Origin of the sequence: Paenarthrobacter sp. NCHU4564 (assembly GCF_052156435.1) — a bacterium.
Taxonomy (GTDB): domain Bacteria; phylum Actinomycetota; class Actinomycetes; order Actinomycetales; family Micrococcaceae; genus Arthrobacter.
The window spans coordinates 1-230,686 of sequence record NZ_JBQLIS010000005.1; the positions used below are offsets into that span (position 1 = coordinate 1).

The 230,686-nt window shown below is 65.2% G+C and carries 176 protein-coding genes, 2 tRNA genes, 2 pseudogenes and 1 riboswitch (1 of these 181 cut by a window edge); of the genes and pseudogenes, 72 read left to right on the forward strand and 108 right to left on the reverse strand.

The window, feature by feature from the left end; translation table 11 throughout:
* Positions 1-145: 145 nt before the first annotated feature.
* The 8 genes from ACSVIE_RS06905 to ACSVIE_RS06940 all read right to left on the reverse strand — a co-directional run bounded on the left by ACSVIE_RS06905 (position 146) and on the right by ACSVIE_RS06940 (position 9,747).
* Positions 146-218, reverse strand: a tRNA-Asn gene (locus tag ACSVIE_RS06905).
* A gap of 51 nt (positions 219-269) precedes the next feature.
* On the reverse strand, positions 270-2,162 hold the full coding sequence (gene dnaG / locus ACSVIE_RS06910) for a DNA primase (protein ID WP_442423410.1): 1,893 nt from the start codon (positions 2,160-2,162) through the stop codon (positions 270-272).
* Positions 2,163-2,196: 34 nt separating this feature from the next.
* A complete protein-coding gene (locus ACSVIE_RS06915; RefSeq protein WP_426006720.1) occupies positions 2,197-3,513 on the reverse strand; it encodes a deoxyguanosinetriphosphate triphosphohydrolase in 1,317 nt (438 codons plus the stop codon).
* A gap of 62 nt (positions 3,514-3,575) precedes the next feature.
* Positions 3,576-4,757, reverse strand: coding sequence for a tRNA dihydrouridine synthase DusB (gene dusB, locus ACSVIE_RS06920; protein WP_426006718.1), 1,182 nt, complete (start codon positions 4,755-4,757; stop codon positions 3,576-3,578).
* A 47-nt stretch (positions 4,758-4,804) separates the two neighbouring features.
* Positions 4,805-6,277, reverse strand: a complete 1,473-nt coding sequence (locus ACSVIE_RS06925; RefSeq protein WP_442423411.1) for a YibE/F family protein — start codon at positions 6,275-6,277, stop codon at positions 4,805-4,807.
* 36 nt (positions 6,278-6,313) lie between these two features.
* Positions 6,314-7,276: a GNAT family N-acetyltransferase gene (locus ACSVIE_RS06930; RefSeq protein ID WP_442423412.1), complete on the reverse strand. Its 963-nt coding sequence runs from the start codon at positions 7,274-7,276 to the stop codon at positions 6,314-6,316.
* A gap of 2 nt (positions 7,277-7,278) precedes the next feature.
* Positions 7,279-8,664 carry a glycine--tRNA ligase gene (locus tag ACSVIE_RS06935; RefSeq protein WP_426006714.1) on the reverse strand — a complete coding sequence of 462 codons (1,386 nt, stop codon included), beginning with the start codon at positions 8,662-8,664 and terminating at the stop codon, positions 7,279-7,281.
* A gap of 78 nt (positions 8,665-8,742) precedes the next feature.
* Positions 8,743-9,747: a DMT family transporter gene (locus ACSVIE_RS06940; RefSeq protein ID WP_442423413.1), complete on the reverse strand. Its 1,005-nt coding sequence runs from the start codon at positions 9,745-9,747 to the stop codon at positions 8,743-8,745.
* A 23-nt stretch (positions 9,748-9,770) separates the two neighbouring features.
* Between ACSVIE_RS06940 and ACSVIE_RS06945 the strand changes: the two genes are divergently transcribed.
* On the forward strand, positions 9,771-10,001 hold the full coding sequence (locus tag ACSVIE_RS06945) for an RNA-binding S4 domain-containing protein (RefSeq protein WP_426006711.1): 231 nt from the start codon (positions 9,771-9,773) through the stop codon (positions 9,999-10,001).
* A gap of 12 nt (positions 10,002-10,013) precedes the next feature.
* Here the strand turns inward: ACSVIE_RS06945 and ACSVIE_RS06950 are convergent, their stop codons facing one another.
* Positions 10,014-10,661, reverse strand: a complete 648-nt coding sequence (locus ACSVIE_RS06950) for an alpha/beta hydrolase (RefSeq protein WP_442423414.1) — start codon at positions 10,659-10,661, stop codon at positions 10,014-10,016.
* Positions 10,662-10,738: 77 nt separating this feature from the next.
* Here ACSVIE_RS06950 and ACSVIE_RS06955 point away from each other — a divergent pair, with 77 nt between their 5' ends.
* The gene (locus ACSVIE_RS06955; RefSeq protein WP_442423415.1) at positions 10,739-11,575 is read left to right on the forward strand and encodes an SGNH/GDSL hydrolase family protein; all 837 of its coding nucleotides are present in this window, start codon (positions 10,739-10,741) and stop codon (positions 11,573-11,575) included.
* Between the two features lie 13 nt (positions 11,576-11,588).
* Positions 11,589-12,773: a winged helix DNA-binding domain-containing protein gene (locus ACSVIE_RS06960; RefSeq protein WP_442423416.1), complete on the forward strand. Its 1,185-nt coding sequence runs from the start codon at positions 11,589-11,591 to the stop codon at positions 12,771-12,773.
* A gap of 33 nt (positions 12,774-12,806) precedes the next feature.
* On the opposite strand, the gene metX is transcribed toward ACSVIE_RS06960, so the two are convergent.
* Together metX and ACSVIE_RS06970 are read right to left on the reverse strand one after the other, a co-directional pair.
* A complete protein-coding gene (gene metX / locus ACSVIE_RS06965) occupies positions 12,807-13,928 on the reverse strand; it encodes a homoserine O-acetyltransferase MetX (RefSeq protein ID WP_442423417.1) in 1,122 nt (373 codons plus the stop codon).
* A 14-nt stretch (positions 13,929-13,942) separates the two neighbouring features.
* Positions 13,943-14,058, reverse strand: a riboswitch (SAM riboswitch).
* 154 nt (positions 14,059-14,212) lie between these two features.
* A complete protein-coding gene (locus ACSVIE_RS06970) occupies positions 14,213-15,529 on the reverse strand; it encodes a bifunctional o-acetylhomoserine/o-acetylserine sulfhydrylase (protein ID WP_426006704.1) in 1,317 nt (438 codons plus the stop codon).
* Between the two features lie 235 nt (positions 15,530-15,764).
* On the opposite strand from ACSVIE_RS06970, the gene ACSVIE_RS06975 reads away from it, so the two are divergent.
* Positions 15,765-16,403: a VOC family protein gene (locus ACSVIE_RS06975; protein ID WP_426006703.1), complete on the forward strand. Its 639-nt coding sequence runs from the start codon at positions 15,765-15,767 to the stop codon at positions 16,401-16,403.
* A gap of 125 nt (positions 16,404-16,528) precedes the next feature.
* Here ACSVIE_RS06975 and ACSVIE_RS06980 read toward each other — a convergent pair whose 3' ends face one another.
* The 6 genes from ACSVIE_RS06980 to ACSVIE_RS07005 are packed head-to-tail and all read right to left on the reverse strand — an operon-like array spanning position 16,529 to position 21,803.
* Positions 16,529-17,284 (reverse strand): CPBP family intramembrane glutamic endopeptidase, encoded by a 756-nt coding sequence (locus ACSVIE_RS06980; RefSeq protein ID WP_426006702.1) that lies wholly within the window; start codon positions 17,282-17,284, stop codon positions 16,529-16,531.
* A gap of 54 nt (positions 17,285-17,338) precedes the next feature.
* Positions 17,339-18,130: a DeoR/GlpR family DNA-binding transcription regulator gene (locus tag ACSVIE_RS06985; protein WP_426006700.1), complete on the reverse strand. Its 792-nt coding sequence runs from the start codon at positions 18,128-18,130 to the stop codon at positions 17,339-17,341.
* A gap of 22 nt (positions 18,131-18,152) precedes the next feature.
* A complete protein-coding gene (locus tag ACSVIE_RS06990; RefSeq protein ID WP_426006699.1) occupies positions 18,153-19,007 on the reverse strand; it encodes a class II fructose-bisphosphate aldolase in 855 nt (284 codons plus the stop codon).
* The gene (locus ACSVIE_RS06995; RefSeq protein WP_426006698.1) at positions 18,989-19,945 is read right to left on the reverse strand and encodes a 1-phosphofructokinase family hexose kinase; all 957 of its coding nucleotides are present in this window, start codon (positions 19,943-19,945) and stop codon (positions 18,989-18,991) included. Before ACSVIE_RS06995 ends, ACSVIE_RS06990 begins: the two co-directional genes overlap by 19 nt.
* Entirely contained in the window at positions 19,942-20,877 is a 936-nt protein-coding gene (locus ACSVIE_RS07000) for an ROK family protein (protein ID WP_426006697.1), read from the reverse strand. The genes ACSVIE_RS06995 and ACSVIE_RS07000 overlap by 4 nt, the downstream gene beginning before the upstream one ends.
* Before the next feature lie 8 nt (positions 20,878-20,885).
* A complete protein-coding gene (locus tag ACSVIE_RS07005; RefSeq protein ID WP_426006696.1) occupies positions 20,886-21,803 on the reverse strand; it encodes an SIS domain-containing protein in 918 nt (305 codons plus the stop codon).
* Positions 21,804-22,077: 274 nt separating this feature from the next.
* On the opposite strand from ACSVIE_RS07005, the gene ACSVIE_RS07010 reads away from it, so the two are divergent.
* On the forward strand, positions 22,078-25,962 hold the full coding sequence (locus ACSVIE_RS07010) for an endo-alpha-N-acetylgalactosaminidase family protein (RefSeq protein WP_442423418.1): 3,885 nt from the start codon (positions 22,078-22,080) through the stop codon (positions 25,960-25,962).
* Between the two features lie 15 nt (positions 25,963-25,977).
* Here ACSVIE_RS07010 and hutI read toward each other — a convergent pair whose 3' ends face one another.
* From hutI to tdh, 4 genes are all read right to left on the reverse strand, one after another.
* Positions 25,978-27,198 (reverse strand): imidazolonepropionase, encoded by a 1,221-nt coding sequence (gene hutI / locus ACSVIE_RS07015; RefSeq protein ID WP_442423419.1) that lies wholly within the window; start codon positions 27,196-27,198, stop codon positions 25,978-25,980.
* 11 nt (positions 27,199-27,209) lie between these two features.
* Positions 27,210-28,307, reverse strand: coding sequence for an NAD(P)/FAD-dependent oxidoreductase (locus ACSVIE_RS07020; protein WP_442423420.1), 1,098 nt, complete (start codon positions 28,305-28,307; stop codon positions 27,210-27,212).
* A gap of 306 nt (positions 28,308-28,613) precedes the next feature.
* Complete coding sequence (locus tag ACSVIE_RS07025; protein WP_426006691.1) at positions 28,614-29,807, reverse strand: glycine C-acetyltransferase; 1,194 nt, start codon at positions 29,805-29,807, stop codon at positions 28,614-28,616.
* A gap of 19 nt (positions 29,808-29,826) precedes the next feature.
* The gene (tdh, locus tag ACSVIE_RS07030; RefSeq protein WP_426006690.1) at positions 29,827-30,873 is read right to left on the reverse strand and encodes an L-threonine 3-dehydrogenase; all 1,047 of its coding nucleotides are present in this window, start codon (positions 30,871-30,873) and stop codon (positions 29,827-29,829) included.
* A 106-nt stretch (positions 30,874-30,979) separates the two neighbouring features.
* On the opposite strand from tdh, the gene ACSVIE_RS07035 reads away from it, so the two are divergent.
* Positions 30,980-31,909 (forward strand): LysR family transcriptional regulator, encoded by a 930-nt coding sequence (locus ACSVIE_RS07035; RefSeq protein WP_442423421.1) that lies wholly within the window; start codon positions 30,980-30,982, stop codon positions 31,907-31,909.
* Positions 31,910-31,980: 71 nt separating this feature from the next.
* Here the strand turns inward: ACSVIE_RS07035 and ACSVIE_RS07040 are convergent, their stop codons facing one another.
* The 5 genes from ACSVIE_RS07040 to ACSVIE_RS07060 all read right to left on the reverse strand — a co-directional run bounded on the left by ACSVIE_RS07040 (position 31,981) and on the right by ACSVIE_RS07060 (position 38,037).
* A complete protein-coding gene (locus ACSVIE_RS07040) occupies positions 31,981-33,165 on the reverse strand; it encodes a Gfo/Idh/MocA family protein (protein WP_442423422.1) in 1,185 nt (394 codons plus the stop codon).
* Between the two features lie 27 nt (positions 33,166-33,192).
* Positions 33,193-34,236 carry a LacI family DNA-binding transcriptional regulator gene (locus ACSVIE_RS07045; protein WP_426006686.1) on the reverse strand — a complete coding sequence of 348 codons (1,044 nt, stop codon included), beginning with the start codon at positions 34,234-34,236 and terminating at the stop codon, positions 33,193-33,195.
* Positions 34,237-34,302: 66 nt separating this feature from the next.
* Positions 34,303-35,964: a sugar ABC transporter substrate-binding protein gene (locus ACSVIE_RS07050; RefSeq protein ID WP_442423423.1), complete on the reverse strand. Its 1,662-nt coding sequence runs from the start codon at positions 35,962-35,964 to the stop codon at positions 34,303-34,305.
* 59 nt (positions 35,965-36,023) lie between these two features.
* Positions 36,024-36,947 carry a carbohydrate ABC transporter permease gene (locus ACSVIE_RS07055; RefSeq protein ID WP_426006683.1) on the reverse strand — a complete coding sequence of 308 codons (924 nt, stop codon included), beginning with the start codon at positions 36,945-36,947 and terminating at the stop codon, positions 36,024-36,026.
* A 40-nt stretch (positions 36,948-36,987) separates the two neighbouring features.
* Positions 36,988-38,037, reverse strand: a complete 1,050-nt coding sequence (locus tag ACSVIE_RS07060) for an ABC transporter permease (RefSeq protein WP_442423424.1) — start codon at positions 38,035-38,037, stop codon at positions 36,988-36,990.
* A gap of 350 nt (positions 38,038-38,387) precedes the next feature.
* Here ACSVIE_RS07060 and ACSVIE_RS07065 point away from each other — a divergent pair, with 350 nt between their 5' ends.
* Positions 38,388-39,389, forward strand: coding sequence for a formylglycine-generating enzyme family protein (locus ACSVIE_RS07065; RefSeq protein ID WP_442423425.1), 1,002 nt, complete (start codon positions 38,388-38,390; stop codon positions 39,387-39,389).
* A 1-nt stretch (position 39,390) separates the two neighbouring features.
* On the opposite strand, the gene ACSVIE_RS07070 is transcribed toward ACSVIE_RS07065, so the two are convergent.
* The 5 genes from ACSVIE_RS07070 to ACSVIE_RS07090 all read right to left on the reverse strand — a co-directional run bounded on the left by ACSVIE_RS07070 (position 39,391) and on the right by ACSVIE_RS07090 (position 45,033).
* Positions 39,391-39,960 carry a DUF5666 domain-containing protein gene (locus tag ACSVIE_RS07070; RefSeq protein WP_442423426.1) on the reverse strand — a complete coding sequence of 190 codons (570 nt, stop codon included), beginning with the start codon at positions 39,958-39,960 and terminating at the stop codon, positions 39,391-39,393.
* Positions 39,961-40,064: 104 nt separating this feature from the next.
* Entirely contained in the window at positions 40,065-41,573 is a 1,509-nt protein-coding gene (gatB, locus tag ACSVIE_RS07075; protein WP_426006678.1) for an Asp-tRNA(Asn)/Glu-tRNA(Gln) amidotransferase subunit GatB, read from the reverse strand.
* Positions 41,573-43,129 (reverse strand): Asp-tRNA(Asn)/Glu-tRNA(Gln) amidotransferase subunit GatA, encoded by a 1,557-nt coding sequence (gene gatA / locus ACSVIE_RS07080; RefSeq protein WP_426006677.1) that lies wholly within the window; start codon positions 43,127-43,129, stop codon positions 41,573-41,575. The genes gatB and gatA overlap by 1 nt, the downstream gene beginning before the upstream one ends.
* A 4-nt stretch (positions 43,130-43,133) precedes the next feature.
* On the reverse strand, positions 43,134-43,430 hold the full coding sequence (gatC, locus tag ACSVIE_RS07085; protein ID WP_426006676.1) for an Asp-tRNA(Asn)/Glu-tRNA(Gln) amidotransferase subunit GatC: 297 nt from the start codon (positions 43,428-43,430) through the stop codon (positions 43,134-43,136).
* A gap of 124 nt (positions 43,431-43,554) precedes the next feature.
* Complete coding sequence (locus ACSVIE_RS07090) at positions 43,555-45,033, reverse strand: CitMHS family transporter (protein WP_426006674.1); 1,479 nt, start codon at positions 45,031-45,033, stop codon at positions 43,555-43,557.
* Between the two features lie 197 nt (positions 45,034-45,230).
* Between ACSVIE_RS07090 and ACSVIE_RS07095 the strand changes: the two genes are divergently transcribed.
* The gene (locus tag ACSVIE_RS07095) at positions 45,231-46,952 is read left to right on the forward strand and encodes an ATP-binding protein (RefSeq protein ID WP_442423514.1); all 1,722 of its coding nucleotides are present in this window, start codon (positions 45,231-45,233) and stop codon (positions 46,950-46,952) included.
* On the forward strand, positions 46,945-47,604 hold the full coding sequence (locus tag ACSVIE_RS07100; protein WP_426006673.1) for a response regulator: 660 nt from the start codon (positions 46,945-46,947) through the stop codon (positions 47,602-47,604). Before ACSVIE_RS07095 ends, ACSVIE_RS07100 begins: the two co-directional genes overlap by 8 nt.
* Positions 47,605-47,673: 69 nt before the next feature.
* On the opposite strand, the gene ACSVIE_RS07105 is transcribed toward ACSVIE_RS07100, so the two are convergent.
* Both ACSVIE_RS07105 and ACSVIE_RS07110 read right to left on the reverse strand, forming a co-directional pair.
* Positions 47,674-48,066, reverse strand: coding sequence for a RidA family protein (locus tag ACSVIE_RS07105; RefSeq protein ID WP_442423427.1), 393 nt, complete (start codon positions 48,064-48,066; stop codon positions 47,674-47,676).
* Between the two features lie 55 nt (positions 48,067-48,121).
* A complete protein-coding gene (locus ACSVIE_RS07110; RefSeq protein ID WP_442423428.1) occupies positions 48,122-48,634 on the reverse strand; it encodes a GNAT family N-acetyltransferase in 513 nt (170 codons plus the stop codon).
* A 287-nt stretch (positions 48,635-48,921) separates the two neighbouring features.
* On the opposite strand from ACSVIE_RS07110, the gene ACSVIE_RS07115 reads away from it, so the two are divergent.
* Complete coding sequence (locus ACSVIE_RS07115) at positions 48,922-50,289, forward strand: LLM class flavin-dependent oxidoreductase (RefSeq protein WP_442423429.1); 1,368 nt, start codon at positions 48,922-48,924, stop codon at positions 50,287-50,289.
* A gap of 10 nt (positions 50,290-50,299) precedes the next feature.
* On the opposite strand, the gene ACSVIE_RS07120 is transcribed toward ACSVIE_RS07115, so the two are convergent.
* The 19 genes from ACSVIE_RS07120 to ACSVIE_RS07210 form a co-directional block, all read right to left on the reverse strand.
* Complete coding sequence (locus ACSVIE_RS07120) at positions 50,300-51,508, reverse strand: AAA family ATPase (RefSeq protein WP_442423430.1); 1,209 nt, start codon at positions 51,506-51,508, stop codon at positions 50,300-50,302.
* Positions 51,509-51,515: 7 nt separating this feature from the next.
* Positions 51,516-52,373, reverse strand: coding sequence for an inositol monophosphatase family protein (locus ACSVIE_RS07125; protein ID WP_426006665.1), 858 nt, complete (start codon positions 52,371-52,373; stop codon positions 51,516-51,518).
* Positions 52,370-54,655 (reverse strand): NAD-dependent DNA ligase LigA, encoded by a 2,286-nt coding sequence (gene ligA / locus ACSVIE_RS07130; RefSeq protein WP_442423431.1) that lies wholly within the window; start codon positions 54,653-54,655, stop codon positions 52,370-52,372. The genes ACSVIE_RS07125 and ligA overlap by 4 nt, the downstream gene beginning before the upstream one ends.
* 40 nt (positions 54,656-54,695) lie before the next feature.
* Complete coding sequence (locus ACSVIE_RS07135; protein WP_426006662.1) at positions 54,696-55,346, reverse strand: hypothetical protein; 651 nt, start codon at positions 55,344-55,346, stop codon at positions 54,696-54,698.
* An 89-nt stretch (positions 55,347-55,435) separates the two neighbouring features.
* Positions 55,436-59,878 (reverse strand): FtsK/SpoIIIE domain-containing protein, encoded by a 4,443-nt coding sequence (locus ACSVIE_RS07140; RefSeq protein WP_442423432.1) that lies wholly within the window; start codon positions 59,876-59,878, stop codon positions 55,436-55,438.
* Positions 59,875-60,579: a hypothetical protein gene (locus ACSVIE_RS07145; RefSeq protein WP_442423433.1), complete on the reverse strand. Its 705-nt coding sequence runs from the start codon at positions 60,577-60,579 to the stop codon at positions 59,875-59,877. The genes ACSVIE_RS07140 and ACSVIE_RS07145 overlap by 4 nt, the downstream gene beginning before the upstream one ends.
* Before the next feature lie 45 nt (positions 60,580-60,624).
* Positions 60,625-62,388, reverse strand: coding sequence for a protein kinase domain-containing protein (locus ACSVIE_RS07150; protein ID WP_442423434.1), 1,764 nt, complete (start codon positions 62,386-62,388; stop codon positions 60,625-60,627).
* On the reverse strand, positions 62,385-64,262 hold the full coding sequence (locus ACSVIE_RS07155) for a hypothetical protein (protein ID WP_442423435.1): 1,878 nt from the start codon (positions 64,260-64,262) through the stop codon (positions 62,385-62,387). The genes ACSVIE_RS07150 and ACSVIE_RS07155 overlap by 4 nt, the downstream gene beginning before the upstream one ends.
* Positions 64,249-65,172 carry a PP2C family protein-serine/threonine phosphatase gene (locus tag ACSVIE_RS07160; protein ID WP_426006657.1) on the reverse strand — a complete coding sequence of 308 codons (924 nt, stop codon included), beginning with the start codon at positions 65,170-65,172 and terminating at the stop codon, positions 64,249-64,251. The genes ACSVIE_RS07155 and ACSVIE_RS07160 overlap by 14 nt, the downstream gene beginning before the upstream one ends.
* On the reverse strand, positions 65,169-66,677 hold the full coding sequence (locus ACSVIE_RS07165; protein ID WP_442423436.1) for an RDD family protein: 1,509 nt from the start codon (positions 66,675-66,677) through the stop codon (positions 65,169-65,171). Before ACSVIE_RS07165 ends, ACSVIE_RS07160 begins: the two co-directional genes overlap by 4 nt.
* Entirely contained in the window at positions 66,667-69,156 is a 2,490-nt protein-coding gene (locus tag ACSVIE_RS07170; RefSeq protein ID WP_442423437.1) for a transglutaminase family protein, read from the reverse strand. Before ACSVIE_RS07170 ends, ACSVIE_RS07165 begins: the two co-directional genes overlap by 11 nt.
* The gene (locus ACSVIE_RS07175; RefSeq protein ID WP_442423438.1) at positions 69,153-70,568 is read right to left on the reverse strand and encodes a DUF58 domain-containing protein; all 1,416 of its coding nucleotides are present in this window, start codon (positions 70,566-70,568) and stop codon (positions 69,153-69,155) included. Before ACSVIE_RS07175 ends, ACSVIE_RS07170 begins: the two co-directional genes overlap by 4 nt.
* Positions 70,569-70,618: 50 nt before the next feature.
* Positions 70,619-71,590 (reverse strand): AAA family ATPase, encoded by a 972-nt coding sequence (locus tag ACSVIE_RS07180; protein WP_426006652.1) that lies wholly within the window; start codon positions 71,588-71,590, stop codon positions 70,619-70,621.
* 86 nt (positions 71,591-71,676) lie between these two features.
* On the reverse strand, positions 71,677-77,895 hold the full coding sequence (locus ACSVIE_RS07185) for an Ig-like domain-containing protein (RefSeq protein ID WP_442423439.1): 6,219 nt from the start codon (positions 77,893-77,895) through the stop codon (positions 71,677-71,679).
* A gap of 157 nt (positions 77,896-78,052) precedes the next feature.
* Complete coding sequence (locus tag ACSVIE_RS07190; protein ID WP_442423440.1) at positions 78,053-84,172, reverse strand: Ig-like domain-containing protein; 6,120 nt, start codon at positions 84,170-84,172, stop codon at positions 78,053-78,055.
* A gap of 116 nt (positions 84,173-84,288) precedes the next feature.
* The gene (locus ACSVIE_RS07195; RefSeq protein ID WP_426006649.1) at positions 84,289-85,458 is read right to left on the reverse strand and encodes an adenylate/guanylate cyclase domain-containing protein; all 1,170 of its coding nucleotides are present in this window, start codon (positions 85,456-85,458) and stop codon (positions 84,289-84,291) included.
* Positions 85,448-86,041, reverse strand: coding sequence for a PH domain-containing protein (locus tag ACSVIE_RS07200; protein WP_442423441.1), 594 nt, complete (start codon positions 86,039-86,041; stop codon positions 85,448-85,450). The genes ACSVIE_RS07195 and ACSVIE_RS07200 overlap by 11 nt, the downstream gene beginning before the upstream one ends.
* Positions 86,034-86,948 (reverse strand): biotin--[acetyl-CoA-carboxylase] ligase, encoded by a 915-nt coding sequence (locus ACSVIE_RS07205; RefSeq protein WP_442423442.1) that lies wholly within the window; start codon positions 86,946-86,948, stop codon positions 86,034-86,036. Before ACSVIE_RS07205 ends, ACSVIE_RS07200 begins: the two co-directional genes overlap by 8 nt.
* 57 nt (positions 86,949-87,005) lie before the next feature.
* Positions 87,006-87,902: an SDR family oxidoreductase gene (locus ACSVIE_RS07210; RefSeq protein ID WP_442423443.1), complete on the reverse strand. Its 897-nt coding sequence runs from the start codon at positions 87,900-87,902 to the stop codon at positions 87,006-87,008.
* A gap of 213 nt (positions 87,903-88,115) precedes the next feature.
* Between ACSVIE_RS07210 and ACSVIE_RS07215 the strand changes: the two genes are divergently transcribed.
* The 5 genes from ACSVIE_RS07215 (at position 88,116) to ACSVIE_RS07235 (ending at position 93,763) form a co-directional block, all read left to right on the forward strand.
* Positions 88,116-89,699 carry an acyl-CoA carboxylase subunit beta gene (locus ACSVIE_RS07215; RefSeq protein WP_426006645.1) on the forward strand — a complete coding sequence of 528 codons (1,584 nt, stop codon included), beginning with the start codon at positions 88,116-88,118 and terminating at the stop codon, positions 89,697-89,699.
* Positions 89,700-89,743: 44 nt separating this feature from the next.
* Entirely contained in the window at positions 89,744-89,932 is a 189-nt protein-coding gene (locus ACSVIE_RS07220; protein ID WP_426007508.1) for an acyl-CoA carboxylase epsilon subunit, read from the forward strand.
* A 59-nt stretch (positions 89,933-89,991) separates the two neighbouring features.
* Positions 89,992-91,674: a DUF885 domain-containing protein gene (locus ACSVIE_RS07225; protein ID WP_442423444.1), complete on the forward strand. Its 1,683-nt coding sequence runs from the start codon at positions 89,992-89,994 to the stop codon at positions 91,672-91,674.
* Between the two features lie 115 nt (positions 91,675-91,789).
* Complete coding sequence (locus tag ACSVIE_RS07230; protein WP_442423445.1) at positions 91,790-93,223, forward strand: dicarboxylate/amino acid:cation symporter; 1,434 nt, start codon at positions 91,790-91,792, stop codon at positions 93,221-93,223.
* Positions 93,224-93,310: 87 nt separating this feature from the next.
* On the forward strand, positions 93,311-93,763 hold the full coding sequence (locus ACSVIE_RS07235; protein WP_442423446.1) for a YbjQ family protein: 453 nt from the start codon (positions 93,311-93,313) through the stop codon (positions 93,761-93,763).
* 27 nt (positions 93,764-93,790) lie between these two features.
* On the opposite strand, the gene ACSVIE_RS07240 is transcribed toward ACSVIE_RS07235, so the two are convergent.
* Positions 93,791-95,146 (reverse strand): HNH endonuclease, encoded by a 1,356-nt coding sequence (locus ACSVIE_RS07240; RefSeq protein ID WP_442423447.1) that lies wholly within the window; start codon positions 95,144-95,146, stop codon positions 93,791-93,793.
* Positions 95,147-95,254: 108 nt separating this feature from the next.
* On the opposite strand from ACSVIE_RS07240, the gene ACSVIE_RS07245 reads away from it, so the two are divergent.
* The 4 genes from ACSVIE_RS07245 (at position 95,255) to ACSVIE_RS07260 (ending at position 101,282) form a co-directional block, all read left to right on the forward strand.
* A complete protein-coding gene (locus ACSVIE_RS07245) occupies positions 95,255-95,971 on the forward strand; it encodes a TetR family transcriptional regulator (RefSeq protein ID WP_442423448.1) in 717 nt (238 codons plus the stop codon).
* A gap of 1 nt (position 95,972) precedes the next feature.
* Positions 95,973-98,498 carry an MMPL family transporter gene (locus ACSVIE_RS07250; RefSeq protein WP_442423449.1) on the forward strand — a complete coding sequence of 842 codons (2,526 nt, stop codon included), beginning with the start codon at positions 95,973-95,975 and terminating at the stop codon, positions 98,496-98,498.
* 202 nt (positions 98,499-98,700) lie between these two features.
* The gene (locus tag ACSVIE_RS07255; protein ID WP_426006637.1) at positions 98,701-99,363 is read left to right on the forward strand and encodes a Maf family protein; all 663 of its coding nucleotides are present in this window, start codon (positions 98,701-98,703) and stop codon (positions 99,361-99,363) included.
* A 47-nt stretch (positions 99,364-99,410) separates the two neighbouring features.
* A complete protein-coding gene (locus ACSVIE_RS07260) occupies positions 99,411-101,282 on the forward strand; it encodes an acetyl/propionyl/methylcrotonyl-CoA carboxylase subunit alpha (protein ID WP_442423450.1) in 1,872 nt (623 codons plus the stop codon).
* A gap of 68 nt (positions 101,283-101,350) precedes the next feature.
* Here ACSVIE_RS07260 and ACSVIE_RS07265 read toward each other — a convergent pair whose 3' ends face one another.
* On the reverse strand, positions 101,351-102,760 hold the full coding sequence (locus ACSVIE_RS07265; protein WP_426006635.1) for an MFS transporter: 1,410 nt from the start codon (positions 102,758-102,760) through the stop codon (positions 101,351-101,353).
* Between the two features lie 294 nt (positions 102,761-103,054).
* Between ACSVIE_RS07265 and ACSVIE_RS07270 the strand changes: the two genes are divergently transcribed.
* The 3 genes from ACSVIE_RS07270 to ACSVIE_RS07280 are packed head-to-tail and all read left to right on the forward strand — an operon-like array spanning position 103,055 to position 108,228.
* Positions 103,055-104,464 carry an MFS transporter gene (locus tag ACSVIE_RS07270; protein WP_426006633.1) on the forward strand — a complete coding sequence of 470 codons (1,410 nt, stop codon included), beginning with the start codon at positions 103,055-103,057 and terminating at the stop codon, positions 104,462-104,464.
* Positions 104,465-106,669, forward strand: a complete 2,205-nt coding sequence (locus ACSVIE_RS07275; protein ID WP_426006631.1) for a molybdopterin oxidoreductase family protein — start codon at positions 104,465-104,467, stop codon at positions 106,667-106,669.
* Complete coding sequence (locus tag ACSVIE_RS07280; RefSeq protein ID WP_442423451.1) at positions 106,666-108,228, forward strand: FAD-dependent oxidoreductase; 1,563 nt, start codon at positions 106,666-106,668, stop codon at positions 108,226-108,228. Before ACSVIE_RS07275 ends, ACSVIE_RS07280 begins: the two co-directional genes overlap by 4 nt.
* 137 nt (positions 108,229-108,365) lie before the next feature.
* Here ACSVIE_RS07280 and ACSVIE_RS07285 read toward each other — a convergent pair whose 3' ends face one another.
* Entirely contained in the window at positions 108,366-109,769 is a 1,404-nt protein-coding gene (locus tag ACSVIE_RS07285) for an NAD(P)H-quinone dehydrogenase (protein WP_442423452.1), read from the reverse strand.
* A 156-nt stretch (positions 109,770-109,925) separates the two neighbouring features.
* Between ACSVIE_RS07285 and ACSVIE_RS07290 the strand changes: the two genes are divergently transcribed.
* On the forward strand, positions 109,926-110,726 hold the full coding sequence (locus tag ACSVIE_RS07290) for a purine-nucleoside phosphorylase (protein WP_442423453.1): 801 nt from the start codon (positions 109,926-109,928) through the stop codon (positions 110,724-110,726).
* Here the strand turns inward: ACSVIE_RS07290 and ACSVIE_RS07295 are convergent, their stop codons facing one another.
* Both ACSVIE_RS07295 and ACSVIE_RS07300 read right to left on the reverse strand, forming a co-directional pair.
* A complete protein-coding gene (locus ACSVIE_RS07295; protein ID WP_442423454.1) occupies positions 110,727-112,016 on the reverse strand; it encodes an Ig-like domain-containing protein in 1,290 nt (429 codons plus the stop codon).
* A complete protein-coding gene (locus tag ACSVIE_RS07300; protein WP_426006626.1) occupies positions 112,013-112,708 on the reverse strand; it encodes a hypothetical protein in 696 nt (231 codons plus the stop codon). Before ACSVIE_RS07300 ends, ACSVIE_RS07295 begins: the two co-directional genes overlap by 4 nt.
* Positions 112,709-113,284: 576 nt before the next feature.
* Between ACSVIE_RS07300 and ACSVIE_RS07305 the strand changes: the two genes are divergently transcribed.
* The 3 genes from ACSVIE_RS07305 to ACSVIE_RS07315 all read left to right on the forward strand — a co-directional run bounded on the left by ACSVIE_RS07305 (position 113,285) and on the right by ACSVIE_RS07315 (position 118,461).
* Entirely contained in the window at positions 113,285-114,886 is a 1,602-nt protein-coding gene (locus tag ACSVIE_RS07305) for a glycoside hydrolase family 68 protein (protein WP_442423455.1), read from the forward strand.
* 83 nt (positions 114,887-114,969) lie between these two features.
* Positions 114,970-116,616, forward strand: a complete 1,647-nt coding sequence (locus ACSVIE_RS07310; RefSeq protein ID WP_442423456.1) for a glycoside hydrolase family 32 protein — start codon at positions 114,970-114,972, stop codon at positions 116,614-116,616.
* 96 nt (positions 116,617-116,712) lie between these two features.
* Positions 116,713-118,461 carry a phospho-sugar mutase gene (locus ACSVIE_RS07315; RefSeq protein WP_442423457.1) on the forward strand — a complete coding sequence of 583 codons (1,749 nt, stop codon included), beginning with the start codon at positions 116,713-116,715 and terminating at the stop codon, positions 118,459-118,461.
* Here the strand turns inward: ACSVIE_RS07315 and nirD are convergent.
* Positions 118,458-118,820: a nitrite reductase small subunit NirD gene (gene nirD, locus ACSVIE_RS07320; protein ID WP_426006621.1), complete on the reverse strand. Its 363-nt coding sequence runs from the start codon at positions 118,818-118,820 to the stop codon at positions 118,458-118,460. The genes ACSVIE_RS07315 and nirD overlap by 4 nt on opposite strands.
* Positions 118,821-119,101: 281 nt before the next feature.
* On the opposite strand from nirD, the gene nirB reads away from it, so the two are divergent.
* The 3 genes from nirB to ACSVIE_RS07335 are packed head-to-tail and all read left to right on the forward strand — an operon-like array spanning position 119,102 to position 123,941.
* The gene (gene nirB, locus ACSVIE_RS07325) at positions 119,102-121,729 is read left to right on the forward strand and encodes a nitrite reductase large subunit NirB (protein ID WP_426006620.1); all 2,628 of its coding nucleotides are present in this window, start codon (positions 119,102-119,104) and stop codon (positions 121,727-121,729) included.
* 9 nt (positions 121,730-121,738) lie between these two features.
* Positions 121,739-122,773, forward strand: coding sequence for a uroporphyrinogen-III C-methyltransferase (cobA, locus tag ACSVIE_RS07330; protein ID WP_442423458.1), 1,035 nt, complete (start codon positions 121,739-121,741; stop codon positions 122,771-122,773).
* A gap of 10 nt (positions 122,774-122,783) precedes the next feature.
* The gene (locus ACSVIE_RS07335; protein ID WP_426006618.1) at positions 122,784-123,941 is read left to right on the forward strand and encodes a uroporphyrinogen-III synthase; all 1,158 of its coding nucleotides are present in this window, start codon (positions 122,784-122,786) and stop codon (positions 123,939-123,941) included.
* A gap of 16 nt (positions 123,942-123,957) precedes the next feature.
* On the opposite strand, the gene ACSVIE_RS07340 is transcribed toward ACSVIE_RS07335, so the two are convergent.
* The 5 genes from ACSVIE_RS07340 to ACSVIE_RS07360 form a co-directional block, all read right to left on the reverse strand.
* A complete protein-coding gene (locus ACSVIE_RS07340; protein ID WP_426007507.1) occupies positions 123,958-125,238 on the reverse strand; it encodes a Y-family DNA polymerase in 1,281 nt (426 codons plus the stop codon).
* A gap of 173 nt (positions 125,239-125,411) precedes the next feature.
* Positions 125,412-126,035 carry a DUF305 domain-containing protein gene (locus tag ACSVIE_RS07345; RefSeq protein WP_426006617.1) on the reverse strand — a complete coding sequence of 208 codons (624 nt, stop codon included), beginning with the start codon at positions 126,033-126,035 and terminating at the stop codon, positions 125,412-125,414.
* A gap of 158 nt (positions 126,036-126,193) precedes the next feature.
* Positions 126,194-126,661 carry a hypothetical protein gene (locus ACSVIE_RS07350; protein WP_426006616.1) on the reverse strand — a complete coding sequence of 156 codons (468 nt, stop codon included), beginning with the start codon at positions 126,659-126,661 and terminating at the stop codon, positions 126,194-126,196.
* A 76-nt stretch (positions 126,662-126,737) separates the two neighbouring features.
* A complete protein-coding gene (locus tag ACSVIE_RS07355; protein ID WP_442423459.1) occupies positions 126,738-127,088 on the reverse strand; it encodes an ArsR/SmtB family transcription factor in 351 nt (116 codons plus the stop codon).
* A gap of 82 nt (positions 127,089-127,170) precedes the next feature.
* On the reverse strand, positions 127,171-127,911 hold the full coding sequence (locus ACSVIE_RS07360) for an aquaporin (RefSeq protein ID WP_442423460.1): 741 nt from the start codon (positions 127,909-127,911) through the stop codon (positions 127,171-127,173).
* 46 nt (positions 127,912-127,957) lie between these two features.
* On the opposite strand from ACSVIE_RS07360, the gene ACSVIE_RS07365 reads away from it, so the two are divergent.
* The 3 genes from ACSVIE_RS07365 (at position 127,958) to ACSVIE_RS07375 (ending at position 130,754) form a co-directional block, all read left to right on the forward strand.
* Positions 127,958-128,632, forward strand: a complete 675-nt coding sequence (locus tag ACSVIE_RS07365) for a metalloregulator ArsR/SmtB family transcription factor (RefSeq protein WP_442423461.1) — start codon at positions 127,958-127,960, stop codon at positions 128,630-128,632.
* A 155-nt stretch (positions 128,633-128,787) separates the two neighbouring features.
* On the forward strand, positions 128,788-129,210 hold the full coding sequence (locus ACSVIE_RS07370; protein ID WP_442423462.1) for an arsenate reductase ArsC: 423 nt from the start codon (positions 128,788-128,790) through the stop codon (positions 129,208-129,210).
* Between the two features lie 44 nt (positions 129,211-129,254).
* The gene (locus ACSVIE_RS07375) at positions 129,255-130,754 is read left to right on the forward strand and encodes an FAD-dependent oxidoreductase (protein ID WP_442423463.1); all 1,500 of its coding nucleotides are present in this window, start codon (positions 129,255-129,257) and stop codon (positions 130,752-130,754) included.
* On the opposite strand, the gene ACSVIE_RS07380 is transcribed toward ACSVIE_RS07375, so the two are convergent.
* Positions 130,718-132,181 carry a sugar porter family MFS transporter gene (locus ACSVIE_RS07380; protein WP_426006610.1) on the reverse strand — a complete coding sequence of 488 codons (1,464 nt, stop codon included), beginning with the start codon at positions 132,179-132,181 and terminating at the stop codon, positions 130,718-130,720. The genes ACSVIE_RS07375 and ACSVIE_RS07380 overlap by 37 nt on opposite strands.
* A gap of 135 nt (positions 132,182-132,316) precedes the next feature.
* On the opposite strand from ACSVIE_RS07380, the gene ACSVIE_RS07385 reads away from it, so the two are divergent.
* A complete protein-coding gene (locus tag ACSVIE_RS07385) occupies positions 132,317-133,327 on the forward strand; it encodes a LacI family DNA-binding transcriptional regulator (protein WP_426006609.1) in 1,011 nt (336 codons plus the stop codon).
* Here ACSVIE_RS07385 and ACSVIE_RS07390 read toward each other — a convergent pair.
* Both ACSVIE_RS07390 and ACSVIE_RS07395 read right to left on the reverse strand, forming a co-directional pair.
* On the reverse strand, positions 133,324-133,755 hold the full coding sequence (locus ACSVIE_RS07390; protein WP_426006608.1) for a LexA family protein: 432 nt from the start codon (positions 133,753-133,755) through the stop codon (positions 133,324-133,326). The two genes, ACSVIE_RS07385 and ACSVIE_RS07390, sit on opposite strands and share 4 nt — an antisense overlap.
* A gap of 71 nt (positions 133,756-133,826) precedes the next feature.
* On the reverse strand, positions 133,827-134,420 hold the full coding sequence (locus tag ACSVIE_RS07395; RefSeq protein WP_426006607.1) for a dihydrofolate reductase family protein: 594 nt from the start codon (positions 134,418-134,420) through the stop codon (positions 133,827-133,829).
* A gap of 123 nt (positions 134,421-134,543) precedes the next feature.
* On the opposite strand from ACSVIE_RS07395, the gene ACSVIE_RS07400 reads away from it, so the two are divergent.
* The 11 genes from ACSVIE_RS07400 (at position 134,544) to ACSVIE_RS07450 (ending at position 146,267) form a co-directional block, all read left to right on the forward strand.
* On the forward strand, positions 134,544-135,011 hold the full coding sequence (locus ACSVIE_RS07400) for a hypothetical protein (RefSeq protein WP_442423464.1): 468 nt from the start codon (positions 134,544-134,546) through the stop codon (positions 135,009-135,011).
* A gap of 78 nt (positions 135,012-135,089) precedes the next feature.
* A complete protein-coding gene (locus ACSVIE_RS07405) occupies positions 135,090-137,849 on the forward strand; it encodes a GMC oxidoreductase (protein WP_442423465.1) in 2,760 nt (919 codons plus the stop codon).
* A gap of 6 nt (positions 137,850-137,855) precedes the next feature.
* Complete coding sequence (locus tag ACSVIE_RS07410; protein WP_442423466.1) at positions 137,856-139,877, forward strand: hypothetical protein; 2,022 nt, start codon at positions 137,856-137,858, stop codon at positions 139,875-139,877.
* Positions 139,874-140,911, forward strand: coding sequence for an alpha/beta hydrolase (locus tag ACSVIE_RS07415; protein WP_426006603.1), 1,038 nt, complete (start codon positions 139,874-139,876; stop codon positions 140,909-140,911). The genes ACSVIE_RS07410 and ACSVIE_RS07415 overlap by 4 nt, the downstream gene beginning before the upstream one ends.
* Positions 140,908-141,879, forward strand: coding sequence for an acetoacetate decarboxylase family protein (locus ACSVIE_RS07420; protein WP_442423467.1), 972 nt, complete (start codon positions 140,908-140,910; stop codon positions 141,877-141,879). The genes ACSVIE_RS07415 and ACSVIE_RS07420 overlap by 4 nt, the downstream gene beginning before the upstream one ends.
* A complete protein-coding gene (locus ACSVIE_RS07425) occupies positions 141,876-142,358 on the forward strand; it encodes a hypothetical protein (RefSeq protein ID WP_442423468.1) in 483 nt (160 codons plus the stop codon). The genes ACSVIE_RS07420 and ACSVIE_RS07425 overlap by 4 nt, the downstream gene beginning before the upstream one ends.
* On the forward strand, positions 142,355-142,816 hold the full coding sequence (locus tag ACSVIE_RS07430; protein WP_426006599.1) for a hypothetical protein: 462 nt from the start codon (positions 142,355-142,357) through the stop codon (positions 142,814-142,816). The genes ACSVIE_RS07425 and ACSVIE_RS07430 overlap by 4 nt, the downstream gene beginning before the upstream one ends.
* Positions 142,813-144,159 (forward strand): patatin-like phospholipase family protein, encoded by a 1,347-nt coding sequence (locus ACSVIE_RS07435; RefSeq protein ID WP_426006598.1) that lies wholly within the window; start codon positions 142,813-142,815, stop codon positions 144,157-144,159. The genes ACSVIE_RS07430 and ACSVIE_RS07435 overlap by 4 nt, the downstream gene beginning before the upstream one ends.
* A 166-nt stretch (positions 144,160-144,325) precedes the next feature.
* Positions 144,326-145,201, forward strand: coding sequence for an FAD-dependent oxidoreductase (locus ACSVIE_RS07440; RefSeq protein ID WP_426006597.1), 876 nt, complete (start codon positions 144,326-144,328; stop codon positions 145,199-145,201).
* A gap of 104 nt (positions 145,202-145,305) precedes the next feature.
* Positions 145,306-145,986 (forward strand): deoxyribose-phosphate aldolase, encoded by a 681-nt coding sequence (gene deoC / locus ACSVIE_RS07445; RefSeq protein ID WP_426006596.1) that lies wholly within the window; start codon positions 145,306-145,308, stop codon positions 145,984-145,986.
* Positions 145,987-146,039: 53 nt separating this feature from the next.
* On the forward strand, positions 146,040-146,267 hold the full coding sequence (locus tag ACSVIE_RS07450; protein ID WP_426006595.1) for a hypothetical protein: 228 nt from the start codon (positions 146,040-146,042) through the stop codon (positions 146,265-146,267).
* 299 nt (positions 146,268-146,566) lie between these two features.
* Here the strand turns inward: ACSVIE_RS07450 and ACSVIE_RS07455 are convergent.
* The 8 genes and pseudogenes from ACSVIE_RS07455 to mfd all read right to left on the reverse strand — a co-directional run.
* Positions 146,567-147,133, reverse strand: a pseudogene (locus ACSVIE_RS07455) (PIG-L family deacetylase); the annotation flags it as partial.
* 1 nt (position 147,134) lies between these two features.
* Positions 147,135-148,229 carry a glycosyltransferase family 4 protein gene (locus ACSVIE_RS07460; protein WP_426006594.1) on the reverse strand — a complete coding sequence of 365 codons (1,095 nt, stop codon included), beginning with the start codon at positions 148,227-148,229 and terminating at the stop codon, positions 147,135-147,137.
* A gap of 4 nt (positions 148,230-148,233) precedes the next feature.
* Entirely contained in the window at positions 148,234-149,526 is a 1,293-nt protein-coding gene (locus tag ACSVIE_RS07465) for a hypothetical protein (protein ID WP_426006593.1), read from the reverse strand.
* On the reverse strand, positions 149,523-150,965 hold the full coding sequence (locus ACSVIE_RS07470) for a lipopolysaccharide biosynthesis protein (RefSeq protein ID WP_426006592.1): 1,443 nt from the start codon (positions 150,963-150,965) through the stop codon (positions 149,523-149,525). Before ACSVIE_RS07470 ends, ACSVIE_RS07465 begins: the two co-directional genes overlap by 4 nt.
* Positions 150,955-152,385 carry a glycosyltransferase family 4 protein gene (locus ACSVIE_RS07475; RefSeq protein WP_426006591.1) on the reverse strand — a complete coding sequence of 477 codons (1,431 nt, stop codon included), beginning with the start codon at positions 152,383-152,385 and terminating at the stop codon, positions 150,955-150,957. Before ACSVIE_RS07475 ends, ACSVIE_RS07470 begins: the two co-directional genes overlap by 11 nt.
* The gene (locus tag ACSVIE_RS07480) at positions 152,382-153,179 is read right to left on the reverse strand and encodes a glycosyltransferase (protein ID WP_426006590.1); all 798 of its coding nucleotides are present in this window, start codon (positions 153,177-153,179) and stop codon (positions 152,382-152,384) included. The genes ACSVIE_RS07475 and ACSVIE_RS07480 overlap by 4 nt, the downstream gene beginning before the upstream one ends.
* Positions 153,180-153,292: 113 nt before the next feature.
* On the reverse strand, positions 153,293-154,099 hold the full coding sequence (locus tag ACSVIE_RS07485; RefSeq protein WP_426006589.1) for a metal-dependent hydrolase: 807 nt from the start codon (positions 154,097-154,099) through the stop codon (positions 153,293-153,295).
* A gap of 5 nt (positions 154,100-154,104) precedes the next feature.
* Complete coding sequence (gene mfd / locus ACSVIE_RS07490) at positions 154,105-157,737, reverse strand: transcription-repair coupling factor (RefSeq protein ID WP_442423469.1); 3,633 nt, start codon at positions 157,735-157,737, stop codon at positions 154,105-154,107.
* Positions 157,738-157,778: 41 nt separating this feature from the next.
* Here mfd and ACSVIE_RS07495 point away from each other — a divergent pair, with 41 nt between their 5' ends.
* From ACSVIE_RS07495 to nhaA, 4 genes are all read left to right on the forward strand, one after another.
* Positions 157,779-159,377 (forward strand): SDR family oxidoreductase, encoded by a 1,599-nt coding sequence (locus ACSVIE_RS07495; protein ID WP_442423470.1) that lies wholly within the window; start codon positions 157,779-157,781, stop codon positions 159,375-159,377.
* Positions 159,378-159,425: 48 nt separating this feature from the next.
* Positions 159,426-159,923 (forward strand): DUF2505 domain-containing protein, encoded by a 498-nt coding sequence (locus ACSVIE_RS07500; RefSeq protein ID WP_426006586.1) that lies wholly within the window; start codon positions 159,426-159,428, stop codon positions 159,921-159,923.
* A 1-nt stretch (position 159,924) separates the two neighbouring features.
* Complete coding sequence (locus ACSVIE_RS07505) at positions 159,925-160,146, forward strand: SCO4848 family membrane protein (RefSeq protein ID WP_426006584.1); 222 nt, start codon at positions 159,925-159,927, stop codon at positions 160,144-160,146.
* Between the two features lie 149 nt (positions 160,147-160,295).
* Positions 160,296-161,594 (forward strand): Na+/H+ antiporter NhaA, encoded by a 1,299-nt coding sequence (gene nhaA / locus ACSVIE_RS07510; protein WP_426006583.1) that lies wholly within the window; start codon positions 160,296-160,298, stop codon positions 161,592-161,594.
* 19 nt (positions 161,595-161,613) lie between these two features.
* On the opposite strand, the gene sufU is transcribed toward nhaA, so the two are convergent.
* From sufU to ACSVIE_RS07560, 10 genes are all read right to left on the reverse strand, one after another.
* Entirely contained in the window at positions 161,614-162,066 is a 453-nt protein-coding gene (sufU, locus tag ACSVIE_RS07515) for a Fe-S cluster assembly sulfur transfer protein SufU (RefSeq protein ID WP_426006581.1), read from the reverse strand.
* Positions 162,067-162,079: 13 nt separating this feature from the next.
* Positions 162,080-163,405: a cysteine desulfurase gene (locus ACSVIE_RS07520; RefSeq protein WP_426006579.1), complete on the reverse strand. Its 1,326-nt coding sequence runs from the start codon at positions 163,403-163,405 to the stop codon at positions 162,080-162,082.
* Positions 163,406-163,484: 79 nt separating this feature from the next.
* Positions 163,485-166,028 (reverse strand): AAA family ATPase, encoded by a 2,544-nt coding sequence (locus tag ACSVIE_RS07525; protein WP_442423471.1) that lies wholly within the window; start codon positions 166,026-166,028, stop codon positions 163,485-163,487.
* A 452-nt stretch (positions 166,029-166,480) separates the two neighbouring features.
* Positions 166,481-169,141, reverse strand: coding sequence for an AAA family ATPase (locus ACSVIE_RS07530; protein WP_442423472.1), 2,661 nt, complete (start codon positions 169,139-169,141; stop codon positions 166,481-166,483).
* Between the two features lie 41 nt (positions 169,142-169,182).
* Positions 169,183-171,933 (reverse strand): LuxR C-terminal-related transcriptional regulator, encoded by a 2,751-nt coding sequence (locus ACSVIE_RS07535; RefSeq protein ID WP_426006573.1) that lies wholly within the window; start codon positions 171,931-171,933, stop codon positions 169,183-169,185.
* A gap of 156 nt (positions 171,934-172,089) precedes the next feature.
* A complete protein-coding gene (gene pth / locus ACSVIE_RS07540) occupies positions 172,090-172,674 on the reverse strand; it encodes an aminoacyl-tRNA hydrolase (protein WP_442423473.1) in 585 nt (194 codons plus the stop codon).
* Positions 172,675-172,779: 105 nt separating this feature from the next.
* The gene (locus tag ACSVIE_RS07545; protein WP_426006569.1) at positions 172,780-173,379 is read right to left on the reverse strand and encodes a 50S ribosomal protein L25/general stress protein Ctc; all 600 of its coding nucleotides are present in this window, start codon (positions 173,377-173,379) and stop codon (positions 172,780-172,782) included.
* 303 nt (positions 173,380-173,682) lie between these two features.
* On the reverse strand, positions 173,683-174,663 hold the full coding sequence (locus tag ACSVIE_RS07550) for a ribose-phosphate diphosphokinase (RefSeq protein ID WP_426006567.1): 981 nt from the start codon (positions 174,661-174,663) through the stop codon (positions 173,683-173,685).
* Positions 174,660-176,165, reverse strand: a complete 1,506-nt coding sequence (gene glmU, locus ACSVIE_RS07555; protein ID WP_442423474.1) for a bifunctional UDP-N-acetylglucosamine diphosphorylase/glucosamine-1-phosphate N-acetyltransferase GlmU — start codon at positions 176,163-176,165, stop codon at positions 174,660-174,662. The genes ACSVIE_RS07550 and glmU overlap by 4 nt, the downstream gene beginning before the upstream one ends.
* Before the next feature lie 123 nt (positions 176,166-176,288).
* A tRNA-Gln gene (locus ACSVIE_RS07560) sits at positions 176,289-176,360 on the reverse strand.
* Between the two features lie 190 nt (positions 176,361-176,550).
* Between ACSVIE_RS07560 and ACSVIE_RS07565 the strand changes: the two genes are divergently transcribed.
* Both ACSVIE_RS07565 and ACSVIE_RS07570 read left to right on the forward strand, forming a co-directional pair.
* Positions 176,551-177,237, forward strand: a complete 687-nt coding sequence (locus ACSVIE_RS07565; protein ID WP_442423475.1) for a TetR/AcrR family transcriptional regulator — start codon at positions 176,551-176,553, stop codon at positions 177,235-177,237.
* 114 nt (positions 177,238-177,351) lie between these two features.
* On the forward strand, positions 177,352-177,747 hold the full coding sequence (locus tag ACSVIE_RS07570) for a VOC family protein (protein WP_426006561.1): 396 nt from the start codon (positions 177,352-177,354) through the stop codon (positions 177,745-177,747).
* Positions 177,748-177,893: 146 nt separating this feature from the next.
* Here the strand turns inward: ACSVIE_RS07570 and ACSVIE_RS07575 are convergent, their stop codons facing one another.
* The 5 genes from ACSVIE_RS07575 to ACSVIE_RS07595 form a co-directional block, all read right to left on the reverse strand.
* On the reverse strand, positions 177,894-179,720 hold the full coding sequence (locus ACSVIE_RS07575; protein WP_442423476.1) for an ABC-F family ATP-binding cassette domain-containing protein: 1,827 nt from the start codon (positions 179,718-179,720) through the stop codon (positions 177,894-177,896).
* Between the two features lie 31 nt (positions 179,721-179,751).
* The gene (locus ACSVIE_RS07580; RefSeq protein ID WP_426006558.1) at positions 179,752-180,744 is read right to left on the reverse strand and encodes a 4-(cytidine 5'-diphospho)-2-C-methyl-D-erythritol kinase; all 993 of its coding nucleotides are present in this window, start codon (positions 180,742-180,744) and stop codon (positions 179,752-179,754) included.
* Complete coding sequence (gene rsmA / locus ACSVIE_RS07585) at positions 180,741-181,622, reverse strand: 16S rRNA (adenine(1518)-N(6)/adenine(1519)-N(6))-dimethyltransferase RsmA (RefSeq protein WP_442423477.1); 882 nt, start codon at positions 181,620-181,622, stop codon at positions 180,741-180,743. The genes ACSVIE_RS07580 and rsmA overlap by 4 nt, the downstream gene beginning before the upstream one ends.
* Positions 181,623-181,648: 26 nt before the next feature.
* Positions 181,649-182,794, reverse strand: coding sequence for a ubiquitin-like domain-containing protein (locus tag ACSVIE_RS07590; protein WP_442423478.1), 1,146 nt, complete (start codon positions 182,792-182,794; stop codon positions 181,649-181,651).
* A gap of 283 nt (positions 182,795-183,077) precedes the next feature.
* Positions 183,078-183,974 (reverse strand): TatD family hydrolase, encoded by an 897-nt coding sequence (locus ACSVIE_RS07595; protein ID WP_442423479.1) that lies wholly within the window; start codon positions 183,972-183,974, stop codon positions 183,078-183,080.
* A 170-nt stretch (positions 183,975-184,144) separates the two neighbouring features.
* Here ACSVIE_RS07595 and ACSVIE_RS07600 point away from each other — a divergent pair, with 170 nt between their 5' ends.
* From ACSVIE_RS07600 to ACSVIE_RS07610, 3 genes are read left to right on the forward strand one after another with little or no spacing between them, the layout of a single operon-like run.
* Positions 184,145-185,233 carry an AAA family ATPase gene (locus ACSVIE_RS07600; RefSeq protein ID WP_426006550.1) on the forward strand — a complete coding sequence of 363 codons (1,089 nt, stop codon included), beginning with the start codon at positions 184,145-184,147 and terminating at the stop codon, positions 185,231-185,233.
* A 12-nt stretch (positions 185,234-185,245) separates the two neighbouring features.
* The gene (locus tag ACSVIE_RS07605; RefSeq protein WP_442423480.1) at positions 185,246-186,673 is read left to right on the forward strand and encodes a DUF58 domain-containing protein; all 1,428 of its coding nucleotides are present in this window, start codon (positions 185,246-185,248) and stop codon (positions 186,671-186,673) included.
* The gene (locus ACSVIE_RS07610) at positions 186,670-189,165 is read left to right on the forward strand and encodes a transglutaminase TgpA family protein (protein ID WP_442423481.1); all 2,496 of its coding nucleotides are present in this window, start codon (positions 186,670-186,672) and stop codon (positions 189,163-189,165) included. Before ACSVIE_RS07605 ends, ACSVIE_RS07610 begins: the two co-directional genes overlap by 4 nt.
* Positions 189,166-189,285: 120 nt before the next feature.
* Here the strand turns inward: ACSVIE_RS07610 and ACSVIE_RS07615 are convergent, their stop codons facing one another.
* On the reverse strand, positions 189,286-190,767 hold the full coding sequence (locus ACSVIE_RS07615; RefSeq protein WP_426006544.1) for an NAD-dependent succinate-semialdehyde dehydrogenase: 1,482 nt from the start codon (positions 190,765-190,767) through the stop codon (positions 189,286-189,288).
* A gap of 160 nt (positions 190,768-190,927) precedes the next feature.
* Entirely contained in the window at positions 190,928-191,791 is an 864-nt protein-coding gene (gene rsmI, locus ACSVIE_RS07620; RefSeq protein WP_442423515.1) for a 16S rRNA (cytidine(1402)-2'-O)-methyltransferase, read from the reverse strand.
* 255 nt (positions 191,792-192,046) lie between these two features.
* On the opposite strand from rsmI, the gene ACSVIE_RS07625 reads away from it, so the two are divergent.
* Both ACSVIE_RS07625 and ACSVIE_RS07630 read left to right on the forward strand, forming a co-directional pair.
* Complete coding sequence (locus ACSVIE_RS07625) at positions 192,047-193,729, forward strand: dolichyl-phosphate-mannose--protein mannosyltransferase (protein WP_442423482.1); 1,683 nt, start codon at positions 192,047-192,049, stop codon at positions 193,727-193,729.
* 70 nt (positions 193,730-193,799) lie between these two features.
* A complete protein-coding gene (locus tag ACSVIE_RS07630; RefSeq protein WP_442423483.1) occupies positions 193,800-195,632 on the forward strand; it encodes an AMP-dependent synthetase/ligase in 1,833 nt (610 codons plus the stop codon).
* A gap of 203 nt (positions 195,633-195,835) precedes the next feature.
* Here ACSVIE_RS07630 and ACSVIE_RS07635 read toward each other — a convergent pair whose 3' ends face one another.
* Positions 195,836-196,981, reverse strand: coding sequence for a TIGR01906 family membrane protein (locus ACSVIE_RS07635; protein WP_442423484.1), 1,146 nt, complete (start codon positions 196,979-196,981; stop codon positions 195,836-195,838).
* A gap of 140 nt (positions 196,982-197,121) precedes the next feature.
* Positions 197,122-198,114, reverse strand: a complete 993-nt coding sequence (locus ACSVIE_RS07640) for a stage II sporulation protein M (RefSeq protein ID WP_426006536.1) — start codon at positions 198,112-198,114, stop codon at positions 197,122-197,124.
* 114 nt (positions 198,115-198,228) lie between these two features.
* Here ACSVIE_RS07640 and ACSVIE_RS07645 point away from each other — a divergent pair, with 114 nt between their 5' ends.
* Entirely contained in the window at positions 198,229-199,032 is an 804-nt protein-coding gene (locus ACSVIE_RS07645; RefSeq protein ID WP_426006534.1) for an RDD family protein, read from the forward strand.
* Positions 199,033-199,040: 8 nt separating this feature from the next.
* Here ACSVIE_RS07645 and ACSVIE_RS07650 read toward each other — a convergent pair whose 3' ends face one another.
* The 4 genes from ACSVIE_RS07650 to ACSVIE_RS07665 form a co-directional block, all read right to left on the reverse strand.
* Entirely contained in the window at positions 199,041-200,261 is a 1,221-nt protein-coding gene (locus tag ACSVIE_RS07650; protein ID WP_426006532.1) for an Ig-like domain-containing protein, read from the reverse strand.
* 107 nt (positions 200,262-200,368) lie between these two features.
* Positions 200,369-201,847: an adenosylhomocysteinase gene (gene ahcY / locus ACSVIE_RS07655; RefSeq protein ID WP_442423485.1), complete on the reverse strand. Its 1,479-nt coding sequence runs from the start codon at positions 201,845-201,847 to the stop codon at positions 200,369-200,371.
* Between the two features lie 42 nt (positions 201,848-201,889).
* Entirely contained in the window at positions 201,890-202,096 is a 207-nt protein-coding gene (locus ACSVIE_RS07660) for a Trm112 family protein (protein WP_426006529.1), read from the reverse strand.
* A 112-nt stretch (positions 202,097-202,208) separates the two neighbouring features.
* Entirely contained in the window at positions 202,209-202,604 is a 396-nt protein-coding gene (locus ACSVIE_RS07665; RefSeq protein ID WP_426006527.1) for a DUF3499 domain-containing protein, read from the reverse strand.
* A 121-nt stretch (positions 202,605-202,725) separates the two neighbouring features.
* Here ACSVIE_RS07665 and ACSVIE_RS07670 point away from each other — a divergent pair, with 121 nt between their 5' ends.
* Positions 202,726-203,244: a metallopeptidase family protein gene (locus ACSVIE_RS07670; protein WP_442423486.1), complete on the forward strand. Its 519-nt coding sequence runs from the start codon at positions 202,726-202,728 to the stop codon at positions 203,242-203,244.
* A gap of 27 nt (positions 203,245-203,271) precedes the next feature.
* Here ACSVIE_RS07670 and ACSVIE_RS07675 read toward each other — a convergent pair whose 3' ends face one another.
* Genes ACSVIE_RS07675 through ACSVIE_RS07685 form a run of 3 tightly spaced genes read right to left on the reverse strand, consistent with a single transcriptional unit; the run spans position 203,272 to position 208,923 of the window.
* Positions 203,272-205,029 carry a DUF5719 family protein gene (locus ACSVIE_RS07675; protein ID WP_442423487.1) on the reverse strand — a complete coding sequence of 586 codons (1,758 nt, stop codon included), beginning with the start codon at positions 205,027-205,029 and terminating at the stop codon, positions 203,272-203,274.
* The gene (locus tag ACSVIE_RS07680; RefSeq protein WP_442423488.1) at positions 204,992-208,348 is read right to left on the reverse strand and encodes a glycosyltransferase family 2 protein; all 3,357 of its coding nucleotides are present in this window, start codon (positions 208,346-208,348) and stop codon (positions 204,992-204,994) included. The genes ACSVIE_RS07675 and ACSVIE_RS07680 overlap by 38 nt, the downstream gene beginning before the upstream one ends.
* Before the next feature lie 29 nt (positions 208,349-208,377).
* Positions 208,378-208,923, reverse strand: a complete 546-nt coding sequence (locus ACSVIE_RS07685; protein WP_426006520.1) for a WhiB family transcriptional regulator — start codon at positions 208,921-208,923, stop codon at positions 208,378-208,380.
* Positions 208,924-209,291: 368 nt separating this feature from the next.
* On the opposite strand from ACSVIE_RS07685, the gene ACSVIE_RS07690 reads away from it, so the two are divergent.
* Entirely contained in the window at positions 209,292-209,987 is a 696-nt protein-coding gene (locus ACSVIE_RS07690) for a TIGR03089 family protein (RefSeq protein WP_426006518.1), read from the forward strand.
* Here ACSVIE_RS07690 and ACSVIE_RS07695 read toward each other — a convergent pair.
* The gene (locus ACSVIE_RS07695; RefSeq protein ID WP_442423489.1) at positions 209,974-210,546 is read right to left on the reverse strand and encodes a GtrA family protein; all 573 of its coding nucleotides are present in this window, start codon (positions 210,544-210,546) and stop codon (positions 209,974-209,976) included. The genes ACSVIE_RS07690 and ACSVIE_RS07695 overlap by 14 nt on opposite strands.
* Positions 210,547-210,786: 240 nt before the next feature.
* On the opposite strand from ACSVIE_RS07695, the gene ACSVIE_RS07700 reads away from it, so the two are divergent.
* Genes ACSVIE_RS07700 through ACSVIE_RS07720 form a run of 5 tightly spaced genes read left to right on the forward strand, consistent with a single transcriptional unit; the run spans position 210,787 to position 216,367 of the window.
* Positions 210,787-211,926 (forward strand): 5-(carboxyamino)imidazole ribonucleotide synthase, encoded by a 1,140-nt coding sequence (locus tag ACSVIE_RS07700; protein WP_426007504.1) that lies wholly within the window; start codon positions 210,787-210,789, stop codon positions 211,924-211,926.
* Positions 211,923-212,486: a 5-(carboxyamino)imidazole ribonucleotide mutase gene (purE, locus tag ACSVIE_RS07705; RefSeq protein ID WP_426006514.1), complete on the forward strand. Its 564-nt coding sequence runs from the start codon at positions 211,923-211,925 to the stop codon at positions 212,484-212,486. Before ACSVIE_RS07700 ends, purE begins: the two co-directional genes overlap by 4 nt.
* 11 nt (positions 212,487-212,497) lie before the next feature.
* Positions 212,498-214,126: an LCP family protein gene (locus ACSVIE_RS07710; RefSeq protein ID WP_442423490.1), complete on the forward strand. Its 1,629-nt coding sequence runs from the start codon at positions 212,498-212,500 to the stop codon at positions 214,124-214,126.
* Positions 214,127-214,178: 52 nt separating this feature from the next.
* Positions 214,179-215,429 (forward strand): mannose-6-phosphate isomerase, class I, encoded by a 1,251-nt coding sequence (gene manA / locus ACSVIE_RS07715; RefSeq protein ID WP_442423491.1) that lies wholly within the window; start codon positions 214,179-214,181, stop codon positions 215,427-215,429.
* A gap of 2 nt (positions 215,430-215,431) precedes the next feature.
* The gene (locus ACSVIE_RS07720) at positions 215,432-216,367 is read left to right on the forward strand and encodes a lipid II:glycine glycyltransferase FemX (RefSeq protein ID WP_442423492.1); all 936 of its coding nucleotides are present in this window, start codon (positions 215,432-215,434) and stop codon (positions 216,365-216,367) included.
* Positions 216,368-216,420: 53 nt separating this feature from the next.
* Here the strand turns inward: ACSVIE_RS07720 and glpX are convergent, their stop codons facing one another.
* Positions 216,421-217,440 carry a class II fructose-bisphosphatase gene (gene glpX, locus ACSVIE_RS07725; protein ID WP_426006508.1) on the reverse strand — a complete coding sequence of 340 codons (1,020 nt, stop codon included), beginning with the start codon at positions 217,438-217,440 and terminating at the stop codon, positions 216,421-216,423.
* A gap of 200 nt (positions 217,441-217,640) precedes the next feature.
* Here glpX and ACSVIE_RS07730 point away from each other — a divergent pair, with 200 nt between their 5' ends.
* From ACSVIE_RS07730 to ACSVIE_RS07750, 5 genes are all read left to right on the forward strand, one after another.
* Positions 217,641-218,318, forward strand: coding sequence for a DUF4245 domain-containing protein (locus ACSVIE_RS07730; protein WP_442423493.1), 678 nt, complete (start codon positions 217,641-217,643; stop codon positions 218,316-218,318).
* Between the two features lie 53 nt (positions 218,319-218,371).
* A complete protein-coding gene (locus ACSVIE_RS07735; RefSeq protein ID WP_426006506.1) occupies positions 218,372-218,986 on the forward strand; it encodes a carbonic anhydrase in 615 nt (204 codons plus the stop codon).
* Between the two features lie 87 nt (positions 218,987-219,073).
* The gene (locus ACSVIE_RS07740; protein ID WP_442423494.1) at positions 219,074-220,501 is read left to right on the forward strand and encodes a class II fumarate hydratase; all 1,428 of its coding nucleotides are present in this window, start codon (positions 219,074-219,076) and stop codon (positions 220,499-220,501) included.
* 153 nt (positions 220,502-220,654) lie between these two features.
* Positions 220,655-221,311, forward strand: coding sequence for a TetR/AcrR family transcriptional regulator (locus ACSVIE_RS07745; RefSeq protein ID WP_442423495.1), 657 nt, complete (start codon positions 220,655-220,657; stop codon positions 221,309-221,311).
* Positions 221,308-222,981, forward strand: a complete 1,674-nt coding sequence (locus ACSVIE_RS07750) for an MDR family MFS transporter (protein WP_442423496.1) — start codon at positions 221,308-221,310, stop codon at positions 222,979-222,981. Before ACSVIE_RS07745 ends, ACSVIE_RS07750 begins: the two co-directional genes overlap by 4 nt.
* 3 nt (positions 222,982-222,984) lie before the next feature.
* Here the strand turns inward: ACSVIE_RS07750 and ACSVIE_RS07755 are convergent.
* Together ACSVIE_RS07755 and ACSVIE_RS07760 are read right to left on the reverse strand one after the other, a co-directional pair.
* Positions 222,985-223,460 (reverse strand): annotated as a pseudogene (locus ACSVIE_RS07755) (NUDIX hydrolase).
* A 17-nt stretch (positions 223,461-223,477) separates the two neighbouring features.
* Positions 223,478-224,026, reverse strand: coding sequence for a prepilin peptidase (locus tag ACSVIE_RS07760; RefSeq protein WP_426006498.1), 549 nt, complete (start codon positions 224,024-224,026; stop codon positions 223,478-223,480).
* 61 nt (positions 224,027-224,087) lie between these two features.
* Between ACSVIE_RS07760 and ACSVIE_RS07765 the strand changes: the two genes are divergently transcribed.
* A complete protein-coding gene (locus ACSVIE_RS07765) occupies positions 224,088-224,882 on the forward strand; it encodes a hypothetical protein (RefSeq protein ID WP_442423497.1) in 795 nt (264 codons plus the stop codon).
* A gap of 53 nt (positions 224,883-224,935) precedes the next feature.
* Entirely contained in the window at positions 224,936-225,580 is a 645-nt protein-coding gene (locus ACSVIE_RS07770) for a GNAT family N-acetyltransferase (protein WP_442423498.1), read from the forward strand.
* A gap of 62 nt (positions 225,581-225,642) precedes the next feature.
* Here the strand turns inward: ACSVIE_RS07770 and ACSVIE_RS07775 are convergent, their stop codons facing one another.
* Entirely contained in the window at positions 225,643-227,034 is a 1,392-nt protein-coding gene (locus tag ACSVIE_RS07775; RefSeq protein WP_442423499.1) for a PhoH family protein, read from the reverse strand.
* Positions 227,035-227,283: 249 nt separating this feature from the next.
* Positions 227,284-228,090 (reverse strand): isoprenyl transferase, encoded by an 807-nt coding sequence (locus ACSVIE_RS07780; protein ID WP_426006491.1) that lies wholly within the window; start codon positions 228,088-228,090, stop codon positions 227,284-227,286.
* A 108-nt stretch (positions 228,091-228,198) separates the two neighbouring features.
* Here ACSVIE_RS07780 and trhA point away from each other — a divergent pair, with 108 nt between their 5' ends.
* Entirely contained in the window at positions 228,199-228,852 is a 654-nt protein-coding gene (gene trhA / locus ACSVIE_RS07785; protein ID WP_426006489.1) for a PAQR family membrane homeostasis protein TrhA, read from the forward strand.
* A 156-nt stretch (positions 228,853-229,008) separates the two neighbouring features.
* Here the strand turns inward: trhA and ACSVIE_RS07790 are convergent, their stop codons facing one another.
* Positions 229,009-229,287 (reverse strand): hypothetical protein, encoded by a 279-nt coding sequence (locus ACSVIE_RS07790; RefSeq protein WP_442423500.1) that lies wholly within the window; start codon positions 229,285-229,287, stop codon positions 229,009-229,011.
* A 104-nt stretch (positions 229,288-229,391) separates the two neighbouring features.
* Entirely contained in the window at positions 229,392-230,297 is a 906-nt protein-coding gene (mca, locus tag ACSVIE_RS07795) for a mycothiol conjugate amidase Mca (RefSeq protein ID WP_442423501.1), read from the reverse strand.
* A 75-nt stretch (positions 230,298-230,372) separates the two neighbouring features.
* Between mca and ACSVIE_RS07800 the strand changes: the two genes are divergently transcribed.
* Positions 230,373-230,686, forward strand: partial view of a DUF4307 domain-containing protein gene (locus ACSVIE_RS07800; RefSeq protein WP_442423502.1) — the 5' portion only. The gene runs 145 nt beyond the window's last position; 314 of the gene's 459 nt are visible here — the first part of the coding sequence; the start codon lies at positions 230,373-230,375; its stop codon lies off the right edge, out of view.

The following is a 230,686-nucleotide window of genomic DNA, read 5'->3' on the forward strand; positions in this document are numbered from 1 at the left end:
CGAATGCTCTGCCAATTGAGCTACGGAGGATTGAAGCGGTAATTAGCTTAACAGGCTCCCGCCGGAAAACGAAATCGGTGCGGATACCCCCAGGGGGTATAAAAAATTCCCCCGTTTCGGCGATCCGAAACGGGGGAATTGTGCGCTCCTCCGACTGGACTTGAACCAGTAACCCTTCGATTAACAGTCGAATGCTCTGCCAATTGAGCTACGGAGGATTGAAGCGGTAATTAGCTTAACAGGCTCCCGCCGGAAAACGAAATCGAGGCTCAGGAGTCCTGCCGCAGTGCCCGGCGCTGGATTTCGAGCTCCATCAGTTCGCGGTGCAGCCGCTGTACCTCCTCCGGGAATGCAGCAGCATCCAGTCTCTGCAGCTGGCCCATCTTGTCCGCCTTGATGCGGGTGATCTGCAGCTCAAACAGTCGGGCCAGGATGTCCCGGCAGTACTTCTGCATGGCCTCGGGCGTACTGGCGGGCAGCGGCGTCACAGCGAGCTCGGACACCAACGGACGCAGCGGCTCCGGAACCTCCTGCCGGACCTGCTCAACCCAGGACACCGGATCAGCCGCCTGGGCAATTCCGGTGGCGCGGATCGCCGCGTGCACGGCGGCATAGGCAGGCGTGGAGAAATGCGACGCCTCGAACCGTTCCCATGCTCCCCCACCCAGCACCGCCGGCTCCTGCAGGACAACCTCCAACGCCTGGCGTTCCATCCCTGCCACGGGGTCCCGCGGGTCCGGTCGATGGAAAGAGGGTGCTGCGCCCGTCGCTGCCGGCGGCGTCGTTTGTTCCACGGCGCCGGCAGGAGAGCCGGTAGGTGCGCCGCCGGCAGCAGCCCGTTTGGCGGCAGCGCCAACGTACCGGCTGACGTCCTCGATCGGCATGCCCAACCAGCCGGCCAGTTCCCGCGTGTAGGCCGGCCGGATTGCGGAGTCGCGGATCTGGGCCACCACCGGTGCTGCCTCCCGCAAGGCGGCTACCCTGCCCTCGACGGTGTCAAGATTGTGTTTCCGGAGCGAGGCGCGGATGGCGAATTCGAAGAGTGGTTTCCGGCTCTGGATCAGTTCGCGGACCGCAGCGTCGCCCTTGAGTTGGCGCAGATCACAGGGGTCCGCCCCCGTGGGTTCCACCGCCACGTAGGTCTGCGCCACAAAGCGCTGGTCTTCCTCAAAAGCGCGCAGGGCAGCCTTCTGGCCGGCAGCGTCGCCATCGAAGGTGAAGACCACTTCTCCCCCGGTGCCGTCGTCGGAAAGCAGCCGCCGGGCGATCTTGATGTGCTCGGTGCCGAACGCCGTGCCACAGGTGGCTACCGCCGTCGTGACTCCTGCCAAATGGCAGGCCATGACGTCGGTGTACCCCTCAACCACCACCAGCTGGCGGTCCTTGGCGATGTTCCGCTTGGCGAGGTCGATCCCGTAGAGGACCTGGGACTTCTTGTAGAGCGTCGTCTCCGGCGTATTCAGGTATTTGGGCCCTTGGTCGTCTTCGAAGAGCTTGCGGGCGCCGAAGCCGATGGTGTCTCCGGCAATATCGCGGATGGGCCAGATGAGCCTGCCGCGGAAGCGATCGTAGATGCCGCGGTTGCCTTCAGAAAACATCCCCGTCAGCCTAAGTTCGGCATCCGTAAAGCCCTGCCCCCGCAGATGCTTCAGCAGCGAATCCCAGCCCTGCGGAGCGTAGCCTACGGCGAAGTGCTCGGCGGCGGCCCGGTCGAAGCCACGGCCATCGAGGAAGTTGCGCGCCTCGGCTGCACCGGGAGTCAGCAGCTGGGCCCTGAAAAATTCGTCAGCGATCTTGTGGGCGTCCAAAAGGCGTTGGCGCTTGCCGACTTCCTCCCGGCTGGGCCCGGTACCGCCGTCCTCGTACCGCAGTTCGTAGCCGATCCGGGCGGCAAGCTTTTCAACGGCCTCATGGAAGGAGCTGTGGTCCATCTTCTGAATGAAGGAGATGGCATCCCCGTCCTCGCCACAGCCGAAGCAGTGGTAGCGGCCCACCTGGGGGCGGACGGTAAACGAAGGCGACCTCTCGTCATGGAAGGGGCACAGGCCCTTGAAGCTGCCCAGTCCCGCACTCTTGAGCGTGACGTAGCCGTCCACGACTTCCTTGATGTCCGTGCGCTGGCGTACTTCGTCGATATCTTCACGTTTGATCAGGCCAGCCACCAGACCATCCTAATCCGGCGCGGCAGCCGGCTGGTCACCACAGCGACGGCAGGCTGCCCACCAGGCGCTCGTACATGGCCAGGGCGGAGCCGTCCGTGAGTGACGCCACTTGGTCGATCACCACCCGCAGGCGTGCCGAATCGTCGACGGCGGCACGCCAGTCAGCAGCGAACATCGGCTCCAGGTGGCGGTCACCGGTGGCGTTCAGGACACCCACCAGGGCGTGCAGGACTTCGCGCTGCCTTTCGTAGACGGGCTGGCGGTGGTCGGTGGAGATCACGAATGTTGTTGCCAGGCCCTTGAGCACGGCGATTTCGGTCACCGTTTCCTCCGGCACCATGAGTTCAGCTTCATAGCGGGTCAGGTTGGCCGGTCCAAAATGCGCCCGGGTGGTCTCCATGGCGCTCTGGCAAAAACGGCCGATCAACTGGCTGGTCATATCCTTCAACGCAGCCATGGACTTCCGGCTTCCGTCCGCTTCCCGCACCCAGACCCGGGTGGCCTCCAGGCGGGCCAGTGCGGCATCGATCTCGGCGGGGTCGTTGTGCGGGAGATACCACTGACGGGTGTACCCCACCACGCGGGCCCTGTGGTCCGGGTTCTCCATCCACTTCAACTGGAAGTGTCCGGCCACGATCGCATCCTCGACGTCATGCACGGAGTAGGAGATGTCATCGGCCAGGTCCATCACCTGTGCCTCGATGCAGGAACGGCTGCCCGGCGCACCTTCGCGCAACCATTCAAACACCGGGAGGTCGTCCTCGTAGGCGCCGAACTTGCTGGTGCGGTGCCCGTGGATGACGGGGGCGTCGACGGCGGACCACGGGTATTTGGAGGCAGCGTCGAGGCTGGCGCGGGTCAGGTTGAGTCCTGCCGGCCTGCCGTCGTCGGCCAGCACTTTGGGTTCCAGCCGGGTCAGCAGGCGGAGGGTTTGGGCATTGCCTTCAAACCCTCCGATCGCATGGGCGACCTCGTTCAGGGCCGACTCGCCGTTGTGGCCGAAGGGCGGGTGGCCGAGGTCGTGGCTCAGGCAGGCGGTATCAACCACGTCAGGATCGCAGCCCAGGGACCGCCCCAGCTCACGGCCCACCTGTGCCACTTCCAGGCTGTGCGTGAGCCGGGTCCGGACGAAGTCGTCAGTATCGGGGGCGACCACCTGGGTCTTGGCACCGAGCCGGCGCAGGGCCGAGGAATGCAGGACGCGTGCCCTGTCCCGTTCGAAATCGGACCGGTACGTGTTCTTGCGCGGCTCCTCAACCCACCGTGCGGAATCTGCTTCCGTGTAGCCGGGAATCGCGTGCACAAAATCGTTGCCGGTATCCTTCCGGCCCAACGTCACTTCTGTTCCCATGGGTTCTGCCTCCTTCAAGCGCCGTGCGTGGTGCTTCCTGAGCCAGTCTTGCACGCGTGCAGCTAGCCGCCCGAAACGTCCAGCTCCGCTGCCGCAATGTCGGCGCTCTGTTCGGCGTTCAGCTGCCGGCTGTCCAGCCAGTCCTTCGGCAGTGCCGGCCGCTTGGGTGACCCGGCCCGGCCCCGGGGACCTTCGGAGTCGACGCCCGGATAGGGCAGGTCAAGGTCGAGCTGATCCAGGAGTTCCCGCAGCACCTCCAGCGTGGGCACGGTAGCGAGTTTGGCCCGCAGTTCGCCACCCACGACGTATCCCTTGAAGTACCAGGCCATGTGCTTGCGGATTTCGCGGAGCGCCTTGTACTCATCGTTGCCGAACGTTTCCACCATGAGCTCTGCATGGCGGTACACGCCTTCTGCCACCTCGCGGAGGCCCGGCCGGTGACGCTGGTCGCTGCCTTCGAACGCCGCCTGCAGGTCACCGAAGAGCCACGGGCGGCCTTGGCAGCCGCGGCCCACCACAACGCCGTCGACGCCGGTCTCCCGCACCATGCGGACTGCGTCCTCGGCAGACCAGATGTCGCCGTTGCCGAGGACCGGAATGTCCGGCAGGGCCTCCCGCAGGCGGGCAATGGAGGACCAGTCCGCCTGGCCGGAGTAGAACTGGGCGGCCGTCCGGCCGTGGAGTGCGACAGCGGCTACGCCTGCGTCGCGGGCAATCCGGCCGGCCTCCAGGTAGGTCAGGTGGTCGTCGTCGATGCCCTTTCGCATCTTGATCGTCAGCGGAATGCCGCCCTTGGAGGCTTCCTTGACCGCCGTCCGGACAATTGAGGTGAAGAGGTCGATCTTCCACGGCAGGGCCGACCCACCGCCACGCCGGGTGACTTTGGGTACGGGGCAGCCGAAATTGAGGTCGATGTGGTCGGCCCGGTCCTCTTCCACGAGCATGCGGACGGCAGCCCCCACCGTCTTGGGGTCGACGCCGTACAGCTGCACTGACCGGACTTTCTCGTCGTCGTCATGCGAAATGATCCGCAGTGATTCGGGTGTCCGTTCCACCAGGGCGCGCGAGGTGACCATCTCCGCCACGTACAGGCCGCCGCCGTATTCACGGCAGAGCCTGCGGAAAGCGGAGTTGGTGATGCCCGCCATGGGAGCGAGGATCACGGGGGTGTCCACGGTGATCCCGCCCAGCTGCAGTGGCGGAAGCTCAAGCTTGGGAGAAGGGGGCGTTGCTACGACAGTCACCTGTCCATTGTCGCAAATGGAGGCAAATCGATATCCGGGGCAACTTCTCAGGTGGTCCCGCTGGGGCCGTGGTTGCGCCGCTCCGCTTCCCGTTGGGCGCGCCGGCTCCCCGGACGGGCCGGTGGCGATGAATCCTGTGGTGACGCCCCGGCGTCGTGCGTTTCCCCGCGGTCCGAACCCACGACGGCGGCCGCTGCGGCAAGTGCGCCGGTATCGTCCACGTCGTCGGGACTGATGCCCGAAGCGCTGTCCCCGGCGTTCCGGATGCCGGTGGCCTTGACCACCAAAACGGCGATCAGGGTGGTGACCGGGATGGCCAGGACCAGTCCAATGGAACCAACCAGGGTGCGGATGACTTCCTCGGACAATTCAGCGCTGGTCAATGCCTCGTCCAGGGGCCGGTCGTAGAGCATCACAATGATGAGGATCGGCAGGGCCGCCCCGGCGTACGCGAAGGCAATGGTGTAGACGGTGGAGGCGATGTGGTCGCGCCCGATCCGCATGGCCGAGGAGAACAGCTTCCGCGCGCTGGTGTTGGGCGCCAGTTCATAGAGTTCCCATACGGCCGACGACTGCGTGATGGTGACGTCGTTGAGGACACCCAGGCCGGAGATGATGAGGCCGCACAAAATGATGCCGGAGATCGAGATGTTGCCGGACATGTTCACCAGCGTTGCGGCATCGTGGTCGCCCACACCGGCCAGGTTGGCTGCATCGGTGGCCCATGCCGCCAGGAGTGCCGTAATGCCGAGCCCGAAGATCGTGCCAAGCAACGCGGTGGAGGTCCGCGCCGAGAATCCATGGGCGAAGTAGAGCACCCCGATCATGATCACGGTGGACCCCACCAAGGCCAGCAGCAGCGGCGGCTTGCCCTCCACCAGGCCGGGAAGGATGAAGCTGACCAGCACGGCGTACGCTCCCACCAGGCCAAGCAGTGCACGGAAGCCGCGCCACCGGGCCACCGCTATGACCACGGCGGCATAGAGCACGGCAAGCAGTGCAATGGGGACGCTGCGCACGAAGTCAACAAACACGTAGGCCGGCGCACCGCTGCCCTGGGAGGCGCCCTGGACCCCGGAGAGATTCAGGTACCGTATGGAATCGCCCACGTCCACGCCATGGGATTTGGCGACATCCGGATTGATGACGACCTTGACGGGATCGCCACCTTTGTCAGGCTCGGTGAACGCGAACGTACATTCCGACCCGGCCTGCTGGCCACCCTGGTTTGGGTCGGTCTGTCCAGGAAGCGACTGGCCCGTCTGCATGCAGCTTTCCTGCACTACGCTTTGGATGCGGCCCGTATCAAAGGTCACCCCCGGGGCAGCCTGGTAGGGACTCGCGAACGAGATACCCTCCCGGCTGCCCGAGGGCCACATCAGGATCATGGCAACGAGCGTCAGCACGCCCAGCGGGACAAGGACGGCCGCCAACAGCCAGTTGGCGCGTTTCCTTGAAGCCAGCAACTGTGGTGTTGGCGCGGAGCCTTCCGGCTGTCCGTGTGAGTGACCATGGCCCATCAGCAGCAAAACCTCATGCTTTCAACCCTACGCGGGTCAGTCGCTCACGATCAGCGTGTCAGCACTGCGGACGTGTGCCTTGCCGGACTCCAGCAGCGGAGCCAGGACGGAGCGCAGCGCCGCCATGGACTCATCGACTTCCAACAGCACGGGATGCTGGTAGGCAATGAGCGCCAGCAGGTCCCGCACTGCCGATTCCGCCTCGCCGGGAGCGAGGTCCGGATCATGACCCAGGAAGACATCCGAGGGCTCCTCGGAGTTCCCTTGGGCATAACTGATGGCGAAAGCCTGGATCCTGCCCTTCCGGGACGCCGGCACGCCAGGGCCGAAAGCGCTGGCCTTCAGCGCCCGCAGGACGATCGCACCGTGGGCACCGGTGAGGTCGTGCAGGAACAACCGTTGGACGGTGGCAATGCTGAGCTCGCCGGGGCTGTCCCAATGGTGCACGGCCGAGTAGTACCGGCCCACGACGTCGCTGAGCTCCACCGAGCCGGTAGCCAGGTCCTCCACCCGCTCGGAAGCGGCCTCTTCGGAGCCATCGCCGAACCTTGGAAGCTTCAGTGGCTCGGGATCCACGACCACCAGCTGCGAGCGCTGGATAGGGCTCAGGCCGGCCGCCTCGGCGAAGGCGGCACCGGGCGTGCCCGGCTCCACCTTGCTGCGGAGCGCTGAAACGCCCGACGGCGAGTTGGCGGCTTCGCGGCGAAGCATGGTCAGGAGCGTGGCACCGATGCCGCTGCGGCGGTGGTCCTTGGCAACCTCGATGTAGGCCCACAGGCGCTCCGGATGCAGCGATGCCTCATGGACCACGCCGGCGGCCACCGGGATGCGGACTCCGTCCACGACGTCCTCGGCCACGATGCACCGGCGCCACGGCTGGTTGCCGGAGGGTGCCAATGCGGCGCGGAACTGCTCCGCGGGCAGGGTCTCCGGGTCGCCCCAGATTTCCAGGAGGGCGAGATCGTCGCCCTCCTTCCACTCACGGTATTCGAGGGCCACTGCTAGGCACCGATCAGGCGGGCAGCCAGGTAGGCCTCTACCTTGTCCAGGGAAACACGTTCCTGGCTCATGGTGTCGCGCTCACGGATGGTGACGGCCTGGTCCTCGAGGGTGTCGAAGTCCACGGTGATGCAGAACGGTGTGCCGATCTCGTCCTGGCGACGGTAGCGGCGGCCGATCGCGCCGGCGTCGTCGAAGTCGATGTTCCAGTTCTTCCGCAGCTGCGCGCCGAGGGCCTTGGCCTTCGGGGACAGGTCCTCGTTGCGGCTCAGGGGCAGGACAGCTGCCTTGACCGGGGCCAGGCGCGGGTCAAGCTTGAGGACCGTGCGGACATCGACGCCGCCCTTTGCATTGGGTGCCTCGTCCTCGGTGTAGGAGTCGATCAGGAAGGCCATAAAGGAGCGGGTCAAGCCCGCAGCGGGCTCGATCACGTAAGGGGTGTAGCGCTCGTTGGTGGCCTGGTTGAAGTAGCTCAGGTCCGTGCCGGAGGCCTTGGCGTGCGTGGAGAGGTCGAAGTCCGTGCGGTTGGCGATGCCTTCAAGCTCGCCCCATTCGGAGCCCTGGAAGCCGAAGCGGTACTCGATGTCCGTGGTGCCCTTGGAGTAGTGGCTCAGCTTCTCCAGCGGGTGCTCGAAGAAGCGGAGGTTCTCTTCACGGATGCCCAGGCCGGTGTACCAGGCCATGCGTTCGGTCATCCAGTACTTGTGCCACTCTTCGTCCGTGCCGGGCTCGACGAAGAACTCCATCTCCATCTGTTCGAATTCACGGGTACGGAAGATGAAGTTGCCGGGGGTGATCTCGTTGCGGAAGGACTTGCCGATCTGGCCGATGCCGAACGGCGGCTTCTTGCGGGACGTGGTGAGCACGTTGTTGAAGTTCACGAAAATGCCCTGCGCGGTCTCGGGGCGCAGGTAGTGCAGGCCTTCTTCGCTGGCGACCGGGCCGAGGAAAGTCTTCAGGAGGCCGGAGAACTCCTGGGGTTCAGTCCACTGGCCGCGGGTACCGCAGTTGGCGCAGGCGATGTCGGCCAGGCCGTTCTCCGCTGGACGGCCCTTCTTTTCCTCGTACTCTTCCTCGAGGTGGTCTGCACGGTAGCGCTTGTGGCAGGAGAGGCACTCCACCAGGGGGTCGGAGAAGACCTCCACGTGGCCGGAGGCTTCCCACACCTGGCGGGGCAGGATCACGGAGGAGTCCAGGCCAACGACGTCCTCGCGGCCACGGACCATGGACTGCCACCACTGGCGCTTGATGTTTTCCTTCAGTTCAGCACCGAGGGGACCGTAATCCCAGGCAGAGCGGGAGCCACCATAGATTTCACCGGCCTGGAACACGAATCCCCTCCGCTTGGAAAGGGAAATGACCTGGTCGAGGACGGATTTTGCTGCCATGGGTACTCCATATTTCTACAGGGCCGCTGGGTGCGGTCCGCGGTGGTTTGAACTGTGCAGGAAGCTGCGTGTCCTAGCCTACCGGCCTTTGGCGGCCGGCCTTCCGGCGAAGGATCCTTTCGGCCATGGAAGAGTGGCCACAACGATCGCCGCAAGGGTCAGCAGCGTACCGAGCACCGTGGGCAAGGCGACCACCGTTCCGGAGGTGGGGATCACGACGTCGAGCGCCAGGGAGCCCACCAGCTGGCCGGCAATCATGCCCAGGCCGGTGACCAGGACACCCAGGCTGCGGACCAGCAGGGCCGCCAGGCCGATCGCCACACAGCCCAGCGGCCCGCCCAGGTAGTACCACAGCTCGCCCGGCAAGGGATTCCCGGGACCTGAGACCGCGGCCTTGATGAGCCAGGCGATCCACAACACCACCGAACCAGCGAGGAAGTTGACCAAGGTGGCCGCAATGGGCGTGCCATAGTGCACGGTCGCCGTTCCGTTCATTGCCTGTTGGAAGCTCATCAGGAAACCCGCTGCCAAAGGCAGGATGACCGGCACAAGCAAGGTTCCGACGTCGGACACGCCGCCCAGGCGCGGCGACACGGCCCAGGCGACGGCAGCTACGGTGAGGATGCTGCCAGCCACCCGCATGCCGGTAACGGACCTCTTGCCGCCTGGAGCTATCCCCAACCGGTCCACCAGCAGTCCGCTCAAGGTCTGTCCTGTCACGGTGGCGACAGTGAACACCGCCACACCCAACAGTCCCACGGTGTAGGACTGGGCAAAGACGAAGAACGCCCCCACGGCGCCGGCCATGACATAGAAGGGCGGGAAACTTCGGTTGCGGACCGCCGGGACAATGCGCTGCAGCCCGGCCCTGCCCTTGGGCGTGGCGAGCGATATCGCAGCGATCACCACCAGGCCTGTGGTGAAACTCACCACCGAGGCGGTAATGCCGTCATGAAGGTTGGTGGCCAGTGCCCCGTTGATGCGTCCCTGCACCGGGAGCACCAGCCCCGTCAGGACGGCCAAAGGCAGGCCAAGGACAAGCGGAAAGCTGGAACGACGGGAAGGCTGCGGCACTGTCACCACACTACTTCAGGCATCATTGCTGTATGAGCAACCCCGAAATCGAAGAAATCCCCATCCGCGACGACATGATCCGCCTGGGCCAGCTTTTGAAGCTCGCCAACCTGGTGGAAGACGGGGTTGAGGCTACGGAGCTCATCAAGAACGGCCTGGTCAAGGTCAACGACGACATCGAGGAACGCCGCGGCCGCCAGCTCCACGCCGGCGACACCGTGAGCGTCAATGGACAGACCGTCCGGATTACCGGCAACTCCTAGCCCGGGATCCCCCTAGCCCAGCACCTTGTGGGTGAGGAACTCCCCCACGTGGCCGATCTCCTGCTGGTTGATGCCGTGCCACATCCCCGTGTACAGGACCTTGGTGAGGTCCACATGCTTGCGCACCCAGCCCATGGTGTATTCGATCTTGTCCTGGGTGATGACCGGGTCCTGCTGGTCCCGGCCCCAGAACATCGGCACGCTGCCATCAAGTTGGTCGTCGCGGAAGTCAGGGTCGTCGGCGGCGTCCACCACGAAACCTGAAAGCCCGACAACGGCGGCAAAGTCCGCGGGACGGTAGCGGAGCATGGTGGTGGCCATGGCCATGCCCATGGAGAAGCCGAGCAGTGTCACCGAGGAATGGTGCGCTTTGACGGTATCGAGCCACTCGAGCGCGTATCCGGCGGCCAGCTTGACTGCATCCAGTGAGTACTCGATCGATGCAGTCAGCGGAAACCACGTGTACCCGGGCCCGGTGGGCACGGGGGCCCGCAGCGCTGCCACCACGAATCCCTCAGGCAGCAGCCCGGCCAAGCTGAAGAGGTCCTCCTCATTGGAACCGTAACCGTGCAGCAGGACCAGCAGCGGTTTGCCTTCCCGTTCTGACTCGTCGTGGGACCAGAGAACAACGGGCGCGGGGAATGCAACGGCTTCAGTCATGGGTCTATTCTTGCAGTTACCCGCTGGTAACAACCTACGGTCGCGTAGGTTGGCAGGTTAGAGGCAGGATGAGAAGCGTGAGTGACGTGAATTCATTGGTCCGGCCGGACGACCCGGCCCAAAAGCATCCCTGGAGCCGATACGTAGCGCTGGGAGACTCGTTCACCGAAGGCATCGGCGACCCCGAGCCGCAGAACCCCGGTGGTTTCAGGGGATGGGCTGACCGCGTAGCCGAAGAGCTGGGCCGCGGCCACGAAGACTTCGCCTACGCCAACCTCGCCATCCGGGGCAGGCTTCTCCAGCAGATCATCGACGAGCAAGTGGGACCCTGCCTGGAGCTGCAGCCCGACCTCGTCTCCATTTCCGCCGGTGGCAACGACCTCATCCGGCCCGGGGGCGATCCCGACCTTTTGGCAGAGAAGCTGGATGCCGCCGTCGGGCAGTTGGGCTCCGGGGGCGCCACCGTGGTGCTGTTCAACGGGCCCGACACCGCGTCGTCCGTACTGGGCCGCATCCGCGGCAAGGTGGCCATCTACAACGAAAACCTCCGCACCGTGGCCGCGCGGCACGACGCCATCATCGCTGACATGTGGTCGCTCAGGCAGCTGGCAGATGTCCAGATGTGGGACGAAGACCGCCTCCACTTCTCGCCCCTGGGGCATCACACCATCGCCATGATGGTCCTCGAAGCACTGAACGTTCCGCATACCCTGGAGCCGTTGAGCCCCAAGCCACTCCCCCCGCGGACGTGGCGCGAGGCGCGTTCCTCGGATCTGGTGTGGGCCCGGGAGTACTTTGTGCCGTGGGTGATCCGCCGGTTGCGCCACCAGTCTTCAGGGGACGGGATCTCACCCAAGCGCCCGACGCCGGGACCCGTGTTCGGACCCGGCAGCACCATGGTGCCGCGCGGCTAGGCAGGGACCGGTCGTGCACGGTGTGACAGGACAGGCAACTGCCGTCGTCGACGTCCGCTTGCGGCGGCAACGGCTTCGGCCGCCCTATGGCGCAGACGTAGCCGGCGTCCTGCGACACCTCCTTGCGGTGCAGTCGCAGGAGTTCGCCTACGCGCGCTGGTCCATTGCCCAGCGCACTCCCGGGGCCACAGCCGACGACGTCGAGCAGGCCGTGGCAGACGGGACGATCCTCCGGACCCACATTCTGCGGCCCACCTGGCATTTCGTCCACCGGGACGATCTTGGCTGGTTGATGGCGTTGTCCGCCGAACGCCTTCATCAGGGCAACAAGGGAATGTACCGGCAAACCGGCGTGGATACGGAAACCGCCGCCCGCAGCGGACGGATCCTGGCCGAAGCGGTGGCCGGCGGCAACCACAAGACGCGCGAAGAGCTGGGACAGGTGCTGGAGCGCGCCGGGCTGCCGGGAAAGGACCTGGGCTTCATTTACCACCTGATGCACGCAGAAACCAGCGGAATCCTGGTCAGCGGCGCGCCGGTGCGTTCAACCGGCGGCGCCCTCAAGCAGACCTATGCACTCTTCGAAGAGCGGGTTCCCAACGCCTCCGGTCTTCAGGAAAGGCCGGGCTTCCGGGGTGACGAGCGCGACCACGCACTGGCACGGCTGGTTCTACGCTACTTCGGCAGCCGGGGCCCTGCGACCGTGAAGGACTGTTCTGTGTGGTCCGGACTGACCATGCAGGACATCCGCCGCGGCCTGGATGCTGCCCGTTCCCTGTCCGCGGAACTCACCACGGTGGACGTGGACGGCGTGGAATGCCATGTGGCTGCTGAGGAAGTGGAGTCCCTGGCCCGGTCCGGGCAGCCGGCCCGTCCCGGGCAGGCACTCCCCCGGACGCGGCAGGCGGAGCCCAGGATCGACCTTGTCCAGTGCTATGACGAATACATCATGGGCTACTCCCAAACCCGGCACTACCTGGGCGGAACAGCACCTTTTTTTCCGGAGGACAAGGGTCCCATGCATGCGGTGTTGCTGGACGGCCGGCTGGCCGGTTGGTGGCGACACAGGCTGTCGGGCGGAGTATGCGGGCTGGAAGTGCGCATGAACCGTGAACCCGGGCCGGAGGAACAAGCAGCGCTGGACGCCCAGGCCCAACGCTACGGTCAGTTCCTGCGCATGCAGACGTCGCTGGTGTAACGGCCACCCGTAGTTCCAACGGCCACCGCACCGCTACGCGAAGAACGCCTCGCGGAGCTGGGTGGAAAGCTGGCCGATTTCCGTGAGGAAGCCGTCGTGCCCGATCGGCGCTTCAATGACATGAACAGGGACCTGCCCGGGCAGGTGCGCGGCCAGTTGCCGGGACTGCTCCGGAAAGTAGAGCCTGTCCGTGTCCACTGCCGCGACAAAGAACTCGGCGGTGGCCCGTCCGAGGGCTTCCTGGAGGCTGCCGCGACCACGGGAAACATCGTGGGACATCAGCGCTTCAGTGATGGCGATGTAGCTGTTGGCGTCAAAGCGGCGGACCAGCTTGGTGCCTTGGTGGTCCAGGTAGCTCTCCACCTGGTAGCGGCCGCGTTCGCCCAACACAGCGGCGGCCAGGGGCGTCTCCTGGTGCTGGGCTTCCCTGCCGAAGCGGACATCAAGTTCCAGCGCTGACCGGTAGGTGATGTGCGCGATGCGCCTCGCCAGTGCAAGGCCCGCCTCCGGAGCCGGTCCGTCGTAGTAGTCGCCGTTGTTGAAGTGGGGGTCCTGGCGGATGGCCAAGGTCTGCGACTGGGCAAAGGCGATTTGCTCGGCGGTGCTGTAGGCACCGACTGAGATGACTGCGCATCGTTTGACGCGGTCAGGAAAAGTCACGGCCCATTCAAGGGCCCGGGCACCACCCATGGAGCCGCCAAGCACCGCATGCCACTGGCGGATCCCCAGCGTGTCGGCAAGACGGGCTTCGGCTTCGGTGCTGTCCCGCAGGGTGACCAAGGGGAAGCGGGACCCCCAAGGACGTCCGTCCGGGGCCGTCGAGGACGGTCCGGTGCTTCCATAGCATCCGCCCACAATGTTGATGGAGACCACGAAGAACCGGTCGGTGTCGATCGTGGCGCCGGGACCCACCAACTGTTCCCACCAACCGTCCTCGTCGGTGGCACCCTTGGCTACGTGCGTGCTTCCCGTCAGCGCATGCTGGATCAGGACAGCGTTCGATGCATCGGCATTCAGCCGTCCCCACGTCTCGTAGGCCAGGACGACATCAGGAAGGAAGCCGCCCGCTTCAAGTTCCAGGGAACCGATGCCCGCGTATTTGACGATGCCGTCTTCTTCGCCCGATTTTGGGAGTGCTGCAGCAGTAATGGTCATTCCTTTGACACCTATCGTCGCGCTTGCCCATCGCCATTTCTGCGACAGGCCAGGTCCTCACCCGGGGCACCCCACCGCGGAGGAGGGTTGCCGGCCAGCAAGCCGGGGCTATGCGCTGGCACTCATGACCTAATACGTAGAGTCTAGGAAGAACATGGCGGTTCTGGCGAAGAATGTGACAGCAGTGTGACGGTTTTTCACTGCTTGGTTCGCCAAAGACCCCGCCCGGGCCCCGTCCGGCGAACATTCGACCGGCCGGGGCCCACGCCAGGGTCCTGCAGAGCCTACGCGCCCTTGGCGGCGCGGAAGCCGGCTTCGAGGTCGGCGATGATGTCGTCGACGTGCTCGATGCCCACAGCCAGGCGGACGAGACCCGGGTTCACGCCTGCTGCCACCTGCTGTTCCACGGTCAGTTGGCTGTGGGTAGTCGACGCCGGGTGGATGACCAGGGACCGGACATCGCCGATGTTCGCAACGTGAGAGTGCAGTTCCAGGGCATCCACAAAGCGCTTGCCTGCCTCGACTCCGCCCTTGATGGTGAAGGCCACCACGGCACCGGTACCGCGTGGACCGTACTTCCGGCCGCGTTCGAACCAGGTGCTGGACGGCAGCCCGGCGTAGGCGACGGATTCGACGTCGTCGTGCGCTTCCAGCCATTGCGCCACTGCCGTGGCGTTGGCGACGTGCCGTTCCACCCGGAGGCTCAGGGTTTCCAGGCCCTGCGCAATCAGGAAAGCATTGAACGGAGACACTGCGGAGCCGAGATCGCGGAGCAGCTGGACCCGCGCTTTGAGGATGTAGGAAAGGTTGGCGCCCAGTGCTCCATCCTTCCCGAGGTCACGGGCATAGACGAGGCCGTTGTAGCTGGGATCCGGCGTGTTGAAGTTGGGGAAGCGGTCCGGGTCCTTGCCGAAGTCGAAGTTGCCCGAGTCCACGATCACGCCGGCGATCGCCGCACCGTGACCACCCAGGTACTTGGTGGCTGAGTGCACCACGATGTCCGCACCCCACTCGATGGGACGGATCAGGTAGGGAGTGGACAGCGTGTTGTCCACGATCAGCGGCACGCCGGCATCGTGTGCCACCTGCGCTATCCCCTCGATGTCCAGGACATCCTGGCGCGGGTTGGACACCACCTCGCCAAAGAAGAGCTTGGTGTTGGGCTGGACGGCATTGCGCCACTGATCCAGGTTGTCCGGATCCTCAACGAAGGTCACGGCAATCCCGAACTTCTTCAGCGTGTGCGCCAGGAGGTTATACGTGCCCCCGTACAGGCTGGGGCTGGCCACCACATGGTCGCCGGCTTCGGCGATGTTCAGGATGGCGAACGTTTCCGCCGCCTGGCCCGAACTCAGCAGGAGGGCGCCGAGCCCACCTTCCAGGCTGGCAACGCGCTGCTCCACGGCATCCTGGGTGGGGTTGCCGATCCGGGTGTAGATGGGCGCAAGCTCAGCCAGGGCAAACCGGTTGGCCGCACTCTCGGCACTGGGGAACACGAACGAGGTGGTCTGGTAGATCGGAAGCGAACGCGCCCCTGTTGCAGCGTCAGGTTCCTGGCCTGCATGGATCTGGCGGGTTTCAAAGGACCATCCCTGTGACATTGCGTTCTCCTCTTCGTAGCGCATGGGTTTTCAGTTGGTGGTACCGGGTGGGTTGCGGCCAGTCTAGGAACCCGCCCGCGACTTGGACAGCTTTATGACGAAGACAGTATTTTTCGGTCCCCGCGCGTCTGTTCCGGGTCCAGCCGGGACGGTTCCGCTACCCGGGCGGCAACATCCCACCTTGGTTAGGCTTGACTTAGCTGAGACCCCGATCACAAAGTGCCAAGATGAAGCCATGCGCATGGATCACGTCTCTTACGCTTGTGAAAAAGATGGCCTTTTGGCCACCACCGAACGAATTTCCGCGGCTCTGGGAGTGGACGCAGTGCGGGGCGGAGTGCACCCGCGCTTCGGCACCCGGAACATGATCATTCCCCTGGCGGACAACAAATACCTGGAAGTCGTGGAGGTCCTGGACCACCCTGCCTCCGACAAGGCACCCTTCGGCCAGGCAGTACGGGCACGTTCGGCTGCCGGCGGTGGCTGGATGGGCTGGTGCGTCGCCGTTGACGACCTCGCCCCCTTTGAAGACCGCCTCGGCCGCTCCGCCGTTCCGGGCAACCGCAAGTTTCCCGACGGCCGCGAACTCGTGTGGCAGCAGATCGGCATCCTCGGCCTGATCGCCGATCCCCAGGTGCCGTACCTGCTGAAGTGGGAAGGTGACCCCTCCCTGCATCCCTCCAAGGTCTACGAGAGCGACGTCAAGATGTCCAGCCTGACCATCGCCGGGTCGGCTCAACGCGTCACCGAGTGGCTGGGCGAGCCCGTGGAGAAGCCCCTGGAAGACGTGGCAGTCCAGTGGATGGCTCCGCACGGAACCCCGGGCATCATGTCGGTGACCTTCGAAACGTCATCGGGAGCCGTCACCATCTGACGCGTTCTGCCAGAAACTTCGGCCGCCATCAGCGGGTGCCAACGACGTCACCCACCGATGGCGGCCGAATACCTTTAAGCTCCTTTAAGCTGCTTTAAGCTCCGAACGCGGCCCAGGCCGTCGCGTTATCCGAGTCCCACGGCCTTGCCGAAGAGGCTGAATCCCACAAAGGCCACAATGTCCAGCAGGGCGTGGGCGATGACCAAAGGCATGACGCGCTTGGTCTTCGTGTACAGCCAGGCGAACACCAGGCCCATGACCACGTTGCCGATGAACGGCCCAAAGCCCTGGTACAGGTGATAGCTCCCCCGCAGCAACGCACTGGAGATGATCGCCAGGGGCACGCTCCAGCCGAACTTTCCGAAGCGGTCCATCAGGTACCCCACCACGATCACTTCCTCGACGATCGCGTGACGCAGGGCGGAAAGGACCAGGACCGGCACAGTCCACCAGTAGGCGTCCAACCCGCTGGGGATGATGGCCGTGGTGATGCCCAGGGCGCGGCCGGCCGCATAGAGCCCCAGCGACGGTATGCCGATCGCCGCAGCGAGGCCCAGCCCCTGCAGCGTGTCCTTTCCGGGCCGGGAGAAGTTGAAGCCCAGGCGCGCGAACGCCGAACCGGCGGGGGCGTGAAGGGACAGGAAGTAGAACACCAGGACCACGGGCACCAGGGCGAACATGATGTCCAGCAGCTGGTACGTGAGGTCGAAGTACTCCCGGGTACTTTGGGACCTGTTAAGCGTGGACGTCGCTTCCGACAGCGGAGCGCGGGTCAGTTTATCCAGGAGCTGGACCACCGAATACACGGCGGACTGGCCAAGCGAGAGGCCCAGGACAATCAGGACCTCTGCCCGCAGGCGGCGACGGGAAGCAAGAAGCATGTACCTATCTTGCCTGCAGTTCCTGCGACTTTCCCGAAGGAACCCGGAGGCAGGTCAGGCGGGAGGCGCGACGATGACCTCCGTGCCCTTTGCCTCGAACGCCGCCTTGTCCGCTGCGCTGATGCCGGAGTCCGTGATGAGGTGGCGGAAATCGTAACCGGCCATGGCCGCGAAGGAACGCCGGCCGACCTTGGATGAATCGGCCACCACGTAGGATTCGGTGGCGCGGCGTGCCATGACGGTGTTCACCATGGCTTCGCCCTCGTCCGTGATGGTGGGGCCAAGATCCGGATCCACGCCGTTGACGCCGACGAACGCGATGTCCAGGGCGACTTTCTGCATGATGACGTCCGTGTAGGGTCCCACGAGCTCATAGGAGCGGGTGTTCAGGATGCCGCCCGTGACCATGATCTTGATGTTGGGCCGCACGGCCAGTTGCGAGGCAATGTTGATGGCGTTCGTTACTACTGTCAGCGTGGGCCGGTTGGACGGGGCGTTCAGGTCTTCGCGTGTGGAGAGCAACTGGGCCAGGGCCGTGTTGGTGGTTCCGCCGGTCAGGCCGATCACGGATCCGGGACTGATGAGTGCCGATGCCGCCTGGGCGATGTCCTGCTTGGCCTCGGCGTGGTCGTCGCGGTTGTACCGGCCGGGAAGGTCGTACGCCACGGAGCCGGTGGTGGCACCGCCACGGGTACGGCTCAGGAGGCGCTGTTTGGCGAGGCTGTCCAAGTCCCTGCGGGCCGTGGCAGGCGATACGCCGAGCCGCGTCACGATGTCCTCGACTTCCACATGGCCGGATTCGGCGAGGAGGTCAAGGATAGCGGTCAGCCGATCGGTGCGGGTCATGACAAGCCTTTCGCGGATGTGTCTATTTCGCTTTGGCGAACAGCGTCAGCATACGTGCAGATTCCATCACCAGGGCGTCCCGGCCGGCCGTGATGTACTTCCGCGAATCCACTGCTGCCGGATGGGCGTCGAGGTACTCGCGGACGGCACGGGTGAAGAACCCATTGAAATGTGTGGATACGTTGATCTTAGTCATACCGGCCCCGATAGCGGCTACGAGCATACCGTCTGTGACGCCGGAGGATCCATGGAGGACCAGCGGTTTGCCGACGGCGGCCTTGAGGCTGGCGATCAGGTCCAGGTCCAGCGTGGCGCTCCGCTCCGTCATGGCATGCGAGGAGCCCACGGCCACGGCGAGCGCATCAACGCCCGTGGCTTCAACGAACGCCCGTGCCTCACCCGGGTCGGTGCGGACACCGGGCGCGTGGGCGCCGTCCTTGCCACCGACCTTGCCGAGTTCGGCTTCCACATAGACTCCACGGTCATGGGCGTAGCGGGCCACTCGCCGTGTGACCTCCACGTTCCAGTCGTAGGGCAAATGGGCGCCGTCGAACATTACGGACCCGAATCCGAGGTCCACGGCGGCCAGAGCGAGGTCTTCGGACTCGGCATGGTCCAGGTGCACGGCCACCGGCACCGCTGCGTCCCGGGCAATGGCCAGGGTTGCGGCAGCAAGGGGTTCGAGGCCACCGTGGTACTTGGCGCAGTTCTCCGAAATCTGCAGGATCAGGGGCACCCCTGCCGCTTCGGCACCAGCTACCAGCCCTTCTGCCGTTTCGACATGGAGGACGTTGAACGCGCCTTGTCCGGTGCCCTCCGCCGCGGCCCTGTCCATCAGTTCCCTGGTATTGACCAGCGTCACAGGGTCTCCTTCCATGTCACGATCAGTTGATCTTCAAGTTCCTTGTACTGCGGCGATATCTCGCCCGCCGCTGGCATCAGCACGGCGGCCGCCGACCAGGCCGTGGCGCGTTGGAGTAACAGGCGTGGTTCCGTCACGCCTTCGGCGAGCGCGACGGCGGCAGCCGCCACACCGGCGTCGCCCGCTCCTGTGGGGTTCCCGCTCAATGGAGCCGGCAGCCGCGCACTCCAGTAGCCGCCGGGGGCAGCGTGGTCGAAGGCGAGCATGCCGTCAGCCCCGGCGCTGACGAGTACCGTCCTGGCGCCCAACGAAATCAGCCAGAGGGCGGCCTCCTCCAGGCTCTGCTTCCCCGTCGCTTCGGCGAGTTCATGGTGGTTGGGTTTGAGGACATCGGCACCTGCCCGGGCTGCGGCGATAATCGCCGGACCGGAGGTGTCGATGATGGCTGGTATCCCGGCGTCGTGGGCCAGCTCCACCAGGAAGGGGTAAAAGTCGGCGGGAGCATCCGGCGGCAGGCTGCCGGAACCTACCAGGACGGCGGCAGCTCCGTGGCCGTCACCGCCCTGGACGGCTGTCACGACGGCGGCACGCAGCGAGCGCCAGTCGTCCGGCAGGAGGGCCTGGCCTTCTTCGTTGAAGATGGAGGTCTCCCCTGCAACGGTGTCCACCAAGGCGATACTCCGCCGTGTTTCGGCGGCGACGTTCACGAGGCTGTGCGGCACGCCGCTGGTCCACAGCTCGGCGGCGAGGGTTTGTCCGGCGGCACCTCCTGTTGGGGCAACGGCGAGGACGGGATGCCCTACCTGGTGTGCCACCCTGGCGACATTGAGTCCCTTGCCTCCGGCGCGGCTCAGGGGTGTTGGAACCCGGTGGCTGGCACCCTCGGTGATGCCGTGCACCGTGTAGGTCATGTCGATCGCCGGGTTGGCAGTGACGGTGACGATGCGGTTCATGGGGTGGTCCCCAGCAGTGCCCTCGCGTTCAGGGCGGCTCCGAGCAACCCGGCGTCCTGTCCAAGTTGGGCACGGATCAGTTGGGGCCGGCGCTGGAAGTCCAGGGTCCGGTCCACGCGCGCCCTCAGGGGTTGGAGCAGTTCTTCGCCCGCTTCGGCGAGGCCGCCGCCGATCACCACGGCCTCGGTGCCCATGATGTTGACGCACTGGCAGATGGTAAAGGCGAGGGCATCCAGGGCATCGGACCAGACCCGGGCAGCGAGCTGGTCTCCTGCCTTCGCCCGGAGGAGGACGTCGCGGGCACCGGTGACTGGCGCACCGGATCCGGCGGCATACCGTTTGGCAATGGCACCCGCTGAGCCGACCGCCTCAAGGATGGTGGCCCCGGGAAGGCCTGGACCGGCGTCGGGGTTGGGAACCTGGGCATGGCCCAGTTCGCCGGCGAACCCGCCAGCGGTGACCGGGCTCCCGCCGGAGAACACGGCGGCAGCGATACCAGTGCCCACCACCATGACCACCACGTCTTTGAAGTCCCTGGAGCCGCCGAAGCGGTGCTCCACCGCAGCTGCCGAGCGGACATCGTGGTCGAAGGCCACGGGAATCCCCAGCCGCTTGCTGGCCTCGGCGGTGAAGGGAAAGTCGCGCCATCCCAGGTTGGCCGAATAAACGCCGATGCCCTCCACGGGGTCGACGATGCCGGGCACGATCACGCCGGCCGCCTTGGGCGGGATGCCGGGAAACTCCGCGGCGAGTTCGTCCGCGAGGACTGCGAGGCGGTCGAGGACCGCCTCCCCGGGGTGGGTAGGGTCCACGGGGGTGGGGACGCGCCGCAGTCCGAGGACCGTTCCCTGGGTATCCACGAGTCCTGCCTTGACGTCCGTGCCTCCGACGTCGAAGGCCAGGACTGCCGACTGGGCGGCTCCGAGAACCATGGCGGGGCCTAGGCTGTTGCGTCGAGGATGACGGAGCGGGTCAGGTTGCGGGGCAGGTCCGGATTGAGGCCGCGTGCGCGTGCACGTTCCAGCGTGACTTTGTGGACCCGGGCCAGTTCCGCCAGCGGGTGCTTTTCGGTGTGGAGGTACAGGGCGCCCGTGACGGCCATGTCATTGTCCAGGCCCTCGGGCTGCTGGCCGAACAACCAGGTCACCCGGCCGGGAGCGGCGATGGAGATGGGTCCGTGGCGGTACTCCATGGCCGGGTAGGACTCGGTCCAGCCCTGGACGGCTTCGCGCATTTTGAGGCCTGCCTCGTGGGCGAGGCCGATCGTCCATCCGGTGCCCAGGAAGGTGAACTGCTCGGCGTCCAGCAGTTCCTGCGCCACGGGTTCTGTTACGGCACCGCGGGCGTCGGCAATGGCCGTCGTAAGGTCGACGCCCAGGCTGGCCAGCAGGTACACCAGGGCAGAGGTTGCGAACCGCGTCTGCACCACGGAGCGCTCATCGGCGTAGGGCAGGCCGATCACGGCGTCCGCCAGTTCCACGATGGGCGACGACGTATCACCGATGATCGCTACCGTCGGGACGAGCCCCTTCAGTGCACCCAGAATCTCCAGCACCTCGGTGGTGGTGCCGGAGCGCGTGATGGCCACAACGGCGTCATACTGCCGTTCCGGGCTGTTGTTGTTCAGGAACGCCTCGGAGGCGGCGAAGGCATCGGTCACGCCCTTGCCCGCTGATTCACGTGCTGCGGCGTAGCTCTGTGCCATGAACCAGGACGTGCCGCAGCCGATCACGGCGATGCGTTGGCCGTCGGCGGGGAGCAGGTTTTCCGCAGCTGCTTGTTCGATGGCGCGCTGCCAGACCTCAGGCTGCGATGTGAGTTCTTCTTCCATGAAGGCACCCAGGATGTTGTGGCTCATAGCGTGTTCTGCTCCCACTCAACTAATGACGTTTCTTGATCTAAGAAAACACTAAACGATCATTTTCAATCTCACAAGGATCATCTACTGGAGTGGATACAGCCATTGACACCCCGGGGACCGACGCGTCGCTCAATCGCTCATGCCTGTTCCCCCTTGTTCGCTTTAGTCAATTCAGCGTTAAGTCTTGTTAACTTCTGTGCAATGAAGCAGTCTTAGGAGCGCTAGATAGAAGTTGATTGTTTCGAGCACAAAATGATCATGAAGGAGCACCATGCCCGAGCCTTCCTCCATCAGACGACTAACGGCGCTCAGTCTGGCCTGCGTCATCGCCTCATCCACGCTGGGACTCTTGGCCCTGCACCCGACGCCTGCGTCAGCGGTGACGGAAACTGAGGGCAGCACCACCCTGCAGTCCGGTCAGCTCAGCGTTGACGTCTCCACCACGTTCCCCCAGGTCCTGAACTACACCGACACTGCCACCAGGGCATCGCTGCCCGGCACGCCCGCTTCGCTGAAGACCATCACCATCAACGGCACCGAATACGAGGTTGAGGGGACATCCACGACGTCCGGCAAGGACACGATCGACTACGTCCTCACCGTGCCCACGTTTGGAAACGCCACCATCAAGGCCCGGCTGTCCGTGAAGAAGAATGTGGTCTCGTTCAACGTCACCGAGATCAAGGATTCCCCGGAATTCCTGGTCAAGACCCTGCAGCTCCCCCGCCTCAACCTCGTCACCGTGGATTCCACGCAGCCCGGGGCCCAGGTCTCCACGGCCAACCTGTCCGTGGACCGCAGCGTCACCGGCGACGAGTTCACGCCCATCACCGCCTCTACCCCCGTGGATACAGCAGCCAAGAGCTCTGCGTACGCACTGGCCAACACCTCCGCGCTGGGGGCCGCGTTGGAATCCAATGCCCTCTATGACACCTCGTCAGGACCGGGTTCCAAGGACCGCGGCCGGTTCTGGCGCCAGGCGGTGTCCAACGGGACCGGCGGAGTCTCCATGGGAATCGCGAGCGGCCAGTGGCTTTACCGTGCCGAGGGATCGGGCACCACGGAGGAACTGCCGTGGACGCGCGTGGCCATCACCCCCGACGCCAACTCTGACGGCATCGTCGACTGGCAGGACGCCGCCATCGCCATGCGCTCCATCCAGGTCAGCGCCAACAAAGGCGAACAGACCCCGGACAATGTGGTCACCCACATTCCCTTCAATTTCGCCTCCCAGGCCACCCACCCCTTCCTCCGCACGCTGGACGACGTCAAGCGGATTTCCCTGGCCACCGACGGGCTGGGGCAGGTTGCCATGCTCAAGGGCTACACCAGCGAGGGCCACGACTCTGCCAACACCGATTACGGTGACAACTTCAACACCCGTGCCGGCGGCCTGGAAGACCTCAACACACTGGTCAAGGAGGGCAAGGACTGGAACGCCAGCTTCGGTGTCCACATCAACGCCACCGAGATCTACCCCGAGGCCAAGTCCTTCAGCGAAGACCTGCTCAGGGCGGACAAGGCCCTCGGGTGGAACTGGCTGGACCAGTCCTACTACATCAACCAAAGGCACGACATTAACTCGGGCAAGCTGGCCCAGCGCATCAAGGAACTGCGCGAGGCCACGGACAAGAACCTGGATTTCGTGTACGTCGATGTCTACTACGAGTACGGCTGGCTGGCCGAACGCCTGCAGCAGGAACTGGTCAAGAACGGCTTCCGCGTAGGTTCCGAGTGGGCTGACCACCTGTCCCGGAACAACACGTGGTCGCACTGGGCCAACGACGAGAAGTACGGCGGTTCCACCAACAAGGGCATCAACTCCCAGATCCTCCGGTTCATCAACAACAGCCAGTCCGACGTCTGGAACCCCGATCCCAAGCTCGGGGTAAGCCACATCGTCGAGTTCGAAGGCTGGACCGGCCAGAACGACTTCAACGCGTTCAGCGAGAACATCTGGACCGCCAACCTGCCGGCCAAGTTCCTCCAGCACCACCCGATCACCAAGTGGACCGCGGACCGCATCGACCTCACTGATGGCGTGGCGGTCACCGGGAATACCGCTGAAGCCCGCAACATCACCGTGGGTGGAGCCTCCGTCCTCTCCGGCGGTTCCTATCTCCTGCCGTGGTCCTCCAAGGAGAACAACACCTTGGACAAGATGTACCACTACAATCCCACGGGCGGCTCCAGCACGTGGACACTGACCAAGGACTTTGCCAACGCCAAGTCCCTGGAACTGTTCAAGCTGACGGACAACGGACGGGTGAAGGTGGCCGACGTCCCCGTGGTCAACGGACAGGTGACCGTCACCGCCGACGCCAAGCAGCCCTACGTGCTGACGGCGAAGAACAACGCGCTTCCCAAGAACGCTTCCTTCGGTTCCGGAACTTCGTTCAACGATCCCGGCTTCAACGGAGCCGACCTCACCGCCTGGAACCCCACCGGAACCGTCACCCAGGTGCGTGACGACAAGGGCCGCCGCTACGCACAATTGGGCGCGTCGCCGTCGTCGATCAGCCAGGACGTAAAGCTCGACGCCGGAACCCAGTCAGTGAGTGCGTGGCTGGAAATCCAGCCGGGCAAAACGCGGCCCACCTCCCTCTCCGTCACTGTCGATGGCAAGACCGAAAGCACCACCATCGATTCCTCGAACGCCGAAAACTTCGTCGCCGGCGACGAAAAGCACGGCACGGCCTTCCAAAGGGTCCGTGTGCTGGTGGACGTGCCGCGCAACGACACCAAGGCAACTGTCACCCTCACAGCGGACGACGGCGACGCCACTGTGCGCGTGGATGACTTCCGGGCGGTGAAAACCTCCCGCGTGGCCACCACCGGCGTGCTCAGCGAAGACTTCGAAAACGTGGATCAGGGTTGGGGACCATTCGTGAAGGGCAACGCCGGAGGGTCCACCGATCCCCGGACGCACATCACCGAACGCAACGAACCCTTCACCCAGAAGGGCTGGCACACCAACGTGATCGACGAAGTCCTGGACGGTCGGTGGTCCTTGATCGCCCACGACGAAAACCGCGCTCCCAATGGAGGACCCGGCATGGTGTACCGCACTACCGAGGCGACAGTTCCGTTCAAGGCCGGTCACAAGTACAAGGTCTCGTTCGACTACCAGAACTCCAAGGCCGGGCAGTACGCCTGGGTTTCGGGTTATGACTCCGCGGCAGGCCCTGCGGTAACAGGCAGCCAGCCGATTGACACCAAGACCTCCACCACGCGGTTCGAGCAGGTCTTCGATACGGGCTTCTGCGGAGACTATTTCGTCGGGCTGCAAAGGACCGGCAGCGCCAACGGCTCCGACTTCACCCTGGACAACCTCCTGGTGGAGGACCTCGGCGCCTCAGATGCCGTCCCGGCATGCGCCCAGCTCACGGCTGCCCTCCAGGGCGACGTCATCCAGCAGGGCCAGGCCCAGGATTTCGTGACGACGTTCGTGTCCGATGAGCCTGCGGCCATCAAGGATTTGGCCGTGGAACTCGCCTTGCCCGAAGGATGGACAGCGAGCCCGGCCACCCCGTCCACTGCCGGGGACCTGCCAGCCGGTGGCCGCCTCACCACCACGTGGAAGGTCACCGCACCCGCTTCAGCCGACGGTGACTACCCCATCACAGCGACGGCAAAGTACACCACCACCACGGAACCCGCAGGCAGCCGCACCATCAGCACCACGGCCAGCGTCCGGACACTGCCCAAACCACCGCAGGCCACCGTCTACGCGAGCGACCACCCCTGGGTGAGTGCCACGAACGGCTGGGGACCAGTGGAGAAGGACATGTCCAATGGAGGAACCGGAGCCGGTGACGGCACGCCGCTCACCTTGAACGGCACCGTCTTTGCCAAAGGTCTCGGCGCCCACGCCAACGGCACCGTCCGCTACTTCCTCGGCGGCCGTTGCAGCACCTTCAATGCCACCGTTGGAATCGACGACGCCCAGCCAACGCGGGGCAGCGTCAAATTCTCGGTGGTGGCCGACGGTACAGCCAAGGCAACCACACCGGTGCTTGGACCCACCAGCGCTCCCCTCCCCCTGACGGTGGATGTCACCGGAGCCCAGTACGTGGAACTCGTCGCCAACGATTCCGGTGACGGCAATGGCAACGACCACGCCGACTGGGCGGACGCCAGGTTCACCTGTTCTTAGGCTGAGGCCCCGCTCCTAGAAAGCCTGCCGGCCGGCCCGCCACACCGAGTGCGTGAGCGGAATTCCCGGCCGGTAGGCCAGGTGCGTCGCTGAGGGCGCCTTGAGCATATGCAGGTCCGCGCGATGACCGACGGCGAGCGAGCCCACCGCCCGTTCGCCGTCGACGTCGTTCCCTGACTCCCGGCCCAACGCCAACGCGCCGCCGTACGTCGCCGCCCGGACGGCCTCGTGGACGCTCAAGCGCATCTGGAGGACCGCCGTCGTCACGCAAAACGCCATGGAACTCGTGTAGGAGGTACCGGGGTTGCAATTCGCGGCGAGCGCGATCTGGACGCCGGCGTCGATCAGCTCCCGGCCAGGGGCCAGGGGTTGCCGGGTGGACAGGTCGCAGGCGGGCAGGCACGTGGCCACGGTGCCTTTTGCGCCCGTGCCTGACCGGGCGTCCCAACCTGACCAGGTTTCAGCGAGCGCCTTGATGTCTGCTTCGGAAAGATAGTTCACGTGGTCCACGCTCGCGGCGGCAAACTCCACGGCCAACGCAACGCCCGGGCCCTCGCCCAACTGGTTGCCGTGCACGCGCAGTCCCAGCCCTGCGGCCTGGGCCGCCTTGAGCACCCTGCGGGACTGCTCCTCGGTGAAGGCACCGGTCTCGCAAAAGACATCCGCCCAGCGGACGTGCGGCAGGACGGCGTCGAGCATTTCACCGCAAACCAGGTCCGTGTACTCCTCGGGGTCTGCCCCAGCGGGGACGAGGTGGGCGCCAAGGTAGGTGACCTCATCCACCAGCTCGGCCGCGATCCGGGCGCTGCGGGCCTCGTTCTCCACGTCCAGGCCGTATCCGGTCTTGCTCTCCAGATATGTGGTGCCCTGCGCGAGCGCCTCTTCTACGCGGCCCTTGACCAGCCGGGTCAGCTCCTCGTCGCTGACACTTCGTGTGGCGCCCGTGGTCACGGCAATGCCGCCAGCACTGTAGCTCTCCCCGGCCATGCGTGCCTCGAACTCCGCGGTGCGGTCGCCGGCGAAAACGAGATGGGAATGTGAGTCCACCCAGCCCGGCAGGACGGCGCGGCCCTCGGCGTCGATCCTGTCATCAGCCGCCGGGGCGTCGGCGCTGGAACCGATCCAGGAGATGCGCTCGCCTTCGAACACGATCGCGGCGTCTTTCAGGACCCGATGATCCAGGTCCTGGGTCATCAATTCGCCGATGTTGGTGATGAGGGTGCTGGCTGGTGTCATGTCCCTATTGTTCAGCGCCGGATGGACCAGCGGACCGCCGCGAGCTGCTCCGCTGTCCGGGATTCCGGACTGCCGGCTTTTGTTTCGCCCAGGATGAGGCCTGCCGCCAGTTCTGCCACGGCGGAACTCGTCTGGAATCCGTAACCGCCCTGGCCGGCCAGCCAAAAGAAGCCGGGGGCCTCGGCGTCGAACCCCACCACGGGAATCCCGTCCGCGGCTTCGGTCCGCAGGCCCGTCCAGGAACGGTCCACCGAGTGGATGCCCAGGGTGGTCACGGTGTTGAGGGTGTCGATGAGTTTGTCCACGTCTCCGGCGTAGGGCCTGGCATCTTCAGCGCCGCTGGGAACGTGCTCGGACGGCGACACCAGCACCTGGCCGCCTTCGGGCCGGAAGTAGAAGGAATCGTCCGCGGCGCAGACCATGGGCGTTTGCGGGGCGAGAGGCGTTCTGACATTGACGATCGCCGCGGTCCGGCGGTACGGCTGGAGTCCCAATTTCTCGACGCCGCTGATGACGGCCAGTTCATCTGCCCACGCGCCCGCGGCGTTAACCACGACGCCGGTTTGGAAGCCTTCGGTGCCGGCGCCCACCTCCCAGCCGCTGCCGATGCGTTGTGCGGAGTGGACGCGCGCTCCGGTGAAGATGTCGACACCCGCCGCTTCAGCCCGTTTGCGGTGGTCGTCCAGCAACAAGGGTGCGTTGCAGCCATACGATCCACTGTCCAGGCCTGCTGCAGTGAAAGAGTCCGGTTTGAGGACCGGGCAGAGCTGGAGTGCCTCGGCATGCGTGATGGTGTGCATGTTGCCACTGGCTTCTGCTTTGACCTTTTCTTCGTCACCCACCAGCATGAAACCACGCGGAGTCAGGACCGGTTCGGGGAGGTTTTCGTCTCTTGCCCTCATCAGCTCCAAGGTGCGGATAGTCAATTCCTGCACCACGGGCGGACCGTAGCTGGGAATCAGCTGGCGGGCTGAACGTGAGGAGGTGTGGAAGGCCAGGGTGTGCTCGGCTTCCACCAGGGCGACTGAGCACTCTTTCCCCAGGGCTGATGCGAGGGACAGTCCCGCGATCCCACCGCCAACGATTACCACGTCATAATTCGAAGCCATGGTTCCATCCTTCCAGACGCTCTCTCACCAAACACCCCCTCCTAGGCGTCCATCTCTCACCGATAACCCCCTCCTAGGCGTCCCTCTCTCACCAAACACCCCCTCCTAGGCGTCCCTCTCTCACCAAACACCCCCTCCTAGGCGTCCCTCTCTCACTTGCCCGAGGGGAGTGAGAGAGGGACGCACCAAAGGGGGTTATCGGTGAGAGAGCGTTCGGCCAAAGGGGGTTATCGGTGAGAGAGGGACGCACCAATGGGGGTTATCGGTGAGAGTGGGTGGTGGGGTCCAGCATCGGTTCTGCCCGTGTCAGGCGACGGCGTCGCGGCTCTTGACGAACGCCTGGACGCACGCTTCGACGTCGTCCGTGCTGTGCGCGGCGGAGAGCTGGACGCGGATCCGTGCCGCGCCCTTCGGGACCACGGGGTAGCTGAAGGCGGTGACGAAGACGCCATGGGAAAGCATCTCGTCGGCAATGCGCGCCGCAACCACAGCGTCACCGAACATGACCGGGATGATGGCGTGCTCGCCGTCGAGCAGTTCGAAACCTTCCTCGCTCATCCGGCGACGGAACAGGGCAGCGTTTTCGAACAGGCGCGTCCGCAGCTCACCGGAACCCTGCACGAGTTCCAGGGCCTTAAGAGTGGCAGCCACGATCGCCGGCGCAAGGGAGTTGGAGAACAAATACGGACGGGCCTTCTGGCGCAGCATGGCCACGATCTCGCCGCGGCCGGAAACATAGCCACCGGAAGCGCCGCCCAACGCCTTGCCAAAGGTACCGGTGTAGATGTCCACGCGATCCGAGACTCCGGCGTGCTCGGGCGTCCCGGCACCAGTGGAACCCATGAAGCCCACGGCGTGGGAGTCGTCAACCATGACCAGGGCGTCGTGCTTCTCGGCGAGGTCGCAGATCGCTTCCAAGGGTGCGAGGTAACCGTCCATGGAGAACACACCGTCGGTGACGATGATCTTGCGCCGCGAACCCGAGGCCTCAACGAGCTTGGCTTCGAGGTCTGCCATGTCCTGGTTGGCATAACGGAAGCGCTTGGCCTTGCTCAACCGGATGCCGTCAATGATCGAAGCGTGGTTGAGGGAGTCCGAGATGATGGCATCGTCCGGGCCAAAGAGGGACTCGAAGACTCCCCCGTTGGCATCGAAGCAGCTGGAGAAAAGGATGGTGTCCTCGGTGCCGAGGAACTGCGAAACACGCGCCTCGAGTTCCAGGTGCAGGTCCTGCGTGCCGCAAATGAAACGGACGGAAGCCATGCCGAAACCGCGCTCGTCCATGGCGGACTTGGCGGCGGCGATGATCTCCGGGTGGTCGGCCAGGCCAAGGTAGTTGTTGGCGCAGAAGTTCAGTACCTGGTTGGCCGGCTGCCCCAGCTGGCCCGCGGCGATGTGGCTTGCCTGCGGGGAATCAATGTGGCGTTCGGTCTTGAAGAGCCCGGCGCTGCGGATCTCCTCGAGTTCGCCCTGGAGTTGGTCTTTGATGGCTGAGTACATTGAATTGCTCCTGAAGGTTCTAGAGTTCAGTCCAGTCGAGGACCACTTTGCCGCCCACGCCGTTGCGGGCGATCTCGAAGCCCTTCTCCCACTCGGTGGCAGGAAGCTTGTCGGTGATAACGGCCGAGATGTTGCGGTGCAGCACAGGGTTGGACGACAGCATGGCGCTCATGGCGTACCAGGTTTCGAACATTTCGCGACCGTAGATGCCCTTGAGCGTGAGCATGTGGGTCACCACCTTGCCCCAGTCGATGTCGATGGACTGGCTGGGCAGGCCGAGCATGGCGATGCGTCCGCCGTGGTTCATGTTGTCGATCATCTCAGGCAGCGCCGTGGGGTGTCCCGACATTTCCAGGCCGATGTCGAAGCCTTCGCGCATGCCCAGCTCCTGCTGTGCCTCGCGGACGCGCATCCTGGACACGTCGACGGCGAGGTCCACGCCCAGTTGACGGGCCAGTTCCAGCCGCGGCGCCGAAACGTCGGTGATGGCGATCTTGCGTGCCCCTGCGTGACGCGCCACGGCAATGGCCATGAGGCCGATGGGTCCGGCGCCCGTGATGAGGACATCTTCACCGACCAGCGGGAAGCTCAGCGCCGTGTGCACGGCGTTGCCGAAGGGGTCGAAAATGGCACCGAGCTCGGGGGTGACGGATTCGTCGTGGTGGACCCAGACGTTGGTCTCCGGGATCACGACGTATTCGGCGAACGCACCATCGCGCTGCACGCCCACGGAAACCGTGTGGATGCACATTTGCCGGCGGCCTGCGCGGCAATTCCGGCATATACCGCACACCACGTGGCCTTCGCCGGAGACGCGGTCGCCGACCTTGACATCGCGCACGTCCTCGCCGATTTCCACCACTTCTCCGTAGAACTCGTGCCCGGCAATGAGCGGAGTCTGGATGATGCTTTGGGCCCAGGCATCCCAACTCTGGATATGGAGATCGGTGCCGCAGATGCCGGTGGTCATGACCCGGATCTTGACGTCGGACGGGCCCGTTGCGGGCTCGGGCCGATCGACGAGTTCGAACCCTTCGTGGGGTCCGGATTTGTAGAGAGCCTTCATGGGGTTCCTCACTGGCTGGGTGCTTCGTTGCTGCTGAGTCCATTGAAGACCCGCGCATGGTTTAGCACAACTAGATTCTTCTCAATCAACGATTTAGCATTTGCTAATGGAAATTCATCAGCTGCAGATGCTCCGCGAACTCGGCGACCTGGGCAGCGTAAAAGCCGTGGCGGAGACCCTCATGGTCACGCCCTCCGCGGTTTCGCAGCAATTGGCCCTATTGCAGAAATCCGTGGATGTGCCGCTGACCCGCAAGGAAGGCCGCGCCTTGGTGCTCACTGACGCAGGGCGCGTCCTCGCGGAGGCGGGTGCCGCCGTCGTCAATGCCATGGCAGACGCGCGGGCCGCAATCGGCGCGTACCACGAAGCTCCGGACTCGACTGTCAGCGTGAGCGCGTTCCACAGCGCCGGCCAGGCCTTGTTCGCGCCCTTGGCTGCATTGCTCCGCGCGCAAAAAGCGTCCGACGGCGGTGCGTCGCCGCTGCTGCGACTCTCCGATGAGGATGTGGCCCAGGAGGATTTCCCGGGGTTGGTGGCCCGCTACGATCTTGTCCTGGCCCACAGGATGGACAACAGCCCGCCATGGCCGGAAGACAAGGTGGCGGTGATCCCGTTGGCGGACGAGCCACTGGACATTGCTTTGCCGGCAGGACACCCGCTGGCGTCCCGGCGCGAACTCGAGCCTGCCGACGTCGTCGACGAACCGTGGGTGACCAGCCGCGACGGGTACTCGCCCGCGGACGTGCTGGCCGCCGTCGTGGCTGTCAGCGGACGCCCGGCGGAAGTCCTGCACCGCATCAACGACTATTCAACGGTGGCGGCCCTCGTTTCCGCAGGGGGTTCGATCGGGTTGCTGCCGAGGTTCACCGCGCGGCGGGTGCTGGATGCCGGCGTGGTGCTGCGTCCCCTTGCCGGGGTGAACTCGGTGCGCAAGATCGACATCCTGGCCCGTCCGGAGACCCTTAAGCGGAAATCGGTCATGACGGTGTGCGAGTCACTTCAAACCGTCATGACCGGGCTCTCCTCACCCAACTAGGTCGCATTTGTGCGCGTTTTGAGCGCTCAAAACGCGCACAACTGCGACCCAGTTGGGTACGCGGGGGTGGTTCAGTCGCGGACCAGGGCGGGCTGGCCGGCGTCGAAATACTCCACCAATCCGGCGGGCAACTCCGGCACCTCCCGGGCGGAGCCATCGCCGCGCAAAGACTCGGCCGCGAGGATGCCGGCGGCCACCGCCTGCCGCGCCGCAACGGGGCTGGTCTGGGTGGCGCCGCCCTCCGCAGCAAACCGCAGAAACTCCTCGACCAGGCGCGGATCGGCTCCGCCATGCCCGCCATCGCCGTCCTGGATGGTGATCACCTGGTCAGGCTCCCCGCGCCCGGACGTCCGGGAGGTCCACACATTGATGGTCTCCCCCGGGCCATCGCCGAAGTTCTCGATCCGGCCCTTGGTGCCGATGATGGTGTAGTTCCGCCAATAGTCCGGAGTGAAGTGGCACTGCTGGTAGGAGGCCAGCACGCCGTTGTCCAGGACCATGTTCATCATGGAGATGTCCTCCACATCGATGACCTCGGCCAGGTCCTTCTGCTCTGTCGGCGGCCAATTGTCCAGGGAGAACCAATCCCCCATCCGTTTGCCGTCATTGTTGCCGCGGTTCGGCACCCCGCCGTACACAGCCAGGTCCCCCACCGCGGCGACGCGCATGGTGTAACCGCCGGCCAGCCAATGGATGACGTCGATGTCGTGGGCACCTTTCTGCAGCAGCAGAGAGGTCACGTTCGCGCGTTGGGCATGCCAGTCCTTGAAGTAGAAATCGCCCCCATGACCCACAAAGTGGCGGCACCAGATCGCCTTGACCTCGCCGATGGTGCCCTCCTCGATGAGCTGCCGCATCTGGACCACCACCGGCATGTGCCGCATGTTGTGCCCGACATAAAGCCGGGTCCCTGTTTCATACGCCGTCTGCAGGACAAGATCTGCAGCTTCGACCGTGACATCCAACGGCTTCTCGCAGAACGTGGGAATTCCCGCCTTCAGCGTGCGGACAGCGACGGCGGCATGCTGGTTGTCGGGTGTCAGCACCATGACGGCGTCCAACCCGGCGGCCAGCAACTCCTCGAGGTCGGCGGTGATGCGGGCCGAGGGGATGCGGTCGGCGGCATCCGCCCGGCCGCGCTCGCTGAGGTCGCACACGATCGTGACCTCAGACCCTTCGCCCGGCTTGTGGGCGTGCTTCCACAGCCCTGAGCGCAGGCCGAAACCTACGATGCCGACCTTCAAATCCTTTTCCATGGTGTACAACGTTCTTTCTGCTGGTTGTTAGTTGTGTCTGTTGGCGGCGCTGCGATGGGGCGCCGATTCCCGCACGAACAGGTGCCAGGGGAAGTCCAGGACGGTGGGTGTTTCCGGGCCGCCCTGGTCTGTGGCCCGCTGCAGGAGCAGGTGGGCCAGTTTGTCGAAGAAGTCCACCGGACCCACCGTGCTCAGGGACGGTGACATCCGCTCCCCCTCCACGGTGTTGCCGACGCCGATGATGTCTACGTCCTTCCCAACAGCGAGCCCGAGTCGTTGGGCGGCGTTGATCGCACTGACGGCGGCATAGTCCGTGGTGGCGTAGATGGCGGTGGGTCGGTCCGGAAGCGCCAGGAGGCGGGTGGTGGCCGCATATGCCCCGGCCGAGGTTCCATCAAAGAGCCCCACGTAATCCCCGCACTCAGCGATCCCGGCGGCAGCCAAGGCCTCGGCGTAGGCGCGGTACCTGGTACCACCGGACGTCCCCGCCGAAGTAGCCGGGGTGAGGCAGGCGACCCTCCGGTGGCCGTGCAGCAGGTGCTCCACCGCCATCCGACAACCCGGCCCGGCGATGGAACGGATGACGTCGAATCCGTCGGCCTCAAGCTCCTCGTCAAAGACCACCAGGGTGGTGCCGTGCTGTGCCAGCTTCCGCAGGGCGTCCCGCTCCCCGGCCCGGACGGCATCCACGAACACCGCATCGGCATTGTGCGTCCCGAGCACCTTCACCCAGTCTGCGTCGCCGAGGATCATCGGCGTGATGCCCAGCGGCTCCGAGGCACGCTGGACCGCTTCGATGACCGACAGGGACCATGGATCGGACAGCATGGTCAGCGAGAGGATCACGGTGTTGGTGCGTCCGGTGCGGATGGCACGGGCCGCCTGGTTTGGACGGTACCCGAGCCGCTCCGCAGCTGCCTTGACCTTTTCCGCCGTCGGGTCTGAAACACCGGGACCGCCATCACCGCGGCGGCCCGACAACACATACGAAACCGTGGCGGTGGAGACGCCGGCAAGTTCAGCCACCATACGGATGGTGGGCCTGACGCCGGTACTGCTTGTTTTTGCCATGGTTCCCCCTGGTTGAAGATGTGGTGTCCGTTACCCGTGGTGTAGAGGCTAGTCCCTTGACACGGGCTAGCTCCGGAACACCGGCGCGTTGGGGTCCAAGGCGGCCTGGTATTCGTCCCGCATCTTGTCGCCGCCCTCGCTCTTCCAGCGCTTGACCGCGTCCTTGAGCTCGTCGATTTTGGCGCGCCCGGTGATGATGTCCACCACCTTGTCCCGGAGCTGCTTGGTGATCTTGGCGCCCACCTTGGCGTTGGTGTCCGAGTAGGTACCGTTGGTGGGGTTGCGCCAGGCGATCTCCAGGAGCTTCTGTTCCTGCTGGTTGACGTAGCGCGTGTCATCGTCAAAGCCGGGATTGAAGATGACGTTTTCAGGGCTGGCCATGATGTTCAGGGCCGAAACCAGCCCCGGGGCGTTGGTGGTGCCGGTCTCCGTGCGTACCGGGTTGCCGTTGCCGTCCAGCGTGTAATCCTGGCCGGCCTCGCCGAAGTTCTTCTGCATGTACTCCACCGTGCCGAACGGGGCGGAGAGGTAGTTGATGAGGGCAAGCAGCTCGCGGATCTTGCCTTCGTCGGCCTTCTTGAACGGTGTGAATCCCACGGTGCCGTAGCCCATGTCATATACCGGCTTGACCTTGCCATCCGCGCTGAAGGGGATGAGGATGTCGAACTTTGTATTCTTGCTCAAAGCACGGTAGCTGCGGATGTCGTGGGGGCCGCTGACCACCTGCGCCGCCACGCTGCCATTGGCCACCCTGGTACGGATGTCCGCGGCCTTTGAGTCGGGGTAGAACACGCCTGCCGCGAACATCCTGGCCGTGAACTCCACGCCGGCCAAGTATTCATCGGTCTCATACAGGTGCGTCAGGGTGCGGTCCTTGTTGACGGCCCAGCTGTTGGGGGCCCCGAACCATTCGGTCACCATGTGGAGGGCGTTGATGTAGGCAGGCTCCAGGGCGTACTTCTGTTCGCCCGGCCGGGTCAGCTCCTTGGCCTTCTCCAGGAATTCGTCCGCCGAGGCGGCCTCGAACCCGCCCACCTCTTCCCAGACGTTGTGGTTGCCTACGTAGACCTGTCCGAACGGGGTGCTGGGGATGGGAGCACCCCAGATTTTGCCATTCACGACGGCGGTCTTCCAGGAATCCGGCTTAAGTGCGGCCAGGTTGGGGTACTCAAGGACGGCGTCCCCGGAGAGGTAGGGCGTGAGGTCCTGGAACTTGGCCTCCAGCATGGGCCCGACGTTGGGGATGCCCTGGTTGGGCGGAACCCACATCATGTCCGGCAGCTCATTGCTGGCCAGGACCGTAGCGAACTTGGCCGGGTAGCCATCCCCGATGTCCTCGGCGATCTGCAGTTCGAGGTCGCCGCCGAGTTTCGCATTCAGGCGCTGCCAGAAGGGGTTGTCCTTCAAGCCCGGGCTCATCGTGTCGAACGTTTCGGTCAGGCCGCTGACTTTGCCCTTGAGGGGCGGGGTCTTTACTGACTGCACGGCTTCGGGCAGCTTGAAGTATCCGGCCTGGAGACCCTTGGCATTGCCGGGCAGGTCCGGGGTCACGCCGGTGAATTCCTTGTAGGTTGGCAGCTTCACCGAGGCGGAGGCTGCGGCGCCTCCGTTCCCGGCCCCTCCACCGCTGCCGCATGCGGACAATCCAACGGCAGTGACGGCCAGGCCGGCGAGGCCGAGGAAACCGCGGCGGCTGAAGCCCGCCTGTCCTGAGGTAGTGCTGGTCATGGCATGACCCTTTCTGGTGATGTGTTCTTAGGTGATCGTGACGAGGTTGGTGCGGAGAGCTAGCCCTTGACGGCGCCGGTGATGACGCCCTTGGCGAAGTGCTTTTGGAGGAACGGGTAGACCATCAGGATTGGCACCAGCGCCACCACCACCACGGCCATCTGGATGGACTGCGGCGGGGGTGTGGTGGTGATGCCAAGCTGGTCAGCAGCACCGCTGCCCTGCACTACGAAGTTGCGCAGGAGCAATTGAATGGGCCACTTGCTGTGGTCGTTGATGTACAGGAGTGCGTTGAAGAAGGAGTTCCAGAAACCCACGGCGTAAAACAGGCCGACCACTGCGATCACGGCCTTGGACAACGGCATGACGATCCGCCACAGGATCTGCCAGTCGTTGGCGCCGTCGATCCTGGCGCTTTCGATCAGTTCACCGGGGATATTCATGAAGAACGACCGCATCACCACAAAGTTGAAGGCGCCGAAGATGCCCGGCAGGATCAGTGACCACAACGAGTCCAGCAGTCCAAGCTGCCGGATCATGAGGAAGGACGGGATCAGCCCGGGAGCAAACAGGAGCGTGAACAGCACCGCCAGCACTACCGGCCGGCCGAACAGCACCGAACGGCTCGTGGCGTAAGCCATGGTGATCGTGACGAACAGCGCCAGGATGGTGCCCACTGCCGTCACCAGCACACTGACTCCCAGCGACTGCAGCACCATGGGTCCCTTGAAGATGGTGGCGTACGCCTCCAGCGTGGGACGTTCGGGCCACAGGACAAACCCACCGGCCTCCACCAACTGCTGGTTGTCCGCCAGCGAGGTGGAGACCACCAGCAGGATGGGCGTGAGGATGGACAGGCTGAAGGCCACCAGGACCACCGCCTTGACTGTTTGGTACAGGGCGGAGGGGCGCTCCTTCCATACCGGACGCTTGGGGCTGTAGCTCAGCTCCCGTGGTTTCCTGGTGAAAAGTGTTGTTGCCATGAAGTTCTCCTTGTGCGGCAGCTGCGGGCCTGCGTGGCCTTCAGCGCGCTTGTTTTGCGAAAATTCCGTCTTCGCCAAAGCGGTGGGCAAGTTTGTTGGCACCGTAGATCAGCAGCGCGCTGACGACGCCTTTGGCAAGTCCTGCCGCTGCGCCTGAACTCCAGCCACCACCTACCACGCCGGTGTAATAGGTGAAGGTGTCCAGCACTTCGGCTGCCCCGGCTCCCACGGCATCGCGCTGCAGGATGAACTGCTCGAAGCCCACGGAGAGGATGTCTCCGATGCGCAGGATCAGCAGCAGGACGATGACGGGCCGGAGGCCCGGGAGGGTGATGTGCCACATGCGGCGCCAGCGCCCTGCGCCGTCGGCCGCGGCGGCCTCGTAGAGCGAGGCATCAATACTGGCGAGGGCTGCCAGGAAGATGATCATGGCCCATCCGGCGTCCTTCCAGATCATCTGCACCACTACCAGCACGGGGAACGTTTCCGGGTTGGTCATGAACGGGATCGGCTCCATGCCCCAGTCCCGGAGCACGTTGTTGACGAACCCCGCGCCGCCGAGCATCTGCTGGAAGAAGGCGATGACCAGGACCCAGGACAGGAAATGTGGAAGGTAGGCGATGCTCTGGAAGATCCGCCGCACCCGCGTGCTGATGAGTGAGTCCACGATCAGCGCCAGCACCAGCGGTACCGGGAAGAGGAAGACCAACTGCCACGCGGCCAGGTAAAGGGTGTTCCAGAACGCATGGATGAAGTCCGGGTTGGCAAAGAGATCCGTGAAGTTTTGCCAGCCGACGAACAGGCTGTCCCCGATCCCCAGGTAGGGCTGGTAGTCCTGGAAAGCAATGACGTTCCCCAGGATGGGGATGTAGAAGAAGACGAGCAGGAATGCCACGCCCGGCACCATCATCAGGAGCATCTGCTTGTCGCGCCGGAACCGCGCGCGGAAACTCTGCGCAGGGATCCTGCTGCCCTTGCGCCCGCCCCCTCCGGGTTTTCCCGGCTTGGCCGCCGGGGCACCATTGCCCTGTGCTGCCGCGACCCGGCCGGCGGCCGGCGCGACCGGAGCCTGTTCCGTTGTCGAGTTCATACTGTCTCCTCGTGTGCCGGGCGAAAACCATTAGTGTGATCCGCACCACGCTCGTTAACCGTTTAACAAACCATAAAGGAGGCGCGGTGTGTTTGCAAGATCATGATTGAAACTGGTTCTAAAAATCACTTTTCATCACTTTTGTGCTGCCCCCTGTAGAATTCTCGTCAGCATGCCCCAGGGGCTCGCAGCGGGGACCGCACCCGTTTCCGCCCGGCGCGCCCACTGGAACGGGCGCGCGTGGTGGAAAGGGGTGCGCTCCCGCTGTGGATCGGGTGCGCATGGCGGAAAGAGGTGCGCTACCGCTGCGGAACACGCGGGCAGCGCACGGAATCAGACTGAGGATTGACATGGCAGATTGCTGCAGTCCGGGCGCAGGCTCCGGGAAAAGTACGACGCCGGAGCTGACGCCGGCACAGCGCACGGCGGGCGGCCACCCCATGGCGGGTACCGGCGTCGTACCTTCCGCCTCCGTGAGCGCAAACGACGTCCCTGTCCCCGCTGGAACGTTCGCCATGGGTGACGCCTTCAACGAAGGCAACGCCGGCGACGGCGAGGCCCCGGTCCATCCTGTATCCGTTTCGGCCTTCCGCATCAGCGCCACCACAGTGACCAACCAGCAGTTCGCGGAGTTCGTGGAAGCCACCGGCCACCGAACGGAATCAGAGACCTTCGGGACCTCTGCCGTGTTCCATCTGGCGGTCAAGGCCCGAGAGCAGGACATCCTCAACCGGGTCAACGACGTCCCCTGGTGGCTTAATGTCCGCGGAGCGAACTGGGCCCACCCTGCCGGCCCGTTGTCGCACTGGACCGAAGTCCCGGACCATCCGGTGACCCATGTGTCCCATGACGATGCCCTGGCCTACTGTGCATGGGCTGGCCGGCGGCTCCCTACGGAAGCCGAATGGGAGTACGCAGCACGCGGCGGCGTGGAGGGCCGGCGCTACCCGTGGGGAGATTCCCTCCACAACGGGCACGCCGTCGGAAGCGCGCGCCACCACTGCAACATCTGGCAGGGGGAATTTCCCGTCCGCAACGACCAGGAGGACGGCTACCTCACCACGGCACCGGCCCGCTGGTTTGAACCCAACGGCTACGGCCTTTACCAGACCAGCGGCAACGTCTGGGAGTGGTGCAGCGACTGGTTCCTGCCGAAGTACTACCAGACATGCCTGGCTTCCGGCACCGTCCACGATCCGCAGGGGCCCACCATCGGCCGGGGCAGGGTGATGCGGGGCGGCTCCTATTTGTGCCATGACTCGTACTGCAACCGCTACCGGGTGGCGGCCCGCAGTTCCAACACCCCGGATTCAGCCAGCGGGAACCTGGGCTTCAGGACCGTGGCTCTCTAAGCTACTTGGGGCCGTGCCCGCGTTTATGGCCTTGGCCGCGGAGCGCGTCCAGATCTCCGGCGATGATCCTGGTGGCGCTGACAGTCCCGCCGTTCCTGGTTCCGGAGACCTGCACGGTGTCGCCGGTCTTCAGCCCGGCTGCAGTGGCCGAAGGCAGGCCGGGATTGCCACGTCCGTTCCGGGGCCGCACCGTGTCGGCGGGAACCGTGGAGATCTTTGTGTCGGAGGTGATGGCGTACCGCTGCGTGAACCCGTCCTCACTCGTCACCGTGATGTCCGTGGAGTTGACCGACTCGATGGTCCCGCGCTGGGTAACAAGCGTCCTGAATGTTCCGTCCGCGTCCTTCACCACGTGCTCGCCATGAAGAGCTTGCCCGCGTTTGGCGGTGGATTTGGGCGGCGCATTGCCGTTGCCCCGGGTTTCGGACGGGCCCGGTGAGGCGGACGTGCCCGACGGCGACGGGCTGGGCTGGGTGCCCGCCCAGACTGCCGCTGTTCCACCGGCGGTCACGGCGACGGCGATGCCGCCTGCGAGGAGGGCCTTGCGAAGGCCTGGAGAAAGGGTGGCCATGGGTTAATTGTGCCCCTTGACCAACAAAAAGTGGGTCGCAGTTGTTGCCGTTCTGAGGGCTCAAAACGGCATCAACTGCGACCCAGTTGGGTGAGAGGGGGGTCTTAGCCCTCTACCCCGAGCTTCTCGAGGATGAGCTCCCTGACACGGCCGGCGTCGGCCTGGCCACGCGTGGCCTTCATGACGCCGCCAACAATGGCGCCGATGGCCTGGATCTTGCCGCCACGGATCTTCTCCGCGACATCCGGCTGCGCAGCCAACGCTGCGTCGATCGCTTCAAGGAGCGGACCGTCGTCGGAAACCACGGCGAGGCCACGCTTTTCGATGATCTCTTCCGGCGTACCTTCACCGGCGAGCACACCGTCAAGGACCTGTCCGGCCATCTTGTTGTTGATCTTGCCCGCTTCCACCAGCTTGTTCAGCTCCACGATGGTCTGCGGGGTGACACCGAGCTCGGCCGGCTCAACATCGGCAACCTTGGCACGGCCCACGATCTCGCCCATCCACCACTTGCGCGCCACGGCGGCGCTGGCACCCGCGGCTACGGTCTCCTCGATGGAGTCCATGACACCGGCGTTCACCACGTCGCGGAATTCCAGGTCGGAGTAACCCCAGGCTTCCTTGAGGCGTTTGCGGCGCTCTGCCGGCGGTTCGGGCAACGTGGCACGGAGTTCTTCGACCCATTCGCGCGATGCAACCACGGGGACCAGGTCCGGTTCCGGGAAGTAGCGGTAGTCGTCGGCGTCGGACTTGGCGCGGCCCGAGGTGGTGGACCGGGTGTCCTCGTGCCAGTGCCGGGTCTCCTGGGTTACCGGCTGCCCCGAGTCCAGTACGGCTGCGTGCCGCTGGATCTCGTAGCGGACAGCGTGCTCCACGGCGCGCAGCGAGTTCACGTTCTTGGTCTCGGAGCGGATACCGAAGCGTTCCTGGCCGTGCGGGCGCAGTGACACGTTCGCGTCGCAACGGACGTTGCCCCGTTCCATGCGGGCATCGGAGACGCCCAGGTTCTTCACGATCTCGCGGATGGCGGCGACGTAGGCCTTGGCGAGTTCCGGTGCACGGCTGCCGGCGCCTTCAATCGGCTTGGTTACGATTTCCACCAACGGAACACCGGCCCGGTTGTAGTCCACCAGCGAGTAGTCGGCACCCTGGATGCGACCGGCCGCGCCACCCATGTGGGTCAGCTTGCCGGCGTCTTCTTCCATGTGGGCACGTTCGATTTCCACGCGGAACACCGTGCCGTCTTCGAGTTCTACGTCCAGGTAGCCGTCATAGGCGATCGGCTCGTCGTACTGGGACGTCTGGAAGTTCTTGGGAGTGTCCGGGTAGAAGTAGTTCTTCCGGGCGAAACGGCAGGACTCGGCGATCTTGCAGTTGAGGGCCAGGCCGATCTTGATGGACGACTCAACTGCCGCCTTGTTCACCACGGGCAGGACACCGGGCATGCCGAGGTCGACCTCGTTGACGTTGGTGTTGGGCTCGTCACCGAACACATTGGGGGCGGAGGAGAACATCTTCGTCTTGGTGTTGAGCTCCACGTGGACCTCGAACCCCAGCACGGGATCGTACTTCTCCATGGCCTCTTCGAAGCTGACGATTGCGTCGACGGACATTAGTTGGAACCTCCGGCGGTGGTGGCTGCAGAGCCAAGGGCTGCGGTTTTCAGGTCAGGCGCCTGGGCCAGGATGGGACCGCCCCACTTGTCTTCAAGGATCGATTCGAGCACGGCACCAACCCGGTAAAGGCGGGCGTCCCCGCGGGCCGGGGCCAGGAGCTGGATGCCCACAGGCAGGCCGTCCTCGTCGGCAAGGCCGCCCGGCAAGGAAAGCCCGGGGATGCCTGCCAGGTTGGCGGGAATGGTGGCGACGTCGTTCAGGTACATGGCCAGCGGGTCGTCCAGCTTCTCGCCAAGCTTGAACGCAGTGGTGGGAGAGGTCGGCGAAATGAGGACATCCGCCTGCGCGAACGCGGCATCGAAGTCGCGCTGGACCAGCGTCCGGACCTTCTGGGCGGAGCCGTAGTAGGCGTCGTAGTAGCCGGCGCTCAGGGCATAGGTGCCCAGGATGATGCGGCGCTTGGCTTCGTCGCCGAAGCCGGCGGCGCGGGTGGCTGCCATGACGCGTTCAATGGTCATGGGACCGTCGGTGGGCAGAACGCGCAGGCCGTAGCGGACGCCGTCGAACTTGGCCAGGTTGCTGGAAACCTCGGACGGCATGATCAGGTAGTAGGCACCCAGTGCGTATTTGAGGTTGGGGCAGGACACCTCCACGATCTCGGCGCCCGCATCCTTGAGCAGCTGCAGGGATTCCTTGAACCGGTTCTCGACACCGGCCTGGTACCCCTCGCCGTGCAGTTCCTTGATGATGCCGATCTTCAGTCCGGCGACGTTGCCCACGCGGGCAGCCTCCACCAGGTTGTTGAAGGGATCCGTCAGGGAGGTTGAGTCGAAAGGATCGTGCCCGCCGATGACTTCCTGCAACAGTGCGGAGTCCAGCACGGTGCGTGAGACCGGGCCGATCTGGTCCAGGGAGGAGGCCATGGCGATCGCGCCGTATCGGGACACGGCACCGTACGTCGGCTTCATGCCCACGGTTCCGGTGACGGCACCGGGCTGGCGGATGGAACCGCCGGTGTCGGTGCCCAGGGCCAGCGGCGCTTCGAAGGCGGCGACGGCAGCGGCAGAGCCACCACCGGATCCGCCCGGAATGCGGTCGAGATCCCATGGGTTGCGGGTAGGGCCGTAGGCGGAGTGCTCCGTGGAAGACCCCATGGCGAACTCGTCAAGGTTGGTCTTGCCCAGGATCGGCATCTTCGCGGCGCGCAGCTTCTTGATGACCGTGGCATCGTACGGGCTGTGCCAGCCCTCAAGGATCTTCGAGCCGGCAGTCGTGGGCTGGCCGATGGTGACAATCAGGTCCTTCACGGCGATGGGCACGCCGGCCAGGGCATGAAGGTCTTCACCTGCGGCCCGGGCTGCGTCCACCTCAGCTGCGACCGAGAGTGCTTCTTCGGTATTGACGTGCAGGAAAGCGTTGACGTGGCCATCGACGTCGGCGATCCGGTCCAGGTGCGCCTGCGTGACCTCGACGGCGGAGACCTCACGGGCAGCGAGCTTGGCTGCGAGGCCGGCAGCGGAGTGGTGGATGAGTTCGTTCTTCAGCTCAGTCATGGTGTTAGTCCTCATCCAGGATCGCGGGGACCTTGAAGCGGTCTTCGGCAGCGTCGGGAGCACCGGACAACGCCTGGCCGGCGGTGAACGTGTGGCCCACGACGTCCTCGCGGAACACGTTGTTCAACGGAATCGGGTGGGACGTGGCCGGGACGTCGTCGCCGGCGGCTTCGCTCACGGACTTCACCGAATCCACGATGACAGCAAGCTCGCCCGCCATCCTATCCAGTTCTTCGTCACTCATTTCGATGTGAGCCAGACGCGCAAGATGCGCGACATCGTCACGGTTGATCGCAGCCATGGATCTCCCCTGCAAAGTTCAATTGGTTTTCCGGACCAGTCTACTTGGCTTGGGGTCCCCATGAACCAAACGGGGCAGCAGAGCGGACCATGTCCGGCTCTGCTGCCCGTCGGCGCCTGGGGGCTCAGCCGATCGCGATCGCTCCGGTCAGCATGCCCACTGCCAGCATGACCACGGAGATGGCTGCCGACCGCCACAGGACCTTCTTGTGGTGGTCGCCCAGGTCCACCTTGGCCAGGGACACCAGCAGCAGGATGGCAGGCACCAGGGGGCTTTGCATGTGGAACGGCTGGCCGGTGATGGATGCGCGGGCCATGTCTGCTGCCCCGACGCCGTAATGGGCGGCGGTTTCGCTCAGGACGGGGAGGACACCGAAGTAGAAGGCGTCGTTGCTCATGAAGAACGTCATGGGGATGCTCAACAGGCCGGTGATGACGGCCATGAAGGGTCCCATGTCGGACGGGATGATCTGGACCAGCCACTCGGACATTGCCTTGACCATGCCGGTGCCGTTGAGGACGCCCGTGAGGACTGCAGCAGCCATGACCATGCTGACCACGGCCACGATCGATGGCGCGTGGGCGATCAGCTGGGCACCCTGGTCCTTCACCTTGGGGAAGTTCACCAGCAGGGCGATCGCGGAGCCGACCATGAACACATACGGCAGGGGGACGATGTTGGCGATCAGCACGCCCATGACGGCCACCGTGAGCCCCAGGTTGAACCAGAAGAGCTTGGGACGGAGGGTGGACCGGTTGGGATCCAGCGCGGTGTCCGCCATGGCGGTATCGTGCTCGTCCACCAACGCAGCGGTGTCCTGGTCGAGGACCGCGACGCCGGCACCTCCACCGGTGCCGGGCTTACCGGCGGTGCGGCCCAAGCCGGAAGCACCCTTGCCGGAGCCGGCGGTGACGGACCCGCCGCCGGTCGTGCCGCCGTCGAACGCGTCCGAGGGATCTGCGACGTCACCCCAGATTTCCGGGGCGGTGGCACGGAGGCGGTTGCGCTCTTGGAGGCCGAGCAGCCAGGCGAAGACGAGGACCACCGCAAGTCCCGCGACCAGGGACGGAACCATGGGGAGGAAGACGTCGTTGACGTCCAGGTGCAGGGCTGTGGCGGCACGGGCAGTGGGGCCGCCCCACGGCAGAATGTTCATGGTGCCGTTGGCGAGGCCTGCAACGCAGGTAAGGACCACGGGGCTCATCTTCAGCCTCAAATAGACCGGGAGCATGGCTGCCGTGGTGAGGATGAAGGTGGTGGAACCGTCGCCGTCCAGGGATACGGCGGCGGCCAAGAGGGCGGTGCCGAGCACCACCTTGGCGGGGTCGTTGCCCAGCTTGCGCAGGATGAACTTGACCAGGGGGTCGAAAAGTCCGACGTCGATCATCAGGCCGAAGTAGATGATGGCGAACATCAGGAGCGCGGCCGTGGACGTCATGGACTTCATCGAGTCCATCACCATGTCGCCGATGCCGAGGCCGGCGCCGGCGAAGAGGCCGAAGACGGTAGGGACGATGATCAGCGCCAGGACCGGCGTCAACTTTTTGGTCATGATCAGGACCATGAAGACCGCAATCATTGCGAATCCAAGCAAAACCAGCACGGCCTGCTCCTTACTTCTCTGTAGGCGCCACTTCAGTGTGATGCGCACAACAGACGCTATAGTGGCGCCGGTCACGGGTGGGGGTTTCGCTCGATTCATGGGAATAGTGATCATTGAGAGCGTTTTGCGCATTCTGCTCAATGCTTCAATGGAAGTGGAGGAAAGGAGCAAGGGTGCCGCGGTTCAACCGGGTGAGCATGCGCTTCTCCACCCAAACACTCCTGCTGCAGTTGGGGGTGGTCCTGTTGGTGGTCCTCCTCAGCGGCACCGTCCACGCCTGGCTCGTGTACGAGCGGATCGGCAACGAGGCCGAGAACCAGGCCCTCACCCTGGCCAGGACCGTTGCCGCGGATCCCGACGTCCGGGCCCAGGTCCAGGACATCAGCAAGGAGCAAGGCACTCCCCCGGCATCGGTGCTCGCCGCCGGGCCGTTGCAACAGGCCGCCGAGGCAGCCCGGGTCCGCACGGGTGCCCTGTTCGTGGTCATCACGGACGAGACCGGGTTGCGCCTGGCCCACCCTGAGCCCGCACGTCTGGGCGAACGCGTGAGCACCGACCCCTCCGCTGCACTGGGCGGCCAGGAAACCACCACCCGAAATACCGGCACCCTGGGTCCGTCCGCGGGGGCGAAAGTTCCCGTCTACGCGCCCGGCACGGGCAGCGCCGGCGGCACTGACGGGCAGGGCCCGATCGTGGGTGAAGTGAGCGTGGGCTACTCCGTGGAATCGCTCGGCAAGAGCCTGGCCCGCGACATCATCCCGATCGCGGTGACAGCAGGCGGCGCCCTGCTGGCCGGCGTCCTGGCATCGTTCCTTCTCCGCCGCCGGCTTCAGCGACTCGCCCTGGGCCTGGAACCGGAAGAAATCAGCACCCTGGTCCACGACCAGGTAGCCGTGCTCCAAGGCGTGGACGAGGGCGTGATCGGCATCGCCGCCGACGGCCGGATCTCCGTCTTCAACGCAGCTGCCGCCCGCCTGCTGGACATGCCGGACGCCACCGGTCAGGCATGGAACTCAGCCCCTGTTCCTGCCCCGTTGAAGGAGCTGACCCGACCCGCCGCGCAGGACGCGGAAGCCGTTGAGGTACTGGCCGGAGACCGCGTCCTGGTGGCCAGCGCCCGCAAGGCATGGCACCGCACAGAAGACCTCGGCTGGGTGGTGATGCTCCGCGACCGCACCGAGTTGCAGCAGTTGACGCGCCAGCTGGACGCCGTGGGCACCATGTCCGCAGCCCTCCGTGCCCAGCGGCACGAGTTCGCCAACCAGCTGCACACCATCGCCGGTTTCATGAGCATCGGCCAGCATGAGCAGGCCAAGGAGTACCTGGCAAGGATCTCCGCAACCGGGCCGCTCAAGTTCCCCGTGGAGCAGGCCGAACTCCTCCAGGACACCTACCTCCAGGCCTTCATCGGGGCCAAAGGCGTGGAAGCGTCCGAGCGCGGCGTGGTGTTGAAAATCGGTCCGGAGACGCTGGTGCGCGGGCACGTTGCCGACCCGCAGGATGTCACCACAGTGCTCGGCAACCTGATCGACAACGCCGTGAACGCCGCCGTCGCCGGTTCCGCCGCGGAGCGCTGGGTGGAGGTGGAGCTCCTGGATGACGTCACCGGGAACGGCGGTACCCTCCACCTGGTGGTGGGCGATTCAGGTGACGGACTGGGCGCATTGGGTCCCGATGAGGTCTTCGCCGAGGGATTCACGACGGCGGAGGCACCGGTGCGTGCCGGTGCCGGACAGGGCCTGGGCTTGGCTTTGGTGCGACAATTGGCGCGGCGCCGGGGCGGAGACGTGCGCATCCTGGACACGGGCACACAAGGTGGGCCGGGCGCCGTCTTCATGGCCTCCATCCCGGGAGTCATGGCAGCGGGCGGCACGGACAACGGAGCCGGCGCAACGCCGGAAAAGGAGAGCGATGGCTGAGGACCTGCGGGTGTTGATCGTTGACGATGACTTCCACGTGGCCAGGCTGCACGCGGCCTACGTGGATTCGGTGGCGGGCTTCATGGCTCTGGCTCCCGCCGGATCCGTATCGCAGGCACTGCAGGCCATCCACAGCCTGAGGCCGGATTTGGTGCTGCTGGACGTCTACCTGCCGGACGGCTCGGGGCTGGATTTGCTGGGCCAACTGGACGTGGATGCGGTGATGCTGACCGCGGCCTCCGATGCCCGGTCCATCAGGGTGGCACTGCGGCGGGGAGCGCTTGGTTACCTGCTCAAGCCCTTTACCGCCGAGTCGCTGTCCCAGCAATTGCGGTCTTATGCCCGGTACCGCAGGATCCTGGGGCAGCAGGCCAGCGTAGACCAGATGAGCATCGAACGCGCCAAGCGGGCGCTCATTCCGGGCGACGTCACGCCGTCGGCCAAACCGCGGTCGGCCACCGAGGCGGCCGTTTTGGAGTCACTGCTGCCGGGAGAACAGTATTCGGCGGCCGAAGTCGCGGACCGGGTCGGCGTCTCCCGGGCCACGGCGCAAAGGTACCTGTCCTCGCTTGCGGACGATGGCGCCGTCGACATCCAGTTACGCTACGGAACCACGGGCCGCCCGGAACACCGTTACGGCATCCCCGGCTAACCCATGTAGGTCGCATCTGTGCGCGTTTTCAGCGTTCAAAACGCGCACAAATGCGACCCAGTTGGGTGCTTACGCGGGCTTTTGGGCTACGAGTTCGATTTCCACGAGCATCTGCGGGTCGAGGAACGGCAGGACGTGGACCAGCGAAAGGGTGGGGCGGATCTCCCCGAACACCTCACCGTGGGCACGGCCGGCGTCTTCCCACTTGCTGATGTCCGTCAGGTACAGCTTGGACTGGACAACGTCCTCGTAGGAGAAACCGGCTTCTTCCAGGACGGCGCCGAGCTTTTCGAGGATGTACTTCGTCTGCGAGTAGAAGTCGTCACCAACTATCGCCTGTTGGCCATCAACCAGTCCGGAAGCCGCCGTGGCGGAAATGAAAAGAGTGTTGTCCACCTGGACTGCACGTGAGTAGCCAAGGGTCTGCTCCCAGGCCGAGCCCGAGCCGTACGTCTTGCGCATTGCGGCGCCTTTCCTGTCGCTTCCCGGCCTGTTGCCGGTGTATCCGAGGAAAACTTTAAGGCTGGGAAAGCTCAAGCCTGTAAACGAACAGCTTTATGTCGGTACCCGGAACGAACCAATCACGCTCGGGGGCGCGGTCGAAGCCGGTGCGCTGGTAGAGGGCATTGGCGCTCTCCCACGTGGCACCGGTGGTGAGGCATACGGCGTCGATTCCTTCGGTCGCCCGGGCCTGCTCGACGACGGCCTGCACCAAGGCGCGGCCGGCCCCGGAACGCTGCACGGCCGGGTCCACGACGAGGGTGCGCAGTTCCAGTTCGCCTTCGAGCCCGATGTCCGAGAATCCTCCGCCTGCGGGTGCGGCCGTGACGGAGCCAATGATTTCGCCGTCGCGCTCGGCCACCAGGACATCGGCATGCTTTGCCCTGCCGGCGACGTTCTTCAGTTCCTGAAGGTACGGGTGGTCTGCGCTGCCGTAGTACCCCGCCGTGACGTACGAATCGAGCGTGATGCGGGCAACGGCGTCGTAGTCTTCGGGCAGGGCGGGGCGGATGGTAATCGGCGAAAGCACCAGTCAATGGTAGTGGCACCTCCGGTGCCGATTGCGCCAAAAACCGCTTTCCGTGACCGAACTATCAGTCATCTAACGAAAATCCACGACGGCGGGAGGTACCGGCTTGTTGCTTTGCATGGCTTTGCGTTGAGTCCGGTTGCGCCGGGTGAAGCAGGATTTCCCGCCGTTTCAGGCTTGTGTCCCGGCGCTGGCATCTTCCTCGCCGGGCGTGCTTGAGTTGCCACACCGCCGGCCCGGCAATCCCCCACCAAAGCACCCCATCCGACAAATCCGAGGAGAAAACCATGGCTGCTCCCGAACGCCAATTGCACCTCAATGCCTTCCTGATGAGCACAGGACACCACGAAGCCTCCTGGCGCCTGCCGGAAAGCGATCCCCTGGCAGTGACGAGGATCGGGCACTACCAGCACCTGGCCAGGACCGCCGAGCGCGGCAAGCTCGACTCGATCTTCTTCGCCGACTCCCCCGTCCTGTATGGCGAAGTGGGGCGCCGCCCTGCCGGGAAGCTGGAGCCCACCGTGCTGCTGACCGCCCTGGCCGGAGCCACGGAGAAGATCGGCCTCATTGCCACAGCGTCCACAACCTACAACGAGCCCTTCAACCTCGCCCGCCGTTTCGCTTCCGTGGACTGGGTCAGCGGAGGCCGGGCAGGCTGGAATGTCGTCACCACCGCAGGTCCCGACGCCGCCCGGAACTTTGGCGTGGACGACCAGCCCGCCCATGCCGTCCGGTATGAACGCGCGGCCGAGTTCATCGAGGTGGCACAGAAACTCTGGGACAGTTGGCAGGACGACTCGATCCTGGCGGACAAGGAAGCAGGTGTCTGGGGTGACGGCGGGACCATCCGCACCATCGACCACGAAGGCAAGCACTTCCGGGTCCGCGGTCCCCTCAATGTTCCGCGCTCACCGCAAGGCCACCCGCTGATTGTCCAGGCAGGCTCCTCGGAGGATGGACGCAAGCTGGCCGCCCGCTACGCAGAGGCAGTGTTCACGGCCCACCAGACCCTGGCCGATGCACAGGCCTTCTATTCGGACTTGAAAGCCCGGACCCTGGCCGTGGGACGCGATCCTGAGGGCATCAAAATCCTCCCGGGCATCGTCCCCGTGATCGGTTCCACCGAGGCCGAGGCATTGAAATTGGAACGGGAACTCGATGAACTGATCAAGCCCGAATACGCCCGGGAACAACTGGCCAAGACACTCCGGTTATCCCCCGAGGACCTTCCCCTGGACCGGCAGCTTCCCGCAGACCTCCCGTCCGAGGACGACATCGAAGGCGCCAAGAGCCGCTACACGCTGATCGTGGAGTTGGCCCGGCGCGAACAACTGACGGTGCGGCAACTGATCGGCCGCCTGGGTGGTGGCCGCGGACACCGCACGTTCTCCGGCACCCCCGAGCAGGTCGCGGATGCGATCCAGGACTGGTTCGTGGCCGGCGCGGCGGACGGCTTCAACATCATGCCCCCGGTCCTGCCATCGGGACTGGAAGTATTCGTGGACCAGGTGGTGCCGATCCTCCAGCAGCGAGGCCTGTTCCGTACCGAATACACTGCCTCGACCCTGCGCGGACACTACGGCCTGGAACGCCCCGCAAACCGCTATGAGGGGAAAGAAGGGTCTCGCCTGACGTCCATCGGCTCGGCGTTCTAGGGTCTGGGCTTCAGCGTTTGGGCCACGACCACAGCGGCCCCTCCAGCGACCCGAGCCCTTTGATCCTGGTCTCGCCCAGGTCCTTGTAAAGCTCGTGTTCATGGGCGGCGCCACTGGTCCGCAGGGCAGCCAACAGGGCCTCCGAGTGCGTGACCACAATGATCTGGCTGCTGGCGCTGGCTTGGACAATGAGTCCGGCCAGCGCCGGCATCAGATCCACATGGAGGCTTGTTTCGGGCTCGTTCAGCACCATCAACTCCGGGGGCCTGGGTGTCAGCAACGCCGCGGTAAGGAGCAGGAAACGCAAGGTCCCGTCCGACAGCTCGGCAGCAGACATGGGGCGCAGCATGCCGGGTTGCCGCAACTCAACGCTGAAACGGCCTTTGGCCACCGCCACCGACAACCGGCTGCCGGGAAAGGCGTGCTCGACGGCGGCATCCAGCTTCCGCTCAAAGCCCACCTCGCGAAGGGTTTGGAGGGCCGCGGCGAGGTCCTTGCCGCTGTGGTGGAGCACGGGTGTGCGGGTGCCTATCTGTGCCTGACGCGCGGGGGCGTCGGCGTCCGTACGGAAATGGTCGTAGAAGCGCCAGGACCGCACGGAATCCCGGACCCGCAACACTTCCGGGGCCCGGTCCTGGTCCGAGACTTCGGTCAGCATGCTCTGGAACGTGTCCAGGCGGCGCGAGAGCTCTGTCCATTGCCCGTCGGCATCGCGGAGCCTGGCCAGGCTCCCCTTCCGGTCCACCAGCAGCGAGCCGGGCCTGGCCACCGGCCCCGAGAAGATCTGCTCGCGCTTAATTTCAGGGTCAAGCATGAACGCGGAGGGCCTGGGCCTGCCAGTGTCCTGGTCAAACCACCCACCGCCCGGTACCGGGAGTCCCAGGTCGACCAAGTAGCCAAAGGAGTCACCCGAGTAGCCCAGCTTGAGGCTGACCGCTTCCCTGCGGACGGCCCCCTGGACGGGAACTTCCCCGCGCCGCATGGCCTCGCTGATGGATTCCGGTCCGGCCCACAGGGTGGACTGAAGCCCGCCGTCCCTGGCCAGCGACCCCACCACGTTGCCGTTGTCACCCCCGGCGCACTCGGCCAGTAGCCGGAGTGCGCGGTACAGCGACGACTTGCCGCTGCCGTTGGCCCCGGTCACCACATCCAAGCCATGGAGTTCGAGGGTGAGGTCCCGGATGGAGCGGTAATTGGCGATGGCCAGCGTGCGGATCATGGACAGGTCACACGGGGAAGCGGCCGGACAGTTCCAGCGTCGCGGCACAGGTCCACGCCGCCAACCGGTCCTCGGCGCGGGGTCCGCCGTCGAGCGGGCTGTCCAGCTTGGGCCTGCGGACCCAGCACCCGGCTTCCTCGGCAACCAGCGCACCCGCGGCGAAGTCGTGCTCGTTCAGGCCGCGTTCACCAAAAGCATCGAACGTTCCATCGGCCACAAGGCACAGGTCCAGGGCCGCGGAACCCAGCCGCCGCACATCCGCGAAGCCCTCCATCAAACTGGCAAGGCCCGCCACCTGGCTGCCTCGCGTGGCAGGGTCGTAGCTGAAGCCTGTTGCGAGGATGAGTCCGGTCCGCCCCGGAACCGGGCCGGTGAGGCGCGTGGATTGTCCGGCAACGTCCAGCCACGCGCCATGGCCCTTGGCTGCGGAGTACACCCGGCCCAGCGCAGGGGCGTGAACCACGCCGGCCAGCCAGACGCCGTCGGAATCCGCCACGGCTACCGATGTGGCGTAGTAGGCGATGTTCCGGATGAAGTTGGTGGTGCCGTCCAGCGGGTCAATGGACCACCGGTAGCCCGATGGCTCCGACGGCCGGGTGGTGCCGTGTTCCTCTCCCGTGATGAAGTCCCGGGGACGGGCGGCAGTGATGGCCTCACGGACCGCGTTTTCCGCCGCGACATCGAATTCGGTCACCCAGTCACCGGCGTCGCCCTTGTTGGAGACGCCAAGCTCCTCCCCGCCTGTGCCGCCGGCTGATCTGCGGGACAGAACCGCAGCGCCGGCAGCGGCGGCAGATTTTGCCACCGCCAGCAGGTCCCGCACATCCGTGGCCTGGTGGCCGGCGTTGGATCCGTGCGCCGTCATTCAGCTGCAGCTTCCACCGGTTGGGACTCGCCGGCATCGTCTCCGGCCTCCGGGGTGGCTGGCCCGTTGGCGAGGAGGTCGCGGAATCCGTCCTCATCGAGGACCGGGATGCCCAGCTGCTCCGCCTTGTCCAGCTTGCTGCCCGCGCTCTCCCCCGCCACCAGGTAGCTGGTGTTCTTGGAGACGGATCCTGATGCCTTCCCACCGCGGATGATGATGGCTTCCTTGGCTTCGTCGCGGCTGAAATTGGGCAAAGTACCGGTGACCACAATGGTGAGGCCTTCCAAGGTGCGCGGAGTCGCGGTGTCGCGTTCGTCCTCCATGCGCACCCCGGCAGCTGCCCAGCTGTCCACGATCTCGTTATGCCAGTCCACGGCAAACCATTCCTTCAGTGCAGCCGCGATGGTGGGTCCCACACCGTCCACATGGGCCAGCTGCTCTTCCGTGGCATTCCGGATGGCGTCCATGCTGCCGAAGTTGGTGGCCAACGCCCGGGATGCCGTGGGTCCCACATGCCGGATGGAGAGGGCCACGAGGACACGCCACAAGGGCTGCTGCTTTGCTTTCTCCAATTCCGCGAACAGTTTTTCCGTGGTGGCGGTGGGCTTGGACGGGGTCTTGGCACTTCCCCGGGTGTAGAAGTACGGAACGAGCTCGTACTGGCCCGTGCCCACACCCTTGGACTTCTTTTCCCGCCGGATCAGGACGTTGGCAAGGTCTTCCCTGGTCAGGCTGAACAGCGCTGCCTCGCTGGTGAGCGGCGGGGTTGCCGGTTCGGCAGGCTGGGTCAGCGCGACGGCGGCTTCCCACCCCAATGCCTCAATGTCGAAGGCGCCACGGCTGGCCACGTGGAACACGCGCTCACGCAGCTGCGACGGGCACGATTTGGCGTTGGGGCACCGGATATCAACGTCGCTTTCCTTGGCCGGGGCCAGCGGCGTGCCGCAGGAGGGACATTCGGTGGGCATCACGAACTCACGCACCGGCGGATCCTGCTTGTCCCTGAGCGCCAGCACCGGGCCAACAATCTCCGGGATGACGTCCCCTGCCTTGCGCAGGATCACGATGTCGCCGATCATGACGCCCTTGGCCTTGACCACATCCTGGTTGTGGAGCGTGGCCATGCCCACGGTCGAGCCTGCCACCTTGACCGGTTCCATCAGTCCGAAGGGCGTGACGCGGCCGGTCCGGCCCACGTTGACGGCGATATCCAACAGCTTGGTGTGGACTTCCTCCGGGGGGTACTTGTAGGCGGCAGCCCAGCGCGGCACGCGCGAGGTGTAACCCAAGGCGCGCTGGGTGGCGAAGTCGTCGATCTTGACCACGATGCCGTCGATTTCGTGCAGGAGGTCATGGCGGTGCTCGCCGTAGTGGGCGATGAATTCCAGGACGCCTTGATATGTATCCAGCACCTTGAAGTACGGGCTCACGGGCAGTCCCCATCCGGCCAGCAACGCATAGGTTTCGGACTGGCTCCTGGCGTCCAGGCCTTCGCGTGCGCCGATGCCGTGGACGAACATGCTCAGCGGGCGCTTGGCTGTTTCCGCAGGGTCCTTCTGCCGCAGCGAGCCTGCAGCGGCGTTGCGGGGATTCGCCAGCGGCGCCTTGCCTGCTGCCACCAGCGCCTCGTTGAATTCGGCAAATGCTTTTGAAGGGATGAAGACTTCGCCGCGGATCTCCACCTCGGAGGGATACCCGGAGCCGCTGAGCCTGCGCGGGATCTCCTTGATGGTGAGGACGTTGTGGGTGATGTCTTCACCGGTAGTGCCGTCGCCGCGCGTGGCGGCACGGACCAGCTGGCCGTCCCGGTACAAGAGATTCACGGCCAGGCCGTCGATCTTCAACTCGGTCAGCCATGCGATGGGTGGAACGCTGTCCCCGAGCTTGGCCGCGGACGCTTCAGCCTTGCGGACCCAGGCTTCGAGTTCATCAAGTGAGAAGACATCGTCCAGGCTGTACATCCGCTGCAGGTGTTGCACGGCCGCGAAGGCGGAAGAGACCTCGCCGCCGACTTCCTGGGTGGGCGAATCATTGGAGACCAGCTCCGGGTGCAGCGCTTCGAGTTCTTCCAGGCGGCGGTAGAGCTCATCGAACTCGGCATCGGAAACGAGCGGCTCGTCTTCCTGATAGTAGGCATACCGGTATTTGCGGACCTGGTCCGCAAGGTGCTCATACTCGTCCCGCAAGGCCTCCGACGGCGTTGCGCCCTCCAGGGCTGCGACGGCTGCGGCGGGTTCCTGGCTGCTGGTGTCGACCGGATCTGTCTTCTCGCGTGTGCTCACAGGTCTATCTTGCCGCACGCCAACGACAATATGTCGGCAGTCAGTGGGACGACAGACGGTTCCTGCTCCAGAGGGCGAACGCCAGTCCGCCCAGGCCCACCAGCAGCACCACACCCATGATGCCGAAAAGCCCCACCATGTTGGGGCCGGTGAAGCTGCCGGAAGCCATCACGGCGGCCTGTGTCTCCTTGCCCTGGTCGATCGGGGTGTTCCAGTTGGAGGACTTCGTCGCAGTTGGCGTCGAGGACGGCGTCGGGCTGGCTGTGGAGGTGGGGCTTGCCGACGGCGTGGGGGACCCCACCGAAGGAGCCGACGACGGCGCCACCACCTCGGGTGCCACCGTTGCCGGAGCCTGGACAACAGCCGGTTGCGGGGCCTGGACGGCAGGTGCGGGCGCTGCAGGGGCAGGCGACGCGGGTGCCGGTGCGGGTTCCCGCACACGCGTGGGTTCCGGCTTGGGTGCGGGCTTCGTCCTGCCTGCCTCGGGCGCCAGGCCCGGCTCCGTCGGAGTGGGCTCGGACGGAGCTGACAGGGTGGGGCAGGGCAGGGCTGACTTCCCGTTGCAGGGGGCTGCCTGTGCAGCCCCCTGCGGGATCAGCAGCGCTCCTGCTGCAAGAAGCACTCCCGCAACAACGGCAGGCAGGCGGCGCCGGGCGGACGGCGTGGCGGCAGGAAGAACAGTGGCATGCATGGGACGTGACCTCGCTGGGGGCGTTGGGGCGCTTAGGCGGTCCGGATGTTTCCGGCATCCTCCTACACGGGGCCGTCCTGAGGCAAATCCTAGCTTCGGTTCTCCGGCGGCATGGCCACTTGGAGTTTCCGAACCTTGCCCCGGCCCACGATGTAGCCACGTCCCGGAATGAAGTCCTTGCTGATGCGCCCCAGGGATGTATTGAGAAGGCTGTCGCCTTCCACGTCCCCGGGGTTAAGCAGCAAGCCGCGACGCCCGGATTTGAAGGGCTGGGCCAGCGACCATGCCTGGGACCAGGTGGAGGTTTCGGATTCGCCCACCACCCATTGGTCGGCCCGGATCGCCGCCGTCACCAGGCGTCCGATGCCGGATTCGGCGAGGGTGTCCGTGAACTCGGTCAGGCCCTCGATGAAGATCGCCATGCTGCCCGGATTATCGGTGGCTTTGTCGATGAGATCGTCCACGACGTCCGATACCTCATCCGGTCCCACCAGCGAACGGCTCCAGATGTTCAACGTGGCCACGGCGGACCGGCGGGAACCAATGTAGACCAGGTCCGTCTGCGGGTTCGACTTCCGCATGGCGTAAGCCAGCGTGACCAGGGCCACGGTGCGACCGGCGCCCGGAGGGCCGGCCAGCAGCAGCGAACCCTTGGCGGCGATGGAAGCCGGACCAAGGGTCTCGTCATCCACGCCGATCACCGGGTTGTCCAACAAGCCGGCGGGCAGGATATCCAGGTCCACCATGTCCGGCAGGCGCTGGATCTGCGGAGCCTGTTCCAGGCCCTGGCGCAGCATGGCCTGGCTGAGCTTGGATACTTCACGGGCCTGCAGGGCAAGGTTGGAGTTGCCGCCCAGGACTGCCAGTTGGACTTCCAAACCGTCCAGCAACCCACGGCCCGGGGGTGAGGCCGCAGTGAGGACGTCCTTGGGCACGTCCAGTGTCATGTAGTCGTCTTCCGAGCTGAGCCGGAGGACCAACCGTTTCTGGATGGAGGCCAGGAGGGACGCCGGCACGGAGTTGGTGCGGTCACCGCTCACCACCAAATGGATGCCCAGAGGGCGTCCATCGGTAGCCAACTGAAGGAAGATGTCCCACAGCGCGGACAGGTTGCTGTACTCGTAGCCCTCACGGAAGGCGGACATGCCGTCCACCAGGACAAAGATGCGCTTCTCGTCCGGACGGTTGGCGAGTTTCCGGTACTCCACAATGGTGGCGGCCCTGACCTCGGCATACCGGGCGGCGCGATCGTCCGCGATGTCCTTGAGCCAGCGCAGGAGCCGGCCAACACGTTCCACGTCTTCACCGTTGATGACCTCGCCCACGTGCGGGAGGCCGTCGAGCATCTTGAGGCCCGACGAACCACAGTCGATTCCGTACACATGCACGGGACCGCCACGGGGTGTCACGGCAGCAGCAATGGCAATCCCCCGCAGCGCAGCCGACTTACCCGAGCCGCCCGTACCGTAGACAGCCATGTTGCCGTCCTTGTCCGGCTCGTAGAACACCGTGGGCTGGTCCTGGTGGGCAGGGTTATCCGCCACGCCCAGGAGGAGCCTTTCGTCACTCCTCGGGTTGGGCAGCTTGGAGAAATCGTAGGTGGTGGCGAGCTCGTTGAGCCATGGCTTCCTGGGCGGTTCAATGCCCAGGGCATCGGCCGCCCGGGTGATGTTGGCGGTCATCCTGGCGATGTCATTGGGACCGGCCGGTTCCTCCACGACGTCGGTAGCAGGTGGCGGCTCCCAGGACGCCCCGGAGCCGAAGGCCATCTCCACGATGTCAATCCGTGGACGCTGGGGCTTGTCCGTGGTCCAGCCGCCCGCATAGCCGGTCTGGAAGCCTTGGACCCGCCCAGGACCTGTCTTGGCAGCGCCACGCCCGGGAATGGACGGGTCGAAATAGGCTGCGGTGGGAACGCCCAGGATGTCCACGGCGTCCACTTCGTCGGCCATGCGCAGGGCAACGCGAAGGTTGGTGTTGGCCCGCAGGTTGTCTTTGATGACACCGGCCGGGCGCTGTGTGGCCAGGATCAGGTGCAGGCCCAGGGACCGGCCACGCGCGGCAACGTCCACCACGCCGTCGACGAACTCCGGAACCTCCGTGGCCAGCGCGGCGAATTCGTCCACGATGATGATCAGGTAGGGCGGAGCTTCCGGATCCGCTTCCCGCTGCAACGCCAGGAGGTCCTTGGCCTTCTTGCGGTTCAGCAACCGTTCACGGTAGTGGAGTTCGGCGCGGAGCGAGGTCAGCGCCCGCCGCACCAGGTGGGGTGAAAGGTCGGTGACCAGGCCCACGGTGTGGGGCAGGTTGACGCAGTCCGCAAAAGCGGCCCCGCCCTTGTAGTCGACAAAGAGGAAGCTGACCCTGTCCGGGCTGTAGGCCGCTGCCATGCCCATGACCCAGGACTGCAGGAATTCCGATTTGCCGGCACCTGTAGTACCGCCCACCAGGGCATGCGGGCCCTCGTTCTTGAGGTCCAGGTAAAAGGGCTCGACGCCCTTTGAACCAACCAGGGCGCGCAGGCTGCCGTTGTCTTTGCGGTTTGCCACCGCCGTTGCGTGGACGGAATTGTTCTCCTGCCACCGTTCGGCAACCGCCTGCGGGTTATCCATGAGTTCCTTCCCCGTCAGCGTCGCGTAGGACACCGCACGCGGAAGATCGGAGTCGTCTTCCAGCGGGTTCCCAACGTCCACCAGCGGAGACATCATGCGGGCCAGTTGAGTGGCGAGTTCGGCGTCGAGGCTTTCGCAGCTCACCGGGTAGGTGTGCCGGCCCAGGCGGACCTGTCCCGTGGTGGTGCCGTGGTCGCCGTCGACGGAGAGGAAGTCGCGGCAGGCGGCCGGCAGGGACTGCACGGTGGCGGCCACCCACATCACGTGCACGCCAAAATCGGGTCCGCGTTCCACCAGGCGCGTCAGCCGTCCGCGGTCAACGGGAGCGTCGTCTTCAACCACCACCAGGACGGCAGGAACCACCGGAGCGGGAAGTTCCTCGTGTTCGTCCTTCACACCGGGCCGGGGCTGGGGTCCTGGCTCCTTGGCCAGGGCTTCCCGCTGTTCCACGAGGTCCTCCAGGCGGGACAACAGCGAAGCACCGGCCCCGGGACCTGCAGCCAGGTGGTCACCGGACAACGGGCTGTGGCCCGAGCCCACGTGGGGCAGCCACTGCAACCAGTCCCAACGCTCCCGGGAGCGGCCGGAAGTCAGGGCGCCCACCGCCAGTTCGGCCGGTGAATGAAGGCCGACGAGCTGCAGGACCATGCCCCGGGCGACGTCGTCAACCACGGAACGCTCCCCCGCCACGCCGAACGAGCCGGACGTACGCAGCTGGGACACGATGGGCACGCCTTCAATGACCCGTACCTGCTGCAGGCACTCCTGGATTTCCTTCATGTACTTCGGTTCGGTGTCGTTGGCTCCGGGCTCGTCGAACTGGATCCGCGACGGCGCGGAGCCCAGCCCGAACCGGACACCCAGGAACTGCTGGTGCTCAGGACGGTTGGTCCACAGCAGGGGTCCGAGCTTGTAGATGGCATCCACCGTGTCACTGACGGACGGTGCTTCCTGCAACCGGACCGCCCGCTCGATGTTCTGCTCGCGGTCGATGTCCTCCCGGAAGGCCAGCATCGCCGCCCGGAACTGCTTGAGGCCTTCCTTGGCCTGGCGCTTGCTCTGCATCTTGTGGTCCACATAGTGCCCCACAATGAAGATCGGCATCATGGCCATGAACAGCACGGACAAAAGGTTCTGGGTGACGGCGAAGAGAACGCCACCCATGAGGAGCGGCGCAATCAGCATGATGTACGGGAACGGCTGGTGGTCCGGTCGCTTGGGACCGGCAGGCGGAACGCGCTTGGGCGACTCGAAGCGGGGCAGGACCCGCGGTGAGCGGTTGAAGTCCACCAGGGGTGAGGTCGGGCCGCCACCGTGGTTCCTGGACAGCGCCACGACCCCCACGGTCGTATCACCCAAGGTCACGGTGTCGGACGATTCGAGGGTGGCCCGGGTGACGGGAAGCCCGTCCATGAGGAGTCCGTTGGCGGAGTTCGTGTCCACTATTTCCACGGTCTCGCCGACGGTGATGCGTGCGTGGCGCTTGGACGTCAGCGGGTCCGTGAGGCGGATGTCGGCGTCCCGGTCCCGGCCGATGTAGCTGGTGCCGAACGGCAGCGAAAATTCGCGTCCGACGTCGGGCCCTGACATGACGCGCAACGTGGCGGCCGCGGGTCCACGGTTGCTGCGGTTGTCCGCGAACTGGTCGCTGACCTGCGTCAGCGACACCTTGGAACCGGGCCGCAGACCGGACTCGAGCAGGTTGTCTGCGGGGTTGAGCACGCGCCCGGACAGCCCTCCGCCGACGAACGCCTCGTCCACGCTGATGGAAAGGTTCGACGGCGGTTCGGTCCCCTTCCGTGCGGGGTCGGACACCCAGAGCTCCGTGGCGATGTCCGCCACCGTTGCCCGGCCGTCCACGGTCACGGCCAGGTCCTTCGCTTCCGCGGGGTCCCGGCGCAGGGTCAAACGGAACTTCATCCTTCGTCGGCTCCACTCATGGTCTCAAGGAGGTGCAGGTCTGCCGGTGTCACCAGATGGGACGTGACGGCATGTTCCACCAGGCGTGCTCGTCGGTTGGTGGCCAGTTTTCCGGCCCCACCGCGCAAACCGACCACGCCCACGCGGTCCAGCTTGTCGCACACGTTGTCCAGTTTGCGGTTGAAGCGGGTCAGCGCCCACCCCAGCCGTTTGGCTGCCTCGGCAGAGGACGGGATGGCGCTGAAACCGGTCCCTTCCCGCCGTAGCATGGGCTCGGCCAGGGCCACGATCAACGCCTTTTGCGAATCGGTGAACACCACAGGGCCGATGGTGGTGTCCCCGGCTTGGTCCTGGTCCCGGGCTTCATGCCGGAAAGACGGTGTCTTCAGGTGCACGGCGAACTCGTACGTGGTGGGGCCGGCCGTGAAGATGACGTTGGTGTGGCTGAAGACCAACGGAATCCGCGCCCCGGGCGCCAGCCAGGCCTGCATGCCGCCGGAGCCGTCCGCGATGGTCGCCGACAACATGCTGCCGACGTTGCTGAGCCACCAGATGCCGTCGTAGCGGGCAATCTGCAGGAAACGCCGGTGAAGGTACGGGTTGTCGTCGACTTCCAGGTCGCCTTCACGGCCGATATTGAAAATGTCTTCGTCGGATGGTTCGTACCATTCGCCACAGAAATCTATTGCTAGATCCCCCATGATCTGTGCCTCCTGAGTGGAATGTAGATGTGTTTCATTGGGCCGTCAGTCCTCCACGCAGGCGATGGAACCCTCGCCCCCGGGCGAGGCAGTACCGTCAGCCCGGACAATGATCACCTGGATGCAAAGCTCCTTCTCGGTGCCAAACCAGGCCCGGGCACGGGGTTCAGTTTCCGAACTGCTGTACTCACTTTCTGTGAGAAGGACGGTCCGGTAGCGCCACTTGTAGGTGTCCCCCTCCTTGGGCTGCGGATTCTTCCACTGGAAATCAGCGAAGTCCGGCTTGTCAGGGTCACGTGTTCCGACCAAAGCCTCGACGTCGGGAACCCCGCCATCACCGATGGCGTCGGCCGGCGGTTTGCTGACCGTCTCGCTGGGAGCAGCCTTGGGTTGGGCATTGCCGCCCAGGACCACCCCGACGACGATCGCGACGGCCAGGACCGCGGCACCGGTCACGGCAAGCCACAGGTTGCGTTTGCTGTGGTCGGCCACGGCGGGTTCACCGCCGGCGTCTGCCGGGGCCTGTACCGCCGATCGGGCAACCGTGGCGTCCACGTCATGGTGCTTGCCCGAGGGTTGCCAGCCACGCAGCACTGTTGACTCCGCCGGTTCCTGGTCGGCCGGGCCGGTTGCCCCGAAGTTTCCGGTCTCGAACCGGGGCATCGAGGGGGCTGTCTCCGGTCGGAAGGCCGCGGGAGGAAGCTGGGGCGCCGGCCCGGTGCGGGGCGCCGGCCCGGTGAGGGGCGCGGGCCCGGTAAGCGGCGACGCACCCGGCCGCGCCTGGCCCGGAAGCGTGGACGGGAAGGTCCTGGCCGGGAAAGTGGGCGCAGACCCGGTGGTTGCCGTTCCGGCGGCGTCGGGGTCGATTGAGGCAATGCTGCGGACGCGCGTTTCCTCGACGTTGTCGTCCGGATGCTGGTCATCCCCGTGGCCCGGTTCCTGCAGTACTTCGAACGGTGTGACGGAAAGGTTCAGTTCCGTCTGGATCCGCTGCAGTGCCAGTGCGAAGGCGTGCGCCGAGGAGTACCGGGACCCCGGCGACTTGGCCATGGCCGTGGCCAGGACGAGTTCCAGTGATTCGGGGACGTCGGCCCGGCCCAGCCGCGGCAGGGGCGAGTTGGTGATCCTGGCGATGAGTTCGCGCTGGGAGTTGTCCTGGCCCGGCAGGACAAAGGGCGAACGCCCGGCCAGCAGTGTGTACAGCGTTGCGCCGAGAGCCCAGATATCCACGGGGACTCCGTCCACCGGTCCCCCGCGGAACTGTTCCGGGGGTGACCACGGGATGGACATGCCGGCGTCGTCCTCAGTGTCGGCCCCGATGGTGCCGGAGATGCCGAAGTCCGTAAGGGCAGGCCGGTTGTAGTCCGTCACCAGGATGTTGGCGGGCTTGATATCGCGGTGCACGATGCCCGCGCGGTGGGCAGTTTCGACGGCGGAAGCCACCTGGATGCCGACGGCCAGGACCTCATCCACACTGAACCGCTGGCGCCGGTACCTGACGTCTAGGCTCGGCCGGGAGCAATACTCCATGGCCAGGTAGGAGTGGCCGTCTTCAGTGATCTCCGCTTCGAAAATCGTCACGATGTAGGGGTGGGACGACAACTGCGCCATGAGGTTCGCTTCGGATTCGAAGCGGCGCCGTGCGCCCTCGGTCTTCAGGTCCGAGAGCAGCACCTTGACGGCTACTTTCCGGCGCGGCCTGTCCTGTTCGTACAGGAAGACGTCGGAAAAACCACCGGATCCCAGCAAGCTGACGTAGGTGAATCCGGGAATGGCGGGAGGCGGCGCGGGGGGCCTCTTGGAACTCAAAGAATCTCCTCGAAACGCAATGAAATGTCGTCACCCAGTTCAGCGATGTCGCCGTCCAGCAGGATGGCCATCTCGTTCTGGGCGAGCCGGCGCGGGGCCTGACCTTCCCTGATCAGGACGGTCCCGTTGGTTGCTTTCAGGTCGCACAGCATGACGTGCCAGCCCTCCAGCCTGACCTCGACGTGGGAGCGGGAAATGTCTCCGCCCGGGCTCTCGACCTGGACCAGCCTGGGCATGGTTCCGCCTTGGACCCTGGAGACCGATGGCTGGCGGCCAATGATGAGCGACTGGTCAAGGTCGATCAGCTCGCCCGTGGACAAGCGCATGCGTCCCAGCCGCGGCCGTGGAACCTGGACTGCATCGCCGGACAGCCCGAGGCCACACGCGGCGCACTGCGGATACGTGGGCGGATTGGCATGCCCTTGGGAACACACCCGTGCCAGGACGCTGGGCCCGTTGCCCGGGAGGGCGGTCGCTGGGTCTTGTCCTGCGGGGGCGGGGGCATCCGCCGTGATGCTGCTCTTCATGACCGTTTGGCCGTCGTGGTCGAAATCGTCGACGGCGGGTGGCTGGATGGCGTCCCGCGGAGGCACTTGTGGCGGTACAACCGGCGCTTCAGGCGCAGGGACGCTGGCGGCATTGCTGCTGCGCAGCCACGGCACGGAGTCGATCAGTGCCGGCGCGGCCACACTGGACGCTGCGGTTGCGTCCGGCGGTGGGCCTGACGCTGCGGCGTGCGCATTGCCCGACGGCGGGGCTGCCGCTGCCTGGGCGTCCGGATCCTGGGCTTCCCGTTCCCGGGCTGCCGGTTCCTGCCCGGCCGGTCCCTGTGTGGGCGGCTCCTGTGCGGGCGGTTCTTGCGCGGGCGAGGCAGCAGACGGTTCCGGCAACCCCGGAACGGGGACGTCGTGGTCGTCGGCATCGGCATCGATCCTGACTGCCGCGTCCTCGATGTTCCGCATGACCGTCTTGTCCCACAAGTGGTCGTAGTTGGTGGTGGTCTCCAGCGACGGCACGATCGGATCGGTGGTGCTGGTGGCAGCTGACTCGGCATCCTGCACCGAAGCATCGCCGGCTGATCCCTTGGGTTCGGGGTCGGGTTGCCCGGCGCTGCTTTCCGGCACGGCATCAACGGGTTCCACCGGACCGGGAACGATGGTCAGACCCAGGTCGGCGTCGGCGTGCCCTGCAGCATCGTCATGAACTGCAGCATCGGCATCGCCATCGGCATCGGTGTAACCGATCATCGTCTCGTCCGAGGCCGCCCGCGTTTCCAGAGCGGGCTGATGGATCCGCGTTTCCAGAGCGGGCTGATGGATCCGCGTTTCCGGAGCGGGCTGATGGGGCTGTGCCGGAGCAGCGGCGACGACGGGGGGAACCGGTGTCTGGGTCTCCTCCTCCTGCGGCGTGAGGATAACGTCCAGGGAAGCGAGCCGCACGACTCCTTCGTGCAAGGGCAAGCCGCCACCTGTCGGGGCATCGTCCGTAGCTGCTGGTCCGATGCGCAGGCTGTAGGAATCCGGGCCCGGCAGGCGCCGTTCGGTCCACGTAGTGACGTCCCGGCCGGACAGTTCCTGGTCCCCCGCAGGGTTCTGCACGGCCAGGTCCAGGTCACCGCGGAGGAACACCCGGAGCCCGTCCTTGGCGTCGATGATGCCGAAGGGAGGAATCCTGCTGAGGGACACGCCGAAGGCACTGGTGACCTCATGAAGGACCTCATGGGCTTCGGGGGCTGAAGACAGCAGATCCCATACCGCGTCCAGCAGCGTTGGCGATGTATCCGGGCCCAGCACTACTACTGTGCCCCGGCGGATGACACCGAACCAGTCACCGGCCGCATACCGCATGGCCGGGACGTTGTTACTGCTTGCCATCAACGCCTTCTTCCCCGCCTTCCTGGTTGCCGCCGGCAGCTGCGCCGTTCACCCATGCCCTGGGAAGCGTGTCCTCTTCAACGTCCGTTTCGCTCTCCGGCCGCGGCGCGGTGGTGGCGATTCCGGCGTCGTTAAGCACGTTTTTCGCGTCCACCACAATCACCGTGACGTTGTCCCGCCCGCCGCTGCGGAGGGCCGCCTGGATCAGGGCATCCACCGCGTCCTGTGGGTGGGCGACCGTGCTCAGGATGCGGAACAAGTGCTCATCGGTGAGTTCCCCATTAAGGCCATCTGAGCAAACCATCACGCGGTCGCCCTCCTGGATGGGCAGCAACCAAAAGTCGGCCTCGGTTTCGTCACCCGTGCCCAAAGCCCGGGTAACCACATGGCGGCGCGGGTGGATGGCGGCCTGGTCGATCGTGATGTCGCCTGCATCCACAAGTTCCTGCACCTCCGAATGGTCGACGCTGACCTGCGCGAACTCCCCTTGGCTGAGCCGGTAGGTCCGCGAATCGCCAATGTTCATGACCAGCCAGTACGGCACGCCCATCTGTTCCACCACCACGACGCCGGACAGCGTGGTTCCCGCCCTCCCGCCGGTTGCACCGCGGATGGCGGAGTCCGCCTTCAGCAAGCACGCCTGCAGGTCTGCTGCGGAAGCGGACCGCAGTCCGGCAGCCAGTTCCGGCGCGCTCCCCAGCGAACGGACACAGATCCCGCTGGCGATCTCCCCGGCCTCATGCCCGCCCATGCCGTCGGCAACGGCAAACACGGGGTCCGAGGCGATGAAGGAGTCCTCGTTCAGCTCGCGCCGCAGGCCGCGGTCTGTGCCGTAACCGTAACTCAGCCTGAAAGAGGTACCGCCGGCGGCGGCATCGGCGTCGGCGGGGCTTGCCGGCTGTGAGTTCATGCTTGTCCTAGGTGGAAGGAACGGTCTCCGAAGTGAACCGTCGAGCCGGGGCGAACGAATACCGGCTCGGCCGGAGTCAACCTGGTCTGGATACCATCGGGCGTGGCAACGGCTGTTCCGTTGGTGGAGTTGCGGTCCGTCACCCAGATGCCATCTCCGTCGACACGGAGATGCAAATGCGTTTTCGAGATGGAGCGGCCCGGATCCGGTACGGGCAGCAGTTGTTCAACGCTCTCCCCGGGCTGCGGAGCAGGATTGCGTCCGAGGAGCACGCTCCCCGCCAGCTGGACGTCCTGCCCGTCGTCGATACGGACCCGCAGCACAGCCTGGACACGTGCGGTTCCCGGGCGCAACTGGGTGCGCTCCACATCGTCGTCCGGATGCACCGTCACCGGTGCAGGTGCGGCTGGCTGGAAGGTTGCAGGTGCCGGCGTAGTGTGGCGCGGTGCTGCCGGTGGATGCCACTGGTTGGGGTCGTGGGAGGGCTGCGCAGGTGAAGGTAGGTGCTGCGCCGGGGCAGGCTGGGCATTGAGGATCGCCGGGGACTCCGAGGCTGAAGGCACCGGCGACACCACGGGCTTGACCGGCGGAAGGTCGACGGGAGCAAAACTGTAGGGTCCCTGGATGCCGCCTGTCGCTACGGGGTTCCTGCCGGCTTGGACATCGAAAACCAACGTCTTTGCGGCTTTGTCATGCCAGCCACGGAGCTTCCCGTTACTGTCCCACGCGTTGGAAACCACCACCAGGACAGCCCACACCACACCCAGCACCATCAGGGGCAAAGCGATCCAGAGCACCAGGCCCAGCAGCCCGACAGCCAACAAAATGCTCCCGGCCACGACCCCCAGCAACAGGACGCCGCCGATGATAAGGCCCCGGACGAACACGGCTCCGGCGCCGGGTGCATATCCATCGGCGTCGGAGCTGCGGATGCCCATCAGCTGGTTGCCGATGGTGTTGCCGGATCGTCCTTCCATGGCAAGCAGGACGAACATGTAAACCAGGGTGACCGCCAGTCCGATGCTGCCCAGCAGCACCAGGAGTCCGGTGTCGTAGACGATGAACCCGTTCCTGCGGGTTTGGGTGATGCCCGCAATCCCGATGGCGAAGGTGGCAGCCAATACGGCAACAGGTCCCACCCAGTCCAGCACTGCCGCGCCCAGCCGTTTGCCGGCAGATGCCGGCACCAGTTCGAGCTTTGTGGTCATGGTCCCTCCCCCTGGCCCCTGATGCGCGCCTGTTGCTGTACTGCGTGCCGAAGTGCCCGGCGGGTGGCCGGCACCCGACGGCATCACCGTGAGCGGCGACGACACTACCGAGATACTACCGGGATCGGGGATGCCCTGCCCGTCAGGGAAAGGCCGGGCTGCTCTCCGGGCATGGTTGACGTTCCGCTCCTTGCGGGCCCCGCGGTTAGTCAGCGGCGACCCGCAATGCGTGCAGAATGTGGCCCCGGACGGAACCTGGTGCCTGCAGGCCGGGCAAACTTCGGCCTCACTGCTCATCCTTGGTGTCTTTCTTGTTCATGCCGGCTTGGCGGCGGTATTCCCGACGGCTCAATGCGGCCCGGCCATCGGAGAGGAGGGACCGTGGCGAGAAGCGCGCCTGCTGCCGCTTCCAGAACCCCACGCTTCCCGTGATGTCACCCAGCGAGGTATCCACGATCTTCCAATACTCCCTGACCTCCTCCTCGCTGGGCTGGCCGGCACCGAAGACTGCGGCATCGGCCCGGTGGGCCAGGAGGGTGGTGGTGTTTCCTGCCTGGGGGAAAGCGTCAGCAAGGACGGTGGCCGACTCGCGGCGTGTGGACTTGGGGTCGATCGAGGCTCCCATGTCCGTCGCCAGGCTGACAACCTCGTTCCAACCACCGCCAACCCGCTGGGCGGGGTGACCGTCACGGAAACGCGCCTTCCGGCGTCGTGCTTTCAGCAGGAGGATCAGCAGCAGCGGCAACGCGAGAATTCCCAGCGGAATCAGCGCCACACCGATGGCGGCCAGCAGCGGACCCCAGAACAGCCAGGGGTTGTCCTTCTTTTCGTCGGCGTCCAAGGCATCCGGGGTGGAATCCGGCGGGAGGTCCGCCGGCTCCTGCGGCGGGGGCGGCGGCTGGAGCACCTGGGGTTTGGGCTTGGACTTGGTGTCAGGATCCGGAGGAATGGGAACGTTGTCCTTGGGCGGGGTGGGATCGAAGGCCACCCAACCGACGCGGTCGAAGGCCACCTCGACCCAGGCGTGAACGTCCTTGCCCGTGATCTTGATGTCGCCGGCACCGTTTTCCGGGCTCTTTGGATCGGGGTAGAACCCCATCACCACCCTCGATGGAATGCCGAGGTGCCGCAGCATCAAGGACATGGCCACTGCGTATTGCTCGTCGTCGCCCAGCATCTGCTTGGCAGAGAGCAGGTTCCTTACGCGGGCGGCGCTGTGTCCGGGCAGGCTGGGCAACTGTCCTTCAGCCACCAGGCCGTTGCTGAAAGCACCGCTCTTCTGGAAATGGGCTTCGATCTGCCGGACGCGGTCAATGGCCGTCGGCGCATCCGCGGAGAGTTCGTTGGCCTGCGAAGCTACGATCGGCGGGACTTCCTGGGCATCAGGCAGGGTGAGCTTGGCAAAGTCGTACTGCGTCAACTGTCCGTGCTCCAGCGTGCCGGGATCCGAAACCTGGACCGTGTAGGTGTCCCCCTTGGACAGGCCCTGGGTGGTGACCGCGGTGTCAGTTCCGGCGTTGAAGTACAGACCCGAAGCCGCACCCGAACCCTGCTGGAAGCTCATGCCCGTGGTGTGGCGGCCGCCGGGCACAAAGTAGCCCTGATAGTCCTCCACGCTGATTTGCAGGGTGTAGTTGGTGCCGGCCACCGGACTTCCGGCATCCGCCAATGTGTTCAGCGAACGGGCATCACCGACTTTGCTGAAGTTGCCGGAGCTGTTGGGGTCCATGGTGTAGTTCAGGCCGTTGAAAGCATCCAGGGCAGCCAGGCGCACCCGGGCGTCCTTGGGCAGACCCTTGACCGTGAAAAGCGTGGTGTCTTTTTCATCCTTGACGAAGTTCCGGAAGCTCGCCAGCGGCGTGATGTAGTCCCGCGGATCGAACGGCGGGACGATCGTGTTGCGCAGCACCTTCCGGTCGTCGCTTGCGGTGACCAACGGCGAAGCGATCGCTGTGACGCCCACGGCGACCGCGATAACGCCGGCTGCCGTTCCGAGGCGCCGCAATTTCCCGCGGCGGGCCGCTCCGGCGTCGGAGTCCGGCCGGTTGGCCGACACCGTCCTGGTGCTCGTTTGGCGCAGGGCATCGCGGCGGAAAGTCGCCCACACAATCGACACGACAGCCAGGGACACGCCGCGCTCAACGGTGAGGAAGCCGGCGCTGGTGCTGAAGGCGATTCCGGTGACGAACATCACCAACACGGGCAGGAGTGGCCAGTACGGGCTCTTCAGGCGCCATGTCAGCAAGCCCGCCGCCAGCGACATCAGCAGGGAGCTCAGGAACGGCACAATGAGCATGCCGTTCGCCGTGCCCACGGGGACACCTACGGTCAGCATATCCTTCCACGCGAACACGATCCCCAGCAGCAAGGTCCGCAGCGAGTCCAGGCTGGGCAGGAAGCCCAGGACGGCGGTGTCCGGCACGGCCAGGGCAGAGCCGAACAGCATGTAGGCGCCGAAGGCCAAGGCCACGGTGATGAGCAGGCCGAGGCGCAAATGTGCGTTGAGGACGGCGATCCCCAATCCCAGCACAATGCCGCCTGCTCCGGCCAGAAGGTAGTAAGGGTCTCCACCGAAGCTCAGGCTGAAACCCAGGACTCCGAGGAACAACAGGACCACCAGGGCACCGCAGTCCGCGGCAAAATGCCACAGCGGACGGCCATCGGCGAAGATCGAACCAGCCGGGGTGCGCCTGGCCGCGCGGGCACCTCCGGCGCGTTTGCCGCCGTCGGGATGACCGCCTGACCTGCGGGGGCGGACAGAAGGCGCGGTGCTCATGCGGCCGCCTTTCTCAAAACAATGGCGAGGTCGTCGAGGTCCCCTACGGTGAGGACGGTCAGGTCCGCGATGTTGGCCCTCGACGGCGCGGCGCCGGGTTGGACACGGACGGCAAGGCTGCGCACACCCGGCGGAACGGACGCCGCTGCCGAGCGCAGCTGGGTCGCAGTCACCAGGCTGCCGACCACGAAGAACACGACGGAGGCGTTGGGAACGGTATCGGCAAGCGTCCGGGCGAGGTCGACGGCGGTCTTCCGCATCGGGGCCCCGACGATCCTGGTCATATCGTCCAGCAGGTTGCGGCCCGTTTCGCAGCGAAGCGGACCTTTCTGCGTCATGACGTCGAGTTCGCGTTGTTCCCGGATGGCCTGCCGTCCAATGGAAGCAGCCACCGAGATGGCAAGCTCGAACCCGGATTCGGAATCGTATTCGTCCGTGTTGATCGAAAGAGAGATGGCAAGGTGGGCACGCCGGGTTTCCTCGAACTGCCGGACCATGAGTTTGTTGGTGCGGGCCGTTGTCTTCCAGTGGATGTGGCGGCGGTCGTCCCCGGGAACGTAATCGCGGAGGGCGTGGAAGGATACGTCAGCACTGGAAAGCTCCGTGGTGGGCATGCCTTCAAGATCGCGGATGAAACCCGCAGCCGAACCACCCAGGGCGGCGGTCCGCGGGTGCACGAACAGGTCCACCGGCTCCGTCCACAGGACGCGGCGGCGGAGCAGGTGCAGCGGATCGGCACGGACCGAACGGACAGGACCCACCACGATCACCGCACGCCGGGCCGTGGGGATGGTGAAAAGGTCCTCATGGACCTGGGCAGGCTTCATGCGCGGCAGGTGGAAGACGGCCGTTGCCGCACCCACGGGAAGCTCCAGCGACGCCGGCAGCAGAGGCCTGGTGGAGACGTTGGACACGGCGATGCTGCCCACGGCGTCATCCCCTACGGCCACGCGGGTACGGGCCAGGTCCAGGACCACGCCGTAGGCCGAGCGCCCGACAATGAAGATGACCGCCAGGAGGAACAGCAGGAAAGCGACCATGGCGGCCGATTTGGCTTCCTGCCAACCCCAGGCCTGACCGGCAACCCATAATCCGACCGCCGTTGCCAGCACCACCCAGCCCAGCACACTGACCACGGAAACAACAGGCCAGACGAACCGGAGCCACAGGCTACGGACCTTGGACCACGCCGGTGCGGCAAACTCGCCGGCAGTGCCCAGGGCTTCGGCCCACACGGCGGAGGGATGCAGCTTGCCTGGCGTGTTCGCCGTTCCGGGGCGCCGGCGGCCGGAGCCTGCAGTCCCCGGGGCGTCCCGGCCGGAACCGCGCAAGGATCGGATCTTGCCGCCAAGCGCCGACGCAGTGCGCTTGAGCGACTCAGCAGCCCTGCTCAGGGGTGTGCTGGAGGACATGTTGGGACCTTTGTTCGAACCGGGTGCGGGAATGATGACTGCGCTGGGCGCTATGCGCTGGCGCGTTGCTGCGGGGCGGCAACTTCAGCCAACACACGGCCCAATACCACCTCGGGAGTCGCGCCCGAGAACTCGGCCTCGGGATCCATCACCAGGCGGTGCGTCCACACCACGGGGGCCAGTTCCTTCACATCATCGGGCAGGACGAAGTTGCGGCCCTGTCCCGCCGCCCATACCTTGGCCGCCCGGACCATGGCGAGGGCGCCACGGACGGACACGCCCAACCGGGTCTCGGGGGCGTTGCGGGTTTCTTCACACAACCGGGAGATGTATTCCAGCACAGCGGTGTCCACATGCGTGGTGGCTGCGAGGTCCGCCATGTCTGCCACGGCCTGGGTGGTGATGATTGCGGACAGTTCGCGGGACCGGTCCTTCAGGTTGCTGCCGCCCAGCAGGCGCACCGTGGAGGAATGGTCCGGGTAGCCGATGGACGTCTTGATCAGGAAGCGGTCCAGCTGGGCTTCCGGAAGACGGTAGGTACCGGCCTGCTCGATCGGGTTCTGGGTCGCCAGGACCATGAAGGGGCGTCCGGCGTCGTAAGTGGTACCGTCCACCGTGACCCGGGATTCTTCCATGACTTCCAGCAGCGCGGACTGGGTCTTGGGCGAGGCACGGTTGATTTCGTCCGCGAGCACGATGTTGCTGAAGACCGGGCCCTTGTGGAATTCGAACTTCTGCGTCTTCTGGTCATAGATGGTCACACCGGTCACGTCCGAGGGCAGGAGGTCCGGCGTGAACTGGATGCGGTTGTGCGAACCCTGGACCGTGGCCGCCAGCGCCCGGGCCAATGACGTCTTGCCGGTTCCGGGTGCGTCCTCGAACAGTACGTGGCCCTCGGCCAGCATGGCGGTGAACGTCAGGCGGATGACATGTTCCTTGCCAAGGACCGCCTGGCCGACGTTGGCAACGAGCTTCTCGAACGTCTCTGCAAACCAGGCGGCTTGCTCGTTTGTCATGGTCATGGCGTCAGGGTCCTTTTCTTGTGGTCAAGCTGTACCCGGGGCCGGTTGGTCCGGCCCCGGTTTTTCGTTCGGGAAGTGTTGCAGTGCTAGCGGTTCGGCATGCCGTTCGGCGGGTTGCAGCCGATGTTGGTGGTATCGCAACGGATCCAGTTACCTGCCGCCATGCCGCTGGTCAGGTGGTACCAGATACCGGACGGGTTGTTGGAGGTCTTGTACCAGACCTGGTAGCGGTCCGATTCTCCCGAAGCCCCGGCATTGAGCCACTTGCCTTCGCCAACACAGGACGACGGGTTGCCTGCCCGGAAGCTGTCAGTGCCCTTGCGGGGCTCCGTGCAGCTTCGTACCGGCGTGGCGGTGACGGTCCAGGACGTGGGCTGTGGCGGCGGTGGTTCGGCCCCGCTGCGCGAGGTGTCACTGCCGATCCGGCCTTCCTGTCCCCCACTGATCGCACGGACACGCAGGGTGTGGGTTTCGCTGTAGCCAACGCTCTTGGAGAAGCTTCGCTCGTTCGTGCCGACCCAGCCGCCGCCGTCCAGGCTGTACTGATACCCCGTCACGGGACGGCCGTTGCCGTTGGGCTGGTTCCAGGTCCAGGACACGGTCTTGTCGCCTGTCCCGCTGCTCTTGCTGCCGCTGACCGTGGGAGCGAAAGCCAGCCCGTAGGGGTTCACCACGTTCGATGAGGGACTCGCATCGCCGGGAGTGGCGTTTTGCGAGGAGACCGCCCACACGACAACACCGGTATCGGTGCCGTTCGGGGCGGGAACAACGCCGCCTCCGGCCGGGATGGCGCCGGTTCCTGCCCCGGAGGTCAGGCGGTACCTGTAACTGATCTCGGCAGCCGTGGCTCCATTGCGCCCGGCAGCAGTGAGCGGATTGAACGCCACCCGGATCTTCCCGCCGTCGGCGTTCGTTTCCACGAGGGACGCGGTCGGGGCGTCAACCATTCCCGGCTTGCCCGCAGCGCGGATGGGTGCCGATTGCTGGCTCACCCCGCTGACCCCGGCCTTGTTCTTCGCGGAGACCGTAAAGGTGTAATTGGCCTCGGCATTGTCCACGGTGACGTTCTGTGAGGTAGCACCCACCGTTTGGGAACCCACGACGGCGCCGCCCCGGTAGGTGGTCAGCGTGTAGGCGGATATGGGGTCACCGTTGTTGTTGGGCGCCACCCAGCTGACCTTCAGCTGGCTTTGGGTACCCACGGAGCCTGCCCCCGAGACGGAGGGCGCGGCCGGCGTCGCTGGAACACCGGCCGGCGTTTCGGCGGCCGAGTACGGGCTCCACTCGGAGGGATCCTTGGCATCGTTCCGTGCCAGCACCCGCACCTTGTAGGCCACGCCGTTGGTCAGGCCGCTCCACGTGTAGCTGGCACCGGTGAGGTTCTGGATCTGAGGGTTCTGCCCGGCCGGGGCCGGTGAGATTTCCAGATCGTAGGACTTGATGGGCGAGCCCTTGCTGGCCGGAGGCACCCACGCGACGGACAGCTGTTTGTCGCCGAACTTCAACGTTGGCGCAACGGGAGTATCCGGCTTAACGTCGGGGCGGACCTCGGCGGAGGCCGGCGAGCGGTCAGACTCCCCGATCGCGTTGGTCGCTGTCACCGCAAAGTGGTACTTCACGTTGTTCGTCAAGCCCGTCAAGGTGCACGTGTTGGCCGGGCAGTCCTGCTTGAAACCGCCCTCCCCGTACACCGTGTACTTGGTGATCGGGGAGCCCCTGTCGGCAGGAGCAGTCCAGGTAAGCAGCGCCGTTTGGTCGCCCACACTCTGTGCCAGTGGCGTGGTGGGCGCCACGGGCTTGTCCTTGACAGTGAGCCGGACGCGGGCCGTTGCATACCGCGACTTCTCCCCCGTCTTGTCGGCCACGGTGTAGGAGGTCACCAACGTGCCGGTGAAGCCAGGGGCCGGAGTGACGGTGATCGAGTCGCCATTCACTTCCGTGTTGCCGCTTCCCGTCTCGGTCTGCGCAGCCACGATCTTCAAGGGCGTGTCAGGGAACGGGTTGGAGTCATTGGCCAGGACGTTGATCGTGACGGGCTTGCCGGATTGGGCTTCCGGTTCCACGTCGTCGTTGGCCACGGGCTTGGGGCGGGTGGAGGCTGACAGGGAAAGCTTGTAGTTGCCGACTGCTTCCAGGCCGCGGGGATCCTTGGCCTTCACCTGAACGGTGCTGCCCTGCCCGATCTGTACCGAGTCGTCGGCAGAGACCTTGAGGGTCTTGCCGTCGATGCTGACCCGGAAGCCGCCGGAGGCAGCGCCAACGAGCTCGTACTTCATGTTCCGCACGTCGTCGGCGTCGGGATCGGACGTGAGCTTTTCCAGATCCAGGCTGGCAGAGTCCCCCTTGGGAACTTCCACTTCGCTGCCCAGCAGGGTCGGAGGATTGTTCTTGTTGGGGTCCGGAAGCACCTTGGTACGGATGCTCAAAGTGGACTTCAGCCCGTTGGGATCGTCCGGCCCCGTTCCATCTGTTACTTCGAAGCTGATCGAGCCGGGACCGACGTATTCCGCGCCGGCTGTGTACTTCACGGCCGTTCCCCCGTTGGCGATTGGATCGCTGCCGTCGGCGCCGATGAGCTTGATCCGGTCTGCCTGCGTCAGCCGGGGCGAGCGGCCATCACGGACCTTGACCCACTCACGCAGGTCCACGGTAACGGACTGGCCGGACACGAGTTCCACGACGTCGTCCTTGGCCAGGGTAGGAACCTGCTGTCCCAGGCCCGGCACCCAGATGATGGCCGTGGACTTCTGGCCGTCCACGTCTTCCACGGTATACGGCACCAGTTGCGGCTGCTCCGTCAAATCCACCACGACGTTGCCGTCGGTTCCGGGCCGGGCTGTCTCCAGGCCGGTGCTGATCCTAAGGTTCTCCCCCACACCGTCCGGGTCCTCGTCGTTCTTGAGGACCGGTACGTCCACTGCCGTCTTGCCCAGGGTCTGGGCTGACGTCACGCGGTCGTCGCGGGCTATCGGGGCCTGGAGCGGGATGTCGTTGTCCACGATCACCCGGATGGTGGCCTGGCCCACGGCGTCCCGGTCATCGGCCACGGCATACCGCACGTTGACCGTGCCTTCGGTGGCCGGTGCGGTGACCAGGATCCGGCCGCTGGTCTTGCTGACGTGGGCGTCCAGCCCGGCGTCAGCCTCGATGCTGTCGCTGAGGATCCGGATGAGGTCGCCGTCCGGGTCGGAGTCATTCGCAGTGGCGTCCACGGCGATCTGGCGTCCAGGGCGCACTTTCACTTCGTCATCCACCGGCGCCGGCTTCTGGTTGTCATCGCCGCGGGGCGCGACGCCGACCGTCACGGTTCCGGTGTTGACCGCGCCCTGGCGGTCGATCACCTTGTACCGGAACGTATCGGTTCCGGCGCCGTCACCGGCGGCAACGAAGTCGATGAAGTTGCTTCCCGCCGTCGCGGTTCCCATGGTGGGCGTGCTGTCGATGCCGGTGAGCTGCACCGAGTCGCCGTCGGGATCGATGCCATCCAACGGGACCGGGATGCGGACGCTGCCGCCTGCAACGACCCGTGCCGTCAGGTTCTGCGGTTGCGGACGCGAGTTCTGAGCACCTTCCAGCGGAAGGATGTGGATGGTGACCGCGGCGGCGCTCTTCTGGCCCTGCGGGTCCACGGCGTTGTAGATGGCCCTGACGGTCTTGGGCGTCGGGCCTGCGATGAAGCGCAGCGTGTTCTCAGAGATGAACGCGGTGCCGTCCTCGTCGGCAATGGTTTGGGCCAGCTCCGGGTCAACGGACAGTTCCTCGCCCTGCGGATGGGTGTCGTTGTCCAGGACAGGTATGGTGACGACGTCGTTCACGCGGACGTTGACTTCGTCCGGTTTCGGCTGGGGAGCTTCCACGACGGCGGGCGCCGGCACCGGGACCACGCCAACCGTTCCGGTGGCCGAACCGCGGCCATTGGACATGGTGTAGCTGAAGGTGAACGGCTCCGTGGCGCCCAGGACATCAGTGACGCGCAGGACACTGTGGTCGATGACGCTCACCGACGCGCTGGAGCCCGGCGGGACCGTCACGTTCTGGAGGACGAGGACCCCACCGGAGGGGTCGGAGTCGTTGGCCAGGGGATCCACCAGGACGCTTCCTCCAACGGGCAACAGGGCCACGTCATGGACGGCCACCGGGGCGCCGGCGTCCTTGCCGGATTCAACGTCCACGCGGATCAGGCCCTGGCTGCTCTGTGGGCCGTTGCTGGCGATATAGGTGAGGTACACCGGACCGGGAGTGTTGCTGCGGAAGGTGAACGTCCCGCCGTCGGTCACGGGACCCAATTCGGCTTGGCCGGCCGCCTCCACGTGTGCCACGCGAAGTGCGCCGCCGTTGGGGTCGACGTCGTTCTTCAAGGGCGAAATCACCAGGTCCTGTCCCACCACTGCGGTGACGTGGTCCGCGTTGACCACGGGAGCGAGCGCTCCCGGTGGCTGCACGTTCACCACCACCCGTCCCGTGGTGGTCGCCCGGCCGTCCCAGACGGTGACGGTGACGTTCTTCTTGCCGGCAGCTGCACCGGAATCCTGGTAGGTCAGCAGGCCGTCGCGGCGTACCTTGACCTGGTCCTGCTCATTGTCGGCTTTGGCATCGAGCAGGACGAGGTCGTCGCCGTCCGGGTCCATCCAGTCGGTCAGGATGTTCTGGCTGACGGACTTGCCCTGTTCCACCAGCATGGTGGTGGGCTCGGCCCGCTTGAAGAACGGTGGCTTGTTGTCCTCGGGAGCCACCACGTTCAGTGTGACCCGTCCACCCGCGGAAAGCCCACGGCCGTCGGCAGCGTTGTAGTCGAAGGATTCTGTGCCCGGCTTGGCGTCAGCGGGAACCCTGATCTGGAAGGCCGACCCGCCGTAGATGTTCTCCAGGGCACCGGCTTTGGGTCCGTTGGCACCGACCGCAGCGGTGAGGACGTCGCCGTCGGGGTCGGAATCGTTGTCCAGGACGCTCAGGATGGTGGTCCGGCCCGGCCTCACGCCGTATTCATCGGGTTTGGTTTCCGGTGCCCGGTTGGGCTTGGTACGGTCCGGCAGGACGTTGATGGTGTTGTTGTCCGCTGATTCCTGGTCCTGGTCGTCCGATTGGTTTTTCGGCGGGACGACGTCGTCCCAGTTGTTGACCAGCTGCATGTTCTGGTTAACCATCCACACGCTGCCGGAGTTGACGTCGTTGAGGACCACGAGATCGCGGTTCACGCGGAAAACATAGCTGGGCGACGCACTGGCCTTCGGGACATCGTTCTTTTTGTCGTCGGCGTCGTTGTCGCAGTCGCGGACGTACTTGTTCGCACCGGCCCACGCCGAGTGCACGCACTTGCTGACCTGGACAGGAGCCGCGGGGATACCTTCCCCATCGGCGTCCACCGTAGCGGCAGTGGAACCGTCCAGCGGCTGTTTGAGGAGGGACTTGCGTGTGGCGATGGCAACGAAGCCGCTGTCTTCGCTGCTCTGCTGGAGCTTGGCCTCACGGGCATCCTGGAGCTGGAGCCGACGGCCTCCGGGGAGGAAGAGGTTTCCGGCACCGGCATCGAGTACCACCGGCTTGTCCCCGACCACGGAGATCTGGAGGTCTCCCGCTCCCTTGAGTTCGTCAACCTTGGTGACTTCGGACGCCGTGCGCTCCCCCGTGGCATCGACAGTCGTCACCGTGATCTCACCTTTGCCGGGGTCCGCGGTATAGATGCGGTTGTCGTGCCCGACGGCGGACACCACACCCTGCGAACCGGTCAGGACGGGTTCGGTCCCTTCCTCGTCAAAGCCGTTGACCGTTGACGGCGACAGCGCCCAGACCTTGCCACGGGCGGGGTCAGTGACGGACAGGACTGTGGTGCCATAGCTCACTTGCGACGACGACGGCAGCTGTTTGTCGCCGCCCAGTTTCAGGTTGGCGGCCGAAACCTGGTTAATGGTGGAACCCGTTTCGTCATCCACGAAAACGTTGCCATCATGCTGCAGGACATCGAAGGTGGTGCTGGCGGGCGTCACCGCGCCGTCCAGGACCCGCGACGGGTAATTCAACCGGCCCACGGCGTTCTTGGTCTTGCTGACCACCCACACGCCGCCGTCGTTCAAATCCACTTCGGTGGTCTTGAATCCCGGGTACAGGATGGCACCGGCGACGAGTACGCCACCGGCCACGGTCACAGCAACGGCCGATACGGCCTTTTGATGTCGACGCTTTTTCAGCCCCAGCTTGCCGAAGAAAGATCTCACAGCCCCAAAATTCCCTTTTCGCACAGCTGCTCCCCAACAGCTCCTGGATCCGCCGACGACTGTCGGCGGCCGGTCATTCCGCAGTACCCCCATACGGCGGCGGAATTTTCAGTCCATAAGACTATCCCACGCGCCACGCGGCCCGCCAAGGGAACCCGGGAGCGGGCTCTCCATTGGCTTTGACAGCCTAAGGGATCACGGACTCGCCGCGCGATGGGGACAACTGCCCGGCCTTGGACCGGCGCCAGGGTCAGCACGGCGGCGCTCCCACTGCGCTGGGCTCACCCATCGTGGTGTGACCTGCGATGATGTAGCGGCCTACGTTGCGGTAGGAACCATCTTCGATGCGCCACCACGTGAAGGTGAGATTGTCCACGTCCTGCTGGACGATGTAACACTTGACCACCATTTTTTGGCCGGGGTACTCCCACGGGGGTTGGTCGCCGCCCTTTCCGTCACACGTGAAGTCCGGCTTGGGCTGGTAGTTCTTTCCGCCCTGCGTGTAGGTACACGACCTCTTGACCACACCGGTGTTCAGGACGCCCTCCCACACACCCTGCCTGCCGGACGTGGCACTGGCTGAAGCGATCGGACCGCCAGTTCCCAGGGAATTGAAGGTCTGCACGTTGATGTGGCTGGTCTGCTCCCACCCGCCGGTGTTGACGGTGCGGCTGCCCGAAGGAGCCACGCTCTCCCAGGCTCCGCCGTTGATGCTGATCTTTGTGGTCTTGACGTCGTTGGTGGCCGCAGACGGTGAAGACCAGCTCAAGGTGACGGACTGGTCGTTCAGGCTACCCCCGGAGCCGGATGCCGACGGCGTTCCCGGCGCCCCGTAGGGGGTAACGGAAGCCCCGCCGCTCGGCGGAGAGCTGGGCGCCACGGACGAATTGGCCGTCACGGTGATGGTACTGGCTTGACCGTTGGCGAAGCCGCCCACGGTCTGGCCCGGCTGGATCGGTCCGCTCTGGCCCGTGCTGGCCCTGTACGTGTAACTGACCTCGCTGGCGCTTGAACCGTTCCGTTGGTCAGCGTTGAGCACGTTGAAGTTGATGGTGACCTGTCCCCCGGCGCCGCCGGTGTTGGCAGGAGTTGCACTGACCCCGGTGACGGCACGAAGCTCGCCGGTGGCACGGCGGGGCGCCGACGGCGCGCTGACCGCACCCTTTCCTGCCTTGTTCTCCGCCTGGACCGTGAACGTGTAGCCCGACTCGGAGTTGTCGGCCCTGAACGTCGCCGAACGAACATCCCCGGACACGGTCTGCGTCTGGGCCGCTCCGCCGCCGCCGGTCATGGTGACGAAGTAGTTCTTGATCGGGTCACCGTTGATGTTCGGTTCCGTCCACGTCGCCCGGAGCTGGTTCTGCGTTCCGACAGAGGATACGACGGCGGTCGTCGGCGCCGCGGGTGCACCCGGCAAACCGGCAGGGTGGTCTTCGGCGGAGTAGACACTCCAGTCCGATGGACCGAGCTCGTTGACGGCCTGCGCACGCACTTTGTACTTCACGCCGTTGGTCAGTCCGGTCCAGGTGTAGGTCAGGCCCGTCACATCATTTTTAACCGCAACTCCGTTGGCCGGAGGCGGGGATATTTCCAGGTTGTAGTGCTTCACCGGCGAGCCCTCGGTCTTGGCCGGGCTCCACGTGACGGCGAGGTCCTTGTCACCGGCCTTGACCGTCGGCGCGTCAGGCGGCGACGGCTTTTCGTCCGGACGGATCTCGTTCGAAGCCACCGACGGTTGGGAGTCCCCGACCTCGTTGGTGGCGACGACAGTGAAGACGTATTTGACGTTGTTGGTCAGGCCAGTCAACGTACACGTGGTGGTGGGGCACTCCTGCTGGAAGCCTGAGGACCTGACCGTGTACTTGGTGATGGGCGCGCCGTTGTCCGACGGCGGCGCCCATTTGAGGACGGCCGTGCGGCTTCGGACGTCCGTGGCCACAGGTGCCGATGGGGCGTCCGGCTTGTCCCGGACGGTGATCCGGATCCGCCCTACGGCCTGCCGGCCGGGATCATCGGTCTTGTCCTTAATGGTGTACCGCACCACGAGGACACCCTTGAACCCCTCGGCAGGGGTCACAGTGACGGAATCACCGGAAACGGAAGGCTGGCCGGAGGCCGAGCCCGTCTCCACCACGGCTGACTCGATCTTCAGCGGAGCATCACTGAAGGGGTTGAAATCGTTGGCCAGGACGTTGACGGTTTCCGACGCGCCGGCGTTGGCCTTGTCCACAGCGTCGTCATTGGCGGCCGGCTTGGGCCTGTTGGATGAGACAACGCTGACGGTGACCGCAGCCTTGACGGCGTCGGACCGGCCGTCGGTAACCCTGAGGGGGATGATCCCCCGGGCTCCCGGGTTGACTGAATTTCCGGGCGTGACCCGCAGGACGGTACCCTCGATCCTTGCTTCGATCCCGCCGGGCAACTGCCCGTCAAGCTGGAACTTCAGCTTTCCTTGGTCTTGTTCGTCAACGTCAGTGGCCAGGTTGGCCAGCTCCAGTTCCGTTGACTCGCCCTTGGGAGCATCGATGGCAGCGCCACTGAAGGTGGGCGGGTGGTTGGCATCCGGATTGGGCAGCACCCGCGTCATGATGGTCAGCGTGGACGTGAGGCCCTCAGGGTCGTCGGGTCCGGATCCATCCGTGACCTCGAACGTGACGGAACCAGGGCCCGTGTAATCTTCCTGGGCCGCGTAGCGGAGCGCCGTTCCGTCGCCGGCAATGACGTCCTGCGGGTCGCCGCCCTGGACCTTGATTTTGTCCGCCACGGTGATCCGCGGTGCCCGGCCGTCCCTGACCCTGACATAGTCCTGCAACGCCAGGGTCACTTGCTGGCCGGCAGTGACCTCCACCACTTCATTCGTGGAAAGAGTGGGGTACTGGAGGCCCTGCCCGGGAATCCACATGAGCGCTGTGGCCGACTGACCGTCGATGTCGGTGACGGTGTAGGGAATCAACTGGTCCTGGGGCGCCAGCGTCACCACAACGTTGCCCGACGTTCCCACCCGCGCATTCGGGTTGCCGTCCGGCAGGGTGATTTTCAGGTCCTCGGCAATGCCATCGGGATCGGAATCGTTCTTCAGTACCGGAACATCAACGGCCGTCTTTCCCAACGTCTCGGCGAGGGTGACGCGGTCGTCCACCGCGACAGGTGCGTGCAGCGGCGCGGTGGGGCTGGTCTGGACCCTGATGACCGCGCTGGCTTCGGCCTTTTTGTCGTCCTGGATCCGGTAACTGACACTGTCGGTTCCGGCAACGCCCGGCGCGGTCAGCAACACCCTTCCGGTGACGGCTTCCACCTGCAGCTCAGGGTTGGCTTCAAACGAATCCACCAATCCGATGGGATCACCGTCAGGATCGGAATCGTTCTTCAAGGCATCAACGGCTACCCGGCGTCCGGGACGGACGTCGATGGCATCGTCCACTGCGATGGGCTTCTGGTTGTCGGCTTCGGCCGGAGCGATGCCAACGATCACCGTTCCCGTGTTTTCGGCACCAATCCGGTCCCTGACGCGATATCCAAAGGTGTCCGTACCAAACGATTTTCCGCCGGCAGTGTATTCCAGATAGCCGTCGCGGAGAACAGCTGTGCCGAGTCCGGGCGCCTTGTCTATACCGATGACCTGGACCGAGTCGCCGTCGGCATCGATGCCATCGGTCGGAACCGGAATTTTGACGGTCATGCCGGCCACTGCCCGCGCCGTCAGGTTCCTGGGCTCCGGCCGGGTGTTGGTGGCGTCATCGCGTGCCCGGATCCGGATGGTGACCTGTTGCGAGTCCGTTTGCCCGGACGCGTTGCTGACCTTGTAGATGGCGTAGACGGTCTTCGCTTCCCCGCCGGCGATGAAGCGAAGGGTGTTGCCGGCCACAAACATCCGGCCGTCGGCCTCATCCGGCAGCTGGGCCAGGACAGGATCCAGGGTCAGCTCACCGCCGTTGGGGTCGGTGTCGTTCTCCACCACCGGGATGGTCACCACATCACCGGCCCGTACCGTCACTTCGTCGGGTTTTGCCTGCGGCGCCTGGAGCTTGGTGGGCGCCGGCACCACCTGCACGGAGATGTCGCCCGTGGCAGAGGCCTTGCCGTTGGAGATCGTGTACTTCAGCGACAACTGCTCCTGGGCACGGATGTCCGTAATCTTCACCACGGAGTGGTTGAGGACAGCCACACTCACCGGCAAGCCATCGGCAGCTGTTACCGACTGGACCACCAGGACGCCACCGGCAGGATCGGAATCATTGCCCAGGACATCCACTACCACGCTTCCGCCGCTGGGCAGGAGGGCGACGTCCCGCACGGCCACCGGTGCGCCGTCGCTGTTGCCCGAAACGACATCCACCCTCACCAACTGCTGTGCGCTCGCCGGCCCGTTGGTCACCATATAGGTGACATAGTGGGCGCCCAGCGAGGACGAGGTGAAAGTGAACGTCTGCTGGTCCGGGCCCACCACTGCCGTCGACTGGCCGTCCGGCTGCGCCTGGGCCAGGCGCAGCGTACCGCCCTGCGGATCGGAATCGTTCTTGAGGGGCGCGATCACCGTGTCCTGGCCGGCAACGGCCACCACGTGGTCGGCGTTGGCCACGGGCGGCAACGCACCGTGAGCGCGCACGTCCACGGTGATGCGGCCTTCGGTGGTCAAAGTGCCATCCGAAACACTGACCGTCAAGGTTTTGCGCCCAGGTCCCGCTCCGGAGTCCTGGAATGAGAGCAAACCGTCAGGCCGCACCCGGACCTGGTCAGCGGGATCGCTGCTGGTAGCCGAAACGGCAAAGATGTCGTCACCGTCGGGGTCAAGCCAGTCCGTCAGGACGTACTGGCTTGCTGTTTTGCCGGTTTGGACCACCAGGGTGTTATTGCGGTTGGGTTTCTGCTGAGGTGCGCTGTTCTCTCCCGGGGGCACAATCCGGAGATCGACGTCCGCGGCAGCTGTTCCGCCCCGGCCATCATCCACGGTGTACTTGAATGTCTCTGAGCCGGTGGTGTCCGGTGCCACGGCGATCTGAAAACCGGTACCCCCATACACCTGCGAGAGCGCCCCGGACCTGAGCCGGTCGCCCGTGGACACCGTCAGGACGTCGCCGTCGGCATCGGCGTCATTGTCCAGCACCGGAAGGATGGTGGTCTTGCCTGCCCGGATCCCGAAGGCATCCGGCTTCGCCGCAGGGGGCGTGTTCGGTTTGGTCCGGTCCGGCAGGACTGTTTGCTGGACTTCGTCGGCCGAGTCCTGGTCGGCGTCGTCGGAGGTCTGCTGGGGCGGAATGACGTCGTCCCAGTTGTTGACCAGCTGCATGTTCTGGTTGACCATCCACACGTTGCCGGAGTTGATGTCGTTGAGGACCACGAGGTCGCGGTTCACGCGGAAAACGTACGACGGCGAGGCGCTCGCCTTGGGCACGTCCGCGCGGCGGCTGTCGGCGTCGTTACTGCATTCCCGGAGGTACTTGTTGGCGCCGGACCACGCCGAGTACGTGCACTGGCCAAGCCGGACGGGCGCCGCGGGAACACCGCGGCCGTCTGCTTTCACCACTTTCGCCGTTCCGCCATCCAGTGGCTGCAGGAGCAGGGCTTCCGGGGTGGCAATGGCTACTGCGTCCGCCGCAGGACCGCTCTGCTGCAGTTTGGCTTCGCGGGCATTGTCCAGCTGGACCTTGCCGCCGCCGGGAAGGACGATGGTTCCCGTTGCCGTGTTCAGCAGCACGGCTTTGTCGCCGACAGCGGCGAGCTGGACGTCGCCGTCGGCTTTGAGTGCCTCGTCAGTACGGACCTGCGACTCCACCGGCTTTCCGTCGGCATCAACTTTGGTGACCGTGAGCTTTCCGGTCCTGGGATCAAGGGTGTGGATGGCATCGTCCACGCCCACCACGGACTTGATGCCCGGGGACTGCTCGAACAGGGGCTCCGACTCGTCGCTGAAACCACCGATGGAGGTGGGTGAGACAGCCCAGACTTTGCCTTTGGACGGGTCCGTGACGGCAAGGACTTTGTGTCCGAAGCTGACTTCTGCGGCTCCGGGCAGTTTCTGGTCGCTCCCGAGGCGCATGTTGGCAGCGCTCACCGGGTTGAGGGTGGCACCGCCGGAGTCGTCGATGAAGACGTCGCCGGCCTGCTGGAGGATGTCGAAGTCAGTACTGGCAGGCGTTACCGCACCGTCCAGCGACTTTGAGGGGTAGTTGAGGCGGCCCGCAGCATTCTTGGACTTGCTGACCACCCACACGCCGCCGTCGTTCAGGTCCACTTCTGTGGTCTTGAATCCCGGGTACAGGATGGCACCGGTGACAAGCACTGCGGCAGCAGCGGTGAAAGCCGTGACCGCCAGGGCCTTGGTGCGGCGTTTCCTGGGCCCCCGTTGGGCAGGCCTCATGGTCGGAGCCATCCACATCCCCCATGCAAATCGGCAGCCGACAGGATCGCGCGGCTGGCTTGACGCGAACAAGCACCAAGCCTACCGGGTTAATCCATCGATTGGCGAAGATGTGACCTGCATCGCTGTCAGTCCAGGACCAGGCCCCTGCCCCGGCCCCTGGCCAGCATGACGGGATGGATTTCGCCAAAACCACGGACGTTTTCCGACGCCTGCGGTACCAGGACGAACCGGTCATCCTGCCCCAGCGCAGCAGCCGTCATGGCGTCCACCAGCACCGTCCCCGGCTGGGCGAGGCTTGTGAGGCGGGCCGCCAGGTTAACCGTCGGGCCATAGATATCACCCAAGCGGGAGAGAATGCGGCCCCACACCATGGAGACACGGGCCTGCGGAAGGATCTCGTCTTCGGTGAAGGCGTGGGCCAGGGCCAGCGAAATTTCCGCCCCTGCGGCCGGTGTTTCGGCGATGTACAGGACTTCGTCACCCACGGTCTTGACCAGGCGGCCACCACCCACAGAGATGATTTCGGCACACTTGTTCTCGAAGCGCTGCACCATCTGGGCCAGCGTCTTCTCATTCATGCGGCGCGACAGGCTTGTGTAGGACACGAGGTCCGCGAAGCCCACGGCCCGGGCCAGGGGCAGCGGAGCATCGTCCTCGTCACCTTCGCGTCCTTCCTCGCTGGCCTGCAGGCCGGCTTCGGCCCGGACCGCGAGGCGCTGGACGCCCGCGTTGAGCTGACGGCGGTAGGAGTAGACCAGGATTTCCTCAAGGGAATCCACCAGCGCCGGCAACTGGTTCACCAGCTGCTTCCGGGCCACGGCATCCGGAATACCCTGCTCCTGGACCATGTCCTCCACCAGGGCTTCAACCTGCCACACCACCATCCGGTCCGTCATCTGGCCGATGGACCGGGTGACCGAGATAGCGGCTTCCTCGGTCAGGAGACCGGCCCGGACCAGGTCCAGGATGGTGGTCAGCGCTGCCTGGTCCCGTTCGGTGAAGGCAACATCGTCATCGCCCCAATTGGGGAATCCAAGCGCACGCCACAGCTTCCGGGCGGACAGCACCGAAACGCCTGCCCCGGCAGCAACTTCACGACGGCGGAGCTTGCGTTCGCCGCCGAGGAGCCTCGCCTCGAGCGCTTTGATGGCAAGCCGCTCGGCCGACATCACACCGGTCGGTGGTCCCGTGGCGACGCTTGGCGCAGGCTCGGTGTCCTCGTCCACGGAAGGTTCGGGTACGGCGTCGAACTCTTCGCCCAGGTCCTCGCCGGACTTCTGCCCTTCAACGCTCATCTCTTCCACCTTCTCCCAGCTCCCACGGCACCTCATCGAAGTCCGTCAGGACTTCACCCTCAAAGACCTCACTATTCGGCAGTTCGCCCATTGCATCAAGGACGAACTCCCGGAATTTTCCGGCTTCCGGCACGTCGGCCAGTACAGCCGTACCGGATGGTCCGGTATCCAAGGATATATTCCCGGAGCGCAATGACCGTTGGAGCAGGTTCTGGTGGACACCCACGCTGCGTACCGAGGCCAGCGGCACCTGCCAGTCGGCGCGGTTGAACATCCCGTATTTGGCAATCACCCGGCGGCTGGTCAGGATATAGCGGACCGACCGCCATTTCAGCAGCCTCTTGACGCTGTAGCCAAGGAGCACCAGAGCCGTCAGCCCGCCGCACGCACCCAACAGCCACGGGGTCCACTCACTGGTGATGAACGGGGCGAGCCGCTGCGGATTGCCTTTGACAATCCATGCGCAGGCATAGGCCGCCACGGCAGGCAGCACGATGAAGGTCACCACAGGAAAAAACAAGGAGCGGGCCTGTTGCCGCGTGATGGTAATGACCTGCTCCCCGGGAAGCAGTTCCTTACGCATAACCGCTTTCTGTGGCGCGCAGATGCACCACGTCTCCTGCCGTCACCACATGCTCCCGCCCACCATGGTCCACCACCAGCAGGGAGCCGTGCTCATCCAACCGTGAGGCATGGCCCACCAGTTCATGGTCCCCCGGCAGGTGGGCGCGGACCTCCCGGCCCAGGGTGACCATGGCGGATTCGACCCTCTTGTGCAGCGAGTGGCCTCCCTCCAGGCCTGCTGACGGGTCCCCTTCCGAATTGCAGAAACTCCGGTAAAGCCGGGCGAAACGCCTCAGGTATGCCTGCAGCAGCGAGGTGCGGTCCGTCGTCGTGCTTCCTTCCAGGGCCAACGACGTTGCCGTTGGCACCGGCAGTTCATCTTCCGACAGGGAGACATTCAGGCCCACGCCGAGGATGACGGCAGGAACTGAACCGTCGCCCGGTGAAGTCAGCTGGGCGAGGATGCCCGCTACCTTGCGCCCGTTTACCAGGACGTCGTTGGGCCACTTGATGTCCGCCGTAATGCCTGCCGCCTCCTGCAAGGCCTCGCGCAGTGCCACCGCCGCCAGCAGCGATAGCCAGGAGTAGCTTTGCGTTGGTACCGGCATTCCGTCGGCGGTGACCGGGCGAAGCACCATGGACACGGAAACGCCGGACCGTTCCGGGGATTCCCAGTGGCGGTCCAGGCGCCCGCGGGCGGCCGTCTGGTGCTCAGCGGTCAGGACAGCCAGGTCCGCCCATTTCTTCGGTTCCACTGTGACCGCCCGCACCAGGTCCTGGTTGGTGGATCCCGTGGAGTCGACGATCTTCAGCTGCGAAATGCCCGTAGCCGACAGGAACTCGGGGGCCAGCAGCGCGTCGCGGTCCAACGCAGAACGCTCCCGGGAGTCGTGGCGGTGGCTGGAATCAGGCTGTTCGGCATCCATGGCAGAATCCTATCCAGTCGGGACGCGCGCAAGCGCCCCGGGCGCCTGCGAATCTGCTTAGAGGAAGATGTCCCGGACCAGTTGGTCTTCGGGAGCGCCCAAGCTGTAGGGCGAGAAATCATCAACACCCGCCGCCCGCAGGACGTCCTCATCGGTATGGAAATTCCCGGTCGTCTTCGTGCCGCCTGAAAGGTTGGCGCCGGTGAGGATGGCGTGGGCGGCATCAGCCATGATCTCGGGGCCCCGGGCAGCCTTCACCATCTGCCCGCCTCCGGGCATGTTCCGGATGGCTGCGGTGTCGATCAACGTGCACGGCCACAGAGAGTTGACGGACACGCCGCGGTCCTTGAACTCTTCTGCGAGCCCGAGGGTGGTCAGGCTCATGCCGTACTTGGCCATGGTGTACGCCAGATGCATCCCGGCCCACTTGGGGTCCAAGTTCAGTGGTGGCGACAGCGTCAGGATGTGGCCACTGCCGGAATCCAGCAGTGCGGGCAGCGCCAGCTTGGACAGCAGGAAGGTTCCCCGGACGTTGATGTCCTGCATGAGGTCGTAGCGTTTCATGTCCACAGCGTCAGTGCGGGACAGATCGATCGCCGAGGCGTTGTTGATGACGACGTCGATGCCTCCAAACCGCTCGACGGCGGCACTCACCGCGGCGGCTACGTCATCGTCATTGCGGACGTCCCCGACGAGGGGCAGCGCCTGCCCGCCGGCGGCCACCAACTGCTCAGCAGCCGTGAAGACCGTGCCTTCCAGCTTCGGGTGCGGCTCGCCGGTCTTGGCCAGCAGGACGATATTGGCTCCGTCCCGGGCGGCCTTGGTGGCAATGGCAAGCCCGATGCCGCGGCTGCCACCGGACATGATGATGGTTTTGCCCTTCAGGGAACCGGTGGCTGCATACGGAGATGCGCCGTGCTGCGGGACCTGGGAAGCGTCGTTGCCTTGAGTCATGGACACACTCTAACCCAGATATGTTACTGACGGGTAACATAGTGGCTTCTTCGGCTTCGCGTCGGAAAATTGTAGGGTTTCTACAGCGGTTCGCGGCAAAGGCGTCACTAGACTGGCCAGCGAGGCCTGTTCTTTGTACGGAAGCTACTTAACGAGCTTTTACCGTAAATGGACTGCGCCAGCGAATATCAGCTACAGAGCCGGAGACACTTGATGAGCCACGATCTGACAACGACAGCGGGAAAGATTGCAGACTTCCGCGACCGCCAGGCACGGGCTGAACAGCCTTCGGGCCCTGAAGCGATCGAGAAGCAGCACGCACGCGGCAAGAACACGGCCCGTGAGCGCATCGACCTGCTGGTTGACCCCGGATCGTTCGTCGAGTTCGACGCCCTGGCAGTGCACCGCTCCACCGCCTTCGGCATGGAAAAGAAGAAGCCCCTCGGCGATGGCGTGGTTTCCGGGTACGGCACCGTGGACGGCCGCCTGATCGCCATCTACAGCCAGGACTTCAGTGTCTATGGCGGTTCCCTGAGCCAGGTCAATGGCGAAAAAATCGTCAAGGTCCAGGAATTCGCCCTCCGCAATGGCTGCCCGGTAGTGGGCATCAACGACGGTGGCGGCGCCCGCATCCAGGAAGGCGTGGCGTCGTTGGCCATGTTCGCGGACATCTTCCGTAACAACGTCCACGCTTCCGGAGTGGTCCCGCAGATCTCCCTCATCATGGGTCCGTGCGCCGGTGGGGCCGCATACTCCCCCGCCCTGACCGACTACGTGGTCATGGTGGACAAGACCTCCCACATGTTCATCACCGGACCAGACGTCATCAAGACCGTCACCGGCGAAGACGTGGACATGGAAACCCTGGGCGGTGCGCGCCAGCACAACGCCACCACAGGAACGTCCACGTACCTGGCCTCCGACGAAGCCGACGCCATCGAGTTCGTCCGTGAACTGCTGGACTTCCTCCCGTCCAACAACCTGTCCGAGGCGCCCGTGGTGGAGCACGACCAGGAACTCGAACTGGACGAGGACGATCTCGCCCTGGACGGCCTGATCCCGGACTCCGCCAACCAGCCCTATGACATGCGCAAGGTCATCGAGCAGATCGTGGACGATGCCCACTTCCTGGAGATGCAGTCCCTGTATGCCCCCAACGTGATCATTGGGTATGGCAGGGTTGAAGGCCACACGGTGGGCATCGTGGCCAACCAGCCCATGCAGTTCGCTGGAACCCTGGACATTTCCGCCTCCGAAAAGGCCGCCCGCTTTGTCCGCCACTGCGACGCCTTCAACATCCCCATCATCACCCTGGTTGACGTTCCGGGCTTCCTTCCCGGCAAGGACCAGGAGTTCCAGGGCATCATCCGCCGCGGTGCCAAGCTCCTCTACGCCTACGCAGAGGCAACTGTTCCCAAGCTCACCGTGATCACCCGTAAGGCCTACGGCGGCGCGTACATCGTAATGGGCTCCAAGAAGCTCGGCGCCGACCTCAACCTCGCGTGGCCCACGGCGCAGATCGGTGTCATGGGTGCCCAGGGCGCAGTCAACATCCTGTACCGACGTGACCTCGCCGCCGTTGCCGAAGCCGGTGGCGATGTTGAAGCCAAGCGGGCCGAAATCATCCAGGGCTACGAGGAAGAACTGCTCAACCCCTACCAGGCCGCCGAACTGGGATACGTTGACGCCGTGATCGCTCCATCCGACACGCGATTGCAGATCATCCGTGGACTGCGCGCTCTCCGGGACAAGCGCGCCAGCCTGCCCACCAAGAAGCACGGGAACATCCCGCTGTGAGCGCGGCACAGAACCCGGTACCGGCCAGCGAGCCGGTGCTGCCCATGTTCTCCGTGGTCAAGGGAGACCCCACGCCCGAAGAGCTCGCGGCGCTGGCCGCCGTCGTCGCTTCCGTTGGAGTACCCCAGGCCCCGGCGCCTTCAAAACCAAACGTGCGCCACTGGGTGCGCCGCCAGCAGTTGCGCCTCGACCCCACCCCGGGTCCCGGCGCCTGGCGGCGCAGCCGCGGCTGATTCCCGACGCACGTTCAGCAACCCTTTCACGTGACGGTGGTGACGGTTAGGCTCTGGGGGTGACTACTGCAAACACCCCTGCACGGCCCAAGTCCGCCATTGACGCCGTCGCCGATGCCTACACAGACAAGCTGATCGAACTCAATCCCAGCTTCGCCACAACGCTGGGGTTGCCGGGGCACGAGACGGAATACCAGGACTATTCACCGGCCGGCACCGAGGCACATGCCAAGGCCACGCGGGAGGCCTTGGAGGCGCTGGCTGCCCTGGAGCCTTCCGATGACACCGACGTAGTGACCCTGGATGCCATGCGCGAACGGCTCGGCCTGGAACTGGAGATCCACGCCTCCGGCTGGGATGCTGCCGACCTCAACAACATTGCTTCACCCGCACAGGACATCCGCGCCATCTTCGACCTCATGCCCACGGACACGGTGGGGCAGTGGGGACATATCGCCGGCCGCGCGGCCAACGTCCCCGGGGCCATTGCGGGATACATCAGCTCGCTGCGCGCTGCTGCGGCTGACGGCAAGGTTTCCGCCGCCCGCCAGGTCCGGATCGTCATCGAACAAACCAGCCGCTACGCCGCCGAAGACGGGTTCTTCGCCAAGCTTGCCGCTGAGGCCACGGTGGGCGGCTCGCCGCTTCCCGGCGACGTGCAGGCCAAACTCGACGACGGATCCTCGGCGGCGCGGGAAGCTTACGGTTCCCTTGCTGCTTTCCTCCGGGACGAACTGCTGCCCGCCGCTCCGGAGAAGGACGCCGTGGGCCGGGAACGTTACGCCCTGGCATCGCGGTCCTTCCTGGGCGCCACCGTGGACCTTGAGGAAACGTACGCCTGGGGCGTGCAGGAACTTGAACGGCTCATTGCCGAACAGGAAAAAGTGGCCGGTCAGATCAAGTCCGGCGCCTCGATCGAAGAAGCCAAAAACATCCTGAACAACGATCCCGCCCGGCAGATCAAGGGCACCGACGCCCTCAAAGCCTGGATGCAGGACCTCTCCGACCGTGCCGTATCCGAGCTGGCCGACGTGCATTTCGACATTCCGGACATCATGAAGACCCTCGAATGCATGATCGCCCCCACGGACGAAGGCGGCATCTACTACACGGGCCCCTCCGACGATTTCTCACGCCCTGGACGCATGTGGTGGTCTGTCCCCGCAGGTGAGGACACGTTCACCACGTGGTCGGAGACCACCACCGTGTTCCACGAGGGCGTTCCCGGCCACCACCTCCAGGTTGCAACGGCAACCTATCGCCGCGAACTGCTCAACAACTGGCGCCGGAACGTCTGCTGGGTGTCGGGGCACGGTGAGGGTTGGGCGCTCTACGCCGAACAACTGATGCTGGAACTCGGTTACCTCAAGGACCCGGGCGACCACATGGGCATGCTGGACGGCCAGCGGATGCGGGCAGCCCGGGTGGTGTTCGATATCGGCGTCCACCTGGAACTGCCCGTTCCCGAACGGTGGGGCAGCGGAACCTGGACGCCGGAGAAGGGCTTCGACTTCCTCAAAGCCAATCTGGACATCAGCGAAGGCCAACTGCAGTTTGAGTTTGCCCGCTACCTCGGCTGGCCCGGGCAAGCACCCTCCTACAAGGTCGGCCAGCGCCTGTGGGAGCAGATCCGGGCGGAGCTGGAATCCCGCGAAGGCTTCGACCTGAAGTCCTTCCACAGCAAAGCGCTGAACATCGGCTCGGTGGGGTTGGACGTGCTGCGCAGGGCGTTGCTGGGCTGATCCGGGGCGCTCACCGGAGACCAACGTCACAAACGCACAAGGAATAACTTTTGCGCACGTAACATTTCTAAACGTCCGTTCGCTATGTTATTTGCGAAGCACCTACCGTGTTCCGGTGAGCACCTCAAACACCATCACTCCCGCATCCGGCACGTCCGGTTCCCGGCTCCCCAAGTGGGCCGGTTCCTTCGGCGTCCAGATCATCGCCGCCCTTATCGTGGGCCTCGTCCTGGGCCTCATCGCCAAGTACACGGGCAGCACCAAAGCAGCCCCCAACGGGCTTGGCGCAACCCTTCAGACGATCGGTTCCAGCTACGTCTCCCTGCTGCAGACCGCCGTCGTTCCACTGATCTTCACCGCCGTGGTGAGCTCCATTGCAAACCTCCGACAGGTCTCCAACGCAGCGAGGCTCGCTTGGAACACGCTGCTGTGGTTCGCCATCACCTCCCTGGTTTCCGTACTTATCGGCATCGGCCTGGGCGTGCTGCTTCAGCCCGGTGCCGCCACCGGCATCACGGAAGAAGCCAAGTACGCGGGCAAGACGGGTGACTGGTGGGCGTTCCTCATCGGGCTGTTCCCCAAGAACTTCCTTGGCCTCGGCGCAAGCTCGACGGTCACCGAAAGCGCCAACGCCGCCACCACCGTCAGCACGTCCGTGAGCTTCAACGTCCTCCAGATCCTGGTGATCGCGATCGCCGTCGGTATCGCTGCACTCAAGGTGGGCAAGCAGGCCGAGGCTTTCCTGACCTTCAACGCTTCAGCCCTGCCCGTCATCCAGAAGGTCTTGTGGTGGATCATCCGCATCGCCCCGATCGGCACCATTGGCCTGATCGGTAACGCCGTGGCCATCTACGGCTGGGACACCATCGGATCGCTGGGCAAATTCACGCTTGCCATCTATGTAGGCCTGGCTCTGGTGCTGTTCGTGCTCTACCCGGTGCTGGTCCGCGCCCACGGTCTGTCCATCAAGCAGTACTTCTCCGGCGTGTGGCCGGCCGTGCAGTTGGCCTTCGTTTCCCGCTCGTCCATCGGCACGCTGCCGCTCACGCAGCGCGTCACCGAGCGCAACCTCGGCGTTCCCTCAGGCTACGCATCCTTCGCCGTGCCGCTCGGAGCCACCACCAAGATGGACGGCTGCGCCGCGATCTACCCGGCCATCGCTGCGATCTTCGTGGCCCAGTTCTTCGGCATCAACCTGGACTTCAGCCAGTATCTGCTCATCGTCCTGGTCTCAGTCCTGGGTTCAGCGGCCACGGCCGGCACCACCGGCGCCGTAGTGATGCTCACCCTGACCCTGTCCACGCTGGGACTGCCGCTGGCCGGCGTCGGTCTTCTCCTGGCCATCGACCCGATCCTGGACATGGGCCGGACCGCCGTCAACGTGGCAGGCCAGGCCCTGGTCCCCGCAATCGTGGCCAAACGCCAAGGCATCCTGGACGAATCGCTGTACAACGCGCCCCGTAACGGCGCTGCATTCAACGACGAGTCCGGCACGGACACCCCTGCGACAGAGGCCGGGAAACCGGAACTGGCTGACACCAAGGCCTGACCGCAGGCTTCCATGCCTCAAGTGAATCCCCGGACTTTCCCCGGGGATTCACCTGCTTAACGGCGACTTCTGGATAGGCTCTGGATCATGCTGATCGTTACCTCGAATGAAATTCCCGGCCACCGCATTGACGCCGTCTTCGGCGAAGTCATGGGCCTCACTGTCCGTTCACGCGACATCGGGTCGCAGATGCTCGCCGGATTCCGCTCCTTGGGTGGCGGCGAACTGCCCGAGATGACCCGTGCCCTGTACGAAAGCCGCCAGGAAGTGATGGCCCGCATGGTCAACGAGGCACAGCAGCGCGGTGCAAATGCGATCGTCGCCATGCGTTTCGACACCTCCGAGATGGGCACCAACTGGACCGAAGTTTGCGCCTACGGAACGGCTGTCTATGTTCTGCCGCTGGGTGAGGGCGAGCCGGGAGCAACCGGGCAGTCGATTTATCTGACCAAGCAGCAGCCACAGCAGGGAGCAGGCCAGCCGCAGCAGAGTGCGCCGCAGCAGCCTGGTCAGCAGTTCCCCGGCCAGCCGCAGTTCTAAGAAAGCCCCGGCACAGCCCCGCCCGCGTCAGTGCAGGGCTGTGCCTGGCAAAGGCGGCGCCTTGGACCGGTAGGTGTGTCCTGTCGGAGTCCTGACATCCATGCTGTGTATGGGCAGGGCGGTTACCGTTGTGGACGACCACCCCGGGCTCTCCTTGGTGTGGTTGCACTGCTCGCAGAGTCCGGCACCGTTATTCAGGCTGGTGGGACCGCCTGAATGCCATGGAACGACGTGGTCGATGTGGCGTATGGGCGCGTCACAGTAAGGCGTGCGGCACACGGCGTCCCTGGTTTCGATGAACCGCCGCAGGCCGCCGGGGAAGAGCCTGGACCTGGTATCCATGGCCACAAGTTCTCCGCTGGCCGGCGCTGTGTAGAGCCGGCGCAGGTAGACATCGTAGTTATGACCTTTAGACCCGGATCCCCCTTGTCCGGACGCCGCTTGCAGTTCGCTCGAAGACGGCGACGGCCCGCCCGCATTAATCCCAGCCCCACCACCCTCACCAACAAGAGCACGTGCCCAGCCGCCCGGAACGATGCCATAACCCGATAACCGGGCCGGCTCCGAATCTCCCTGGAACAGCGTACGGTCGGTCATGACGAGCTGTAGTTCGAGCCTGCCTACACCCCCCGACGTTCCAATGAGCCGTTCAACCAGCGTGTCCGCCATAACCTGGCCCCTTGAACGGTCGTCGCCGCCCGAACGGGCAGAATCAGCCGACTGGGCCAATGCCTTGTAGGCGGCAACGCCCTGGGCTACAGGAAGCAGCGCGGTCAGTATCGCCATGGTGTCAGGAGCCGGCCGGAGACTAACATGCCGTTCCGAGGCAGCCCTGGCAGCGCGCTGGGTCACCGAACGAGGATCCCGACGGTAAGCGGCGGCCTTGGCAGCGGCGACGATCGAACGGTCGCCCGCGCCGTCGAAGGTCCCGCTGTCCGCGGCGAGCTCCTCATCTACCGCGCATCGATCCTCAGCGGACAGGCAGGCGGTTTCCCTGACCAGCAGAGTGGCCCGCCACTCATTGAGTTGGCCGGAGTCAAGCGCTGCCAGAGTGCGTGGCATCTCGGTTACCAGCGCCTTCGCGAAGCCCAACAACCGTGAACCCCGGTTGGGCGACTCCCGCCGTGCCAGCGCGACCTGAGCGGCGACTCCCCTGCCACGTTCCGATGCCGGGACGCCGGCTTCTGCTTGGACTTGGCGCTGGGCCTGATCAAAAGCCACAGCGATCTTGGCCTGCAGACCGGAAATGGCGGACTTCATGTCCTCCAGAACGCGCAGCTGCTCGATCAGCTGACCGGCGACGGTCAGTGCCTGAACCGGACCGGCGAGGGCAGGTAGCGGCACATTAGCTGCGCCAGCTTCCTGAACCTCAATCCGTTCCATGCATTAAGGCTTCCAGAGAGGTCTGACATTTTAGGCTCGCTGCTGGTGGGACGGACCGAAACACTGCTCAGATTGCGCAGAGTGCAAAGTTGCACTTAGTGTAAGTATGTGAGCCCCAATCAGCCGCCCGCTCCGCCCGGCACAGCCGAGCCAGGCGCTCCCTCGCGCCGCGAACTCAACAAGGCAGCCACCCGCAGCTCCATCGCAGCAGCCGCCCTTGACCTGCTCCGCGGCCACGGCCCGGGCAACTTCACCGTGGAAGACATCGCCGCCGCCGCAGGTGTATCCCGACGAACCTTTTTCAACTACTTCCCAAGCCTCGAGGCAGCCCTATCGTCCGTGGCCGACGGCTTCATGGATCGCGCCCTGGAGCAGTTCAAGCTGCGGCCCAACGACGAAACCATCCTCGAATCAGCCCAAGCCGCCCTCATGGCCCTCGCCGACCCGATGTCCGTTGCGCCCATGGCGGAACTGTTCAGCCTCACCCAGGACAACCGTTCGCTCGCCCGCTCCGAACTCGAAGCCTGGGACCACTGCACGGGACAAATCATCGACGCAGCCCGTTCCAGGCTGGGCGAGGAGGTCAGTGAGCTATACCTCCACGCACTGGCAGGCTCGGTCATTTCCTGCGGAAAAGCAGCCATGAACGTCTGGTTCGCTGAACGCGGGCCGGATCTCTCCCCCGAATCACTCGCAGTCCTTCGCCAGCACCTCATCGATGCGATGGGGCTGCTGGGAGCCGGCTTCGCGCCGCCGTCGGACATTAACAACAGTGCGGCGGCCGCCGCGGCGTCCTCCGTTCCAACCACCACAGATCGGTTCTGACATGGCATCGTTCCTCTACCGACTCGGCCGGTTCTCCTACCGCCGCCGTTGGCTGGTCATTTCCCTATGGCTGGCCGTTTTGGTCGCCGTTGGCGGCTCTGCCGCTGCGTTCCACGGCACCATGTCCAACAACTTCACCATCCCCGGCACTGAAACACAGCAGATGGCCGACAAGTTGAAGGAAGCCCTCCCGGAGGCTTCGGGCGGGTCTGCGAGCGTGGCGTTCGAGGCCGGCGCTTCGGGCTTCGACCAAGCGGGCAAGGATGCAGTGGCAGATGCCTTGGCCAAGCTCGAAGAACTTCCTGACGTCCAGGGTGTGGTCAACCCCTTCACCACGCAGGAGCAGTTGGACCAGGCCGCAGCCCAGCTCACCGACGGTGAGGCAAAGGCCGCTGCCGGGCAGGCGCAGTTGGATGCTGCCCGGGCGCAGCTCACCGCCGGTGAAGCCCAGCTTGCCGGAGCCGAACAGCAGCTTGCTGCAGCAGGATTGACCCCTGCCCAAATTGAAGCGCAGCTTGCACCTCAACGCGCCCAGCTCGCTGCCGGCAAGGAACAGCTCGACGCCGGAACCAAGGAAGCCGCCGACGGCGCCGCGGCGCTGGCCCTCGCCAAGCGCCAGATTGAAGCGTCAGACGGCATGCGGTTCGTCTCCAGCGACAACAAGGCCGCGATCGCGCAGGTCCAGTTCAAGACCTCCATCAACGCTGTCTCTCCCGACGTCCGCAAGGAAGTCCAGGACATCGTTCATGGCGTCTCCTCCGCCGGCGTGACCGCGTACGCCAGCAAGGAAATCACGGAAGACGTTTCGCAGATCTTTGGCGTGGCGGAAATCGTGGGCGTAGCAGTGGCAGCCCTTGTCCTGATCCTCATGCTCGGAACCCTCATTGCTGCCGGACTGCCGCTTCTCATGGCCATCATCGGTGTGGCGGTTGGCGTCGGCGGGACCTTCGCCCTCACGAGCGTGATCGACATGAGCTCCATCTCGCCCATGCTTGCCCTGATGCTGGGCCTTGCCGTGGGGATCGACTATTCCCTCTTCATCGTCAACCGCCACCGCAACCAGCTTCTGGCGGGCATGGACGGCGAAGAATCGGCTGCGCTGGCCACAGGAACGTCGGGCAACGCCGTCCTGTTCGCTGGCCTGACGGTCATCATCGCACTGGCTGCACTGGTAGTGCCCGGGCTGCCGTTCCTGGCCGTCATGGGTGTTGCGGCCGCAGCGACAGTTGCGGTCGCCGTCGTCGTCGCCCTGACCCTGACGCCCGCGATCCTCGGCCTGATCGGACGCCGGCTGGTCTCCAAGCGTGCGTGGGCCAAAGCCGCGCGGCACAACGCCGAACCTGGCCACGAAGCCGCGGACCGCGAACTCGACGAGAAGCGCAGCACCCGTGGGTGGGGCGGGCTGGTGACCCGCCACCCCTGGGTGGCCCTGATCCTCAGCATCGCGCTGCTGGGCGCGGTTGCGCTGCCCGCCTCACAGCTGCGGCTGGCACTGCCCGACGGCGGGTCCGAACCGGTCGACTCCCAGGCCTTTAAGGCGTACGACCTGACGCGCAGCAGTTTCGGCGAAGGAGTGACCGGACCGATCGTGGTGGTCGGCGAGTTCCCCGACGGCCTCAGCGAAACAGACGCCAGGAACAAGCAGTTTGACGTCGCCGATCAGTTGCGGAGCGTCGAAAACGTTGTCGCAGCCGTGCCCGCCGCGCTGAGCGAGGACCGACGCACCGCCGTCTACCAGGTCATCCCCAAGGAAGGCCCGGCCAGTGCCAGCACGGTGAAAGTGGTGTCCGAACTCCGTGCAAAGGGTGCGGAGATCCGCGAAGAGACAGGTGTCACCATCGGCTTGACCGGACAGACGGCAGGCAACATCGACGTCTCCGAAAAGCTCGGTGCCGCCCTGCCGCCCTACCTGGCAATCGTCGTCGGGCTATCCCTGATCCTCCTGCTGCTGGTGTTCCGCTCCATCGTGGTGCCGCTGCTCGCCACTGGCGGGTTCCTGCTGTCGCTCGCCGCCGCGTTCGGCGCCGTGGTGGCGGTGTATCAGTGGGGCTGGCTGGGCCAGGTGTTCGATGTCGCCAACCCGGGCGCAGTCCTGAGCTTCCTGCCCATCATCCTGATCGGTGTACTGTTCGGTCTGGCCATGGACTACCAGGTGTTCATCACCTCCGGCATGCGTGAGTCCTTCATGCACGGCGAATCGGCCAAGCACGCCGTCCGGACCGGGTTCAGCCATGCCGCTGCCGTGGTGACGGCTGCAGCGATCATCATGGTCAGCGTGTTCGCCGGCTTTATCTTCAGCCACCTGACCATGGTCCGGCCGCTCGGCTTCGCCATGGCGTTCGGTGTGCTGATTGACGCCTTCGTGGTCCGCATGACGATCGTTCCCGCCGTCATGTACCTCCTCGGCGAAAAGGCCTGGTGGCTGCCGAAGTGGCTGGACCGTCTCCTTCCGGACGTCGATGTGGAGGGCGCCAAGCTGAACCGCAGCGACCGTGCCACATCGGGCGCGCAGGAACTGGTCCACTGACCCTTTCTCACCGATTACCCCCTTTTGACGAACGCTCTCTCACCTATCGCTTCCTCCCGGCCATCCACGGCAATGGGTGAGAGAGCGTCAGGCCAACCACGGCAATCGGTGAGAGAGCGTCAGGCCAACCACGGCAATCGGTGAGAGAGCGTCCGGCCAACCACGGCAATCGGTGAGAGAGCGTCCGTATAGGCTTGGGGGCGTGACCAGATTGATCCTTGCTTCCCAGTCCCCTGCCCGCACCAAGCTCCTCACCGAGGCGGGCATCCGGCATGACGTCCTTGTTTCGGACGTGGATGAGGACGCGGTGCAGGCCCGCTACGGAGTGACGGATCCCCACGACACCGCGCTGCTCCTTGCCCGCGCAAAGGCCGAAGCTGTTGCTTCGCTCCCCGAAGCCGAAGGTGCCTTGGTTATCGGCTGCGATTCGGTCTTCGAGTTCGACGGCGAGTCGCACGGCAAGCCGTACACGCCGGATGTCGCCAAGGAGCGTATGCTGCGCATGAGCGGCTCGAAGGGGGTTCTCCACACGGGGCACTGGCTGGTTGACTGCCGCGAGACCGCCGCAGACGTGGACGACGACGAGCCCGCCACCGGGACCGGTGCCACCTTGGGTGCCGTCTCCAGCGCGGAAGTGCACTTTGCCGAGATGTCCACCGAAGACATCGACGCCTACATCGCCACCGGCGAACCGCTCCACTGTGCAGGCTCCTTCACCATAGACGGCTTGGGCGGGGCGTTCATCCGCAAGGTCGACGGCGACCCGCACGCCGTCGTCGGTCTTTCCATCTCCACGCTTCGCGACTTGCTCAGCCATGCGAACGTCAACGTCACAGAGCTGTGGGCCCAGGAAACAGGTTTGTAGCAACCCTACAAAGGAACGCCGGTTCACACACGGAATCCCCCATCAACATGGGCGGAACCCACACAATCGCGCTAGGCTCCTCAAGGACAGAAGGAGTCAACAACTTGTCAGCTAACCCGGCGCAGCCCATTTCCAGCCCTCTTACCAAGGTCTTGATTGCCAACCGCGGCGAGATCGCGGTCCGTATCATCCGAGCCGCCCGGGACGAAGGCATCGCCTCCGTAGCCGTTTACGCAGACCCGGACCGTGACGCCCTGCACGTTCGCCTCGCTGACGAGGCCTACGCACTCGGCGGCAACAGTGCAGCCGAGTCGTACCTGGTGATGGACAAGATCATTGACGTCGCCAAGCAGTCCGGCGCCGACGGCATCCACCCGGGCTACGGATTCCTGGCCGAGAATGCCGAGTTCGCCGCCAAGGTGATCGAAGCCGGGATCAACTGGATCGGCCCCTCCCCTGAGGCCATCTCCGCACTCGGCGACAAGGTCCAGGCCCGCCACATTGCCGAAAAGGTCGGCGCCCCGCTGGTCCCCGGCACTGCCGACCCGGTCAAGGACGCGGACGAAATCCTGAAGTTCGCCGAGGAATTCGGCCTCCCCGTTGCCATCAAGGCAGCGTTCGGTGGTGGTGGCCGCGGCATCAAGGTCGCCCGCACCATGGAAGAGATCCCGGAGCTCTACGAATCCGCTGTCCGTGAAGCCGTCGCAGCATTCGGCCGTGGCGAGTGCTTCATCGAACGCTTCCTGGATTCCCCGCGGCACGTGGAAACCCAGTGCCTGGCGGACGCCTACGGCAATGTTGTTGTGGTCTCCACCCGCGACTGCTCCCTGCAGCGCCGCAACCAGAAGCTCGTGGAAGAGGCTCCCGCACCTTACCTGAGCGAAGAGCAGAACAAGCGCCTCTACGAATCCTCCAAGGCCATCCTCAAGGAGGCCAACTACCTCGGCGCCGGAACGTGCGAGTTCCTGGTAGGCCAGGACGGCACCATCTCCTTCCTCGAGGTCAACACCCGCCTCCAGGTGGAGCACTGCGTGTCCGAGGAAGTCACGGGCATCGACCTGGTCCGCGAGCAGTTCCGCATCGCCCGCGGCGAAGCCCTTGGCTATGAGGATCCTGAGGTCCGCGGCCACTCCTTCGAGTTCCGCATCACCGGCGAAGACCCGGGACGCAACTTCATGCCCGCACCGGGCACCATCAGCACATTGAAGAACCCGACCGGTCCCGGGGTCCGCGTTGATTCCGGAGTGGAACAGGGCGACATCATCAGCGGCAACTTCGACTCGATGCTGTCCAAGCTGATCGTCACCGGTTCCAGCCGCGAGCAGGCACTCCAGCGTTCGCGCCGTGCCCTGGAGGAAATGGTGGTGGAAGGCATTCCCACCGTTATCCCCTTCGACCTCGCCGTGGTCACGGACCCTGACTTTGCACCGGTCGAAGGCCCCTTCAAGGTCCACACCCGCTGGATCGAGACCGAATTCGTCAACAACATTCCGGCGTGGTCCCCGTCCGGCGCCGGCGCAGAAGGTCCCGACGCCGGTGATCGCCAGCGCGTGGTCGTCGAAGTTGGCGGCAAGCGCCTTGAGGTCGTCCTGCCGTCCGGCCTGGGTGCCGGTGTCGCCGCCGTTTCCAGTGGTTCGGGCGCCAAGGCAGGCAAGTCGAAGAAGCGGTCCCGCTCGGCAGGCGCCACCGCCGCTGCTGCCGGCGGCAACGCCCTGACCTCCCCGATGCAGGGAACCATCGTCAAGATCGCTGCAGCCGATGGCGACGTGGTGGCCGAGGGCGACCTGATCGTGGTCCTCGAAGCCATGAAGATGGAGCAGCCCCTGACCGCGCACAAGGCCGGTACTGTCCGCGGCCTGACGGCTTCCGCAGGGGAAACCGTGTCCGCCGGCGCTGTCATCGCCACCATCGAGGACTAAAGCGAAGTACCCCATCACGACGCCGGCCCCGCACCAAACGGTGCGGGGCCGGCGTCGTTCTTGGGGTACTAGGCCACGTTGTTCTCGTAGTCCGTGTCCTTGGTTTCGCGGGTAAGCCAGAGCGCGACGAAGGTGATGACGGCGGCAACTGCCATGTAGACCCCCACCAGCCAGGTGCTGCCGTTGGCGGCTGACCACAGGGCGATGGCGATGAAGGACGCAGGAGCTGCACCGATCATGGAGGACAGGTTGTAGGCCACTGCTGATCCGGTGTAGCGGACGTTGGCGGGGAAGAGCTCGGGCAGGATTGCTGCCATGGGGCCGAACGTCAGGCCCATGAGCGTAAAGCCAACAATCAGGCCCACCATCGCGGCTGCCTGGCCCGGTCCGAACATGGTGAACCACAGGGCGCCGAAGACGAAGATTCCGGCGGTGACGCCCAGCAGGAACTTGCGGCGGCCCCACTTCTCGGCAAGGGGCCCGGAGACCACCGTAAAGATACCGAAGAAGACGACACCGAGGATCAGCATCCACAGGAAGTCGGACCGCGGAATGCCGAGGCCGGGAACATAGGCCGCGATCTGTTCTGCCGTCATCGCAGTGCCGGTCTTCTCGGCCGCCGCTTGCGCGCCGGCGAGGGTGGGCTTGGTGCCGTAGGACAGCGTGAACGTGGTCATGATGTAGAAGAGCACGTAGGTGGCCAACATGATGAACGTACCGGCAACCACGGGGCGCCAGTGCTTCTTGAACGTGGCGCCCAAGGGCAGCTTCTGGACCTTGTCCTGTTCGATGACCTTGGTGAAGGACGCGCTCTCCACGAGCTTGAGGCGGACGTAGAGGCCAACGATGACCAGCACGGCGCTCAAGAGGAATGGCACTCGCCAGCCCCAGGCCAGGAACTGCTCGGCAGTCAGTGCGGTGTTCATCCAGATGAAGATGACGTTGGCGATGATGAAGCCGATCGGGGCACCCAGTTGCGGGAAGGTTCCGTAAATGGCGCGCTTGCCTTCAGGAGCGTTCTCGGTGGCGAGCAGGGCCGCACCGGACCACTCGCCACCCAAGGCCAGGCCCTGGAAGAACCTCAGGACAACCAGCAGCAGCGGTGCCATGATGGCCCACCCGGGCAGCGAAGCCTCCGGAAGGAGACCGATCAGGAACGTGGCGATACCCATGGTCAGCAGCGAAGCGACCAGGGTGCCCTTGCGGCCGATCTTGTCACCGAAGTGGCCAAAGACCACGGCGCCGATGGGCCGTGCGAAGAACGCAACGCCAAAAATGGCAAAGGCACTGAGAAGGGCGTTGATGTCGGTGGCGTTGGGGAAGAAGAGTTTGGGGAAGACGAGGACCGACGCGGTGGCGTAGGCGTAGAAGTCGTAGAACTCGATCGTCGTGCCGATCAGGCTGGCGAAGATCACCCGGCCCCGCGAGTTCACCGGCTTGGTGGACTCACCTTCCTTGGAGGGTGCAGTGGAAGACATGTGTAGTAGCAGCTTTCGTTCACGCCGGCCGGTGCCCTGCGACCCGGTCGGCGACGGAATATTCGAGAGTTCAATAATAGTTCCCGGAGTCCATTGAATGGACAACAAAGTCCACGATCCGGACTGACAGGAAATTTCCATACTGTGGGCGGCGCCACAACCTCACCATCGTCTCACGTCCCCGTGACCCCGCAGATAGGGAAATGTCACAGCACGTTTACAAACCGCGACGGTCCGCGAAATGAGCGCTACCTACCTTGGGATAACACCGTCCCCCATCAAGGAGGCACTCCCGTGACTGTTGACCGCACCGCAGATGCACTGGCCCCCACCCAGTCCACTGCCACCGCTCCCGCCCTTGAACACCGCCCCGGCCGCTGGATCGCCAACTGGGACGCCGAAGACAAAGGGCAGTGGGAAGCCGAAGGCCGGTCCATCGCCAAGCGCAACCTCTACTGGTCGATCTTCGCCGAGTTTCTGGGCTTTGTTGTCTGGCAGCTCTGGTCCATCGTGGTGGTCCAGCTCCCCGCAGCCGGATTCACCTTCGACACCAACCAAATCTTCTGGCTCATCTCCATCCCCAGCCTGGTAGGCGCCACGCTCCGCATTCCCTATACCTTCATGGTCCCCAAGTTTGGCGGCAGGAACTGGACCATCATCTCGGCCCTGCTGCTGCTCATCCCGTCCACAGGCCTTGCGATCTGCGTCTCCAACCCGGACACGCCCTTTGGCGTCATGCTCCTGATGGCAGCGCTGGCGGGCTTTGGCGGCGGCAACTTCGCCAGCTCCATGGCCAACATCACCTTCTTCTACCCCGCCCGCGAAAAGGGCTGGGCACTGGGACTGAACGCCGCGGGCGGAAACCTGGGTGCCGCCGTCGCGCAGCTGGTTGTTCCCATCGCCGTGACGGTACTTGCCGCTGGAACCGTCAACCTGCCCATGGCCGGCCTCATCTGGATTCCCTTGATCCTGATTGCCGCCTTCGGCGCCTGGAAGTACATGAACAACCTCACCAGCGCCAAGGGTGACGTCGCCGGATCCGTTGCTGCCATCAAGGAGCCCCACCTGTGGATCATGGCCTTCCTGTACATCGGCACGTTCGGCTCGTTCATCGGTTTCGCAGGTGTCTTTCCCAAGCTCATCAAGGACTACTTCCCGGAGTTCTCCTCCATCCATGTCGGCGCCGTGGCCCTGTCCCTGGCCTTCCTGGGTCCGTTGGTCGGTTCCCTGGCCCGGCCGTACGGTGGCCGCATGGCAGACCGCATGGGCGGTGCCCGCATGACCATCACCGCGTTCGCCTCGATGGCAGTCATCACGTTGACCATGATCTGGACCCTGCCGTTGAAGAACTTCTGGCTCTTCCTGGGCCTGTTCCTCCTGCTGTTTGTTTCCAGCGGCTTCGGCAACGGTGCAACGTACCGCATGATCCCGGTGATCTTCGCGACGTCCAGCCGCGCTGCCCGCTCCGGTGCGAGCAGTGCAGCCACGGCCCGGCTCGCGGCCTCATCCCTGGGCCTGATCTCCGCCATCGGTGCCTACGGCGGGTTCGTCATCCCGCAGGTGCTCAATGCTTCCAACTCCGCCGCAGGCTCTTACACCCCGGCCTTCTACGGCTTCGTGGCCGCGTACGTCCTGATGCTCATCGTCTGCTGGGCCTGCTACATCCGCCCCGCCCGGAAGCGCAACACGATCGGACACATCTAGATGCCAAACGGCGCCGATACCCACTGCCCATACTGCGCCCTCCAGTGCGCCATGACGCTGACCCCGGCTGCGGCTTCGGCCCCGGCCGGGGCAGTGCCCGCACGCGCCGGAGAGCCGGACCAGCCCGCCGTTCCCCTTGAGGTTTCCGGGCGCGACTTCCCCACCAACCGTGGCGGGCTGTGCCGCAAAGGCTGGACATCGGCGTCGTTGTTGCGCCACAACGGCCGGGTCACCGAACCGATGTTGAAAGGCTCCGACGGAGTCCACCAGCCGATCTCCTGGGACCAGGCCCTGGCGCTCATCACCGCGGCCGTCAAGGAAACGCAACAGCAGTACGGGAACGACGCCGTGGGAGTTTTCGGCGGCGGTGGCCTCACCAACGAGAAGGCGTACATGCTGGGCAAGTTCGCCCGGCTGGCCCTGCGTACGTCCCGCATCGACTACAACGGCCGGTTCTGCATGTCCTCGGCAGCCGCAGCAGGCAACAGGGCTTTCGGCGTAGACCGCGGGCTCCCGTTCCCGGTGACCGACCTGGACTCGGCATCCGTGATCCTCATGCTCGGCTCGAACGTCGCAGAAACCATGCCTCCCTTTGTCCAGCACCTCCAGGGCGCCCGCGACCGCGGCGGGTTGATCGTGGTGGACCCCCGCCGCTCGGCTACTGCAGCGTTCACGTCCGACGGCGGCGGCCTCCACTTGCAGCCGACGCCCGGTACCGACCTGGCCCTCCTGCTCGGCATCTCCCATGTGGTGGTGCACGAGGGATTTGTCGATGCGCAGTACGTTGCCCAGCGGACTTCCGGCTACCCGGAGTTGGTGCGAAGCCTCGCAGCTTTCTGGCCCGAGCGCGTCCAGTCGATCACCGGCGTGCCTGCCACCCTCATCCGCGAAACCGCACGCCGCCTTGCCCAAGGCGCCCGTGCCGGGGGTAGCTACATCCTCAGCGGCCGGGGCGTGGAACAGCACGTTGACGGCACGGACACAGCAACCGCCGCCATCAACCTGAGCCTCCTGCTGGGCTTGCCCGGATCCGCGCGCAGCGGCTACGGCACGCTGACCGGGCAGGGCAACGGCCAGGGCGGACGCGAACACGGCCAGAAAGCTGACCAGCTCCCCGGCTACCGCAAGATCACCGACCCGGCCGCGCGCGCCCACGTCGCGCAGGTGTGGGGCATCGACGAATCGCTGATCCCCGGACCGGGACTTCCCGCCGTCGAACTCCTCAAGTCCCTCGGAAAGCCCGACGGCGTCCGGTGCCTTTTCGTGCACGGCGCCAATGTGGTGGTGTCGGCACCGGACACCAACGCCGTCACTGCCGGCCTCCGGGACTTGGACTTCCTGGTGGTGTGCGACTTCTTTCTATCCGAGACGGCCTTGGAAGCGGACCTGGTGCTGCCGGTGACGCAGTGGGCGGAAGAGGAAGGCACCCTGACCAACCTGGAAGGCCGGGTGATCCGGCGTCGTCGGGCCATCACTCCCCCGCCGGGCGTTAGAAGTGAACTGTGGCTCATGGCTCGCCTCGCCGGGCTCCTTGGGGCGCCATCCACCTTCAGCGAAGATCCCGAGACCGTGTTCGAGGAACTGCGTCAGGCTTCTGCCGGCGGGCTGGCCGACTACTCCGGCATTGATTACGCCATGCTGGACCGCGGCGAAGCTGCTTACTGGCCGTATCCCGTCGGCAGCGGTGGAACCCCCCGGCTGTTCGCCGATGCCTTTGCCCACCCGGACGGGCGCGCCGTGATGGTTCCGGTGAAGCCGTCGAGGCGGGCTGAACGGTCGTTTGCGGACGACTCGTTGGCACTGGCAACCGGCCGCTTGTTGGAGCACTACCAATCCGGAGCCCAGACCCGGCGCGTTGCCGAACTGCTGGCGGCCCAACCCCAGGTCCGGTTGCTGATCCATCCTGCGACGGCTGCTTCGCGCGGGATATCGGAGGGCGATTACGCCACGGTCACCAATGAGCGCGGCGAAGTGCTGTGCCGCGCTGAACTGAGCAACGCCGTCCGGCCCGACACCGTGTTCCTGCCCTTCCACTTCCCCGGCCAGGAGAACGCCAACCGGCTCACCGAGGCCGCAACCGACCCCATCTCCGGCATGCCGGAGTTCAAGACCAGCCGGGTGTGGGTCCGGCGGGCAGCGTCCACCCCGGTCCCCGCCGTCCCTCAGGATGCGGGCCTGTCATTGCACGCCAAGGAGGCTTCATGAGCGAGCGCATTGTTGTTGTCGGATTCGGACCGGTGGCCGCGAGGTTGGTGGAGGAACTGGCTCCTGCCGTCCGCTCAGGCCTTGTGCAACTGCTGGTTGTGGGGCAGGAAACCGAAGCCGCCTACAACCGGGTGATGGTGGCAGAGCTAGGCGTCGGGCGCACTACTGCTGAGGCCGTGGCGATGGCCGACGCCGCAGAGCTGGAAGCTGCGGGAGTGGAGGTCCGGCTGGGAACCAAGGTCCGGAGGATCGACCGTGCCAGGCAGCAGGTAGTGCTCTCCGATGGGACCCGTGAGCACTATGACCGGCTGGTCTTCGCCACGGGCTCCCGACCCGTCATTCCGAACCTCACGGGACTGAACCCGGACCCCTCCGGCCCGGTTCTTCCCGCGGGCGTGATCACGCTCCGGGACCTGCAGGACGCGGCCGTGCTGCGTTCGGCTGTTGCCGGCCGCAAGCGCGTAGTGGTTCTCGGTGGCGGTGTTCTGGGTCTTGAGACCGCCCTGGCTGCCTCCGAGGAAGGCGCCCGGGCAACCGTGGTGCACAACGGACCATTCCCCCTGGGCCGCAGCATCGACCGCGGCAGCGGATCGGTCCTGACCAACAGCCTCCGGGCCAGCGGGGTCCGCATGGCCGGAAACGCCCGATCCACGGGGGTGGAAACCTCCGGGCCCGGCGGGTCCTTCTCCGCCTTGCTGCTGGACGACGGCTCGGCGATCGACGGCGACCTGCTGGTCTTGTCCTGCGGCGTGCGCCCACGGATTGAGTTGGCCGAAGGGTGCGGGTTGCCCGTTGGCACGGGGATCCTTGTGGACCACCACCTCCGCACCCACCACGAGCCGCACATGTTCGCCATCGGCGATTGCGCGGAGGTGCGGTGCGCCGATGCTTCATGCGTTGAATGCCGGACAGCCAGCGGCCCCTCCGGCTTGGTGGGACCGGGATGGCGGCAGGCCGAGTGGCTGGCCGAATACCTGACGGTCCTGGCCCGCGAGGGACAGGAAACCGCGGATTCGGTGGCGGGCCTGGCTGCCGAGAAACCTGGCGTGATCGTCCTGAAAGCCCGCGGAATCAACCTCGCCCTGGCCGGCGACAACCAGGCCGACCCGTGGGATGAAGAACTCCTGGAAGCCGGAGCCGCAGCAGGCCGACCCCGCCGGCAGGTGTCCCAGTGGGCCGACCCCGAGCACGGACGCTACGTCAAGATGACCACGCGGGGCGGAGTGCTGGAAGGGCTGGTCGCCGTCGGTATGCCCAGGACCGCTGCTGAGCTGGTTGTCCTGTTTGAACGGTCCTCCGAGCTTCCTGCAGACCGCTCCCTGCTACTGCGCCTCGACGGGCCGGACCAACTGGACGGGAGCGCCGAGAGCAACGACCCCCAACGCACGGTATGCCGGTGTGCAGGTGTCAGCGCGGCCGCCATCGGGGAATCCGTGGCGGACGGCTGCTCAACCGTGGCCGGGGTTTCCAAGGCCACCCGCGCGGGGACGGGGTGCGGCGGGTGTCACGAGGACATCAAGGGCCTCATCGAGAAGCACTTCCAGGCTGCGGCTGCCTGAACTCCCCCGCCCCTTGGCGCCCAGTTCGCTGGAAAGCTGCGGGAACGCCGGAAGTTTCCGGGCACTCCGGCTGGTTTCCGGCGAACTCGTGGCCTGCGCGCCGAGCCCAGACCAGCCAAGCGCCCTCGAAGCAAGAACTACATGTGCACGTGCAAACGGCGCGCTGCCTCGGAGATGGAGCCGGTCAGCGAGGGGTAGACCGTGAAGGCACTCGCGACGTCGTCCACGTGCAGCTTCTGCGTCACGGCCACGGAGATCGGGAAGATCAGCTCGGAGGCGTTCGGTCCCACCACCACGCCGCCAATCACGGTGCCGGAACCCTTGCGGGCGATGATCTTGACGAAACCGTCCTTGGTATTGCGCATCTTGGCGCGGGCGTTGCTCAGCAGGGACAGCATCACTACATCGCCCTGGTACTTGCCTGAAGCCAGGTCCGCCTCGGACACACCGACGGAGGCAATCTCCGGGGAGGTGAAAATGTTGGACGCCACCTGGTTGAGTTTGAGGGGCTTCACGCCATCACCCATGAAGTGCGCAATCGCGATCCGGCCCTGCATGGCGGCAACCGATGCCAGGGCGAACACGCCCGTGCAGTCGCCGGCAGCGTAAATGTTGGGAGCAGTGGTCCGGGAAACGCCGTCCACCTTGATGTGGCCCGACTCCGTCAGCGTCACTCCGGCTTCCTCAAGGCCCAACCCCGCCGTGTTGGGAATCGAGCCGACACACACCAGGCAGTGGGAGCCCGTGACGACCGAGCCGTCACCCAAGGTGACCTTGACGCCGTCGTCCGTCCGCTCAACCGCATTGGCACGGGAGCGGGACAGGACCCGCACGCCTCGACGCTCGAAAACGCCCTCTAGGAGTTTGGCGGCATCCGTGTCCTCGCCGGGGAGGACCTGGTCGCGGCTGGAAATCAGCGTGACCTTGGAACCCAGGCCGTTGTAGGCGGATGCGAACTCGGCGCCGGTCACACCGGAACCCACCACGATCAGTTCCTCGGGAAGCTCGTCCAGGTTATAGATCTGCGCCCAGTTGAGAATACGTTCCCCGTCCGGCTTGGCTGTGGGCAGTTCCCGCGGGTGGGCGCCGACTGCCAGCAGGATGGCGTCGGCGTCGATGGTGCGGGTGCCCTCGAGGGTGAGGACCTCGATCGTGTTGTTGTCCAGGAGCTTGCCGGAGCCGATGACGATGTCAACGCCCAGGCGTTCGAGGCCGGCACGGATGTCGTTGGACTGGCCGCGGGCAAGGTTGAGCACGCGGTCGTTGATGTGCTTGAGGTCCGCGTGCGGCTTGGATGCGGAGTCGTCGAACTTGACTCCCAGCTCATCCGCCTCGGCGACGCGGGTCATGAGGTCCGCCGTGGCGATGAGGGTCTTGGACGGGACGACATCGGTCAGGACGGCCGATCCGCCCAGGCCCGCCCGTTCGATGATGGTGACTTTGGCGCCGAGCGAGGCGGCCACCATGGCGGCTTCGTACCCGCCGGGACCACCTCCCAGGATCGCGATTCGTGGGGAACTGAAGTCAACTTGGGTGGTCACAATTCTCAATTCTTCCGCATACACGCTTCGGCTGCCAGTCAGCCAAGCCTCACCCGCGTCAGGCCTCCAACGCAAGGTCCGCGCCGCCGTCGGACGCGTCCCTACCGGAACCCGGCAGCCGCACGGTAGCTTGTACCAGTGAGTAACACTGAGCTGATGAACACAGACCCCTTTGAAGCCGCCAAGGATGCCGCGGACTACATCGCCTCGGAAACCGGCGTGGAGTCACATGATGTGGCCCTGGTCCTCGGATCCGGTTGGGCCGAGGCTGCGGACCTGATCGGCGAAACCACCGCGACACTCAGCGCCTCGGAGGTTCCCGGCTTCCACAAGCCCGCCGTGGTGGGGCACGTTGGCACCATTCGCTCCGTACTGACCAGGGAAGGCAAGCGCGCACTGGTCCTGGGTGCCAGGACCCACTACTACGAGGGCCGCGGCGTCCGCTCCGTGGTCCACGGCGTCCGGACGGCGGCCGCGGCCGGGTGCAGCACGCTGGTGCTCACCAACGGTTGCGGCGGCCTCAATGAGGCCTGGAACCCCGGCACCCCGGTCCTCATCAGCGACCACATCAACCTCACTGCGACGTCACCGCTGGAGGGAGCCACGTTCGTCGATCTCACCGACCTCTACTCGTCGCGGATCCGCCAGCTGGCCCGGGAAGTCGACCCATCCCTCCAGGAGGGTGTCTACGCCCAGTTCACGGGACCGCATTACGAAACGCCGGCCGAAGTGCAGTACGCCAAACGGATCGGTGCGGACCTGGTGGGTATGTCCACAGCGCTTGAAGCCATCGCGGGCCGCCACGCCGGCATGGAGGTATTCGGAATCTCGCTGGTCACCAACCTGGCAGCCGGGATCAGTCCGGTTCCGCTGAGCCACGCCGAGGTCCTGGAGGCCGGGGAGGCCGCCGGACCGCGGATTTCCACATTGCTCGCGGAGATCATCGCCAAGCTCTAGCTATTCGGCAGGACCCGGATCAGGTGCAGGGATACCCACCCGGATAAACACCGGCACACTGGAAACCCCGTCCACCGTGGCCGTGATACTGGCCTCGCCTTGCCCGCCGGCCCGGACCAGCCCGGAAGAACTGACCGATACGAAGACCGGTCGGCTGGATGCCCAGGAGATTACGGGTTTGCCGGGCCTTCCGTCGCTGTACCGCACTGCCGCGGTCAGTTGGAGGCTGGCTCCCGGTTGGAGCGCGTGCGGCCCTGCGGGACTCACGACGACGGCCACCGCCACGTGCTCGACCGTCACCTTGGACTGGGCCCGCCATTCACGGCCATCCTGGTCCACATGGACGGCTTCCACCAAGGTTTGTCCGACGCTCCGGCCAGCCAGGAGTCCGGTGGCACTGACGGTAGCGACCTGCGGGTTGCTGCTGGACCAGGCCACGTCGGTTGCGGGCGCCGAGGTGCCGTCAGAGGATGCGGCGATGGCTGTCAGTTGGACACTCTGCCCTTGTTTGACGGTGACCTCGGCCGGGTCCACGGAGAAGCCGGTCACCGCAACCGGTGGCGGGGTGGTCACGGTGATGCGCGCCGTGGCCTCAAAGCCGTCGTGGGCGGCGATGATGTCCGTGGCCCCGGGCCGTCCACCGGTCACCAGGCCGTTCCCGTCCACCCTGGCTGTTCCCGGGTCCACCGACGACCAGAAGGCTTCAGCGTTGAGTTGCCCCAAGGCCCCGTTGCTGTAGTTTCCCTCGGCCGTCAGCTGCACCTTGCCGCCCACGTCCACGGACGCTTCCCCGGGACGGATGGCCAAACCGGTCAGCGCAGCACCATCGGGCGTGGTGACAGTGAGCTCGAAACGTCCGGAGACGCCGTCGAACGTTGCCGTTACGGCAGCCGAGCCGGGCGCAACCGCCGTGACCTCCCCTGTAGCTGCCACTGCCGCTACGGCCGGATTCTCCGAGGCCCAGGCGAGCCCCTCCGTTATTGACCTGCGGGTGCCGTCGCTGTAAGCCGCCTCCGCCTCAAGTTGTGCGGATGCTCCCGGGAGCAGGGTGTTGGATGGACCGGTCACGGTCAACGACTCTGCGGCGGCAGCACCCGAAACCAGGATGCGGGCCGTCACCAGGCCGGCAGCCAGCACCAATGCCGACACGATGACCACCACCCAAGTCCGTATCAGCCTGCGGCGGACCCGCGCCATGCCTTCGGACAGGGCGCCGTCCATGTCTGCGGGGTAGGTGCGGACATGGCTTGCAGCCTCGGCCAGCAGAAGTTCCCTAAGCTCGCCTCTCATGGCGTGCCGGTCTCCAGCGCCAGGTGCCTGGTCCGGGCACCGGCTTCGGCCAGTTCCTTGCCAACCTCTGCCGGTTTCCGTCCGGTGATGCCTGCGATTTCGGTAACGGTCAGCTTGGCGAATTCGTGAAGGACGACGGCGACCCGCTGGTCGTGCGTCAGGCCCGCCAGCAGGCTACGGTCCCGTTTGGGGTGTTTCGTCCTGCCCTCCGCCGTGAGCAGCCACTTGCGGTAGTTCCCCAGGATTTCCACGTACAGGCACAGGGTATAGACGCGCAGCTGCGGGGTAACCGGCCCCTTCCACGCACCCGAAGCCTGGGACCAGGCCGCTTCCAGCATCCGGCGTGCCTGTTCCGGGTCGCCGCACAGCAGATGTGCACAGTATTCAAGGTCGCCTTTTTGTTGCTCGAAGACGCTCCGGAATTCGGCGTGCCTGTCCTTCAACGCCGGACCCAGTTTCACGGTGGGCGTCAGCCCGAGCTCCACCTCACGGATGACGGGCATGAAGACGGCGACGGCAAGGGCAAGGAACCCGGCCCCGATGAGGACGCCTGCCTGGATGCCCACCGGAAAGCCCCAGGGATAGGCGGGTGCCAGCCAGCCGAAGGCTATGACGCCAAGGGCAAGTACTCCGATCACCAGCCGCAAGGGAGTGATCGAGGAGCGCCATCTCCGCTTGGGAACTTCACACATGGGCACCAGCCATCCGGAAGTACCGGGCCTGCCATAGCACCGGGACTGCTACTAAATTGTACGTCCATCGATTGGAGTTGAGCACCCAACTGGGTCGCATTAGTGCGCGTTTTGAGCCTCCAAAACGCGCACTAATGCGACCTAGTTGGGATGGCGGATACGGGAAGGACCGCCGAGTCGTCAAGTCACATGGGCACGAAGTAAACGGACTGTAAATTCCGGGAATCCCAAGGCTCTTCGAAGAAATATTTGACCGGCCATTGCCGGTTCTGGCACGCGCGCGTGTTGGCAGTGTAAGCGCTTGCATATAGATGTCAGACAACCTCGGAAAGCTGCCGAAACACGCTTTGAGTTTGAACCTCACACGTGTTTAGCGTGGAGTGCCTCCGGTAAGTCGACGTGCCGGAGCACCGGCTGCGGGCATCCATCGGATCCCGCCGCACCCTCGAAACGATGGCGTCCCTCGAAGACGCCACCAGCGGCTCGGGCGGACACCTGACTGGAGAGCCCCCTTCACGGGGAACCAGGGCATGCGCCCCACTCCACGAAGTCCAACACTCCGCGAGAAGAGCAAGCATGAACACGCACTCAACCCCTCAACGGCCACGCCGCCGGCTGCGCAAGGCGACCGCCTTGGCAGCGGCCGCAGGCGTAGCCGGCAGCATCCTGCTGGTGACACCTGCTGCGCAGGCCAACCTGCCGGCCGACCCGCCGTCGAACACCATGCCGGCACCCACGCCCGGCTTCCCGCTGCCGACCAAGCACACGCAACAGGCCTACGATCCGGCAGCAAGCTTCACCTCCAAGTGGACCCGCGCCGACGCCAAGCAGATCATGGCGCAAAGCGACTCCACCGTGGCTCCCGGTGAGAACTCCATGAGCCCCAACGTCACCATGCCGGAGATCCCCAAGGACTTCCCGGCCATGAACGACGACGTGTGGGTCTGGGACACCTGGTCCCTGACCGACGAGCACGCCAACCAGATCAGCTACAAGGGCTGGGATGTCATCTTCGCCCTGGTCGCCGACCGCCACGCAGGCTACGGCTTCGACCAGCGGCACTGGAACGCCCGGATCGGCTACTTCTTCCGCAAGACCAACGCCGACCCCAACAAAGACAAGTGGAACTACGGCGGGCACCTGTTCCTGCCCAACTCCTCGATCGGCAACACCGAATGGTCGGGCTCCACGCGCCTCATGCAGGGCAACAAGATCAACGTCTTCTACACCGCCACCACCTTCTACGACGTGGCCGAGCGGAATGCCGGCGGCGGCGGTATTGCCCCGGACGCGGTGATCGCCAAGGCGCTGGGCAACATCCACGCCACCAAGGACGGCGTGACGTTCGACGGCTTCCAGCACACCAAGCTCCTGGAGCCGGACGGCAAGTGGTACCAGACCAAGGCCCAGAACCCGGGCTTCGCCTTCCGCGACCCGTACACGTTCGAGGACCCGGCCCACCCCGGCAAGACCTTCATGGTCTTCGAGGGCAACACCGGCGGAACCCGCGGCCAGTACAAGTGCAAGCAGGAAGACCTGGGCTACCGCCCCGGCGACCCCAACGCTGAGACCCTGGACCAGGTGAACAACACCACCGGAGCCTGGTACCAGACCGCCAACGTCGGTCTCGCTGTGGCAGACAACAAGGATCTGACCAAGTGGAGCTTCCTGCCCCCGATCCTGTCCGCCAACTGCGTCAACGACCAGACTGAGCGTCCGCAGATCTACATCCAGAACGAGGACGGCAAGAACAAGTACTACCTGTTCACCATCAGCCACCAGTTCACCTACGCAGATGGCATGCGCGGCCCGGACGGCGTTTATGGCTTTGTGGGCAACGGCATCCGTTCCGACTACCAGCCCGTGAACAACAGCGGACTGGCCCTCGGTTCGCCGACGGACCTGAACATGCCCGCCAACGCCCCGGAAGGTCCGGACCCGCGCCAGAACGGCCGCCAGTTCCAGGCCTACTCGCACTACGTGCAGCCCGGCGGCCTGGTCCAGTCGTTCATCGACAACGTGGACGGCGTCCGCGGCGGCTCCCTCTCCCCCACCGTGAAGATGAACTTCAAGGCCGGCGTGACCCAGGTTGACCGCAGCTTCGGCAAGAACGGCCTTGGTCCGTTCGGCTACCTCCCCACCAACGTCCGCGTCGGCGGCGAGGGTCTCTACAAGTAATACCCGGCCCACAAGGCCCGGCGGGGGTTCGCCGGTCACCAGCCGGCGCACCCCCGCCATCCCCCCAACCCCAGGATTTACCCATGACTTTCCCCAGCCACCGCCTGTCCCGCCGCCAACTGCTCGCAGCAAGTGCCGCCGTCGTGGTTTCCTTCACGGCCGCCTCCTGCACCGCGCCACGCACCAGTGAAAGCACGACGCCGGTACCCGCCTTGGGCGGGCCGCAGCCTTCCGCGTCGGATCCCTGGCGGCCTGCCGTCCACCTGACGGCCTCAAAGAACTGGCTCAACGACCCCAACGGCCTCGTGTTCCACGACGGTACGTACCATGCGTTCTACCAGTACAACCCGCGCGGAAACTCGTGGGGCAACATGTCCTGGGGGCACTCCATCAGCAAGGACCTGGTGCACTGGGAGGAACGTCCCGTGGCCATGGAAGCGGGACCGGAAGAAGAAATCTTCTCCGGCTGCATCGTGGTGGACAAAGACAACGCATCGGGCCTGGGATCCGCGGAAAATCCGCCCATGGTGGCCCTGTATACGAGCGCCTACGGCAGGAACGGCAGGCTTCCCCAGGGTGCGCAGGCGCAATCGGTGGCGTTCAGCCTGGACAACGGGACCACGTGGGAGAAGTACCACGGCAACCCGGTCCTGAACCTCCAGCCCACCAACAACAACTTCCGCGATCCCAAGATCACCTGGTATGAACCGGGCCGCTACTGGGTCATGACCACGGTGGTGGCCGACGCCCAGGTGGTGAAGATGTTCAAGTCCACGGATCTGCTGCAGTGGGACTTCCTCAGCGACTTCTCCGGCGTCGGCGCCCAGGGCGGACTGTGGGAAGTACCTGAACTGCTCCAGATGCGGGTCGAAGGCTCCACGGCCAGGAAGTGGGTGATGCTGCTCAGCATCAATCCCGGTGGCATCGCGGGAGGGTCGGGGATGCAGTACTTCGTGGGTGAGTTCGACGGCACCACGTTCACCGCGGAAAATGCCGCCGCACCCGACGCACCCCTGAGCGAATCCCAATGGCTGGACCATGGTGCCGACTACTACGCCGCCAGCTCGATCACCGGCGCTCCCGGCGGCAAGCCCATACTGCTGGGCTGGATGGGCAACTGGGACTATGCCCAGCACGTTCCCACCACGCCCTGGCGCGGATCCATGGCGATTCCACGTGAGCTCACCCTGGTCCGCGGGGAGCAAAGGCTTGAACTGCGCTCGGCGATTGCCGCGGCAGCCGTCAGTGCGCTGGAAGCCAAGGGCGGGGCCGACGTCAAGGACCTCACCGTCGATTCCGAGGTGCGGGAGCTGCCGCTCACGGCACGGAGCCAACTCCTGGATGTGGAACTTGACCTGGGTACCGCCACCGAAGCCGGGATACTCCTCCGGCGTGCATCCCAGGATGGCCCGGGGGAAGGCGCAGATGGAGGGCTGAGGATTTCCTGGAATGCCGGGTCCCGCACGTTGAAGGTGGACCGCTCGCAAGCCGGCACCACCAATTTTTCGGAGAATTTCAGTCCCTGGCACGAGGTCCGCCTCCCAGCCTCGGAGCGCACAGTCCGCCTCCGGATCCTGCTGGATTCTTCGTCCGTTGAGGTCTTTGCGGAGGACGGCCAGGCCGTGGTTTCGGACACCTTCTTCCCAGGCTGGGACAACCTGGGCACGGCCGTCTTCAGCATGGACGGCGCCGCCTCCTTCAGCGTCAGGTCGCGGACACTCCAGCCCTGACGTGGGACGGCACCGTGCCCGCGGGCAACCCGACTTCCCCCTTTTGCGACCGGAGGGGGAGGCAGGACCCCCATGCGTCGTTGTAGTTTGGTGCTTATGACATCGAGCGATGCCACCCTTGACCAGCTGATCGACCAGGCCCGTGAGTGGGCCGCACAGGACCCGGACCCCGTCACCGCCGCGGCCCTCCGCGATCTGGCCCACGCCGCCGGAGCCGGTGACGCCGGTGCAGCCCAGGAACTGGGTGACAGCTTCAGCGGCACCCTGCAGTTCGGCACGGCCGGGCTCCGTGCAGCCCTCGGCCCCGGCCCCAACCGGATGAACCGCGTGGTAGTGCGCCGGGCAGCGGCGGGTCTGGCGGCTTTCCTGGCCGAAACGGTCGGGGCGGCTTCACCCGGAACCCGGCCGCGCGCCGTCGTGGGCTTTGATGCACGCTACAACTCCGATGTCTTTGCCCGCGAGACGGCGGCAATTTTCACGGCCGCCGGGATCGAGGTGTTCCTCATGCCGGACGCCCTGCCGACGCCGGTACTCGCCTATGCGGTCCGTGCACTGGACTGCGACGGCGGCGTGATGGTGACCGCCAGCCACAACCCACCGCAGGACAACGGATACAAGGTGTACCTCGGCCGGCACGCCGTGAGCGAGAGTGGCCGCGGGGCCCAGATCGTGGCTCCGTACGACTCCGGGATCGCGGCAAAGATCGATGCCGTAGGAACACTGGATTCCATCGCGCTGGCAGATGAAGGCTGGACCGTGCTGCCGGATTCGATCGTCAGTGACTACCGGTCAGCCATGGCGGACCTGGTGGACAGGGAGCACTTCCCCGCCCGCGACCTGAAGATTGTGCTGACTCCCATGCACGGCGTAGGCGGTGACACTGCTGTGTCTGTCCTGCGCGCTGCGGGCTTCACCGATGTGACCCTGGTGGCAGAGCAAGCCCAACCGGATCCGGACTTCCCCACCGTCGCGTTCCCCAATCCCGAAGAGCCAGGCGCGCTGGACCTGGCGTTGGCCACGGCGGCGGACCTTGGCGCCGATATCGTCCTGGCCAATGATCCCGACGCCGACCGGGCGGCCGTTGCTGCGCTGGACCCGGCGACAGGTGCGTGGCGGATGTTGCGCGGTGATGAGGCAGGTGCCCTTCTGGGCGCCCACATCGCGGCACGGCTGGCTGCGAACGCCACAGGTGACGAAGCCCCCGAAGGTGTCTTCGCGAACTCCATTGTGTCCTCACGGCTTCTGTCCCGGATCGCCGCCACCGCAGGCTACTCCCATGTGGAAACCCTGACGGGCTTCAAGTGGATCTCCCGCGTTCCCGGACTGATTTACGGCTATGAAGAAGCCTTGGGCTATTGCGTGGCACCGGACCTGGTGCGCGACAAGGACGGCATCTCCGCGGCCGTGCTGATCGCTGAACTGGCTGCCGCTGCCAAGGCCGGGGGCAGGACGATCTTCGACACCCTTGACGAGCTGTATTTGGTCCACGGGCTCCACGCCAGCGACCAACTGAGCATCCGGGTGGCAGACCTTGGGTTGCTGGATGCCATGATGAACCGCCTGCGGGTCACCCCTCCCGAAGCGTTCGGAGGCTCCGCCGTCGAGGTATTCACGGACCTCGCCGAAGGCAGTGCGGACCTGCCGCCCACCGACGGTTTGCTGTACCTGACCCGTGACCAGAGCCGCGTGATCATCCGGCCCAGCGGCACCGAGCCCAAGCTGAAGTGCTACCTGGAAGTCATCCAGCCCGTGGAATCCGCCGCTGAACTTCCGGCGGCACGCCAAGCAGCGCGGACATCCCTGGACGATGTCCTCCGGGATGTCCGCGAAGCGCTGGGGCTCTAGAGCCCGATCTCGATGAACCCGTCCACCAGGCGCGTGGCATAGGTCGCGAGCTTGAGCTCCGGGTTGGTGAAGCACTCGCCCGTTTCGAGGTCGTAGACCTCCTTGTGCAGCGGCGAGGCGATGGTCGGGCGGCTGCCGCGCGATCCGATGATGCCCCGCGCCATGACGTTGGCCAAGGTTGCAGGGTCCTGCTGGGCGACGGCGAAGACCTCACCCGGGGCGGTCAGGAACAGGGCCACTTGCGTGCCCTGGATCAGTGCCGCCTCGCCCCAGGCCGGTTCGAGCTCGTCCACCGGGCACACGCGGTGCCAGGTTGCTGTGGCGGACAGGTTCTCTGCGCGGTCAAGAATTACGGTCATTTCAGCCCCTCTCGCTGTGTCCGGACGCCGGCATCTTCCACCTGCACTCCCCCGGACGGGCCACGTTCGCGGCCACTCCTTCACGCTAGGACGCGGGTGTTTCATCAGGTGTCCGCGTATGTGTCCAGCGCGTAAAAGAGACCTCACGCGGCCGGAAACGCGTTCGTGATGCAGAAGTTAAGATCACGAAACAAACGGGAAACTGAAGCGAAACTGCCCCTCCCTAGGCTGGTTCCACAAGTTGCGGAGATCCGTCTGCGACCTTTGCGAAAGGCCCACCAGTGACCGGACACACTTCAAGTACAGAAAACCTGCGCCGCATCGTGGTTGTCGGAGGCGGCCCTGCAGCCCACCGTTTCACCGATGCCATGGTCAACCGTGGGCTTGAAGGTTGGCAGGTAACAGTGCTCACGGAGGAAGCCCACCTTCCCTACGACCGTGTGGCCTTGAGCAAGGCCCTCACCGAGACCGGCGTGGACCTCACCCTGGGTGCGGCGTCCATGTGGGACCACGAGGCAGTGACGCTCAAGACCGGCGAGCGCGCCGTCAAGATCGACACTGTAGCCAAGAGTGTCCTCACCGCTTCCGGCAACAAGTATGAGTACGACCAACTGGTGGTCGCTTCCGGCTCGGACGCAGCCCGGCTCCCCATTCCCGGTGCGGAGCACACGCATGTTTACCGCACGCTTGAAGACGTGTGGGCCATTAATAAGGCCATTGCGGAACTCGGTGCAAAGCTCGGCCGCAAGGTCAACGCCGTCACCATCGGCGGCGGCCTGCTGGGCCTGGAGTCCGCTGCCGGAACCGAACAGCTCGGCGCCAACCCTGTGGTGATCAACGGCTCACCGTGGCTCATGAACACCCAGCTGGACGAGGGCGCAGGCCAGGCGCTGGGGCGCCTGATCGAGGCAAAGGGCTTCGAGGTCCACGGCGGCGTCTTCCCTTCCGAAGTCGTAACGGACGACGACGGCCAGGTCACCGGCGTGCTGATGGCGGACGGCCGCACCATCCCCGCTGACCTGGTGATCGTGGCCATCGGTGTGAAGCCGCGCGACGAGCTTTTCCGTGCCGCCGAAGGCGAAGAGCAGCTCTTCAGCCTCGGCCAGCGCGGCGGTGTAGTCATCAATGACTTCTGCGCCACCGAAGTGGAGAGCATCTGGGCGATCGGCGAGGTAGCGAACTTCGGGGGCATGTGCCTGGGCCTCGTGGCCCCGGCCAACACGATGGCAGAGATCGTGGCTGACCGGCTGCACGGCGGCCAGGCAACGTTCCCTGGTTTCGATACCGCCACCAAACTGAAGCTCTCGGGTGTGGACGTTGCCAGCTTCGGCGACGCTTTCGCCCGCACGGAACATTCCCTGGAAATCGTCTACGCCGACCCTGCCCGCGGTGTCTACCAGAAGATTGTCACCACCGATGATGCCAAGACGCTTCTGGGTGGCATCTTCGTGGGCGACGCTTCCCCTTACATGAGCCTCCGCCCGTTGCTGGGCCGTGAACTTCCGGCTGAACCGGGTGCCTTCCTGAGCGCTGCCGGTGGTGGCGAGGCTCCGGAAACCGAACTTCCGGACGACGCGATCCTCTGCTCGTGCAACAACGTGGCGGCCGGTTCGATCCGCGACGCCATCAACGGCTGCGGCACCTGCGAAGGAAACGCTCCGGTGCAGGAACTCGGTGGCCTCAAGGGCTGTACCCGGGCCGGCACCCAGTGTGGATCGTGTGTTCCCATGCTCAAGAAGCTCCTTGAAGGCGAACTCAAGAAGTCCGGGATCGAGGTTTCCAAGGCTCTTTGTGAGCACATCAGCCTCTCCCGCCAGGAACTCTTCGACGCCATCCGGGTCCTGGAGCTCACGTCTTTCGAAGACATCATGGCCAAGTACGGTACCGGCGCCGGCTGCGACATCTGCAAGCCGACCATCGCCTCCATCCTCGCCAGCCAGCACTCCGCCTACGTCCTTGATGCCGGCCGTGGCACCCTGCAGGACACCAACGACCGGGCTTTGGCGAACATGCAGAAGGACGGCACCTACTCGGTTGTCCCCCGGATTGCCGGCGGTGAGATCACGCCCAAGGGCCTCGGTGTCATTGCCGCCGTGGCCGAAAAGTACGGCCTCTACACAAAGATCACCGGTGGGCAGCGCATTGACATGTTCGGGGCACGCCTTGAGCAATTGCCCGAGATCTGGAAGGAACTGGTGGACGCGGGCTTCGAGTCGGGCCAGGCCTATGGCAAGAGCCTGCGCACCGTGAAGTCCTGTGTCGGTTCCACGTGGTGCCGCTTCGGTGTCCAGGATTCCGTGCAGATGGCCATCGCCCTCGAACTGCGCTACCGCGGCCTGCGCAGCCCGCACAAGCTGAAGATGGGTGTTTCCGGTTGCGCCCGGGAATGCGCAGAGGCCCGCGGCAAGGACGTGGGAGTCATCGCCACGGCCGACGGCTGGAACCTCTATGTGGGTGGTAATGGCGGCGCCACTCCGGCCCACGCCCAGTTGCTTGCCAAGGACCTGGATGACGAAACCCTCATCAAGTACATCGACCGTTACCTCATGTACTACATCCGCACGGCAGACCGCCTGCAGCGCACCGCCCGGTGGCAGGAAGAACTCGACGGCGGGCTGAAGCACGTTGAGGACGTGGTGGTGAACGATTCCCTGGGTATTGCCGAGGAACTTGAAACCGCCATGGCCAAGCACATCGACACCTACGAGGACGAGTGGGCCGAGACCCTGAAGGACCCGGAACGCCTCCGCCGTTTCCGTTCGTTCGTCAACGCTCCCAACCAGAAGGACGACTCCATCGCGTTCGTTCCCGAGCGTGGCCAGATCCGACCCGCCACCAACGAGGAAAAGGGCAGCGTGCTGATCGCTTCCAGCATCCCCGTCCGCAGCACCGCCGGCGCAGAAAATTAGGGGTAACCAATGCAGCTCACCATCGACCTGACCGACCGGGACGTCCTTGTTGCCGGTTCCGACACCATGGCCCGCCAGGCCGTCCGCCGCTACCGGAACGCCGGCGCCGTGGTGCACAGGATCAGTGTGCCCTCCGCCGCCGCCTGTGACGGTCTGCTCGCCCGCCGTCCGTTCCTGGTTGCCGTGGTGGACGACGGCGATGCCGGCTGGCTGCCGCTGGTGGAAGGCTGCAAGGAAGCCGGCATTCCCGTGGCCTTTGAACCGCCAGCCGGCGAAGAAGGGCACGTGACCCTGGTGGGCGGCGGCCCCGGCGCACTGGACCTCCTGACGGTGGGGGCGCTGGATGCCCTGCGGGATGCCGACGTGGTGTTCTATGACCGGCTGGCGCCCTATCAGGAACTGGCCGACCTCACCTCCGCAGAGCTGGTAGACGTCGGCAAGCAGCCGGGCCACCACAAGGTGACTCAGCGTGACATCGAAAAGCTGATGGTCGAGGCCGCGCTTCTGGGCAAGAACGTGGTGCGACTCAAGGGCGGCGATCCCTACGTCTTCGGGCGCGGCGGCGAGGAAGTGGCAGCCTGCGTTGCCGCCGACGTCCCCGTGCGGGTGGTCTCCGGCGTTACCAGTGCGATCTCCGTTCCGGCGGCGGCCGGGATCCCCGTGACGCACCGCGAGGTCAGCCGCATGTTCACCGTGGTCTCCGGCCACGCACCACTCACTGACAAGGAGCACCTCCACTTGGCAGGCCTTGGCGGGACCATCGTGGTCCTGATGGGCATCGGAACCCTCCCCCAACTGGCCGCCGGGCTCCGCCGGGCCGGTATGAATGCCGATATGCCCATGGCTGTGGTGGAGCGCGGATACCGCCCCGGCCAGCGCACCACAATCGCGGACCTGGGTACCATCGAGACGGCTGCAACCGGCTGCAGCAACCCGGCCGTGCTGGTCATTGGCGAGGTGGTCAGGGTGGCTGAAGCCAACCGCAATCATGCCCAAGCCTCTGCCGAACTGAGCCGACTCGCCGCTTCCCTCCTTGAAGCCTGAAGGTAAAACCATGACTGTTACCCGTGCCCCTGAAGCACAGGATGCCGTAGCTTCACCTGATGCTGCCGAATCAGCCGAATCTCCCTTGGACGGTTTCCGCATCGGCGTCACCTCGCACCGCCGTTCCCGGGACCTTATCGAGGCCCTCGAACGCCGCGGTGCGAGCGTGCTGCATGCCCCTGCCCTGAAGATCGCTCCAGTCCAGGAGGACCTGGTGTTGATCGAGGACACCCGGACCATCATTGAGGCCAGGCCGGACATCTGCATCGCCACCACCGCCTACGGCATGCGCCGCTGGTGTGAAGCCGCCGACTCGTTCGGCATCGGCGAACAACTGCTGGAGGCACTTTCCGCCTGCCGTATGTTTGTCCGGGGACCCAAAGCCCGCGGTGCCGTGCGCGCGGCCGGGCTTGCCGACGTCGGAATCAGCAGCGACGAAACCACGGCTACCCTGGTGGATATGCTGCTTGCTGAAGGCGTCCGCGGCAAGACTGTTGCGGTGCAGCTGCACGGCTACACCGACGTCCGGCAGCTGGAACGACTGCGCATGTCCGGAGCCAACGTCCTGACCGTGACGCCGTACCGCTGGGTCAAACCGGACGGGGAAGACAAACTCCCGCGCTTGATCGAGGCCGTGGTCAGCGGAAACCTGGATGTGCTGACCTTCACCAGCGCACCGGCTGTGGATGCCCTGTGGAGCACCGCCCATGAGATGGGCCTGTACAGGCAGGTCATCGAGGCCCTGAAAGGACCGGTGACCGTAGCCGCCGTCGGGCCTGTGACCGCGCAGCCGCTGGTTGATGCGGGCCTGACGCCCCTGATCCCGGACCGGTTCCGCATGGGAGCCTTGATCCGGCTGGTCACCGAGCACTTGTCCCTGAACCATGTGCGCCGCGTGGAAACGCCCTCGGCCACCATCGAGCTGCGCGGACGGTGCCTGCGGATCAACGGCGATGTGGTGGACCTGGCTCCTGCTCCCCTGCTTCTCCTGCGGGCTTTGCTGGGGGCCGGCGGCGCTGTGCTCTCCCGTGAGGCGTTGTCCGACCTTCTTGATCTTCGCGGTTCCGTCCACGCTTTGGACATGACGGTCAGCCGGCTGCGGTCCTCGCTGCCGGACGGGAAGCTGGTGGAAACCGTGGTGAAGCGCGGGTACCGGCTCCGCATCTAACTGGTGGTGCACCCCGCTACGCCGCCTTCACCAGGGGAAGCTCATCCCAGTTGGTGGTGTAGCGGGGGCTCAGCATGCCCCGTTTCATGGACCAGTCCGGCCCGCCCCTGATGCCGGCATGGCCCAGGCCAATGGAGCCGCGCCCGTAGCGCTTGCTGACAGTTTCCAGCAGCGTTCCGATTCCACGTTCCTCGTGGCGGTTCTCGAAGACCTCCAGCGGCTTTTGGTTGCCGCTGGGACGGAGGTCCGTGACCATGATGCCCGCCTTCGCGTAGCGGACGCCGTCCTGGATCCTGGGCAGCAAGGCGTGCGCGGCCTTGGTCAGGAGTACCGGGTCCGCGGTGGGCATGGGCAGCCGCACATTGACGCTGGGGAACGATGTGTCCCGGGGGTTGTACACGGATGTGGCAGCAAAAGCGGTGAGGAGTTTGGCTTGCAGATCGTGTTTGGCAAGCCGGGCACTGGCCATTTGGCCATAAACGCTCAGCACCTGCCGCAACTCCGCCGCACTGGTGATGGGCGTTGAAAACGAGCGAGAGAAAATCAGTTGGTCGCGTCCTATCCGTTCCTCCTCCATGGGGATGCACGGGGTGCCCTGCAGTTCCAGGACGGTCCGCATCATGACGATCGAGAATTTGTCCCTGAGGGCAACCGGATCCGCCCTGACCAAATCCAGGATCGAGAAGATGCCCATCGCATTCAACCGCTTGGTCAGCCGGGTAGCCACACCCCAGATTTCAATCACGGACAGCCGCGCCATCAGGGCTTCCCGCTGCTCTGCGGGTACCGATTCCCAACGGCACACACCGTCGAACGCCGGGTTGTGCTTGGCCCACTTGTTGGCGAGCTTGGCGAGCGTCTTGGTGGGAGCAATCCCCACGCACACAGGGACTCCCACGTGCCTGCGGCAGGCGTCCTTGATGGTCCGGCCGAGTTCCAGGAGTTGGTTTGGGCCACCCTTGACCCCGAGGAAGGCCTCGTCAATGGAATAGATCTCCTGCCATGCCGAGTACCGGCCCAGCAACTCCATCACCCGCGAGCTGATGTCCCCATACAGCTCGTAATTGCTGGACAGTGCAACGAGTCCCCACTCCCTGGCCCTGGGTGCCAGCTTGAACCACGGGTCCCCGAGCCCGATCCCCAGCTTCTTGGCTTCCGGGGATCGGGTGACGGCGCATCCGTCGTTATTGGAGAGCACAATGACGGGTTTGCCTTCCAGCGCCGGGTTGAACGCGCGTTCGGCAGAGGCATAAAAGCAGTTGATATCCACATGGGCGATCTCCTGCATCCGGTGCATGATGGTTGGCTTGGACACTTTCCCTCCCGGCTCTACCAGATGAACGTTCGCGCGGTGAAGCGCGACACGGCTCAACTCGAACAAATATTCGAATACTTCCACTGTAGATCGGGGCACCGACAAAAAGGGAGCACCCGGCTGCCGGCCATGGTCGGACGGCAGCCGGGTACGGCCTAGAGGTTGGCCAGCAGCTGCTGCATTTCCTTGATTTCAGCTTCCTGGGCGGCCACGATGTCCCTGGCCAGTTGCACCGCCTCGGCGTTCTTGCCATCGGCGGTTTCGGCCTTGGCCATCGTCACGGCCCCCTCATGGTGGGCGACCATCTGGCTCAGGAACAGCTTCGCGGCCTCCACGCCCTGGGCCGCTTTGAGCCTGGACAGGTCTTCTTCACTCATCATGCCGTCCATGCCGTGGTCGCCGGTCATCATGGTGGGCTCGTTCCAGCTCTTCAACCAGCCGGTCATTCTCTCGATTTCAGGTCCTTGGGCGTCCTTGATCCGGGTCGCCAAGGCGCTGACGTCGGCAGGGATTCCCTGCTTGGCAAGGATCATCCCGCTCATCTCCACCGCCTGGGCATGGTGCGGGATCATCATCCGGGCGAACATCGCATCAGCGGCGTTATGGTCACCCGCCGCCGTGGCGGAGGACGAGGGCATCATGGATGAGCCCATGCTGCCATGGTCCATGCCCGGCATGGAGGTTCCGGACGATCCCGGGGTATTGGTGGAACATCCAGCCAGCGTTATGGCTGCGGCGACGGCAACGGCAGAGAGGGACAAGAACTTCTTTGTGTTCATCAAAAGATCCTTCACAAACGGTCACGGCGGCACGGCCCCCATGACAGGTATCAGCGGAGCTCTGCCCGAGGGATAAACCCGTCCAGGGCAGAAAGGAGTGACTGCCAACGGCAGCAGACAAAAGAAAATTGCACCGGGCATGGGCCGGCCCGGGGTGTCTATGTTCTGCTGATCGACAAATCACCCGGTGAAGGACTACCGGGCTGGTACGACCACATCGATCCCGCATGGCTGGACACGGCACGGTGCGCCGGGGAAAGGAACGATGCGCGTTCGGGTAACGGAGCTGCGAGACTGGCTGTTTTGGGGGACGGGATGCAGGAGCTGCCCATGGCGTGCCCTGTTGAGCAGTTTCCCTGGCACATGCACTGTGCCGGGGCGGCCGTGCCGGCCCCGGTATCAGCGGAGGTGGCGTGGCCGGTATGCCCGGCTGCTGCGTGCCCTGCCGCGGTGGCATGGTTCACGACGGCGGTGCTGGCCGCCGTGCCAACGGTCGCGGCTTGATGGGTGGAGTGGGCTCCGCCGACGAGGATGTGCATGCCCAGTATTCCGGCGATCAACGCCAGCACGGCCGTCAGGAGCCCGCCGCCCAGGAGGTACTTCGTCCATCCCGACTGTGCTGCCATGACGGTCCCCTTCCCGCTGCGCGGCTGTTTTTTCCCGTTCCAGACTACCGGCCCGCGAACTGGTCCCGGCGGCCGTTCACAGCCGGGCCAGGATCCCGGCGACATCATCCAACGCACCGGGGACCAGGGAGAAGTACGCCCATGTGCCGCGTTTTTCCCGATGCAACAAGCCGGCATCAACCAGGATCTTCAAGTGGTGCGACACAGTGGGCTGGCCAAGGTCCAACGGTTCGATCAGGTCACACACGCATGTCTCGCCGGCGGAGGAATTCTTGATAATGGACAGCAGGCGGAGCCGGTTGGGATCCGCCAGGGCCTTGAAAACCGCCGCCTTCTGCCTGGCCGCACCATCACCCAGCACTGTCTCCCCTGCAGGGCCGCAGCAGGGATCGGAGGTGGCCGGTTGGAGGACAGGCAGCGTGGTCATCCATCCATTATGCCCGAACATTGACCGCTATCAATATAGTCGGCGCGCACCTCCTGGCCTGGAGCCACGTCATCACCCGCGGTCAGGAGCCCGGCTTCTCCACCGGGTGCGGGATGACGACATCGTCCACGGCCTGTGGCGCAGCAGGGAAAAGGACAGCCAGGACCCCCACGCCGATGGCCGCGCCAGCCAGTTGCGCGACGATGAAGCCGGGCACGGAGCCTGGAGCGATACCGGCAAACGTGTCACTGAAGATCCGGCCGACCGTCACGGCGGGATTGGCGAACGCCGTCGAGGAAGTAAACCAGTAGGCCGCGCCGATGTAGGCGCCCACGGCGGGCGCGGCCAGGTTGCCGCGGTTTGTTGCGGCGAGGGCGAAGATCAGCAAAAGCAGCCCGGCGGTGGCCACGACTTCGCCCAGCAAGTGACCGCCACTGAGCCGGTCCTTCGTGGAGATGGTCGTGCCAACTTCGAACATCGCGTTCGCGAGCACGCTGCCCCCGATGGCCCCGGCGGTCTGCACCACCACATAAACACCCAGGTCGGGAAGCGACAGGCCGGTGCCCGCCTTACGGCCGAGGAACCAGTCGGCCAGGGAAACGACCGGATTGAAGTGCGAGCCGCTGACCGGCCCGAACACCAGGATCAGAACGGTCAGACCCAGCACCGTGGCGGTGCTGTTCTGCAGCAACTGCAGGCCCACGTTGTCCGGAGACAACTGCGCCGCGGCGATCCCGGACCCGACGACGACGGAAACAAGCAGGGCGGTGCCGAGGAACTCGGCGACGGCGCGACGCCACAACGGCGGTTGGGGAGGTGTCATGGCATCCAGCTTGACCCACAAATTTATATCAGTCAAAATTGAACCAATGGATACTGAGCGAATGAACCAGTTTGAAGCGCGGGTCGCGATCCATGCCGCCCTCGCAGACCCCGCACGCCTGCGGATCATCGACCTGCTCACCCTGGGTGATTATTCGCCCACGGAACTGCAGGCCGAACTCGGCATTCCTTCCAACCTGCTCTCCCACCACCTCCGGACCCTGGAAGGTGCCGGCCTGGTCACCCGCCACCGCTCGGAAGCCGATAAGCGGCGCAGCTACGTCCGCCTCGCCGCTGCAGCGCTGGACGGCTTGGCGCCCGGGCGTGAACACGGCGCGAGGCGTGTGTTGTTTGTCTGCACGCGCAACAGTGCCCGCTCCCAGCTCGCGACCGCGCTCTGGCAGCGCGCCAGCGACATCCCCTCCGTCTCAGCTGGAACGCACCCCGCCGACCGCGTCGCCCAGGGCGCGATCGACGTCGCGCACCGCCATGGCATCAACCTCGGCACCCCCACTCCGCGGCAGCTCGGCGACGTCGCCGAGGACGCGGACTTCATCATCACCGTCTGCGACAACGCCCACGAAGAACTCCCCGGCCTGGGCGGAATCCACTGGTCCGTCCCCGACCCCATCCGCGCCAATACGACCGATGCCTTCGACTCCGCCTTCGAAGACATCAACCGCCGCATCAACGACCTCGCACCCCGCCTCCACGCCGCCTGACCACAGCGCCGCACCAGCCCGCAAACCCTTTCCCGGGTGAATATTGACAATCATCAATACATCGACCGATACTCGTTACATCGACGATCATCAATGTCTATCCGGTGTCAGCCCAACCAAACCCAAGCTCCAAACCGACTCCAGGAGAAACCACCATGAGCACCGAAACCAGCAAGAAGCCTTCCGTCCTGTTCGTCTGCGTCCACAACGCCGGCCGGTCCCAAATGGCCGCAGCATTCCTGACCACCCTCGGCAAGGGTGAGATCGAGGTCCGTTCCGCCGGGTCGCAGCCCGCGGACAAGGTCAATCCTGCTGCCGTGGAGGCCATGGCCGAGCTCGGCATCGACATGTCCGCCGAGATCCCCAAGGTCCTCACCACCGAGGCTGTCCAGGACTCCGATGTCGTCATCACCATGGGCTGCGGCGATGAATGCCCGTACTTCCCCGGCAAGCGTTACGAGGATTGGGTTCTTGAGGACCCTGCCGGGCAGGGCGTCGACGCCGTCCGCCCCATCCGCGATGAGATCAAGACCCGTATTGAGGGCCTGATCGCGTCGTTGATCCCGGCCGCAACGTAGTCATACACCCGGTAACGTCGCAGGAGAGAACAGCAGAGGACAGCATGGATTCAACGAAGAACCTTCCCGTCGCCGTGATCGGGGCAGGGCCCATCGGTCTTGCCACGGCCGCCCACCTCCTGGAACGCGGGCTGGAACCGATCATCTTCGAAGCAGGCCCGACCGCCGGTGCGGCCATCGAACAATGGCGGCACATCCGGCTGTTCTCTCCGTGGCGCTTCAACCTCGACGACGCTGCCGTCCGCCTGCTCCAGACGACGGGTTGGGAGCAACCCCGTCCCACAGCCCTGCCTTATGGCGGCGAACTCATCGACAACTACCTCACCCCCTTGGCCGCCACCACAGCAATCGCCACCCGCCTCCAAACCAGCGCGAAAGTTGTCGCTGTGACCCGCCAGGGCCTGGACAAAACCCACGTACGTGAGCGGGACACCACCCCGTTCGTCGTCCGCGTTGAACACGACGGCGGCGTGATCCGCGACCACGTGGCCGCTGCCGTGATCGACGCCTCGGGCACCTGGTCCACCCGCAACCCCCTCGGCACCTCCGGACTGCCCGCAATTGGCGAAGAAGAAGCCACCGGGCGGATCTCCTTGCCCCTGCCTGACGTTGCAGGACGGGACCGTGCCACGTTCACCGGTCGCCGTGTCCTCGTCGTCGGAGCCGGCCACTCAGCAGCGAACACCCTGATCAACCTCGCAGACCTCGCCAAGGACGCACCGGACACCACTATCCTGTGGGCCGTCCGTGGCGCGTCGGCTGAGAAGGTTTACGGTGGTGGTGACGCCGACGGGCTGCCCGCCCGCGGCCAACTCGGGTCCCGGCTCCGCCGCCTGGTGGAGCGCGGAACCATCGAACTCCACACCGGGTTCGGCATCGCCGCCTTGAAATCCCTCGGCACGCGCGTCACGGTTGAAGCGGTCGACGGACGCACTATCGACGCCGACGTCATTGTGCCCTGCACCGGGTTCCGGCCGGACCTGGACATCCTGCGCGAACTGCGTCTGAACCTGGACCCGGCAGTGGAAGCACCCACCGGGCTGGGGCCGCTGATCGATCCTGAGTTCCATTCGTGCGGCACCGTTCCACCCCATGGAGCGGCATTGCTCGCCCACCCGGAAAAGGACTTCTACATCGCCGGCATGAAGTCCTACGGTCGCGCCCCGACGTTCCTGCTCGCCACTGGCTACGAGCAAGTCCGTTCTGTTGCCGCAGCCCTCGCGGGTGACCACGCAGCAGCCAACACCGTTCACCTGGAACTGCCCGAAACCGGGGTCTGCTCCACTGACGCCGGCACCAGCTGTGACGTCCCCGCAGCGGGCGCCACCACGGCATCCCAAAACGCCGGATCCCAGGGCGGATGCTGTGTGACTCGGCAACCCGCATTTGCCGGCTACCCGACGGGGCTCGCCCACGGCGGTGCCGGCGGGCAGACACTCTACCCCCCCACCGCGCCGCGCAGCACGTCCGGACGTGCGGCGCTGCTCTGTTCCCGGGCCTTCAGGGGTCAGGAGTTCACGGATTCTTTCCGGTGCACCAAGTAGATGGCGCCGGTGGTCACGTCTTCCTCAAGCGCCTCCAGGGTACGGCCGCGGGTTTCCGGAACCTGCGTGTAGATGAAGACCAGGGCAAGGATGCCTACCACCCCGAACAGGAAGAACGTTCCGGTGATACCAACGCCCGCTACCAGGGTCGGGAAGAAGAGGCCCAGGAGCGCATTGGCGATCCACAGGCAGAAGACCGACAACCCGATAGCGAAGCCACGCACGTGCAGCGGGAAGATTTCGGACAGCATGACCCATACGGCGATGTTCAGGAAAGTCTGCATGGATCCAACGAAGGCCACCACCAGGAAGAGGATCACGAACGGACGCGCCCCGCTGCCCACGGGGAGCAGGATGGAGGCGATACCGATCAGGAAGTGGCAGACCGTGGTCAAGGTGAACCCAAGGAGCAGGGTGGTGCGGCGGTTCATGCGCTGCATCAGGGCCAGGGCTATCACGCCGCCCACCACCGCGATAACGCCGGGGGCAATGTTGGCGATGAGGGCCGCACTGGAGTCGAATCCCGCTTCAACGAGCACGGACTGGCCGTAGTACATGATCGAGTTGATGCCTGTCAGCTGCTGGGCAACACCCAAGCCGATGCCCACCAGGATGATGCGCAGGATCCACTTGTCCTTCAGCGCACCCCAGGAGGTCGCCTTCGAAGCCCTCTCCTCGTCGGCCAGATGCTTGACATCCGCCATTTCCGCTTCTGCGCGTTCCTCGGAGCGGATGGTCTTGAGGACGGCAAGCGCCTCCTGGCTGCGGCCCTTGGAGATGAGCCAGCGCGGTGATTCCGGCATCCGGAGCATCCCGAAGAACAGAGCGACGGCCGGCACCGCGGCCACGGCGAGCATGATGCGCCAGACTCCGCCGAATTCGCCCCAGAGGTTGCCGATGATGGCATTAACCACGAATGCGGCCAACTGACCGATAACGATCATGAGTTCGTTGCGCCCTGCCAGGGAGCCCCGGATTTCATAGGGTGCCAGCTCCGCCAGGAAAACAGGAACCACGGTGGATGCACCGCCCACTGCGAGGCCGAGGATGATCCGCCCCAGAACCATGACTTCAAAACCCGGAGCGAAGACGCAGGCCAGGGTTCCGGCGAAGAACAGGGTGGCAAGCAGGATGATGGTCTTCCGCCGCCCCCATCCGTCGGAGAGCCTGCCGCCGGCGACTGCCCCGGCGGCCGCCCCGAACAGCAGCGAGCTGGTGACAATCCCTTCCGTGAGCGGGGTGAGGGAAAGTTCGGCCGTCATTGGCCGGAGGGCGCCATTGATCACGCCCGTGTCATAACCGAACAGCAGGCCACCGAAGGTGGCGACCAGGGCGACGAGACCGAGGCGCTTGCGGTGCGGTCCCCCGGTGAGGGGAGGAAGTGATAGGCCGGGCGCGCCATCCCGCTGCATTTGCGTAGCAGACATCAGGACTCCTTTGTCAGTGTGGTGCGGGTCATAACCACCCGCTCTGAAACAAGACTAACGCGCGAAAGGTTTAAATGTAAGGTCAAACTAACAAATGACGAACAAGTGACGTCGCGGGCGTGGGAGGATGGGTCCATGGCACCCGACCATCAGCGACGCCCGGCCACGCAGAACGATGTGGCGCGTGAAGTTGGAGTGTCCCGGACCTTGGTTTCCTTCGCCTTCCGCGGAGCCCCGGGGGTCAGCGGCGAAACCCGGCAGGCAATCCTGGACGCCGCAAAGCGTCTGGGTTACCGACCCAACGCGGTAGCCGCGGACCTGGCACGCAAGCATCGCTCCGCCGTCGGGCTTTACCTCATGGATATCCGCAACGATGTCTACGCAGACATCCTCAACGGCGTCCGCAGTGCATTGCCCCATGAGCGCAACCGGCTGATCCTCAGCGTTTCGCGGACCCTCGACGGCGTGGACCGGGGTGCGGTGGATTCGTTGATCGAGGCGCGGATGGGCATCATCATCGCCGCTACCCTGCTGGACACCGACCAGCAAGTGCATGAGCTTGCACAGGTGGTACCCCTGGTCAGCGTGGCGCGCAGGGTGGAGGGCGTGGACAGCATCTACTCCGACGACGACGCCGGCGCCCGCGCGGCCACCGAACACTTGCTTGCACTGGGCCACCGGCGCATCGCCCACGTCGCCGGACCGGAGCACCACGGCCATACCGTCCGCCGCAAAAGCTATGAACGGACCATGACCGGCGCCGGGCTGGTACCGCACGTGGTGACCGCAGCGGACTACACCCAGGAAGCCGGCGAACGGGCCGCTTACACCCTTCTCGACACGCCGGATCGACCCACGGCGATCTTCACCCACAACGACCAATTTGCGCTCGGTGTCCGGGAGGCCGCGTTCGCACGCGGCCTGAAGGTTCCCGGCGACCTGTCCCTGGTGGGTTACGACAATTCCCGGACAGCCCGCCTGCACGGCATCGACCTGACGTCCATTGACCTTCACGCCCTGGACTTGGGCCGACTGGCTGGAGAGACCGCACTGGAGCGGCTCAACAACCCCGACGCCCCGGTCACGGACAGGCGCCTGATGCCACAACTAGTACTGCGGAACTCCACAGCCGCCCCCGCCCCTTAAACGTGGTGCAGGCACGTGGTGGCCACACCCCAAATGGTCAACTCGGACAGTGCGGGCACCCGGATATCCGGATACTTGGGGTTGTCCGCCTGGAGCACCACGCCGGACGGCGTAATGCGAAGCCTTTTGATGGTCAGCTCGCCATCCAGAACGGCCACCACCACGGACCCATCCTTGGGTTCGAGCGCCCGGTTGACGATCAACTCATCTCCGTCACTGATACCGGCGCCCTCCATGGACTGGCCGGTCACCCGCACCACGTAGGTACTGGTGACGTCCTTGATCAAGTGCTCGTTCAGGTCTATGCGCCCGTCAAAGTAGTCCTGGGCCGGCGATGGATAACCGGCCGGAACGGCCACGGGAGCCAACAGCACCGACACAATGGATAAGCCCGCATCTATCACGCGGGGGCCGACTATCACGCCCACAACACACCTTTATTCGAATATATGTTCGATATTTGAGTGTACAGCGGATGCCGGACATTACGGTCAGCTGGTCAGCCCACCTTGTAGCGAAGGTGGGACACCAGGCGTGTCCCACGGACTTCCAGGGGCTCAAGCTTCAGGTCTCCCACACCATCGAGCAGACGCTCGCCACCGCCCAGGACGATCGGTGCGACGTGGAGCCGGAGTTCGTCGATGAACCCGGCAGAAAGGAACTGCCTGGCCGTCGACGCCCCACCGGCAACAGCGACGTCCTTGCCGCCTGCTGCCTCACGGGCCTTGGAAAGAACGGCTTCAATACCCTCCGTGACAAAGTGGAACGTGGTTCCGCCCTGCATCTCCAAGGACTTTCGGGGATGACGGGTCAGGACGAATACGGGCGCGTGGTACGGCGGTTCCTCACCCCACCAGCCGCGCCAGTCCGCCGACCACGGCCCGTTTCCAGGCCCTGCGAACATGTTCCGCCCCATGATGTACGCCCCGGCGTCGAGAATGCCCGCCACCTCCGCTGCATTGGCCTCGCGTTCCTCGAACTGCCACCGGTGCAACGTTTCGCCGCCTGCACCCAGCGGTTCTTCCAGGCTCTGGCGTGGTCCGGCAACGTAGCCGTCAAGGGACACTGTGAGATCGCAGGTGACTCGGCTCATGCGCATATCCTGCCACCGCTTCCGGGCGTGGTCACGGCCCTGCGGAAACGGAGCAACAAAACCCTATGCAGTGCAGCGCCCGGGTCCTAGCCTGAACCTGTTCGCACGCGAGAGAGGACAGTGATGGCACGGGAACCACAACCCGCACTGGATCAACTGGACATCCTGGTCGGCGAATGGGAAACCACCATTCCCAGCGCCGAAACGAGTGGTCGGACGAGCTTCGAATGGCTGGAGGGCGGGGGCTTTCTGATCCAGCGTTCCACGGTCCAACGGCCCGAATACCCCAACGCGGTCAGCATTATCGGGGCTACCGGCTCCGACGGAGCATTCCAGCAGCATTACTACGACTCGCGGGGCGTCGCCCGGATTTACGACATGACCCTCAAGGACAACGAGTGGATCCTTTTCAGGGACGGCCCGGATTGGCCCCAGCGCTTTATCGGCCGCATCAGCAACGACGGCAACACCATCACCGCCCGCCTGGAACGTGGCACGTACCCGGGCGGGCCACTGGAGCATGACTTCGACATGGTGTACACGCGGATTACTCCACCTCATGGACAGAACCGGGGCCCGGTGGGAACATAAGGGCCAATAGTCCGCGGAGGCATCGCCCGGCCACGCACGGCATGTCTTCAGGTCAGTTCTCCTGTGAGAGGAACGGCCATGGGTCGTCTGGGGACCGGGAACACTGGGGATGCGGGATACCGAACCGCCGATGATGCTCCACGCCGCAGCAACGGAACGCCGGAAAAAGTGGACGCCGTGGTGGTGGGCTCCGGGTTCGGCGGATCCGTGGTTGCCCTTCGACTGGCAGAGGCGGGCCAGTCGGTGGTGCTCATGGAGCGCGGCAAACCGTACCCGCCGGGGAGCTTCGCGCGTTCCCCTTCCGAGATGGGCCGCAACTTCTGGGACCCGGACCGCGGGTTGTACGGGCTGTTCGACGCCTGGACATTCCGGGGCACGGAGGGGCTGGTATCCAGCGGGCTGGGCGGCGGCTCGCTCATCTACGCCAACGTGTTGCTCCGCAAGGATGAAAAGTGGTTCGTCAAGGAGTCACCGGTCCCGGGTGGTGGCTACGAGAACTGGCCCTTCACGCGAGCCGACCTCGACCCCTACTACCAGGCCGCGGAGGAGATGCTCCGTCCGGTTCCTTATCCTTACCGGGACACGGCCAAAACGCTCGCCATGGAGAAAACAGCCGCCAACCTCGGACTGAACATCTCCCGGCCGCCCATCGCCGTCACCTTCGCCGCCGAACGGGACGGTGAGCCACGGACCAACCAACCCCTCAGGCTGCCGGACTATGGCAGTATCCACGGTCCCGGCACGGTGCGGACCACCTGCACGCTCAGCGGCGAGTGCGACATCGGCTGCAACGCGGGCGCCAAGAACACCCTGGACCACAACTACCTTTCCGCGGCCGCTGCCCTGGGCGCGGACATCCGCACGTTCCATGATGTCCGCGGCATCAGGCCACTGGACGGCGGCGGCTACGAGGTACGGTTCGTGGTCCACCGGCCAAATAACCGGGGTGGTCTGCTCACCGAACAGATCATTCACTGCAAGCGGCTCTTCCTGGGCGCGGGGACGTTCGGCACCAACTTCCTCCTGCTGCGGAACCGGGGTTCCCTGCCCGCGCTCAGCGACGCCCTGGGTACCCGGTTCAGTGGGAACGGAGACCTCCTGACGTTCGTGATGGGCGCCAGGACACCGGCGCAGAACGGTTCACCGCCCGGCGTGCGGACACTCACCGGCAGCCGCGGCCCGGTGATCACCACAGCCATCAGGGTGCCGGATGTTAATGACGACGACGGCGACGGCCGGGGCTACTACGTGGAGGACGCCGGGTATCCGGCCTTCATCAACTGGCTCATGGAAACGGCCCAGCTCGGAACCACGGTCAAGAGAACGGCAAAGGTGGCAGCCCGTTTGCTCAAGGACAGGCTCTTCGACGCGGGCCGTTCCAACGTTTCGGCGGACCTGGCGGCTGCGCTGGGAGACGGCCGGTTGTCCTCGAGTTCCGTGCCGCTGCTGGGCATGGGCCGGGACATTCCCGACGGCGTCTTGACCCTCCGTGACGGACGGCTCGCGATCTCGTGGACCATGGCTACCTCCAAGGAGTATTTCACCCGGGTCCGGGCAACCATGGAAGCGATCGCACAGGATCTGGACGGCGACTTCATCGACAATCCACTGTGGTGGGCCAAGCGCGTCATCACAGTCCACCCGATCGGCGGAGCCCCCTCCGGACGCCACCCAGGCGAGGCCGTCTGCGACTCCTACGGTGAGGTCTTCGGGTACCCGGGCCTGTTCGTGGTGGACGGTGCGGCCATGCCCGGCCCTGTAGGCGCCAACCCTTCCCTGACCATCTCGGCGTTCGCGGAACGCACCTGTGCCCACGTCCTCGACGTCCCGGACACCCCGCGCCACCGCGGCATCACTCCGGCAGACGCCGTCGGACCGGACGCTAACGGCCGGACAAGCAGCGCAGGCGACCCCGGCGGAACGGTGACCGTTCAGCGGGAAGCTGCGGGCGCCGTCGTCGACGCCGGTGCGCTGGCTCCGCGGGCCTTGGCGCCGGACGCGACCAAAGGGAAAGCGGCCCCCGAGGAAAAGCCGGCAGCCCGGACGGAAACCGAACCCCGTGTCCGGAGCCGGAGCCTCGGCCCCGCAATGGCCGGAAATCCGCAGGAAGCGACATCGGTACGCTTCACAGAACAGATGCACGGATGGTTCAGCCCCGGCGTGACCGACCCCGAACGGGGCCGCAGCCTGGGGCGGGACCGCAGCCGCAAAATCATGTTCGAGCTGACGATTACGGCCCGGGACATCGACGCCTTCGTGGCCGACCCGCGCCATCCCGCCCACGCCGAAGGCTACGTGTTGGCCGACTACTTCGGCGGCCGCATGCCGGTGGAACGCGGCTGGTTCAACCTGTTCGTCGAGGACGCCTCGCCCGACGGACGCCCCGCCCGACGCATGCTGTACCGGCTGTGGCTTCGGGACCCCGGCGGCACACCCTTCACGTTCACCGGTCACAAACTCATCCACAACGAGGCCGGATTCGACCTGTGGCCGGACACCACGGTCCTGTACGCCACCATCCTCCGCGGCCACGTCCCGGAAGAGGCTGCCAGCGAACCAGCCGCGTCCACTGCCACGGAACGGGAGGGCGTGGTGGGAGCCGGCATCCTCTACATCCGGCCGCTGGACTTCGCGCGGCAACTGACCACATTCCGGGCCGAAGGGCCCGCACCGGCAGCGGGCCTGGCGGCGTTCATGAAGCTGTTCGGCGGGGAACTCCTGCAGGTGTACGGCAACGGCGTCCCACGTGTTCCCTTCCCGCTCCGGGGCGGTCCCCGCGGGACAGCCGGGACATCCGGTAGAGCCGGGACGCAGCCCCGGCCCCGGCGAGGACGCTGACCACGAATGAAAAGCCGGGAGCTCACCCACCACCGTGCCGCACTCGGATTCACCCCACAGCCGGCGGTCCGCTGGCTCTCACCCGCATCGCTGGCAAGGACAGCCCTCAAAGTGGCGGCAGCTACGGTTTTCGCCGACTTCGGTGACAAACGCGAGCTGGAAGGAAGCTTTCCCGCCGACCACCTCAGCCTGCACACGCTCCCGACACCGGGCCAGCCCGCGCAGCCACCCGTCGGAAGCCGCGGCCTGCCCAACCCCCGCGAACTTCAAAGTCGCGGCAACAACCCGGACACCGGACCTGAAGAGCTCTGGCTCGACTTTGCGGCAGACCTGGGCGACGGCTTCGACGCCACCTACACCGTTGCGTGGCTCCTGGCCCAGGAAGCGCTCGCGGTCAACGGACGTGAACTGCCCAGGGGCCAGGTCCTGGTACTCGGCGGCGACGAGGTCTACCCGGTCGCTTCCCCCGCCGCCTACGAGAACCGGATGGCCGGGCCGTACAGGACAGCCTTCCCTGCCCGCCCGTTGCCGGGCCCGCAGAACGGCCCAAACCCGCCGGAAACCGCGCAGAGCGGACCCAACAACAAACCACCCATCATGCTGGCCCTGCCGGGGAACCATGACTGGTACGACGGCCTGACGTCCTTCATCCGCGTGTTTACCCGCCAGCGGGCCATTGGCAGCTGGCGGACGATCCAAACCCGAAGCTACTTCGCCGTGCGCCTCACGGGCCGGCCCCCAACACCCGATCTCCCCGGCACCCCGGGCTGGTGGCTCCTTGGCCTGGACAGCCAACTGGGCCAATACATCGACGAACCACAGCTGGACTACTTCTACCAAAACCTCACCCGGCAACTGCAGCCCGGGGACGCCATAATCCTCTGCGTCGCCGCTCCCTTCTGGGTTGACGCACCCGCCACGAGCCCGGACGCCGCCGGAGACCATCACAACGAATTCAGGCAAGTGCACTTCTTCGAACAGGACTACCTTCGGCGACGCTTCAACCCGGAGACCGGCCTGTTCGAACCCACCGGAGCGGAAGTCCGGCTCTGGCTGACCGGCGACCTGCACCACTACTCCCGGTACGCCGAAGACCTGACCGGAGGCCCCCAGCCCACGGCGACGCAGCTGATCACCTGCGGCCTGGGCGGCGCCTACCTCTCCGACGCCCGGGGACTACCAGGCCAGCTGGCCCTGCCGCCCCACGCAGCAAGCGCCCACCACTCCGCCGGACCGCAGACCAAAACGGCGCCAGGCAGCCGCCTGTTCACCAAGGCCCCCGCCGGCTACCCGCGACCGGAGGACTCCCACGTGCTGGGCGCCCGGCTCGCCAACCCCCTGTCGTCCTCGTGGCTTCCCCTCCGCAATCCAGGCTTCGGCGCCTCGCTCGGAGTCCTGCACGTCGTCGCCGCGCTCACCCTCTGGACAGTCCTCAGCGCCTTCCACGGCGCATCCTACGTGGACACGCTCCGGGACATGGCCCGCAGCACCACACTGCCGGGCCTCGCAGTCCTGGTCCTTGCCATCCCCCTCCTGCTGGCGCTGGTCTCCCTGGCAACCAGGGCCATGGGACAGGCCGCCGCCGGGGTCGTGGTCTTTGCCCGGGGCGCGCTTTACCAGCTCTGCGCGCTCGCGGTAAGTGCCGCCGTCGTGATCATCATCCCCTGGCACGGCACGTGGCCGGACGTCGTGGTCGTGGTCCTGGCGTTGGCACTGTTCCATGCCGGCGGGTGGACGCTGGGCAGCGAAGCCTTTGCCCTGTTCATCCTGGCAACGCCCAGCGGCGAAGTGGCGTCCTGGAGGATGTCCGGGCAGTCGATCGAGGACCACAAGGGCTTCCTCCGCCTCCACCTCGCCGCGGACGGCACGCTCACGGTCTACCCGCTGGTGGTGGACACCATCTGCCGTGACTGGCGGTTTGCCGACAACGACGACGACGGCGCGCGGCTGGTCCCGGAGGCCGGCCCGCCCGCCGTGGAACTGCTTGAAGAACCCATCACCATCGCACGGAAGGGAACCGCACCATGATCATCACCCGTGCCGAGCACCGGACCGAGGTCATCCCGTTCCGAGCCCGGGACAACACACCGCTGAGCCTGGTCCACGTCACGTCGCCGGCGGAGGCAAGCAAAGGACCGGTCCTCCTTGTCCATGGGTCCGGAGTCAGGGCCGAACTGTTCAGGCCCCCGGTCCGCACCACCGTGGTGGACGTCCTGCTGGAAGACGGGTGGGATGTCTGGATGCTGAACTGGCGGGCATCCATCGATCTTGAGCCGCTGTCCTGGACCCTCGCCGACGCTGCCGTATACGACCATCCCGCGGCCGTGGACCACGTACTCCAGGCCACCGGAGCCCGCAGCCTGAAAGCTGTCATCCATTGCCAGGGCTCCACGTCCTTCACCATGTCGGCGGTCGCTGGACTGCTGCCGCACGTTGACACCATCGTGTCCAACGCCGTCTCCCTCCACCCCGTGGTGCCGGCGTTCTCCCGGCTGAAGATCGACTACCTCACACCGGTCGTCAAAGCCTTCACTCCATACCTGTCCCCCGCCTGGGGCTACAAATCGCAGGGCTACTTCACCCGGGCGATCCGCGGGATGGTCAAGGCCACGCATCACGAATGCGACAACACGGTCTGCAAGATGGTCAGCTTCACCTACGGCAGCGGGCGTCCGGCCCTTTGGTCCCACGAAAACCTCAGCGACCAAACCCACCAATGGCTCAGCGGTGAATTTGCCGAAGTGCCGGTGACATTCTTCGAGGAAATGGGCCGCAGCATCCGCGCCGGCCACATGGTCGCGGCGGGGAACCACCCCGAACTGCCGGAGGACTTCACCGCGCAGGCGCCCCGCACGGACGCCAGGTTCGCCTTCATCGCGGGCCTGGACAACCGGTGCTTCCTCCCCGAAAGCCAACAACGCACCCATGCGTTCTTCCAGAAGCACCGGCCCGGGAAAGACACACTGCACCTCATTCCCGGCTACGGCCACCTGGACGTCTTCTTCGGCGACCAAGCATGGCAGGACACGTTCCCGGTGATCGTCAAGGAGTTGAACTCGTGAAAACACTCACCGAACTGGCCACCCCGCTGCTCAAACTCATGCCCTCCCCGGTCCCCCGGCGCCAGGAACGCCTGCGGGGCCACCATGCACTGGCGGACGGCATCAAATACACCATGCCCGTCAACTCCGACGACTCCCCTGTGCTCATGGCCGCCTTCCCGATCAACAAGAAAGCGGCCGCCGCAGCCCTGCCCGGTTCTGAACTGCGGCCGTTCAGCCTGGGTGGCAAAGGCCTGCTGGTGGTCACCGTGGTCAACTACAAGTCAACGGACATCGGCAAATACATCGAGTATTCGCTGGCCATCGCCATCACGCACGGCCACAGGCCTGCACCACCCATCCTCCCGCTCTTGTTCCAGAAGACCTTCCGCCTGGGACAGTTCGTGGTGGACCTCCCCGTCAGTTCGGAAATCTCCGTCAAGGGAGGAAAAGGAATCTGGGGCATGCCCAAGCACCAGGCCAACCTGGACTTCGTGGTCACAGACTCCACGGTTTCCGCGCAGTACGACAAGGACGGCCAACTGGGCTGCTACGTCGAAATCGAACGGCCCGCAGCACCGGGCCCAACAGGGCTGCCGCTCAAGCTCGCCGCTTCCAACTACTGCGTCTTCCGGAACATGCTCTGGAAATCGGACATCTACTTCGAAGCCACCGGTGACATCGCCTTGGGGCCGGCGGCCAAGGCCCGGCTCGTCCTCGGTGACGCCCCCGGCGTCGAACCACTCAAGAACCTGCAAGTGGAACCCAAACCGGTCTTCACCGCCTGGCTGCCGCAAGCCCACGGCGTCCTGGACGACCACTACGAGGCCTGGTTCCTCACCGCACCCACAGAAGCAGGCGCCGCAGGGCTCCGGGGAGGAGAGATGCTGGACAGCGTAGTGAACCTGGGGCAGGGCCAGGAATGGCTGGCCCCACCGGACCGGAGCCGCGTCACCGGCGCTGTCCACCCGGGAGGCGGTGCCCAATGAACTGGCTCCTCCTTGCCAATGCCCTCTACTTCCTGTTCGGCGCCACCATGTACGTGGGCACCATGTGGGTCCTGAAGCTCTTCCTCTACCCCACCTGGCACGGCCTGTCACGCGATAACGTCGACACCTACTTCGGGATTCCCACGCGCGCGGCTACCAGGTTCTTCACGGCGGTGGTCCCCCTCATGTTCATCTCCGGGGGCATCCTGGTCTGGTCCGAGTGGGGCACTCTTCGCCTGGTCCCGGCCATCATCTGCCTGGTGGGGATCGTGGTGCTGACGTGGGTGGGCCAAGGCCTCATAATCCCCATCAATGTCCGGATCCGGGGTGGCGACTTTGCCGACGACACGGAACTGCGGTCCCTCCTCAAACGCTGGATGCTGCTGAACGACATCAGGTTCTACGTTTCCACGCTCACCTGGGCAGCAATCGTGTGGCTCCTGGTGGACCGCGGCAAGCTGTGGGAGACGTTCGCATGACCGCCCACCAGCCCGCCTACCCTGCGCGGCAGGGCAGCGTTCGCGCCTGGACCCGGGCCGACCCCCTGCGGGCCGTCCTTGCTGCGATCGCGGTCATCACCATCCTCACCGGAGCCTCCCAGATCCCCTTTGGTTCCACCATCCTGCGGCTCATCGGAGGCGACCCGACTCCGGGTGCGGTCCAGCTCTTCGGGACGGTGGGCATGTTCATGGTGGTGGTGGGCGGCCTGCTCCTCCACACGCTGCTGGCCGCCCGGCCATCCCCCGAAGTCGTCCTGTGGTCGGGCGTCCAGAAAGCAGGCGCCTTTGGCGCCGTCGGCATCGGGGTCCTGAACGGCGTGTTCTCTCCACTGGCCCTCCTGGTCGCGTTCTTCGACCTCGCGACGGCGGCGCTCCTCTTCGCATACTGGCTTCGCATCAAGCCCGGCAGCCAGCGGCCTCAAAGCCTGGCCCCATGAAACGCTCCCTGGTGCTGGCCGGCGGCGGGATGAGGGTGGCCTGGCAAGCCGGGGTCATGAAGGCACTCGATGAGGAAAACCTGGCGTTCCACCATGTTGACGGCACATCCGGCGGCATCCTGACGGCGGGAATGCTGCTCTCAGGTATCGGACCTGCCGACATGTGCAGCCGGTGGTCAGCGGTGGACGTGAAGGATTTCGGCTCCGCCCTCCCACTGGGCAACTACCTCAAAGGGCCGTGGTCCCTCCCTGCCCTGGGAGATGCTGACGGCATCCTGCAGAAGGTCTTCCCTGCCCTGGGGATCAACGACGCAACCATCCGCAGCCGGGCGACGGAACCGGGCGCCGTCGAAGGTTCCTTCAACGTCGTGGAATTCACCGAAAAGCGGTGCCACGCGATCGACGCCACCCGGATCGACGCCGGGTTGATGGCCGCCGGGATGTCGCTGCCCATCTTCCTGGCCCCGCTGGAGCGTGACGGACGCGTGTGGACCGATGCCGTATGGATGCGCGATGCCAACGTCCAGGAGGCGCTGCGGCGGGGCGCCGACGAAGTCTGGCTCATCTGGTGCATCGGAAACTCGCCGTACTGGGGCGACGGTCCGTTGGAGCAGTACGTGCACATGATCGAAATGAGCGCCATGGGTGCCCTGCTGGCGGACTTCGAAGCCGCTGCCGCTGCCGGCCGCGACTTCATCCTGCACGTGATCCGGCCGCAGCACCCGTTGCCGCTGGACCCTGAGTTCTACCTGGGCAGGATCAATGCCGACACCCTCGTAGCCATGGGATACCGCGACGCCCGGCAATACCTCGACACCATGGACCCCGATGGCGTTGCCAAGGACCACACCTGCACCGCCATGACCGACCCCGCTCCGGGGGTCCGCTTCACCGACACCCTGCGGGGCGATGTCGGCGGCCAGCCGCTCACTTTCAGCGCCACAATCATCCTGCCCTCGTCACCTGACGGCGGAAACCCGCAGCTCACCGGTTACCTGGACCACCCCCGGTTCAACGGACGGACCTTCCTGGCGGGCGGACATGTGGAAACGGACGGCAATGACATCACCTACCGTGCACGGACCAGGTTCGACGGCGGGTGGCAGGACGTCGCCGTGACGCGCACCCTGCACGACGACCCCGGTCCGGACGCCTGGATGGACTCGCGCCGGGCCCGGCTGAAGGTCGGGGATGCCACTGCTGAACTGACAATGTCCCTGGCGGATGCTGCAGGCCTGTTGGGCTCCGTGGAGCCGGTGGGCGCCCACGGCCTCGCAGACCGGGCGGGCGCCGTGGCGGGGTTCGCCGCGAACGGGCTGCGGGAGCTGCTGCGGAGGTACTGACAAGGGCTGTCCTGCAGCGGATGTGACGCACGTTATTACCGGCCGGTAAACGGCACGCTACGGAACAACGAAAGATGGCAACAGCCGGGAAACACCAGCGAAAAAAGGGCACTCTACGCTGAAAACCAACAGCACCAAACAGGTCTTACCAGCGAAAGGACCCACCATGTCCGCCACCTCCTCCGCAGCTTCCCTCCACATCGTCATCGCAGGGGCGGGCCCCGCAGCCCAGGCCCTCGTGCGGCGCCTCGCCGGTCAGTCCATCCCCCGCCAGCAACCTTTCAACGGCACCGTCACTGTCCTCAGCAACCGTGACGACTGCCCGGAGGAGTTACTGGAACTCGCAGAGCTGCCGCAGGTATCCGTCCGGTTCGGCCAGGCTGCCAGCTTCATCGACGCCGACGCCAGGAGGGTCACCACCGTGGACGGCATGGAGTTCGCCTACGACCAGCTGGTCATCGCCACTGGTTCCGCCCCGGCCCTGCCACCGGTCACGGGAGCCTACTGCGGCCTGAACTACTCCACCATCGACGACGCCGGAGCGATCGGCGAGGCGGTCAAGGACGTCACCCGGATCGTCGGTCGCCGTCCCCTCGGCATCCTGGTGGGCACCGGGCCGGCAGCCGGACAGGCCGAAGCCGTGCTTCGCGCCCGCGGTGTCCGTCCCGTACGCACCACGCTGCGCCCGGCCGCCGTCGTTCCCTCCATGGCAGGTTCCCCGCTGCCGGCTACAGGCATACTCTTCGAGGACGGCAGCAGCATGAACGGTGACCTGGTGGTCCTGGCCGAAGAACGCACGGCCCGCAGCGAGTTGGCCGCCAGCGCCGGTCTCCGCACAGCCCCCGACGGCGGCATTGCGGTGGGACGCGACCTCGCCACCTCGGTACCCGGCATCTGGGCGATCGGGGACGCCGCCTCCTGCGACGGCCTTCGGCTCGGGCTCCTCCTCACGGCAGAATCCTCAGCTTCGCTCTGCGCGTCCGGACTCCTGGGTCGCCGGGACTCCCTGGGCAGCAGGGAACCAGCCGGCGCGGCCGCCTGAGCAGGGCCGATGCCGGGTCCGGCCCATATGGCAAGATGGTCCTTTGACGGGCAGTGACAACCCTGCGGCCACCGGGCCGGCCACGCCCGGCACGGAAGGATTCCATGAGCAACCAAGCCGGCATCGCCTCCTACATCGACCACACCCTGCTGAAGCCCGAGGCCAGCGAAGCTGAAATCCTGAAGGTGTGCGCCGAGGCCGTCGAGTACAAATTCAAGTCCGTCTGCGTCAACCCCATCTGGGTCAAGACCGTCGCCAAGGCCCTCAAGGGATCCGGCGTCCTGACCTGCGCGGTGGTGGGTTTCCCGCTCGGCGCGACACCCACGGACGTCAAGGCGTTCGAGGCACGCGGCGCAGTCCTGGACGGCGCCAATGAGATCGACATGGTGGTCAACATGGCTTCCGCCCGCGAAAACGACAAGGGCGCGCTGGTGGAAGACATTGCTGCCGTCGCAGAAACCGTGCACGCCGGCGAGGCCATCCTGAAGGTCATCATCGAGACGTCCATGCTGACGGACGAACAAAAGGTGACCGCCTGCCAGGCCGCCGTCGAGGCCGGGGCAGACTTCGTCAAAACCTCTACGGGATTCAACGGTGGCGGAGCAACGGTGGAAGACGTTGCCCTGATGCGCAGCACTGTTGGCCCCGGGGTTGGCGTGAAGGCCTCGGGCGGCGTACGGTCCCTGGCCGATGCACAGGCTATGATTGCTGCAGGTGCAACACGTATCGGCGCCAGTTCCGGCATTGCCATCGTCAAAGGTGAACAGGGTTCATCCGCGTACTGAGGCCACCGGTGACCGCCACAGATTTTGAGCCCTTCAGGGCTGAGGAGGAACGAATGTCCAAGAACGCTACCAGCGCCCCGATTGAAAAAGAGAACAGCCTCGGCACCAGCCTGGTCCTGTTCGCCGTGATCATCGTCTGCTTCCTTGGCGCCATCTACTCGCTGTCCTTCCTCACCCTGGACAACGTCTGGCCTATGGCTGTCTGCCTCGGCTTGTTCGCTTTGGCGTTCTGGATCCCCCAGACCATCCTCGGCCGTTCGGATTCGGCCGGCGAAAGCTGAGTTTCCTGATACAAGATGCGGTCCGGGCCCAAAGCCCGGGCCGTCTTGTGTTTAAGGCTCCGGCTGAGATGCCCTGACACGTAGTATGTTTCCGGTTTGACCGGGATTACGCCGTCGGGAAAGAGGGCCCCGACCTGGGTGCCGTAGTGCCGGATCCATCCCGGCTTGAACTCGATCCCTTCTTCCCATGTCCACGGCTCCAACCCTCCCAGGAGCGCCGGGTCCGGGTGCGACAGGAGGTCGTAGGGAAAATCGGAATACAAGACCATCTTGTCGCGGTGCCCGGCACCGGCTTCCCGCGTCATCAGGTGGTCCACGTGGTTGCCGACACCGGCCGGACAGAACAGAAGCTCCGCTCCCGACACGGCCATGAGGTCGTCGACGGCGGCCCGGAGGTCCTGCTGCAGACTCCGGTCCCCTTTGGCGATCCGGCCGAGGGCGATATCGAAACGGTAGGTGGGATAGAGGTGCGTCAGCTCCGGCGCGAAGCGTTCTGCTGCCATGGTGGTGATCGCGGGGAGCAGGCTCCAGCCGGGGGTCCGCCGCCTGAACAGCGCATCCACCGCACCCAAATGGATGGACTGCGCCCCCAGTGCGGATAAAACCGCATGATCCTCGGCCCGGCGGTCCTCGAACAGCCGCCCCGCGTCATGGGCACCGCACTGCCGCATGAAGGACAGCGCGGCCCGGGTGTGGGGCGGAGGCGATGCCTCCGTGAAGACCGTGGCCACAACGATGTCGCGCTTCCCCGCCTGGGCTGCCATGAGCGCCGCACAGGACAGCACGGCGTCGTCCAGGTGGGGTGAGAGGAAAAGCCACGGGGCGCCCTGCTCCTCCCGGCGTTCAACGGGAAAGCCGAATGTCATGTCATGCCGCCGTCGCGCTGCGGTAGGCGCGGGCCTGCAACTCTGCCAGAGAGTCCCAATCGAACCGCCGGGCAAACTCCCGGCATGCCCCGGCCAGGTCCTCCGTTCCCGCCTGCGGATACCTCAGGACCAGTTCGTCGGCGAGCGCTGCGGCGTGGAAAGGCGGAACCAGCCAGCCCGTTCCCTCCGGAACGATCTCCCGGAGGCAAGGAATCCTGAAGGCAACCACGGGCGTTCCCACGGCGAGCGCCTCAAGGGCCACCAGGCCGAAGGTTTCCTGCCTGGACGGAACAACCACCAACCGGGCGTTGGCCATGGCCCGGAACTTCGGTTCGCCGGACAGCCACCCCATCAGCCGCACCCGACCGGATAGTCCGGCCTTCATGATTGCCCCACGCAGCTTCTCCTCATCCGGGCCGGTCCCGGCGATCAGCAGGTTACCGTCCATGCGGTCGATGCACTGCCGCCACGCCTCGATCAGCAGGTCAAGGCCTTTGGCCCCGAATTCCAGGCGGCCGATGTACAGGACATCGCGACCGGGTCGTGGGTCCTGCTTCCAGGCTTCAGGGTCAACGCCGTTGCCGATCACCTCTGTGTGCAGCGCCGGATTCATGGCAGCGAGCCGGTCTGCGATGCCTTGGGACACGGCGATAGCCCGCCGATGCCGGCGTACCCCCATCAGTTCCAACCAGTGGAGGGGCAGTTTGTACTGCCTGGCTTTGTCCCGGGCGTGGAGCCACTGGACCATGGCAAGGGTTGGCCTGCCGGTCCAGGCCGGAGCCGCCATGGTGGAGAACGGTGCGAAGAAGTCCTCCACCACCAGGTCCATGCCGTCCCTGCGTTGACGGGATTCGACGGGGAGGCGAAGGATGTAGGAAAGCAGCCTCGTGAGCCGGTTCCTCCCCTGGCCGAAGCCAATCGGCACATAGTGCACCCCGTCCTGTGTCCGTTCCGCCCACCCCGGGTACCGCGTGGTCAGCACGGTGATGGAGAATCCTTGGGTGGCGAGCCGCCGGTTGATCTCGTGCGTCCTGACCGAACCGCCGCCTGCCCCAGGCATGGCGGGGTCTTCAAAGCCCAGATGCAGTATTCTCATGCTCCTACCGTTCTGTTCCGGAGTCCTTGGACGGGGACCCAACGTTGGTGGCAGCGGCTTCCTTCAAATCCTGCCCGTCCACCCACCACAACGTTGTCCGGCCGTTGGTGGGTCCGGAAGCGCTGAAGACGGCCACAGCATGTTCCTCAAGCCATGCCAGCATGGTGGGGTTGGCATAGCCATATCCCTGCAGTGTGGGTGCTGATTGGGTGAGGATGTAGCTGGCGCCGTGTGCCTGCATCAGGGCCGCGGATGGCCAGACGCCGAACCGTGGATCGTGCTCGAAGATGTGCTTGCCGGTGCTGTTGGTGACGCTGACGCGGGCATCGGCGGGCAGATGGGTCCGGACCCATTCCCTGGCCTGGACAAAGCCGCTGTCCACGGTGGCGACGGTCCTGGTTCCCAGCAGGATGGTCATGGCGACGAAGCAGGCTGCAATGGCGGTCAAGACCCTTCGTCCCCGAGTGAACCGGTGCCGCAGCTCCGTCACCGCCAATACCGCGCAGATGACGCCGGCAACCATGACACCGTAACCGTACTGCTCTTCGAAGGTGCCGAAGAGGGCACTGTAGGCTCCCGCAGTGCCCAGCCCCAGTCCCACGAGGCCAAGCAGCCGGCACGGCGCGCTGAGGCTGAAACACAGCAGGAGTCCCGCGATCGGACACAGCGCCAGCAGGACATAACTGGTTCCGAAGGTGGCGCTTTGCTCTACCAGCCTGTCGACGATGCTGGGCGAACCTTCCGCGGTGAAGCCCGTGCTCTTCTCCACCCCACTCACCCTCAACAGTCCTTGGCTCTTGGCCTCCCACCACGAGGGAAGGAATCCGTTGAGGGCCACCACCATCAGGTAGGCCGTGTAGGGCACTGCAGAGGAAGCCAGAACCACACCGGCCTGACGCCAGGGCAGGGTGCGTTTCCAGACCGCAGCCAGCACCAGCGGGGCGGCAGTACAGATGATGAAGAAGTCCTTGCACAGAATGCCATAGCCCGAGATCACCGCCGCCTCAAGCAGGAAGTACCCCGGCGGATGCAGGAAGAACGGCCCGTCCGGCAGGGTGGGAAAGTGGCCGGCGCTGACTGACTGCCCCAACTGGACGTAGAGGAGCTCATCGACCCACACCTCGAAGGCACGTTCCAACCCCACAGCGCGGACGCACAACGCCCCGGCACCCACTGCGAAAGCACCAAAGATCCGGCTGCTCACCAGGCGCAGAACCATGCTTCCGGGTTGCCGGCCGATGCTTGAGACCCAGGCCAGGGACTGCCGGTGCAGCGACCTCCGTCCCGTTGCCGTCATGGCCGTCCTCCGGCATGCCGTTGATGTGCTGCCGCCGACGCGGGTCGCGGTGCCCCCTGCCCGCGCTGCCGGATCAGTGCTGCTGCACCCACGGCGGCAGCCAGAATGAGCCAAACAACCGGATGCAGCCAGGCTGCCGCTGCCAAAGCAGCAACCACTGCGACGGCGAGGCACAGGGGCCTGGCCCGGTTTCTTTTCCCGGATCTGCCGTTCATCACGGGCCGGGCCATTGCGGCGAGCACCAGGGCTGCAGCCACGGAACCCAGAGCCGAACCGATCGTCAGCCCGGCCACTCCCTGCAACTGCCAGCCGCCCCATAGCGCAGCCAGGATCAGCGCCGTGGCAAACACAAGACCCAACTGGCAACGCCGGTAAGCTCCCAGGGCCAGCAGAATCGTGGACAACACCATGATGACGGCGTAGCCAAGACCGGCGGCAGCCAACCACGGCAGCGAAGCGAGCGAGCCATGGTATTTCGCCGGGATGATGATTCCCGCCACGGTGTGAGGTGCCGTGGCAATGATGGAAAAGGCCACGACTGCCAGCTCGCCGAATGACGTAAACGCATCCGTCAGGACCTGCCGGATGTCCGCGCCAGGGGTGCGAAGCAGCGGAAAGGCCACCAGGGCCGTCCCTGCTGCAACGTACACCGGCCCCTTGGCAATGGTGGCCAGGGCCTGGAAACCGGCAGCGGGCACCGAGCCACCGTCAAGGAAACCGACCACCACCACGTCCAGGCCCACCAGCACGGAAACAACGCACAAGACCGACGCGATGTCGCCCGTTTCGGCCCATCTCCCCCTCTCCCGCAACACGCTGGGCCGCCACTGCAGGTCGCGGTAGAAGGACGCTGGAACTACCAGCGGCACCACGGAGCCCACGGCGAATCCAAGCACCGCTCCCCCTGCGCCCCAGGCAAGGGCCACCACCAGGAGGCTGAACAGGAACCGGGCCAGGACTTCTCCGACATTGGTCACGGCGTACCAGGAAAATCGAAGTTCACCCTGCAGCCACCCGGCTGGTGCGGTGACCGCGAAGATCGCCATCGACCCCAGCGCCACCGCCCCTGCCAGAGAAGGAGAACCCAGGGCCAGGGTGATCGTCCCGGTCACCAATGCAGCAGCAACACCGGCAAGGCCGGATACAAAAACCGAGAAAGCCATACCGTCCCTGCGTTCCAGCGAACCTGCGGGGTGGACGGCCACCACGTGCGACAACGGCAACGGCACCAGCGCGGATGCCACAATCCCCACCATGCCCAGCATCATGGCGGCGGCGGCGAACCTGGTGTAGTCAGCCGTACTGAGCATGGTGGCCATCAACAGGGTGCATGCGTAGCTGAGCACGCCGACTACACCTGCCGATACAGCCAGCACTCCGCTGCTGCGGGCAATTTTTGCGGCGGGCGGCGCGCCACCGGTCCTTCCCTCAGTGCCCATCAGCCGAATCTGCCAAGGTGGAAGCGTCCCGCGGCCCCGCCACGAGTACATTGCGCCCGGCCGCCCTGAGTTCCGGAGCCGTAACACCGATCCGCTGCAGCACGGCAAAGGCTTCGAACTCATCCCTCCCTTTCAACAGGACGGTGACCTCACCCGCTCCGTTGTCCCTGACTTCGTCGGTGGGCCCTAGGATGGTGCGGAGATCCACCCCATCGGGCATCCGGAACCGGGCCAGCGTTGACATGTCGGAGGCGGGGCGGAGGCCGGGAGAGCGTTGGCGGAGTACTTCCTCCATCACGACACCGGCCAGCAGGGCCGAACTCCGGTCCCAGGTAAAGCACTGCGCCCAGTCGCGGCATTGTGCAGTGATGGTGCGGGCCGCGGATGGGTCTGCCATGGTGTCCAACGCCACCAGCAAGGCGGCACCGAACTCCTTCGGTGTGTCAACGAGCCATCCGGTCCGGCCGTCGACCACCGAGTCCCTGATGCCCGGAACCCTCAGCGCAAGGCAGGGAACGCCCCACGCGGCGGCTTCAATGACAGAGCAGCCCCATCCCTCCGAGGCGGACGTGGAGGCGGTCAGCCATGCCCTGCCAAGCAGGCGGTCCCGTTCCTGGTTGGGCAGATAGCCATGGAAAGTCACCATGTGGTCCAGGCCAAGGTCGGTCGCCAGCTGCTGCAATCGCGGCCGTTCCGGTCCGTCGCCCACAATGTCCAGCTTCAAGGTGTGGATGTCCCGGGCTGCCGCGGCCACCTGCCCCAAAAGCAGTTCCAGCCGCTTATGCGGCACCAACCTGCTGACTACGGCAATAGTGGGGTCGGCAGCCTTGTCACCTGCCACCGTGGGCAGGTCGATGCTGCCGTTCGGCACCACGTGGATAGGCCCGGAAAAGCCGAGCTTGCGCAGTTCCATCCTGGTGGACGGGGACACGGCCGCAATGGCCCTCTGGCCGTAGGCAGCCTTCGCTCCCGTGCTTTCCAGGAAGCGTCCCAGTGCGGCCAGCGGCGGGGAGAACCTGGTGCTGAACTGTTCCTGGTGCACATGGTGCACCACCTGGACGATCGGCGGACCGCCCTGGACAAACAGGGGCGAAAAGAAGGGGATTCCATTCTGGCAATCCACGATTGCGTCAAAGTGGCCGCGGGTGCGCAACAGCCGCAACGCGGCGTAGGCGTAGACGGCCAGTGTGCCGCCGGAGCGCAGGATACGGATGCCGTCAATGGTGTCTTCGGCGGATTGGCCGTGGTCGCGTCCGGTGTACCACGTGACCCGTGCACCGGCCTCGACCCATCGGCGCGAGATCTGGTGCATGTACTGTTCTGCGCCACCTGCTTGTGAGTGCCTGATGTCCCGCCAGTTGAGTACCAGCACACTCTTGCCGGCGAGGTCGGCATTACGTGCCACCGGCATCGGACTCATGGCTTGGGCTTCTGGAGTTGAAGAACGGAAGCGAAGCTCGCAAGTCCGTCCTGGACAGGCCGGAACGTGGATGCTTCCCCGTCCGTCCAAGCCACGGGCAACTCGATGATGCGGGCGCCCTGGTGCTGCAACCGGAGCAGGAGTTCGACGTCGAAGGCAAAGCCCGTGGCACGGCATTGGACCATTGCGGCCGTCAAGGCGTCGCGCTCAAAGAACTTGAACCCGCACTGCGTGTCAAAGATGCCTTTGACCTTTGACCTGGTCAGTACCCGGAATGCTTTGCCACCCAGCCGACGTCCAAACTGCTGGCGCCGGATCAGCCGGGAACCGGGGGCGTGCCGCGAACCGATCACGGCCGGCGCGCCAAGCTCGAGGTGGGACATGACTTCTGTCAGGGTTTCCAGGGGCGTAGCCAGGTCCGCATCGAAGAAACCCGTGTACTTGGACGTGCCGCTCAGCAGGCCGCGGCGGACGGCAGCCCCTTTGCCGCGCCGTGAACATCCGATAACCGAAACCGGGACCTTGTCCCCCGCCTCCCGCGAGAGACGCCGGACCAGCGCGCCGGTCTCATCCACGCTGGCGTTGTCCACCACCACGATGCGTGAAGACCACGGTTGCTGTGCCAGGAAGTCGACGGCACGCTGGAGCGTGAACTGGATCCGCGAAGCCTCGTTGTAGGCGGGAATCACCACCTCGAGGTCCACACGCGAGCGCCGCAGCGACATCGTGGCGTGGCGGGTATGGGGACTTTCCACAATAGCGGCGTGCGTGCTGCGCGCATGCAGCGGTACCATCTGATCCTCCATCATCCCGAACCCACTTGGCTGTTGGGCTGGTGCCCTCCGCTAGGGAGTGGAGACAGGAGGCATTACATGACGCCATTGATGAAGGCTCAAGCGATTGGTGCTCAGCCGTTGGAGAAGGCCATCAGCGCGGCCAGGACGCCGGGCCAGTGTTGCTCAGCCAAAGCCCACGCGGACGTCGCCATGCCTACCATGGCGTAGCCACTCACGGGAATAAGGACCAGCCACTCCCGCCGGGACCCCGCACGGCCCAGCAGCGGAATCGAGAACGCCCCGTTGGCCCGCCAGATGCCGCTCACCAGCGACTTCCTGAGGAACTTGGGTGGCTTGATGACGATCGGCCACAGCAGGGGCACTCCGCCCACCGTGATCATGTCCCCCACGATGTGGACAACGACGCCGGTCAGCATGGACAGCGGCAGCCACCCCCACTGGCCGGGCGCGAACCAGGTCACCAGACCGGCCATGGCCAGCGCGAACAGCCAGTTGGTGATCCACCCCGATTTGGGAAACAGGTTCAGGGCCTTGGCAGCCAGGTTGATCATGAACATGCACAGCAGTCCGGCGCCCACGGAGAGCTTGCCCACGGGGGTAACCACCTGGAACTGGGCCGCCATGGCCGCCAGCACCACGAACGCCGAGGCACCCAGCAGCGAGTGCGTCCCCTGCCGGTGCCCGCCGCTGGCCTTCTCGATGCCCACCGCGATGACATTGGACAGTGGCGGCAACGAGTTGGCGATCGTGCTGTGCCGGTGGTCCCAGTCGCACACGAGCGCGGTGCCCGCCGTCGCCATGGCTCCAATCAGGATGCCGGTGGAATCCAGCGGATACCAGCCCAGGGCATAGGGGCCGGTCGAGGCAATGGCGATCCACGCCGCGGCTCCCGACGCGGCGTGGTGTCCTCCCATCATTGAAGCTAGCCAGCCTTTACGGGTACGTCGGTGAAGATGGCCTCGATCACGCTATTGGCCCACTCGAGGATCTGGGCGTCCTGCAGGTCGCGGCCACCGATCCGGGCGGTCTTGGGCTTCGGAATGAGGACAGCGTCAAGCGCGGGCTTGACCTGCGAACCCGGGTACATGCGGTTGAGGCGCATGACTTTGGATTCAGGCAGTTGCGCTGGCGAGAAGCGGATGAAGTTGCCTTGGAGCGCGACGTCGGACAGGCCGGCTTCGCGCGCGCCCACACGGAAGCGGGCCACGGCAATGAGGTTCTGCACAGGCAGCGGCGGCTCACCGTAGCGGTCCACGAGCTCGGCCAGGACCTCGTCGATGGCCTCGTTCGTCACCGCAGCGGCCAGCTTCCGGTACGCCTCGAGCCGGAGCCGTTCGCCGGGCACATAGTCATGTGGCAGGTGCGCGTTGACGGGCAGCTCGATCTTCATTTCTGCAGCCTTTTCTTCGGCCTCGCCCCGGTACTCGGCCACAGCCTCGCCCACCAGACGGATGTAAAGGTCGAAACCCACACCCTGGATGTGGCCGGACTGCTCACCGCCGAGCAGGTTGCCTGCACCACGGATCTCCAGGTCCTTCATGGCCAACTGCATGCCGGCGCCCAATTCGTTGTGCGCCGCCACGGCCTTGAGACGCTCCAGTGCCACCTCGCCCAGCGGCTTCTCCGAGGGGTAGAGGAAGTAGGCATAGGCCCGCTCGCGGCCACGGCCCACGCGGCCACGGAGCTGGTGGAGCTGGGACAGCCCGTATTTGTCCGCGCCGTCGACGATGAGCGTGTTGGCGTTGGAGATGTCCAGGCCGGTCTCAATGATGGTGGTGCACACCAGGACGTCAAAGCGCTTCTCCCAGAAGTCCACGATGATCTTTTCCAGGCGGCTCTCGGACATCTGGCCGTGGGCCACTTCCACCCGGGCTTCGGGAACCAGTTCACGGATCTGAGCGGCAACGCGCTCGATCGAGGAGACCCGGTTGTGCACGAAGAACACCTGCCCTTCGCGCATGAGCTCACGCCGGATGGCTGCCGAGGTCTGCTTGTTGGTGAAAGGACCGACGTATGTCAGCACGGGATGGCGTTCTTCCGGCGGCGTGGCCAGGGTGGAGGTCTCGCGGATACCCGTCAGGGACATTTCCAGGGTTCGCGGGATCGGCGTGGCACTCATGGCCAGCACGTCCACGTTGGTGCGCATCTTCTTGAGCGCTTCCTTGTGCTCCACGCCGAACCGCTGCTCTTCGTCCACGATCACCAGGCCAAGGTCCTTGAACTCGAAATCCTTGGACAGCAGGCGATGGGTTCCGATCACCACATCCACGGAGCCGTTCTTGACGCCCTCCGCCGTCTCCTTTGCTTCCTTGCTGGTCTGGAAGCGGGACAGCGGCTTGACCCGCAGGGGGAAGCCGGAGAACCGCTCAGTGAAGGTCTCGTAGTGCTGCTGGGCCAGGAGGGTGGTGGGCACCAGGACCGCCACCTGTTTCCCGTCCTGGACGGCTTTGAAGGCAGCACGGACAGCGATCTCGGTCTTGCCGTAGCCCACGTCGCCGGACACCAGCCGGTCCATGGGGATTTCGCGTTCCATGTCCGCCTTGACCTCGTTGATGGTGGTCAACTGGTCCGGGGTCTCAACGTAGGGGAATGCTTCCTCGAGTTCACGCTGCCACGGGGTGTCCGGGGCGAAGGCGTGTCCGCGGGAGGCCATGCGGGCCGAGTACAGGCGGATCAGTTCGCCCGCGATTTCCTTGACGGCCTTGCGGGCCTTGGACTTGGTGCTGGCCCAGTCCGCGCCGCCCATCTTGCTCAGCGCCGGTGTATCGCCGCCGACGTAGCGGGTCACTTGGTCCAGCTGGTCCGTGGGAACGAACAGCCGGTCGCCGGGAGCGCCACGCTTGGAGGGCGCGTACTCCAGGACAAGGTACTCGCGAAGGCCCGCATCCGAGGCCGACGTTCCCGCCACCTTGCGCTGGATGAGTTCCACGAACTTGCCGATGCCGTGCTGCTCGTGGACCACGAAGTCGCCTGCGTGCAGTTGCAGCGGATCCACGGCGTTCCGCCGCTTGGACGGCATCCGGCGCATGTCCTTGGTGGAGCTTGCGGACGCGCGTCCCAGAAGGTCGGCTTCGGTGAGGAGGCCCAGTTTGAGGCCGTCCAGCACAAAGCCACGCCCGACGGCGGCACAGGTCACCTCGATGATTCCCGGCTGGGGTTCTGTGTCCAGGGAATCCACGCGGCTGCACGGAATGTCGGCGTCGTGGAACAACTCGGCGAGGCGCTGCGCGGGGCCCGGGCCATCCGTCACCACCACCACGCGCCATTGGTCACGGACCCGGCCACCGATGAAGTCCAGCATCTCCGCAACATCGCCCTGGTATCCGCGCGGCTCCCGGGCATGCAGGTTGAGGACGTCGATATCGAGGACCAGGTCCTCGTCGGAGGCCAGTGAGGTGATGGACCACCAGGACACATCGTGTGCCAGGGCAGAGGAACGGGTGTCCGTCAGGGAACGGAAACTGGCCGCATGCAGGTCCGTGGAGGCGCGGGACAACAGGGCAGTGTCAAGCGCCAAAGGCGCGGCACCGCCGTCGGACGCTGTTGACCAGGCCGCCTCAAGGAATTCTTCGTTGGTCGCCGCGAGATCGTGTGCGCGCGTGCGCACCTTCTCCGGTTCGATCACCACGGCCAATGAACCTGCCGGAAGCTGGTCCACGAACGGAACCATGGCGTCCACCAGGACCGGCGCCAAGGACTCCATGCCTTCCACGGCGATCCCACCGGCGATCTTCTCCAACATGTCCGCGGCGGCAGGCATGTCTGCCTTCAGCTTGGCCGCACGGGACATGACCGAGGGCGTGATGAGGATTTCGCGGCACGGCGGTGCATGCAGTTCGGTGGGGTGGTGGATGCCGGGGGCGGACAGCGAGCGCTGGTCGGCGACCGCGAACCAACGCATCTGGTCTACCTCGTCGCCGAAGAACTCCACGCGGATCGGGTGGTCCTCGGTGGGCGGGAAAACATCGAGGATGCCGCCGCGGACTGCGAATTCGCCGCGGTGGGTCACCATGTCCACGCGGGCGTAGGCGGCGTCGGACAGTGCCCTGACCACGTCGGTGAAGGATCGCTCCTGGCCCACCTTCAGCGTGACGGGGACGAGGTCACCCAGCCCGGCCACAATCGGCTGGACCACGGCGCGGACGGGAGCAACCACCACACGCAACGCCGCCGCCGTCGAGCTTTCCGGATGGGCCAGGCGCCGCAGGACGGAAAGCCGGCGCCCCACGGTGTCCGAACGCGGCGAAAGCCGTTCGTGCGGGAGGGTCTCCCAGCTGGGGAAGGTGGCCACTGACTCTGCCGGAAGGTAGGAGGCGAGCGCGGCGGTCAGGTCCTCGGCCTCGCGGCCGGTGGCTGTCACGGCAAGCACCACGGGGTTCTCCGGGCCGCCGGCCAGGGCATCGGCCATTTCAGCGAGCAGGACAGACCGCATGCCCGTCGGCGCGCTGATCTGGTAGTCCGTGCTGCGCGACGCGAAAGGCCGCCCAGCCTCTGTCCGGACGCGCGCAAAAGTCTTGTCCTCCGCCAACGCGCGGCGCAGACCGTTGAGGCTCATGGCTGAAACTCCTAGGGTGGGTCCAAGGGCAGGCAACACAAATGCCCGGAAATTCAAACGAATTGCCGGGTCATTCCAGCCTACCCCTCCCTCCGGCCCCAGGAGTTCCCTTGCAGCCAACCGAAGGAAAGCGGTCCCGCACAGTGCAGCAGCCCAGAACAGTCCTCGTCACCGGAGCCACCGGCTATATCGGAGGCCGGCTGGTGCCCCGGCTCCTGGAGGCCGGCCATCGTGTCAAGGTGGTGGTCAGGACGCCTCAGAAAATCGCCGACGTGCCGTGGCGGCAGGATGTGGAGGTGATCCAGGACTCGTTGTCGGACGGCGCCGCCCTGGAAAAGGCACTGGCGGACGTGGAGGTGCTGTATTACCTGGTGCATTCCATGGCCTCCGGCAGCGGGTTCGAGGCGAAGGAAGAGTCCATGGCCATGTTGGTCGCCTCCGCGGCTGCGGCGGCGAAGGTGGACAGGATCGTGTATCTGGGCGGGCTGCATCCTGACGATGCCCTGCTGTCAACGCACATGCGCTCCCGGGAAAAGGTGGGCCGGGTGTTCCTCGACTCCGGGGTGGACTCGATCGTGTTCCAGGCCGGCGTGGTGATCGGGTCCGGCTCTGCGTCGTTCGAGATGATCCGCCATCTGGCTGACACCCTGCCCGTGATGCCGGCACCCAGTTGGGTCAACAACCGGATCGAAGCCATAGCCGTCCGGGACGTCCTGCACTACCTCGTTGCGGCTGCCACGCTCCCGGACCGCCTCAACCGGACCTTCGACATCGGTTCCCGTGACGTCCTGAAATACAAGGACATGATGAACGAGTACGCAGTGGAACGCGGTTTGCCCCGCCGGCTGGTCATCGCCTTGCCGGTGCCTGCGCCCAAGCTGGCCGGGCTCTGGGTTGCGTTGGTGACGCCCATCCCGTTGTCCATGTCCTTGCCGCTGGTCCAGTCGTTGCAGCACGACGCTGTGTCGCGGGAGCACGACGTCGACCGTTACATTCCCCGGCCCGACGGCGGCCTGACGCCCTACCGCCGCGCTGTCGCCCTGGCGCTCGGCAAGGAACGCGACGGCCAGGTGGAGACCACCTGGGCCAATGCCGGCATTGACGCCGATCCTCTGCCGAGCGACCCCGACTGGGCCGGCTACAAGGTCTACACGGACACCCGCACGTTCCACAGCACAGCCCGGCCGGAGCACGTATGGACCGTGATCGAGGGCATTGGCGGGAAAAACGGTTGGTACTCGCTGCCGCTGGCGTGGCGGGTGCGGGGGTGGCTGGACAAGCTCCAGGGCGGTGCGGGCCTGCTGCGCGGACGCCGCCACCCCAAGACGCTCGGCACGGGCGAGGTGGTGGACTGGTGGCGCGTGGAGGCCATCGACCGGGGGCACCTGCTGCGGTTGCGGGCGGAGATGCGCGCGCCCGGGCGCGCCTGGCTCGAGTTGGCAGTGGAGCCCGACGGCGGCGGGAGCCTCTACAAGCAACGCGCCATTTTCTTCCCCCGCGGTTTGGGCGGAAGACTGTACTGGCTTGGTGTCTATCCGTTTCACGGCGTCATTTTCCCATCCATGGCACGGAACATTTCCGCCGCTGCCATCACCCTGCAGGAAGCTGCCGGTTCAGAGGTCGCCAAGGACACCCCGTAGGATGTTGGGAGCTAAAAGAGCTCCATAACCCCAATCCACGGAGGACCCATGGCCCTGAGTGCATCCACCACCCTGCCGCACAGCGTAGACCGCGTCACCGCCGTATTCGTCAACGAGGACTTCCTGCGCCACACGAGCGAACTGGTGGGCGGCTCCCTGGAATCGTTCACGATCGACGGCGACACCGCCGGCGCCTTCAGCACCACCACCGTCCGCACGCTTCCCACGACGCGCCTTCCGGATATTGCGCGCAAGTTCGTCGGCGAGAGCCTCACGGTCACCCAGACCGAGCAGTGGGAAGCCCCCGCTGCCGACGGTTCGCGTGCCAGCACGATCGCCCTCAAGGTGGCCGGCGCACCGTTGGACGTCACCGCGGTCCAGCGCCTCGTGGCCGAGGGTGGCAGCACCCGCATCGAGCTCGAAGGCAACGTCAAGTCTTCGGTGCCGTTCCTCGGCGGCAAGATCGCCGATGCCGCGGAGCCGATGGTGGGCAAGGCCCTGAACATCCAGTCGCAGCAGGCCCAGGCCTGGCTCGAAAGCCACTAGCGTGGACATTCCCGCGATCCTGGCGGTCATCCTGATCATTGCGGGTGTGTGGTCGCTGGTCGTGTGGCCGCAGTTCCTCAAGCGCGTCATGAAGGACCCGCGCGCCCGCGACGCAGCCGGCAAGGCGACGAAGTTCCTGACCGTGCACGTGGTCCTGGTGACCATCTCCATGGTGCTGGGCCTCGCGACGGCTGTCATCGGCGTCGCAGGCCTCCTCGCCTGACCCCTCACCCAACTGGGTCGCAGTAGAGCGCGTTTTGACCGTTCATAACGCGCTCTACTGCTACTTACTTGGGTAAGATGGGTGTTGGTGTGCCGGGAAGTCTGGTCGGCGGAGTCATTGTGATACCCCGAACCAGCCAAGGAGCCCGCATGGCCGAACCCAGCACACCCAGCAAGATCTTCGCCCGTTCCAGCTATCCCGAGTACCGCCGCATCCTTGCGATCCTGCGGACGGAGACAGTAGGCGGGGCCCTCCTCCTTGCAGCAACTGTCGTGGCGCTGGTCTGGGCCAACTCCCCCGCTGCCGGCTCGTACTTCGGGCTGCGCGACCTCAAGGCCGGCTACGAACCCTGGCACCTGGACCTCAGCCTGGGCCACTGGGCCTCCGATGGGCTGCTTGCAGTCTTTTTCTTCCTGGCGGGCCTTGAACTCAAACGTGAATTCGTTGCCGGGGAACTCCGCAAACCCGCACGTGCCGTGGTCCCGGTGGCAGCGGCCGTGGGCGGCGTCATGGTCCCGGCGCTCATCTATGTACTGTTCAACCTCGGCTCGGGACCGGAGACCCTCAAAGGCTGGGCCATCCCCACGGCAACGGACATCGCCTTCGCCTTGGCCGTCCTCGCAGTCATCAACACGCATCTCCCAGCCGCCCTGCGGACGTTCCTGCTCACCCTCGCCGTGGTCGATGACCTCATCGCGATCGGCATCATCGCCTTCTTCTACTCCTCCGGCCTCCAGCCGCTCATGCTTTTGGCCGCGCTGGTGCCACTGGGGATCTTCACCTTCCTGGTGCAGAAGCGCATCCGCAACTGGTATCTGCTGCTCCCCCTGGCCCTGGCCACCTGGGCACTCGTCCATGCTTCCGGGATCCATGCCACGGTGGCCGGAGTGCTGCTGGGGTTCGCCGTCCCGGTCTTTGCCAGCGGAAGGAAAGGCGAGCCCGCCGAAGGACTCGCCGAGTACTTCGAGCACCGACTGCGCCCCTTCTCCGCAGGATTCGCTGTTCCCGTCTTTGCCTTCTTCTCGGCCGGCGTTGCCCTGGGCGGCGCGGAGGGCATGGCATCGGCACTCCGCGACCCCGTAGCGTTGGGGGTTGTGGCAGCTCTCGTGGTGGGCAAGGCCGTGGGCGTCTTCGGCACCACGTTCCTGATCACCAAGTCCACCCGCGCCAGCCTGGACTCAAGCATCGCCTGGATAGACCTCTTCGGCCTGGCACTCCTTGCCGGCATCGGTTTCACGGTGTCCCTGCTGATCGGCGAGCTGAGCTTCGGTGCCGGTTCGTCCCACAACGACCACGCCAAGGTGGCCATCCTGGCAGGTTCCCTGCTTTCGGCGCTGCTGGCCGCCGTCGTGCTTAAGGCCCGCAACCGGCACTACCGGCAGGTGGCGGCTGAGGAAGTACGGGATGACGACGGCGACGGCGTACCTGACGTTTTCAGCCGCACCTGAGTCCGCGTCGGGAGGGCGGCTAGGCTGTGGCCTGCTTCAGTGCGTCCTCGGCGGCAACCCAGGAGATCATGGCGCATTTGACCCGGGCGGCGTAGCGGGCCACACCCTCGAACGCGGCCGCGTCGCCCAGGATTTCAGGGTCGGCCGGGACCTTGCCCCGGGATCGCAGGACCTCGCGGAAGTTCTCAATTACGGCCTGCAGTTCATCAACGGCCATGCCCTCGCCCATCTCGCTGAGCACGGACGCCGACGCCATGGAGATCGAGCACCCCGCTCCGTCCCAGCTGATCTGCTGCACGGTCCCGTCTGCTACGGCCAGGCGCAGGGTGACCTCATCGCCGCAGACCGGGTTCAACTGGTGGGACTGGCCCGTGGCCGCTCCGGACGGTGCCGGGGTGCCTGCCAGGCCGCTGCCGTGGCGTTGCTTGGAGTGGTCCAGGATGATCTGCTGGTACAGCTGGTCAAGACTCATGGGGTTCTGCCTTTCAGGCCTGGAAGTACGCCCGCACGCCGGAGACGGCGTCGAGGAAAACGTCGACGTCGTCCGTGGTGTTGTACAGGTAGGTGCTGGCACGGGTAGTGGCCGTCAGCCCCAGCCGGCGGTGCAGAGGCTGCGCGCAGTGGTGGCCCACACGGACAGCGATGCCGCGGTCGTCCAGGAACTGTCCGACGTCATGGGCATGGACGCCGGCGACGTCGAAGGCGGCCAGGCCAATCCGTTCAGCGCCGGATGCCGGACCCAGGACACGAACGCCGTCGATGCTCTCCAGGCCGGCGACCAGGCGCTGTCCCAACGTTGTTTCCCAGGCGTGGATCCGGTCTACACCGGTTTCCGTCAAATAGTTCACCGCTGCGGCGAGGGCAACAGCCTGGGAAATCCGCTGTGTCCCGGCTTCGAAACGCTGCGGTGCCGGCAGGTATTCGGCACGGTCCATGGTGACCGTGGTGATCATGGAACCGCCGGTCAGGAAAGGCGGCAGGACATCCAGGAGGTCCTGCTTCCCGTACAGGACGCCAACGCCCGTGGGAGCCAGCATCTTATGGCCGGAGAACACGGCGAAGTCGACGTCCAGGTCCTTGACGTTGACGGGCAGGTGAGGGGCGGACTGGCAGGCGTCCAGCACTACCAGTGCCCCCACCTTGCGGGCCAGTGCCACAAGCTCCGGCACGGGATTGATGGTGCCCAACACATTTGAGGCATGCGTAAAGGCCAGCAAGCGGGTGCGCTCCCCCACGATCGTGGCTGCCGCATCCAGTTGCAGTGCACCCTGGTCTGTGATGGGGATGTATTTCAGGGTGGCTCCTGTGCGGAAGGCCAGTTCCTGCCACGGAATGAGGTTGGCGTGGTGTTCCATCTCCGTCACCACGATCTCGTCGCCCGGACCGATCGCGAGGTCCTTCAGGGCGGCAGCACCCCGTCCCTGCGCGGCCCATAGCGCCGCGTTGGACAGGGCATAGCTGATCAGGTTGAGGCCCTCCGTGGCATTGGATGTCCACACGGTTTCCTCATACTGCGCACCTATGAAGTCCGCCACCGTCTGACGGGCGTTCTCGAAGGCATCCGTGGCTTCCACGGCAAGGTGGTGGGCTCCACGGTGGACCGCGGCATTGCGTTGTTCGTAGAACTCCTGCTCGGCTTCGATGACGCTCAGCGGGTTCTGCGACGTTGCGCCTGAGTCCAGATACACCAGGGGCTTCCCATGGACCAACTGGTCCAGCACGGGGAAGTCGTTCCGGATCCGCAGGACCTCCGCATTGTCCATGGCATGCACGGACGGCTGCAGTGACGCGGGAGTTGATACGACGGTCAAGGGGCGCTCCTTGGGAATCCTTCAGGGACAATCAATTATCCCACGCCCGGCTGTTCCGCCCGATGTGCCATTGCCCACGTCAGCAGCGTGCAGTGCCCGGCTGCCATCCCAACGGTGGAACGGCTTCACTGCCGAATGCGTTCCGGAGCCGCTCCAGCAAGAGGGTGACCCGGCGGCTTGCAGCGGTGCGGGTCCGGGACTCGTAGCCCGTGGCCGCCCGGGAATAGCAAAGGGCCGCTTCCGCGAAAAGCCTGTTAGCTGAGAGGCTGCGTCCTGCAGCCTCAAGAACCTTGGGATCATCGGCCAGCAGCGCCGTGGCGAACAACCGTGTAGCTTCGCCCTGCGGCCCTCCCAGCGCACCGCCCAGTTCCGCCAGCCGCTGCAGGAAGGAATTCCCGATGCCGGTACCGCTTGCGTTCAGTGCCAACAGGGACAAAGCCGACGCCTCCATCAACGGGGCCCGTCCCGATTGGAAAATGTGCGCCAGATCCAGGAGGGTGCCCGGATCGCCGGATGATGCAGCCAGGGCCGCAGCCCGGTACAACGCCGTTGCCTGCTGCAGGAGCCCCCCGGCGGGCTCCGCCTGTTCATCGGGCACCTTCCGGATCCGGTCCCCCGCCTGGGCAGCATCACCGGCGCATGCCTCGGAGTAGGCCAGCAGGACCGATGCCAGTGCGTGGACGGGCGGCAGGCCGGCGTCGTGAAGTTCAGCAACAACCGGTTCCAAAATCTGCCGCGCAGCCCCGGGCAGTCCCTGGCTGATGCGCGCGTACCCCCGGGCAACCTCCAGGCTCCACGCCATGTGCGCCGGTACGGCGTAATCCCAGGGACAAGCGGACGCTTGGTCCAGTTGGTCCCACGCCAGTTCGCTGCGGAGGCACATCATGTGCCGCAGCAGGGCACCGGGCCGGAAAACCTCCAGGTCCGGGTCTCCGTCAATCAACGACATCGCTGCAGTGGACGCGGCCAACGCGGCCGTGGCATCGCCTGACGGAAGCAGGCGCTCGGCACTGTGTATCCTTTCCACGACCATCATGCCGGGGTCATCCCCGCCCAGCCCGGACCCGCCGTCGGATTCCCGCGTTTCCGTACCGGCAGATCCTTGGCCATTCACCGGCCAGCCTGGACGTGCTCCTCCAAGAAGATCCAGCGCCATAAGCCGGTGCCTGGCATCAACCTGGACTGCTGCGACGGGCCCCGGGACTGCCAGTCGCTGCAATTCGGAAGCTGCTTTTTTCAGAAGGCCTTCGGCCACAAGCGCCCTGGCCTTGATCAGCCGGGCTTCGTCGCGGTGTTCCGGATCGCTGACACCTTCGGCTGCCCGCAACGCCAGCGCAGCCGTGGCCGGTTGGTCGGCGGCGGGGGCCGCGGAAAGGATCAGGTCATCGGACACGCTCAGTCCTGCATCCAGGGTCCAGGCCATCCAGCGGACCATGGCAGGGGCGGACTCCCTGGTCACCGCGGGCTGGGTGATACCGAGCCGGAGGGCCCTGCTCCTGGAAGGGGGAACCGACAACCGCGTGCCCTCGCCACGAAGCCACGAATGCGTCCTGACCTGGAACGGCTTACCCGGCAGCAAGCGGATGCAGCGCAGGGACAGCAGGTGTTCCACCGGCTTCTGACCGAAGCTGCGTTCCACGATGTCCAACTCCAAAGGCTCGGCGAGAGCGATCAACTCCAGCGCATGGCGTTCGTCTGCCGGCAGGAGCGCATTTTCGCCCTGTACGTAGTGCGTCACCCGTGGCCAGGAACACCGGGCCCCCAGATCCACCGTCCAGTATCCGTCGTGCCGGACCAGCAGGCCGGACCGGCGGGCGTCCTCCACCGCAAGGCACATCAGGCCCACGTTGAAGCCACTGATCGCCGCCAGCAAGGCACTGGTGCGCCGTTGGACCTTCCCGCCAAGAACGTCCCCGCACAGGGTGTGGGCTTCCGCGAACGTAAGCGGCGGCAGGAAGTACTGCTCCAGGAAACCGTCCTCCCATAGCTGGTAGAGGTCCTGGGGCAGGGGCCTGTGGCTGTCCGCTGTTGCCACCAGCGTGGCCCCGAAGCCGGGAAGAAGCTGGAGCAGGACGGCCAGGGAAGACGGATCCACGAACTGGATATCATCCACCAGCAGCACCAACGGCCGCCGGGTCGGCGGCACCGCCGGGCGCCTTCCCCGGCGCCGTCCCGGAGGTGGGGTGTAGAGGTGTTCGGCCGGGCCCAAGGTTCGGGTGAAAGCGCGGAGGATGCCGAGCCCGGGATGCCCCGAAGGATCGTTGTCGGGAGGGGGTCCGGCGTCTGCTTCCATGGCTGCGGCCGCGGCTGCGAGAGTGGCGTAGCTGGTGTTTTCCTGTCCTGCTTTGCCGGCAAAAGTCCGGACGTCAATGGTGTCCGGGAGTCCTGATTTGATGGCCAGCAGCAAATGGCTCTTGCCCGATCCCCTGTCCCCGGTAACTACGATGCCGTTGGTTGAGGGTGACGGGATGGCGGCGAGGATAAGCTCCAGCAGTTGCTGACGGTCGGGAAATGGTGTCGGGCTCAGTCCGGCTGAGACGGTCTCTTCGTCCAGCCAGGGGTCCGGCAGCATGCACACTCCAAAAGCAGCAGTCCCTTGATCCGGGAGGTTGATCGGTTCCACGATTGCGGTTTCCCTGGCCTGGAAGCCGGCGACGGCTGGGGGGAGAGTCTCGGTCTCAGAAGACTCTGTCGCCGCCGGCTTCGTCCAGGGGCCGGACCGCCTTTCAGCGGCCGGAGCATCGGCTCAAAGAGACCACCGATGCGGTGTTGCGTTGGTGGAGATCCGGCGATGCTTGGGGCTGACCGTCCTTCCAAGAAACAGTTAACCGCCCGGCGAAAACCGGGGCACCAGTAGTTGGTACTCGATTAGTTCCAGCGCTTTTGGGTGCCGGCACTCGCTGGTACTCAGTCACTCATGGCGGCGCTACTTGGTCCCACGACGGACAGGCGGGGCATTACTCCAGTGTTTGGTGGTATCTCCGATCGCATCGGACACCACGTAGCCGGGGCATGCCTGTCAGCGGTACTTGGCGGGCTACCCACGGGTGTCCGCCAGTTATCTCCAGTTGCCCGCTAGTTGCGGACGGCAGCTCCAAGATCTTCCCTGCGCCGGATTCCCAGCTTTGCGTAACTGCGGTAGAGATGGCCCTCCACTGTGCGCACGGACACCATGAGCTTCTCCGCGATTTGCCGGTCGGTCAGTCCCGACACCGCGAGCGCCACGATGTCCTGTTCACGCCGGGTCAGCGGCACGGACCGGTCGACTTCCGTGTGGGGGTCCCGGGCCACGGAGTCGCCAAGGCTGGCTTCGCTGACGTCCCGCAGCACAGCCGCCTGGCGGGCTTCCGGGCGTTTCCCTTCGGCATCGAAAGCGAGCGCCGCTTTATCGAAGGCAACCGCCGCCGGACCCGGCATTCCGCCGGCCGCCAGCAGGTTGCCTGCATTCACCAGGTCGTCCCCGGCCCCGTCCGCCTGGGCCGTGGCCAGCGACAGCCAGCCACCCGCCCAAGTCCCTGCCATGTCCGAGGCAGTCTCCCGGATCTCGTCCATTGCCTGCTGGTCGCCGAGTTCGGCCCGGAGGACCAGGTTCTGCAGCAGCACGCCGGAGAGGTGGTGCATGGGGGCGCTTCCAGGCAAGGTCCGGAGTCTTTCCAGGCCGGTGCCCCTTTGCAGGTGCTCGTGGCCGGCCAGCGTGAAAAGCTCGGCCAGGGCTTCAACATAGGCACCGCCGGCGGCGGGGACCTCGGGTTCGCCCGCCAACCGCAGGGCCAGTTCTGTGTTGCCCGAACGGGCGGCAGCGTAATAGGCCAGGGCGTTTCCTAGCCGGCGGAGGCGTTGCGGGTCCTTCACCCGCAACGCCTCCACCGCCGGCGTCAACTGGGCGCTGGCCTGTTCCAAGCGCCCTTGCCGCAGGAACGACAACCCCTTGAGTGCCTGGATGTCGCCGCCGAAGGTGATCAGCCCCATGGCCGAGCTAGCGGCATAACGGTTCAAGGCGCCCTCGGCCGCTGCCCACTCGCCGACTTCCAGGGCGGCCAAGGCATAGCGGACCATGATGAAGTCGCTGAAGTACAGGAGGTCGTCGTGGTGTTCGTCAAGGAGCACCAACGCTTCCCGACCTTTGTCGAGCGCCGCGACGGCCTGGCCCTCAACGGTCAGGAGCTCACACTCCATGGCCAGCAGGAACAGGCGGTTCATGACGAAGTCGGGCTGCCCGGGTTCCAGGCCGGCAGCGAAAGTCTCCAGGCCCCGGCCCAGTTCCCGGTACTGGCCGTCGTTGGCCAGGGCCGCAAGTTCCAGGGCGTCGGTGTGCCGATGGAGTTGCGACAGGACAGGATCGTCATCCGAACGCCCCTCGGCCCTCAGGGCAGCAGCCGACCGGGCATCGGCCACGATGTCCGCGGCGGAGTCGCCCAGGGCCGCCCGGGCCGCCGCCCACAGGAGCCCCGCACCCAGCGGACCGGTGGGATCCACGTCCAGGAACCCCGCTTGTTCCTCAAGCAGCCGCGCAGCAGTGCGGTAGTCGCCGTCGTTGTAGTTGACCATGGCCAGCACAGCACGGGCGCGCGGCCGCAGGGCCTCGGAACGCACCTTGTCCGCCGCGGCGCGGGCCAGCGGGTTCTGGAGCAGCTTGGCCGCAAGGAAGGCCGCTTGCAGAAGCTGTTCATCCTCGACGTCGGCACCACAGTCCAGCGCCCAGCTCACCATGCGGAGCAGGCCCTCAGCGGTGGCGGGTTCGGCGCCCAGGTGCTGCACCATCCGCTGGCGGATCTGAAGGCTGCGGGCGGGCGATACGATCTGCCGCAAGGCCTCACCGTACATGGGATGCCACATTTTCAGCGCGCTGCCGGGGCCATTCGTGGACACCACCAAACGGCTGTCCATGAGCGACCTGACGGTGTCCCTCCCCACCAGGGCATCCAGCACCGCGGTAGGAACCGGTTCGGAAAGGGCCACGACATACATGGCTTCCCGCTCAGCGTCGCTGGTGCGGAGCACTTTGTTGCGGACCACCTCCGCGAGCCCTTCGCCGCTGCCGGACAGGGCCCTGGTGAGGAACCAGACGCTGTTGCGGCGCACCAGGTTGCCGTCTGCCTTGGAATCGTCCAGCAGACAACGGAGGAGCAGCGGATTCCCTTCGGAGACGGAGTGGAGGACGTCTACCGTACTGGCCATGACCGTGCCGCCCAGCATCATCTCAGCCAGCTGCGCAGCGGTTTCGCGTTCCAGGGGGTGCAGTTCGATGCGTTCGGCCAAGCCGTCGTACCAGAGCTGAAGCAAGGCGGCGGGCAGTCCCGGCCTGGGCCTGCTGGTGGCCACCAGCCGCGCCCACCCGGCCGATACCAGTTCGGCGAGGATCTGGGTGCTGCCCTCGTCGAGGTCGTGGGCGTCATCAACCACCAGGAGCAGCCTTGCTCCCTCACCGCCGCGTCGCTTCTCGAACTGGGCCCAGAACTCCCTCAGGATCGCCACCGGGGACGTGGCCTGCTCCACCGGAAGGTCCAGCAGGTAGGGTGCCAGCACGCCGTACGGTACCGCCGACAGGGCCGGACTGCCGTGGACGCGCATCACCACCATTTCGTGGGACAAGCGGGCGGCTATTTCCGCAGCCATGGCGGTTTTACCCACGCCGGGGTCGGCGATGAGCAGGACCGCCCCCGCTCCGTCCTGGCGCAATATTCCGGTAGCGAGGTCCAGTTCGGCCTCACGGCCCACAAGGTGGTCAGCTTGCATGGGCACCCCGAACCGCGCCATAGGAGGTCAGGGCCGCCACCTCACAGGAGTCCGTTGAGTTCGCCCCGGGACGATACGCCGAGCTTGGTGAAGACTTGGTAAAGGTGACCTTCCACAGTACGCACAGACACCCCAATATCCATTGCGATTTCACGGTTGCTGATACCCTTTCCGGCAAGTTTGGCGATCTGCCGTTCACGCTCAGTCAGGACCGGGGCGTCGCTCCGTGGTTGGATGGGCAACGCCGACACTGACTGTTCCAGCCGTTCAAGCCGCAACTGGGCCGTCCTGGCTGCCGTTGTTTCCCCGGCGTCCCGGGCAAAATCGAGGGCCATGGCCACACAGCGGGCCTCCACCACCAGCAGTTCCATGGCAGCGGCAGCGTCCGCCGCCGCAAGGAGGGACCGGGAGCTGCGGGTCAGGGATCCGCGGGCCAGGTCGCCTGAGATCCGAGCCAAGGGGCCTTGCCTCTTGCCCGCGATCTCTTCCAAAAGCCGGTACTCGGCATCGCTTCCTTCCACGGTGGCACCAAAGAGGCAGATGCCCGCCGTCGTGTACCGTTGCTTGTCCACATCCTGCAGGGCCTTGGCGAACAAGCGCTGCTTGACCTCCGGGTCACCCATCCAGCGGCCGGCCATGTCGGCGCAGAACTCCGCGACCGATTCCGCGAAGAACGTACCCACACCACGGCAGGTGCGGAACAGGTCGAGATACCTGGCCGCTTCCAGCGGGTTTCCCAGCTGGGCATAGGCAAACGCGGTGGCGGCGTAGGCCACTTTGACCATATTCATGGCCGGACGGAGTTCGAACTGCGCCACCGCCGAACGCAGCGGTTCGATGGCGGAAGACGGCTTGCCCGCGTAGGCGTAAGCAAGGCCAATCCCCAGTTCGGTGATGGCACCCCGGTACTGCAACCGTGACGGGGTGGACGGCGCCCGGCGCATCAGTTCAATGCATTTGCGCCACTGGCCGGACAACAGCAGCACCAGATACGCGTGCCGGGCAAAAGCTTCTTCGAGTTGGGGGGTCCGGTCGGTCGCGTTCATTTGGCGCGAAACAGACCGTGCCAGGTCCTGGGCGTCCAGCTCCCTGCCGACCATGCAGCGGGCTTCAATGAGGTAGCACGCCGACCTGAGCCAGTGTTCCCTGTCCTCGCCAGGGCCCTTGGCCAGTTCCGCTTCCAATGCATCCAGCATGCCGGCGTACTCACCGAGGTAGGTCTGGTAGTCGTAGTTGCAAAGGTCCAGGCGGTTGCGTGCCCGGGTGATGATGTGAAGTTTGTTGGTGGTCCCGTTCCCAGGGGCTGCGGCCCGTGCGTCCAACGCCTCACGGGCCGCCGCAATGACCCCTGGCACCAAACCGGACCGGCCATCGATCCAGGTCATGGCCTGGCATTTGGCAGCCGTCACCTCGGCGAACTCCAACGGGTCGGCGGCAGCCAGCAAAGCTTCCGGGATCTCGTCCAGCGCTTGGGCTGCGTGCAGGGGCAGGTCCAGCATCAGGTAGGCGGACGCCTTGACCCGCTGCCCGGGAATCCATTGCGGATCCTTCTGGTCCAGGGACAGCGTGCATTGGATCGCGAAGTTGGGATCGTAGTCATCAAGTGCCGCCCTGCCTGCGGCAAGTGCGTGGGCCGGAGAAGGTGCCGGTTCGTCCTCGCACGCGTGCATCCAGGCCGCATAGCTCAGCAGGTCCCGGGGAGCCAAGCCCTGGAGCTCGGGTTCCTTGGGGCCCAGCAGCATCAGGCGGAGTTCACGGCGCCTGCGGGTGCCAAGCCATCCCCGGACGACTTCCCCCACGTACGGATCGCGGAGGGAAACCCAGTGCTCACCCGCCCGGTCCACCGTGACGAGGCCGCCTTCTTCCATCTCCACCAGCACCTCGGCGCCGAAGATCGCTGCCAGGTCCACCAGGGTGGCGCGCTGGGCGCAGGCCAGAATTTCGACGACGGTCCGGCTGGCCTGCGACTCGCGCGCCAGCCGGGAGCGCACAAAATCCTCCACCACCGTGGCGCCTTCGAGCTTGACCCTGTCCCGCAGCGTCCATACGGAATCGTTCAGCACCAGGTTGCCGGAGTGGCGCTGTTCATCAAGCAAAGCGTGCAGCAGCATGGGGTTGCCGCCCACCGCTGCGTGCAACGACCCCACCAGCGTGGATGACACGTAATGCCCCAGAACCGAGCCCAGCACCTGCTTGGTCTGTTCCTCGGTCAGGGTATTGAGGTGGACCTCCCCCAGTTGCTCCTCCAGGACCAGGCGGTGGAAGTCCTCCGGCAGATCGCTGGCCCGTTGCACCGTGGCAATCATCTTGGCCGTTCCGGTGGCCATGAGGTTAAGCAGGACACCGGTGCTCATGGGGTCCATGCCCCCGGCGTTGTCCACGATGAACACCGCTTGGCGGCCACCGGCTTCTGCCCGGATCAGGGACGTCACTGCATGCAGGATGCCCGTGGGCGAACTGACGGCTTCGGACGGCAGCCGGGCCAGGAGGAAGCCAAGGCATCCGTAGGGCGTCTGGCCGTTGGCTACCGTGTTGCGCAGTTGAAGGCTGTGGACTTTGGGGCCAAGGGAAGCGACCACCGACCGGGCCAGCCCCGACTTGCCGATGCCCCGTTCACCGGTGAGCACCACGCCGTAGGAACCGGGTGACTCCAGGAACCTGCTGGCCCGCGAAAGATCGTGGCTTCTTGCCAGGAGGGACCATGTCTGCCTGTCTGAAGCCCCGCCCACAAGCTCCGGGGCCGCGGCCCTTGCCGCGCCTCCCCCGCTCCTGTTTAGCAACTCCGCCGACATCTGCATCCTTAGCTACACATTCGCGACAGTCCCCCACCGCGTGGCCCCCACCGCTTTCCTGCGTACCATGCACACTACAGCCGGTCAGCGACAGTTTGGTAGATGCAGGTGCCCCCTGTGCCGTCAGGCTTTGATCAGGCTTTCCTCAAGATTCCATCAAGACCGCGCGGCGTGGTGTTTTTGCTGGGCAGCAAGCAGTCCTTCAGCCATGAGCAGCTCCACTGCATCAGCGGCTTCATCGATCAGGAACGGCAGGTCTTTCTTCTCCGCGGTGGCAAAATCCCGGAGTACATAATCCGCGGTGTCCATGCGGCCCGGCGGCCGGCCGACCCCCACACGGACCCGGAGGTAGTCCTTTGTGGCCAGCGCCTTGGAAATATCGCGGAGGCCGTTGTGGCCGCCCTCGCTGCCGCCAATTTTCAGCTTTACAGTGTTGAAGGGGATGTCGATCTCATCATGTACGGCAATGACATGGTCCGGTGCGATGTCGAAAAACTTGGCCAGGTTGGCTACCGGCCCACCGGAAACGTTCATGTAGGTCATCGGCTTTGCCAGCACCACGCGGGGTCCGCCGATGCCCAGGCGTCCTTCGACCACCTGCGCCCGCGACTTATGGACTTTGAACTTCCCGCCCACCCTGGCGGCCAGTTCATCCAGCACCATCTGGCCCACGTTGTGCCTGTTGCCGCTGTACTCAGTGCCGGGGTTGCCGAGGCCCACAATCAGCCACGTGTCAGTCATGATCACATCCTAGGGAATCTGGTCAGGTTCAAGGAGCAAAACAAAGTGGCCGGGACCCCGCAGGGACCCGGCCACTGAAAAGGCTAAGCCTCAGGCAGTCGCAGACTACTCGGCGGCTTCTTCAGCTGCAGGAGCTTCTTCGCCTTCGGCTGCTTCTTCAGCCTCGGCAGCAACAGCCTCGGAGACGTTGACCACCAGGGTGTCGGCTTCGGTCAGCAGGCTGACGCCCTTGGGAAGAACGACGTCGGAAGCGTGGACGTGCGCGCCGGCCTCGCGGCCTTCGATGTCAACCTCGAGGGCGGTGGGCAGGTGGGTTGCCTCGGCCTCGACGGAGAGGGTGACGGCTTCCTGGTTGGCGACGGCACCCGGAGCAACTTCACCGGTGACGTGGACGGGAACGTCCACGGTGACCTTCTCGCCCTGGCGGACCGTCAGGAGGTCCATGTGCTCGATGGTCTGCTTGATGGCGTTGCGCTGGATGTCCTTGACGATGGTCAGGTGTGCCTCGCCGTTGATGTCCAGGTTCAGCAGGGCGTTGGCAACGCGGACTGCCAGGGTGGTTTCGCGGCCCGGGAGGGTCACGTGCACGGGCTCTGCACCGTGGCCGTAGATGACGGCGGGGATACGGCCGGCGACGCGTGCGCGGCGGGCGTAGCCCTTGCCGAATTCGGTGCGCAGTTCTGCTGCGAGCTTCTGCTCAGACATGTGTACTCCTTGATTACTGGTGTGCCGTTTAAAACGGCGTGGTGATCAGCAAGGGCGGAGGTCTGGAGTGACCTTCCACGCCCGCGGGCCTTGGGAAAACCGGCCCGCCTTCGTCGAAGGAGGTTACAGACCCAGTCGATAACGGAGACCCGCTCGGAGGCATGAATGCCATCCGGAAGTGCTCTCCCTCGCCAAGGTATCCCCGAAAGTTTACCAGCGGCACCTCCGAAAACTGAAAACGGGCCATCCGCCGCCCTCGGCGGTGGATGGCCCGTCATGCCAGGCAGCCTTGGCCGCGCCTGACTAAGCCTTGCCGTCGAACAGGCTGGTGACCGAACCGTCGTCGAACACTTCACGGATGGCGCGCGCGATCAACGGTGCGATGGACAGCACCGTCAGTTGCGGGAAGCGCTTCTCAGCCGGAATCGGCAGGGTGTTGGTGACCACCACTTCACGGGCGCCGGACTCGGCAAGGCGCTGTGCAGCGGGGTCTGAGAAGACAGCGTGGGTGCAGGCGATGATGACGTCCTTGGCGCCGGCGTTCTTCAGCACCTGCACGGCGCCGGAGATGGTTCCGCCGGTGTCGATCATGTCATCGATCAGCACACATGTACGGCCCTCGATCTGGCCCACCACGGTCTTGGACACTGCCTGGTTGGGTACGGTCAGGTCGCGGCTCTTGTGCACGAACGCCAGCGGCGCACCGCCAAGGCGCTCAGCCCACTGCTCGGCAACCCGGACGCGGCCGGTATCAGGTGAAACAACCGTGATGTTCTCGGAGTCCACCTTGGTGCGGATGTAATCCGCCAGCAGCGGGATGGCCATCAGGTGGTCCACGGGTCCGTCGAAGAAGCCCTGGATCTGGGAAGTGTGGAGGTCCACGGACATGATGCGGTCAGCACCGGCGGTACGGTACAGGTCAGCGACCAAGCGGGCGGAGATGGGCTCGCGGCCACGGCCCTTCTTGTCCTGGCGGGAGTACGGGTAGAACGGGGAGACCACGGTGATGCGCTTGGCGGAGGCACGCTTGAGCGAGTCGATCATGATCAACTGCTCCATGAGCCAGTTGTTCAGCGGTGCCGGGTGGGCCTGGATCACGAAAGCATCGGTTCCCCGGACGCTCTCAGCCGAGCGGACGTAGATCTCGCCGTTGGCGAAGTCGTAGGCATCGATGGGCAGGAGTTCTGTCTCCAGTTCCTTCGCGATTTCCTGCGCCAGCTCCGGATGCGCCCTTCCGGCGGCGAGAACCAGTTTCTTCTCGCCGTGTGCGGTGATTTCGCTCATGCCTGATTGCCCTCTTCTGTGGTTGCTGGAGATTGTGAGGAAGTGGAAGCAGGGGTCAGCAGGGCATCCTGCGCTGCCTGGGCCAGCTGCGCGGAGGTGGTGCCCGGGCGGTTGGCCAGCACCCATCCCTCTGCGTTGCGCTGTGCGGCCAGGCTGAGGGCAAGGGCCCCCGGCGGGACGTCCTTGCGGATGACGGCGCCGGCCCCGCTGTAGGCGCCATCGCCCACAGTGACAGGTGCCACGAAGACCGTGTTGGACCCGGTGCGGACGCCCGAGCCGATCACCGTGCGGTGCTTCTTCTCGCCGTCGTAGTTGGCCGTGATGTTGCCGCAGCCGATGTTCGTGTCCTCGCCGATCTCGGCGTCGCCCGCGTAGCCCAGGTGGGAGAGCTTGGAACCGCGTCCGATCGTGACGTTCTTGGTTTCGTAGAACGCTCCGATTTTGCCTGTTTCGCCCAGGACCGTGCCGGGACGGAGGTAGGTGAACGGTCCAACGCTCGCCTTGGCGCCGATCGTGGAACCGGATCCGTGGGTGCGGACCACCTTGGCGCCTTCGCCGACATTGACGTCGGTGAGGGTTGTATCAGGTCCGACGACGGCGTCCCTCGCCACGGTGGTGGCGCCGTGAAGTTGCGTGTTGGGCAGCAGGCGGACGTCCTCGTCGAGGGTGACGGTGGAGTCGATCCAGGTGGTGGAGGGATCCACTACGGTGACGCCTGCGCGCATCCAGGATTCGATAATGCGGCGGTTGTGCTCGGCGCCCAGGGCCGAAAGCTGGATGCGGTCGTTGGCACCCTCGACCTGCCAGCGGTCGTCAGTAACGACGGCGGCAACCCGGCCACCGGCGTCGCGCGCCAGGCCGAGCACGTCGGTCAGGTACATCTCGCCCTGTGCGTTATCCGTGGTGACGCTTTCCAGGGCCTTGCGAAGGACCGCTGCGTCGAAAGCGTAGATCCCGGAGTTGATCTCACGGATGGCGCGCTCTTGGTCCGTGGCGTCCTTGTGCTCGCGGATGCCCAGCACGGTGCCGTCCTCTGCGCGGAGGATGCGGCCGTAGCCTGTGGCGTCGTCCAGGACCGCTGTGAGGACCGTGACGGCGTTGCCTTCGGACTCGTGGGTGGAGACCAGCTCGCCCAGCAGTTCCCCGGTGAGCAAGGGGACGTCGCCGTAGGTGACAACCACCGTGCCATGCAGCTCGGCCTCGGCGTCGAGGGCCTTCACCGCAACCTCCACCGCGCGGCCAGTGCCCGGAATGTCATCCTGGTCCACGATCAAAGCCTGGGGATCCTGCGCGGAGACGTGTTCAGCCACGCGATCGCGTTCATGCCGCACCACGAGGGCCAGCTTTGCGGGGTTGATGGACCGGGCCGCCAAGAGGGCGTGGCCCACCATGGAGCGGCCGCCGATCTCATGGAGAATCTTGGGAGTCCGCGACTTCATGCGTGTTCCGGCACCTGCAGCCAGAACGATGACCGCTGCGGGACCGGTGGATTCGGGGCTCACGTACTGGCTCTCCTTGCTCGGTTTTGTCCCGGGTAACCCGGCTTCGGAATGCTGCCATCCGGACGTGGACCCGGGCATCGTTCGAGCCGTTCCAAGTACACAGTGGAGCGCGTTTTCCGACCGTTCCGCCCATAGGATTCGAACCTATACTCCACGGCTCCAAAGGCCGGGGTGCTGCCGTTACACCAGAGCGGACCGTGCATGCTTCAGGCGTCCGGACGGCAGGGTCCGGGGCCTTCCGGCGATCACCGGGATGCACACACAAGAATCTAGTTTGCCATGACCATTGCGTGCTTCGCGACTTGACCCCGCCCGTGCGGGTTCCGGACGGCGTTCCGGGCACGTCGACGGCCCTCCTGCCCGGCGGGTGGGGCATGATGGACAGGTGAGCAAGCGCACTGGACTCCCCCGCCCCACCACTGGACCTGCGGAGCTGGATCACGGCCCCGCGGTACCGGCAGTGCGGGCACGGATGACCGGCCAGCAGCGCAGGTCACAACTCATTGGCATAGGCCGCGCCCTCTTCGCCGCACGCGGACTGGATGGCACCACCATCGAGGAAATCGCTGCCACCGCCGGGGTGTCCAAGCCCGTGATCTACGAGCACTTCGGATCCAAGGAAGGCCTCTACCGCCAAGTGGTGGAGACCGAATTCCGCATCCTCCTCGACTCGATCACTGAGGCCCTCAGCACGGAGGCCAAGCCCCGCGTGCTGGTCGAAAGGGCAGCCCTTGCCCTGCTCGGATACATCGAAGACCGGACCGACGGTTTCCGGATCCTCATGCGGGACGCTCCACCCTCCCAACCGGAAGGTGCCTTTTCCACGCTCCTGTCCCACGTGACGGCCCGGGTGGAACATCTGCTGTCGGACGAGTTCGCCCGCCGGGGTTTCAGCGCAGCCGACGGCGGCATGTATGCCCAAATGCTCGTGGGAATGGTGGCGATGACGGGCCAATGGTGGCTCGACAGCCGCCAGCCGGACAAGCGCGCGGTAGCGGCCCACCTGGTCAACCTGGCCTGGAACGGACTGACCGGCCTGCAGAAGGAACCGGAGCTCCGCTCCGAAACCTGACCCTCTCTCACCAAACACCCCCATTCGACCGACCCTCTCTCACCAAACACCCCCATTCGACCGACCCTCTCTCACCAAAAACTGGAGATCTGGATTCCCCGTTAGGATCGGGCCATGACTGGCTTGCAGATTTATGTCCTCTTCCCTGGAACGGCCAACGAAGCCCTGACCTTTTACGCGGACGTCTTCGGCGGCGAAGTCGCCCTCCATACATACAAAGAATTTGGACGTACCGACGGCCCTGCCGACGCGATTGCCCACGGCGTGCTGAGCGGACCAGTCGCCTTGGCCGGCGCAGATGCCGCAAAGGGCGAGACGAGCCTCAGGACCGAAGGCCTAATGCTCTCGTTGCTGGGCGCATCGGAGCCAGCTACCCTTCACAGTTGGTTCGAGAAGCTCTCAGAAGGAGGCAAGGTCATCGACCCGCTGTCTCCCAAACCTTGGGGTGCCAGCGACGGCCAAGTGCTCGACCGGCACGGCCTCCACTGGCTCATCGGCTACGAACACTGAGAGAGCATCCGCCAAAACCCGGCAAACGGTGAGAGAGCGTCCGCTAAAACCCGGCAAACGGTGAGAGAGCGTCCGCCAAAACCCGGCAAACGGTGAGAGAGCGTCCGCCAAAACCCGGCAAACGGTGAGAGAGCGTCCGGGGGAGGCTACTCTCCGAGGACCTCGGCAGCCTCGAGCCACTCCAGCTCCAGGCCTTCCTTCTCCTCGAGCAACTCCTGCAGCTTGGCATTGAGCTCGCCCAGGGCATCGAAGTCGCCGGACTCTGACTTCGCCGCCATCTGGGTGTGGAGCTTCTCTTCCTGCTGCGCGAGCTTGCCGAGTTGCCGGTCAATCCGGTTCAGGTCCTTGCGTGCTTCGCGCTTCTCGGCCTCGCTGGGACCGGAGGCAGAGGACGAAGAACCACCGGAGGAGGCAGCCGTCGGCGCCGTCGATCCCCCGAAAGCGCCGGAGGCCAAGGCGGCCTCACGAAGTTCAAGGTACTGGTCCACGCCGCCTGGCAGCCCGCGGAGTTTGCCGTCGCCGAGCAAGGCCATCTGGTGATCTGTGACGCGTTCCAGGAGGTACCGGTCGTGGCTGACCACGACCAACGTACCCGGCCAGCCGTCCAGGACGTCTTCGACGGCGGCAAGGGTGTCGGTATCGAGGTCGTTGGTGGGCTCGTCGAGCATGAGCACGTTGGGTTCACCCACCAGCAAGCGCAGGAGCTGCAACCGGCGTCGTTCCCCACCGGAAAGGTCCGGCACCGGCGTCCACTGCTTCTCCTTGGTGAAGCCCAGCTGCTCCACGAGTTGCCCGGCAGTGAATTCCTTGCCGCCCACGTTGAAGGAGCGCTTCTCGCGTTCGATCACTTCAATGACGCGCAGGTCTGAAACCTCGTCGAGTTCCTTCACGTCCTGGGTGAGGACGGCCGTCACCACGGTCTTGCCGCGCTTGAGTCGTCCGGACGTGGGCTGGATATCGCCGTTGAGCAGCTTCAGCAGGGTGGACTTGCCGGCACCGTTGACGCCGACCAAGCCCAGGCGTTCACCCGGGGCCAGCCGCAGCGTAATGTTGTCGAACAGCTTCTGTCCGGCCTCGCCGCCTTCAAAATTTAGCGAGACGTTCTCAAGATCCAGCACGTCCTTGCCGAGCCGCGCCGTAGCCATCTTGTTCAGGGCCACCGAGTCACGCGGTTCCGGAACGTCGGAGATAAGTTCGTTGGCGGCCTCGATCCGGAACTTCGGCTTGGAGGTTCGTGCCGGTGCGCCCCGCCGCAGCCAGGCCAGTTCCTTCTTGACCAACTGCTGGCGTTTGTTCTCGACGACGGCGGCCATGCGGTCACGCTCGGCGCGGGCCAAAACGTAGGCGGCGTACCCGCCGTCGAACATGTCCACCATGGCGTCGTGGACTTCCCAGGTGTAGTTGCAGACTTCGTCAAGGAACCAACGGTCGTGGGTGACCACCAGGAACGCACCCTGGTTGGCGCGCCAGCGCGACTTGAGGTGCCGGGCAAGCCAGGCGACGCCCTCGACGTCCAGGTGGTTGGTGGGCTCGTCGAGCATGATGACGTCGTGGTCCTCGATGAGGAGCTTGGCCAGGGCAACGCGCCGCTTCTGCCCACCGGACAGCGAGTGAACGTTGGCGTGCCAGTCCACATCGCCCACCAGGCCACCCATGATTTCGCGGATCTTCGGGTTTGCCGCCCATTCGTGATCCGCGCGGTCGCCGACGATCGCAGCGCCCACTGTCAGGTCGCCGTCGAGCACGTCGCCCTGGTCCAGGTAACCGACGTTGACGTCGCCGCGTTTGGTGACCCGGCCGGAATCAGGCGTGGAGCGCTGCGCCAGCAGCCGCATGAGCGTGGACTTGCCGTCGCCGTTACGGCCCACCATGCCGATCCGGTCGCCATCCTCCAAACCGAGGGTGACGCCGTCGAGGACTGTGCGGGTTGCGAAGGAAACCGTCAGGTTTTCGCCGCCAAGAAGGTGGGCCAAGAGGTACTACTTTCTACAGCTGGAATGCGTACTAAAGGAGGGTATCGGAGATGATCCGGGCACCGGGTACCGGTCCGTGGACCGCAAGGGCAGTGTGGCCTTGGTGGGTGAAGTCCTCTGCGAGGGCTTCGGCTGAACCAGCATCCCGGGCCAGGAGCGCGATGGTGGGCCCCGAACCCGAGACCATTCCCGCGAGGGCACCGCGGGCCTCGCCCAGCCCGATCGTGTCCTTCAACCCCGGCGCCAGAGCGATCGAAGCCCGCTGGAGATCGTTGATCAGCACGCGGCTGAGAGTCTCCGGATCGCCGTTGCGGAGGGCCTGCAGGATGGTGGGATCCACATCCACGGGCTCTGCAATGTCTGCACCTTCGGCGTCACGGAGGCCATCCAGCGTGCGGAAGACTTCCGGAGTGGAGAGCCCGTAGTCGGCGAACACGAGCACCCAGTCCATTTGCGCTTTGGCCAAAGCAGGCGACAGTTTGTCGCCCACACCAAGCCCGACGGCGGTGCCTCCGAGGAGCGAAAACGGCACGTCCGCGCCGAGTTCGGAGGCAACGTGCGCCAATTCTTCCCGGGACAGGCCGCTGTCCCACAGCGCATCGCAGGCGAGCAGCGTTGCGGCGGCATCAGCCGAGCCGCCACCCATGCCTCCGGCCACGGGGACCCGTTTGGTGATTTCCAGATGGACACCAGTGGGTTTCTCGGACATCTCGGCCATCAGCGCGGCAGCCCTGTACGCGAGGTTCCTCTCATCCAACGGAATGTCTACGCCGTCCAGGTCCAAGGTGCTGTGCGGGCTGATACTGACCGTGATACCCGGGGACTCGGTGCTGGTGGCGGTGACTTCCTCGTAGAGCGAGACCGCCAGGTAGACGCTGGCTACAGAGTGGTATCCATCCGGGCGCAAGGGGCCCACGCTCAAGGAGACGTTGATCTTCCCGGGCGCTTTGACGCGCACGGTCCGGGCCTGGAAGCGGTCTGCCGGATAGGGCAGTCCGCCGGTCTTTCTCGTCCCGGGGGTCATGCTGCCACGGTGTGGCGGGCTTCGGCGATCCGGACATAGGCGGAGATGTCCAGCACTTCACCGCGGGCCGTGGGGTCGACGCCGGCCGCCACCAGGCATCGTTCGGCTTCCGCGGCGCTGCCCGCCCAACCTGCCAGCGCAGCCCTGAGGGTTTTCCTCCGCTGGGCGAAGGCTGCATCGATGACAGCGAAGACTTGCTCGCGGGTGGCGTGGGTTGCCGGGGGCTCGTGGCGGGTGAAAGCCACCAGCCCCGAATGGATCTTGGGAGCGGGCCAGAAAACATTCATGCCGATCACCCCTGCCTTCTTCATCTTCCCGTACCACGCTGCTTTGACCGACGGCACACCGTAGATCTTGGAGCCAGGCGTGGCGGCGAGACGGTCGGCTACTTCGTCCTGCACCATGACCAGCCCGTGTTTGAGGCTCGGGAAATGTTCCAGCAAGTGCAGCACCACCGGCACGGCCACGTTGTAGGGCAGGTTGGCCACCAAGGCGGTTGGCTGCACGGGAAGCTCGGTGACCTTCATGGCGTCGGAGAGCACCAGATGGAAGTTGTCCTTGGCCTGGGGCCGCCATTCACTGACGGTGTCCGGGAGCTTTCCGGCCAGGACAGGATCGATCTCGACGGCCACCACGTGGCTTGCCGCGTCCAGGAGGCCGAGTGTCAAGGAACCCAGGCCGGGCCCCACCTCCAGCACTGTCTCGTCGGCCCCGATATTCGCCGAGGACACGATCCTCCGGATGGTGTTGCCGTCGATCACAAAGTTCTGCCCCAGGGTCTTGGTGGGGCGGACACCGATTTCCCCGGCGAGCCGCCGTATGTCTGCGGCCCCCAGCAAAGGGACGACGGCGGCGGGTTCGGAATTCGGTTCAGTCACCTAGGTATCGTATCGCCTGAACAGGATCAGGCCGCGTGCGCGCAACCCCAGTCGCGCAGGCCGTTCTTGGCGTAGAGACGGTTGGCGATGTCGATCTGTTGTGCCTTGGTGGCGAGGTTGGCCGTGGGGGCGTACGCTCCGCCACCGTTGGCAAGCCACGTGGGGCTGGAGAACTGGAGGCCACCGTAGTATCCGTTGCCGGTGTTGATGGACCAGTTGCCGCCGGACTCGCACTGGGCGATCCTGTCCCACATGGCTTCGTTCGGCGCACCGGTGGGGCCGCTGGAGGTTGCTGCCTTGGTGGCGGGAGCGGGGCGGGCCTTGGTGCCCACGGCGATCTTCTCGGTCACAGGCTGGGTGGTGACATTGCTGGAGACCAGGGTGCGGGAGGCTTCACGGCCATCCACGAGGACCAGTTTGAAGGTCTTGACCACTGAGCCGGCCACGCCCTTCTGGGTGACCTTCTCCTCGCCCTTGTACAGCTCGGCGCTCTCGGTCTTGACGCTTTCGAACGGCACTTCCTCAGTGGCCTCGGCGGTCTTGGTGGCGTCCACCCGGGAGACCTTGATCACCATGTCCTGGATGACCGGGGCATTGCTGGGCTGCGAAACCCTGTCCGTGGCTCCGACCGTGATTCCGGCGTCCTTGAGGACCTCGGCGACGTCGGATGCGGTGGTGGTGGTGCTGGTGTCCTTGCCGTCAGCGATCAGGCTGATGGTCTTGGGAGTGGAGATGGAAACGAAGGAGCCCTGCACCTCAAGTGTGGCGTCCTTGGGCTGGGAGATTTCCGACGAACTGGCCACCCCGAGTTCGCTGACCAGCCCGGCAACGTCCGAAGCGTTGGTGTTGACGGTCTTGCGGGCGCCATCGAGCTCGATGGAGACCGCCTTCGCCAGGTTGATGTTCACCACGGAGCCGTTGTCCACGGCGGCGTCCAGGGAAGGAGAAACCCTGTCTCCGTCCTTCAACTCGACTTTGGCCGCCTTGACCACCTGGTCCACCGTGCCGCCGAAAGTCTGGATGGAGCTCACTTTGCCGTCCACATTGAGGGTGACGGTCTTGTTGTTGCCGACAAAAGCGACGACTCCGACCACCAGCGCTGCGACAACCAGCAGCTGGGCACCGACTTTGAGAAAGCTGAACTTGCCATCCGTTGTGAAGAACTTGATCACGTTTGCCCATAACTCCCAGACCATCCGGGCACGGGGAAAAGCGCCAAAAAACAATGCCAGCCGCAAAACGGAGGGGCCAGGCAAAAAGCCTGGTCCCACGTCTGCTGCCGGCACCTGCGCCGCCAAAAAGATTCAACTGAGCAGCCCGGAATGAACCGAGCCAGTTGTCCGCAGGCCTTCCCCGACCCCGGCTACTAGTTGTACACAGTAACCGATCCGTTATAAACGGGCCAAGAAAAATGCATACCCGGTATCCACCCGAAGCAATCCGGGGACAACGGAGTCAGTCCCAGGATCCGTATGCTTCCAAGGTGTTGGCGGCCAGTCGGGCACACAGTTCAGCGACGTCATCTTTTGTCACTTCGGCCATGGACCGGACGGTATAGGGCACCATGTAGCTCGCGTTCGGGCGGCCCCGGTACGGGTGCGGGGTAAGGAACGGGGAGTCGGTTTCCACCAGGATCCGGGTGGGTTCGGCGATGGCCAGGGCTGCCCGGAGGTTGGCGGCGTTCTTGAAGGTCATGGTTCCGGCGAAGGACATGTACCAGCCGTTGTCGTTGCAGATCCGGGCCAGCTCTTCATCTCCGGAAAAACAGTGGAATACCACGCGCTCGGGCGCCCCTTCTTCCATCAGGACCTGCACCACGTCATCGTGGGCATCCCGGTCGTGGATCTGCAGGGTCAGCCCCAGTCGCTTGGCGATATCGATATGACGCCGGAACGAGTACCGCTGGTGCTTGAGGCCTTCGCCGTGGGTCCGGAAGAAATCCAGGCCGGTCTCCCCAATGGCACGTATGCGTGGATGCCGGGCGAGCTCTTCGATCTCAGCCAGGGCGCTTTCCAACTCGCCACGTCCTGCGTAGACAGGCGCGTCGTTGGGATGGATGGCCACAGCTCCCAGCAGCCGGGGATCCGTATCGACTGCCTGCACCGTAAAACGTGAGGATTCAAGGTCGCATCCCACCTGCACGGCACCTTGCACCCCTACGGCAGCGGCGGCATCCATGGCATCGCTGACCGCCACTTCGATCAGGCCGTGGCGGAAGTCCAGGTGGGTGTGGTTGTCCATGACCGGCACCGGCAGTGGTTCCGGGGCCGGGGGATATTCCTTGCGGGAGTCCTGGACCTCCGTGGCACCGGGCGCCGGGCGGTAGGGAGCGGGAGCGAGCGAATTGCACATGGATCCACCATAATCGGACCGCGGTCCCCACCGGCCCCTGCCGGGCTCGGGCATAAATTCCACTTGGCACATAAATTCATCCAGCACTCTGTAAGCGACGGCCAAAGACTGGGTAGTCTGGAACGGACAAGCGGCCAACAGCGGCATTGGCCACGGCTGAAGGGCAGTTCATGGAGTCCAAGCGACAAGTCACCGTTGATCCTTCCATGCTCCAGGGCGAGGCTTATGGAACCTTGCCCCGGGACGCGGCTGCGCTCAACGGGCATCGTCACCAGGTCATGGATCCGGAGCGTTTCCATGACGCCAGCCAGCGCATCCTGGACGCCATCAGCAAAGTAATCGACGGTAAAGCCGACGCCACCAAGCTGGCTTTGACCGTCCTTCTGGCCCAGGGGCACCTTTTGCTGGAGGACGTCCCCGGCGTCGGCAAGACGATGCTGGCCAAGACCCTGGCCCGTACCGTGGATTGCACTGTTTCCCGCATCCAGTTCACGCCCGACCTGCTTCCCTCCGACGTCACCGGCGTCTCCATCTACAACCAGTCGTCGCGCCAGTTCGAGTTCCGGCCGGGCGCGGTGTTCGCCAACATCGTCATCGGTGACGAGATCAACCGCGCTTCCGCCAAGACCCAGTCGGCATTGCTGGAATGCATGGAGGAACACCAGGTCACGGTGGACGGACACTCCTACCAGCTGGGACTGCCGTTCATGGTGGTTGCCACGCAGAATCCCATCGAGATGGAAGGCACCTATCCCCTGCCGGAGGCCCAGCGTGACCGCTTCATGGCGAGGATTTCCATGGGGTATCCGGACCAGGAAGCGGAGATCGAGATGCTCGAGACCCACCAGTCCGCTTCGCCGCTGGCCCAGGTGAGTCCCGTGGTCTCGGCCGCCGACGTCGCCGCCATGATCGCCACCGTCCAGCAGGTGCATGTATCCACCGCCATCAAGGAGTACACGGTTGCCATTGGCCGGGCTACCCGGGAAAGCTCCCGGCTGCGCCTGGGCGCCAGCCCCCGCTCCCTGCTTCAGCTGTTGCGTGCGGCAAAGGCAACGGCCGCCCTGGATGGACGCGACTTTGTCCTCCCGGACGACGTCGTTGACGTTGCGGAGTCCGTCCTCGCCCACCGCATCATCCTCGACCGCAAGGCGGCCAGTTCCGGCGATACGCCCCAGACCGTCATCCGGGGCATCCTTTCGTCGCTGCCGGTTGCCCAGGAACCGCCCGGTGCGTGGCGCCGGGACAGGCACTCCGCCTAGGAGGATGACCGTATGGCACTTGTGGACCGGCTTCCGAAACATCTGTTCACCAACCGGGGTTGGGGACTGCTGGCTGCCGGGGCGGTATCACTGGTGTCCGCCCACATCATGGGCCGGCGCGATCTCCTGACGCTGGCGGTGTTCCTGATTCTGCTGCCCCTGGTGGCCTTGGCCGGGGTCCGGGTGTTGAAGCCAAGGTTCCAGGTGTACCGCGAGTTCAACCCTGCGACGGTGGAGACGTCGATGCCCACCACCGTTCGATTGGCCGTTGCCAGGACGGGATTTGCAACCGGCCACGTGATCATGGAGGAACAATTGCCTCCCCGCTTCGGCGATCCACCGGCCTTCCGGTTCCCCGCCCGGTCCGCGTCCGGCGGCACCAGCCGCTACGAATACCATCTGCGGTCGGGCAAGCGCGGCCAGTTCCGTATCGGCCCGGTGACGGCCGAGTTCAGCGACCCGTTCGGTTTGTCGCTGCGGCGCCATGCAATCGACGACGGCGACCTCCTCACCGTGACGCCTGCCGCCGTCGAACTACCCGCGACCGGCCTGGCAGGCGCGCGGGGCAACGACGGCGTCACCGCCACGCGCATCCGGGCAAATCCCAGCGACGACGATGTCATGACCCGCGAATACCGGCACGGCGATTCAATGCGCCGCGTGCACTGGCCGGCAACGGCCCGTCACGGACAGCTGATGGTTCGCCAGGAGGAATCCGTCACCACACCTGAAGCCACCATCATCCTCGACCAGCGTTTCATCGCGTTTTCGCAAGGTGCCGGTTCCATGTTCGGCGGTCACGACGACGATTCGGACCTGGTCACGAGTCCCGGCTTTGAGTGGACCGTGACAGCGGCCATGTCCATCAGCGCCCATCTTGCCGAACGCAACTACTCGGTGCGGACCCTCGATGTCTTCGGCAATCCGGCGTTGGCGCGTTCACGCTCGGCCTCGGACCCTTTGGCTGAGGAATTCAGCGGTGCCGGCGGACTCCATGCCATTGCCGAGGGCCTGGCTGCCATTGAACTGAGCGGGCCGAGGCACCACCGGGCCGAACACCAGGGGTCCGCCACTGAGCAACGGCCGGCCGCTGACGACGCGGTGGACTCGGCCTTCGATGACCGCCTCATGGACAAGCTGGCCGCCCACCGCCTGCGCGGTCCCCTGCTTGCTTTGCTGGGCAACATCCCGCTTGCCGAAGCGAAAGCCCTGGGACCGGCGGCAGGTTATGGCGCGAATGCTTTCGCCCTGCTGGTCACCGACCCTTCACGCAACGTTGACCAAGTGGTGGAGACGCTGCGGCGCGACGGCTGGCGGGTAGTGGCCGTGACCTCCAAAACGCCGCTGGCGGAGGCGTGGGCGGCGTTCGACGAGGGCGGCATCATGAAGGCCGCGAGTGCAGCCATGGACGTACGGCGTGGAGCGGCGGTGCCGCGATGACTGCCACGTCCCACCGGGCGGCATCCGCCACCCAGCCGTCCCGGCAACCCGACGGCGGACCACGAACTACGGAGCAGGGCACACCACGCCGCCAGGGGAATTCCCTGTATGCATGGGCGATGGCGGGCGCCGTGGCTGTGGCCGTGCTGGGTGCTTCACTGTCCCTCAATGGCGTCTTCCGGGGTTGGGCCTGGCTCATGCCATTGATCACCACGGTGGTGGTGGTATCACTGGCGCTTGCCATCCTCCGGACACTTCGCGTGCAGCCGATTCTCGCCACGGTGGGGGCACTGGCTTCCCTGGCGGGAATCCTGGCGTTCACGTTCTGCCGGCAGGAGAGCCTTGCGGGGTTCATCCCCACAGCCGGGACCTTCGAAGCGGTGGGCAGGCACATCAAAAGGGCGGCCGAGACGGTGGTCTCGGAGAGTTCCCCGGTGGCGCCGAACGCGGGCATCGTGTTTGTTGCCTGTGCCTGCCTGGGCCTGTTGGTCATCCTTGTTGACGCGTTGGCGGTACCGCTCGCCATGCCCGCGGCGAGCGGTATCGGGATCCTTGCGATCATGGTGGTCCCGGCCACCATCAAGCCCCAGAGCGTGGGTCTGCCCGGGTTCATCGGAGGTGTGGTCGGCTTCCTGCTGATCGTGGGGTGCAGCCAGTGGTTCGCCCCGGATTCCCGCCTCCAGTCGGGCGCACCCCGCAGTTCGGGTCAGTTCCGCCGGGCCGTGGTGACCGGGGCCGTGGCGCTGGGGTTGACCATGGTTGTTCCGGTGGCCATCCCCGGCTTCGAAACCGGTACGTTCCCGCAGGGGTCGCGGTTGAGCCCGTGGGGCACATCCAACGGGCTCAACCCCATGATCACTCTGGGCAACAGCCTCCGCAGCCCTACGGGCGCCGGGCGGATCACCTATGCCACGAGTTCCAGTTCGCCGCTGTATTTGCGGTCGGTCACCATCGACCACTTCGACGGCGAGACCTGGGCCCCGGACGACCGCTCGGCCACGCGCCGGGCCGGGGCGGACAGGATGGAGACGGGCTACTCGGTACAGGGCGAAGTCGTGAACGCGGTGACATCCATCAATGCAGGGCTTTTCACCAGTCCCTACCTGCCGGCACCCTTTGCCCCGGTCTCCGTGAACGGGCTCAACGGGCGCTGGACCTGGGATCCGGCAACCTTGAGCATCATGAGCACCGAGACCAGCACGCTGTCACAGCGTTACGTGGTCTTTTCGGCAACTCCCAAGGTGACGGCCCAGTCGCTGTCGCAGGCTACAGCCGCTGCCCAGTCCATCCCGGAGGACTTCCTTCGGGTTCCCGGCAACCTCCCGGGCATCGTCCGTGAAACCGCCGACACCGTGACAGCTTCCGCGGGCAGCAACTACGCCAAGGCCCTGGCGATCCAGAAGTACTTGCGCTCCACAGAGTTCACGTATTCCCTGCAGGCCCCGGTCCAGAACGGTTACGACGGCAACGGCCTGTCCGTCCTGGCCGATTTCCTGTCGGTCAAGAGCGGGTACTGCGTTCACTTCTCCTCAGCCATGGCCGTCATGGCGAGGGTGGAGGGCATCCCCAGCCGCATTGCCGTTGGTTATGCTCCCGGCCGCCTCACCGGGGAGACAGTGTCGCTGGTGGGACAGGGTTCCTTCCCCGAATACGAGGTCGATGCCCGCGACGCCCATGCATGGCCGGAACTGTATTTCGAGGGCCTCGGCTGGGTTCCCTTTGAGCCCACCCCGTCGCGGGGTTTTGTTCCCGATTACGCCACTGAATCGTCCGTGCCCGGCAACCTGAGCACCAACGCGGACGAGAAAGAGGTTCCTTCCACACCGGCCACGCCCGCCCCTTCAGTTGCTCCCTTGCCGCCGACAGGTACTCCGGCCGGCACCGCAGCGGCGCCCGATCCGCTGCCCGGCATTCTGGCTACCGCCGGCGCCGTGGTCCTGGTTCTCGCGTTCCTGGCCTCTCCGTGGCTCAGCAGGACCGTGGTCCGCAGGCGGCGGCTCAACCGGCGCGGCCCGCCCGTGGAAAGCCGCCCGCCGGGTTTCCAGGATCCTTCGGCCGCCTTGGCCTGGGCGGAACTCCAGGACCTTGCCACCGATTTCGGGGTGCCGTCCAGACCGAGTGAAACTCCTCGACATTTCTCGGCGCGCCTGCGCTCCAGCAGGGCTCTGGGAGAGCCGGGAGGACTGGACGACGCCGCACACACAGCGGTTGCCTCCCTCACATCGGACTTCGAGAGGCAACGCTACGGCCGTTCCGCAGTGGTCCCTTCCGCAGCATCGGCGAGGATCGGAGTCGTCCGTCAATCGTTGCGGAACAACGCCGGCTGGGTGGCCCGCTTCCGCGCCACCTGGCTGCCGCCGTCGTTGATGCGCCGGTGGGTCCACGCCCTGGGGGCGCCGTTCCGCGCTGTGGCTTCCGGGGCCCGGCACGTGGGCCGTGCGGCAGTGCGTTCCGGACGGGCCGCCCGCGGCCTTCTCCCCCAGCGCCGCTAGGCAACACCAGGCCTACGAATGGGCAAGGGCCCGGCACCGGAACTTGTGGTTCCAGTGCCGGGCCCTTACCGGTGCCGGCCGTTCTTGTTGCGAGAGCGGCGGATGCGGATCCTGCGATGCCTAGTCGGCGTACGGGTCCGCGATACCTACGTACTGGGTGTAGAGGTACTCTTCGATGCCTTCGGAACCGCCCTCGCGGCCCAGCCCGGACTGCTTGACGCCACCGAACGGTGCTGCGGCGTTGGAGATGACGCCGGCGTTGAGCCCGAGCATGCCGGTCTCGAGGCGCTCACTGACGCGCAGGCCACGGTTGAGGTCCTTGGTGAAGACGTAGGCCACCAGGCCGTATTCGGTGTTGTTGGCCAGGCGGATCGCGTCGTCCTCGGTGGAGAACTTGATGATCGGGGCGACCGGTCCAAAGATCTCTTCCTGCAGGATGCGGGCGTCCTCGGCGACGTTCTTCAGCACGGTGGGCTGGTAGAAGTAACCGGGACCGTCGACGGCGGCACCACCGGTGACTGCCTCGGCGCCACCGGCCACGGCGTCGGCAACCAGGGCGTGGACGCCGTCGCGGGCCTTGCCGTCGATCAGGGGACCGACCTTGGACTCCGGCTCGGTGCCGCGGGCGGTGGTGAGCGAACCGATCCTGGCCGCGAACTTCTCAGCGAAGGCGTCGGCGATGGACTCGTGGACGATGAAGCGGTTGGCTGCGGTGCAGGCTTCGCCCATGTTGCGCATCTTGGCTGCGATGGCACCTTCGACTGCCTTGTCCAGGTCGGCGTCCTCGAAGACGACGAACGGTGCGTTGCCGCCCAGTTCCATGGAGGTGCGCAGGACCTTGTCCGCGGCTTCGCGGATCAGGGCCTGGCCCACCGGCGTCGAGCCGGTGAAGGAGATCTTGCGGAGGCGGTCATCCTTGATCAACGGACCGGTGACTGCGCCGGCGGTGGAGGTCTGGATGACGTTCAGGACGCCGGCGGGCAGGCCTGCTTCCTGCATGACCTGGGCGAACAGGAGGCTGGTCAGCGGGGTCAGGTTTGCGGGCTTGAGGACCATGGTGCAACCCGCGGCGACGGCCGGGGCCACCTTGCGGGTGGCCATGGCCAGCGGGAAGTTCCAGGGGGTGATCAGCAGGCAGGGGCCAACCGGCTTCTTCTGCACGAGGAGGCGGTTCTTGCCGTCCGGAGCGGCGGAGTAGCGGCCCGATACGCGGACGGCCTCTTCGGAGAACCAGCGCAGGAACTCGGCACCGTAGGCAACCTCGCCGCGGGCTTCGGCCAACGGCTTGCCCATTTCCAGGGTCATCAACAGGGCGAAGTCCTCGGCGCGCTCCGTGACGAGTTCGAAGGCGCGGCGCAGGATTTCCCCGCGTTCGCGCGGAGCGGTGCGTGCCCAGTCAGCCTGTGCGGCGGCAGCCGCGTCCAGGGCTGCGGCACCGTCTTCGGCACCGGCGTCGGAGATGCTGAGCAGGACCTTGCCCGTGGCCGGGTCCTCAACATCAAAAGTCTTTCCGGATCCCGCCGGACGCCACTGACCGTTGATCAGCAGGCCAGTGGGGACGGAAGCCAGCAGTTCGCTTTCGCGCTCAACCGTGACAGTCATGGCGACTCCTTCGTCTTGGGTGCTTTTGGAGTGTTGCACCACTAGGGTTCCTTGCCAGAAGTGGCTTGAATTACTGCCACGGTACTGCCCGGCCGGAAGCAGTGTCTACGCCTTCGCGCACTGCCCCGCGCCTCTCAATTTGTGCAGCTGCACAGGGCTGTCACCGGGCCGCGAGCACCGCCGCGTACAGCTCCCGCTTGCTGATGCGGGCGTCGTCGGCCACCGCTGCCACGGCTTCTTTCAGGCGGATGCCTCGGGAAACGAGCCCGTTGACGGCGGCAACGTGGTCCTCGGGCTTGGCCGGGGCCTGTTCAGGTGCACCACCGACCACCACGGCGATCTCGCCCCGGACCTCGTTGGTCTCCGCCCATTCCAGCAGCTCGCGCAGGCTTCCGCGGATGACTTCCTCATAGGTCTTGGTCAGTTCACGGCAGACCGCTCCGCGGCGATCCGGGCCAAAGCGTTCGTGCAGGGCCCGAAGCATCACTTCCAGGCGGTGCGGCGCTTCAAAGAACACCATCGTGCGGCGTTCGTCGGCCAGGTCGGCCAGGCGGGAGCTGCGTTCACCGGCCTTGCGCGGCAGGAAACCTTCGAAGCAGAAACGGTCCGTGGGCAGGCCGGACAACGCCAGGGCCGTCAGCACAGCCGATGGGCCAGGGACTGCGGTGACCGTGAGCCCGGCAGCGACAGCGCCTTCCACCAAGCGGAACCCAGGGTCGGATACTGCGGGCATTCCGGCGTCGCTGACCATGAGGATGCTTTTGCCTGCGCGCACCTGTTCCAGGAGTTCGCCGGTCTTGGTGGCCTCATTGTGTTCGTGGTAACTGATCACCCGACCGGAGACCTCGACCCCCAGGGCATGGACCAGCCGGTGCAGCCTGCGGGTGTCTTCGGCAGCAATGATGTCGGAGCTGCCCAGCAGCTCAATCAGGCGGGACGAAGCGTCGCCCACGTTCCCGATCGGGGTCGCCGCCAGGACGATCCTGCCGGTCCCGGTGCCGTCAGCCTGTGCGGGCGCTTCCAGCCCGTCCTCAGGAAACTCGTTGTCCAAGGACGCCTCAGCAGGCTCACTACGTTCTTTTTCCACAGGCCAAGCCTAGTGCCCGCGCGGGCCGACCGGCATTTCAGCTTTGCACCAAGAATCGACAGGTAGCATGGGCGGGTGAACCAGTCGTCCGTTCCTGATACAGATTCCGGGACTCCCGTGACGCCGTCCCCGCCCAAAGGGCCCGAGGCGACGGCACAAGGATTTGTAGCCCATCAACCGGTAAGGAAACTGATGGCCTGGCAGCCATTGGGGTCAGCCTTGGGCGGCGGGCCTGGCCACGGACGCGGGCTTGAAGGTCATCGGTGGGTGCAGCGGCCAAGCGAAGCCTTCACCGCGGAAGCATTGCGGACCAGGCTCATCGGCGGGATCCAAAGCTGGCGGGACTACCCGCCGTCGTTGCGTTTATGGTTTTGGCTGATCCCGGCCATCACCGCCGCCATCGGGGGAATCCTCCGCTTCTTCCGCCTTGAAACGCCGCACAGCCTGGTCTTCGACGAGACCTACTACGTCAAGGACGCCTACTCCTATCTGGTCAGCGGCTACGAGCGCAGCTGGCCGGCCAAAGCCAACGACTCCTTCAACGCCGGCAACCCCGATGTCCTCCTGAGCACCCCTGAATACGTAGTCCACCCGCCCGTCGGCAAATGGATGATCGCATTCGGTATGTGGCTGTTTGGGCCGGACAACCCTTTCGGATGGCGGTTCGGCGCGGCCTTGACGGGCACGCTGACAGTATTCCTCGTGTCACTGATCGCGCTGAAACTCTTCCATTCGCACACCCTTGGCGCTGTCGCCGGGCTGCTGCTGGCGATCGACGGCCACCACCTCGTGTTGTCCAGGACGTCGCTGCTGGACATCTTCCTCGCCTTTTGGATCCTTGCCGCCTTCGGTGCGCTCCTGCTGGACCGCGACGACGGCCGCCGTCGTCTGGCAGCCCGGCTCGCCGCGCAAGCGGCTGCTTCGCCCGGCAAGCGGCCCACGGCGGTCCAGCTCCTGTCCGGTCCCTGGCTGGGCATGCGTTGGTGGCGTCTCGTGGCCGGTATATGCCTGGGGCTGGCCGTGGGCACCAAATGGTCAGCCCTCTTTTTCGTGGCGGCCTTCGGCCTGATGACGGTCTTCTGGGATATGAGCGCACGCCGGATTGCCGGCATCCGGAGTTGGCCGAGTGCCGCGATCATCAAAGACGGCATTCCGGCATTCTTGACCATCATCCCTGCGATGGCCGTCACCTATACGGCCACATGGACCGGATGGTTCCTGTCCAAGGATGCGTATTACCGGCAGTGGGCGGTCACCAATCCGGCGCCGGGCTGGGACTGGCTGCCCAACCCGGTACGATCGCTTGCGCATTACCACCTGGAAGCCTACAAGTTCCATCAGGGCCTCAGCTCCGACCACCCGTATGAATCCAGCCCCTGGACGTGGCTGGCCATGGGGCGGCCCACCTCGTTCTACTACCAGTCCCCCAAGCAGGGGACGGCGGGCTGTGTGGTGGAAACGTGCTCGGCTGCAATCTCTCCCCTGGGCAACCCCATTGTCTGGTGGGGTGGCGCCATCGCCCTGGTGATCCTGCTGTTTTGGTGGGCAGGCCGCCGGGACTGGCGGGCCGGGGCCATCCTGGCAGGCGTCGCTGCGGGATATCTCCCGTGGTTCATGTACCCCGAACGCACCATGTTCATCTTCTATGCAGTCTCGTTCGAGCCGTTCCTGGTGCTGGCAGTGACCTATGTCCTGGGGCTGGTGCTCGGCCGCAGCAGCGATCCACCCTGGCGCAGGCGCTCCGGCCTCTACATGCTCGCCATCGTTGTGGTGCTGGCCGTGATGGCTACGGCCTTCTTCTACCCTGTGCTGACGGCCGAAGTAGTCAGCTACCAGGAGTGGCGGATGCGTATGTGGATGCCGTCGTGGATTTAGGCTGGACACGCGGGGAACCTCGAAGGAGCCGGGTACAAGACACCCATCCAGGCAGAAAGTGATCAGGGTAGTGAGGGAAGCAAGCACGGAACTCTTGGTGGAGGCCGGCGAGGACTCCAACGTGACGGACCTCCTTCTGGAACGCTGCCACAAGGATCCCTACGGGATCCTGTACGCCCACAAGACTCCCAACGGCTGGCTCAACGTACCCGCGGCAAAATTCCTGGCCGATGTGCAGGCACTGGCCAAAGGGCTGATCGCCGGTGGTGTTGCTCCAGGAGATCCTGTGGCTGTCCTGTCCCACTCAAGTTTTGAGTGGACACTGGTGGACTTTGCCATCTGGATGGCGGGCGGCGTCACCGTCCCCATCTACGAGACGTCCTCGACCAGCCAAATCGAGTGGATCCTCGTGGATTCCGGCGCGCGCCGCATCTTCGTCGAAGACGCCGGGAAGGGCGCGATGGTTCACGCGCTGGTGGAAAAGTCGGCTGCCCTCGGTGACGATCCCGTGACGATCATCCGGATGGAGCAGGAAGGCGAGGCCCATAACCTGACCAGCCTGGCCGCCGTCGGGAGCGGTATCACCGATGCCGAGCTGGAACGGCAACGCAGCAAAGCCAACCTGGCAGATGTCGCCTCCATCGTCTACACCTCCGGGACCACCGGCAACCCCAAGGGCTGCGAAATAACCCACGGCAACTTCGTGCTCGTGGCCAGGAACGTCATCCCGTTCCTCCCCGAACTCCTGATGCAGGAGGGCGCCAGGACCTTGATGTTCCTCCCCCTGGCACACGTGCTGGCACGGGCTGTGCAGGTCGTCTGCCTGACTGCCGGAGTCACCTTGGGACACAGCGCCGGAGCCAATGGCCTCATGGCCGACCTCGGAGCCTTCAAACCCACATTCCTGCTGGCCGTGCCCAGAATCTTTGAGAAGGTCTACGCCGGCGCAGCCCACAAGGCCGCCATGTCCGGAAAAGCGGCGCTGTTTGCCGCAGCTTCGGCGACCGCCGTGGAATATTCGACGGCGGCAGACCTCGCCTCACGCGGGGAGGGCAGCGGCCCCGGTTGGTTGCTCAGCTTGAAGCACAAGGCGTTCAACAAGCTCCTCTACCCCCGGGTCAGGGACGCTTTTGGCGGTGCCGTGGGGTACACGGTCTCCGGCGCCAGCCCGCTCAGCCTTCGGGAGAACCACTTCTTCCACGGCGCGGGCGTACCCGTCCTGGAGGGCTACGGGCTTACGGAAACCACCGCCCCCTGCACCGTCAACACGCCTACCATGTCCCGCATCGGGACGGTAGGCATTCCACTGCCCGGTACCACCATCCGGGTTGCCTCCGACGGTGAAATCCTGGTTAAGGGAATCGGCGTCTTCAAGGGTTATCATGGCAATGAGCAGGCCACCGCAGAGGCTTTCGTGGACGGATTCTTCCGCACCGGCGACGTCGGCCAGCTGGACAAGGACGGGTTCCTGACCATCACGGGCCGGAAGAAGGACCTGCTGGTCACGGCCGGCGGCAAGAACGTGGCACCCGGACCTCTGGAGGAAAAACTGCGGGAGCACCCGTTGGTGGGCCAGGCGGTGGTGGTAGGCGACGGGCGTCCTTTCGTAGCTGCCCTGGTGGCCCTTGACGCCGAAGGCCTGGCCGACTGGTGCGAGGAGAACAAAGTGCCGCTTCTCTCCCCTGCAGACGCTGCCCGGGATCCACGCGTCCGTGCAGCCGTGCAATCGTCAGTGGATGGGGCCAACACGCTGGTATCCGCAGCGGAGTCCATCAAGAAGTTCGGCTTCATCAATGCCGAGCTCACTGTGGAATCGGGGCACCTCACACCGTCGCTGAAACTCAAGCGCGCCGCCGTGGTCAAGGACTTCTCCGGGGCGGTGGAAAAGCTTTACGCGAAATGAACCACCACGTGCGCGTATCTGAACCGTCCGCGCGTGGCTGATTCTCCGATTGGACGCGGCAGTGATGCTCGCCGTTGTCTTCAGCTCCGTAGCTCCGAACGGCGAACTACGGGCGCTATTCCTGAACCGGGTGCGAGGGCTCGTCAAGCAACTCCGAACGAAACGGAAGAGGCTGCACCCGGATATTCGTAAGCTGTGAATGGCTAGCGGACGCCGGCCACCTCAGGGCCCTCCTCCGGAGCCTCATCGTTTTCCTCTTTGCCTTCTTGCTTCGCGCCCAACCCACGGCGCTTCCGCGTGGGCCAGGTCAGGATGAAGGTCAGCGTCGCTGCCAGGAAGACCAGTGCAGCTATCACGATCCCCGCGTCCACCCAGAACTGTCCCGGGAACAAGCGGATGAGGGTGTCCTCCAAGGCGAAGGTCCATGTGCCGCTGGCGAAGAAGATGCGGTGGAACTCGGTGAAGAAGGTCTGCCAGCTCAGCGTGGCAAGGACGGCCAAGCCGATGATGATGGCCAGCGTGACGATTGATCCTGCGAACAGGCCACGCCGTACGCCGCCTTGGCTCCGCTTCCGCAAGTACAGGATGGCGATGATGCTGAGGATGATGAGGAGCAGTCCCGCGCCGAAGGACGACAGTATGACCAGCTTGACGTCGGCCATGTGGGCAACTTCGCTGTCCTTGAACAGCTTTCCGCCATCCTGGTTGACCAGCCCGCCCAAGTATCGCGGGCCGGCCCAGTTACTGAGGTAGTCCACGGCGTAGGATCCGTAGGTCATGCGGTCGTCCGTGCTGAAGCCGTAGCCGTCGCCAGGGAATCCCGGCCGGTTGTACTCCACCCAAAGGAAGAGCGGACTGGTGACGGCCCGGACTGCGAGAACGAGCAGGATGATGGGGTAGAAAACGGCGAGGAGGACCTGGAAGATGCGCGGACCCAGGGGTTTGACCTTGGCTGCCTGCTCCCGTTCAGCGTTGCGGCGGGCGACTTCGTCCTCCGGTGGCCGCACCTGGAGCGCCGACGTCGGCAGTGACTCAGAGTAGTGCCGCGGTTGTTCTCCGGTGGCCGCTACGGTGTCGGCAAAGAGCGGTGGTTCGGGTTCAGCATCCGCGGCTTCGGCAGCTTTGCGGTCGGCACGGCTTTCGGGCTGTCCGGTCACAGCTTGCCCTGGCGCCTGCCCCGAATCGGGCACAGTGGACGAGGCAGCCGCTGCGGGCCCGGCGGAGGCCGGAGAAGCTGCCGCGGAAGAACCACTGGATGATTTCGGCTTCATCCAGTCAAAGGCCGGTTCCTCGGTGTCGTCATGGACGTCCGTATCCGGTTCCTGTGGTTTGGGGGTCTTCTCGCTCACAGCGTTTCCACTTCCGTAGGCATCGACCGGCATTCGAACATTGCCGGCTCTCTTGTCTGCATTCGAGCCTACAGTCAGGGCTTGCTCTGACACGCTCTGCCACCCCGCAGGCCGCCACATTGAAACGCAACTGTAAGGTGCTAGGCAGCGATGCCGCGGTACCCGGCGTCGTGGGCGTCCAGGTCGCCGGTGGCGCCGGAGCGGAAAGCCCTGCGTCCCAAAACCAGGGTATAGACCCAGTACGCGGCGAGCACCAGCGCGCCGATCGCGATCTTCGCCCAGACAGGCAGCGGGCTTGGCGTGACGAAGCCTTCCACCACGCCGGACACCAGCAGGACCAGCACGAGCCCCAAAGCCACGGTGATCAGCGAGCGCCCTTCGTCGGCCACCGCCTGCATCCGCGTCCGCGGCCCCGGGCGGACCATGGCCCAGAAAATCCTCAGGCCGGCTGCGCAGGCAATGAACACGGCCGTGAGTTCCATGAGCCCGTGGGGAAGGATGTAGCTGAAGAAGATCTCCAATTTCCCGGTGGCCACGAACAGGCCCGCGGCGACTCCGACGCCCTGGGCGTTGAGGAACAGGATCATGGGGACCCAGAAGCCGGTGATGCCAAAGGCAACGGCTTGCGCGGAAATCCAGGCATTGTTCGTCCAGACCGCGCCGGCGAAGGAGGCAGCAGGGTTCTCGGAGTAGTAATCGATAAAGTCTTCCTCCACATAGCGGCGGACTTCTTCCTCGCTCGCCACCGCGCGCAGCGCCTCTGTGGACGTTCCGATCCAGAAGGCGTAGGCACTTCCGACCACAACGAAGAACACCCCGCACCACACCGTCAGCCAGCGGATGCGGTAGAAAGCCGCCGGGAGGGAGATCACGAAGAACCGGGCCAGGTCCTCCATGAAGTTGGAACGGGCACCGGTGAAGCGGGTGCGGGCCTGCGCCAGCGCTGCGGACAACGACGACGACACGGCCGATTCCGGTGCCACCGACCGTATGAGTGAAAGGTGCGCAGAAACTGTCTGATACAGGCGCAGCAGTTCGTCGGCTTCAGCCCCGGTCAGCCTGCGCTTATGGGCCAGCAGCGTGAGCCGCGACCATTTTTCCCCATGCACCGCCGAGAAGGCATCGATGTCCACGCCACCACACTAATCCCTGCCGGCCCGGGGGCGTCCATCCGGAGGCAGAGATAGACTCGTGCTGCAGGGGTCGGTATCAGCCGGACCCGGACAAAGCAGAACCGGGGGGCGGTCTTGAGTTCGATCATCACTGGCGAGGCAGTTGTCCTGGAACTTCGCCCGGCCTCATTCGCCGCGAGGGCCCTTGGCCTCATCCTGGATGTCATCGTCCACGTGATTCTGCTGGTCGTGCTCATCATCCTCATCGCCATGGCCTCAGAAGACTGGGACGAGGCCGCCATGCGGGCTGCGATCATCTTCAGCGTGGTCTTTTCCTTCGTGATCGTGCCGGTCACAGTGGAGACGCTCACCCGCGGGCGGTCGTTGGGCAAGCTGGCTGCCGGACTCAGGATCGTGCGCGACGACGGCGGCGCCATCCGCTTCCGGCATGCCGTCATCCGGGGGCTCCTTGGATTCCTGGAGGTCTACCTGACGTTCGGAGGCCTGGCCATCGCTGTGGCGCTGTTCAACGAGCGGTCCAAGCGCCTTGGCGACGTTGTTGCCGGTACCTACTCCCTCCGGCAGCGCGTCCCCTCGGTGCCGCGGATCCTGCCGGCGGCCCCGCCCTACCTGCAGGCATGGGTATCCATGGCCGATATCGGGAGGGTGCCGGACGCCACCGCGCGGCGTGCGGGTACTTTTGTGCAGCAGGCTTATTTGATGGCACCAACCTCGCGCAGCAGGATGGCCGGATCGCTGGCCACTGAACTGGCAGGTTTCGTGGCTCCTCCCCCGCCCGCCGGCACACTTCCCGAGGACTACATCGGGGCAGTGCTCGGGGAGCGCCGCAACCGTGAACTCAACCGCCTGCGCCAGGCCGAGCAACGCAATTCATCCGTTGGCGCCCGGCTGAGCCGCCTTCCGTTCACTGACGGTTAGGCAGCGGCTTACCTCTGGGCGTAGGAGGCCCAGGGAATGTTCCAGTCCCCGAAGCCCTCCAGCGGCTCAACCGCGGGGGCTCCCGTATTGAGGATCTGCACCACATCGCCGGTCTTCATATTGTTGAAGAACCACGCGGCGTCCTTGGGCAGCAGGCCCACACAGCCGTGCGAGACGTTGGCCACGCCGATGGAACTCCATGCAGCTTCGAGTGCCTGGTGGACGTAGACCCCGGACCAGGTGAGGCGGTTGGCGTACTCCACCACCAACGGCGGGTAGTACCCTTTGTCTCCGGGCTTCAGGCCGATGGTCCCGGCATTGAAGTTGGAATGCCGCTCCTGTTCCATGATGACGGCGTACCCGGTAGGCGACAACCAGTCCTCGCCGCCCAGGGAAACCGGAGCCGTATGCGCCAACTGCCCGTCGATGTAGACGTTCATGGTCTTGGTCTTGTCGTCCACTACGGCAATGCGCTGCGGCCCGGTGGTGAAGGTGGAGGTGACGTCTCCGTTTCCGATCATGCCGTTGCCGAAGTCCACGCCCAGCAGTTTCATGTCCACAGTGACCGTGGTTCCCGCAGCCCAGAAGGCCTCAGGACGGATCCGCACCTTCTTGTCCGAGTACCAGTGCCACGCCACCGGCTGGCCGGAGGAAACGGTGATGCCTACCCGCTTCTCCATGGCCGCCTTGTCCAGCACAGGTTCACTGAAGTTGATTTCAATGGGCTGCCCGGTCCCGGCCACGGCACCATTGCGCGGGTAGATCGAAGCATCTGCCTCGTACGCCGCAGATACCGTGGTGAAGGTCTGGGTCTTCCTGGTTTCCTTGCCTGCGGTATCCACCACAGTAAAGGAGTAGCTGTATTGGGTTTTGAACTGCAAAACCTCCTGGGTGGTCCAGGTAGTGCCGTCGGGACCCGTGGTGCCCTTGACCGGTTCCCCGCCGCCCACAGGGGCCAGGACGACATCCTTGATCTTGCCGTTGACGGCCTTGATCTGCGGGCCGACCACTGGATTCCATTCGACGGCTCCGTCCAAGGGCGTAACACCCAGTTCAACGGGCTTGGCCTCCGGCGTGGGGGTCGGCTGCGCGGTGGTGGCGCTGTTGGTTCCGGACCCCGGCAGCAGACCCGGGATGGTGGCAACGCCGACACCGCCTGCGGCTATGGCAGCGCAGATCCCCACGATCGCGAGGATCCTGCCCGTTTTGCGCTTGGCGACTTCCGTCATGGTTTCCGTCTTCCTGTCCCCCGGCAAGCAATACTGAACATCCAATTCTAGCCGAAAGGCCGGCAACGCCTGGTCAGCGTGTCCGGCCCTTCGGGTGTTTCAGGCTATTAGTAGCGGTAGTGCTCCGGCTTGTACGGGCCTGCAACGTCCAGGTCCAGGTATTCAGCCTGTTCCTTGCTCAGCTCGGTCAACTCGACGCCCAGCGCGGCAAGGTGGAGGCGTGCGACCTTCTCGTCCAGGATCTTGGGGAGGACGTACACCTGTTTTTCGTACTCACGTTCGCCGGCCGGCTGGTCCTTCTTGGTCCAGAGTTCGATCTGCGCGATGGTCTGGTTTGCAAACGAGTTGCTCATCACGAAGGACGGGTGGCCCGTGGCGTTGCCCAGGTTCAGCAGTCGACCTTCGGACAGGACGATGATCGAGCGTTCGTTGTCAGACCCGGAGTCGAAGACCCATTCGTGGACCTGCGGCTTGATCTCGACCTTCTTCACGCCGGGAACCTTCGCCAGGCCGGCAATGTCGATCTCGTTGTCGAAGTGGCCGATGTTGCCCACGATCGCCTTGTTCTTCATGCCCACCATGTGCTCGGCCAGGATGACGTCCTTGTTGCCGGTGGTGGTGATGAAGATGTCGCCCTGGGCCAGGACGGATTCGAGCCTGGCAACCTGGTAGCCGTCCATGGCGGCCTGCAATGCGCAGATGGGGTCGATCTCGGTGACCACCACGCGGGAACCCTGGCCCCGCAGCGCTTCCGCGGCGCCCTTGCCGACGTCGCCATAGCCACACACGACGGCGACCTTGCCGCCCATAAGGACATCGGTGGCACGGTTGATGCCGTCCGGCAGAGAGTGGCGGATTCCATACTTGTTGTCGAACTTGCTCTTGGTCACGGAGTCGTTGACATTGATGGCCGGGAACAGCAGCCTGCCCTGCTCAGCCAACTGGTAAAGCCGGTGGACACCCGTGGTGGTTTCCTCGGTGACGCCCTGGATTTTTGCCGCCGTCCGGGTCCACTTCTGCGGATCTTCGGCGAGGGTCCGGCGCAGAACGCCCAGGATGATGGCGTATTCCTCGGGGTCATCCTCCGTGGCGGCTGGAACGGCGCCGGCAGCCTCGAACTCCACGCCCTTGTGCAGCAGGAGCGTCGCGTCTCCACCGTCGTCGAGGATCATGTTGGGGCCCAGTTCCGGGTTGCTGTCCGCGCCCGGCCACGTGAGGATCTGCTCGGCCGTCCACCAGTATTCCTCCAGGGTTTCGCCCTTCCAGGCGAACACGGGAACACCCTGCGGGTCCGCGGGGGTGCCCTTCCCAACAACGACGGCGGCAGCGGCCTCGTCCTGCGTGGAGAAGATGTTGCAGGAAGCCCAGCGGACCTCGGCACCCAAAGCCGTGAGGGTCTCAATCAGCACCGCGGTCTGCACGGTCATGTGCAGTGAACCGGCGATGCGTGCCCCCGCGAGCGGCTGCGAAGGGCCGAATTCCTCCCGCAGGGACATCAAGCCGGGCATCTCATGCTCCGCGAGGCGGATCTGGTGGCGGCCGGCCTCGGCAAGGTTGATGTCGGCCACTTTGTAGTCGAAAGTCATGGAAGTCCTTAGGGGGTACCGTGTGGTTTTGGTGGAGGAAAGTCAGGCGTGCGGGCCGGATGCAGCGTCAGCCGCGGCGCGCAGTTCCGGCGGCAGGAGCAGGGGAATTCCGTCTTCGATTCCGTAGCGGACCGGCTTGCCATCCTTGGCGGCGGTGGTGGACACGAGTTCCTCGCCCTCCTGGACCAGCGGCGAACCCGTCACGGGGCAGCGCAGGATGGACAAGAGTTCAGGACTGACCTTAGGCATGGATGATGCTCCCTGGGTGGCGCCGTTGTGCGCCGCTGGCGGATTTATCTGCAGATTCCAGCCTACCGCGCACCATCACGCCGCACGGAGCCGGCGATGTAATACATGCAGGTCAGGACGGCTCGCGCAGGATACGGAGGTGGCCCCGGCGGGTTCCTTCAGCCACTGGCGCTTCAACAGGCGGGTGGCTGGTGCGGATGGGCGTTTCGGGCGCCGACGATGCGGCTTCCCGGACGGCGTTGGCCAAGGCCAGCAAGTCGTCGGGTCCTGGTTGGGGTGGCGTCCCGGGCATGGCAAGCCGGAGGACTTCCCAGCCCCTGGGTACGGTCAGTGTTTCTGCGTGCTGGGCGCACAGGTCATAGGCATGGGGCTCGGCGTAGGTGGCCAGGGGTCCCAGAACGGCCGTGGAATCGGCATACACGTACGTCAGAGTTGCCACCGCGGACTGGCGGCAGGCTGACCTTGAACACTGGCGAATAGCACCCACAACATCCCAGATTAGCGCCATTGGACACCGGAACCGTGCATTGGCCCCCTGCGACGCGGTGTCATGACGCAGGCGTTGGCCGCTACGGCGCGGCAGTACCCATGGTGTCGCGTTGGGCGATTCGCCGGACTAAAGTCGATATATGCAGTCACAGCCACATGTTCCCGGCTTCCAGGTCCGGTGGGCTGACGCCGATGGCGATCAGGCAAAGGGACTCGTTCGCTCCGAGGCCCGGGGTTTCCGCCGGCGCCGGCGGAACCGTCACGGCCGGGGATTGCGGGGAGAACTGATGCTTCCGAGCCTTCCGGGTTTCCGGACACGGGCCGAGCGCTTTGATGACATGGTCCTGGACTCCGCCGAGCGCCTCCAGGACATGTGGGGAAAGCAGTTGGACGGCGTATTGTTCGCCGTTGATGAGATTCCGCCCAACCTCGAGCAGCTCGTTTCAGCAGGAACTGCGGCCCCGATGGGCGCCTACACGCCGGGAGGCCGCGGAGAGCCCCCCATGATCACGGTGTACCGCCGCGTGGTTGAGCAAACGGCCGGAACCCGCGACGAGCTGCAGGACCTGGTCCACGACGTCGTGGTGGAGTACACGGCCGAGATGCTCGGGGTACCGCCGGAAACGCTGGATCCTGTGTACCGCCGTCGTTATCAATAACAACGGCGGAACAGCCGGCCCGCAGGCTCAGTAGCCCACCGACACCGGGACCTTCTCCAGTCCTGCGGCGGCATCCTGGATAGCCACCACCGAAACGTCGTTGCGTCCTTGCTTGCCCAGGAAAAGCGCCCCGTACACAGGGTCGCCCGAGGCGGAGACCACATACCCGGCGACAACAGCTTCACCGGATTTCGCCGGCAACTCGATCATGGACGTCGTACCGCCCGAGATGTCCACATCGACTGCCTTGCCTACTGCACCGTCGTCCGTCACGGGTGCGTAGCTCACGGTTGCGCGGCCTTCGGGCACTCCGAAAGCCAGGAAACGCTGGCCGTCCCGGGGCACGGCCACCAGGTGCTGGCTGCCAAGCCGCGAGGACGACGGCGACCATGCGAAGTCCGTAGCCTCCTCAGCGTTGGAGCCGCGGGCGACCCTGGTGGAGGCCACGAAGGAAACATCCGAACTCGCCGCCACCGTGTAGCTTCCGGCTGGGACGCCATCGAGGTTGAGGGTAGCCACCGTTCCGCCCTTCACCGTCACAACTCCCCCACTGGGGAGCTTGCGTTCGCCGTTGGCTCCATACAACCGGACCTGCACTACAGCGTCAGCTGTTCCCGGCACGGCAATCTGGAGCGCGGGCACGGCGTCCGGGAATCCGGCCTTCCCGCTGAGCGCCTTCAGCGCTGCCGGGTCCTGGATGTCGACGCCGGCCATCACCTGGAGATTGGCGGGCCCGTTTCCCGGTGCCAGGAATTCAACCCCGCCCGGAACCAGGCCCCGCAGGACGCTCTGCTGGACCGTGGCAGCCACCGGTCCACCGGTGCTGCGCACGCGAACGGCCAGTTGGGCCTCGCCCGGGGCGAGTCCGGCGAGGTTCACCGAGCGCGTGGTGCCCGGGGCTACGAGGAGGCCCCTCGCCCCGGGCGCCTGGATCTGTCCCTGGTACCCGAAGAGGTCCAGGCTGACTGTGGCCGGGGTTTCGGACGCGTTGCTGACGTTCAGGACGGCCGTGCGGCCCAGGGAGGTGTTCGCTCCGAGCAGCCACGAGTCATTCCCGGGCTGCTGGCACGGGGCAACTGCCGAACCGCGCAAGTCACCGTCTGTAGCGGAGTAGCTGAGATTGGCCGCAAGGGACGCCTGCTCGTTGCCGATGGGGTCCGCACCCACCACGGCCGGGGCCGTGACAGGGCTGATGGACGCCGTACCGGCAGCAAGGACCGGAGGACCGGCCGTAGGCGAAGGAGTGCTCGTGGGTGCCTTGGCGATCTCGGCAACCTGGTCTCCGGCAAGCGACGTCACCTTGGTACCCGGGACTGTACCGGCGGGGTTGCTGAGCACTACGGCGTTGAGTGCACTGGATGCCGTGGTGGAGACAGGGCTGAAATCGGCGTCCGTGCCCACCACGGTTCCGCTGACCAGGCGTGCCTGTTCCGGGCAGACCCCCAGCGAGCGGCCAGCAGGGACATCGGCTTGCCTGATGTCCGTGGCGGTGCCACCGGAAGGCTGGGGAACCATGGTGGCGGCGGCCACCGCACCACCCCCGGCAGCAAGGATCACTACTGCGGACAACACGCCTGTCACCACTCCCGTTCGGGAGCCGCGGCCGCTTCTGCTGCCGTTCCGGGACTCCGGCCGGGTTTCGCTGGAACCGCGGGCGCGCTTTTGCCGGGCGTCTTCGGGCCGGGCGGCCTTTACGGGCCGCCCGTCATCCGGCGTGGGGGTTTGGCCGACCGTCTTCCGGGGGTCGTCAGACACTGCTGTACTCCTTACGGAGGGACACTTCATCCCTCGACATGCCCGTTCGGGAACGGCGCGCCGGCATGGGTACGGCCAGCAACGCGGTGAGTCCGAAGACGGCGGCCTGCAGGATTTCCAGCCACGGCGCCCAGGGACTCGTGTACCGGATTTCCAACTCTCCGCCTCCTGCGGGAAGTTCAAAAGCCTGCGACCAGCCCACTGTTGCCGGCTTCAGTCCGCGGCCATCCAGGGTCGCGGTCCAGCCCGGGTCTGCCCGCTCAGCCAAGACCACCCGCCGGCCTTCCGCGCCGGGAGCAAGGTCGGCTTCCACCGTAATCTCCTCCGAGGGGAGCGTTCCGATGACAGCACCCTCCGCATCCACGATCCTGGCGCGGTACGCGGTGTCCGCGGCTGCACCTGATGACTCCCCGCGCGGTGTGACCCGCCACAGCCAGCCCGCATTCGTCTGGCCGACGGCCACCAGGCCAGGGACGGCGTCGATCCTGCTCGCGGTGAGCTGTGCTGCGTTGTCGGCTGCCTTGAGCACCACGAAGCCGACGCCCAGCTGTTCCAGGTCGGCACGGGGATCGACGTCGCTGCTCGCCACGATCGTGGCAACGGCGCGTCGCATGGAGGAGGTCGCGGCGTCGTCGGTGGTGATTTCCTCACGGCCCGGAGCGCCCATGATCGTCCGGGCAGATGCAATGGTGGACAAGGTGTCCAGTGTGGTTCCCGCGTCCCGCATCAGCGAGGAGGTGTATGCTCCCTGCTCACCACTGGTGATCACCAGGGTCCGCGTCCGCTCCGGCCCCGTCCCGCGGTCGACGGCGGTGGCAGGCAGGGTGCTGCTCTCCACCGGCCACACCAAGCGGGCCGCGCCGAGGGATCCCGGCGGCGTATCCGGGTTATCGGAAGCTCCCCCTTGCGCGGCTGGCTGGGAGCCGGTGACCGGGCGCTCGGCAATGTTATTGCCCGCCCATGCGGTCATCGCCGCGAGCGGTCCCGCTATAAGGACCATGACCACCGCTCCGGAGGCCGTACGCCGCAGAGGCAAGCGCCAACGAGCGCCGTCAGTGTTCCTTCCCGCAGCACCGGCAAAGATCTTCTCTGCCCCGAGGAGGGCGGCCCCCAGGAACATCATCATGGCCACAGAGACTGCCGGGCCCGTAAAGGGTCCCACAATGACATCGTTGTTGACCCCGGTGGCAACGTGGCCGACCAGCCAGTTGCTGGCCAGGGTGCCCAGGGCCACGAGCCAGAAAACCCGGACCAGCGTGGCCCGCTTGCCCGGAACGAACAATGCAGCCACAGCGAGCAGGACCACCGGCGCACCAACCAGGATCGCAAGGATCAGCGCCCATGGCACAGCGCCGGGTCCCAAGGCACCCAAGCCGGTCAGGCCGCCGTCGGACTCGAATGCCAGAGGCTGGCCCAGGACCTGCTGCCACAGCGGAGCGGCCTCGAAGGTGAGCGGAAGACCTGGATCTGCAAGCAGGGACCGCGGTCGGTCCAGCACGGACACAACATAAGGAACAAACAACGCGAGGCTGGGAAGGAGGGACCACCACAGTGTCCTGCCGCGGTGGCCGAGGACCACGGCTGCCAGCACAATCGCTACCGTGATCGGGCCCAGCAAGGACGGAGCCGACGCCGAGATCGCGGCCATGGCCAGGCCAGCAGCAGCGGCAGCAGTCCATGACGGTGTTCCATTCACTCCCGGCTTGCCCCGGAGCGGCTGGGGCCGGCGACCGGCCGTGACCCCGGACGTCGCTGCCGACCTCGGCTGCACTATCCCCGAGCCGGAGGCACGCATCAGCGCCAGCAGCAGCAGCGGCATGAGAAGGTGGGCGATCAGCGCACCAAGGCGGCCTTCATTGAGGGCCGCCAGCAGGGCAGGTGCGCCCGCCCAGACAAGTGCAGCAACAGTCCGGTAGCGGCGTTTGGTGGTCAGGGCCCCGGCGGCAAACCACGCCGCCACGGCTGAGAGCGGCATGGCCAGGACAAGGAGCCAGATGATGGCGGCGTTGCCGTCTCCAGCACCAAGAATCGACAGGACCCACAGGACGTAGCCGAAGGGATCACCGTGACCGGGAAGTCCTGCTCCCAGGGGGATCCACCAGGTAGACGCGTTGGCCCAGATGTCACCCGGAGCAGCTGACACGGGAAGGAGGGCACCGCCGGCAGCGGCCTGGGACCGCAGGAGGCCCAGGAATCCCACCAAGGCTGCGGCGAGGGCGATCACGGCCGCCGTTACCGCGCCGGTTCCCACCCATCCGCGTTCGTTGGTTGCCAGCGCCGCGAAATCGTCTGCGGCGTCGCCACTGGGTTCCGGCGCCAAGAGGTCCGTGACGGCCGGGCTGTCCTCGCCGGGACGGATGGCTTCCAGCAAGGACCGGCGGTTCGCCCGAACCTCCCGGGACGGCTTCTGCAGCCCACGGACCTGGGAACGCGGAACCGCACGGGTACGTGCGGCCGTACGCCGGCCACGGGCGATGGCCGCGGGACGCGACAAAGCTGCGATGGTGGCTGTGAATTGCGAGAAACCGTAACCGGGTTCCTTGACGAGGATGCTGAGCAGCAACCGGATCAAAGCACCGAGCGCGGCTCCGACACCTTGGAACGGGACATTCCACCACTGCGTGTGCTTGAGCCGCATATGGATCTGGGCTTTACGGGCGGCCGATGGGGTGCCCAGCCCGTGCGGCCGGTTCTCCACATGGAACATCCGTGCGTTGGGAACCACTACAACACGGTTGCCGGCAAGCCAGTTGCGCCAGCAGAAATCGACGTCGTCACCGCTGCCGGGCAAGGCCGGGTCGAACCCCTGCAGGTGCTCCCAGACATCGCGGCGCACCAGCATACCGGCCGAGTTCACGGCGAAGGTGTCCGTACGGGCGTCATACTGCCCTTGGTCGACCTCGTCTGCATCAATCAGGGTGAGCCGTTCAGCCCATCGGCTGGTGGACAAGCCAACGTCCACCAGGTGGCGCTCGTTGTCCCAGCCAAGCTGCTTGCAACCGGCCACAGTGACGGATGTGGTGCGCTCCACGGCGTGCAGCAGTTCGGCCAAAGCGTCGGGCGCCGGTGCGGCGTCGTCGTGAAGCAGCCAGATCCATTCCACGGTCTCCGGGCGCGGACCGCCTGCGGGCGCCAACTCCCGCAGCCCGGCCTGGACTGCGGCGCCGAACCCGGTTTTGGGATGCGCGAAGGCAGTGACGTTGCCGGCGCCCAGCGCTTCACGGAGCAGTTCCGGGGAGTTGTCGGAGGATCCTGTATCAACGCCAATGGCGGCATCTGCCGAACGCGTCTGGTTCGACAGAGCCGCCAAGGTCCTGGGGAGATAGTCGCCGCCGTTGTGCGCAACCACGACGGCGGTGACGCGTACTTCCTTAAGAATCAGACCGCTCGCTTCCTCAGCCGGCGGCGCTCACGCTCAGAGAGGCCGCCCCAAATACCGAACCGCTCATCATTCGCGAGAGCATACTCAAGGCACTGCGACCGGACGTTGCACGCCCCGCAGACCTTCTTGGCGTCCCTCGTGGAACCGCCCTTCTCCGGGAAGAAAGCCTCCGGATCAGTCTGGGCACACAGTGCGTCGGTCTGCCATCCCAGCTCGCCTTCGTCATCGAAGCCGTCCTGCGTGGGGAGGCCGATCCAGACCGGCTGCCCCGGGTTTTCGAGCGGCCGGTGCAGCTCCATGGGAGGATCGTCGAGATCCTCGTCACCGCCATCGGGCAAATCCCCGATCAAAGCCTCATGTGCGGCCAGAAGGGCAGTTGCCTGGTCCTCCAGCGACTGCTGCACGTTCTGGTTGTATTTTTCTGCCGCTTCCGGATCCGCCGGGTCCACATACCAATCCCCCGGCACCTCCCGCGATCGGTACTTGACCGACGCGTGTTCTGCGACGACTGCATCTTCCTGGATACGCAACGCTTGCCCCATGGCGTCCCTCCTGAGTTTGCAGCTGCTGCCTGAATGTCTTTCAGATTCCCGGCGGTGTTCCGGTCCTCTATGCAGCGGCGTTGATTACTAATTACACGTGTGTAACTACCCGCCAGTCAAGCCGCGCCGGGATAATAATCAAGGTTTTGTAGAAACGTGGGATGCGCCACGCCCAACAATTTTCGGCGTGCCGCCGGGCGCGTCGCTGCGAAAAACGGAAGCCTTACGCCACTTGGCTGAACATTCGCTGAATTTCCGGCGCCGTGGACGTTCACTACCCTGTCCGCAGGCCTTCACGTCGGAACCTTATGTGCGGCATCTCACAGGAGCGCGGGTCCCGGCCAGCCGCTCCGTGCCAAGATGGACCCATGAGCATCCCGGCAGCAGACCTGATGACCGCCCTTCGTTCCGGACATTCAACGTCACCACGGCTGACCTGGTACGGACCGGATTCCGAGCGCGTGGAGCTATCCGGACGTGTCCTGGACAACTGGGTGGCAAAAACCAGCAACCTGCTGCAGGACGAACTCGATGCCGAACCAGGAACATCCGTGAGGCTGGACCTGCCCGCGCATTGGAAATCGTTCGTCTGGGCGCTGGCTGCCTGGCAGTTGGGCATGGAGGTGGTTTTCGACGATACCGCTGCGGACCTGTTGGTCACTGACACTCCCGACGGCGGTGCCGGAGGCCGCTACGACGCGGTGGTCGCCGTGCCACTGGCGGCACTGGCCATGCGCTGGCCCGGCGAGCTGCCGGCCGGCGTCGTGGACTACGCAGCGGAAGTACGCTCCCACGGTGACGTGTTCATGGCCCATAACGAGCCGGAAACCGGGCGCGGAGCCGTCCGAAGCGGCGCGGCGCACCGTCACGAGGAACTGCTCGACGGCTTCGCCACCGCCCAGGACACCGGCGTACGACTGCTGGTGAAGGCGTCCGAAGGACTGGAAGCAGGATTGGCCGCCGCTTTGGGCGCATGGAAACAGGACGGGTCAGTGGTGCTGGTCCATCCGGACGTTCCGGTGACTGAACACCTTCTGGAGAACGAGCGCGTCAGCCGTTCTTGACCGAAGGCAGTTCCCCGGTGTGCGGTGCGGCAGCGACGGTATCGACAGCGCCCGTCCGGGGCTTGTGGTGCAGGTCGATTATCTCGTGGTCGTGCGAGTACGCGGGCTCTGCATCCAGTTCTTCGTTGAAGACCCAGAAACGGTAGGCGAAGAAACGGAAGATGGTGCCGAGGATCAGGCCGACCACGCTGCCTGCGATGAACAGCGAGAATTTGTCGTTGAGTTCAAGGATGTACTTGGCCACCCAGACGCAACCTGAGGCAATGAGCAGGCCCACGAAGTTCATGATGGCGAACAGCACGGCTTCGCGGACCACGTTGGCCTGCTTGCGGTGGCGGAACGTCCAGAACCGGTTGGCCACCCACGAGAAAATACTGGCCACGATGGTGGCAATGGCCTTGGCCCACACTTCGCTGCCATGCATCGGCCCGGAAAAAAGCCAGATGAAGACAGCGGAGTCGATGACGAAGGCAACACCGCCCACGGCGCCGAACTTGGCTACCTCACGCCAAAAAAGCGAGGCAAGTCCGCGGATGCGATCTGCAAGTGTGGTGATCATGACCCTCCAGGCCGTTGTAAAGATGGGCCAGTGGGCCACGTCCATTTTAGCGCCCATTTCCAAACGTTGCCCGGGACAAGGCTGGGAGAACGCCCGGAAAGCAGGCCCGGCGGCATTTAATACAGCCTCGAAAATTGCCCGGGAGGGCGGCAGAATAAGTGATCCAGCCGCCGGTTCGGTAGGCTGAACCTTGTGACTTTTCCAGTAATCGGCGTTGTTGGCGGCGGCCAGCTCGCCCGCATGATGGCCCCGCCCGCTACCGCTTTGGGCTTCGAACTGCGTGTACTTGCCGAGGGTGAGGACGTATCAGCCGTCCCCGCCGTGGCAACCGCGCCGGTCGGAGATTACAAGGACCTGGATACCCTGTTGGAGTTCGCCAAAGGCGTGGACGTCCTGACTTTCGACCACGAGCACGTCCCCACGGACCACTTGCGTGCCCTCCTGGACGCCGGCGTCAACGTGCAGCCCGGTCCGGATGCCCTGGTGAACGCCCAGGACAAGCTGGTCATGCGGGCAGCGATTGACCGTTTGGGCCTGCCCAACCCCGAATGGTCTGCGGTCGGCACCGTGGAAGACCTTGTGGAGTTCGGCGACAAGATCGGCTGGCCCGTTGTCCTGAAGACCCCTCGCGGCGGATACGACGGCAAGGGCGTCAGGATTGTAGATTCCGCCGATGAGGCGGCCGGCACTGCGGACTGGTTCCAGTCCATGAGCCCCCTGCTCGCAGAAGCCAAGGTGGACTTCAGCCGTGAACTCTCGGCCCTGGTTGCACGCACGCCAGGTGGCGAGTCCCGCGCCTGGCCGGTGGTGCACACCATCCAGGTGGACGGTGTCTGCGATGAGGTCATCGCTCCGGCCCAGAACATCCCGGTGGAGGTCGCCGCGGCTGCAGAGGAAGCCGCGTTGAGGATCGCCAACGAGCTCGGCGTCACCGGTGTCATGGCAGCAGAGCTGTTCGAAACACCCGGGGTCGGCGCAGGCTTCCTGATCAACGAACTCGCCATGCGCCCGCACAACACCGGCCACTGGACCCAGGACGGTGCCATCACCAGCCAGTTCGAACAGCACCTGCGCGCGGTCCTGGACCTGCCCCTGGGAGCCACGGACGCGTTGGCGCCCGTGACGGTCATGAAGAACTTCCTTGGCGGCGACAACCAGGATCTTTTCAGCGCTTTCCCCCTGGCCCTGGCGTACGAACCTGCAGCCAAGGTCCACTGCTACGGGAAATCCGTGCGCCCGGGACGCAAGATCGGGCACGTCAACCTTGTTGGCTCCGCAGCATCGGATGCGGACTCCGTCCGCCAACGCGCAACCGCCGTGGCAAACATCATCCGCGACGGCCGCGGACCGGCATCGACAACCCTCGAGGAGACCGAATGACGTCAGCAGCTCCAGCCCCCCTCGTAGGGCTCGTCATGGGCTCGGACTCGGACTGGCCCGTCATGGAAGCCGCGGCAGACGCCCTGGCCGAGTTCGGCATTCCGTTCGAAGCAGATGTTGTCTCCGCGCACCGCATGCCCACGGAGATGATCCGGTATGGGCAGACAGCGCATGAGCGCGGCCTGCGCGTGATCATCGCCGGTGCCGGCGGAGCCGCGCACTTGCCCGGCATGCTGGCATCGGTAACCCCTCTTCCCGTGATCGGCGTCCCCGTTCCGCTGAAGACGCTCGATGGCATGGACTCGCTGTTGTCGATCGTCCAGATGCCCGCCGGCGTACCGGTGGCCACGGTGTCGATTGCCGGAGCACGCAACGCCGGCCTGCTGGCTGTCCGCATGCTTGCTTCAGGAACCGATGAGCTCGCCACCCGCCTCCGCGAAGACCTGCAGCGCTTCGCCCAGGAGCTGAACGACGTTGCCACGAAGAAGGGCGAGAACCTGCGCAACAAGGTGGAAGAGGTCTTCTCCCCTGCCAACGCCTCGGGCCGGAGCAGCCGCTAGGAAGGCAGCGGATGACCACCATGCACAAGAATCCGAATCAGTCCGGCGGTGCCCTGACTGATCCTGTCCGCTATCCGTCCGGGGCCAGCGCTCCGGTACGGACCAAGCGCGCCTTCGTGCTGGTCCTCATGACCCTCTTCATTCCCGGGAGCGCCCAGATTGTGGCCGGCGACCGGAAGCTCGGGCGCACGGCCCTGCGCGTCACCCTGACCGTGTGGGCACTGGGCATCCTGACCCTGGTCATCGCCGCGGTAAACCGGACCATGCTGTTGAGCATCGTGACCCATCCGGTGGGGTCGCTGGTGATCATTGTTGTCCTGGTGGCTTTGGCGCTGGGCTGGGCGTTCCTGTTCCTGAATACCTTGCGCATCATCCGGCCCGCCCTCCTGGCCCCCGGTATGCGGCCCATCATCGCCGTGGTCCTCGCGGTGGCCACCCTTGCCGCCAGTGGTTCACTGGGATATCTGGCCTATGTGCTGAACGTCAGTCGCAATGCGATCGGCAGCATCTTCAATGCCGGCCCCGCCATCGATCCCGTGGACGGCCGCTACAACTTCCTCATGATGGGCGGCGACGCCGGAGACGACAGGACCGGCCGCCGTCCGGACAGCCTGTCCGTCATCAGCGTGGACGCCAAAACCGGCGAAAGCGCCATCATCTCAGTGCCCCGCAACCTGCAGAACGCGCAGTTCAGTGAGGACTCGCCGATGCGCCAGGTCTACCCGGATGGCTACAACTGCGGCAATGAATGCCTGATCAACGCCGTCAATACAGAGGTCACCAACAACTACCAGGACCTGTACCCGGGCGTGGCCGACCCCGGCGCGCAGGCAACGCTTGAAGCCGTCTCCGGGACCCTTGGCATCACTGTCCAGGCCTACGTCCTGGTGGACATGGATGGTTTCGCCAAGCTGATCGACGCCATGGGCGGCATCCGCATCAAGGCCGGCGGCTGGGTTCCCATCAGTGGTCCCGTGACCGACGAGGCCAACGGCATCCACGGCATGCCCGACGGCTGGATCCCCGCCGGCGACGTCCACCTCAACGGTTTCCAGGCGCTCTGGTACGGGCGGTCCCGTGAATTCGTGGATGACTACGCCCGCATCGCCCGCCAACAGTGCGTGCAGCAAGCCATGCTCAGGCAGTTGGATCCGGCCACGTTGCTGACCAAGTTCGAGGACATTGCCAATGCAGGCACCAAGGTGGTGGACTCCAACATCTCCTCCGGCCAGCTCGGCAGTTTCGTAGACCTCGCCCTGAAGTCCAAGAACCAGCCCGTCAAGCGCCTCACTATCGGGCCGCCGGACTTCGATGCGTCGTTCTCCACCGTGCCGGACTTCGACCTCATCCACGCGCGGGTGCAGGAACTGCTCACCCCCTCAGCCACGCCGAAGGCGAATGACTCCCTGGTGACGGACGGCTCCCCGGGAGCATCCGCTGTCATGGCCGGTGGCGACCTCGCTGCAGGCCTGCCTGCCGGACAGCTGCCGTCGCCGGGTTCGACTGACTTCACCCCGGTCACCACCACGCCCGATGGAACCCCCATCACGGAAGAGCTGCTTAATGGCCTCAAGGCCCAGGGTGATGAGCAGGGCATCCGCGACCTCGTGGCAACCAACGGGCAGTGCGCTCCCCTATAGGCCCCGCAGCCGCTCCATCCCACGTTCAGCGCGACGATAAGGACTTTCCTTCGTGTACCAGATTGAGAATGTTTTGCGACCCTACGCCTGGGGTTCGACGACGGCGATCGCCGGCTTGCTGGGGCGGCCGGCATCAGGTGGGCCGGAGGCTGAACTGTGGATCGGGGCCCACCCTGATTCACCGTCCACGGCCATCCATCCCAATGGCGTCACCCAGCCGCTGGATGCGCTGATCGCCAAGGACCCCGCGCATTTCCTGGGCGGGGAGAGCGTGGCCGCCTTTGGGCCGCGGCTGCCGTTCTTGACCAAGATCCTGGCCGCTGACCAACCTTTGTCCCTGCAGGTCCATCCCAGCCTGGAGCAGGCGCGGGAAGGCTTCGCCCGGGAGAACGCAGCGGGCATCGCGGCAGACGCAGCCCACCGCAACTACCGGGACGACAACCACAAGCCCGAGATGATTTTTGCCCTGACCCCGTTCCGGGCGCTGTGCGGGTTCAGGTCCCCCGCTGCCTCCAGGGCGATCTTTGAACATCTGGCTTCCGTGCTGGAATCGGCGGCCCTGGATGTTCCGGAGATCATCAAGGGTGTCATCTCCGACCTTGGCCTGCCCGTGGAAGAGGAAGCGCTCCGGGCAGCGTTTACCCGACTCATTCAGGGCGGCACGGAATCCACCGAGGCCATTCAGGAAATCGAGGCCGTGCTCCGGGCAGGCGCCCCGCAGGAACCGCATGAGGACGCCCTGACCGCCATGGTCGGCATCAATGAGGCCTTCCCCGGTGATCCCGGCGTCCTCATCTCGCTCCTGTTGAACCACCTGTCGCTGCAGCCTGGCCAGGCCGTCTATCTCCCGGCCGGCAACGTCCATGCCTACCTCCAGGGTATGGGCGTGGAAGTCATGGCCTCGTCCGACAACGTGCTGCGCGGAGGTCTGACGCCCAAGCACGTGGACGTCCCTGAGCTTCTCAGGACTGTCCGTTTCGAATCGCTGGGTGTTCCCCGTGTGGAAGCGGTCCGTACCCCGTTCGGACAGGAGTTGTACCAGCCCCCGTTCGAGGAGTTCCAGCTGCAGCGCATCGAATTGGAACCCGGCGCCGAACCGGTGCCTTTGGCACAGTCCGGGCCGGCCGTCGTCGTGGTTGTTGCCGGCACCGTGGTGCTGGACTCCCCGAAGAGCGACCTCCGGCTCCAGCGCGGTGATGCCGCCTTCATCCCCGACGTGGAGAACCCCGTGAACGTGCACTCCGTTCAAGGCGCCACAGAGACCAGCATCGCCTTTGCCGTAACCACGGGGCTGGTGAAGTAGGCGTGGAGTTTTTCCTGCAGACACCTGCGTGGGCAGAGGTGCAGCGTTCGCTGGGCCGACGCGTCCACCAGCGCTCGGGCACGGGGTGGAGCTTCCTCGCCATCGAGGAGAAGAATCCTGCGGGCAAGGTGATCTACGCACCTTACGGCCCGGTGGCCACCTCGGTGACGGCCTTTGATGCCGCCACGGCCGCCCTGGTGGAGCTCGCCCGCAAGGAACATGCCGTGTTTGTCCGCATGGAACCCGTGGACGCGGGTTTCGCAGCGTCCGACGCCGGCCCCCTCCTTCGCGCCCGGGGGCTGCGTCCGGCGCCGGTCAACCAGCAGCCCGAGTTGAGCTGGGTGGTTGACCTTGACGGCGACTTCAAGGATGTCCTTGCCGGCATGAAGCCGACCAACCGGAACCTCTACCGGAACATCCACAAAAAGGGTGTGACGTTCCGTTCCTCACAGGACCCCGCAGACATTTCCATCCTGCTCCACTTCCTGCACCTGACAGCGGCACGTAACGGCTTCAAACCGCAAAGCGACGAGTACCTGGCCACCGTGGCACAGTCCTTGCTGCCCGCAGGCGCCGGAACCCTCTTCATTGCCGAACTGGACGGCGAACCGATCGCCGCGGCCTTCGCCTACGATTCCGCCGATACCCGCGTCTACGCCCACGCAGCACTTGACGACACCCACCGGAAACTCAGCGCAGGCATCCCCTTGCTGGTGACGCTCATGGCCGACGCCAAGGAGAAGGGCCTCAAGCATGTGGACCTCTGGGGCGTGGCGCCAGAGGACGAACCCGACCACAAATGGGCAGGTTTCACGGCGTTCAAGAAGTCCTTCGGCGGCCGTGAGGTCTCCTACCCCGGCACGTGGGACCTTCCGGTCAACAAACTCCGCTATGGCGCCTACCAACTGGCCAGGGGCCTCCGCGACAAACTCCGCTAAAACAACAGAAGGAAGGCAGGATGCTCCTGCCGTCCTTCTGTTGTTTTACGGGCTTACTTGCGCGCGTACGTCTCCCACTTGGAGGCGTGGTGCTCTGCGTCCACGAAACGCACCGTGCCGGACTTGGAGCGCATCACGATCGACTGGGTAACCACACGGTCCTTCTGGTAGCGCACGCCACGCAGGAGGTCGCCGTCGGTAATGCCGGTTGCCGCGAAGTAGCAGTTGTCCGAGGTGACGAGGTCGTTGGTGGACAGGACCCGGTCAAGGTCGTGTCCGGCGTCGATGGCCTTCTGCTTTTCCTCATCCGAGGTGGGCCACAAGCGGCCCTGGATGACGCCGCCGAGGGACTTGATGGCACAGGCGGCCACGATGCCCTCGGGAGTTCCGCCGATGCCCATGAGGGCGTCCACGCCGGTACCGGAACGTGCGGCGGCAATGGCGCCGGCCACGTCACCGTCCATGATGAACTTGGTGCGGGCCCCGGCCTCGCGGATTTCCTCCACCAGCGGGCGGTGGCGGTCGCGGTCAAGGATCATGACATTGAGTTGGTTGACCTTCACGCCCTTGGCCTTGGCGATCAGGTGCAGGTTCTGCTTGACCGGAAGGCGGAGGTCCACCATGTCGGCGGCTTCAGGGCCGGTGACGAGCTTCTCCATGTAGAAGACAGCCGAAGGATCGAACATGGAGCCGCGTTCGGCTACCGCCAGGACGGCGAGGGCGTTGTTGATGCCCAGGGCGGTGAGGCGCGTTCCATCGATGGGGTCGACGGCGACGTCGCACTCAGGGCCGGTGCCATCGCCAACCTGTTCACCATTGAACAGCATGGGGGCTTCGTCCTTTTCACCCTCACCGATCACCACGACGCCGTTGAAGTGGACAGTGTGGAGGAATGAGCGCATGGCGTCGACGGCGGCACCGTCGGCCTTGTTCTTGTCGCCGAAACCTACCCAGTGGCCACCGGCAATGGCCGCGGCCTCAGTGACACGGACGAGTTCCAGCGCAAGGTTGCGGTCTGGCTCGTCAGTGCCGACGGCGAGCGACGGCGAAATCGTGGAATACTGCTGGGTCATTGGTGCAGGAGACACTTGAACCTCTTCTTCGAGTGACGATTCACGGGACCGGACACGGTTGCACGAGGCGACCTGGGGTCCCTCTATCAACGATCATAGTCGGCGCACCGCCGCGGAGTCGCTGGATGACCACGCCCCGGACAACAGACGGTGAGGTTGCCGGTTGTGTGTTCGGAGCCGCCATAAGGGACTATGGAAGGGTGAGTGAAACGCAGGACAAGCCAGCCGCCGGCAACAACCCCGCCGGTGCGCAGGCACACCGGAACAGCGCCCCGGATGCCACCGATGCCCCGTTCAAACCCGTCATTCCGGCAAAAGCCGCCAAGCGGGCCAACGCTTCGGTGATCGGCATGGTCATTGCACTGGTGCTGTGCGTCCTCGCTTTCCTTCCCGTGGTGCTGATGAATCCGGCGCCCAAGGGCGAAGGCTTCCGCCCGGAGGTGGACGTTGCTTCTGCCGCGCGCAATGCCGGCGATGTGGCCGGATTCACACCCGTCACACCCGATACGGGCGACACATTCACCCCCAACTACGCGCGGTGGGAATCGGGAACCTCCACCGGCGTGCCCACTTGGGAGGTCGGTTACCTGACGCCCAAGGAGGCGTTTATCGGCCTCACCCAGACCAGTCAGGCCAATCCCACCTGGGTCCTCCAGCAGACCGGCAACCTGCCCTTGACCGGAACCAGGAATGCGGGCGGACAGGAGTGGGAACTGCGGGATTCGGGCAAGGACAAGCGCAGCATGGTGCTCGAATACCGCGGCACCACCATCATCCTGAGCGGCACTGCCAGCCTGGACGAGTTCGCGGAGCTGGCGGCCGCCGTCGTGAAATCCGCGGACCAGGCACCTGCCGCAAGCAGCGCACCCGCGGCCTGACATCGTTTCGCAACACTTCCCGCTCCCCGGCACCGGCCCCGTAAAGTAATAAGGTGCCTACTAATCTGACTCCGGCCCTGGCCTGGCAACGCCTGCGCGAGGGCAATGAACGTTTTGTTTCCGGCGAATCCCAGCACCCCAACCAGGATGCTTCCCGCCGCTCCTCCCTCCTTGAGGGACAGAATCCCTTTGCCGTTATCTTTGGCTGCGCCGACTCGCGCCTGGCGGCCGAAATCATCTTCGACCTCGGTCTTGGCGATGCCTTCGTGGTGCGCACGGCAGGCCAAGTGATCGATGACGCGGTCCTTGGCTCCCTGGAGTACAGCATCAGTCAACTCAAGGTTCCGCTGATCGCCATCCTGGGCCACGACAGCTGCGGCGCCGTGTCGGCCACCAAGGGAGCCGTGGAAACCGGAGAGATGCCGCCGGGCTTCATCCGCGACCTCGTTGAACGCATCACCCCCTCGGTGTTGACCGCCAAGCGCAACGGCCAGGAAGACGTCAACGAGATGGTGGTGGAACACGTCAAGCAGACCGCCGATCGGCTCGCAGACAGCTCACGTGTGATTTCCGACGCCATCGAAGAGGGCCGTGTTGCTGTGATCGGCCTCTCCTACAAGCTCGATGAGGGCCAGGCGGCCCTTGTTTCCGCGATCGGACAGGTCTAGGACCACGTGCCCCGGCCCCGTGGCCGGGGCACGTAGCACTGCCTTCCGGGTTTTCGGTGGAGCCCGCAATCGCCATAAGCTAGCCCCATGACTTCCACCACTGAGTTCCGTATTGAACATGACACGATGGGCGAAGTTCGCGTCCCCGTGAACGCCCTGTACCGCGCACAGACGCAGCGTGCTGTGGAGAACTTTCCGATCTCCGGCAAGACGCTGGAACGCGCCCACATTGAGGCACTTGCCCGCGTCAAGAAGGCCGCTGCACTCGCGAACGCCGAACTGGGGGTGCTCGATGGCGAGCTCGCCGAGGCAATCGCTGCAGCTGCCGATGAGGTTGCGACCGGCAAGTACGACGGCGACTTCCCGATCGACGTCTTCCAGACCGGCTCCGGCACATCCTCCAACATGAACACCAACGAGGTCATCGCCGAGCTCGCTACCCGTGCCCTCGCCGCCGGCGGCAGCGACAAGGTGGTCCACCCCAACGACCACGTGAACGCTTCCCAGTCGTCCAACGACGTCTTCCCTACATCCGTCCACGTTGCGGCAACCTCGGCCCTGATCAATGACCTGATCCCGGCCTTGGAGTACCTGGCAGCATCCCTCGAACGCAAGGCTGCTGAGTTCAAGGACGTCGTCAAGTCCGGCCGCACGCACCTCATGGACGCAACCCCGGTCACGCTGGGCCAGGAATTCGGCGGCTACGCAGCACAGGTCCGCTACGGCATCGAGCGCATCAACGCCGCTCTCCCCCGTGTCGCAGAGGTTCCCTTGGGCGGCACCGCCGTGGGAACGGGCATCAACACTCCCGCCGGCTTCCCGGAGCGCGTGATCGAACTCCTCGCCGCCGACACCGGCCTTCCCCTGACGGAAGCCCGCGACCACTTTGAAGCCCAGGCCAACCGCGACGGCCTGATCGAAGGCTCCAGCCAGCTGCGCAACATCGCGATCTCCTTCATGAAGATCAACAACGACCTCCGTTGGATGGGTTCCGGTCCCAACACCGGCCTCGGCGAAATCGCCATCCCGGACCTGCAGCCCGGCTCCTCGATCATGCCCGGCAAGGTCAACCCCGTCATCTGCGAGGCCTCCATCATGGTGTGCGCCCAGGTCATCGGCAACGACACCGCCATCGCCTGGTCCGGCACCAACGGCGCTTTCGAGCTCAATGTCGGCATCCCCGTCATGGCGGCCAACCTGCTTGAATCCATCCGCCTGCTGGCCAACACCAGCCGCGTCATGGCCGACAAGATGATCGACGGCATTACCGCCAACGTGGAGCGCGCCCGCTTCCTGGCCGAGGCTTCCCCGTCCATCGTGACGCCGCTGAACAAGTACATCGGCTACGAAAACGCCGCCAAGATCGCCAAGCTCGCTGTCAAGGAAGGCCTGACGGTTCGCCAGGCTACCGAGAAGCTCGGCTTCGTCGGCGAAGGCGAGGGCAAAGTTTCCGAGGCTGACCTGGACAAGGCCCTGGACGTCACCACCATGACGTCGCCGGCGCACAAGGCATAACTGCCGGAGCAAGACCCAAAGTACGACGACGGCCGGTACCTTCCGCACGGAAGGTACCGGCCGTCGTCGTACTTGCTGGATGTGAGGAGTGACACCCCGCCATCTTTTTGCACTATTAATTAAGAAGTGCAAAACTTTACTTTGTGGAAAATAGTGCAAAATACTGACGGCGGACTGCGTGAACGCAAGCGCGCTGCCACCCGGCAGGCGATCACCACCGTCGCGCGTTCCCTGACGGCTGACCACGGCCTCAACGGCTACACCGTCGAGGAAGTCTGCCAGGAAGCGGGCATTTCCCGGCGCACTTTCTTCAACTACTTCCATTCCAAGGAAGACGCCGTGATCGGCGCTTTCTCCGACGATTTGCCGCCCGACGCGCTGGAGTCGTTCAACCGCGATCCGCGCCGGCGGAAAGACAGCATCTCCGGCACGCTGCTGGCGGCCCTCTACCGCCTGACGCTGGACCTCGTGGAACGCTCCACCATCAGCCGCGCCGAAGTCCACCAGCTCATCGCTGCCATCAAGGCGGAGCCCCAACTCCTGGGCAGGATGACGTTGGAGGGCGAGGCGAAGGAACAGCAATTCACCGAACTGATCGCCGCGCGGGAGGGATTGTCCCCCGACCACCCGGAGATTGTCATGGCAGCGGCAGTCTTCGGTGCCGTCAGCAAGAAGACAGCCCAGCAGTTCTTCTCGCAGGACAACACCAGGCCCTACCGCGAGCTGCTGGACCAGAACCTCGCGGCCGCCCGGAATCTCTTTTCACAATCGCTGGACACATCCGCAGAACCTTCGAAGGACCTCCCATGAGTACTGTCTCCAAAGCGGCCGAACCGCTGCTGCTGACCCAGAAGAGAATCTGGATCATCTTCTCCGCGCTGATTGCAGGCATGCTCCTGTCCAGCCTGGACCAAACCATCGTGTCCACTGCCATGCCCACCATCGTGGGAAAGCTCGGCGGCGTGGAACACCAAGCCTGGATCACCACCGCGTACCTCCTGGCCACCACGATCGTCATGCCCATCTACGGCAAATTCGGCGATATCCTCGGCCGCCGCAACCTCTTCCTGGTAGCCATCGCCCTGTTCACCCTGGCATCGGTCGGCTGTGCTTTCGCTACCGACTTCTGGGGCTTCGTGATTTTCCGTGCCATCCAAGGCCTGGGCGGTGGTGGCCTGATGATCCTGTCGCAGGCCATCATTGCGGACATCGTGCCCGCCAACGAGCGTGGCAAATACATGGGTCCGCTGGGTGCGATCTTCGGCTTGTCAGCGGTGGCCGGTCCCTTGCTGGGCGGCTTCTTTGTCGACCACCTGACGTGGGAGTGGGCCTTCTACATCAACATCCCGATCGGCATCGCAGCCTTCATCACGGCCTGGTTCACGCTGACCCTGCCCAACAAGAAGGCAGAGAAGAAGATCGACATCCTGGGTGTCCTCTTCCTGTCCGCCGCCACCACCTGCCTGATCTTCTTCACCGACTTCGGCGGCAAGAAGGAGGAAGGCTGGGACTCGCCGCTCACCTGGGCCTTCGGTGCGGGCATGGTGGTGGCCGCTGCCGCCTTTGTCATGGCCGAGCGCCGGGCGGAGGACCCCATCATTCCGCTGAGCCTGTTCCGCAACCCGATTTTCATCAACGCCACAGCCATCGGATTCACCCTGGGCCTGGGCATGTTTGCCGCCATCGCTTTTGTGCCCACGTTCCTGCAGATGTCCTCAGGTACATCGGCTGCCGAGTCCGGCCTGCTCATGCTCCCGATGATGGTGGGCCTCATGGGAACCTCCATCTTCTCCGGAATCCGGATTTCCAAAACGGGAAAGTACAAGCTCTATCCGATCCTGGGAGCCGCACTGACCATTGCCGCCATGCTGTGGCTGACCACCCTGGCCGCGGACACGCCCATCTTCGTCATCTGCGTGCAGCTCTTCATCTTCGGAGCGGGTCTTGGCCTGATCATGCAGGTGATCGTGCTCGTGGTGCAGAACTCAGTGCCCGCGGACCAGATCGGTACCGCTACCAGCACCAACAACTACTTCCGCGAGGTTGGCGCCTCGCTGGGCGTAGCTGTGTTCGGGTCAATCTTCACCAACCGCTTGGCCGAGTCCCTGACGGAAGCTTTCACCGGTGCAGGCGCGTCGGTGGAGCAGGCATCCCGGTCCACCAGCACCCTCGACCCGCAGGCGCTGTCCCAATTGCCGGACCAGCTCCGGGACGCGATCGTCAACGCGTACGCAAACTCACTGGCACCGGTGTTCTGGTACCTGGTTCCCTTCATCGGAATCGCCCTGCTGCTGGCCATCACGCTCAAGCAGATTCCCCTCTCCGACACGGCAGGGATGGTGGCCCGTGGCGAGGCAGTAGGTGGCGCCGAAGCAGAACGCCTGGAGGCCGAGCGCCTGGACTCAGCCAACCCCGGATCCGGGGCGGCCGTAGATGACGCTGACAAAGACCGTCCAACCGCCGGGGCGGCACACCGGTAGCAGTTAGTCCTCTGTTTGGTAGGCCACGGGACCTTCGGGTTCCGTGGCCAGCCGTATCGCCTCGAGGTTTCCCGCACTCATATCCGGCAGTTCATCCAGTCCGAACCATCCGACATTCACTGATTCGTCGTCGTTGACCGTGGCTTCGCCGGAGATGTAGCGGCAGCGGAAAGTGATGTCCAGGAAGTCGCACTCGTCGCCGTTGGGGAAGGTCACCGGCCCCACCACCCCAACCCCAAGGATCCGCTCCGTCTCGGCCACCACGGCTGTTTCCTCGAAGATCTCCCGGACGAGCCCCGGCGCCGGGTGCTCGCCCGGCTCCAGGATGCCGGTGATGAGGGTCCAATGCCCGTTGTCGGCACGTTGGCAGAGGAGCACCCTGCCGTCGTCGTCGAAGACCACGCCGCGGACGGCAGGCAGCCAGAGGGGGTCGTGGCCGATTTTTTCCCGCAGTTTGAGCACGATTCAGGGGCACCCATGGGGCCAGCTTACGGCGTCATGCAGGCAGCAGCACCATGGCCGCAGCCGCACCGGCGAGCATGAAGGGGCCGAACGGGATCGCGGAGCGGAGCGTTCCCCGCCGGGCGAGGAGCAGGGCCAGGCTCCAGAGCCCGCCCAGCAGGAATGCCGCAAACGTCCCGGCAAAGAGGTGCTGCCATCCCAGGTACCCCAGATACAGGCCCAGCACGCCTGCAAGCTTCACGTCCCCGAACCCCATACCGGGCGGATGGATGAGCCTGAGCACGAAGTAGAAAACCCACAGCACGGCTGCCCCTGCGATGACACCGAGCCCGGGAATTCCGAACAGGGACGCGTCGGCAGCCCTCCCGGTACCAGGCACCGCGAAAGCGGCCACAGCAGCGGCGAGCAGGAGCACGCCGGCGATCCCATACGACGGAAAGACGATGCGGTTGGGAAGCAGATGGCTGCGAACATCGATGACCGTGAGCCGTACCGCCATGACGAGGTAGTAGGCGCACGCCAGCAGCACCAGCCAGAAGCCCACGGGGCAGGCATTCCACAGTTCTGCGAGTCGTCGGATCACCCTCGGATGCTATCCCGATTCCGGCCCCCGGCACTGGTGGACGCGTAGGTAAACTGTGGATATGGGGCGTTTCGGTGGTACTGGTTCGGAATTCAACCCTGCAAACGCACAGGGCAGTCCCCTCAATGACTCGTCCTCCACATTCCGCAACCTGTGCAGGTCCTCACCGTGGAAATGGAACAGCCTCCGCTTCGAATACCTCGAACGGCCGGGCACCGGGGCAGCGCTCGTGCGGGCGTGGCTGAGGCGTCCTGGAGCCCTTCGGCTCGAAACGCCGGACGGTCAGCTGCTCCATAGCACCACCGGCATCAACGATTCGCGGGATGACCTGTATGTCAGTGCGACGCGGCGCTCGTGGTTGCTGCCGCCGCACCTTGTCACTCCGGTCCATGACGACGCCGGACTCGTCCGCCGTCGTCCCGAGGCCGCGTACGGAGAGCCGTCCTTCGGCAACGGGAGGCTGGCGGCCGCACTGGATCCCGTGGAACTCGCCGGCAACGCCCCGGCTCCCTTGGAGTTCCCGGATGCGAATCCCGTGTCAATGGACGAGCCCCGGATGGTGGACCACGAGGGCCGTCCCGCCCTCGAAACCGTGGTGATCCGGGGACGCACCTACAAACCCTCGGATCCTGCCGAGCCGCTGGCCCATCCGGGGAGGACACTGATCAGGATTGATGCCGCGACAGGTGTCTGCGTTGCCAGCCAGTCCCTTGACGGGGAAACCAGCGGCAAGGGGCACTGGCTCAGAATCCTGGCTGTTGACGAGTACATGCTCGATGACCTGTTCCTGGCCGAATCCATGAACCTGACCGACGTGCGCCAGCATATTTCCTGGGATATCGGGCCTGCAGCCTGACGGGCAGGGTGGACCCTCCACGGGCTTCGCCCAACTGCGGCTAGACTACGGCGATGACATCGCTGGCAGACATCTGGCCTCCCTTCGGACTTACCCTCGCTACCCCGCGGTTGGTTCTTCGCCCTATTCTCGACGCCGACATCCCGGCTGCGGTTGCTGCGGCAAGGTCAGGCATCCACGAACCAGGCAGGAACCCGTTCAGCACCCCATGGTCCGAGCTGCCCAACGACGAACTGGCCCCAAACATGGCCCAGTGGTATTGGCGCTGCCGGGCGGGATTCACGCCCGACGACTGGACGCTCCTCCTCGGCGTTTGGCAGGACGATGAGTTCCTGGGCGTGCAGGACATCGCAGCCAGGAACTTCGGTGTCCTCAAGACGGTCCGCACGGGCTCCTGGTTGAAGCAAGCGGCACAAGGCCGCGGCGTCGGCACGGAGATGCGTGCCGCCGTCGTCGGCTACGCGTTCGATTACCTGCAAGCGGAAGTGGCCGAGTCGGAAGCCGCAGTGTGGAACAAGCAATCCCTCGGCGTCTCCACCACCCTGGGCTACGAACCCAACGGGACCGTCCGCCACACTTGGGGCGCCACAGTGGAAGAAGTCCAAAAGGTCCGCCTCATACCCACCACCTTCAAACGCCCCGACTGGACCCTCACAGTCCAAGGCCACGAAGGGCTGAAATCGTATCTGGGACTCTGACCTGCGGCACGGCGGACCCGGCCGCGGCTTGCTCTGGTGAACAAGCCGCGGCAGTACCCCTCTTAGATTTCTGCCCCTTCAAGCAACTCCGTCACCAGGGCCGCAATCGGCGACCTCTCGGAACGCGTCAGCGTGATGTGGCCGAACAGCGGATGTCCCTTCAGCGTCTCGACGACGGCCGCCACACCGTCGTGCCTGCCGACCCTGAGGTTGTCACGCTGGGCGACGTCGTGGGTGAGGACGATCTTGGAGTTCTGTCCGATCCGGCTCATGACGGTCAGGAGGACGTTCTTTTCCAGGGACTGTGCCTCGTCCACGATCACGAAGGCGTCGTGGAGCGAGCGCCCGCGGATATGGGTGAGCGGCAGGACTTCCAGCATGCCGCGGTCCATGACTTCCTCAACAACCTCCTGGCTGACCAATGCACCCAGGGTGTCGAAGACCGCCTGGGCCCAGGGGTTCATCTTTTCGGCTTCGGATCCCGGCAGGTAGCCGAGTTCCTGGCCACCCACGGCGTAGAGGGGCCGGAAGACCACTACCTTGCGGTGTTCGCGGCGTTCCAGGACGGCCTCGAGGCCGGCGCAGAGCGCGAGCGCCGACTTGCCCGTTCCCGCGCGGCCGCCGATCGAGACGATACCTACGGAAGGGTCCATGAGGAGGTCAATGGCCAGGCGCTGTTCGGCTGAGCGACCGTGGAGACCGAAGACATCCCGGTCGCCTTTGACGAGCCGCACCTGCTTGTCGGAGCCAACCCGGCCAAGGGCCGATCCGCGGTTGGAGAGCAGCACGAGCCCTGTATTGACGGGCAGTTCTGCTGCAGCGGGGATGAAGACGGGTTCGTGGCCGTAGAGGGTGGTGATCTCGCCTTCTGTGGCCTCCACTTCGGCCATGCCGGTCCAGCCGGAGTCTTTGACGAGTTCGTTGCGGTATTCATCGGCATGCAGGCCCATGGCTGAGGCTTTGACGCGCATGGGAAGGTCTTTGGAAACAACAGTGACGTTGTGGCCTTCATTGGCCAGGTTCTTCGCGACGGCCAGGATACGGCTGTCGTTGTCACCGCCACGGAACCCTGCCGGCAGGACGTCCGGCGAGATATGGTTCAACTCCACCCTGAGCAGACCACCCTCGGTTCCTATGGGTATGGCGTGGTTCAGACCGCCGTGTTCCGTGCGGAGGTCGTCCAGGAGTCGCAGGGCCTTCCGGGCAAAGTAGCCAAGTTCGGGGTTGTGCCGTTTGCCTTCCAGCTCGCTGATGACCACGATCGGCACGATCACCTCGTGTTCGGCGAAACGCAGCAAGGCGTTTGGATCCGAGAGGAGGACGGACGTGTCGATCACGTAACTGCGGCCAGCAGCGGACGCGCCGGTCCGCTTCGCTTGTGTGGCCCGCTTGCGAGAGGTAGCTGCACTTTCCCCGTCGGAAACCATTGCGGGCAGTTGCTCAGAAATAGCCACATCGACTCCAGCCCCGGGCGGTTGCCCGGCTTTATGGTGAAGCGGCTCGGCCGGAAGGCCGGGCGTGGCCTCCCCTGTAACTGGTGCGATGATCCGCTCCATCTACTGGCCTCCCCGATCAGCGGGCGGTTTTGCCTGCTGATGGGATTAACGTAATCCTGACCACATGCATTTCCACAATCATCGGGCGGCAAGTCGCGTGACGGGTGTGTGAATTCCACGTAAACCACGCCGCCGGTGGGCGGTGGTTCAGGATCCGAAGCGCCGTTGCCGGCCCGCGTAGTCCCGCAAGGCGCGGAGGAAGTCCACCTTGCGGAATGCCGGCCACAGGGCTTCGCAGAAGTAGAACTCGCTGTACGCGCTTTGCCACATGAGGAAGCCGGAAAGCCGTTGCTCGCCCGATGTGCGGATCACGAGGTCGGGATCGGGCTGGCCGCGGGTGTAGAGGAAGCGGGAGATGTCGTCCACCGAGAGCTCGTCGGCGACCTCGGTGATGCTTCTGCCCTTTGCTGCCGCATCGTGGAGCAGCTCGCGCACGGCATCAACGATTTCACGACGGCCACCATAACCGACGGCCACGTTGACGTGGATTTTCTCGTGGACCGGAGTGCGCGCAGTGAGTTTGTTGAGCCGCTCGGCGAGGTAGTCGGGCAGGAGTTCGGGGACGCCCATGGCGTGGACGGAAATGTCTTCGTTCTCGTCCAGGCGGTCCATGGTGTTGGCGATGATCCCCATCAGCAGGTCCAGTTCTTCGCCGGACCTGTTCATGTTGTCGGTAGACAGCATGTAGAGTGTGACCACTTTGACGCCCAGTTCCTGGCACCAGCCAAGGAATTCGTGGATCTTGTCCGCCCCCGCCTGGTGGCCCTGGCTGGTGGGAGCGTTGAACTGGCGGGCCCAGCGGCGGTTGCCATCCACCATGACGCCTATGTGCCGGGGGATTCTGTCCTGCTTGAGGGACTGCAGGAGCTGGCGTTCGTAGAAGCCATAGAGGAAACCGGGCAGTTCCACCGGACTCTCACCTGACTTCCTTCTGTGTACGACGACGGCGCACATCCAAGGCTACCTTCCCCAACCGTCCGGCTGCTGCAGCCGAACCCTGATGAGCAGGGAAATTTGAGCTACCAGTCAGTAACTTACCGAACCGTAGGTTACTCTTTAACAATGGCCGAACTGCTCGTCACCAAGCCCCTTTGGCGTGGATGGATCCATGCCGTGGCCACACCCTTCGCGTTGGCTGCAGGCATTGTCCTGGTTGCCCTCGCTCCTACGGCGGACCGGAAAATCACCTCCGCCGTCTATGCCCTGACGGGGATCCTCCTCTTCGGCGTCAGCGCGGTCTACCACCGCGGCAACTGGAGCCCCAAGGTCCGTATGGTGCTCAAGAGGCTGGACCACACCAACATCATGTTGGTCATCGCAGGAAGCTACACTCCCCTGGCGTGGTCGCTCCTGGAACGCTCCCAGGCTGTGACGCTGCTGTGGCTCATCTGGTCCGGGGCGATCGTCGGCGTCCTCTTCCGCATCATCTGGACCCACGCGCCCCGGTGGTTGTACGTGCCTGTCTACGTGGCCCTTGGCTGCGGCGCCCTGTTTTACCTTCCGCAGTTTTTCGCCGCCAACGCTCCCGCAGCGGTCCTCATCTGCGTGGGCGGTGCCCTCTACATCGCCGGTGCGGTGTTCTATGGCATCAAGCGGCCGAACTTCAGCATGAAACACTTCGGCTTCCACGAACTCTTCCACGCCTTCACGGTGCTGGCCTTCACGGCACACTTCATAGCGATCATGATGGCCGTACTCAGTCCAGGCCCGATTTAGGACTCCAACGCCGGCATCCGCGCAAGCCCGGCCTCAAGCTCCGCAACGGTAGCGGGCTCGCTCCAGCCGGCCACCCGCCGTCGTCATCAGCCTGGACGGCAACCACCGGGCCGGCCCAGGACGTTTTCAGCCCCGGGCCAGCGGTTTCCGTTCCCCTCAGCGGGTCCCGGTTCCGGCATCGCCGTTCTCATCCGCAGCGTCCCCGGCATCAGCCTGGGCGGCAAGGCGGGCCTCTTCCACTTGGGCGCGGTACCGCACCCGGCGGATACGGCGCACCATGTCCACGATCAGGAACGTCGTGAGGATCACGATGAAGGCCGTCAGCACGAAGCCCCAGGTACCGGGCGTCACCTGGTCCTCGGACAGGCCGGGCCGCAGCGAAGGTGTCGGCGCGGGCGACGGGCTGACAGACAGAGCGAGGAGCAAGTGGTGCACGTTGAAACCTTCTATGGGAGCTGATGCAAGCCGGCTGGCCTCATCCGGAGCCCGCAGCAGCAGCCGGCAGGCAACTTCTACGAACGATAGAAACTAGCTGGTACCTATCTTATCCCCGCAAAGAGATCCTTTTCAGGCAACTCCGACTCCACTGTGGACTTGACCAGCGTGTAGTCCTCCCACGGCCATGCCGTTCGCTGCAGGTCCGGAGAAACAGCAAAGAAGAAACCGACAGGATCGATCTGGGTCCGGTGGGCGCGCAGGGCGTCGTCGCGCACTTCGAAGAAATCGCCGCAGTCCACCTGCGTGGTGGTCTGGTGCCCGGGGGGCGGCGCTGTGTGGCCTTCGGCATCGGCCTCGAGCCAGGCGGCCAGGCGCTCCGCGTAGGGCGACTGCAGGCCTGCTTCCTCCAAGGCGAAGTGGAGTGCACGGAACCGTTCCGGACTGAAGGCACGGTCGTAATAGAGCTTGCTGGGCGCCCAGGGCTCTCCTGTACCGGGATACCGGTCCCGGTCACCAGCGGCTTCGAAGGCCTCGACGGCTACTTTATGGGCCATGATGTGATCCGGGTGCGGATACCCGCCGTTTTCGTCGTAGCTGATGATCACGTGCGGTTTGAAGTCACGAACCAGGCGGACCAGCGGTGCCGCGGCGCGTTCCAACGGCTGCAGCGCGAAGCAGCCGGCAGGCAGCGGCGGAAGCGGATCGCCCTCCGGCAGCCCCGAATCCACAAAACCGAGCCAGCGCTGGCGGATACCCAGTACCGCGGCCGCATTGGCCATCTCCAGGCGGCGGGCGCCGGCCATGTCCCGTTTGGGGTGCGGGGCATCCTCCATGGCAGGATTCTGGATGTCACCGCGGGAGCCGTCCGTGCACGTTGCCACCATGACGTCCACACCGTTGGCGGCGTACATCGCCATGGTGGCTGCACCCTTGCTGGACTCGTCGTCCGGATGGGCGTGGACGGCGAGCAGGCGCAACTGCTGATCGGAACTGCTGGACGCTGTCACGTGACGGCTCCTCTTTCATGAACGGTGCTGAAAAGGCTGTGCGGGAGATACCGGGATCCGCACTAAACTGGATGGGTGACTTCAGAGGACCTATCGGCCACCGAACTTCCGGCAAGCAACAGCCTAGCCAATCGCTACGGCGGCCAAAAGCGCGGCATGGCACGGAAGACCAAGCGGAACATCGTCATTGCCGCCTTGGTCTTGGGCATCGCCTTCGCAGCCTATGTGGCCACGGGTTCGGCGCAGGCTCCGGTCACGTTCAAAGACATCGGCTACAGCACCATCGACGGCACCCAGGCCGAGGTGGACTACCAGGTCACCAAGTACCCGGGCGCCACTGCCAAGTGCGCCGTGAAAGCCATGGATTCCAAGTTCGCGGTGGTGGGATG

Coding starts and splice junctions, on each gene's coding strand:
- ACSVIE_RS06915 (WP_426006720.1), bottom strand. CDS start 3,513: ATGGGAACAGAAGTGACGTTGGGCCGGAAGGATACCGGCAACGATTTT.
- ACSVIE_RS06925 (WP_442423411.1), bottom strand. CDS start 6,277: ATGGGCCATGGTCACTCACACGGACAGCCGGAAGGCTCCGCGCCAACA.
- ACSVIE_RS06935 (WP_426006714.1), bottom strand. CDS start 8,664: ATGGCAGCAAAATCCGTCCTCGACCAGGTCATTTCCCTTTCCAAGCGG.
- ACSVIE_RS06945 (WP_426006711.1), top strand. CDS start 9,771: ATGAGCAACCCCGAAATCGAAGAAATCCCCATCCGCGACGACATGATC.
- ACSVIE_RS06950 (WP_442423414.1), bottom strand. CDS start 10,661: ATGACTGAAGCCGTTGCATTCCCCGCGCCCGTTGTTCTCTGGTCCCAC.
- metX (WP_442423417.1), bottom strand. CDS start 13,928: ATGACCATTACTGCTGCAGCACTCCCAAAATCGGGCGAAGAAGACGGC.
- ACSVIE_RS06970 (WP_426006704.1), bottom strand. CDS start 15,529: ATGTCACAGGGATGGTCCTTTGAAACCCGCCAGATCCATGCAGGCCAG.
- ACSVIE_RS06975 (WP_426006703.1), top strand. CDS start 15,765: ATGCGCATGGATCACGTCTCTTACGCTTGTGAAAAAGATGGCCTTTTG.
- ACSVIE_RS06980 (WP_426006702.1), bottom strand. CDS start 17,284: ATGCTTCTTGCTTCCCGTCGCCGCCTGCGGGCAGAGGTCCTGATTGTC.
- ACSVIE_RS06985 (WP_426006700.1), bottom strand. CDS start 18,130: ATGACCCGCACCGATCGGCTGACCGCTATCCTTGACCTCCTCGCCGAA.
- ACSVIE_RS06990 (WP_426006699.1), bottom strand. CDS start 19,007: ATGGAAGGAGACCCTGTGACGCTGGTCAATACCAGGGAACTGATGGAC.
- ACSVIE_RS06995 (WP_426006698.1), bottom strand. CDS start 19,945: ATGAACCGCATCGTCACCGTCACTGCCAACCCGGCGATCGACATGACC.
- ACSVIE_RS07000 (WP_426006697.1), bottom strand. CDS start 20,877: ATGGTTCTCGGAGCCGCCCAGTCGGCAGTCCTGGCCTTCGACGTCGGA.
- ACSVIE_RS07005 (WP_426006696.1), bottom strand. CDS start 21,803: ATGAGCCACAACATCCTGGGTGCCTTCATGGAAGAAGAACTCACATCG.
- ACSVIE_RS07010 (WP_442423418.1), top strand. CDS start 22,078: ATGCCCGAGCCTTCCTCCATCAGACGACTAACGGCGCTCAGTCTGGCC.
- hutI (WP_442423419.1), bottom strand. CDS start 27,198: ATGACACCAGCCAGCACCCTCATCACCAACATCGGCGAATTGATGACC.
- ACSVIE_RS07020 (WP_442423420.1), bottom strand. CDS start 28,307: ATGGCTTCGAATTATGACGTGGTAATCGTTGGCGGTGGGATCGCGGGA.
- ACSVIE_RS07025 (WP_426006691.1), bottom strand. CDS start 29,807: ATGTACTCAGCCATCAAAGACCAACTCCAGGGCGAACTCGAGGAGATC.
- tdh (WP_426006690.1), bottom strand. CDS start 30,873: ATGAAGGCTCTCTACAAATCCGGACCCCACGAAGGGTTCGAACTCGTC.
- ACSVIE_RS07035 (WP_442423421.1), top strand. CDS start 30,980: ATGGAAATTCATCAGCTGCAGATGCTCCGCGAACTCGGCGACCTGGGC.
- ACSVIE_RS07040 (WP_442423422.1), bottom strand. CDS start 33,165: ATGGAAAAGGATTTGAAGGTCGGCATCGTAGGTTTCGGCCTGCGCTCA.
- ACSVIE_RS07045 (WP_426006686.1), bottom strand. CDS start 34,236: ATGGCAAAAACAAGCAGTACCGGCGTCAGGCCCACCATCCGTATGGTG.
- ACSVIE_RS07050 (WP_442423423.1), bottom strand. CDS start 35,964: ATGACCAGCACTACCTCAGGACAGGCGGGCTTCAGCCGCCGCGGTTTC.
- ACSVIE_RS07055 (WP_426006683.1), bottom strand. CDS start 36,947: ATGGCAACAACACTTTTCACCAGGAAACCACGGGAGCTGAGCTACAGC.
- ACSVIE_RS07060 (WP_442423424.1), bottom strand. CDS start 38,037: ATGAACTCGACAACGGAACAGGCTCCGGTCGCGCCGGCCGCCGGCCGG.
- ACSVIE_RS07065 (WP_442423425.1), top strand. CDS start 38,388: ATGGCAGATTGCTGCAGTCCGGGCGCAGGCTCCGGGAAAAGTACGACG.
- ACSVIE_RS07070 (WP_442423426.1), bottom strand. CDS start 39,960: ATGGCCACCCTTTCTCCAGGCCTTCGCAAGGCCCTCCTCGCAGGCGGC.
- gatB (WP_426006678.1), bottom strand. CDS start 41,573: ATGTCCGTCGACGCAATCGTCAGCTTCGAAGAGGCCATGGAGAAGTAC.
- gatA (WP_426006677.1), bottom strand. CDS start 43,129: ATGACTGAGCTGAAGAACGAACTCATCCACCACTCCGCTGCCGGCCTC.
- gatC (WP_426006676.1), bottom strand. CDS start 43,430: ATGGCTGCGATCAACCGTGACGATGTCGCGCATCTTGCGCGTCTGGCT.
- ACSVIE_RS07095 (WP_442423514.1), top strand. CDS start 45,231: ATGCGCTTCTCCACCCAAACACTCCTGCTGCAGTTGGGGGTGGTCCTG.
- ACSVIE_RS07100 (WP_426006673.1), top strand. CDS start 46,945: ATGGCTGAGGACCTGCGGGTGTTGATCGTTGACGATGACTTCCACGTG.
- ACSVIE_RS07105 (WP_442423427.1), bottom strand. CDS start 48,066: ATGCGCAAGACGTACGGCTCGGGCTCGGCCTGGGAGCAGACCCTTGGC.
- ACSVIE_RS07115 (WP_442423429.1), top strand. CDS start 48,922: ATGGCTGCTCCCGAACGCCAATTGCACCTCAATGCCTTCCTGATGAGC.
- ACSVIE_RS07120 (WP_442423430.1), bottom strand. CDS start 51,508: ATGATCCGCACGCTGGCCATCGCCAATTACCGCTCCATCCGGGACCTC.
- ACSVIE_RS07125 (WP_426006665.1), bottom strand. CDS start 52,373: ATGACGGCGCACGGATCCAACGCCGGCCACCAGGCCACGGATGTGCGG.
- ACSVIE_RS07135 (WP_426006662.1), bottom strand. CDS start 55,346: ATGCATGCCACTGTTCTTCCTGCCGCCACGCCGTCCGCCCGGCGCCGC.
- ACSVIE_RS07140 (WP_442423432.1), bottom strand. CDS start 59,878: ATGAAGTTCCGTTTGACCCTGCGCCGGGACCCCGCGGAAGCGAAGGAC.
- ACSVIE_RS07145 (WP_442423433.1), bottom strand. CDS start 60,579: ATGGGGGATCTAGCAATAGATTTCTGTGGCGAATGGTACGAACCATCC.
- ACSVIE_RS07155 (WP_442423435.1), bottom strand. CDS start 64,262: ATGGCAAGCAGTAACAACGTCCCGGCCATGCGGTATGCGGCCGGTGAC.
- ACSVIE_RS07160 (WP_426006657.1), bottom strand. CDS start 65,172: ATGAACTCACAGCCGGCAAGCCCCGCCGACGCCGATGCCGCCGCCGGC.
- ACSVIE_RS07165 (WP_442423436.1), bottom strand. CDS start 66,677: ATGAGCAGTGAGGCCGAAGTTTGCCCGGCCTGCAGGCACCAGGTTCCG.
- ACSVIE_RS07170 (WP_442423437.1), bottom strand. CDS start 69,156: ATGAGCACCGCGCCTTCTGTCCGCCCCCGCAGGTCAGGCGGTCATCCC.
- ACSVIE_RS07175 (WP_442423438.1), bottom strand. CDS start 70,568: ATGTCCTCCAGCACACCCCTGAGCAGGGCTGCTGAGTCGCTCAAGCGC.
- ACSVIE_RS07180 (WP_426006652.1), bottom strand. CDS start 71,590: ATGACCATGACAAACGAGCAAGCCGCCTGGTTTGCAGAGACGTTCGAG.
- ACSVIE_RS07185 (WP_442423439.1), bottom strand. CDS start 77,895: ATGGGGGTACTGCGGAATGACCGGCCGCCGACAGTCGTCGGCGGATCC.
- ACSVIE_RS07190 (WP_442423440.1), bottom strand. CDS start 84,172: ATGGCTCCGACCATGAGGCCTGCCCAACGGGGGCCCAGGAAACGCCGC.
- ACSVIE_RS07195 (WP_426006649.1), bottom strand. CDS start 85,458: ATGAGCGTTGAAGGGCAGAAGTCCGGCGAGGACCTGGGCGAAGAGTTC.
- ACSVIE_RS07200 (WP_442423441.1), bottom strand. CDS start 86,041: ATGCGTAAGGAACTGCTTCCCGGGGAGCAGGTCATTACCATCACGCGG.
- ACSVIE_RS07205 (WP_442423442.1), bottom strand. CDS start 86,948: ATGGATGCCGAACAGCCTGATTCCAGCCACCGCCACGACTCCCGGGAG.
- ACSVIE_RS07210 (WP_442423443.1), bottom strand. CDS start 87,902: ATGACTCAAGGCAACGACGCTTCCCAGGTCCCGCAGCACGGCGCATCT.
- ACSVIE_RS07215 (WP_426006645.1), top strand. CDS start 88,116: ATGAGCCACGATCTGACAACGACAGCGGGAAAGATTGCAGACTTCCGC.
- ACSVIE_RS07220 (WP_426007508.1), top strand. CDS start 89,744: ATGTTCTCCGTGGTCAAGGGAGACCCCACGCCCGAAGAGCTCGCGGCG.
- ACSVIE_RS07235 (WP_442423446.1), top strand. CDS start 93,311: ATGCTGATCGTTACCTCGAATGAAATTCCCGGCCACCGCATTGACGCC.
- ACSVIE_RS07240 (WP_442423447.1), bottom strand. CDS start 95,146: ATGGAACGGATTGAGGTTCAGGAAGCTGGCGCAGCTAATGTGCCGCTA.
- ACSVIE_RS07250 (WP_442423449.1), top strand. CDS start 95,973: ATGGCATCGTTCCTCTACCGACTCGGCCGGTTCTCCTACCGCCGCCGT.
- ACSVIE_RS07260 (WP_442423450.1), top strand. CDS start 99,411: ATGGGCGGAACCCACACAATCGCGCTAGGCTCCTCAAGGACAGAAGGA.
- ACSVIE_RS07265 (WP_426006635.1), bottom strand. CDS start 102,760: ATGTCTTCCACTGCACCCTCCAAGGAAGGTGAGTCCACCAAGCCGGTG.
- ACSVIE_RS07275 (WP_426006631.1), top strand. CDS start 104,465: ATGCCAAACGGCGCCGATACCCACTGCCCATACTGCGCCCTCCAGTGC.
- ACSVIE_RS07280 (WP_442423451.1), top strand. CDS start 106,666: ATGAGCGAGCGCATTGTTGTTGTCGGATTCGGACCGGTGGCCGCGAGG.
- ACSVIE_RS07290 (WP_442423453.1), top strand. CDS start 109,926: ATGAACACAGACCCCTTTGAAGCCGCCAAGGATGCCGCGGACTACATC.
- ACSVIE_RS07295 (WP_442423454.1), bottom strand. CDS start 112,016: ATGAGAGGCGAGCTTAGGGAACTTCTGCTGGCCGAGGCTGCAAGCCAT.
- ACSVIE_RS07300 (WP_426006626.1), bottom strand. CDS start 112,708: ATGTGTGAAGTTCCCAAGCGGAGATGGCGCTCCTCGATCACTCCCTTG.
- ACSVIE_RS07305 (WP_442423455.1), top strand. CDS start 113,285: ATGAACACGCACTCAACCCCTCAACGGCCACGCCGCCGGCTGCGCAAG.
- ACSVIE_RS07310 (WP_442423456.1), top strand. CDS start 114,970: ATGACTTTCCCCAGCCACCGCCTGTCCCGCCGCCAACTGCTCGCAGCA.
- ACSVIE_RS07315 (WP_442423457.1), top strand. CDS start 116,713: ATGACATCGAGCGATGCCACCCTTGACCAGCTGATCGACCAGGCCCGT.
- nirD (WP_426006621.1), bottom strand. CDS start 118,820: ATGACCGTAATTCTTGACCGCGCAGAGAACCTGTCCGCCACAGCAACC.
- cobA (WP_442423458.1), top strand. CDS start 121,739: ATGCAGCTCACCATCGACCTGACCGACCGGGACGTCCTTGTTGCCGGT.
- ACSVIE_RS07335 (WP_426006618.1), top strand. CDS start 122,784: ATGACTGTTACCCGTGCCCCTGAAGCACAGGATGCCGTAGCTTCACCT.
- ACSVIE_RS07340 (WP_426007507.1), bottom strand. CDS start 125,238: ATGCACCGGATGCAGGAGATCGCCCATGTGGATATCAACTGCTTTTAT.
- ACSVIE_RS07345 (WP_426006617.1), bottom strand. CDS start 126,035: ATGAACACAAAGAAGTTCTTGTCCCTCTCTGCCGTTGCCGTCGCCGCA.
- ACSVIE_RS07350 (WP_426006616.1), bottom strand. CDS start 126,661: ATGGCAGCACAGTCGGGATGGACGAAGTACCTCCTGGGCGGCGGGCTC.
- ACSVIE_RS07355 (WP_442423459.1), bottom strand. CDS start 127,088: ATGACCACGCTGCCTGTCCTCCAACCGGCCACCTCCGATCCCTGCTGC.
- ACSVIE_RS07360 (WP_442423460.1), bottom strand. CDS start 127,911: ATGACACCTCCCCAACCGCCGTTGTGGCGTCGCGCCGTCGCCGAGTTC.
- ACSVIE_RS07365 (WP_442423461.1), top strand. CDS start 127,958: ATGGATACTGAGCGAATGAACCAGTTTGAAGCGCGGGTCGCGATCCAT.
- ACSVIE_RS07370 (WP_442423462.1), top strand. CDS start 128,788: ATGAGCACCGAAACCAGCAAGAAGCCTTCCGTCCTGTTCGTCTGCGTC.
- ACSVIE_RS07375 (WP_442423463.1), top strand. CDS start 129,255: ATGGATTCAACGAAGAACCTTCCCGTCGCCGTGATCGGGGCAGGGCCC.
- ACSVIE_RS07380 (WP_426006610.1), bottom strand. CDS start 132,181: ATGTCTGCTACGCAAATGCAGCGGGATGGCGCGCCCGGCCTATCACTT.
- ACSVIE_RS07385 (WP_426006609.1), top strand. CDS start 132,317: ATGGCACCCGACCATCAGCGACGCCCGGCCACGCAGAACGATGTGGCG.
- ACSVIE_RS07395 (WP_426006607.1), bottom strand. CDS start 134,420: ATGAGCCGAGTCACCTGCGATCTCACAGTGTCCCTTGACGGCTACGTT.
- ACSVIE_RS07400 (WP_442423464.1), top strand. CDS start 134,544: ATGGCACGGGAACCACAACCCGCACTGGATCAACTGGACATCCTGGTC.
- ACSVIE_RS07405 (WP_442423465.1), top strand. CDS start 135,090: ATGGGTCGTCTGGGGACCGGGAACACTGGGGATGCGGGATACCGAACC.
- ACSVIE_RS07410 (WP_442423466.1), top strand. CDS start 137,856: ATGAAAAGCCGGGAGCTCACCCACCACCGTGCCGCACTCGGATTCACC.
- ACSVIE_RS07415 (WP_426006603.1), top strand. CDS start 139,874: ATGATCATCACCCGTGCCGAGCACCGGACCGAGGTCATCCCGTTCCGA.
- ACSVIE_RS07425 (WP_442423468.1), top strand. CDS start 141,876: ATGAACTGGCTCCTCCTTGCCAATGCCCTCTACTTCCTGTTCGGCGCC.
- ACSVIE_RS07430 (WP_426006599.1), top strand. CDS start 142,355: ATGACCGCCCACCAGCCCGCCTACCCTGCGCGGCAGGGCAGCGTTCGC.
- ACSVIE_RS07435 (WP_426006598.1), top strand. CDS start 142,813: ATGAAACGCTCCCTGGTGCTGGCCGGCGGCGGGATGAGGGTGGCCTGG.
- ACSVIE_RS07440 (WP_426006597.1), top strand. CDS start 144,326: ATGTCCGCCACCTCCTCCGCAGCTTCCCTCCACATCGTCATCGCAGGG.
- deoC (WP_426006596.1), top strand. CDS start 145,306: ATGAGCAACCAAGCCGGCATCGCCTCCTACATCGACCACACCCTGCTG.
- ACSVIE_RS07450 (WP_426006595.1), top strand. CDS start 146,040: ATGTCCAAGAACGCTACCAGCGCCCCGATTGAAAAAGAGAACAGCCTC.
- ACSVIE_RS07460 (WP_426006594.1), bottom strand. CDS start 148,229: ATGAGAATACTGCATCTGGGCTTTGAAGACCCCGCCATGCCTGGGGCA.
- ACSVIE_RS07465 (WP_426006593.1), bottom strand. CDS start 149,526: ATGACGGCAACGGGACGGAGGTCGCTGCACCGGCAGTCCCTGGCCTGG.
- ACSVIE_RS07470 (WP_426006592.1), bottom strand. CDS start 150,965: ATGGGCACTGAGGGAAGGACCGGTGGCGCGCCGCCCGCCGCAAAAATT.
- ACSVIE_RS07475 (WP_426006591.1), bottom strand. CDS start 152,385: ATGAGTCCGATGCCGGTGGCACGTAATGCCGACCTCGCCGGCAAGAGT.
- ACSVIE_RS07480 (WP_426006590.1), bottom strand. CDS start 153,179: ATGGTACCGCTGCATGCGCGCAGCACGCACGCCGCTATTGTGGAAAGT.
- ACSVIE_RS07485 (WP_426006589.1), bottom strand. CDS start 154,099: ATGATGGGAGGACACCACGCCGCGTCGGGAGCCGCGGCGTGGATCGCC.
- mfd (WP_442423469.1), bottom strand. CDS start 157,737: ATGAGCCTCAACGGTCTGCGCCGCGCGTTGGCGGAGGACAAGACTTTT.
- ACSVIE_RS07495 (WP_442423470.1), top strand. CDS start 157,779: ATGCCCGGAAATTCAAACGAATTGCCGGGTCATTCCAGCCTACCCCTC.
- ACSVIE_RS07500 (WP_426006586.1), top strand. CDS start 159,426: ATGGCCCTGAGTGCATCCACCACCCTGCCGCACAGCGTAGACCGCGTC.
- nhaA (WP_426006583.1), top strand. CDS start 160,296: ATGGCCGAACCCAGCACACCCAGCAAGATCTTCGCCCGTTCCAGCTAT.
- sufU (WP_426006581.1), bottom strand. CDS start 162,066: ATGAGTCTTGACCAGCTGTACCAGCAGATCATCCTGGACCACTCCAAG.
- ACSVIE_RS07530 (WP_442423472.1), bottom strand. CDS start 169,141: ATGCAAGCTGACCACCTTGTGGGCCGTGAGGCCGAACTGGACCTCGCT.
- ACSVIE_RS07535 (WP_426006573.1), bottom strand. CDS start 171,933: ATGTCGGCGGAGTTGCTAAACAGGAGCGGGGGAGGCGCGGCAAGGGCC.
- pth (WP_442423473.1), bottom strand. CDS start 172,674: ATGACTGACACGTGGCTGATTGTGGGCCTCGGCAACCCCGGCACTGAG.
- ACSVIE_RS07545 (WP_426006569.1), bottom strand. CDS start 173,379: ATGTCTGAGCAGAAGCTCGCAGCAGAACTGCGCACCGAATTCGGCAAG.
- ACSVIE_RS07550 (WP_426006567.1), bottom strand. CDS start 174,663: ATGAGCGAAATCACCGCACACGGCGAGAAGAAACTGGTTCTCGCCGCC.
- ACSVIE_RS07570 (WP_426006561.1), top strand. CDS start 177,352: ATGACTGGCTTGCAGATTTATGTCCTCTTCCCTGGAACGGCCAACGAA.
- ACSVIE_RS07580 (WP_426006558.1), bottom strand. CDS start 180,744: ATGACCCCCGGGACGAGAAAGACCGGCGGACTGCCCTATCCGGCAGAC.
- ACSVIE_RS07595 (WP_442423479.1), bottom strand. CDS start 183,974: ATGTGCAATTCGCTCGCTCCCGCTCCCTACCGCCCGGCGCCCGGTGCC.
- ACSVIE_RS07600 (WP_426006550.1), top strand. CDS start 184,145: ATGGAGTCCAAGCGACAAGTCACCGTTGATCCTTCCATGCTCCAGGGC.
- ACSVIE_RS07605 (WP_442423480.1), top strand. CDS start 185,246: ATGGCACTTGTGGACCGGCTTCCGAAACATCTGTTCACCAACCGGGGT.
- ACSVIE_RS07610 (WP_442423481.1), top strand. CDS start 186,670: ATGACTGCCACGTCCCACCGGGCGGCATCCGCCACCCAGCCGTCCCGG.
- ACSVIE_RS07615 (WP_426006544.1), bottom strand. CDS start 190,767: ATGACTGTCACGGTTGAGCGCGAAAGCGAACTGCTGGCTTCCGTCCCC.
- ACSVIE_RS07625 (WP_442423482.1), top strand. CDS start 192,047: ATGGCCTGGCAGCCATTGGGGTCAGCCTTGGGCGGCGGGCCTGGCCAC.
- ACSVIE_RS07650 (WP_426006532.1), bottom strand. CDS start 200,261: ATGACGGAAGTCGCCAAGCGCAAAACGGGCAGGATCCTCGCGATCGTG.
- ahcY (WP_442423485.1), bottom strand. CDS start 201,847: ATGACTTTCGACTACAAAGTGGCCGACATCAACCTTGCCGAGGCCGGC.
- ACSVIE_RS07660 (WP_426006529.1), bottom strand. CDS start 202,096: ATGCCTAAGGTCAGTCCTGAACTCTTGTCCATCCTGCGCTGCCCCGTG.
- ACSVIE_RS07665 (WP_426006527.1), bottom strand. CDS start 202,604: ATGGCGCTAATCTGGGATGTTGTGGGTGCTATTCGCCAGTGTTCAAGG.
- ACSVIE_RS07670 (WP_442423486.1), top strand. CDS start 202,726: ATGCAGTCACAGCCACATGTTCCCGGCTTCCAGGTCCGGTGGGCTGAC.
- ACSVIE_RS07675 (WP_442423487.1), bottom strand. CDS start 205,029: ATGAAGTGTCCCTCCGTAAGGAGTACAGCAGTGTCTGACGACCCCCGG.
- ACSVIE_RS07685 (WP_426006520.1), bottom strand. CDS start 208,923: ATGGGGCAAGCGTTGCGTATCCAGGAAGATGCAGTCGTCGCAGAACAC.
- ACSVIE_RS07690 (WP_426006518.1), top strand. CDS start 209,292: ATGAGCATCCCGGCAGCAGACCTGATGACCGCCCTTCGTTCCGGACAT.
- ACSVIE_RS07695 (WP_442423489.1), bottom strand. CDS start 210,546: ATGATCACCACACTTGCAGATCGCATCCGCGGACTTGCCTCGCTTTTT.
- ACSVIE_RS07700 (WP_426007504.1), top strand. CDS start 210,787: ATGATGGCCCCGCCCGCTACCGCTTTGGGCTTCGAACTGCGTGTACTT.
- purE (WP_426006514.1), top strand. CDS start 211,923: ATGACGTCAGCAGCTCCAGCCCCCCTCGTAGGGCTCGTCATGGGCTCG.
- ACSVIE_RS07710 (WP_442423490.1), top strand. CDS start 212,498: ATGACCACCATGCACAAGAATCCGAATCAGTCCGGCGGTGCCCTGACT.
- glpX (WP_426006508.1), bottom strand. CDS start 217,440: ATGACCCAGCAGTATTCCACGATTTCGCCGTCGCTCGCCGTCGGCACT.
- ACSVIE_RS07740 (WP_442423494.1), top strand. CDS start 219,074: ATGACTTCCACCACTGAGTTCCGTATTGAACATGACACGATGGGCGAA.
- ACSVIE_RS07750 (WP_442423496.1), top strand. CDS start 221,308: ATGAGTACTGTCTCCAAAGCGGCCGAACCGCTGCTGCTGACCCAGAAG.
- ACSVIE_RS07765 (WP_442423497.1), top strand. CDS start 224,088: ATGGGGCGTTTCGGTGGTACTGGTTCGGAATTCAACCCTGCAAACGCA.
- ACSVIE_RS07770 (WP_442423498.1), top strand. CDS start 224,936: ATGACATCGCTGGCAGACATCTGGCCTCCCTTCGGACTTACCCTCGCT.
- ACSVIE_RS07780 (WP_426006491.1), bottom strand. CDS start 228,090: ATGTGCGCCGTCGTCGTACACAGAAGGAAGTCAGGTGAGAGTCCGGTG.
- trhA (WP_426006489.1), top strand. CDS start 228,199: ATGGCCGAACTGCTCGTCACCAAGCCCCTTTGGCGTGGATGGATCCAT.